The 230,686-nt window shown below is 45.2% G+C and carries 138 protein-coding genes, 1 tRNA gene and 1 pseudogene (2 of these 140 only partly in view); 69 read left to right on the top strand and 71 right to left on the bottom strand.

All coding sequences use genetic code 11. From position 1 onward, the window contains the following. Positions 1 to 1,501, bottom strand: partial view of a hypothetical protein gene (locus H6571_12720; protein MCB9324594.1) — the 5' portion only. It extends 1,985 nt beyond the left edge of the window; the window shows 1,501 of its 3,486 coding nt (coding positions 1–1,501); the start codon lies at positions 1,499 to 1,501; its stop codon lies beyond the left edge, outside the window. Between the two features lie 97 nt (positions 1,502 to 1,598). Here H6571_12720 and H6571_12725 point away from each other — a divergent pair, with 97 nt between their 5' ends. Continuing rightward, positions 1,599 to 2,240 (top strand): MBL fold metallo-hydrolase, encoded by a 642-nt coding sequence (locus H6571_12725; GenBank protein ID MCB9324595.1) that lies wholly within the window; start codon positions 1,599 to 1,601, stop codon positions 2,238 to 2,240. Here the strand turns inward: H6571_12725 and H6571_12730 are convergent, their stop codons facing one another. The 6 genes from H6571_12730 to H6571_12755 all read right to left on the bottom strand — a co-directional run bounded on the left by H6571_12730 (position 2,241) and on the right by H6571_12755 (position 15,853). Next, the gene (locus H6571_12730) at positions 2,241 to 3,005 is read right to left on the bottom strand and encodes an alpha/beta fold hydrolase (GenBank protein ID MCB9324596.1); all 765 of its coding nucleotides are present in this window, start codon (positions 3,003 to 3,005) and stop codon (positions 2,241 to 2,243) included. 12 nt (positions 3,006 to 3,017) lie between these two features. Next, positions 3,018 to 4,040, bottom strand: a complete 1,023-nt coding sequence (locus H6571_12735) for a tetratricopeptide repeat protein (GenBank protein MCB9324597.1) — start codon at positions 4,038 to 4,040, stop codon at positions 3,018 to 3,020. 321 nt (positions 4,041 to 4,361) lie between these two features. Next, positions 4,362 to 5,378 carry an SPASM domain-containing protein gene (locus H6571_12740; GenBank protein MCB9324598.1) on the bottom strand — a complete coding sequence of 339 codons (1,017 nt, stop codon included), beginning with the start codon at positions 5,376 to 5,378 and terminating at the stop codon, positions 4,362 to 4,364. A 76-nt stretch (positions 5,379 to 5,454) separates the two neighbouring features. Beyond that, positions 5,455 to 7,512: an OmpA family protein gene (locus H6571_12745; GenBank protein ID MCB9324599.1), complete on the bottom strand. Its 2,058-nt coding sequence runs from the start codon at positions 7,510 to 7,512 to the stop codon at positions 5,455 to 5,457. Between the two features lie 136 nt (positions 7,513 to 7,648). Beyond that, positions 7,649 to 8,599, bottom strand: coding sequence for a type IX secretion system membrane protein PorP/SprF (locus H6571_12750; protein ID MCB9324600.1), 951 nt, complete (start codon positions 8,597 to 8,599; stop codon positions 7,649 to 7,651). A gap of 87 nt (positions 8,600 to 8,686) precedes the next feature. Continuing rightward, positions 8,687 to 15,853: a gliding motility-associated C-terminal domain-containing protein gene (locus H6571_12755; protein MCB9324601.1), complete on the bottom strand. Its 7,167-nt coding sequence runs from the start codon at positions 15,851 to 15,853 to the stop codon at positions 8,687 to 8,689. Between the two features lie 590 nt (positions 15,854 to 16,443). On the opposite strand from H6571_12755, the gene H6571_12760 reads away from it, so the two are divergent. The 4 genes from H6571_12760 to H6571_12775 all read left to right on the top strand — a co-directional run bounded on the left by H6571_12760 (position 16,444) and on the right by H6571_12775 (position 22,888). Then, complete coding sequence (locus H6571_12760) at positions 16,444 to 16,908, top strand: VOC family protein (protein MCB9324602.1); 465 nt, start codon at positions 16,444 to 16,446, stop codon at positions 16,906 to 16,908. 7 nt (positions 16,909 to 16,915) lie between these two features. Beyond that, a complete protein-coding gene (locus H6571_12765; GenBank protein ID MCB9324603.1) occupies positions 16,916 to 20,314 on the top strand; it encodes a gliding motility-associated C-terminal domain-containing protein in 3,399 nt (1,132 codons plus the stop codon). Between the two features lie 56 nt (positions 20,315 to 20,370). Continuing rightward, positions 20,371 to 21,204 (top strand): class D beta-lactamase, encoded by an 834-nt coding sequence (blaOXA, locus tag H6571_12770; GenBank protein MCB9324604.1) that lies wholly within the window; start codon positions 20,371 to 20,373, stop codon positions 21,202 to 21,204. Between the two features lie 121 nt (positions 21,205 to 21,325). Next, entirely contained in the window at positions 21,326 to 22,888 is a 1,563-nt protein-coding gene (locus H6571_12775; GenBank protein MCB9324605.1) for a T9SS type A sorting domain-containing protein, read from the top strand. 27 nt (positions 22,889 to 22,915) lie between these two features. Here the strand turns inward: H6571_12775 and H6571_12780 are convergent, their stop codons facing one another. After that, positions 22,916 to 24,061, bottom strand: coding sequence for a lycopene cyclase (locus H6571_12780; protein ID MCB9324606.1), 1,146 nt, complete (start codon positions 24,059 to 24,061; stop codon positions 22,916 to 22,918). 236 nt (positions 24,062 to 24,297) lie between these two features. On the opposite strand from H6571_12780, the gene H6571_12785 reads away from it, so the two are divergent. Further along, the gene (locus H6571_12785) at positions 24,298 to 25,083 is read left to right on the top strand and encodes a tryptophan-rich sensory protein (protein ID MCB9324607.1); all 786 of its coding nucleotides are present in this window, start codon (positions 24,298 to 24,300) and stop codon (positions 25,081 to 25,083) included. Positions 25,084 to 25,449: 366 nt separating this feature from the next. Here H6571_12785 and H6571_12790 read toward each other — a convergent pair whose 3' ends face one another. The 7 genes from H6571_12790 to H6571_12820 all read right to left on the bottom strand — a co-directional run bounded on the left by H6571_12790 (position 25,450) and on the right by H6571_12820 (position 34,881). Beyond that, positions 25,450 to 27,558: a carboxy terminal-processing peptidase gene (locus H6571_12790; protein ID MCB9324608.1), complete on the bottom strand. Its 2,109-nt coding sequence runs from the start codon at positions 27,556 to 27,558 to the stop codon at positions 25,450 to 25,452. Between the two features lie 195 nt (positions 27,559 to 27,753). Further along, positions 27,754 to 28,845: a MoxR family ATPase gene (locus H6571_12795; GenBank protein ID MCB9324609.1), complete on the bottom strand. Its 1,092-nt coding sequence runs from the start codon at positions 28,843 to 28,845 to the stop codon at positions 27,754 to 27,756. A gap of 213 nt (positions 28,846 to 29,058) precedes the next feature. After that, positions 29,059 to 30,342 (bottom strand): DUF4350 domain-containing protein, encoded by a 1,284-nt coding sequence (locus tag H6571_12800; GenBank protein MCB9324610.1) that lies wholly within the window; start codon positions 30,340 to 30,342, stop codon positions 29,059 to 29,061. Beyond that, complete coding sequence (locus H6571_12805) at positions 30,339 to 31,061, bottom strand: hypothetical protein (protein MCB9324611.1); 723 nt, start codon at positions 31,059 to 31,061, stop codon at positions 30,339 to 30,341. Before H6571_12805 ends, H6571_12800 begins: the two co-directional genes overlap by 4 nt. Positions 31,062 to 31,145: 84 nt before the next feature. Next, complete coding sequence (locus H6571_12810; GenBank protein ID MCB9324612.1) at positions 31,146 to 32,777, bottom strand: S41 family peptidase; 1,632 nt, start codon at positions 32,775 to 32,777, stop codon at positions 31,146 to 31,148. Positions 32,778 to 33,033: 256 nt separating this feature from the next. Beyond that, positions 33,034 to 34,218: an NADP-dependent malic enzyme gene (locus H6571_12815; protein ID MCB9324613.1), complete on the bottom strand. Its 1,185-nt coding sequence runs from the start codon at positions 34,216 to 34,218 to the stop codon at positions 33,034 to 33,036. A gap of 141 nt (positions 34,219 to 34,359) precedes the next feature. Next, positions 34,360 to 34,881, bottom strand: a complete 522-nt coding sequence (locus H6571_12820) for a hypothetical protein (protein MCB9324614.1) — start codon at positions 34,879 to 34,881, stop codon at positions 34,360 to 34,362. Positions 34,882 to 35,189: 308 nt separating this feature from the next. Here H6571_12820 and H6571_12825 point away from each other — a divergent pair, with 308 nt between their 5' ends. Then, on the top strand, positions 35,190 to 36,668 hold the full coding sequence (locus tag H6571_12825; GenBank protein ID MCB9324615.1) for a T9SS type A sorting domain-containing protein: 1,479 nt from the start codon (positions 35,190 to 35,192) through the stop codon (positions 36,666 to 36,668). Positions 36,669 to 36,685: 17 nt separating this feature from the next. Here H6571_12825 and H6571_12830 read toward each other — a convergent pair whose 3' ends face one another. Together H6571_12830 and H6571_12835 are read right to left on the bottom strand one after the other, a co-directional pair. After that, positions 36,686 to 37,378 (bottom strand): leucyl/phenylalanyl-tRNA--protein transferase, encoded by a 693-nt coding sequence (locus tag H6571_12830; protein MCB9324616.1) that lies wholly within the window; start codon positions 37,376 to 37,378, stop codon positions 36,686 to 36,688. A 65-nt stretch (positions 37,379 to 37,443) separates the two neighbouring features. Beyond that, on the bottom strand, positions 37,444 to 37,758 hold the full coding sequence (locus tag H6571_12835; protein ID MCB9324617.1) for an ATP-dependent Clp protease adaptor ClpS: 315 nt from the start codon (positions 37,756 to 37,758) through the stop codon (positions 37,444 to 37,446). Positions 37,759 to 37,997: 239 nt separating this feature from the next. On the opposite strand from H6571_12835, the gene H6571_12840 reads away from it, so the two are divergent. The 6 genes from H6571_12840 to H6571_12865 all read left to right on the top strand — a co-directional run bounded on the left by H6571_12840 (position 37,998) and on the right by H6571_12865 (position 44,920). After that, positions 37,998 to 39,347, top strand: a complete 1,350-nt coding sequence (locus tag H6571_12840) for a tetratricopeptide repeat protein (protein ID MCB9324618.1) — start codon at positions 37,998 to 38,000, stop codon at positions 39,345 to 39,347. Continuing rightward, positions 39,334 to 40,098, top strand: a complete 765-nt coding sequence (locus H6571_12845) for a DUF4292 domain-containing protein (protein MCB9324619.1) — start codon at positions 39,334 to 39,336, stop codon at positions 40,096 to 40,098. The genes H6571_12840 and H6571_12845 overlap by 14 nt, the downstream gene beginning before the upstream one ends. After that, on the top strand, positions 40,046 to 41,377 hold the full coding sequence (locus H6571_12850; protein MCB9324620.1) for a peptidoglycan DD-metalloendopeptidase family protein: 1,332 nt from the start codon (positions 40,046 to 40,048) through the stop codon (positions 41,375 to 41,377). Before H6571_12845 ends, H6571_12850 begins: the two co-directional genes overlap by 53 nt. 33 nt (positions 41,378 to 41,410) lie before the next feature. Further along, positions 41,411 to 42,625, top strand: a complete 1,215-nt coding sequence (hflX, locus tag H6571_12855; GenBank protein MCB9324621.1) for a GTPase HflX — start codon at positions 41,411 to 41,413, stop codon at positions 42,623 to 42,625. A 259-nt stretch (positions 42,626 to 42,884) separates the two neighbouring features. Next, the gene (locus tag H6571_12860; protein ID MCB9324622.1) at positions 42,885 to 43,988 is read left to right on the top strand and encodes an aminopeptidase; all 1,104 of its coding nucleotides are present in this window, start codon (positions 42,885 to 42,887) and stop codon (positions 43,986 to 43,988) included. 209 nt (positions 43,989 to 44,197) lie between these two features. After that, positions 44,198 to 44,920 carry a hypothetical protein gene (locus tag H6571_12865; protein ID MCB9324623.1) on the top strand — a complete coding sequence of 241 codons (723 nt, stop codon included), beginning with the start codon at positions 44,198 to 44,200 and terminating at the stop codon, positions 44,918 to 44,920. Between the two features lie 76 nt (positions 44,921 to 44,996). Here the strand turns inward: H6571_12865 and H6571_12870 are convergent, their stop codons facing one another. The 5 genes from H6571_12870 to guaB all read right to left on the bottom strand — a co-directional run bounded on the left by H6571_12870 (position 44,997) and on the right by guaB (position 49,627). Further along, the gene (locus H6571_12870) at positions 44,997 to 45,476 is read right to left on the bottom strand and encodes a hypothetical protein (GenBank protein MCB9324624.1); all 480 of its coding nucleotides are present in this window, start codon (positions 45,474 to 45,476) and stop codon (positions 44,997 to 44,999) included. Between the two features lie 132 nt (positions 45,477 to 45,608). Continuing rightward, positions 45,609 to 46,052, bottom strand: a complete 444-nt coding sequence (locus H6571_12875; protein ID MCB9324625.1) for a hypothetical protein — start codon at positions 46,050 to 46,052, stop codon at positions 45,609 to 45,611. A gap of 92 nt (positions 46,053 to 46,144) precedes the next feature. Continuing rightward, positions 46,145 to 47,467, bottom strand: coding sequence for a DUF5103 domain-containing protein (locus H6571_12880; protein ID MCB9324626.1), 1,323 nt, complete (start codon positions 47,465 to 47,467; stop codon positions 46,145 to 46,147). A 3-nt stretch (positions 47,468 to 47,470) separates the two neighbouring features. Then, positions 47,471 to 48,073: a DNA-3-methyladenine glycosylase gene (locus H6571_12885; GenBank protein MCB9324627.1), complete on the bottom strand. Its 603-nt coding sequence runs from the start codon at positions 48,071 to 48,073 to the stop codon at positions 47,471 to 47,473. A gap of 69 nt (positions 48,074 to 48,142) precedes the next feature. Further along, positions 48,143 to 49,627 carry an IMP dehydrogenase gene (guaB, locus tag H6571_12890; GenBank protein MCB9324628.1) on the bottom strand — a complete coding sequence of 495 codons (1,485 nt, stop codon included), beginning with the start codon at positions 49,625 to 49,627 and terminating at the stop codon, positions 48,143 to 48,145. Positions 49,628 to 49,676: 49 nt separating this feature from the next. Here guaB and H6571_12895 point away from each other — a divergent pair, with 49 nt between their 5' ends. After that, positions 49,677 to 50,120: a nucleoside deaminase gene (locus H6571_12895; protein ID MCB9324629.1), complete on the top strand. Its 444-nt coding sequence runs from the start codon at positions 49,677 to 49,679 to the stop codon at positions 50,118 to 50,120. Positions 50,121 to 50,297: 177 nt separating this feature from the next. On the opposite strand, the gene secA2 is transcribed toward H6571_12895, so the two are convergent. The 5 genes from secA2 to H6571_12920 form a co-directional block, all read right to left on the bottom strand. Beyond that, a complete protein-coding gene (gene secA2 / locus H6571_12900; protein ID MCB9324630.1) occupies positions 50,298 to 52,676 on the bottom strand; it encodes an accessory Sec system translocase SecA2 in 2,379 nt (792 codons plus the stop codon). Positions 52,677 to 52,754: 78 nt separating this feature from the next. Beyond that, complete coding sequence (locus H6571_12905) at positions 52,755 to 53,144, bottom strand: hypothetical protein (protein MCB9324631.1); 390 nt, start codon at positions 53,142 to 53,144, stop codon at positions 52,755 to 52,757. A 24-nt stretch (positions 53,145 to 53,168) separates the two neighbouring features. Continuing rightward, positions 53,169 to 53,660, bottom strand: coding sequence for a hypothetical protein (locus tag H6571_12910; protein ID MCB9324632.1), 492 nt, complete (start codon positions 53,658 to 53,660; stop codon positions 53,169 to 53,171). Positions 53,661 to 54,187: 527 nt separating this feature from the next. Next, positions 54,188 to 54,613: a DUF559 domain-containing protein gene (locus H6571_12915; GenBank protein ID MCB9324633.1), complete on the bottom strand. Its 426-nt coding sequence runs from the start codon at positions 54,611 to 54,613 to the stop codon at positions 54,188 to 54,190. A gap of 449 nt (positions 54,614 to 55,062) precedes the next feature. Then, positions 55,063 to 56,340 (bottom strand): DUF2851 family protein, encoded by a 1,278-nt coding sequence (locus H6571_12920; protein MCB9324634.1) that lies wholly within the window; start codon positions 56,338 to 56,340, stop codon positions 55,063 to 55,065. Positions 56,341 to 56,637: 297 nt separating this feature from the next. Between H6571_12920 and H6571_12925 the strand changes: the two genes are divergently transcribed. The 3 genes from H6571_12925 (at position 56,638) to H6571_12935 (ending at position 58,872) form a co-directional block, all read left to right on the top strand. Continuing rightward, complete coding sequence (locus H6571_12925) at positions 56,638 to 57,009, top strand: VOC family protein (protein MCB9324635.1); 372 nt, start codon at positions 56,638 to 56,640, stop codon at positions 57,007 to 57,009. Positions 57,010 to 57,020: 11 nt separating this feature from the next. Beyond that, positions 57,021 to 57,905 carry a dihydrodipicolinate synthase family protein gene (locus H6571_12930; protein MCB9324636.1) on the top strand — a complete coding sequence of 295 codons (885 nt, stop codon included), beginning with the start codon at positions 57,021 to 57,023 and terminating at the stop codon, positions 57,903 to 57,905. A 103-nt stretch (positions 57,906 to 58,008) separates the two neighbouring features. Continuing rightward, a complete protein-coding gene (locus H6571_12935) occupies positions 58,009 to 58,872 on the top strand; it encodes a GNAT family N-acetyltransferase (GenBank protein ID MCB9324637.1) in 864 nt (287 codons plus the stop codon). Positions 58,873 to 59,026: 154 nt separating this feature from the next. Here H6571_12935 and H6571_12940 read toward each other — a convergent pair whose 3' ends face one another. Further along, positions 59,027 to 59,494: a cytochrome C gene (locus H6571_12940; GenBank protein ID MCB9324638.1), complete on the bottom strand. Its 468-nt coding sequence runs from the start codon at positions 59,492 to 59,494 to the stop codon at positions 59,027 to 59,029. Between the two features lie 198 nt (positions 59,495 to 59,692). Here H6571_12940 and H6571_12945 point away from each other — a divergent pair, with 198 nt between their 5' ends. Next, a complete protein-coding gene (locus H6571_12945) occupies positions 59,693 to 60,142 on the top strand; it encodes a GNAT family N-acetyltransferase (protein MCB9324639.1) in 450 nt (149 codons plus the stop codon). Positions 60,143 to 60,446: 304 nt separating this feature from the next. On the opposite strand, the gene H6571_12950 is transcribed toward H6571_12945, so the two are convergent. Then, complete coding sequence (locus H6571_12950) at positions 60,447 to 62,405, bottom strand: hypothetical protein (protein MCB9324640.1); 1,959 nt, start codon at positions 62,403 to 62,405, stop codon at positions 60,447 to 60,449. 473 nt (positions 62,406 to 62,878) lie between these two features. On the opposite strand from H6571_12950, the gene H6571_12955 reads away from it, so the two are divergent. The 9 genes from H6571_12955 (at position 62,879) to H6571_12995 (ending at position 72,419) form a co-directional block, all read left to right on the top strand. After that, entirely contained in the window at positions 62,879 to 63,940 is a 1,062-nt protein-coding gene (locus tag H6571_12955; GenBank protein ID MCB9324641.1) for a succinylglutamate desuccinylase/aspartoacylase family protein, read from the top strand. Between the two features lie 102 nt (positions 63,941 to 64,042). Continuing rightward, positions 64,043 to 65,029, top strand: a complete 987-nt coding sequence (locus tag H6571_12960) for an aldo/keto reductase (protein ID MCB9324642.1) — start codon at positions 64,043 to 64,045, stop codon at positions 65,027 to 65,029. 164 nt (positions 65,030 to 65,193) lie between these two features. After that, complete coding sequence (locus H6571_12965) at positions 65,194 to 66,105, top strand: NAD(P)H-binding protein (protein MCB9324643.1); 912 nt, start codon at positions 65,194 to 65,196, stop codon at positions 66,103 to 66,105. A 306-nt stretch (positions 66,106 to 66,411) separates the two neighbouring features. Beyond that, positions 66,412 to 67,272, top strand: coding sequence for a mechanosensitive ion channel family protein (locus tag H6571_12970; GenBank protein MCB9324644.1), 861 nt, complete (start codon positions 66,412 to 66,414; stop codon positions 67,270 to 67,272). A 6-nt stretch (positions 67,273 to 67,278) separates the two neighbouring features. After that, positions 67,279 to 68,343, top strand: coding sequence for a magnesium/cobalt transporter CorA (gene corA / locus H6571_12975; protein MCB9324645.1), 1,065 nt, complete (start codon positions 67,279 to 67,281; stop codon positions 68,341 to 68,343). A gap of 115 nt (positions 68,344 to 68,458) precedes the next feature. Further along, positions 68,459 to 68,932 (top strand): SRPBCC family protein, encoded by a 474-nt coding sequence (locus tag H6571_12980; GenBank protein MCB9324646.1) that lies wholly within the window; start codon positions 68,459 to 68,461, stop codon positions 68,930 to 68,932. A 46-nt stretch (positions 68,933 to 68,978) separates the two neighbouring features. After that, complete coding sequence (locus tag H6571_12985) at positions 68,979 to 70,259, top strand: deoxyribodipyrimidine photo-lyase (GenBank protein MCB9324647.1); 1,281 nt, start codon at positions 68,979 to 68,981, stop codon at positions 70,257 to 70,259. 241 nt (positions 70,260 to 70,500) lie between these two features. Next, on the top strand, positions 70,501 to 71,586 hold the full coding sequence (locus H6571_12990) for a histidine kinase (protein MCB9324648.1): 1,086 nt from the start codon (positions 70,501 to 70,503) through the stop codon (positions 71,584 to 71,586). Between the two features lie 119 nt (positions 71,587 to 71,705). Then, the gene (locus tag H6571_12995) at positions 71,706 to 72,419 is read left to right on the top strand and encodes a response regulator transcription factor (GenBank protein ID MCB9324649.1); all 714 of its coding nucleotides are present in this window, start codon (positions 71,706 to 71,708) and stop codon (positions 72,417 to 72,419) included. A gap of 446 nt (positions 72,420 to 72,865) precedes the next feature. On the opposite strand, the gene H6571_13000 is transcribed toward H6571_12995, so the two are convergent. Further along, positions 72,866 to 81,550, bottom strand: a complete 8,685-nt coding sequence (locus H6571_13000) for a gliding motility-associated C-terminal domain-containing protein (protein MCB9324650.1) — start codon at positions 81,548 to 81,550, stop codon at positions 72,866 to 72,868. A gap of 273 nt (positions 81,551 to 81,823) precedes the next feature. Further along, on the bottom strand, positions 81,824 to 89,065 hold the full coding sequence (locus H6571_13005; protein ID MCB9324651.1) for a gliding motility-associated C-terminal domain-containing protein: 7,242 nt from the start codon (positions 89,063 to 89,065) through the stop codon (positions 81,824 to 81,826). A gap of 314 nt (positions 89,066 to 89,379) precedes the next feature. Between H6571_13005 and H6571_13010 the strand changes: the two genes are divergently transcribed. From H6571_13010 to H6571_13040, 7 genes are all read left to right on the top strand, one after another. After that, on the top strand, positions 89,380 to 90,513 hold the full coding sequence (locus H6571_13010; protein ID MCB9324652.1) for a CapA family protein: 1,134 nt from the start codon (positions 89,380 to 89,382) through the stop codon (positions 90,511 to 90,513). 400 nt (positions 90,514 to 90,913) lie between these two features. Next, positions 90,914 to 91,432 (top strand): dihydrofolate reductase, encoded by a 519-nt coding sequence (locus H6571_13015; protein MCB9324653.1) that lies wholly within the window; start codon positions 90,914 to 90,916, stop codon positions 91,430 to 91,432. A gap of 216 nt (positions 91,433 to 91,648) precedes the next feature. Further along, positions 91,649 to 92,464, top strand: coding sequence for a hypothetical protein (locus tag H6571_13020; protein ID MCB9324654.1), 816 nt, complete (start codon positions 91,649 to 91,651; stop codon positions 92,462 to 92,464). A gap of 218 nt (positions 92,465 to 92,682) precedes the next feature. Continuing rightward, positions 92,683 to 93,552 (top strand): lipoyl synthase, encoded by an 870-nt coding sequence (gene lipA, locus H6571_13025; GenBank protein MCB9324655.1) that lies wholly within the window; start codon positions 92,683 to 92,685, stop codon positions 93,550 to 93,552. 78 nt (positions 93,553 to 93,630) lie between these two features. Further along, the gene (gene ruvA / locus H6571_13030) at positions 93,631 to 94,221 is read left to right on the top strand and encodes a Holliday junction branch migration protein RuvA (protein MCB9324656.1); all 591 of its coding nucleotides are present in this window, start codon (positions 93,631 to 93,633) and stop codon (positions 94,219 to 94,221) included. A 317-nt stretch (positions 94,222 to 94,538) separates the two neighbouring features. After that, positions 94,539 to 101,918 carry a cell surface protein SprA gene (gene sprA, locus H6571_13035; GenBank protein MCB9324657.1) on the top strand — a complete coding sequence of 2,460 codons (7,380 nt, stop codon included), beginning with the start codon at positions 94,539 to 94,541 and terminating at the stop codon, positions 101,916 to 101,918. A 232-nt stretch (positions 101,919 to 102,150) separates the two neighbouring features. Continuing rightward, positions 102,151 to 102,822, top strand: coding sequence for a hypothetical protein (locus H6571_13040; GenBank protein ID MCB9324658.1), 672 nt, complete (start codon positions 102,151 to 102,153; stop codon positions 102,820 to 102,822). An 89-nt stretch (positions 102,823 to 102,911) separates the two neighbouring features. Here the strand turns inward: H6571_13040 and H6571_13045 are convergent, their stop codons facing one another. Together H6571_13045 and secA are read right to left on the bottom strand one after the other, a co-directional pair. Continuing rightward, positions 102,912 to 108,332 carry a T9SS type A sorting domain-containing protein gene (locus H6571_13045; GenBank protein MCB9324659.1) on the bottom strand — a complete coding sequence of 1,807 codons (5,421 nt, stop codon included), beginning with the start codon at positions 108,330 to 108,332 and terminating at the stop codon, positions 102,912 to 102,914. 419 nt (positions 108,333 to 108,751) lie between these two features. Next, a complete protein-coding gene (gene secA / locus H6571_13050; protein MCB9324660.1) occupies positions 108,752 to 112,081 on the bottom strand; it encodes a preprotein translocase subunit SecA in 3,330 nt (1,109 codons plus the stop codon). A gap of 278 nt (positions 112,082 to 112,359) precedes the next feature. Here secA and H6571_13055 point away from each other — a divergent pair, with 278 nt between their 5' ends. Then, complete coding sequence (locus H6571_13055) at positions 112,360 to 113,106, top strand: hypothetical protein (GenBank protein ID MCB9324661.1); 747 nt, start codon at positions 112,360 to 112,362, stop codon at positions 113,104 to 113,106. 201 nt (positions 113,107 to 113,307) lie between these two features. On the opposite strand, the gene H6571_13060 is transcribed toward H6571_13055, so the two are convergent. The 6 genes from H6571_13060 to H6571_13085 form a co-directional block, all read right to left on the bottom strand. After that, a complete protein-coding gene (locus H6571_13060) occupies positions 113,308 to 114,081 on the bottom strand; it encodes a carbonic anhydrase family protein (GenBank protein ID MCB9324662.1) in 774 nt (257 codons plus the stop codon). A 229-nt stretch (positions 114,082 to 114,310) separates the two neighbouring features. After that, a complete protein-coding gene (locus H6571_13065) occupies positions 114,311 to 118,429 on the bottom strand; it encodes a response regulator (protein ID MCB9324663.1) in 4,119 nt (1,372 codons plus the stop codon). A 233-nt stretch (positions 118,430 to 118,662) separates the two neighbouring features. Further along, positions 118,663 to 120,564, bottom strand: a complete 1,902-nt coding sequence (locus H6571_13070; GenBank protein MCB9324664.1) for a sulfatase — start codon at positions 120,562 to 120,564, stop codon at positions 118,663 to 118,665. Positions 120,565 to 120,623: 59 nt separating this feature from the next. Beyond that, positions 120,624 to 122,714, bottom strand: a complete 2,091-nt coding sequence (locus H6571_13075; protein MCB9324665.1) for a sulfatase — start codon at positions 122,712 to 122,714, stop codon at positions 120,624 to 120,626. Positions 122,715 to 122,743: 29 nt separating this feature from the next. Then, complete coding sequence (locus tag H6571_13080; GenBank protein ID MCB9324666.1) at positions 122,744 to 123,397, bottom strand: hemolysin III family protein; 654 nt, start codon at positions 123,395 to 123,397, stop codon at positions 122,744 to 122,746. A gap of 92 nt (positions 123,398 to 123,489) precedes the next feature. Next, complete coding sequence (locus tag H6571_13085; protein MCB9324667.1) at positions 123,490 to 124,638, bottom strand: hypothetical protein; 1,149 nt, start codon at positions 124,636 to 124,638, stop codon at positions 123,490 to 123,492. Between the two features lie 406 nt (positions 124,639 to 125,044). On the opposite strand from H6571_13085, the gene H6571_13090 reads away from it, so the two are divergent. Then, positions 125,045 to 125,115, top strand: a tRNA-Cys gene (locus H6571_13090). Positions 125,116 to 125,246: 131 nt separating this feature from the next. On the opposite strand, the gene H6571_13095 is transcribed toward H6571_13090, so the two are convergent. The 8 genes from H6571_13095 to H6571_13130 all read right to left on the bottom strand — a co-directional run bounded on the left by H6571_13095 (position 125,247) and on the right by H6571_13130 (position 132,632). Continuing rightward, positions 125,247 to 126,038, bottom strand: coding sequence for a hypothetical protein (locus H6571_13095; GenBank protein MCB9324668.1), 792 nt, complete (start codon positions 126,036 to 126,038; stop codon positions 125,247 to 125,249). Between the two features lie 96 nt (positions 126,039 to 126,134). Next, the gene (locus H6571_13100) at positions 126,135 to 127,286 is read right to left on the bottom strand and encodes an alpha-hydroxy-acid oxidizing protein (GenBank protein ID MCB9324669.1); all 1,152 of its coding nucleotides are present in this window, start codon (positions 127,284 to 127,286) and stop codon (positions 126,135 to 126,137) included. 13 nt (positions 127,287 to 127,299) lie between these two features. Beyond that, positions 127,300 to 127,629: an L-rhamnose mutarotase gene (locus H6571_13105; protein ID MCB9324670.1), complete on the bottom strand. Its 330-nt coding sequence runs from the start codon at positions 127,627 to 127,629 to the stop codon at positions 127,300 to 127,302. Positions 127,630 to 127,641: 12 nt separating this feature from the next. After that, complete coding sequence (gene fucP / locus H6571_13110; protein ID MCB9324671.1) at positions 127,642 to 128,940, bottom strand: L-fucose:H+ symporter permease; 1,299 nt, start codon at positions 128,938 to 128,940, stop codon at positions 127,642 to 127,644. Between the two features lie 217 nt (positions 128,941 to 129,157). Further along, the gene (locus H6571_13115) at positions 129,158 to 129,949 is read right to left on the bottom strand and encodes an SDR family oxidoreductase (protein MCB9324672.1); all 792 of its coding nucleotides are present in this window, start codon (positions 129,947 to 129,949) and stop codon (positions 129,158 to 129,160) included. A gap of 3 nt (positions 129,950 to 129,952) precedes the next feature. Then, the gene (locus H6571_13120) at positions 129,953 to 130,777 is read right to left on the bottom strand and encodes an amidohydrolase family protein (protein MCB9324673.1); all 825 of its coding nucleotides are present in this window, start codon (positions 130,775 to 130,777) and stop codon (positions 129,953 to 129,955) included. Positions 130,778 to 130,871: 94 nt separating this feature from the next. Then, the gene (locus H6571_13125; protein ID MCB9324674.1) at positions 130,872 to 131,735 is read right to left on the bottom strand and encodes a fumarylacetoacetate hydrolase family protein; all 864 of its coding nucleotides are present in this window, start codon (positions 131,733 to 131,735) and stop codon (positions 130,872 to 130,874) included. A 132-nt stretch (positions 131,736 to 131,867) separates the two neighbouring features. Further along, entirely contained in the window at positions 131,868 to 132,632 is a 765-nt protein-coding gene (locus H6571_13130; GenBank protein ID MCB9324675.1) for an SDR family oxidoreductase, read from the bottom strand. Between the two features lie 335 nt (positions 132,633 to 132,967). Here H6571_13130 and H6571_13135 point away from each other — a divergent pair, with 335 nt between their 5' ends. The 9 genes and pseudogenes from H6571_13135 to H6571_13175 all read left to right on the top strand — a co-directional run bounded on the left by H6571_13135 (position 132,968) and on the right by H6571_13175 (position 143,217). Further along, positions 132,968 to 133,135, top strand: coding sequence for a hypothetical protein (locus H6571_13135; protein MCB9324676.1), 168 nt, complete (start codon positions 132,968 to 132,970; stop codon positions 133,133 to 133,135). Positions 133,136 to 133,405: 270 nt separating this feature from the next. After that, positions 133,406 to 135,073 carry a metallophosphoesterase family protein gene (locus tag H6571_13140; GenBank protein ID MCB9324677.1) on the top strand — a complete coding sequence of 556 codons (1,668 nt, stop codon included), beginning with the start codon at positions 133,406 to 133,408 and terminating at the stop codon, positions 135,071 to 135,073. A gap of 5 nt (positions 135,074 to 135,078) precedes the next feature. Further along, complete coding sequence (locus H6571_13145; GenBank protein ID MCB9324678.1) at positions 135,079 to 135,813, top strand: methyltransferase domain-containing protein; 735 nt, start codon at positions 135,079 to 135,081, stop codon at positions 135,811 to 135,813. Between the two features lie 89 nt (positions 135,814 to 135,902). Next, entirely contained in the window at positions 135,903 to 136,331 is a 429-nt protein-coding gene (locus H6571_13150) for a helix-turn-helix domain-containing protein (protein MCB9324679.1), read from the top strand. Positions 136,332 to 136,465: 134 nt separating this feature from the next. Further along, a pseudogene (locus H6571_13155) lies at positions 136,466 to 136,924 on the top strand (transposase). Between the two features lie 50 nt (positions 136,925 to 136,974). Continuing rightward, a complete protein-coding gene (locus tag H6571_13160; protein ID MCB9324680.1) occupies positions 136,975 to 137,781 on the top strand; it encodes an alpha/beta hydrolase in 807 nt (268 codons plus the stop codon). A gap of 47 nt (positions 137,782 to 137,828) precedes the next feature. Further along, positions 137,829 to 139,319: a leucyl aminopeptidase family protein gene (locus H6571_13165; GenBank protein MCB9324681.1), complete on the top strand. Its 1,491-nt coding sequence runs from the start codon at positions 137,829 to 137,831 to the stop codon at positions 139,317 to 139,319. Positions 139,320 to 139,351: 32 nt separating this feature from the next. Beyond that, positions 139,352 to 140,563: an ATPase gene (locus H6571_13170; protein ID MCB9324682.1), complete on the top strand. Its 1,212-nt coding sequence runs from the start codon at positions 139,352 to 139,354 to the stop codon at positions 140,561 to 140,563. 218 nt (positions 140,564 to 140,781) lie between these two features. Further along, entirely contained in the window at positions 140,782 to 143,217 is a 2,436-nt protein-coding gene (locus H6571_13175; GenBank protein ID MCB9324683.1) for a PKD domain-containing protein, read from the top strand. Positions 143,218 to 143,258: 41 nt separating this feature from the next. Here H6571_13175 and H6571_13180 read toward each other — a convergent pair whose 3' ends face one another. After that, on the bottom strand, positions 143,259 to 147,275 hold the full coding sequence (locus tag H6571_13180; protein ID MCB9324684.1) for a tetratricopeptide repeat protein: 4,017 nt from the start codon (positions 147,273 to 147,275) through the stop codon (positions 143,259 to 143,261). A 447-nt stretch (positions 147,276 to 147,722) separates the two neighbouring features. Here H6571_13180 and H6571_13185 point away from each other — a divergent pair, with 447 nt between their 5' ends. The 4 genes from H6571_13185 (at position 147,723) to H6571_13200 (ending at position 153,627) form a co-directional block, all read left to right on the top strand. Further along, positions 147,723 to 149,078, top strand: coding sequence for an FAD-dependent oxidoreductase (locus H6571_13185; protein ID MCB9324685.1), 1,356 nt, complete (start codon positions 147,723 to 147,725; stop codon positions 149,076 to 149,078). Between the two features lie 125 nt (positions 149,079 to 149,203). Beyond that, positions 149,204 to 149,728 carry a hypothetical protein gene (locus tag H6571_13190; GenBank protein ID MCB9324686.1) on the top strand — a complete coding sequence of 175 codons (525 nt, stop codon included), beginning with the start codon at positions 149,204 to 149,206 and terminating at the stop codon, positions 149,726 to 149,728. A 953-nt stretch (positions 149,729 to 150,681) separates the two neighbouring features. Further along, on the top strand, positions 150,682 to 152,127 hold the full coding sequence (locus H6571_13195; protein ID MCB9324687.1) for a TolC family protein: 1,446 nt from the start codon (positions 150,682 to 150,684) through the stop codon (positions 152,125 to 152,127). A 114-nt stretch (positions 152,128 to 152,241) separates the two neighbouring features. Next, positions 152,242 to 153,627: an efflux RND transporter periplasmic adaptor subunit gene (locus tag H6571_13200; GenBank protein ID MCB9324688.1), complete on the top strand. Its 1,386-nt coding sequence runs from the start codon at positions 152,242 to 152,244 to the stop codon at positions 153,625 to 153,627. Positions 153,628 to 153,737: 110 nt separating this feature from the next. On the opposite strand, the gene manA is transcribed toward H6571_13200, so the two are convergent. After that, complete coding sequence (gene manA / locus H6571_13205; protein MCB9324689.1) at positions 153,738 to 154,949, bottom strand: mannose-6-phosphate isomerase, class I; 1,212 nt, start codon at positions 154,947 to 154,949, stop codon at positions 153,738 to 153,740. A 153-nt stretch (positions 154,950 to 155,102) separates the two neighbouring features. On the opposite strand from manA, the gene H6571_13210 reads away from it, so the two are divergent. The 5 genes from H6571_13210 (at position 155,103) to H6571_13230 (ending at position 164,469) form a co-directional block, all read left to right on the top strand. Beyond that, entirely contained in the window at positions 155,103 to 156,071 is a 969-nt protein-coding gene (locus tag H6571_13210; GenBank protein MCB9324690.1) for a CHAT domain-containing protein, read from the top strand. 12 nt (positions 156,072 to 156,083) lie between these two features. Beyond that, positions 156,084 to 156,278: a hypothetical protein gene (locus H6571_13215; GenBank protein MCB9324691.1), complete on the top strand. Its 195-nt coding sequence runs from the start codon at positions 156,084 to 156,086 to the stop codon at positions 156,276 to 156,278. A gap of 34 nt (positions 156,279 to 156,312) precedes the next feature. After that, positions 156,313 to 159,267, top strand: coding sequence for a leucine-rich repeat domain-containing protein (locus H6571_13220; GenBank protein MCB9324692.1), 2,955 nt, complete (start codon positions 156,313 to 156,315; stop codon positions 159,265 to 159,267). 133 nt (positions 159,268 to 159,400) lie between these two features. Next, the gene (locus H6571_13225) at positions 159,401 to 162,097 is read left to right on the top strand and encodes a caspase family protein (GenBank protein ID MCB9324693.1); all 2,697 of its coding nucleotides are present in this window, start codon (positions 159,401 to 159,403) and stop codon (positions 162,095 to 162,097) included. A 14-nt stretch (positions 162,098 to 162,111) separates the two neighbouring features. After that, entirely contained in the window at positions 162,112 to 164,469 is a 2,358-nt protein-coding gene (locus tag H6571_13230; protein MCB9324694.1) for a CotH kinase family protein, read from the top strand. A 128-nt stretch (positions 164,470 to 164,597) separates the two neighbouring features. Here the strand turns inward: H6571_13230 and lon are convergent, their stop codons facing one another. The 4 genes from lon to hutH all read right to left on the bottom strand — a co-directional run bounded on the left by lon (position 164,598) and on the right by hutH (position 172,329). Further along, positions 164,598 to 167,000: an endopeptidase La gene (gene lon, locus H6571_13235; GenBank protein MCB9324695.1), complete on the bottom strand. Its 2,403-nt coding sequence runs from the start codon at positions 166,998 to 167,000 to the stop codon at positions 164,598 to 164,600. A gap of 495 nt (positions 167,001 to 167,495) precedes the next feature. Continuing rightward, positions 167,496 to 169,418, bottom strand: coding sequence for a type IIA DNA topoisomerase subunit B (locus H6571_13240; GenBank protein ID MCB9324696.1), 1,923 nt, complete (start codon positions 169,416 to 169,418; stop codon positions 167,496 to 167,498). A 553-nt stretch (positions 169,419 to 169,971) separates the two neighbouring features. After that, positions 169,972 to 170,775, bottom strand: a complete 804-nt coding sequence (locus H6571_13245) for a M48 family metalloprotease (protein MCB9324697.1) — start codon at positions 170,773 to 170,775, stop codon at positions 169,972 to 169,974. Positions 170,776 to 170,838: 63 nt separating this feature from the next. Beyond that, positions 170,839 to 172,329, bottom strand: a complete 1,491-nt coding sequence (hutH, locus tag H6571_13250; protein ID MCB9324698.1) for a histidine ammonia-lyase — start codon at positions 172,327 to 172,329, stop codon at positions 170,839 to 170,841. 404 nt (positions 172,330 to 172,733) lie between these two features. On the opposite strand from hutH, the gene H6571_13255 reads away from it, so the two are divergent. The 3 genes from H6571_13255 (at position 172,734) to murI (ending at position 174,764) form a co-directional block, all read left to right on the top strand. Next, entirely contained in the window at positions 172,734 to 173,267 is a 534-nt protein-coding gene (locus H6571_13255) for an OmpH family outer membrane protein (protein ID MCB9324699.1), read from the top strand. Positions 173,268 to 173,412: 145 nt separating this feature from the next. Further along, complete coding sequence (locus H6571_13260; protein MCB9324700.1) at positions 173,413 to 173,913, top strand: OmpH family outer membrane protein; 501 nt, start codon at positions 173,413 to 173,415, stop codon at positions 173,911 to 173,913. A gap of 35 nt (positions 173,914 to 173,948) precedes the next feature. Beyond that, a complete protein-coding gene (murI, locus tag H6571_13265) occupies positions 173,949 to 174,764 on the top strand; it encodes a glutamate racemase (GenBank protein MCB9324701.1) in 816 nt (271 codons plus the stop codon). A gap of 996 nt (positions 174,765 to 175,760) precedes the next feature. Here the strand turns inward: murI and H6571_13270 are convergent. Then, positions 175,761 to 181,709, bottom strand: coding sequence for a PKD domain-containing protein (locus H6571_13270; protein ID MCB9324702.1), 5,949 nt, complete (start codon positions 181,707 to 181,709; stop codon positions 175,761 to 175,763). A gap of 348 nt (positions 181,710 to 182,057) precedes the next feature. Between H6571_13270 and clpB the strand changes: the two genes are divergently transcribed. After that, positions 182,058 to 184,796: an ATP-dependent chaperone ClpB gene (gene clpB, locus H6571_13275; GenBank protein MCB9324703.1), complete on the top strand. Its 2,739-nt coding sequence runs from the start codon at positions 182,058 to 182,060 to the stop codon at positions 184,794 to 184,796. A gap of 152 nt (positions 184,797 to 184,948) precedes the next feature. On the opposite strand, the gene H6571_13280 is transcribed toward clpB, so the two are convergent. From H6571_13280 to H6571_13295, 4 genes are all read right to left on the bottom strand, one after another. Further along, a complete protein-coding gene (locus H6571_13280; protein ID MCB9324704.1) occupies positions 184,949 to 185,146 on the bottom strand; it encodes a hypothetical protein in 198 nt (65 codons plus the stop codon). A gap of 117 nt (positions 185,147 to 185,263) precedes the next feature. Next, complete coding sequence (locus H6571_13285; GenBank protein ID MCB9324705.1) at positions 185,264 to 186,067, bottom strand: DUF364 domain-containing protein; 804 nt, start codon at positions 186,065 to 186,067, stop codon at positions 185,264 to 185,266. A gap of 69 nt (positions 186,068 to 186,136) precedes the next feature. Next, entirely contained in the window at positions 186,137 to 186,886 is a 750-nt protein-coding gene (locus H6571_13290; protein MCB9324706.1) for an ion transporter, read from the bottom strand. A gap of 82 nt (positions 186,887 to 186,968) precedes the next feature. Next, on the bottom strand, positions 186,969 to 187,667 hold the full coding sequence (locus H6571_13295) for a TetR/AcrR family transcriptional regulator (GenBank protein ID MCB9324707.1): 699 nt from the start codon (positions 187,665 to 187,667) through the stop codon (positions 186,969 to 186,971). Between the two features lie 255 nt (positions 187,668 to 187,922). Here H6571_13295 and H6571_13300 point away from each other — a divergent pair, with 255 nt between their 5' ends. Both H6571_13300 and H6571_13305 read left to right on the top strand, forming a co-directional pair. Then, positions 187,923 to 189,551, top strand: coding sequence for a SulP family inorganic anion transporter (locus H6571_13300; protein MCB9324708.1), 1,629 nt, complete (start codon positions 187,923 to 187,925; stop codon positions 189,549 to 189,551). 36 nt (positions 189,552 to 189,587) lie between these two features. Continuing rightward, entirely contained in the window at positions 189,588 to 190,241 is a 654-nt protein-coding gene (locus H6571_13305) for a carbonic anhydrase (GenBank protein MCB9324709.1), read from the top strand. Positions 190,242 to 190,324: 83 nt separating this feature from the next. Here the strand turns inward: H6571_13305 and H6571_13310 are convergent, their stop codons facing one another. Together H6571_13310 and H6571_13315 are read right to left on the bottom strand one after the other, a co-directional pair. Next, on the bottom strand, positions 190,325 to 191,074 hold the full coding sequence (locus tag H6571_13310; GenBank protein ID MCB9324710.1) for a response regulator transcription factor: 750 nt from the start codon (positions 191,072 to 191,074) through the stop codon (positions 190,325 to 190,327). 17 nt (positions 191,075 to 191,091) lie between these two features. After that, positions 191,092 to 194,139 (bottom strand): histidine kinase, encoded by a 3,048-nt coding sequence (locus H6571_13315; protein ID MCB9324711.1) that lies wholly within the window; start codon positions 194,137 to 194,139, stop codon positions 191,092 to 191,094. Between the two features lie 177 nt (positions 194,140 to 194,316). Between H6571_13315 and H6571_13320 the strand changes: the two genes are divergently transcribed. Together H6571_13320 and H6571_13325 are read left to right on the top strand one after the other, a co-directional pair. After that, the gene (locus H6571_13320; protein ID MCB9324712.1) at positions 194,317 to 200,187 is read left to right on the top strand and encodes a T9SS type A sorting domain-containing protein; all 5,871 of its coding nucleotides are present in this window, start codon (positions 194,317 to 194,319) and stop codon (positions 200,185 to 200,187) included. A 125-nt stretch (positions 200,188 to 200,312) separates the two neighbouring features. Then, on the top strand, positions 200,313 to 200,621 hold the full coding sequence (locus H6571_13325; protein ID MCB9324713.1) for a hypothetical protein: 309 nt from the start codon (positions 200,313 to 200,315) through the stop codon (positions 200,619 to 200,621). On the opposite strand, the gene H6571_13330 is transcribed toward H6571_13325, so the two are convergent. From H6571_13330 to H6571_13350, 5 genes are all read right to left on the bottom strand, one after another. After that, complete coding sequence (locus H6571_13330; protein ID MCB9324714.1) at positions 200,618 to 201,244, bottom strand: hypothetical protein; 627 nt, start codon at positions 201,242 to 201,244, stop codon at positions 200,618 to 200,620. The genes H6571_13325 and H6571_13330 overlap by 4 nt on opposite strands. Before the next feature lie 127 nt (positions 201,245 to 201,371). Then, positions 201,372 to 201,773, bottom strand: coding sequence for a DoxX family protein (locus tag H6571_13335; protein MCB9324715.1), 402 nt, complete (start codon positions 201,771 to 201,773; stop codon positions 201,372 to 201,374). A 155-nt stretch (positions 201,774 to 201,928) separates the two neighbouring features. Continuing rightward, complete coding sequence (locus H6571_13340) at positions 201,929 to 202,975, bottom strand: hypothetical protein (protein MCB9324716.1); 1,047 nt, start codon at positions 202,973 to 202,975, stop codon at positions 201,929 to 201,931. Positions 202,976 to 203,190: 215 nt separating this feature from the next. Next, positions 203,191 to 204,873: a T9SS type A sorting domain-containing protein gene (locus tag H6571_13345; GenBank protein ID MCB9324717.1), complete on the bottom strand. Its 1,683-nt coding sequence runs from the start codon at positions 204,871 to 204,873 to the stop codon at positions 203,191 to 203,193. A gap of 155 nt (positions 204,874 to 205,028) precedes the next feature. Beyond that, positions 205,029 to 206,573, bottom strand: a complete 1,545-nt coding sequence (locus tag H6571_13350) for a T9SS type A sorting domain-containing protein (GenBank protein MCB9324718.1) — start codon at positions 206,571 to 206,573, stop codon at positions 205,029 to 205,031. A gap of 652 nt (positions 206,574 to 207,225) precedes the next feature. On the opposite strand from H6571_13350, the gene H6571_13355 reads away from it, so the two are divergent. Next, entirely contained in the window at positions 207,226 to 213,273 is a 6,048-nt protein-coding gene (locus H6571_13355) for a gliding motility-associated C-terminal domain-containing protein (protein MCB9324719.1), read from the top strand. On the opposite strand, the gene H6571_13360 is transcribed toward H6571_13355, so the two are convergent. Beyond that, positions 213,270 to 214,307 carry an aminotransferase class I/II-fold pyridoxal phosphate-dependent enzyme gene (locus H6571_13360; GenBank protein MCB9324720.1) on the bottom strand — a complete coding sequence of 346 codons (1,038 nt, stop codon included), beginning with the start codon at positions 214,305 to 214,307 and terminating at the stop codon, positions 213,270 to 213,272. The two genes, H6571_13355 and H6571_13360, sit on opposite strands and share 4 nt — an antisense overlap. 175 nt (positions 214,308 to 214,482) lie before the next feature. On the opposite strand from H6571_13360, the gene H6571_13365 reads away from it, so the two are divergent. Beyond that, a complete protein-coding gene (locus H6571_13365; protein MCB9324721.1) occupies positions 214,483 to 215,721 on the top strand; it encodes an ABC transporter permease in 1,239 nt (412 codons plus the stop codon). A 359-nt stretch (positions 215,722 to 216,080) separates the two neighbouring features. Here the strand turns inward: H6571_13365 and H6571_13370 are convergent, their stop codons facing one another. The 3 genes from H6571_13370 to H6571_13380 all read right to left on the bottom strand — a co-directional run bounded on the left by H6571_13370 (position 216,081) and on the right by H6571_13380 (position 218,816). Next, on the bottom strand, positions 216,081 to 217,637 hold the full coding sequence (locus H6571_13370) for a sodium:solute symporter (GenBank protein MCB9324722.1): 1,557 nt from the start codon (positions 217,635 to 217,637) through the stop codon (positions 216,081 to 216,083). Between the two features lie 144 nt (positions 217,638 to 217,781). Beyond that, positions 217,782 to 218,321: a signal peptidase II gene (gene lspA, locus H6571_13375; GenBank protein ID MCB9324723.1), complete on the bottom strand. Its 540-nt coding sequence runs from the start codon at positions 218,319 to 218,321 to the stop codon at positions 217,782 to 217,784. Between the two features lie 9 nt (positions 218,322 to 218,330). Beyond that, the gene (locus tag H6571_13380; protein MCB9324724.1) at positions 218,331 to 218,816 is read right to left on the bottom strand and encodes a nucleoside deaminase; all 486 of its coding nucleotides are present in this window, start codon (positions 218,814 to 218,816) and stop codon (positions 218,331 to 218,333) included. Between the two features lie 565 nt (positions 218,817 to 219,381). On the opposite strand from H6571_13380, the gene H6571_13385 reads away from it, so the two are divergent. Further along, positions 219,382 to 220,632, top strand: coding sequence for a DUF819 family protein (locus tag H6571_13385; GenBank protein ID MCB9324725.1), 1,251 nt, complete (start codon positions 219,382 to 219,384; stop codon positions 220,630 to 220,632). A 1,224-nt stretch (positions 220,633 to 221,856) separates the two neighbouring features. On the opposite strand, the gene H6571_13390 is transcribed toward H6571_13385, so the two are convergent. Further along, positions 221,857 to 223,377 (bottom strand): hypothetical protein, encoded by a 1,521-nt coding sequence (locus H6571_13390; GenBank protein ID MCB9324726.1) that lies wholly within the window; start codon positions 223,375 to 223,377, stop codon positions 221,857 to 221,859. Between the two features lie 1,365 nt (positions 223,378 to 224,742). On the opposite strand from H6571_13390, the gene recJ reads away from it, so the two are divergent. The 3 genes from recJ to H6571_13405 all read left to right on the top strand — a co-directional run bounded on the left by recJ (position 224,743) and on the right by H6571_13405 (position 228,506). Further along, the gene (gene recJ, locus H6571_13395) at positions 224,743 to 226,440 is read left to right on the top strand and encodes a single-stranded-DNA-specific exonuclease RecJ (protein ID MCB9324727.1); all 1,698 of its coding nucleotides are present in this window, start codon (positions 224,743 to 224,745) and stop codon (positions 226,438 to 226,440) included. Between the two features lie 103 nt (positions 226,441 to 226,543). Further along, positions 226,544 to 227,182: a chloramphenicol acetyltransferase gene (locus H6571_13400; GenBank protein MCB9324728.1), complete on the top strand. Its 639-nt coding sequence runs from the start codon at positions 226,544 to 226,546 to the stop codon at positions 227,180 to 227,182. A 298-nt stretch (positions 227,183 to 227,480) separates the two neighbouring features. Further along, the gene (locus H6571_13405; protein ID MCB9324729.1) at positions 227,481 to 228,506 is read left to right on the top strand and encodes a hypothetical protein; all 1,026 of its coding nucleotides are present in this window, start codon (positions 227,481 to 227,483) and stop codon (positions 228,504 to 228,506) included. Between the two features lie 13 nt (positions 228,507 to 228,519). On the opposite strand, the gene H6571_13410 is transcribed toward H6571_13405, so the two are convergent. After that, positions 228,520 to 230,037, bottom strand: a complete 1,518-nt coding sequence (locus H6571_13410; GenBank protein MCB9324730.1) for a glycosyltransferase family 39 protein — start codon at positions 230,035 to 230,037, stop codon at positions 228,520 to 228,522. A 277-nt stretch (positions 230,038 to 230,314) separates the two neighbouring features. Between H6571_13410 and H6571_13415 the strand changes: the two genes are divergently transcribed. Next, positions 230,315 to 230,686, top strand: partial view of a phosphotransferase gene (locus H6571_13415; GenBank protein ID MCB9324731.1) — the 5' portion only. Its footprint extends 1,083 nt past the window's final position; only the first 372 of its 1,455 coding nucleotides appear in the window; the start codon lies at positions 230,315 to 230,317; its stop codon lies off the right edge, out of view.

The raw sequence follows: 230,686 nt of genomic DNA on the forward strand, positions 1-230,686 counted from the left end.
TGACTTTTGGGGTATGGGTTACCCGAACCAGTTCCTGGGATCTTTTGTCCAGGTCGTAATAAAAAACGTCAAAGTTGTCGATGGGTAAAATAGTATCCTGTTGGAGATACTGCATGGTCGAATCCGGACGATTGGATACAAAAAGAATTCCTCTTCGGTTATCGGTTTTCGTAAAAACCGCATCCAGGTCATCGTAAAAATCACGGGTAATCCGGTCGGACTGACGGGATTTGATGTTGTACAGGAAAATATCAGAATTTCCATCCACAGAACCGGATAAAACCAGCACCCCGGGATTGACGAAATCCATGCTGTAAATACGCTGGTAACCCGGTGCCACAGGTTCTTCGGTTTTTTTGCCGGTCAAGGTATTGTAGGAAATATAATAGGCGATGTCCCTTTTTTCATAAATGATGCCCAGTTCCTGGTTGTTTGGATTCCATTGCAGCAGCGGGTAGTTGTAATCCGTTGCCTGAAACGAATTGCGGAACCCTTCTTTCAAAATAACTTTCCGCTCCCCGGAAGTAACGTCCTGGATATAAACCTTGTATTTCCCGATTTCATTTTGAACGTAGGCGATATTTTTTCCGTCAGGACTCATCTTTACATGGTAAAGTGGCAGGTCCCGTTTGTTTTTTACCGTTATTTCTCTTCCCGAAAAAACCTGCCTGGATTTTTGGTCTTCTGTATATCTTGCTTTGAAATAATCTTCCCATTTTTTCAAAACAAAAGCATAAGGAGTGCCCAGAACGGCTCTGAATCCTTCTTCTTCACTGCGGTTGATGCGTGTGAGGTACAGGAGGTTGGAGAGCGTGGAAGGACCGTAATTGGCATTGATATAATACCACAAAGCATGCCCTGCCAGGCGAGGGTTTTCTTCAGCGAATTTTTCAAATCCGTCAAAATCTTCATCCAGGATAATATCGTGAAGCTGGTTGTCAAGTTGGGCATCCCAGGGGTTGGCCGCAAAAGCCACGAGTCCCTGTTTAAACCATTCGGAGAGGTTAAGGGCGATGGCGTTTTGCACCACTTCCTGTATAGTGGATCCAAACAACATGGCTTCCAGGTAAACGGAAGCTATGCCTTCCCGGACCTGCTCTCTCAAATCATTGTGGTCGCCGTTGAAATAGACGAATATTTTATTGCCGAGGATTTTGGTCTGCCCGGTACGGTTGGAAAAAACTTTTTCGCTGCCAATATTACTTTGCTTGAGATCGGTGAGGTCGGTATAAACGATGATCTCTACCTTATTGTTGATATGATGTTCGAGCACATTCTGGATCTCTGCAAAGTCGTATTCCGCCATTTGGGCTACCATACGGCCAATAATCCTTGATTTTCCATACCAGAAGGTGATGAAATTCTCGCTTTCATATTGCGACCATTGTTCAAAGTCATCGTGAAACTGCACGCGATTTTTCCCAAAAGCAGTTTCTGCATTTTGTGCCGCTAAAAAACTGGTCGTCAATAATAAGCCCAGGAAGGCAAGGATATTTTTCATAAACTTTATATTTGTGCTCTGGTGTCAGGGATGGCAGATATGCACAGTCCTGAGTCCAATTTATCAAATTTTTATGAGAATTACTAATTAATAACGTATGGCAGATGTATTGAGTTTAACATTTAATGCTTTTCAGGAAAATACTTACGTGGTTTATGATGAAACCGGGGAGTGCATCATCTTCGATCCGGGTAATTCCAATCCGGCAGAAGACCGCCAGCTCGCCGCGGCTATTGCCGATGCGGGGCTCAAGCCGGTAAAACTCATCAATACCCACTGCCACCTGGATCATGTGTTTGGCAATAAATTTGTTGCTGAAAAATACGACCTGCCCTTAGGCATCCACAAAGGAGAATTGCCCTTACTGGAAGCTTTGCCCCAGATTTGTGAAGCCTACGGACTACCCAAACCCGAGCATTCACCGGAGCCAGGATATTTTATTGAGGAAGGAGAAGCTATTGCTTTTGGGAATACAACATTACAGGTATTGCTTACGCCCGGTCATTCGCCTGCCAGCCTTTGTTTTTATTGTAAAAAAGACGCCTTTGTCATCGCCGGAGATGTATTGTTTTACGGCAGTATCGGGCGGACAGATTTACCTGGAGGCGATTATGATACCTTGATCAATAGTGTCAAAACACAATTGTTTACCCTGGATGATGAGGTGCAGGTATTGCCGGGGCATGGCCCGGGTACGACGGTTGGTTTTGAGAAACGGACTAATCCGTTTTTTCAGTAATTACCCTAAAAACTCCATCACCATAGTAAAAAATGCCTCGGGCTGATCCGCATGCAACCAGTGGCCGGCGTTTTTAATGCTTTTAAGTTCAGCCTTTGGGAAATAATTCCGGATATCCACCATGTCTTCCTCCTGGATGTATCCCGATTGCCCGCCTTTGATGAATAAGGTATCTCCTTCAAATATTTCATGTCCGAGATCGAATTTCAGGATATTCGTATAGTATTTATACAACACGGGCAGGTTCATCTTCCATTCGTAGCGATGGTTTATTTTGTTGCGGGTGATGTCCTTTAGCAGGAATTGCCGGATGGCCAGGGAGTCTATATTTTGGCTCAGCAGGTCATCGATCTCCTTTCTGGCGGAGATGGTGGTCAGGTCAATGGACAGCAGTGCATTAAAAATCTGGCTGTGCGTATCCGGGTAAGCTTTGGGGGCAATATCGGCCACGATGAGTTTATCCACCATATCCGGAAATTCGGTGGCGAAGCGCATCGCGGTTTTTCCACCCATGGAATGCCCCAGGATGTGGGCTTTGTAAATCCATTTGGAGGTCATGAAATCGTGAAGGTCTTCGGCCATACAGGTATAACCGTGTTGTTCGGTATGGGGTGATTTGCCGTGATTGCGTTGATCGACGATAAAAACCATAAAATGGTCGCTCAGCCTTTTGGCGATGGACTGCCAGTTGTCGAGCGTGCCAAAAAGTCCGTGGAGGATGATGAGTGGGTCACCCTGCCCGAAGGATTTGTAGTTGAGTTGGATCACAATATTGCTTTACTTGGAGGAGAGTAAATCCGCAGCGGCTTCAGACCCCTGGTCGGCAGCTTCCTTCCAATCTGTTCTAAAGCCTTTCATGCCTCCTTTTTTTCTCGAAATCCCCCTGTTGACGAGCAATTCGAGGTCGGACACATGCCCGTTGCCATTTTCAATGGCCATCGCTTCGGTAAACGCCTCAACCGCTTCCTTGAAACGGCCCAGTTCCATAAGTGATTTTCCCAGGTTGAAAAAAACCTTTTTCCGCCATGGATAATTTTTGTTATCCGGCAAAAAACGTCTTTTTGAAAAAAGGGTCAGTTCCTTTACGGCGGCTTCGAAATCTTTCAGTTGCATGAAGCAGTCTGCTTTTACACGGCGAGCGTGCCAGTATATTTGTTGCAGTGGCATCGAAAATTTGATAGCGATATCAAAATCCTCTATGGCTTCTGCATAATTTTTGGTGGCCATTTTCACCAGGCCCCTTCCAAGGTATGGTTTGGGAACGGCGTCGTTGTATTTGATGCTTTTGTTGTAGTCATACAAGGCATCTTCGTAATTTTTAAGACTGAAATTGACAAATCCCCTCCTTTCGTAAGCGACCGCGTGTTGTTCGAATTTAGCAATGGCACGGGTCAGAGCTTCCATGGCTTCTTTCATGGTATCCTCATTCTCGGCGAGTTTCCTTCCCCTCAAATACTCCTTGACGGCGGTTTTATCACTATGTGGTTCAATGTGGTGGCGATCAACCAGTTGACCTTCCTGCATCATCCAGGCTTTGATATCTCCTGAAATAGCATATTCGGCCACGGAATTCAGCAAGTTGATGGTGTTTTGCCATTTTTTCTTGGGCGCGAGGGTTATGAACCGGGGAATATCGAGGCATAATTTTTCCTCGTTGAATACCTCTTCAGACAGCAACAGAATTTCTGTTTTATAATAATTCTCCATTCGGTGCTCAAATAGTTTTACCACCTTGTCATAACTTCTGGCATTACCAAAATCGAGCCGACCCGTAAAAATAGTTTTAAAATTGTCTTGCATGTCCTGCTGTTTTTGTCCTTTAATAATCAGGAACAAAATTTATATAAAATAAATAATTGTTGTCAACGTAGTATTGAAGAGGTCGCTTTTGGGTGGAGATTATTACTTGTATTACCTGATTTTACAACCAAAATTGTTTGATTAAATTCCCGGCAGGGAAAGAATCTTGGTTTTTCTTGATGAAAATCGCTGTTCGAGCGAAGATTTCACCTTTAAAAAGGCCCAATTTTTTTTTAAAGTACCGTAAAATTTGGGACGGGTAAAATCAATAGGGTGATCTAACTAACAAATTTAGACTAATTATTTCAAACCAGCAAGCAATTACAACCAAACCTTGCTGCCTTCCGTACAATTTGTACAAATATTAATTTTATTTCGGCCTGTGAGGATTTTTTTTCGAAAAGTTCGGTAAGGGCCGTCTTGCCAGATTTGTTTAAAATTTTGTTCTGCGAGCGTTCCGAGTTGATGTTGGGCATCTTTATCGAAACAACAAGGGACAACTTTGCCGTCCCAGGTGATCACACAGGAGTGCCAAAGCTTCCAGCAATGGTTGAGTAGTTTACTTTTAATGCGGTAGGTTCCGTCTTTTTGACGTTTGTAACGGGAATAGCGCTCGGTTTCGGGAATGAGAGGGTTTCCGTTTTTGTAATCGTAGACCTGGGCGGTCTTTAATTTCACCTCATCCACCCCCAGTGATTTGGCCAGTTCGTAAATCCCGGGCACCTGATGTTCATTGGGTTTGACCACCAGGAACTGGAAGATGATATGCGGGGTGGCGGATCCCAGTTCCTTTTTCCACTTTATTATGTTTTTCGTGCCTTCCAGAACCTTATCCAGGGTACCTTCCTTGCGGTAACTTTCGTAAACTTCCTGGGTGATTCCATCGATGGAAATGATGAGCCTGTCCAGTCCGGATTCAATGGTTTTTTTAGCATTCTCATCATTCAGAAAATGAGCGTTGGTACTGGTGATGGTGTAAATTCCCTTATCCGATGCGTATTTGACCATTTCCAGGAAATCCGGATTGATGTAAGGCTCGCCCTGGAAGTAAAAAATCAGAAAGAGTAATTCTTTTTCCAATTGAGTAATGATCCGTTTAAAAAGAGGTTCCTTCAGGTTTCCGGTGGGCCGCATAAAGGAGCGAAGTCCACTGGGGCATTCCGGGCATTTCAGGTTGCAGGCCGTTGTCGGTTCGATGGATACCGTGATAGGGAGCCCCCATTGTATGGGCTTTTTGATCCACCTGGAAAGGTAATAGGAGGACAAGACCTTGAAGGAGTTTGCCAGCCGGCGAAGGCTTAGTTTGGAAAGGAAATTTAAGGAATCGGAAATGTTCATAGTGTTAAAATAGTCATAATTTGAATTTTGATTGGTTTGAAATATCTCTATCGGTAATAAGCACCCTTTTTATCTCCTAATTGTTTTTTGAAGGAGCAGGGTTTTCCGAAGCATTCAATTCCGGCTGTTCGTCAATTTTGAGGACTTTAACTTCCGTTCTTCTGTTGTATTGATGTTCTTCTTCAGAACAAGGCACCCCGTCTTTGCATTTGTTGCGAATATAAGCTTCACCATAACCAATAGCTTTGATTCTTTCCGCTTCAATGCCTCTATTGGTCAGAAATTGCATTGCTGATTCTGCTCGTTTCAGGGACAACTCCAGGTTATATCCTTCCTCTCCCCGGCTGTCGGTATGGGCCCCGAGTTCAATTTCCAGGCTGGGGTATCTGACCATCAGGCGGGCCAGTGCTTCGAGGTCGGGTGCGGCGCCTTTACGGATGGCCGATTTATTGAAGTCGTAATAAATATTTTCCAGGATGATGACGGAACCGGTCCGGATAGGTTCTTTAAGCACGAGTTCGGATTGGGGCTTGAGTTCCATAGCTATATCGATGGACCGGGTACCGCGCAGGCTTTGGGTAGAAACTTTGGTCGCGGTATCCTCAAAACCTTTACGTTGGGCTTTGATGGTAAATTCACAACCAAAAGGCAGGCAACTGGAAAATTCTCCATTCATATTCGTACGAAGGACCTGTTCAGTCGTGTCACAACTATTGATGATCCTTACCAAGGTGCCCGGAATGGGAATTTTATCTTCGATGGTGGTAATCACCCCGTTTAAGGCCAGGCAATTGCTTCTTTCCAAAAGGATATCAATGGGAGTATTTTGTGAGCTGTTTTTCGGGCTGTATTGAATTTCTTTCGATCCATACCCGGCTTTCGAAGCCAGTATGAGGTAATGTTTGGTGGCTTCCAGTTGTAAAATACTCTCCCCATTTTTATCAGTAATGCTTTGGGGCTGGCCTAAATCCTTTTCCGGCTTACGGACAAGTTTTAGAATCACTTCATTGGACTCAATGCTATCCAGACTTTTTTCATTGGGCATCATCTCAAGGTCATAGAGGTCCTTGTTTTCGACCAGGCCTTCTGAAGAAATTTCAAAAACGTAAAGGGAGGTTCCCGGCAATCGTTTGCTCATCTGGCCGTCGAAGGTGGCAATGATGGTAGCGTTCATTTTAGGACCTTCAACGCCTTGTAGTCCGTAAGGAATCTCGAAATAATAAATGTCATCACTGCCTTTGCCACCTTCCCGGTTGGAGGCGAGATACCCCCGGGTTCCTCTCACATCTAAAATGAGGCCAAGGTCATCTTGATCGGAATTAAAAGGAGCTCCGAGGTTGATCAACTTGCCCCAACGTCTGCCCTGAACATTGATCATGTAAATGTCGAGTCCTCCGAGTCCTTCGTGGCCATCGGAAGCGAAGAAAAGGGTTCCATTGTCGTGGATAAAGGGAAAAACTTCATTTTTGCTGGTATTGATGTCGGGCCCCAGGTTGATGGGAGCGCTCCATCCGCCATCGCGTTTTTCTACAAAATAAAGATCCATCCCTCCATATCCACCGGGCATATTGGAAGAAAAAAACAACTTATTCTCATCAGCAGAAAGGGCAGGGTGCATACAGGAATATTCGTTGTTGTTGAAAGGCAACTCAACGATATTTTCCCAATCAAAATACCCCCTGTGTGCTTCGTAAATTTTCAACCCCACCCGACCTTTTTTGTCGGCCCGGCTTAACCCTTTTTCGAGGTTGCTACGGGTGAAATATATTTTATCGCCTTTACGGTTAAAAGTAACAGGCCCTTCATGAAGCTGTGAATTGAGCTCATTCGAAAAATTCTGAGCCTTCACCGGAATGCCGTTGGGATCTAACTCAGCATAAAAAAGTTCGAAAAAGGTTTTTCCTGTATTTTCATCAATGATTCCGTTTTTATTTCTGGAAACGAATACCAGTCCGTTTTCATATAAGACAGGGGAAAATTCGAGGCCTTCGGTGTTGATATTACTCGCATTTCGAATGATTACGTCTCTGTTGATCGCAGTTTCACTACGATCCTGCCCAAACGGATTGACCTTCTGCCCAAAAGAAAAGAAAGGCAAGCCAAAAGCAAAAACAAAAAAGGCTTTACGTAACATAATTAAAAAGTATTTGAGATAGTGGCCGTGTAACGCATCGGCAGTCTGCAAAAATCCGTTGCTTTTTCTTATTCCGGGGACAACTCCAACAGGTTACACTTATTTCCATATCTCATGGGGGAAAATTCAATGCTTATCAAAAAAATCTGGGGCTCACATATTCGTTGCCCTGGGAACGGCCTCCTATACAATACCGGAAAACGCCTTCCACCGTACCACTATTGTAATTTTTGAGCTCCGATAAAGTCAGGTCGTAAGATAATCCGAACAAAATACTCTCAGAAAGCTGCATGCCCAAAACGACGGAAACGGATTCTCCGATACCAGTACGCTTCGAGCCGCCAAGTCTATAGGAAATTCCGGTGGTAAATTTTTCGGCAAAAATGAAGTTCAGGTTGGCATCGCCGTCAAAAGGAGCGCCCATCACATATTTCAACAATACCTGTGGTTGCATTTGCACATGATCGCCCAAATCGATAAGTATGCCTCCCATTGCGTAAATATGGCGCACTTCCTTTGAAATGGTGGCATCTGAGTCAGCCAGGTCTATATTATTCTCGAGTAATCTCGGAGCCGATATTCCGACATAGTATCGTTGATTGCTGTAGTAAAGTCCCGCCCCAAAATTGGGTACGTACTTGCTCTGTATATCACCAGGAATGGCATCGTCCTGGGCACTGGGCTGAATGGATTCCGCCTGGCTGAAATTCATACGAATAAACCGGACCGATGCCTGGAGGCCTATGCCAAGAATACCCCGTCCAAGGGGAATGCGGTAAGCATACAGGGTCTCCGCCGAATATTTTTCAGTGATCCCGATGGTCTGCCGAATAACGTTGGCGCCAATACCCACCCGTTTGTTGAAAACCGGCATATTGAAAGAGATCAACTGTGCCTGGGGGGCTCCTTCAAAACCTATCCATTGATTCCTTGCGATCAGGGAGAAACAGGGAGCGTCATTGCTGCCTACGGAAGCAGGATTGTATCCCGACTTGTAATACATGAATTGGGTAAACTGCTCTTCCTGCTGCCCAAACGCAGCAAGTAAAAGACTTAAAAAAAACAGGGTTAAAATAAATTTGTGCATCGGTTTATGGTTTAATACAATTGTGTTATGACTTTTGAATTTAATTCGATCATCTTTGTCTATTGTCACATTTCTTTAATCAAATCACTATCGTTGAATGACTACAAACCCTTTAAGGGGGTCATCGCCATTCCCGAAATCCACTATAAAAAAGTAGGTTCCTACGGGCAGGTCTTCTCCGTTGTATTTTCCGTCCCAGTTATTTTGATACGGACTTTGTGAACGGAACACCTCGTCTCCCCATCGGTTAAAAATGATCACCTTATTGTTAGGATAGTCTTTTTCGTCGAGTAGGCAAGGGACCACAAAGTTGTCGTTGACCCCGTCGTTATTCGGCGTAATAATGGACGGCGCGATACATTTTGCTCCATCTCCAATCACTAGATTCACCTGGGCAGAAGCAGCGGGGCATCCTTCACTCAGGACTTCATACAAAAAATGGTCATTCCCCACAAAATTGGCAGGAGGCGTATAAGTAAAAAGATTATTCGCCTCCGTCACACTACCGAGTAATGGGTCAACCAGGACCGCCGGGAATGAATTCAGGGGTACAATATCATTGATCAGCGGATCAAAAGTGGTCGTCCCCCCAAAAGGTACATTTATGAAGTCATCTTCCGCGGTGGGGGGTTCTTTGTAAAAAATAATGATCGTGTCCCGTGACTGATCTGCGCAGATGGCATCATCAATGGTCCAGACAAAAATATTTTCTCCGGGGATTAGGTTGCTGACCGTCGTAGTGTCGGAATAGGAGTCCGTTATGCTGACTCCCTGTGTCAGTGTTGACCACTCCCCGCTGCTCCCTCTCGTCGGCTCATCGGCCGTCAACAATGCAGTTCTTGTTTCATTACAGGCGATGATATCAAAGCCGGCATTAGGAGAAGGATCTGAAATATAGACAATCACTTCATCGGAAACCACCCCGCAATTGCTGACGATGGTCCAGGTGAAATTGTATAAATTGTCCGGATCCAGCCCTTCGATAACGGTACTCGGGTTGGTGGGCTCTTCAATGGTGACCCCAAATTGTTCCTGGGCCGCAGGTTGTGTCCACATACCGGTACTGCCCACTCCTGACGGAGGGGTGGCACTGAGGTTGATAATTTCTCCCTGGCAGGCGACCACAATATCGCCGGCAAAAGCACTCTCTCCCTGGCTAATGGTCAGCACCACTTCATCGGAATCGTAATTCAGACAGGCTCCATTGGACAGTGTCCAAGCAAAAGTAAAGGGAGAACCTGCCACGCTCAGTCCATTTACGGCAGTAACCGCCTGATTCGGATTGGTGATGACGATACCTGTCGTTGGTCCTCCGGCCTGTGACCATGTTCCCGAACCAACCGTTGGCGCTTCAGCACTAAGGGTCGCGGTCTCGTCATCACAGACGGTTTTGTCTGTACCGGCAAAGGCAGAAATTGCAGGAATATAGCTGATCAGGACAGGTGCAGCCTGGGAAATTTCAGACAGGCATCCGTTCAAATTGGCCCGAACATAAAAGTTGTAGGTTCCGCTGGTGGCGTAATTGGAAAAATCAGTCAGTACGAACTGAGGTTGTGAAGATGCCGTATTCAGCGGATTTTGTCCGTTGGCATTATTGTACCAGGTATAAAGTGCATTTTCAGTAGCGGAAGCTCCGGTAATGGATAAGGTCAATGTTTCATCGGCCAGGCTGGCACAAATGGAGTCAGAAACAGTCGCCAAAGGCATCGGGATTTGAGGAACAGGCTTCACGGCCACCGTCACAAAGGCCGTGTCCGAAGCGCAGCCGTTTAAAGTGGTGATCACCCAATAGGTACCCAGACTATCCATTTGATGGATAGAGTTATTTACAGGGTTCTGAATCCCCGAATTAAATCCGTTAGGGCCTTGCCACTGATAGGTCGCTCCGGGAAAAAACTGCGTTTGTAAATTGATGTTTGCCCCATAACAAACCGGGGTATTGGCGGTAGCCATCACCTGGGGTACAGGATGAACCGTTATCGCCGTAGGGTTTGAATTACCGGAAATACAACCGTCCACCATCACATAAACGGAATAATTGCCCGTATAGGAAAGTCCTGCATTGGGAATATTCAGCATCGGGCCGCTGGAGGTCAGGGTACTGCCTCCCGGGATTTTCCAGAAATAGGTGATCGAATTCCCCATATAGGCATTGGTGGTCAGGGTGATGGTTTCCCCCACACAATAGGCATTCAACGGATGGGATGCCGTTGGTGCAGCCGGATTGGCGGGGATGTCCCGGATATCCAAAAAGTAGGCATCGTTCAAAACCACCTCGCAACCGTCGCCGGAGGTTACCGTGAGATGGTATTCTCCCCGGTTCAAAACTCCAGTCGCATTGGGAATAGTGGCGGTGGAGGAACTCGTCGTTTGGTTGAAATTCGGCCCCTGCCAGGAATAAGTATAGGTACCGTCATCAAAAGGCAGCACCGTAACATCCAACTGAATGTCGGTGGGGCCGTTAAGACAAGACGGGGCATCTGAACTCACGCCCAGGATATTTATTTTTTCAGGAATATCCACGAAAACAGTTGCCGTATTGCTACACCCCGCCTGGCTGGTGGCGGTCAGGGTAAAGAACCCCTGGTTGGCTTCGGAAGCATTGCTGATCACAGGGCTTTGAACCATTTGAGGGGAAATGCCCGGACCTGTCCACAGGTAACTGCCTCCTGTGAGATTAGGGCCTCCTATCAGTTGGAATGAATCGCCGTCACACGGAGATTGTGGTTGTACTATTGCTGTGGCAACAGGAACAGGGTTAACCACTACATTCACAGGATTGGAATTGTTTGAGGTACAGCCATTTTTAATGATATATAAATACCAGTTTCCGGCATTCCCCAGATTGGATGAAGGAATCACATAAGTTGGAACAGAGGTGATGAATTCTTCTCCGTTGAAATTAATCCAGTGGTAAGAACTGGCCCCCGTGGCAGTTGTTGTTAAGGTAAGCGATCCTCCTGCACAGACCGGGCCGCTGTAACTAATTACAGGCGTAGCCGGTTTGGCTTTTACGGTGATCCTGACGGAATCGGGGGCTGAAAAACAACCATTATTTTTGTTTAACACAAGGTAATAATACCCTGCATTGACCGTGGAAAGAGGACCGACAGACGGAAATTGGGCCCCGGAGCTAAATGTATTGGGTCCTGTCCATTGATACGTAATCCCGGAGCCGCTGACCAGGGTTCCGAGGTTAATCGTTTCCCCGGCACATACTGTTGTATCGGCAAAGGTGACCTGGGCCACGGGCTGTTGCACGGCAAGCACCTGCACCGGCGTCGAAGGCGTTGAAACACAGCCGGTAGCTTCAACGGTCATGTAATAATTTTTCGTCCCGGCAGGATGTGGGCCGGGAATGATCAGCTCAGGGGTTGTGGTGGTACCGATAAGGGTGCCGTTCGGTGGCATACCCTGGTACCAGTAAAAAGTGACGTTATTGCCTGCCGGATAATCAGGCGTACTCAGCACCAGGTCCTCGTGCAGACAAATGGTGCTGGCCGTTTCAATATGTGGCGTTATGGGGAGCGCTTCGACCGAAACATTAACGATTCCTTCAGCCTCACAACCGGTCAATCCGCGAATGACTACTCTGTAGGCTCCTTCATTATTAAGGCCAATATTGGGGATGACAGGATTTTTCGCCACCGAGATCAACACATCGTTGAAGTACCACTTAAAGGTATAAAGCACCCCGCCGTTATCTACCGGAGGGTTGGCAAAAAGGAAAAGCGTATCCCCGCCACACAAACCGGAATTGGCGGTAGGTACAGGCCCCTGAGGGGCAATGGAAACGATGGTCTGGCAAGTAGCCGAATTGCCAGAAGAATCCACCACGGTCAACGTGGCCGGCAATAAATTTCCGACATCGGCACAAGTGAAGGTGTTTGGACTTAGTAAGCGTTGCTCAATGCCACAATTATCGGTGCTGCCAAGATCCAGGTCAATGGCATCCAGGATTTCTACCTGTAATCCTGATGGTTCAATAAACAAGGTGGTTGCAGAAACACAAACGGCTACAGGATCGATGTTATCTTCCACCGTTACCGTAAAGGAACAACTATCGACATTTCCGGCAGGATCAGCCATGATGTATGTGACCTCCGTAGTGCCTATCCCGAATTCAATGACCGGCCGTACCATGGGTTCACTCATGGGAGTCAATGGAATGGACGTCTGCCCTGTTGCAAAATAAGAGAGCGAAAGTCTGTCGTAACTCAGGGTGGCAAAAATATAACTGCTGCCGTCATTATCTCCAGTGGTGGTGACAACTCCCGGAGTACAAGGGTTGATGCCGTCGCCGGTAACCCCTGGAGGAACGTTTATTTCATTTGGCAGGGCAATGATCTCAACCACTCCATCGCTGGCCCAGCTATTAAACGTTGCTGCCGGAATGGAAATCACTACCTGGCCGGGGGTAGAACAATCTGAAGCTCCCACAGTAGTGGTGGCAAGGATACTTCCGTCGTCACCCAATATCGTCATGAAGGCCCCGTTGGTATTGAAATCACCCTGGAAATCTATCGTTAAATTAACAGGATTAAAGGCATTGGCCGCCACATTGTTAAAGACAAAATTTCTTTCCTGCGCGACAAAATCATTCAGGTTAGGATCGTAACTGAAAGTGATGAGCCCAGCAGCCGGATTAGCGGGCAGTCTCTGCTCATAACTTCCGTAGGCTTCGCAATTGTCTGTCGCATTCATTGGCAACGGCAGTGTTACCGTTGCCGAACAGGAGTCTTCGGCTACTTCTACTACCATGTCTGCCGGGCAATTTAAAGTAGGTATTTCCTGGTCCACCACAGTGACGGAATAAGCACAACTGTCAATATTCCCGGCACAATCTGCTGCATAATAAGTAATCAGGTGATCACCCTGGGCCAATGAGGTGGTAAAAGGGCCGGGGAGATTACCGGTTATGGCCGGTCCGTCATCAATTCGGTATTGAAACAAAATATCGCCAAGATTTTTCACCTGGAATGACAGGTTTATGGCAGCTGATCCTGCCGGGTTGCAAATGGCATTAATGGCAAATTTTCCGTCCAGCCCGATAGGAATATTCGGTTCCAGCCTGATGGTAATTACCCCATCGGAAGCCCATTCGTTAATCAGCGTTCCGGGAATGCTGAAACTGGTTAAAGAGTTGCCACACTGAACGTCGGTGTGGTTAGTGGTACCCAATATACTTCCGTCCTCTCCGACGATGTTAAAAAATTCTGTGGCTTCTTCCCCGTCTACGGAGATCAGGGTAATGCTGGCGCTGGCGAATCCAAGGACATTGATCGGGGAAGGTTGGGTCACACTGAGGTTGAATTCAATCGGATTGACCGGAGTGATGCCTTCCTGTCCGGGCAAGGCAGTAGACGTGACCGGCAATGTGCTGTTCAGATTTTCAGATAACGTTCCAAAGAAACAGCTTTCTTCAATTACCGGAGGAGCCAGCTCAAAAAGAGCATTACAATCTCCCGGGTCGGTAGGGATCGTCATACCGGCAGGGCATCCACTGATCTCAGGAGCGATATTGTCGATCAGCGAAAAGGTCACCGTTTTAATGGTTTGGTTACCACATTCATCCTTAATGATGACATCTATGGCTTGCCTGCGAATGGTATCGCTTGCTGCCGGGCATGAAATTACAGGAAGAGAGGGGGGATTGAGGGTGCCGGCATTAAAAATCGACCAGGTAATATTTTGTGCTTCTGTGCAATTGTCCGTGGCCTGGGCACCTGCCCTTGAAGTGATCCAGTCGTTAAAGAGGATATCCACCTCCTGGTTTGGAGCACAAAACAGCGTCATGTTTTGAGGCATGCTGGTGAAGGAGGGCGGCTGGTTGTCTGTAACGGTGATGATCTGATCCAATTCGGTAAAATTACCGCACTCATCCTGTACTTTCCAGGTCCGCTTAATGGTATAACTGTTTAAACAAGTGCCGGCAATAACCACATCCGAATGCGTCGCCACCAGGGAAGACGTGCAATTGTCCATAAGATTGGTAGGCATACCGGTCAGGTTCATGTTGCCTGCATTCGAACAATCCACGGTAATATCGGCCGGCACAGTAAAAGTCGGGGCCTGATTATCCGCTACGGTAATGGTTTGGATTTTTCCGGTAACATTGCCACAGATATCTCTGGCTCTCCAGACCCGGGTGATGACGTAATTATATTGGCAATTCCCCGGGATTATGTCATCGGTATGGGTTATTTGAATTAACTCGTTTGGTGTACAGTTGTCCATTACATTGGTGACATCCCCCGTGACATTAAGATCAAGGGGATCGTCAGCGCAGGTCAGGGTGATATTTGCCGGCACGTTAAAAGTCGGGGCCATATTATCGGTGATGGAAATGAGTTGCTGGGATTCTGTCACATTGCCACAGGAATCTGTTGCCGACCAGGTGCGGATCAGGTAATATTCATATTGGTTACAAAGGCCGTTCATCAATTGGGTGCTGCTTTCTTCATATTCCACATCAAGTACCCCCGCGCAATTGTCCAAAGCGGTGACTACGGCTGCTTCCGGGATAACGGCATTGCAGGAGATCATGGTATCGTTTGGTACGCCAATGAGTACCGGTGGAATGGTGTCGATTGTAGTGAAGGTCGAGACCCAATTAGTAGTTGCCCCGCAATTGTCAATAATGGTAAAGGTAACCGTAACGCTTCCGCAATGATTTTCAAAAGAGGAAGGAGCGTCATCAACAATGTTGTCAATGCCACTGCAATTATCCGTTGCCATGGTAGCGAGCGCCACCCGGGCAGAGTTTACCCAAATATCAAAACGCAAAGGGTTGACATCGGCCATCAGGCTACTGAATTCACAGGAAACGGTATCCGCCAGTTCGGGAATATTCGCCAGCGGGGCCTCTGTATCGGGAAGTATAGTAATTAGTTGTGATACCGTAGTAGTATCCGTATTGGCGATAGCCTTCCAGGTGCGGGTGAACGAGCCCCCGGTGCAGGAATTGATAGCGGCCGGATTGGGGTTGTCCACGGGCATAACGCTAAAAGTATTGCCCATATCATCCATGGCCATAAGGGCCATAGGAGCAGGTACCTCCGTTTTGCAATTTACCGTGGTATCATTGGGGACCGGGTCGATAAAAACCGGTGCTGTTTCTTCATATAAGAAAGAATAATTTTCAAAAGGCCTGTTTGCTGAAGGGTTGCCCGCTTTCAGGAAATTGAGTGAGACAATAAATACGGTTCCTGTCAGAAAGGCAAGCTTTAAAGGGCAGAGTAGCTTTATTTTCATATACTGTTCTATTAGATTAATCAAAGGGCGAATTGTCGTTTTATGTATGGGTCTCAAATTCCTTGAAAAAGTACACTTTTGTTAAGGGTGAAAATATCATTTTTTCCCTGATTCAGGGGAAAAATGTATTGCAAAAAGTTAACGAATGTCAATTGCCTGAACAGGGGAGAGTGCAACTGATCATACAACCGGAATAAGGAAAAGACTAGAAGTTTGCCGAAACCAGTCAAGGTCGGTAAGTTCATGGGATATCGGTTTTTGAAGATGTAATACAATGGGGCTTCTTCCGGTTGCGCCGGAGTTGAAGAACCTTGCCATCAAATAAAGATGCAAATTAATTAATAATTGCCAATACTGCCACCAAAATGGTGGTTATTGCATTAAATTTGCCGCTTTTTGTGGAATTTTGTCGTCGTTGGGGTGGCGTTTTTAAGGGTTTTGGTTTGTCGGGAAAATTTACATTCCTTTCTTCATCGTCCATAATTATTTTGGCGGTTGAAGACAAAAGGGTTATCTTGAAGTATAAATTGGTAAATTATTTTATTTGGGGCTGCTTTTCAACCTGTTACCCGTTTTAAAATAACCTAATCATGACAACAGTAAACGTATATCTCTCCTTTAACGGCCATTGCGAGGAAGCCTTCCTTTTTTACAGGTCGGTATTCGGAGGAGAATTCCCTTATGTTGGAAAATATAAAGATATGCCTCCTCGTGAAGGAATGCCTCCTATGCCCGAGGCGCTCAAAGAAAAGATCATGCATATTTCCTTACCCGTCAGCAAGGAAACCATTTTAATGGGGAGTGATTCAGGAGGTGAATGGTCTGTTCCCGTACAATTTGGCAATAATTTTTCCATTTCCGTCAATACGGATGATCCGGTTGAAGCCGAACGAATTTTCAACGCCCTGGCAGCAGGCGGAACCATTAACATGCCACTGGAAAAAACTTTCTGGCAGTCTTATTTCGGACTGCTTACCGATAAATTTGGAATCAATTGGATGATCAATTGTGAACTGAAGGAACACTTACAATTCGAAAAAACAAACAAACCATAATCAACTTATGAAAAAAAAACATTACCTACTCCTTGCCGTAAGCTTCTTATGCGCTACTGTTGTATTTGGACAAGTTGACTTCGATGACTGCGCGGACGCGATTGTCCTGGGCGAAGGCCCTTCCTGCCCCGAAACAATATTTAGCAATATTGGGGCAACCCCCAGCACCATCTATTCTGCCCCGGATTTTGAAATACCTTCCTGTTGGTCAGACGTCGGTAATGACGTTTGGGCAGTTTTCACCGTTCCGGCTGACGGATCTTACACCGATTTTCAAATTACCCTCAATGGGGTGCCGGGTGGGCCCAATGGGAGCCCAATGTTTCAGCCTCGGCTGGCCATCTACCGGGGAGAATGTCTTACCGACGGATTGGTGGAGTTAGCCTGTGAGCAAGCCAATGTGGGAAGTGGGACGGTACAATTCGACATCGAAGGACTTACCCCGGGCAGCGAATATTTCCTTAGAATGAGTACTTATTCGGCTTCAGCCACCCCCAACGACGGGGATTTTATGGTTTGTGTAGATACCATTCCGATCAGTACCATTGAAGCATTCGCTGAACCGGCAACCCTCTGCAGCGCCCAGGGATTCACCCAGTTGAGTGCCGTCTCTACCGGAAGCGATCTCAGTTTTTACTCCTGGGAACCCACTGGCCTTTTATCATCTCCTAACTCGGCCACTACTTTTGCTTTTCCGTTTCAAACGACCACTTTTACGGTCACCGCTTTCGGCCTTGGGGCGAATCTGGTACAAAACGGAGACTTTGAATCCGGCAACCTCGGGTTTACTTCTGAATACAATAATGTGGACGGCAACCTGAGTGGCTTATGCCAAGGGTGTTATAATATCAATAATTCCACTCCTACCCTCTGGACTCAATGTCCGCCCATCGACGGCAATATGATGGTGGTCAACGGTTCTCCGGAGGCTAATGTCAACCTTTGGTGTCAGCAGATCAGCGTGATCCCGCAAACGGATTACTTTTTTTCTTTTGACGTGCAAACGATTAATACCCCGGTCCCCCAATTGCAATTGAGTGTTGACGGTAATTTGATCGGGGGCAGCCTCTTTGGAGGCGGTGCATGCAATGTTCTTCAATTTTACGAAACGGTTACTGTTGGGGGGAATTCAACGATAGAAATATGTATCGTCAACCAAAGCACTTCTGCTAACGGCAATGATTTTGCACTTGATAATATCAATTTCAGCACTTACGTCGAAAGTACCGATTCAGTCACGGTGGAAGTGTCGAACCTTTTTACCCAGGTTTTGAATGTCATGCCCGATGGGTGTCAGGCGGGTTGCACGGGAAGTGCCGAGGTCAGTGCCAGCGGAGGAATTGGCAGTTACACTTACGAATGGTCAGGAGGACAAAATACTGCTGTGGCCAATGACCTGTGCGCCGGTTCCCAAATGGTAACGGTGACGGATGAAGCAGGATGTAGTGTCGTGCAGCAGGTGAATATCGGCCAGACTCAATTTGAGATCTCCGTGGTTTCACTCGTTTCACCTTGCGAGGCGAGTACTATCGGCAGTGCGCAAGTGAGCATTTTTGGCGGTACAGAGCCTTATGTTATTTCATGGGATAACGGAGCAACCACTGCGGTTGCTGAGGATCTTACGGCAGGCGTTCACCAGGTGACGGTGACTGACGCAGGAGGTTGCGAAGCCGTTGGCGAGGTAGAGATCATCATTTCCCCGGAAGGGTTCATGGTGGAAATTGTCGCCTCCAAGGATACCATTTGTCCGGGGGAAACAGCACAGCTCACCGCAGTGAGTGGGGGCACGGATGAATATGAATGGAATACAGGAGCCGTGGGTGGAGTGATTAATGTAACCCCGGGAGGAACCTCCTATTACCAGGTATCGGCCAAACGACTGGGCAACAATATCCTGGAAAACGGAGATTTCACGATTGGGAATACCGGGTTCATCAGTGATTATAATGATGCCATCGGACTGGGACTCGGGGGAGCCTGGGGGCCCTTATCGCTTGAAGGAACCTATGCCATCACCAATAATCCTGCCCTGGTGCATACTAATTTTATTGCCTGCGGGGATCATACCACCGGCACGGGAAACATGATGGTGGTCAATGGATCGGGTGTCTCGAATCTGCCCGTCTGGTGTCAGACGGTAGCGGTAGATCCCAACCTCACCTACCAGTTTTCTGCCTGGCTTACCTCGGTGGTCGCCGATAACCCGGCTGTTTTGCAGTTTTCGATCAATGGCAATTTATTGGGCAGTCCATTTAACGCCCAATCCACCCCCTGCCAGTGGACCAATTTTTTTGAAATTTGGGAATCAGCCGGCGCTACGACGGCAGAGATCTGCATTGTCAATCAAAATATCGGAGTGGCAGGCAATGACTTTGCCCTGGATGATATTGCCCTGGTTCCTGTTTGCCTCGCTACTGCCGGAATCACCATCCAGGTAGATGACCTGGGAGCGACGATCGCAGAGGTTCAGGATGTCTCCTGCCTGACCAACTTCGGCTCCGCCAGCGCCATTGCGGTGAATGGGCAGGCACCGTTTACTTATAATTGGTCAAACGGTGAATCCATGGCAACGGTCAGCGATTTTGAGGCCGGAACTTATACGGTAACGATTACGGATAACTGGGGCTGTTCAGATGAAGCCTCTGTCACCATAAACCCTGCCGGGGAAGTAAGTGTTGACGAAATATTGCTGACCGATGTATCCTGCGGACCCCTGGTGGATGATGTGGTGACCATTTTGCCGGGAAGTGCGGAAGTGACAGTGGGGGCAGGAGATCCTCCATTTAGTTACAGCATTGATGGCGGGACTACCTTTCAGGAGAATCCTTTATTTGAAAACCTGGACGCCGGGACCTATAACCTGGTGATCATGGATGCAAACCAATGTCCCTATGATACCTCTTTCGCAATTCAGAATGTGGAATTGCCCACGGTGACCATCACGACAGCAGGGGATTTCAACCTGTGCGAAGGTGGCAGTATTGACCTGGCCCTGGAAACGACGGGTACGGTGGAGAACATTCTATGGTCGACCAATGCAACGGATGATCAAATTACCATAACAGAAACCGGAATGATTAGCGTGATCGTTTCCGATGATCAGGGATGTTCCGCCTTTGCAGTAGTAGACATTGATGATTGCACGGATTACCGCATCCCAAATGTATTTACCCCGAATAATGACGGGTATAACGACGAATTCAAAGTTTATACCTCCGGTGGCGTTCAGGTCAAACAAATGAAGATCTTCAATCGATGGGGAACCCTGGTGCACGATAGCACCGAACCCTGGGATGGATATTACAAAGGAGAACCGCACCAGGCGGATGTATTGATTTATATCATCCTCATAGAAACTTCGAAAGGAGAGATTACGGAAGAGGGAGAGGTTACTTTGTTGAGGTAAACCTGGCCTTCTTTTCCCGGAAACCTTTAACCGTAACGCATAATTTTACTAATAGAATGAAAATTACGTACCTGGCATTATTATTGGGAATATTTTCTTCCTGTTCCCCTATAGTGGAAAAAACAGAGGAAACACCTCCCCAAAGAAAGGAGATCCTATCCTCCAAATTGCAAACCATTCTGGATTTTTCAGGGGTAAAGGGCGTCATTTTGGTCTATGATCTTCAGGAGAATGCCTATTATGCCAATGATTTTGAATGGGCTGAAAAGGGACGGCTACCCGCCTCTACTTTCAAAATCCCCAATTCCATCATTGCGTTGGAAACCGGCGTTGTGGAAAATGACAGCACCCTTTTTAAATGGGACGGGCAAAAAAGGTACTTAAAAATTTGGGAGCAGGACCTGCTATTCAGGGAGGCTTTCCAGCTTTCCTGTGTACCGTGTTACCAGGATGTTGCCCGGCGCATCGGCCCCGAACGTATGAAGGAATACCTTCAAAAGTTTCAGTACGGAAATATGGTGGTCGATACTGCAACCATTGATCTTTTTTGGCTGGAAGGGGACTCAAAAATCAGTCCTTTCGAGGAAATTGACTTCCTGAAACGCTTTTACCGGTCGGAATTGCCCATTTCAAAAAGAACGGAAACCATGGTCAAAAGCATGATGGTGATGGAAACAACCGATCAGTACAAACTAAGTGGAAAAACGGGATGGGCCATTCGCAATGGCCACAACAACGGCTGGTTTGTCGGTTTCGTCGAAACATTCGAAAAGGTTTATTTCTTTGCGACCAACATAGAACCTTCCGAAACGTTTAATATGGATATGTTTCCCATGATCAGGAGAGAGATCACTGAAAAAGGGTTGAAAGACCTGGGATTCATTCAATAAAAAGATGTTAAAATTCGACGTCCCGCAATGGAATTATTAACTGAGATCAAAGACAATAATTTTCCTTTTCTCCTTGAATTGCTTTCATTTAGGAATGTCACTCACTAATACGATTTAACTAATGATCAAAAATTGTTTGCTGTTTTTTTTAATTTTTATTGTCGGTTTAACGCCCCGTGCAAAGGCTCAAAACGTCCTGATCAGCACTTCTTCCAACCCGAATGAACCGTCGATCAAAATAGATCCTGTCCATCCGGAAAGGTTGGTGGCGGCCACCAATCTCGACAACTATTACGTCAGTGCGGATACCGGGCATACCTGGACTCACGAACATCTTTCTTCCTCTTATGGAGTTTGGGGAGATCCTGTAATTGATGTGGATACTTCCGGGCATTTTTATTTTTTTCACCTGTCCAACCCTTCCGATGGCAACTGGATCGACAGGATCGTGTGCCAAAAATCAACCGATAACGGAGAGGTATGGTCAGATGGTACCTTTACCGGCCTGAACGGCAATAAGGCCCAGGACAAACACTGGAGTATAGTCGACCGAACCAATAATCATATTTACCTCACCTGGACCCAGTTTGATGTTTACGGCAGTACAAACCCTGCTGACAGCAGCATTATCCTGTTCTCGAAATCTTTGGACGGAGGGGACTCCTGGTCTGCTCCCTTGCGGATCAACAAGGTGGCCGGGGATTGTATTGACAGTGATGATACCGTGGAAGGAGCTGTGCCCGCAGTAGGGCCAAATGGTGAAATTTACGTCACATGGGCCGGACCGACCGGCCTTGTTTTCAACCGTTCAACAGACCAGGGAGAAACCTGGCTGGAAACGGAAATTTTGATCAGTACCCTGCCGGGAGGATGGGATTTTGGTGTGCCGGGGATTTACCGCAGCAACGGACTGCCCATTACCAAATGTGATCTGAGTGGCGGACCCAATCACGGAACGATATACGTGAACTGGTCCGACCAGCGCAATGGTGGTAATGACACGGATATCTGGTTGTCCAAATCAACGGATGGAGGCGACACATGGAGCGCGCCCATACGTGTCAATGACGATGAACCGGGGCATCAGCAGTTCTTTACCTGGATGGATATAGACCAGACCAACGGCAACCTGTTTTTTGTATTTTATGACCGAAGAAATTACATGGATACGCAAACAGATGTATCCCTGGCCTGGTCCACTGATGGAGGCAACAGCTTTACAAACAAGATCATCAGTGAAAGCCCGTTTATCCCTAACGAAGGGGTTTTCTTTGGAGATTACACCAACCTTACCGTTCATGATAATATCGTGCGTCCCATCTGGACGCGCCTGCATGAGGGGCAACTGAGTGTATGGACAGACGTAACGCCTTTTCAGCACGTTGTCAATGCCGTCAGGGAACCTTCAAGCGGGAACCTGAATGAGTTCAGCCAATTTCCTAATCCGACTTCGGATATGGCCTATATTTCCTTTAAACTTCATGATGCCCGGGTGGTCAACCTGAAATTGTTTGATGGTAATGGCCGTCAGGTAGCTGTCCTGCTTCAGAATGAATCACTGGGTTACGGGAAACATATCATTCCGGTGGATTTAAAGACCCTGAAACTTCAAAGTGGTTTGTATTATCCGCAGCTAACCATAGACGGGAAGGTAAAAACACTAAAAATGCTGATGGTGGAATAATTCCCTGCCGAAGTGTATGGAAAAAGGTTAAAAACGCAACAATCGGTTCAGGAGTGCCCGGGAGAATTTCAGCGTAGGCATACTCGAAATGATTTTAAGATCTTCGGCCAGGGAGGTTTCCTCATCCAGAAATTTTAGGATATACTGAATTTTTGTTTTTCTGAACAATCCTGAAAAAAGCCGGGCCCCCAAATGGTTTTCCCCGGCCAATACATCCAGCATGATCATGTCATAAAACCAGAATTTTGTCCTTTTTGAAAATTTGGACAAGTCATGGTTATTTTTCAAAAAATCCACAAACTCAGCGGTTTTTTTGGTCGTATTCATGAAAGTATATCCGGTACTGGCTTTGGTCCAGCCGCCGGCTGTTCCCATATTCAGGATATTGGGAGTATTGTATTTTTCGAAATCAAAAGAGGTCATGGGAATGGATCCTTTTTCCGTTTCCACGATGCTGTAACCGATGATTTGGTGTGTGGATAAATATGCCCGGATTTCGTTTTCATAGGCGGATTGTTCCAGTAAATTCTCGGAAAAAAGAGTATATTCCACCAGGGCCAGGTTCTTTTGCAAAGGCAACACATACATAAACCGGGTATTGCCCTTTTGCGGCACCCGGAAATCCATGAAGGTGGCCATTTGATCATCGAACTGGTCCGTTTCCGTTTTGATAAACCATCCGACAAAATGCTGTTGTAAAACAGGATATTTTTGTTGACGGAGGAACTCCTTTGATAAAATGACGCTGTTAAAAACTTTTTCCGCCAGGTAACTTTCTGTGGCCGTTTCAACCCTTACGCCGTCAGCGGTATCTACAATGGATCGAACGGAATCCTGAATAAACGTAAAATTGGCTGTTTTGTCAAGGGTTTCCCAAATGGCCTTGTAAAAAGCTTCACTACGGATCATTTTGTAAGTATAAGGGGCGATGGAAAACCTTTTTTCAAAGTCGGTGCCCCCAAAAAAAATATCGCTCCAGGATTTGGCGAGGAATTCATCCCATTGCCCTTTTTCTTTTTCCCAAAAACACCAGGTCCGGTCATTGCTCATCTTTTTTGTGACATCGATCAGGGCGATCGATTTCTGGTCAAAAAAGGGATCCTTCGCCATCCTGTAGGCCAGCATCAATCCGGAGGCTCCTGCGCCTGTTATGATATAGTCGTATTGGTTCATTCAGCAATTAATCAACTGGAAAATGGTGTTGTCCTTCGTTAAAACAACACTTCCAATGCCTGGTATGGTTTTAGTGATATTTTTTTTCGTGCCCAAAGTTAATTTACTTTGCCGGATCAATAACAAGATTGCAGTTTTTTATCCTTTGAAAAATACGGGAATGAAATGATAGTATTCTTCCCCTAAAATAATATATTGTAGTTGTTAATTTTGAGCATCATTAAAAAAATACCGCAATGGAAAAAAGAAAAAATATAATCCTTGCCGCGATTAACGTGGTATGGTTTGCCGTCATGGTAACGGTAAATGCCCTGGCCAACATCCTGCCCATCAACGGAAAAAATACCGGAGAAATTTCAGATCAATACCCTAATTTGTTCGTGCCGGCCGGCATTACTTTTTCCATTTGGGGATTGATTTATTTACTGCTGCTGATTTTTGTGATTAATCAGTTATATCTCGCCGTAAAAGAAAAAACCATGGGACTATTATCTATAAAAAGCAGCCTGGTTTTTGGCCTTACCTGTATCCTTAATGCCCTTTGGATTCTGGCCTGGCATTATGAAATCGTGGCTTTATCGCTATTGATCATGGTGGGACTCCTTTTGTCATTGATCTATCTGTTCAGGCAAATCGAAGCTTCTCTGCCGCTAAACAAACAGGGAATCATCGCTGTATCGGTTCCGATCAGCGTTTACCTGGGCTGGATTTCCGTTGCCACAATAGCCAATGTAACGTCTTTGCTGGTATCCGTCAACTGGAACAGTTTTGGTATTGCACCCATTATCTGGACCATACTGATGATTCTTGTCGGCGGGGCATTGGGAGTGATCATGTTGCTAAAAAAGCAAAACATAGCCTACGCAGCGGTGATTCTTTGGGCCTATGCCGGCATAATCATAAAAAGAATGGCGGAAGATCCTGTCCGAAATGAAATCCTTTATGTGGTTTATGGAGTGATGGCCGTGATCATTGTATTAATGATCAATACTATTGTGAGAATGGCCCGGAAAAGACAATAAGGGTTAGCCGTTTAATCTCCTTAGGGATGGTTCAAAAATAATCGCTTTAAATAAAATTTCGATTGCCCAGTGCTTTAGCGCTGGGTAAAATATCATCAAGAACCCAGGCCTTTAGGCCTTACAACCATAAGAGAGGCTGAAAGCCCTGTAGCTTTGTTTTTTTGTATTTCCTGCACCAAAGCACAGGGCGATGGATGGCTTTTTAATAATTAAATTTCCTTATTCAAAATATATAATTAAACTTTTGGTACACGGTAACTACGTAAATAGCTGCCAATTATTGCACTGCAAAAAAAAATCCCGAATTTTGACTTAAGCCAAAATTCGGGATATCTTATTTTTTTAAAAGCAGAAAAACCAACCCTGTTAATTTTTCCGGTTGAGCATATCGTGCATGATCTTTAATGTTTCATCGATATAAACATCCTTGCTAACGGACTTGATCCAGTCTGTGTTCCTCGCTTCTTTGGACTCATCAGCATGGATGGAAGGCAGGTCTGTTTCCAGGTTTCGGATGCCACCCACGACTTCTGTTTTGAACATATCTTTGTATAAGGCAGATTCTTTATCCTGTTTTTCTTTTTCTTCCAGGAAAGTGTTCAGTTTAAGGCTGTAAGCTGTTTCTTCCCGCTGTTTCTGGAACCGGCGGGCATTTTCAAGTATTTTATTAAAAGCCTCGCTGCTGCCGATTCTTTCTTCACTCTTTTTACGCAATTTATCCTTATTCTGGACCTGGAATACATTCTGGCTGTAGGCCACAGGATCAATTTCGTCCCATCCCAGGCAATGGGCTTCTTCTCTTTCACCGGATTCAATGAATTGATAACTGTCGGGAAGAATGATATCGGGAATAACCCCTTTTTTCTGGGTTGAGGTTCCATTGATGCGATAAAACTTTTGGATGGTCAGTTTTATATCACCCAGTGGCTTATATTCTTCATAACCGTTGACTGTTTTATCCAGGTTCACAAATGTCTGAACGGTGCCTTTGCCAAAGGTGGATTTGCTGCCCACAATGAGGGCACGGTTGTAATCCTGCAGCGCGGCGGCGAGGATTTCCGAAGCCGAAGCACTTCCCGAATTGACCATGAGGATAAGGGGCCCGTCATAACTGACACTTGGGTTAAAATCTTGTTTTACCAACGGGTTTTTCCCTTTGGACTTCACCTGCACGATCGGTCCTCTTTCAATGAATAATCCGGACATTTTCACCACTTCTTCCAGTGAGCCTCCTCCATTATTCCTGATATCCATAATAATGCCATCCACTTTGGCGGCTTTAAGTTTTTCGATTTCCTTAGCCACATCAGCCGCACAAAAACGGCCGTCTTCATGCTCAAAATCAGCATAAAAACTGGGCAGGTACAAATAACCTATTTTCTCCCCTTCCTTTTCTCCGTCCAGGATCAAAGACCTGGCATAACTTTCATCAATGATCACAATATCCCTTACAATATGGATCTCCTTGATGGTGCCATCGCCTTTTTTGACGGTAAGGGTAACCTTGGTATCCTTATCCCCGCGGATCAGCTGCACTACATCATCGATCTCCATGCCTTTAATGTCCACAGGCTCCTCATTTTCCTGGGCCACTTTAAGGATAATATCATTCTCTTCGAGTTCTTTACCTTTCCAGGCGGGGCCACCCACTACGATACTGGCAACCTTTGTGTAATCCTTATCTGTCAGTAACCGGGCTCCGATCCCTTCGAGCCTTCCACTGAAACTGATGTTGAAATTTTCTTTGTCTATCGGTTTAAAGTAATTGGTATGCGGATCAAAGACAGAGGTTACGGCATTGAGAAAATATCCCAGGCGATCATTGCGTTTGAGCTTATGCAACCTTCCATACCAGCTGTCGAACATTTCCAATACTTCTCCACGCGCTTCTGCTTCGAGGGCTTCTTCCGATTTCTTTTCCCCTTCTTCTCCTACCTCCTTCTGCTCTTCGATTTTATCCACATAACGGGAGAGGGTTTCGTATTTCAGGTATTTTCGCCAAAATTCTTTTAATTCAAGGTCATTTTTGGGAATTTTCCGTTTTTCACCATCCATTTCAACCTTTTCATCAAGGGTGAAGTCAAAAGGTTTGGACAAAATATCCCTGTAAAACGACTGGGTCTTATCCAGATTCGCGTCGAAAATTTCAAGCGAGAGGTTGAAAAATTCATAGGTTCCCTTTTTCGCTTCATCATCGAGATCCTTTTCATACACCTTCAGTCTTTCGATATCTTCCTGGGTCACAAAACGACCATATCCAAAAAGCTGGTCTACATACTCGTCATATACCATTTCAGAAAAATCATCGTCAATTTCAAGGGGTTGATAATGCATATAATCAAGTCCACGCAATATCGTCTGCATCAAAACAGCCTCTTTCTCTTCATTCGTGCCCTGGGGGAACATGGCTCCCGCTAAGAGAAAGATGGCGATAATAGAAACAGACAGATAAATGATTCCTTTTTTGATCTTCATAATTTTTTGTTTTCTTTCAGAAACAAAGATGGATAATTGTATAAAATGTTGCACCCAAAAATGGGATAACCATACCATTAACGGAAAAAAGTATGGTTTAGTTAAGTATCAGGATCAAAATAATGGATTTTTCCATTAAAAAGCCACCGAATAAAGCCGTCTGCCTCTTTTTTAACAAAAAGATAACAATAAATACTACCTCGGCACCTCCACGCTTTTCATAATATCCCGGATCAGGCTTCTGGTGTCAATACCTTCCATTTCACGTTCGGGGGTCAGGATGACCCTGTGATTGAGCACGGGATAAGCGACATACTGGATATCATCAGGAGTCACAAAATCACGTCCGTTCATAGCGGCCACCGCCTTGGATGTTTTCATGATCGCGAGGGATGCACGGGGGGAAGCTCCCAGGAACAAGTCCGGATTATTACGCGTTTCATGCACGATCCCTGCGATATAATCCAGCAACTGATCCTTAATATGCACCTGCTCTATCAACTCCCGGCATTCCCGTACGTCCTTGGTGGTGAAAACAGCTGAGACATCAGCCACACTCTTCATGTCAAAATCCCGGGAAAAGCGTTTCAGAATAGCTTTTTCATCCGCCAGGTCAGGGTAATCTACGTGTATCTTAAAAATGAAGCGATCCAATTGCGCCTCGGGCAGTTTATAGGTTCCTTCCTGTTCAATGGGATTTTGTGTGGCGACGACAAAAAAGGGAAATTCAAAAGCATAGGTAACCCCATCCGCCGTAACCTGGTGTTCTTCCATCACCTCAAACATGGCTGCCTGTGTTTTGGCAGGGGCTCGGTTGATTTCATCGACGAGTATGACATTGGCAAAAATGGGCCCTTGTTTGAAGGTGAATTCCGATGTTTTCATATTAAACACTGTAGTCCCGATGACATCACTCGGCATGAGATCCGGAGTAAACTGGATTCGGGAGAATTGAGTATCCAGGGTTTTAGCCATGAGTTTGGCCATGAGTGTTTTGGCGATGCCCGGCACCCCTTCGACCAGCACATGTCCCCCTGTAAAGAGGGCGGTAAGCAGCAATTCAATATATTCGTCCTGCCCGACGATGACTTTGCCCACCTCATTTTTCACCTTGTTCACAACATTAGCCACTTTGGACAGATCGAGACGGCTCTGTTGCCATCGTTCATGACCTGGTTCCAAAACGGGAGGTTCAGCCGGTGTGGCTTCCTCTATAGGATTGACTTGCGGTACCTGTGGGTCGTTGTTTTCCAATTCCAGGTTTTCATTCAATTCGTCAACACTCATCATTTATCTTTTAGTTTTTTTTAATCAAGAAGGACCGGGGGGCTTTGGCTTTTCCCGGCCGGCATAGCTCTCAAATATAACACTTTCTTTTTCAGGAGGATTTATTTGAGATTTTTTTTGCACGGAGCCTTTACAACAGGCCTTTAAATATTTCTCGTTTTCCTTTCCTTTTTGTTCCTCCAAATTTTGAAAAAAGGGAGCCTTCCCCAACACTTACCTCCTCATTTCTCCGGCCTTGTAAAACTTGGCCATAACCTTGTAAAATTCAATGAGGGCCTCGGCTGACAGGTACCGGGTATTTTCGATATTGCGGTACATGTAGTAAATTTTTTGGATAATGTCCAGGGGAACCCCCGATTTATGGGCCAGTTTTTCTTCAAAAAGAGCATCCCCCTCCTGGAAGTGCAGGTTGTAGGATTCCTTGATGTCCACATGGAAGAATTTCATCTTTTGCAGCGCCAGTTGTCGGTGGTTGTTCTGAAGGAAATACAATCGTCCGATGGTACGTACGAACTCAAGTGAACTGTTGGTATTCGGTTCCAGAACAGGAATGATACGTTCTCTTCTTTTTACCCTGAAAATCAGGTACAGCAATCCCATCGACAGCAGCAGGTACCACGACCACTTTAGGGCCGGTTGGGAAAGGATGTATTGGAGCGGACTCCGGGACGACAAATTCCGATTCATGCCTTCGCCGCCACGATTGTTCATCGTTCGGGCCACACTCTCGGGGATGCGGCTGTATTCGTCCCAGTAAACGGGACCTTCGAGCATATGAGAAAATACCTTTCGCGCATATTCATACGCCGGCTCATTCAATAGATTGACATTGGTGAAGGCTATGGGGGTGGTATGAAGATAAAAATAGCCCTCGCCGTATTTCACGCGGGCAAAATTGATATAGTTATCGTCTATACGGCCTAGTTCGGCAAAAGCGCCTTCGGCATCGCAAAAATAATCGTCGTAAAAATAGCGCCAGTTGTAAGGCCCTGAACCGTAACGGGACAGGTAAACATATTTGCTTTGCTGATCGGCAAATAAATTGGGATGGGTAAGATTAAGCGCTACCGCGGTATCCGTCATGCTCGAAAAATCATCCCAAAGACTGGGTTCGCACTCCCCATCGTACAGGTAAAACATGAGGTTGTGAGGAATGTAATTGCAAAACAAGAAAACATCGTTTCCATTTACGGTAAAATCGATCAACCGACTGACATCGCTATCCGACATATACATGCTCTGGCCAATAAAAACGTAATTGGATAATTCTTCGGGAGCTTCCGGCAATGCTACAGAAAGGCTGTCCTGGATGACGATAAATTCCCTGTCCGTAGCCTTAAGCAATTCGGTAATGATCCTCGTTCCGTAAGGATCGTTGCCTTTCTGCTGATAATGCTCCTGCCAGTTATAGCGCTTTTTTGATCCAAAAAAATAAAATAAAAGCAGCACCAGAATCACCGTTCCAATAATGTAAAACAGGAGGTTGTTTTTTTTCATGAGGCACCGTTTTTGATCTTATCCGAAAATATTTCAAAAACGGGAGCCACCGACTCAAATTCCCACTGTTCCAAAATGACATTCCCATACCACACGCGCTCGAAAATATTGGTCAGTTCCCGGAAATCACTCTTCATCTCTTTTTCCTTCATCTCGTAGAGATAGGTACGGTTGGTCTTGTCTTTTTTCCATTTGATGATCCCGGACAGGGAGAGCGCCTTCAGGATATTGAGGTAATGCAATCGAATGGCCAGGGAATAGTTCCCTTCGGCGATGGCTCGTTCAAGGTAGGAATCTATATCAGAACGCTGGATATCCTCCTCGATTTTTTCGATGATTTCCTCATCAGACGGCACCGGTATTTTGCCAACTTTTTTGTCCTGGTTTTTGACCACCTGGTAAATGATCAGGGCGATGAGCCCCCCAAAAAACAAGATAAGAATCACCTTGGCCGGTGCAGACCATGCTCCAAAGTCCCATGACGCCGGGGGGGCAACCTTAGCATCTCGATCAAAGTCAGGTTCTTTGGCTTCTTTCTTCTTTTGCTTCAACTCATCTACGTCGTAATGAACATCCTTGGTCAGCTGCTTCCACCGTTCATAGCCCAGATCCTTTTCCGAAACCTCGGAATGGTTGTACTCCTCCGTAGGCCCCTGGGCGCACAATGCCCCCGGGATAATGAGGATCAGAAAAAGAAAATAGTTGAAGAACCTGTTCATCCGGTAAATATAGAGAATTTTATAAAACGGGGCACCCGGAATCAACCCGAATGCCCCGTCTTTTCGAAAAACCTTCCTTGAAAATTATTTTCCCAATAACTTATTGTATCGGTCGAGGTCTTTCAGCAGGGCGACGGCCTCTTTAACCTCCTTATCATTGCGGAGTCCCATTTTGATCTCCCCTTCCTGATAGTAAAAACGGGTAGCGATTTCTTTTTCGATCATGGCGATGATATCCTCTTTGTATTTCATCACCTCTTCTTTTTTAGAAGTACGCATCTTATTTTCAAGCGCTGTCAATTCTCCGTTGAGAGAAAATCCGTCCTCTTTCGCCTTTTCGCCGAGTTTTTTAAGAAGCTTCTCACTGTCCAGGTCAAATTTATAATCTTTGGCCTCAAGGAAGCTTACAAATTGATCAAAGCCGGTAAAATGGTAATCTTCTATGGTTTCGATGCTATCGATCTTCAGAACATACTCCGTCACAAAATCGAAGATCAGCTTTTCATCCACCAGTCCTTTTAGGACGCCTTTTGTTGGTCCTTCGATAAATACGTCCGGTTTCACCCCACCTCCATCGAGGACTACACGCCCGTTTTTTGTAGCGAATTTAGCTCTGAGCTCGTCGGCTATTTGTACGGGTTCTCCGTCTTTGTATTCCACGCTCTGTATGCAGCGCTGGCTTGGGATGTAGTATTTTGCTGTGGTAATTTTCACTTTGGAATTATACCCTACATCCATTGTATTCTGAACCAGTCCCTTTCCATAAGAACGTTGTCCGAGCAATACTCCGCGGTCATAATCCTGCATGACCCCACTGACGATCTCCGAAGCGGAAGCGGAATTTTTATTGATCAGGATCGTTAGGGGAATTTTGAGATCGACCGGATCGCCTGTGGTTTTAAAACTGCGATCCCAGTCTTTGACTTTTCCCCGGGTGGACACGACGAGCTCGTCTTTAGGGATAAAAATGTTACAGATGTTTACGGCTTCACGCAACAACCCCCCTCCATTGCCTCTAAGGTCCAGGATAAGTCCCTGCATTTCCGGATTTTTTTCTTTAAGTTCTTTATACGCATTGGCAATGTTGCGCCCTGCATCCTGGGTAAATACCGTCAGGGCAATATAACCTATGTCCTTGGTGACCATGCCATAATAAGGTACATTTTCCACGTTAACCTCACCCCTGACCAGGTTGATATCAAAATTTTTAGGCGTACCAGGGCGTTTTATGGTCAATTTTACCGAAGTCCCCGGAAACCCTTTTATAATGAGGTTAAAATCATCCATCGATTTTCCTTTGGCACTTTCCCCATCCACAGCCACTATCTGGTCGCCGACTTTCAGGCCTGCCTTATCCGCGGGCTGGTCTTTGTAGAGCGATGTAATGGTAACGTAATCTCCATGCACCTCACTCACCGCCCCGATGCCATGATATTTGCCTTCCGTCATAAAACGGTAGCCTTCGATATCCGATTCGGAAATGTAATTGGTGAAAGGATCAAGCGAGCCGACCATGGCATCAATTCCCGTTCGCATAAATTGCCCGGGGTCTATCTCATCGACATAGTTCGTATTCACCTCGCGATAAACGTTGGCAAATATTTCGATGTTTTTCAGTATTTCAAAGTGCCGGTTTTTTTCAGTGAGCACAGTAGTGGCCATACCGGACACAAAAATCAACAGCACGGCTGCTATTTTTAGCATTTTATTCCTCATCATAACTGATTTGTTCATAAGTAGGTGAATAGCCGGAAAGGGTCCGATAGCCCATACAAGGTGCCCGAAACAGTTCCGGATAAATGACTCAAATTTTTATCCTTAAAAAATAATATTCCTCACTGAGTGTATTCAATTATTGTGCCGAAAATAAAAACAAAGGTGGAAATCATTTACAAAACGAAACAACCTACCCTAATAATTGTTCTGAAACGTTGTTTAAGTAGTAAGAATACTATTTTTTATTTTCCACTAATTAAGCCCCGCTCTTGATGGCCGCTTCTTTCACCGCTTTGGCCACTTTCCAGGCTACATGTTCATCCAGGGTAGCTGCAATGACCTGTTCGCGTGTCGGGTTTTTAAGGTAATCGGCAATAGCGAAGGCTGCGGCCAGTTTCATGGAAGAGTTGATCGTTTTGGCCCGTGCATCGAGCGCCCCCCGGAAAATGCCTGGAAAACCGAGTACATTATTGACCTGGTTGGGCAGATCGCTTCTTCCTGTGCCCACAATGGCGGCCCCACCGGCATAGGCTTCTTCCGGCATAATTTCAGGGATCGGATTGGCAAGCGCAAAAATGATGGAGTCGCTGGCCATCGTACTGATATCATCACGATTCAGCAGGTCTCCCTGGCTTACCCCGATAAATACATCAGCCCCTTTGATTGCCTCACGAACATCCCCTTTTACATCCATTGGGTTGGAATACCTGAGCGCCTCTTTTTTCGATCCGTTCAAGTCGGTACGCTCGCTGTGGATAATCCCCTTGGAATCACACAGGATGACCTGTTTCACGGAGATACAGGCATCGCTTTCCGTGTAAGTGTCTTCGCACAAGAGCAGTTTGGCAATCGCAATACCGGCAGCACCGGCACCATTGATCACTACCTTGAGATCGAAGATATTCTTGCCTACTACCTTAACTGCATTGAGCAGAGCCGCCAAAACGACCACAGCCGTACCATGCTGATCATCGTGAAAAACAGGAATACCTATGTCCTGCAACCTGCGTTCCACCTCAAAACTTCGGGGTGCGGCAATATCTTCCAGGTTAATGCCTCCAAAAACGGGCGCAATCAGTTTTACCGTCTCCACGATCTTATCCGCATCCTGCGAATCGATACAAATGGGGAAGGCATTGATCCCTGCAAATCGTCTGAAGAGCATGGCTTTTCCTTCCATCACGGGAATGGAAGCATGGGCTCCAATATTGCCCAGGCCCAGAACTGCAGAACCATCGGTAACGATAGCTACCATATTGCCCTTAATGGTGTAATCCCAAACGGATTCGGGGTTCCTGAAGATTTCACGACAAGGTTCAGCCACTCCCGGGGAATAGACCAAAGACAAATCTTCTTTGGTCCGTACATCCATTTTGAGGCCGATTCTGATTTTTCCTCTCAGCCTTTTGTGCAGGTTGAGGGATTCTTGAAAATAATCCATAAAAGGTGGTTTTATTTTGGTTAGGTATGCGAGCTACGGTTTCTTATGGAAAGTTTTTCCATTATCCCCAAAATTCCGCCTCTCCACATGATTCATATAAAAAGTAAAAGCCTAGTGATTAAGCATTGCTCAAAAAAATGTTCATGTCTTGCTTTTGCCAGCGCTGAAAATTCTGTACCACCCAAAACGGATGAGGATCAACAAAATGGCAAAAATGAGCAATACCATTTCAAACCTCAGGTAGGAGAATACAATGATATGCGTTCGATCGATAAACCACATGAGTCCCAGGGTGGCTGAAATGATCATCACCAGGGCCGATAGTTTCCCAAATCCGGGCACATCATCCAGATCTACGTTATTCCTGATGATTAACAATGTAAAAATCATGGAGAAAACAGGCAGTATCTGGGTATAAATATCCGTATCCATGATGCTGCGTTTTTCAAACAAAAACATGTATATGCTTAGGCTAACAGAAAAAATGCCCGGCACACAAATGAGGTAGATCAGCGTGGAATACAGATATTTCCAAGGGCTGAGATGCCCTTCGTTTTTGCCAAAAAAACCTGAAAGCAAGGCCGTCATTGGAATGACGATGAAAAAAAACAGCAGGTAAACAGGGTTTTGAGCCATCAGGTCAAAGAGTTCTTTTAAGGTCATGATTTCTGGTTGTTTTTTTAAAATAACAGCAAAATGTTCTTGATTGGTCAAAATTTGAGGCTGCAAGATAAAAATAATCCGTTGTTCAAGCTTCAAAATTTTGTCTTTGAATAGGATGCCATGAAGAATAACTTTCCTGAAATTTTGATGAATTCATGACAATTCTTTCATGTATTTCGAGTAAATTTACCTTTATCAGCACATAAAGACCTACGACAAAAAAGAGCATATTATTATTCAAATCAAGACCCAAAAAAGAGGCTGTTTTTACTGAACACCCGGCATTTTTTCATTCAAAAATAAAAAACATGAAAATTTCCGGAATTTCATTGATGACGATTTTGAGTATCGCCTTTTTCCTATCCTCTACGGTATTTACTCATGGACAGGCTCCAAAACTTTGCCCGGAAGATGGCGTCGCCGGGGATGAGTTTGGCGTTTTTGTTTCCCTTTCGGGAGATTTTGCCCTTATCGGGGCAAGTGCCGCCCGGGTAGAAGAAAAAACCTGTGGGGCCGCTTACATTTTCAAACATGAACCCGACGGGTGGGTTCAGCGGGCCAAATTCTTTCCCGATACGCCCGATGAGGATGATTTGTTTGGAAAGATCCTAAAGCTTGACGGGGACCATGCGCTGGTGACTTCTTATAACGATGACGATATGGGAGAAAATGCCGGCGCTGCATTTATTTACCAAAGAACGGGAGACGATTGGACCTTACAATCGAAGCTGTTCGCCCTGGACGCTGAAGCTTTTGACAACTTCGGCGTGGCGGCAGATATCTACGGCGACCGTGCGATCATTGGAGCTTTCGGTGATGATGATAACGGTTTTTTCAGCGGATCGGCATACATTTTTGTCCGGCAGAATGAGCAGTGGATCCAGGAAGTCAAACTATTACCTTCTGACGGGGCTGCTTTTGATAAATTCGGAAGAAGCGTAGCCATCTCAGAAGATTACGCGGTTATTTGTGGAGTGCTTGATGACGATAACGGAGAGGAGAGCGGTTCGGTGTACGTTTTCAGAAGAAACGGCAACACCTGGACCGAAGAGGCCAAACTCACCCCTGACGATGGTGCCACGGGGGATCGTTTCGGCCGAAGTATAAGCATTGCCGGGGATTATGTGGCCATAAGCGCAGCCCTCAAAGACGAACACGGACTGGACAGTGGTTCGGCCTATGTTTTCAAAAGAGTGGACGGTCAATGGATTCAGCAAAGTAAGTTGGTACCGGATGATCTTGGTGTCGGGGATCTGATGGGATATTGCATTACCAGCAATGAAGATTTCGTAGCCATCAGTGCCCACCTGAATGACGAACAAGGGGCAGATGCCGGAGCTTTTTACCTGTTCCACCGGAACGGAGAGCAGTGGAGCGAGGCAGCAAAAATTACCGCTGATCACCCCGAGGCACTCGATTACTTTGGAATTTGCGTAGATATTTCTGCTGGTCAGCTCATTTGCGGCGCTCCCCTTGACCAGAGTGATGAAGGCATTGAATGTGGGGTAGCCTATATTTACGATTTACAGCAATACCTTTCCACAGAAGACATCGGAGCGAATTCTTTTTCCATTTTCCCCAACCCAGTTCACGACATTTTGTTTTTTAAAGAAAATAAAATACCTGACGGAACAGTGGTTGCTGTTTATAATGTAGCCGGGGAGTTGGTATTCAAAAAAATTCTAACCGGCCAAAGTGTACCTGTTTCAGGTCTTTCGCCAGGCACTTATTTCCTTGAGTTGACAACAAAGGAAGGAAGGAGTAGAGGAAAATTTATCGTAGATTGAGAAAGTAATACCGGGGGTTAGTCAAGTAGCTGGCCCCAATTGCCTAAAAAATCTTGCTCTCTGGCATTGGCACGCAGCTTTTTTAAAAAATCTTCCCGTGGGATAGCCCGTGCGCCCAGGCTGCCCAGGTGAGCGGTTTCCTGCTGGCAATCGATTAGGGTAAAACCCCGTGCTTCCAGCTTTTTCACGAGGATGGTGAAACCGAATTTTGAAGCGTTGGATTCAAAGCTGAACATGGATTCTCCGAAGAAAATTTTGCCCATCGAAAGACCGTAGAGGCCGCCTACCAGTTTTTCTTCATTCCAGACTTCAACGGAATGAGCATACCCCATTTCATGCAGCCTGGTATAAGCCTCTACCATCTCATCATTGATCCAGCTTCCGTACTGTCGTTTGCGATAATGATCCCGGCAATTCACCATAACCTGCCTAAATTGAGTATCAAAAGTGACGTTGAATTTTCCCTGGTTTAAATAAGGGCGCATGCTTTTTGACACTTTCAATTCATTGGGAAACAGCACGAACCTTGGATCCAGCGACCACCACAAAATTTCTTCCCCCGGGTTATACCACGGGAATATGCCCGAACGATAAGCCTGCAAAAGGCGATTCACCGAAAGATCGCCGCCGACAGCCAATAGCCCTGATTCTTCGGCAAAGGAAGGATCCGGAAAAGCTACATTGTGTTCATTAAGTAAAAAAACAGGCATGAAAAAAATTCAATTTCGGCGGCAAGACAACAAAAGATAAATGAAAAAATTCACCTTAAAAATTATCAGTCATCATCTCCCCCTTCGATAACAGCGGATAATCCTCTGTCGATGAGGGCATCTTTTTTGGGTTTTAATATCTTTTTGGGGGCAGTTTTTACCGTCGCTTTACCTTTGAAATGGATGAGAAGTGAAAGTTGTTCGGACTGTGTCTGGTCATGCCCCAAAACTTCCATAAAACACTCTACCACCCAGTCAAAAGTATTGTGGTCATCATTATAGACGACCAATTGCGCATCGTGGCCACGATCCGAATCAGCAACTTCGTCTTCGATAGCGACTTCTTCTTCAAATTCTTCAAATGGTGAGTTATAAAGCATGCTATTTTTTTATTGGCTTTAACTTATTTTTTTCAAAATAAGTTGCAGGATAAGCCACAAAATTACACAAAAATTTACCTTTTTTCCAATACTTTCGCACCGTGATGACAGAATCGACGAATTTAGCACCCTTGTAATCCAACCTGTTTTATAACTTCGTCACAACTGTTTACTATTTTGTTCGTTAATTAGATTGAACTATAACTGAGATTATGCGAGTTTTAAACCTGATAGTGATTATGCTCTTTTCGATTGGCCAGGGGATCATGGCACAACAATATACCCAGGAAGAAGTGAACCTGGAAAAAATGTTGATCGAAGCAAGCCGTGAGAAATTTTTAAAAAATTACGACAAAGCCATCGCCATTTTGGAGCAGGCTCATGAATTACAAAGTCAGGATCCTGCCATTGCCTACGAACTGGGAAAACTCTATGTCATTAGGGGCGACAATAGTAATGCAGAAAAGATGCTGAAAATTGCCGTTGCTTCAGGCGAGAATAATGAATGGTATTTCCAGGAGCTTTTAGACCTGTATCGCCATACAGGACAATACGAAAGCGCTCTTGCGCTTTGTGAAGAGCTCGTAGACAAGAACCCTTATACCAAGGACTATTATTATGATCTCGCCTGGTACAATACTGTTTTGAACCGATACCAGAAAGCCATTAAGGTGTATGACAAAATGGAGTCAAAATTTGGCTACGATGAACAAATCGCGACCCGCAGGCACCGGTTGTTTTTAATTTCCGGGGATAAGAAAAAAGCCGAAAAAGAATACGTCCGCCTCATCGAATCTTTTCCCAATAATCCTGATTACTATTTTTTCCTGGCTCAGTTTTATGAAAACCAGGGACAAACCGGCCAGGCAGATGAGGTGTACAGGAATATTTTAAAAATAGACCCCGGCAATGCGGAAGCCACCATGGCCCTGGCCGGAAGCCAGTCAAAAAACAAAGGAGATCTCACTTATATTCAGGCGCTGAAACCTGTTTTCGAAAAAGATGATCTCAGTATAGATCTCAAGGTAGAAAAACTAATTCCCATCATAACGAAGGTAGCCAACACTGCGGATGTGGAACTTGCCGACGCAGGGTTGCAATTGACGGCCATCCTTGAAAACGTTCATTCACAGGATGCCAAAGGGTTTGCTGCTTCCGGAGATTTACTGTACCATTCTAACAGGCTTGAACCTGCCCTTGAAAAATACAAAACCTCCCTTTCCCTTTCTGAAAACAATTTTATGGTATGGGAAAATGTAATGTACATAAACCTCGAACTGGGGCAATACAAAAAACTGCTGAGTACGACCAACCAGGTCATCGATTTATTCCCCAACAAAGCAGTGACCTATTACCTCAGCGGGGTTGCCAACCATGAACTCGGCAATAAAATCAATGCCCTGAATTCACTTAACCAGGCCTTGTTGATGAGCGCTAAGGATCTTGTTTTAAAATATAAAATTTATAAACTCCAGGGAATTATTTATTGTGAATCGGGACAAACCGAAAAAGCCGAAAAAGCCTTTAACAAGGCAATAGAGATCAATCCCGATGAAAAAGATAAATTGAATTGCAATGACCAAAAATAGTTTTAAATTTTACCTGGGTTTATTCCTGGCGCTTGGTTTTTTACAAAGTTGCAACACTTCACGTAACCTGAGCAAAACTCCTGAGAAAATGAGTTCCTCGGAACTCATCACCTATCTCAATACCCATCCGGTGATCCCGGAATGGTTCAACGGGAAAGCCAAGGTATCCTTCGACCATCCCGACCTGTCCATGACGTTTTCTTCCACCATAAAAATGAAAAAAGACAGCATCTTTTGGGCTAACGGCAAAAAACTCGGACTCGAAGCCGGACGCATACTCGTCAACAGGGACTCGGCTTTCGTGCTCGACCGGATCAACAATGATTACATTGCCGAAGGACTTGACTATATGGAGCGTCACAACCTTCCCGGAGATTTTAATGCCTTGCAGCAATTTATCCTCGGTAATCCCCTCATGCCAATGAATGGCGATTTTAAAGTAGAAAAAATCCCCGGCGGGTATCATATTTCCGGGAAACATCAGGATATTGATATCGATTATTTTTTTGCCAAAAAGAGCCTGCTCCTTGAAAAAGTCATCCTTTCACAAAAAGTTAAGGAAAAAATGCTTGAAATGTCGCTGGAAGAATACGCCATGCTGGACGACAAGACTAATTTTCCCTACCTTCGCAACATAAAAATGAAGGATGGTAAAGAAAATACCACCGTGCAGATAAAATTCACAAAGGTAGAAATTGATGTTCCACAAGAATTCCAATTTGTTGTCCCCGGGAAATACCTCGGTAAATAAGATGCGTTCTATTTCCCGGCGATTCCGTTCAAAACGGACCGGTTATTGTCTGAAAATAAAATCGGGTCAAACAAAAAACGGACATGCCACAGTAATACTGATCCTCCTTTTTTTTGGGTTTTCTCTGCTGCCTGCCGTGCTCATAGGACAGAACAGACAAACCCTGGAAGAAAAACGAAAAAAATTGCTGTCCGAAATCCAGGAAACCAACGGTAAGCTGGAAGAGACCAAAAAAAATAAGGCGGCTACATTCGATCAGTATATCACGCTGCGCTCCCAGGTAAAAAACAGGCAGTCGCTCATTGAAAATTTTACCCTGGAAATCGCCAAAACAGATTCTTCCATCATCGATGTTAGCGCTGTAATAGAATCGTTGAAAGAAGATCAGATTCGCCTGAAAGAGGATTATGCAGCCATGTTAAGAGCAGCCTATCGCATGAAACTAAACAATAACGGGCTCCAGTTTATTTTCTCCTCTGAGAGTTTCAACCAGGCCTATAAACGCTGGCAGTATATGCGCCAATATGAAAGGTTCCGCAAAAACCAGGCGTACCTGATAGAACAGACACAACTTACCCTTGAAAACAAGATACAGCTGCTGGAGCAGGAAAGAAAGGAAAAAACAGCCCTACTGGAACTGGCACGAGAACAAAAGGAAGCGGTAGGCAAAGAAATGAACCAGATGAACAGTATGCTGTCCAAGCTGAAAGGAGATGAGAAGAACCTGCTTACCGCCCTCAAAAAACAACAAGAGTCACACGAACAGTTGAACAATGCCATTGAAAGAGTTATCCTGGAAGAAATGGAGCGAAAGCGCAGGGACGCCAGGACCTCTACCGGAATAAATGCCCCCAAATCTTCCGCCGCAGATAACCTCTCCGGGCCGTTTGCCCAAAACAAAGGAAATCTGCCCTGGCCGGTAAAAACAGGTAGCATCACCGGTTATTTCGGTCGGCAGGATCACCCAACCATCAAAGGCATTAAAATAACCAACAACGGCATCGACATCAGAACGAGCAAAGGAGCGGAAGTATATGCTATTTTTGAAGGCAAAGTGGCAGGAACACAATTTATTCCCGGCTACAAACACACGGTCATCATCCAACACGGAAATTATTACTCAGTATATTCAAACCTCGAACAAATATTCGTCAAAAGAAATGATTTGATAAAAAATGGCCAAAGTGTGGGTAAAGTGGGAACTAAATCGCCCGATCTTCACTTTGAGATATGGCAGGAAAAAACCCGCCAGAATCCGGTAAACTGGATAAGAAAATAAAATTTAAAGACACAAGGTTAAAGGTTAAAATAAATGGAACATAACTGGAACATAGGAGAAAAAGAAAGTAAAGGGCTCAAAAAAGAAACGGAATACGCCGTTTTGGTTGGATTGATCCAGCGGAACCAAACGGAAGAACAGGTGACGGACTACCTTGACGAATTGGAATTCCTGGCGCTGACGGCAGGGGCAGTCTCGGTAAAAAGATTCGTTCAAAAAGTGGACAGTCCCAACCCGCGCACCTTCGTTGGAAAAGGAAAGCTTGAAGAAATTTTTAATTATATCGAGCGCCATGAAGAAATCAACATGGTCATTTTTGATGATGACCTGACGGGAAAACAAACGTCCATCCTCGAAGAATTTCTAAAAGTCAAAATCATCGACCGCAGTAGCCTTATCCTGGACATCTTCGCCAGCAGAGCACAAACAGCACAGGCTAAAACCCAGGTGGAACTGGCGCAAATGCAATACATGCTGCCGCGCCTCCGGGGTTTATGGACCCACCTTGAACGCCAGCGAGGAGGGATCGGGATGAGAGGCCCCGGGGAGCAGGAGATCGAAACCGACCGCCGTATCGTCCGGGACAAGATCAGCTTGCTGAAGAAAAAACTGGAAAAAATAGATCAGCAAAACGTCACCCGCCGTAAAAATCGTGGTGAACTGATCCGTGTGGCCCTGGTCGGGTATACCAATGTCGGAAAATCAACCCTGATGAATCTGCTAACCAAATCAGATGTTTTTGCCGAAAATAAACTCTTCGCTACCCTGGATACTACTGTAAGAAAGGCCGTATGGGAAGCCATGCCTTTCCTGGTGTCTGACACGGTAGGATTTATCCGAAAGCTGCCTCACCACCTCGTGGAGAGCTTTAAATCTACCCTCGATGAAGTCCGGGAAAGTGATATCCTCATCCATGTAGTCGATATCGCCCATCCCAATCATGAGGACCATATCCGTACGGTAAACGAAACACTTAAAGACCTGGAGTCGCAGGACAAACCGACTTTGATGGTTTTTAACAAGATAGACCTGTACCGCGAAAAAAATTACGACACTTATCTTGAAGGGGAGGTAAAAGAGGAGATTGAAAAGAACCTGCAGAAAAACCTGGAGCATGAATTTGACTGCCAGAATATTCTGATATCGGCCGTTACGCGTGAGAACCTTGAAGGCCTACGTCAGAAAATGACAGAAATGATCAAAACTCAATACCATGTAAGATATCCTTACCAGGCACAGAAATGGTAGGTTTTGGGTAGGTGAATGGTCGTGAATTACTAAAGGCAATACCAGGGCCTGCTGATGAAAAATAATTTTATATAAAAAGAAATAAATACTCAGGAACAGTTCAAAAATAAATTGACAATTTTAATCATGTAAATCACTAAAAATCAACACTTTTACATTTTTAATTTATCATTCTAAATTTCACATTTCCCTTAGATCCCGGGGGACTTCCAATACGGAAAATAACATTTAAACAATCGTTATTCAAAATATAAATACCATGGAAAATATCCTAAAAAAATACGCACAACTACTGGTCAATTATTGTCTTGAGATCAAGGAAGGTGAACGGCTTTTTATCCAATCCACTACACTTGCGGTTCCATTGGTCCGCGAAGTTTACCGGGAAGCCCTCAGGCAGGGAGCCCATGTGGAAACAGCGTTGGATTTCAGGGAACAAAACCGTATTTTTCTTGAAGAAGCCGGAGAAATGCAGCTCAATTACCAGCCGCTTTTATACACAAAAGCCATGGATGAATTTGACGGGTACCTTTTTATCCGGGCTCCCTTCAACCTTCGGGAAAATCAGGGTGCCGATGTAGGTAAATCAAAGATCAGGCAGGAAGCTCTGAAAGCCTCTCAACATAAATATTTTGAAAGAACGGCAACCCGTGATCTGAAACGGAACCTCTGCCAATACCCAACCCAGGCCAACGCCCAGGAAGCAGGCATGTCGCTTGAAGAATACGAAAATTTTATTTTTGGCGCCTGTAAATTATTCGATGAAGACCCGGTACAAAGCTGGCTCAATGTCCGGAAAAATCAGCAGGGTTATACGGACCTGCTCAACAGCCGGGAGCAGATTCGATACAAAGGCGACGGCATCGATATAAGTTTTTCCACCAAAGGAAGGACGTGGATCAATTCAGACGGGCAAACCAATATGCCTTCCGGTGAAATTTACACCTCTCCATTAGAGGATTCCATGAACGGGGTGATCCATTTTTCTTACCCTGCCATTTACATGGGCCACGAAGTGGAAGGCGTCACCCTTTGGGTCAAAGACGGTTATATTGAAAAATGGGAAGCCAAAAGAGGCCAGGAATTTTTGACCAGTATTTTCTCTATTGAAGGCACCCGTCGTTTTGGCGAAGTGGCCGTAGGGACCAATTACGACATCAACCGGTTTACCAAAAATATCCTTTTTGACGAAAAGATTGGAGGTACCGTTCACATGGCCGTTGGACAGTCCTATCTGCAAACAGGAGGCAAAAATAAATCCACCGTACATTGGGATATGATCGCCGGCATGCAGGATGGAGGTGAAATTTGGGCCGACGGGGAAAAGATATACGAGAATGGGAATTTTCTGCCAATTGGATAGTCTCTATCACAATATTCTCGAATTTCTTAGGTTAAATTATATGTCCTGTAAATTATTATCCCTAACTTGCGCTGTATTAATTATAGCTATGTTAGCAGTAGTACTAATTAAATAATAGAATAAAGTAACAACAGGGTTTGAGAAGTAATTACTATGAAACCATTAATCTTCCAAACACTAATTCATTAACCCAACAACGTCCTTGAACCGTGAACAAAAACATTGCATTTTTAGAACTAAAGTATGGCAACATTTACGGAGGGTACCCCAACTTTTACGCAATAAGTGAAATTGCACTTTTGGTCTTTGAGCAGGGCTCCAACAAAATTTTTCTGGAAACGTGGAACAACAATATGAATATTGAAGTGGTCAATGTGTTTCCCAAAGTAAATGAGTTAGGACATACCATTGGCAGAGGTAAAGAAGTGGTCAACCTTAGAACCCGCCGCAAAAGAAATTATGAAGAAGAATTCAGATTGGATGAAAGACAGTTAACTATGGCTTTCAAAAATCTTCACCCGACCAAAATGGCCATCAAGGCTTTCCTTCAAAAAAATATGCGGAAATACCGTTTCAATGACATCATCACTTTTGATGGTCGTCGCGATATTTTCCTTTGTGAAAGATCAGGGGTGTTATTTGACCGATACAACATCATTGATATTCAAAAGATATTGAATAAAGAAACAGAATACCTGTTTTCTTTGAATAAACTCAGCGTAGTCATAGGCTTTGATTACGATCAATCCTATTTGCGTTCCAACAACCTGGAATACTGGTTGCACCCGATTGCAGCAAGGCAGATTATGCCCAAAACAGCTGCTTTTGATGCCGCCAGGCTGCTGATGGTTTACAATGAGTATACCGTTTATAACGATGACTTTATGAGAAAAGCAGCTTTATTGCTCAATAAAATTCAGAATACAAAATAGTCGTTCCTCAACCGCATAATAAAAAAGGGATAGTCATGCTGATGATTATCCCTTTTTTATTATGCCTTTCCTGTTTCTATTTTCCGACTGCCTCCAGGCAGTCGATGACTGATTTCAGAAATACAAAAACGACTTCCCTTCCTTCTTTGGTCGTCAACCCATCTTCACTGTCAGAGAGGGCATCTTCAACAAAAGCGAGCAGGTCTTCCTGGGAAGTCTTTTCAAAAAACACGTCCAGCCGTTCTCTGAAAGACTGAGCACTGGTGCCTGCTTCAAGTAACTCCCAATTCTTTTCTTCGGCATCTTCAAAAATTTCTACCTCCACCGTTTCAAAAATTCCGTTCACTTTCTCTGAAGCGAGAAAAATGGTGAGCAATAAAAACAACACCAGCTCCCGTTCTTCCTGGTGGAGAATTTCCAGGTTTTCAGAAAAAATATAGCCAAACAATACGGGCTGGCGTTCCTGAAGGCTCGTTACAAAAGCTTCCAGGCTATCCTCTTCATCGTTGATCGATTCAACGACTTCGTCAATAATATCTTCACTTACAAATTTCATATCCGTTATTTGAGGCAAAAATACAATCTAAATGATTTATTTATCGAAAAGCATGCAAATATTAATGCAAAAAGCGCAAAGGACACTTTCTCCCTATGCGCTTTTGTAATACCCTAATTCCTGTTGAATTATTTAGTTTTTTATTAATTTTCGCTCCCAGTTATCGCCAGATTTGTCGGCAGGGCTTTTGGAAAGAATAAGGCTTGTTTGAATGGTCTTTCCTAATTCGTCCTTATCTAATTTACCTTCTTCAATATCCGAAGCATAACCAGCGGGCTTATTAACCGAATAGGCATTGATCATCTTGGGGCCTTTAAAATCATCCGGACCTTTGGCTGCTTCCCAAAGCAATTCATCCTGGGGCATTTCCGCTACTTTCTTTTCTTCTTTTTGCAGCTGAATGTAAGCCTTGAAACGGGATTTCATATCTTCAAGGTCTTCATAAACTCCATAATACGGCGTAGGTTGTTGAACAGTTTCCTGCTTAATAACTACAGTCGAATCAACAGTTTGTGTCTGGGCAAATGTAGTCAAACCCATGAAAGCAAAAACGAGGATAAATATGTTCTTTTGCATAATATTAAAGGATGTTTGTACTTTTTAGACGTCCTTTTCTCAAAAAGACACATTTTCCCGGCGAGAAGACCATAAGTTTCAGAAGTTCCCGGCTAATGACTTACATAAACCAGGCTGGCAACGAGTTGATCGTAATTGGAGCCGATGGGATGGTAATAAATGAGAAAGGTATATTCATTCTCCGTTTCATACCAGTCGCCTTCGAGTTCTGATAAATTCAGTCCCGCTCTATCTGTTTCCCTGCTACCTTTGGGTTGAAAAGCATAAGCGTAGTTATGAAATCCCTGCTTAAAGGGAATTTTTGCCACGTAACTATTGATGGCATCATTGTAAACCATTTTGTCCTTGAGGCGCCAGTCGTTGAAGGCCCCGACGATGAAAATATCAGCATCATCGTATTCGGTAGGGCTTGAGAGGGCAAAAAACACATCGGCATAATCCGCCGAAACTTCCGGAATATAACCATCAAAATTGTCTATGACGAACCCGCCGTTGAGGTCTTCCCTGAAAAGATAGGCCAGGGCTCCTCGTTTGGCATCCTTATCCAGAACCACCTCATAGTGGTCTCCAAAACGCAGGATTTCATGGATGCCCAGTGAGCGTGTACGCAACGTTCTCAGATCAAAAAACCTGAATTCCTTTCCTGCCGGGAAGGCGATCCTCCCCTGGTAATCAAAGACAATGGAATTACCACGGGTATAGGTCGGGGGAATATCCATAATGGCATTGTCCCACCGCTGATTTTGTAATACGACCGCTGAAATTTCTCTTTCCGGATTGCGTATGGGGGTTTTCTCATGATTGACTACAAAGTCGAATTCATGATAAGTTTTCAGCCTCCCCGCCATGGCCGGTGACACCGGCTTGAGCTCAATATCCACAAGGGAATTATAATCCACCACCATAAACCTGCGGGTAATTGCCAGCCTTTTGCCGTCCACATCATCTTCGTGGATGATCAGCAGGTAATTGCCTGAAATGGTCCAGGTCACATCATCGTTCGGAAAAACCAAAGAATAGTGTGTGTATTCCGTCAGCGTTTTATTGGAAAACTCGTAATCATCCAGCAATTCATTTAAAAAACCGTCCACGTATTCCATGGTAGTCAGTGGAGAAGGTTGCCAGTTTTTGTCGCAATGAACAAAAGTATAGGTATAGGTTTTTACATCCGGCCCCAGGTCATCAAAGGACAATTCAAATCTTGCCCCGCCATTCAGTGGAAGCATAGGCAAGCTTATGGGATCCCCGTCCACATGTAATTTTACTGACCGTATGTTATCGAGATAAACATAATTCTCATACCGGATATTTTCTTCCTCCTGTGCAGAAAGGTCTAAGGGCACTAGATTAATAATTAAAAAAAGTGCAAGGCATTTCAAAAGGGTCGTTTGGTAAGTTTCAACTAATCTTCTCATGTATTATTTTTTACTGACCCAAATGGAGTCTTTGATGTAAAATCGCCAGGGCCATCCGGCACATTCTCCGGCATAATCGACCCCAATCCTTGGACCACTTTGAATTTGATCTTCGGTAAAACGGATCCCCCTGTCTTCGATCCATATCGCCCCTTTTTCATCCAACAAGGTTGTTCCATCCAGATGGGTTTTTATCCCCAGGGCCCTACTCATAACGCCCGGACCTGCGGTTAATTGTGGTTTCATTTTAGGAATTTTCCGTCTTTGCTGGATTAACGGCACATTATCGACAGGCTCAACAGCCCTGATCAGGACAGCATTGGCCAGGCCTTCCTCTCCCACCACCACATTAAATAAATGATGAATACCGTAACAAAGGTACACATAAGCGCAACCTCCTTGCCGGAACATGGTTTCCGTTCTTTTGGTTCGGCGGTTGTTGAATGCATGACTTGCTTTATCGTCCAGCCCTCTGTAGGCTTCGGTCTCTGTGATCATGCCTGAAGTCAGTTCCCCGTCAATCCGTGTCACGAGGAATTTTCCGAGTAAATCCCTGCTCACCCTGACGACATCATCTCGAAGGTAGAATGAATGTGAAAGCGGCATGTTGAAACTGGTTGCTCGTTGCTGGTAGCTGGGTATCTGATTTAATCCCCCCGGCCACCAGCAGCAAATTTATCTTCTCTGACTGTAATTAGGCGCTTCTTTGGTAATCGTTATATTGTGAGGGTGGCTTTCCGTCACGGCAGCGCTGGTGATCTTCACAAATTTAGAGGATCTCAATGTTTCAAGATCCGGTGCACCGCAATAGCCCATTCCTGCACGTAATCCACCAAGGTATTGAATCACCACCTCTGCCAGGGAGCCTTTATAAGGAACCCTGCCTTCTATCCCTTCGGGCACCAGCTTTTTGATATCATCCTCTACGTCCTGAAAGTAGCGATCCTTTGAGCCGAGTTCCATGGCGCCAATAGATCCCATTCCGCGATAGACTTTGAACTTACGGCCTTCGTAAATGATGGTTTCTCCGGGAGCCTCTTCCACTCCAGCAAATAAACTCCCCGCCATAATAGAACTTGCTCCTGCGGCCAGTGCCTTCACAATATCTCCTGAATAACGGATCCCTCCGTCACCGATGATCGGAATGCCCAGATGTTTGACAGCTTCGTAAGCCTGGTAAATGGCGGAAAGCTGAGGTACGCCCACCCCGGCAACTATCCGGGTGGTACATATACTTCCCGGGCCTACCCCTACTTTAACGCCATCTGCTCCGGCCTGGGCAAGCGCAAGCGCTCCTTCCCCGGTAGCCACATTTCCACCGACAATCTGCAAGTCAGGGTACTCTGCTTTCACCGCACGGATGGCATCCAGCACCCCTTTGGAGTGACCGTGAGCCGTATCAAGGCAAATGACATCCACATTAACCCTTACTAGCGCATCCACCCTTTGCATCATATCCGCAGTAACCCCGACAGCGGCACCGACCACCAGCCTTCCCAAAGAATCTTTACAGGAATTCGGAAAATCCTGCACTTTCATGATATCTTTGTAGGTGATGAGTCCGCACAGGATACCGGTGTCATCCACGACAGGGAGTTTTTCGATCTTATGTCGCTGCAGAATGAGCCGCGCCTGTTGGAGGTCAGTACCCACCGGAGCCGTCACCAGGTTTTTCGAGGTCATCAAATCACTTACCGGACGTTTTACTTCGTTTTCGAAGCGCAGATCACGGTTGGTGAGAATGCCGGCGAGTTTATTTTGATGATCGACGATAGGAATGCCCCCGATCTTGAAACGGCGCATGAGCGCTATGGCATCGGCAATGGAAGCATCTTTGGTTAAAGTCACCGGATCGACAATCATCCCGCTCTCCGAACGTTTCACACTACGAACCTGTTCGGCTTGCTCGGCGATGGTCATATTTTTGTGGATAATGCCCATACCGCCCATCCTGGCAATAGCGATCGCCAGCTTGTTTTCAGTAACCGTATCCATGGCAGCGGAAACAATAGGAGCGTTGAGTTTTATGTCACGGGTGATTTTAGTTGAGAAGTCAACTTCCCGTGGCAGTACTTCTGAATAGGCCGGGATGAGCAGAACGTCATCGAAGGTCAGGCCATCTTCAAAAAACTTATTTTTTATTGCTTTTTGATTTTCCATCCGCAAAAGTATTGAAAATAAATTTTAAAAGACAATTAAATATTTAAAAATGTTGACGATAAATAGTGATGAACATTATATGGAGCAAGCTATCAAGCAGGCGAAAATAGCTGCCCTCAAAGGCGAGATCCCTGTGGGCGCCATCGTCGTTTGCCAAAATAAGATAATTGCCCGCGCCCATAACCAAACGGAATTATTAAAAGATGTGACGGCCCATGCGGAAATCATCGCCATCACTGCCGCGGCCAATTTCCTGGGCAGCAAATACCTGAATGAGTGTACCCTTTATGTCACGTTGGAACCTTGTGTCATGTGTGCAGGTGCAGCACAATGGGCCCAGCTGGAAAGAATAGTGTATGGAGCCGCTGATGATAAAAGAGGATTCATGCGGTTCGGGAAAAAAGTGCTGCATCCCAAAACCAAAATCGAATACGGCGTGATGGAAGAAGAGTGCAGCCAGCTGTTGAGAACTTTTTTTCAGGAAAAACGATAGGTTTGGTCTTTATAGTTCAATTTTTTAAAAACAGCATCCATGGTACTTTTTTACAGCATAAACGAAATCGATCCTTCAGCCCGCAAAATATTTAAAACCTCCGAATAATATCCTCAATAGAAGGTAAAATAAATTTTGACTCTCCTTTGCAGGTTAAGTTTACTTTGACCATTGAGTTTAAGATCGCTTCCTTCTCCATTTTTTCACAAGACTAAAAATAGCTAAAAAAAATGCGGAAATAAAATCTACCTGAAAACCAATATTGGAATTGTCCAGCAGCATGATAGACAACTGGTCACCGAAAGTATTATCGCTGATGATGTAGGTCCAGGTGGCTGAGGGGCGTTTCATCCCCATAGCCTCCAGGCTCAACTCAGGGTTTTTCAGGAGTCGGGCCAGATTTTCCTTTATTTCATTTTCCAGAAGAAGTTGCATGTTTTGAAAATGTTCGTCTGCATTTTGCCTGAATACCCGCAACGGGTTAAAGCCTCCAAAACGCTGCAGATGTATGCCATCCCTGACCTGCATCATGTAATCGAGGTGGTCGGCCCAGTTTTTATCGTATGCAAACAAAATGAATGCTTTAGCTTTTTGCAGCAGTGCCGTATTTTTAGGATACCGCTCTAAAAATGGTCGGTATTTTTCGATCATAAAATCTTCCTCCAGCAGCAGCATTTGTCGTTCTTCCTGGAAAATGATACGTTGTTTTTCCAGGAAGGAAGCATATTCAAAAAGCATCTTTCTCATATCAAAAAAACGCCCTTCGATCACCTTTTGGGTATCGTTGAGAAAGATGCCGATCCCGGGATCAGAAATGGCTTTTTCGATTTGCAGCTTTTGGTATTTTTTGGGGAGCATTTCCTGAAGGTTAAACCTTACCATCAACTCATCTTCAAAGCTGACAAAAAAACGAGAAACTCCGGGATCACCCTGCCTGCCTGCACGACCTCTCAATTGGAGGTCGATCCTGGCACTTTCATGTTTGTTGGTACCGATCACGTAGAGCCCGCCCAATTGCTCGACTTCCTTTTTTTGAATACCGTCACAGCCACCGAGTTTGATGTCTGTACCTCTGCCAGCCATATTGGTGGAAATTGTGATGGCTCCCCTGCGTCCGGCTTCTGCAATGATCGCTGCTTCTTTTTCATCGTTTTTGGCGTTTAGTACTTTCCCCTCCATACCACTTTCCTGCAGGGCTTTCTCCAGTTCTTCCGATTCTTTGACACTCAACGTTCCGATCAAAACAGGTTGTCCTTTTTGATGAATGTTTATTATTTCTGTAATCAAAGCACGTCTTTTTGCCAAACGGGAAGTGAATACCCGATCGGGAAAATCAACCCGAAGGCATTTTTTATTGGGCGGAATGATCACGGTGGTCAATCCATAAAATTCAGCGAACTCCGCGGCAGATTGACGGGCAGTAGCTGTCATGCCAGCCGGACGGTCGTATTTACGCAACAGGTGTTGCAGGCTAATGGAATTGAGAATGCTTCCCTCCGAACGGATCTCGACTCCCTCTTTTGCCTCCACTGCGGTCTGCAATCCATTGCGCCATTTCCTGTCTTTAACGATCCTTCCCGTAAACTCGTCGACCAGATGAATCTCTTCATTTTTGACAATATAATCGACATCCTTTCGGAGTAATATTCTGGCATGTAACGCCAGGTTTACCGCCGATTGCCATTCAAAATTTACGGCGGCATGAAGATCCGGAAGGCCAAGTCCGGTTTCTACTTTTTTTATTCCGGCATCCGTGAGGAATACATTTTGGGCATTATCATCCAGTTCAAAATCTATCTCCGGATTCAACTGGCTCACCAACCCGGCGATCGCATAATGGTCCAGTCCGGATTCCACCAGGCTGCCTGCCAGCACCAGCGGTGTCCGGGCTTCATCAATCAAAATGGCATCCGCCTCATCGACGATGCAGTAATGAAGTGAACGCAATACGATTGCTTGCTTTTCATAAGCGATGAAGTCACGCAGGTAGTCAAACCCGACTTCTTTAGCCGTTGCGTAGGTGACATCACAGGCATAAGCCTTTTTTCTGTCTTGCGGCGACATTTGTTCGCTGATATAGCCTACCGATAGCCCCAGGAAACTATAAACGGCGCCCATTTCCGTAGCATCTCTTCTGGCCAGGTAATCGTTAAAGGTGAGTACGTGTACGCCTCTGCCTGTCAGTGCATGGAGCAAAGCCGGAAAGACCGCGGCAAGCGTTTTGCCTTCCCCGGTTTGCATTTCCACCAACTTTCCTTCATGGAGCGCAATGGCTGCCATCAGTTGTACCTCAAAAGGAACCAAGCCCAATTGCCGGATGCAGGTTTCTTTTACCAGGGCGAAAACCTCTGGTAAAAGAAAATCTAAATGCTCCCCTCCTCGCGCGCGCGTCATCAGATCTTTCCCTGATTGCTGTAATTCCCGATCGCTTAATGGTTCAATTTTTTGATAAATATCGTTGATTTGAGCTGCCAATTTCTGGTAGTTTGACAAATCATTTTGGAAAAAACCCAGTGAAGGATCTACCGCTTCCTTTATCTTTTGAAAAAATTTCATTTTATATTGTTTAGCTGAATTCCAAAAGGCATTCCGATCAAAAAGCATCGGATACCTATCATTTCTTGTTGGCAAAAGCTAAGCAATAAATTCTTCCCCTCCTGTTGGCAAACCGTGGCGTTTAGGCATTATCCTGTCAAAGGAAATCGGCAATCTGTTTAAAATAGTACAGTGCTGGAGTTGAACTTTTACCAATCGGTCATAATGGATGAGCCTGAAAAAATAAGGGAAAAAAAATTTCCTTTCATCAAAATATTGTGATGCGGGAACCTGGGAAAAAAATTGATGCCGGCAAGTCTTAGTATCTTGAAAAGTAAGTTCTTTGGTCACCCATTCATTATATACCACCACCGGGAGGGAAATCACTACGGGCTCAATATAACCATCTACAGGGTTGAAGGACAAAGCGAGGGTGATCACAAAGCCGATCTTTAAAAATAAATTCCGTAATGATTTTTCTGGCCGCATATTTATTTCAATAAAAATATTTTTCTAATGCACCTCATGATCCAGGGAATTCGCCAGGAACTCTCTCAGTTGTACCATTTGATCCTGGCTCAGGCGCTGGCCAGCCCGCGCCGTAAGGTAGATAGCGATCACCATTCCAATCAGTATGGGAATCAGCCATAAAATATCTGCCGACAATCCCAGGTTTTTCTGGCTGTAGCCGATGATGAAAATGATGACGATCGCCGCTCCCAGTAAAAAATAAAAGAAGATGAACATCAACCAAACCGATGGTTTCGGACCACACAATCCTCGCAGGTAGGTTCCTTCGCCGTCCTCCTCGAAATCGAGACTCAGCTCAGGGGTCCAAAAGTGTTGTTCCTCTTCCGGTAACCTTAAGGTAACATGTTGACCGGTGATGGTTCCTGTTATGGCCTGTCCTTCGGCGTTTAGGCTTTTGCGAAGGCGATTCAGTGTTTCTTCCACGGAATACGGCAGTTGCTCCGCGTGATGTGGTCTGATTTCGATCTGGGACATTTGTAATTTAGCAGTTTTTGTAATTTCTGCTAAATATACGGTATTCGGCATTTTGGGGCAAGGGTTTGTTTGAATTAATACAACACTCTCCCCGCGAAACTGGTACTCTTTCATTTGACGTTCCCGTGGTCAGGCAACTTTGTTGATCCGGCGTGGACCACCCCCAAATTTGACGTTCCCGTGATCAGGCAACTTTGTTGAGGACGGGAGGGCCACACCCAAATTTGACGTTCCCGTGATCAGGCAACTTTGTCGAGGACGGGAGGGCCACACCCAAATTTGGGCCTTTCCGTGATCAGGCAATATTGTTGATCCGGCGTGGACCACCCCCAAATTTGACGTTCCCGTGATCAGGCAACTTTGTCGAAGACGAGAGGGCCACACCCAAATTTGGGCCTTTCCGTGATCAGGCAATATTATTGATCCGGCGTGGACCACCCCCAAATTTGACGGGGTGATTTGTCTGAATTGTTTGGGTTTTTTGTCAAATTTGACCCCGCAAGCGGGGTGGTTTTTGCTTCGTGGGGTTATTTTTTGTAGCGCATTCGGGGGCCGGGGGGTGGTATTGTGGCATTTTTGTCGATCCAGTTTTCGATTTTTATTTTTACCTCACTGATGTGGTTAAGTACATCCAGGCTATCGAACCTCAATACGGTGAATCCGGCCGCTTCCAGGTTTTTATCTCTTATCGCATCTCTTTGCTGGGCAGCTTCACCATGGTGGGTTATTCCATCCACTTCAATGATTAAGGATAAATCGAAACACATGAAGTCGGCAATGTAGTTTAATACAGGTCGCTCACGGCGGAATTGGTATCCTTTCATTTGTCTTTTACTCAACAGGTATTTCCACATCCAAGCGGCTGATTTGGTCATGGTTTTTCTGTTTTTATTGGCATACCCTTGCAGTCTTTTATTGTAATGATGAAAATTGTTTTTATTCGTTTCTTTCATAATATTTTGACATTTTTTGATCTCTTTCAATACTGAGCCAGCAAGCGAAAGGGAGGCTGACTTGTAATGAGTTTCTGCTTTTCGTACTTAGTTAACTTTGCTGATGCGAGAAGGCCACCCCCAAATTTGACGTTCCCGTGATCAGGTAACTTTGTCGAGGACGGGAGGGCCACACCCAAATTTGGGCCTTTCCGTGGTCAGGTAATATTGTTGATCCGGCGTGGACCACCCCCAAATTTGACGTTCCCGTGATCAGGTAACTTTGTCGAGGACGGGAGGGCCACACCCAAATTTGGGCCTTCCCGTGGTCAGGCAACTTTGTTGATCCGGCGTGGGCCACCCCCAAATTTGACGGGGTGATTTGTCTGAATTGTTTGTTTTTTTGTCAAATTTGACCCCGCAAGCGGGGTGGTTTTTGCTTCGTGGGGTGTTTTTTTTTGGGGGGCGGCTTAAAGGTTTCCGAAAATGGCATTGCCTATGGCGCAGTCGGCGCAGCGTTTTGCGTCGCAATACTTATTTTTTAATTGGAGGAGGGCCTGGGTTTGGTAAGCTGATTCGGGTTTCATGCCAAGTTCCTGCCATTGACGGATGATTTTGTTTTGCTCTGGCTTGATCTGCTCGAGCAGTTTGAAAGCTTTTTCTTTGTATTTTTCATCGGCCTTTTGCTTTCCGTAAAGGAAAAGGAGGGGCGCAATTATGTTGATGATAATGAGTTGGATCGCTGGCTTTCCTAGCCCTTTTCGGCGTTTCATTTCGGTGGGTTTGTCGAAAACATAATGGGATTCCCAGTAGGATGAGGTGTACACCGTGAGGGCATTTTCTATTTCTTCCACTTTGGATGCGGCCATTATTTTGCTGAATAAATGCGTCGTCTGGAAGATGAGCATGGCCAACTGGGCAATGCGGATAGAAGGAAAATTGGCCGGTCGCATGCGAAGAAACTTCCAGGAAGCCGAAGACATGGGAGTGAGATCGTATTTCTCTTTTAAAAAGGAATATTCCTTTTTAAGTTTGTTGGGATAATCTTCCGCAAAGTCAAATCCGAGGAAGCCTGCCTGTCCGAATAAAAGGGCCTCGATCTGGAAGAGCTGGCTTCGGTGTTTAGATAAGGTCAGTAACGGCAGATTGCGGGCCAGTTGCTCAAAAGGCTCGGTATTCACTTTTAGTCCGAACCCATGGGCAAGGCATTGGTAAAAGGTTTCTTCCCAATTGTTTTTATTGGATTCAAGTATGGCCGCAATGGTTTCGTACCTGTTTTCCAGGCGTTCTACCATCAGCCTATCCAGCCATAACTTGCGGGTGATTTCTGGTGCCTCATGGAAATGAAACTGACAGGGAATCCACTTTTCACTGCTCATGAGTTTTTCGTACATTTTAAACACACGCGGTTTTATGCGTCGTCGGAGTTCCAGGCAGGGAATGCGCTCCCCTGTCGGATGGAACACGGGACGGTCTTCTTCGTACACCACATGGAGAATCACATTGTCGTAAGCCCTGTTTTTCTGGTGAGAATGCAAGGACCAGTCCGAAGCGTTGATGTGAATTTCGACATTACCGGCCCACAGGGTATCGCCTATCCTGATGCGTGCGTCCATAAAATCGGGCCCGCCGTCATGATTCAGGATACCTGTCGATATAATACTTATGGACTCTCCTTCTGTAGTTTTCATTTCTTTCAGGTCAAAGCGACGCAAGCGCCAGAGGTAATGGAGGAATTCTTCTTTCATTTGCAAGGAATTTTTCAGGTAAAAGTTTTTCGCCCGGGACATAAAATCACTATAAATTTCAGGCTTTTTGTTTCCTGCAAATATGCATTACTCCTGTCCGTTTATCCGGAGAATAACCGTTTAATGCCGTTTGTAGCCGTTTGTAAACGGTTATTTTGATTATCATACGTTGATATTCAGTGATTTAAACTGGATTTTCATTAATTGTAACAACCAGGGCTTAGGTAATTGGGTAGGTTTGTTTTATATTGGGAAAGTTTTGTCAGATAACCAGATTAATCAAAAAAACAAGCAAATATGAAATTAGGAGCCTTTTCCATTAGCCTCAGTGTCAAGGACATCAAAGTCTCAAAGCAATTTTATGAAAACCTCGGCTTTTCCGTCTTTGCCGGGGATATAGAGAAGAATTACCTCATCATGAAAAACAATAATGCCATAATAGGCCTTTTCCAGGGAATGTTTGAACAAAACATATTAACCTTTAATCCGGGATGGGATGAAAGTGCCAATACATTGGAATCATTTGATGATATCAGGGATATTCAGCGACAGCTTAAAAGCAATGACGTCCCATTAATGACCGAAGCGGATGAGCATAATTCCGGGCCCGCAAGCTTTATGGTAATGGATCCGGATGGCAACACGATCCTTTTTGATCAGCACGTTTAACGATTCCCGTTATGCTAAAATTAAACGGCATTTTTCCGCCCCTGCCTACTCCGTTTGAGAAAAATGAAAATTTCGCGCCGTGCAAATTAAGTGATAACATTGCTCAATTAAGTCGATATGACTTGTCAGGCTTCCTGGTTCTTGGGTCCAATGGTGAATTGGTCAATCTTTCAGAAAAGGAAATACACGAAGTTTACGCTACAGCGAGGGAAGCCATCCCTTCGGATAAAATCATGCTGGCCGGAACCGGGGGACAATCCACCCGGGAGACCATAAACAATACCAAAGCAGCTGCAGCTGCCGGCGCCGATGCGGCATTGGTGCTGAATCCATTCTATTATAAAGGCCAAATGACGCGGGAAGCTTTAATTGCTCACTATTGGACAGTGGCCGAGGCTTCAACCCTCCCTGTGATCATTTATAACATGCCGGCGAACTCTGGATTGGATATGGATGCAGAAACCATAGTGAGGATTGCCGGTCACGAAAACATTATTGGGCTGAAAGATTCCGGGGGCAATATGGTAAAAATGGGGGATATCAAAAGAATGGCCAAACCCAGCTTTCAGCTCCTGGCTGGTTCTGCCGGCTTTTTGCTGCCGGCTTTAACGATGGGAGCCATTGGCGGCATCCTGGCCCTGGCGAATATAGCCCCCGAAAAGTGCCTCGGAGTTTACCATGATTTCCTTTCAGGCGATATGGAAAGCGCACAAAAAAAACAATTGGAATTGATCCCGGTGAATGCCGCGGTGACCAGTAAATGGGGCGTGCCGGCATTAAAGGCGGCCATGGATTATGTGGGTTTGTATGGCGGACCAGCCAGGAAACCGTTGCTCCCGGTGGAGGAAGCGATCAGGTTGCAGGTGATTGATTTAATGGATAAACACATAAAATGAATTCAAATTCTGTGAAGGCATAACTACCGCAATATCGACGATCCTGATTGAGATGGAACGCGATACATGCAAAAGCACTACGAATAATTGACAACTCATATTGATGATCGAGATAAATAAATTACAATTTCATCCCATGGGCCTTGAAGGGCTGAATACGCTTATGCAATGGGCCAGGGAAGAAGGCTGGAATCCTGGGCTGCATGATGCGGAAGTTTTTTGGGCTACTGATCCTGAGGGTTTTTACGGCTGTTACTTAGAAGGGGAACTGATTGGTGGCGGTTCCATCGTTTCTTACGGAGGAGCTTTCGGCTTCATGGGATTTTTTATTGTCAAACCCCAATACAGATCATGCGGGGTCGGCAGGAAGTTATGGTACCAACGACGGGACACATTGTTGTCGAGACTGGAGGAAGGCGCAGCAATCGGCATGGACGGTGTTGTCACGATGCAACCGTTTTATGAAAAAGGAGGCTTTGAAATTGCCTTCAGGGATGAGCGTCATGAAAAGACCGGCGAACCTTTTGAGGTCGACGAAAAAATATCTTCCATCGTGGAAGACGACATGGAATCTGTCCTGGCTTATGATCAAAAATGTTTTGGATTTGCGCGCCCGCAATTTCTTAAACCCTGGCTCAAAATGCCCGGGGTAAAAACCTTTAAATACCTCGACAATGGTAAAATAAAGGGATTTGCGGTGGTCAGAAAAGTGAATACCGGATTTAAAATTTGTCCCTTATTTGCAGATGACGGCCTGGTCGCAGAAGAATTGTACAAGGCTTGCCTGAATGCTGTCATCGGGGAACCCTTATACATGGATATTCCGGTTGTGAATTCAGCGGCAATGGCTCTTACACAGAAGTATCAGACCAGGTATGTTTTTGAATGCGCGCGCATGTACTACGGCAAGGCACCTGAGATGAAAATAGAGAACGTGTTTGGGGTGACTACTTTTGAGTTGGGGTAAAAATCATTCAAATTCATTCAAATTGCGATGAATTAGAATAAAATAAATAATCCCTCCTTTATAATTGGATGATTCAGGTGATTTTAAGATACTTATGGCATAAAATTCCAACGAATCATTGCATGGTTTTGGCAATACTTAAAATCTACCCCCTTTAAAAATTCGGATATTGCTGCGTATGCTCAGGCACGATAACATCATATTCCGCTTGAAGGAAGGTAACGATATCCACCAGCTCCTGAACCGTCATGACTTCGTTGTAGATCTTCATTTTTGAGTGCCCGAGGGAGTCCACCAGGGCGCCCGGCAATGATTTGCTGATCTTGTGAGAAGGATTGATGACGGCGGTAAGCAGTTCACCATAGGTTTTGATCGTTGGGACCTTGCCTCCCAGGGGCAGTTTTAAATTTTCCTCATTGCCCAGCCATTCAATATCTGCAATGCTGTGGCAGGCGTTGCAATTCAACTGGACAAAATCGATCTTTCCGGCGGCGGCATCGCCATCGGGCAATGCAAATCCACTGCCTTCACTCACACATCCGGTAAAAACGAAAAAGAAAATTAAGGCAATAAAGATCCCCATCAGGGAGGGCAGGTTAAAAATTTTATTTTCAGTAATCATAATAATTGGTTTTGGAATGGTTAACAATACATTTGGAACACGCATTATAAATTTAGTCCCTTTTCCGGGAGCATGAAATGACATTTGTCAATATTCCATTGAAAAGCAAATCACTCCACCCGGTGAAACAGCACGAATTCCTTTTTTCATCAGTATCTTGCTCTTCTTTTAAAAAAACCATACTAAAAAAAACTTCTCATGCCTGATTTATACCTTCCTTACCACGATCAATACAAAGCCGAATTAATGGAAATGATCCATGCCTTGTACAGGGATGACCCTGAAGGAGAAAAAATGTCGGAAGATAAAATCGAAAGGACGATCGATTTTCTGGCTTCACATCCTGAAAACGGGCAAATCATGCTCCTGTCCAGGTCAGAAAACATCATCGGTTACGCAATTCTGATCCGCTACTGGAGTAATGAGTATGGCGGACTGCTGCTTTTCCTGGATGAGCTGTTTGTCAAGGAAGAATTTCGCGAAAAAGGGATCGGAACGCATTTTATCCAACACCTGCTGGGCAGCGTTGGCGAAGATTTTAAGGCCGTGTTTTTGGAAGTGATTCCTTCCAATGACCGGGCATTACAATTATACCAGCGACTGGGGTTTCAGCCTGCGAAAAACAGGTATCTTCGGTATGTACTTTAAAAAAGTTGTTTCAGGTTGAGCGAAGCGAAATCCAATACCGCAAGTGGGAAGGGTTTTTAAGCCAGTGAAACCATTTTGAACTTTTTTTAGCCTATTTTTCCGGACATTAAAACAGTTGGAGATCTTTGTCGGGAGAAAGAGGGGTATTCACGACAGGGGAAATGTCCCGGCCTAGCGATGTGGAGTGGTGAGGCGCAGCCGAAGACCGACCAACGGGAGGGCCGAGCGAACAGCGAGCCACGCAACGTAGCGCCCCGACCGTTGCCGGCCTGGGACGGCAGAGGTCGGGGAGGCCCCTAAATGATCATTCACTCATCAGGCTGACGAAACAGGCGGGTCCTATCCTGAAGCCGACCTTTCCTTCTTTTACATCATATTGTTCCCCTTTTTCCATATTGCTGGTCTTGTCGGTCATGTAAAGTTGCAGTCGTTTGAGTTTTGGGGGTAACCCGGTGAGGATGACCTCGCGGGCGGGGCCGTCGTTGACGATATGGAAAACGAAGTGTTTTTGTTTTGGGTCGCCGAGGGCCGTTACGTACATTTCATCGGCATCGGAAGTGAGGGGCAGCACCTGGAGGCCGGCAGGGGTGTGAGCCAGTTGTTTGAGATTCCAAAAGCGCTGGGTGGGCTGCAATGGTTTTTTATCGTTACCGAAAATACCGCCTCCGGAGAGGGGAGAATAGTCGGCGGTCAACTGCCATTGCAGGATGGCCTGTGGCTGGCAAATGGCCAAAATACGAATGTACAGTTTGATCTCTTCCATGGCATAATGCGACTCCTCGAAGATGCCCGGGTAGCGCCATGCGGCGGCATCAATGCTGCCTTCGCCAACGATTAGGGGCACATTGAGGCGGTCGGCGGCTTCGTACCATTCGAGCAAGGTCTCCTTTTTCCAGCCGCGCCAGGAGTGAAAAGAAACGGCCCCGATGTAATCCCAGGTTTCGGGATCATCGAGTGCTACGTTGACGAACTCGAAACCGTTGGCATCGGCGGTATCCCCCAACAGCAATTTTGTCTTGAGGCCTTTTGAGCGCATGTAGGCACCGAGTCCTTTGATCAGAGCGGCGTGTTCTTCAGGGGTCTGGCGAACGTTGATGCCCAGGTCGGATTCATTGAAGGAAAACATGGAGATTTCCACCCCGTAGTTTTCTTTGAGATAAAGGATATAACTGGTAATGGAGGCGTAAATTTCTTCCATCTTGTCCTGGCGTAGCGGGTTGCCATAGGTACCGTCGGGGTGGTGGGGATCCCTTTCCACTTTGCCTTCAGCTGCCCAATGGGGTGGATACCAGGCCGCCAGCAAAACGGGCATGCCTGTTTTGTAGAGCCGCTGTGCCATTTCCATGGCGGCTTTCACCTGCGGGTGAATCTCGCCACGGCGAGCCACGCTCATAGGATTGATGCTGTCGATAGGATGCCACAACTGCCAGGGCAATTCCACTCGTCCCATCCTGACGTCCATGTTGTTGAGGCAATAGTCGATGACCTGCGGGTCGGTATCGGCATTTTGAAGCCGGAAATTTCCTCCGAAGCCCAGGAAGGTGTTACCCGGATAATCGGGGAATAATTTCAGCGTAACGGGAGGTGTATCGGCCATTCCCTGCACGGCAATGTCAAAAAGGCGGGTTGTTTGCTGTCCCATTTTGGCTGCGCCGGTCTGCAGCGTGAAGTAAAGCCCTAAATCGCCTGTCACGGGGTGTAATTTTACGATAATGATCACGGGCTCGTCGGCCAGAACGGTCATGGTCCTTCGTGAAGATTCGAGGGTAAGACCTTTGGCCCTGACGCGCATGATTTCATTTTCGCCCACGGGGAGGGCAGCATAGGTTTTCATATCCAATGCGGCGGGATCTAACATTTGGATATTGGCATCGGAAAAATCGGCTGCCGGCAGATTCAGATGAAAAAAGGTTCCAAAAATTTCTTTATCCTTACGGGGATCGAATACTACCTGGACACTGGCTTTGCCGGGGCCGTTGTCGCGAACCGTCTGGGTAAAAAACAAGCTATCTATATGGCAAAGCACTATTTGTGCGTCGCCTTTCCTTTGGTAAGTGGACCAGTTGCGCTCCTGGGCTGTCGCCCGCTCCTGCCGCCAGTCGTTTTCGACGAGCCTTAAGCTGCTTTCAAAGCGATACATTTGTCCCGACACACGGATGCCGGTGATATTGCTCCAGGCCTGCACTTCTGTTTGGGCGGCTAATTTGTCTGAGAGGAAAAAAAGGCATAATATGACGATGGATGTGAAAAGGAACCGGGACATAAACAAATAATTTTATAGTTGATTATATCCCTACAAGATACGGAATAAGTGTAATAGTGGTTTAATTTTTCAGGGAATATGGCGTTGGGGAGTTTTTTGGGCTTGTGGCATGGGTCTTTGGGCATGTGTCCTGTGTCCGGACTCTGAGTCAGGCCGTCACTCCGCGAAACATGAGTTCATCCCGAATTTTCAAAAACTGTCTGAAATAGAAATTTTTTGATTATTTGAAGTATTTTTTAAATGTAAAACCTGCCTGCAGACGCAGGAAGGCAGGTGTAAAACAAGGAATTTAAAACCTGCCTGCAGACGCAGGAAGGCAGGTGTAAAAGTGAGTGGGCAAAAGGTTTGGGTTTTGGAAAAAAGTCATTTTTTGTCGCAAAACACCTAACCCACGACCCAAACACTTCCAAATTTTGCGGTTTATTTATTTTTTAACATTTTTGGAAGCAATTTGCAGGTCTAAAAACAATGAAATGAAATCACACCATTTTAAGATTTTCCTTTTTTGCCTACTGGTTCCAATGAGTTCCTTTGGCCAGGTAAATTCCGATATTCCTGTTATCGACACCATTGATCTGGAGGCGGTGGGCCCCGGCCAGATCAAACATTTCTGGCTAAAAATCATGGACAATGGCATGGGGCAACCTATTTTGGTTCCGCTGATCATTGCCAGGGGAAAAACAAAAGGTCCTGTTCTCGGGCTTACGGCGGCCCTGCACGGCAATGAGCTGAATGGCATCAAAATTATCCAGGGAGCCTTTGAGCAACTGGATATGAAAACTTTTTCCGGCACGCTCGTCGGTATTCCCGGGCTCAATGCGATCAGTATTCCCATGCATACGAGGAGGTTCTTTGATGAAGAGGATCTTAACCGGAATTTCCCCGGCAAGGTCAACGGCAATCGCAGTCAGCAATACGTCTGGCAGATCAACCAAAAGATTCTGCCGAAACTGGACTATATGATCGATATGCATACCGCCAGTTTCGGAAGGGTGAATTCACTGTATGTCCGGGCGGATATGGAGGATGAAAAAATGGCCAAAATGGCGCTGATCCAGAATTGCGATATCGTGCTCAACAACAAGGGTATTCCCAGCGCCGATGAACGAATAGCCGCCACCCGTACCATGCGGGCAGAAGCCGTTTTGAAAGGTATTCCGACCATTACCATCGAATATGGCAATCCCCAGGTGTACCAGGAAGATATGATCAAAAGAGGGGAAACCGGGGTTAAAAATGTGATGAGCTGGCTGAGGATGATCCCTGACCGCATTATCGCAACGCCAAAACCCGTGGTATGCAAAAAATCCTATTGGGTTTTTATCGACCAGGGCGGATTCCTGGAGGTGCCCGTGGAACTCGGCCAAAAAGTGACAAAAGGCGAATTGATCGGAGTATTGAGGAACCCTTTTGGGGAGGTTCTTAAAAATTATTATTGTCCCGAGGATGGTGTGGTTATCGGCAAGAGTTCCAACCCGGTGAATATGTCGGGAGGGCGGATCATCCATTTGGGAATTGTGGACGAAAATTGGTAAATTTGGGGTTGGAGTTTTGTGGAGTGGGATTGGGTGTGTTTAAAGGCAAGGAACGCAAAGTATGCGATGAGGGCGCAAAGAGCTTTTAAAAAAAATAAACAAATGAACTACCGAAAATTAGGCAAGACACAATTCAACATTTCCGAAATATCCCTGGGCACCTGGCAGGTGGGGGGCAAATGGGGATCTCCTTTCGATGACAAAAGTGCCGATGAGATCATCCATGGTGCTATTGACCGGGGCATCAATTTTATCGATACAGCGGATGTTTATGAAAACGGCCTGAGCGAGAAAGCCGTGGGCCGGGTGGTCCGCTCGCGGTCAGAACGGGTGTTTGTGGCTACCAAATGCGGCAGGCAGATCAATCCACATGTCAATGAAGGGTACACCCCAAAAGCTTTGCAGCAATTTGTAGAAGACAGTCTGCGCAGGACCGGCCTGGAGACGCTGGATCTCATTCAGCTACACTGTCCGCCGACCGAAGTTTATTATCGTCCGGAAATTTTCGAATTGTTCGACCGGCTGAAAGAACAGGGCAAAATATTGAACCTGGGCGTCAGCGTTGAAAAGGTGGAAGAAGCCCTGAAAGCCATCGAATATCCCAACGTCACTACGATTCAGATCATATTCAATATTTTTCGTCAGCGCCCCGCAGAACTCTTGTTCCGTGAAGCTGCCCGGCGCGATATCGGCCTCATTGTCAGGGTGCCGCTGGCCAGCGGATTGCTGACGGGGCTTTACCACAAAAACACCACTTTCGAATCGGGTGATCACCGGAACTTCAACCGCAATGGGGAAGCTTTTGACAAGGGCGAAACTTTCTCCGGCATCAATTTCGATTTGGGGCTGAAAGCCGTCGAAGAACTGAAAGCACTGTTCCCGGGCATGACCAACCTGGCACCTATCGCCCTGAAGTGGATCTTACAATTTAAGGAGGTAAGTTGCATCATTCCGGGTGCCTCCAAAAAGGAACACCTGCTGTCCAACCTGTCGGTTTATGACCTGCCTGAACTGACGCAGGAACAGGTGGAGAAAATGAATGCCATTTACGAGCAGTACATCAAAAAAGAGGTGCATCAATTGTGGTAAAAATTCGAAACATCATTAACCTAAATCATTTTTCGACAATGGAAAAATCAATTGTAGTGTATTTCTCAAAAACAGGAAGCAATAAATACCTGGCCGAAAAGATCGCCCGGAACCCATTCGAGCATTTCATGGAAGAAGTTGCCGTTTAATAGCAATCAAGGGCAATGAACAACAGAAAGATCATCGTATTCGGCGGTACCGGTTACTACGGCCGAAGGATCGTCGCGCATTTGGTCACCATGCGACAACCCGTAAGGGTGCTGAGCCGCAATGCCGCAAAGGCCAGGGACATCCTGGATCCTGAGGTAGAAATAATGGAAGGAGATGTCACGAACCACCGCCTCGTCGTCGAATCCCTAAAGGAGGTGGGAGCCATTGTAATCTGTCTTTCTGCCGCCACCTTCAAGCTCATCCGCAAACGCCAACAGATCGAAAGGGACGCCGTCCTGGACATCCTGTCGGAAGGCAGAAAAGCCGGGATAAAACGACTGGTTTATGTATCAGGTTATGAAATGAGACCTTCCGTCCTCAAGGCCCTGAAAATACCCGATTTCGGTGCGATCATGCTTGAAATAGAATCAAAAATCAGACAATCGGATTACGACTGGACGATTCTGGGCGCTGCTCCTTCTTTCGAGTTGTTCTTTGCTTTTTTCAGGAAAGGTAAAATGGCCGTCCCCGGAGGAGGGAAAAACGCGATCCCTTCCATTGCTCCCGAAGATGTCGGGGCCATTGTTGCACAAACAGTCGCCAGGGAAGACCTGAATGGTCAAAGAATCAGGATGACCGGGCCGGAGGCCTATACTTTTCCTGAGGTCGCTAAAAAAATCGGGGCTGTTACCGTGCGTGAAGTAAAACATGTTACCCTGCCCCTTGGCATCATCAACCTGGTTTCCCTGATCGCTTATCCAATCAGCACTTTTCCCCGTTTTTTATTCAAAAGCCTTAAATTACTCAATAATTTCCCCCCGGATCTGGCTCAACAGGTACCTGCAGATCATCAGTTATTAAAAACATGGTTTGATTATGAACCTGTGACGCTGGAGGCTGAAATACGAAAAAGGCTGATGCCCTGATAACCCGGGCAAACCTTCCCTATATTAAAGAATAATACAACTTCTTCATCGTTAATCGGTTAATAAAGAGAAGGTTCCAGAGCCAACTGGCCTCAAAAGGATACCAGGGGGCATATGCTCGGTATTATTTACCTCGACTGCATGGTTCAAATGACCAAAAGAAGGAGAGAAGATATTGAGTATCTATTGCGAAATGAGTAAAAGCCCCCCAACAGGGAACAGGGGAAGTACCCGGCCACCAAAAAAATCGTATATTTATTCTATGAAAACAGTCGTCGAAAACGATTCGGTTTTAAATCATAAAAAATGAAACAACAGATATTAGACAACCTTCAATATATTGGTCTTTTTGTCGGCATTATGCTGGCAACAGTGGTCATTGCTTACCTGGTTAACCGCTTTTTCAAAAGGCTCATCCGCCGGTCAACGGAGGTCATGAAAAATGATCCGACCAATTATCTTTTTTTACGACATGTGGCTACGGGGACTATTTATACGGTCGGTTTTAGTATTGCCATTTTCATGATGCCCGACCTGAGAGCCCTGGCTAGTTCATTGCTTGCCGGTGCCGGGATATTGGCAGTAGCCGTCGGTTTTGCCTCCCAACACGCCCTGGGTAATGTAATCAGCGGATTTTTTATTGTCGTTTTCAAACCTTTCCGCGTCAATGACCGGTTGTTGGTCAAAGATATGTTCGGCATCGTGGAAGACATCACTTTAAGACATACTGTAATCCGCAATTTTGAGAATAAACGGATCATCATTCCCAATACGATCATCAGCAATGAAATCATCGTAAATTCGGATTTTGGGGACGACAAGATATGCAAGTGGATCGATATTAGCATCAGTTATGATTCTGACCTTGCAAAGGCCAAGAGGGTTATGAGGGAGGAAATCCTCAATCATCCGCTTCTTCTTGACACCCGTACGGCTGAACAAATTGAAAATGGCGAGATCCTCGCTCCGGTCAGAGTTTTGGGCCTGGGAGACTCTTCCGTAAACCTGAGGGGATGGGCCTGGGCCAAAGATACCGGCGACGCTTTCCAATTGAGTTGTGACCTTTATGAAAGCATAAAATTACGATTTGATGCAGAAGGCATAGAGATTCCATTCCCACACCGTACCATAGTACATAAAAACCTTCTTCCTAAAACAGAAAAATAACACCGGATGGCTAAAAGAATTAAAAGAAATAAAAAACCCGGCCTTCCTCCTGGTTCCGTCGTTTTCACCGGCAACAGGAAAGTGGAAAAAATTCTCCTCCACTTTCTCCAGTACGATGCCACATTTATCGAGGAAAAAGAACTGGACAACCATTCCAACATTCCTTTCCAGGTGTCTACCGATGAGAAAGTGAATTGGTATGATATTCGTGGTATTCATGACACGCAACTGATTGAGCTCATCGGTCAAAGTTTTGACATACACCCCCTTATCCTTGAAGATATTGCCGATACGCATCAAAGACCCAAGTTCGATGAATACGAGTCCGGGGTATTTATCGTCATCCAGGCCCTGGCTTTTGACCAGGAAACCCGCCAGGTAGCCAGAGAACAGGTCGCCATTTTTTTCAGGAAAGGGTTAATCGTTACTTTCCAGGAAAGAGCCGAAGACTTATTGGAACCTGTTCGCCACCGGCTGAAAGGAGGAAAAGGAAAGATGCGGCAAAAAGGTACCGATTACCTGGCCTACGCGATCCTCGATACGATCGTGGATAATTATTATATCGTTCTGGACAACATCGAGGACACTATTGAAACCCTTGAAGAAAAAATCGTGGAAGGACAGGAAACTGACAGTAAAGGAGAGATTCACGCCTTGAAAAAAGAATTGTTGACCGTCAGAAAATCCGTGGCTCCTTTGCGGGAAGCCATCAGCCGTTTTTCAAAAACAGAGAGTCCATTTGTCGATGAATCCAGTGTAATCTTCATTCGCGACCTTTATGATCACACTATACAAGTATTGGAAATTATAGAAACCTATAGGGATATGCTTACCGGCCTGCAGGATCTCTTCATATCCGCCGTGAGCTTCAAAATGAACCAGGTCATGCAATTGCTGACCCTAATCGCTACCATCTTTATTCCGCTGACTTTTCTCGCCGGTATTTACGGTATGAATTTTAAATACATGCCTGAACTGCACTGGAAATACGGTTATTATGGCCTGCTTGTCGTGATGGCCATTATTTTTTTTGGATCGATGTATTATTTCAAACGGAAAAAGTGGATTTAGGCCGTCCTAAACTAAACAATGCCCGAACATCCTGTGTTTTTATGCTTTCCCATTTACATTGGGTTTTAAACCCTTTGGACAAAACAAAACAACGTTAAACAAAAGCACAAAACACATGGCCATTTTCCAGCTCTTTACCGAACAAAAGATACCGGCAAGCATTGACGAGGTCTGGGATTTTATTTCTGCTCCCAAAAACCTGCAACGCATCACTCCGGAATATATGGGTTTTGAAGTCACCTCTAAACATTTACCCGAAAAAATGTACCCGGGCATGATCATCAGTTATTTCGTGCGCCCGCTACTCGGCATTAAAATGGCCTGGGTCACCGAAATTACCCATGTCAAGGATAAGGAATTTTTCGTCGATGAACAGCGGGTAGGCCCCTATAGTATCTGGCATCACGAACATAATATCCAACCTATTGAAGGAGGTGTGCTCATGAAAGATATTGTGACATATAAACCTCCCATGGGATGGCTCGGGAGAATCGCCAACCAATGGATCATCGGCAAAAAAGTTCGGAGTATTTTCGATTACAGAGAAAAGGCGCTGATCGAAATTTTCGGCCCTTTTGAACAAAAATAATTTTCCATCTTTCTCTATTAATTTTCAAAAACGGCACACCGATCCTATGAAGCTTTCCCTATTTTGGTTTAGAAGAGACCTCAGGCTGGATGACAATACGGCGCTGAATTATGCGCTGGCTTCAGGGCATCCTGTATTGCCCGTTTTCATTTTTGATAAAAATATTCTACAAGACCTGCCGGAAGACGATCCGCGACTGTTTTTTATTTACAATACTCTCCAATCCATTCACGGTCAACTAAAAAAGCATGGGAGCAGCCTGCTTTGCCTTTATGGCGAACCGGAGGAAGTTTGGGAAAATTTATGTGATACATACGATATCGATGGGGTTTATACCAATAAAGATTACGAGCCTTACGCCCGGGAAAGAGATGAGAAGGTGAAAACGCTATTGGAAAACAAAGGCATAAACTTTCACGCTTTTAAGGACCAGGTCATTTTTGAAGAAGATGAGATCGTCAAGGATGACGGAAAACCTTATACCGTTTTTACTCCCTTCAAAAATAAGTGGCTGCACGTTTTCCAAAGCTCTCTGACGGATGGGGACATTCCGTCCGAATTTGAGCATCTGGTTTCTGCTGATCATACTTTTCCAACGCTTGCCTCTTTAGGCTTCACTGCTGCTTCCATTAAGGTAAAAGACTTTGACCTCTCGCATCTGGATCAATATGAAAAGAGCAGGAATTTCCCGGCGATGGAAACCAGCCACCTCAGTCCGCACCTCCGCTTCGGAACAGTGAGTATCCGCCGGATCATTGCCGAACCGAAACCCGGCCAGGAGGTTTTTTTGAGCGAATTGATCTGGAGGGAATTTTTTATGCAGATCCTTTACCATTTCCCGAGGGTGGTCCATGAAAATTTCAAGACCAAATACAATGGCATCCAGTGGATCAATGATGAATCAGATTTCAAAAAGTGGTGCGAAGGCAAAACAGGTTTCCCCATGGTGGATGCAGGGATGCGCGAGCTCAACGCCACCGGTTACATGCACAACCGGGTGAGAATGGTAACGGCCGGTTTTTTATGCAAACATCTGTTGATCGACTGGCGTTGGGGAGAAGGCTATTTTGCTCAAAAACTCCTCGACTACGAATTGTCTTCCAATAATGGCAACTGGCAATGGGCCGCGGGTACAGGCTGCGATGCTGCCCCTTACTTCCGCATTTTCAACCCGGAGGAGCAACTCAAAAAATTTGACAAGAATCTTCAGTATGTCAAAAAATGGGTACCTGAATTCGGAACCCCCGAATATCCGGAACCTATGGTGGATCACAAAATAGCCAGGGAAAGAGCCCTGGAAACGTATAAGGCCGGGATTGAAATGTAAAACCTGCCTGCGGACGTGAGGAAAGCAGGTGTAAAAGGGTTTGGGTTTTGAGTTTGGAGCCGGGAAAGGGAATCTAAAAAAAGAACGCCGCCCTCTGGCCAAAGGTACTGGGCACCTCAACCTAAATTTGACTGGGAGAGGAAGATTTCGGACGACATCCTGAATTCTTAACCCGTTATTCATTGAAGGGTTTTGCCCGTTGGTTGAAAATATTAGCCAAAAACACCTAAAATAGTTAGTTTTGAAGGCGAAAGAAAAAAAACGCTCATTACACTTACTATCGGGTGCCATGAATGTCAGGACCACAAAATTCAGCCAGCGGCTCGTGCCATACATACACATTATCCTTTGGGTAGTTGTGCTCACAGCCCATATGGCATTTTTTGGGCAATTTTTTAGCTTTTGGACGAACCTGCTGAGGGGACTGAGCAATACCCTGCCGATGGCAGCCATTTTTTATGCCAACCTGTGGCTCGTGAACCGTTATTTTGAAGAAGGGAAGTATTTGCTCTATTTTTCCAGCATTCTCGTTGTGCTGCTGGGATTTACCGGAGTCAGGGTTCAGCTCAATATTCTTTTTCCACAAGTAGATTTCGATTTCAACGCCATAAAGGATAACTACCAGCGTACCTGGCAGATTTCCTCTTTCGTGACCAATACCGGGATCGTTTTCATCAGTATGCTTTTCCAGATCCAGCAGAACAGGCTGCGTGAGGAAAAAAAGGTCCAGGAATTTCTCAACCGACAGAACGAGGCCCAATTGCAATTCCTGCGCGCCCAGATCAATCCTCATTTTCTTTTCAACACCCTGAATAACATCTATTCCCTGGCCGTGGTAAAATCCGAAAAAACGTCGGAAATGGTGCTGAAATTATCCAATTTACTGCGATATGTCATCTATGAAGGCAAAAGCAAAAAAGTGCCGCTGAAAAGTGAGGTGGAGCACATCCGGGAATACATGGGATTATTTGAAATGCGCAGCGAAACACCGCTGAGAATCACTTTTAAAACCCAGGGGCAGATGGAAGGTGTATTGATCGAACCCATGATCCTGATCCCCATTGTTGAAAATTGCTTCAAACACTGTGATTTTGATACCAATGAAAATGCGTTTATTGAAATCCGGCTGGCTAATGAAGGGAAACGACTCACTTTCGCTACCGTCAATACCAAAAATGACCGAAACACCCAAAAAGATAAGGTAGGCGGCGTGGGCACAGAAAACATCCGCAAGCGACTGGAACTCAAATACCCCGGCCAACACTCCCTGGAAATCCTGGACGAAAAAACAGTTTTCAAAGTGAAACTTGATATTGATATTTCCTAAGAGAACCCTCCCGACCTGGCGGTACGATTTCGCTTTGAACACTTTGAACAACTTGAACACTTTGAACAACCCCGACCTGACGGTACGGGTTTTCGCTTCGCTTAACTTGAACAAAAAAAATGGCTGAAATAAAAACATTACTGGTCGATGATGAATTCCTGGCTTTGAACCTGCTCGAAACCTTCGTTCAGAAAATTCCGGAAATGGTCATTGTCGATAAAGTGAAAAACCCGCTCAAAGCGATAGAGATCCTCAACCGGGAGCCCGTTGATCTCCTTTTCCTGGATATCCAGATGCCAACCCTCAGCGGAACGGAGATGCTCAAAACCATACAAAATCCGCCCGTCACTATTTTCACTACCGCTTATGCCGACTATGCAGTCGAGGCATTCAGCCTGAATGCCATTGACTATCTGCTGAAACCGTTTTCCTTTGAACGATTTCTTCAGGCGGTAAACAAAGCCAAAGAGCGTATTCATTTTCAGCGGTCGGCTTCAGGCATTTTAATGCCCTCCCAAAGTCGCGATTTTTTTACAGCGAAGGTCGATGGCAAACTGGTCAAAATCCGCTTTGGGGATATTCTTTTCATTGAAGGACTCAAGGAATATGTGCGCATCGTCTGTACGGATGCCCGCCATGTTACCCTGGAGAGCCTGAAAAACCTGGAACAGCTATTACCCCAGGAAGCCTTCATTCGTGTCCATAAATCCTTCATCGTCGCAAAAGACAAGGTTCAGCAATTAAACGGGAACATGCTGGAAATCGGCAAGCACAAAATCCCTATCAGCCGAACAAAAAAGGAAGAAGTGGTGGAATGGATCTTTTTCACCTAAGCAACGCGGTAAAAATAAATTTACACTTTTGCCAGACCTCCGCCCCGGCCCTGAGGTGGAGTCAGGGCAAAAAACGGCAAATTTATTTTTGAACCATTCCTAAGAAAACAGGAAAGCATTTTGTGAAATTTGTTTCAGCAAAGCAATAGAATTCCTGGAACCCTTCGAACACCTGGAACACTTTGAACAAACATGAGACATCCCGAATTTTGCTTATCGGCAAAGTTCGGAATATCTTTTTAACAAACTGATTGTCAGATATTTATAACTTTTTTTTAAATTCAAAACAGATTACATTCAACTCTTTCAGACCTGTTTACCAGCGATGCCAAGTAGACAGGTCTGAAGAAGTTGAATATATTTTCAGCATCCGTTTGAATTAAAAAATTCGGGATTACTCATGTTGAAGGTTCCTTATTTAAGGCTTCCTTTCCGGGAGAAAACGTTTATCGCATAAGTGTCACATCCCCGGAATAGATTTCCACTTTCCCGTCCTTGAATTCAATTTCTGCCACATAAACAAAAACACCGGCGTTGAGGAATTGGCCTCTGAATTTACCATCCCATCCGGAGGAATCATTATTGGTATTGAAATTATATTGTTCAAAGACCATCTCCCCCCAGCGGTTCAAAATGATAAAACTCTTCACCTTTACCACATCCTTGCCGGAATGAATCACCAACAGATCATTGTTGCCGTCAGCATTTGGGGAGAATACATTGGGAATGAAAACCCTCCTTGTTTTGTCCACAAAAATGGTAACATTATCTGAAGCGGTGCAACCATCCGTATCGGCAATATCCAGCTGGAAGGTGGAGGTATTGACTAAAGGAAGGGTAAGCGGATCGAAACAATCCGGACACCACAACAGGTCACGGTTCGACCAGTTCAGGGTGGAGATGGAGTCTTGCGGGAAATTGATCAGTGGCTGTAGGTGAACGCTGTCACCGAGCTGTATGAACAAATCTTCACCCAGATCCAGCTGTAATTCGATGCCTTCCTGGATGATCACCGTGGTATCCCACTGACAACCATTTGCATCCTCAGCGGTGAGGTCGTAACTTCCTGCGGCAAGACTGGTGTACTGAGCATTGGAAGAGAAAGGCTGGTCATTCAGGGCATAGAGTATCTGAAGCCCCTGGTTCTGCGCAGAGATGGTAATGAAGCCATTGGTCTCACCATAACAACCGGCATCCTCGGATAACACCACGAAATCTGTTGGAATGGTGTTCACCTGAGTTACAAAAGTAGCATCCGAAGCAGAACATCCGTTATCGTTGTTGGTGACCATAAGGTAATAATTCCCCGGGCCACCGATGAGCGGACTAAGGGTATTGGCTCCGGAAAGGATCATACCAGTTCCTGGCACATCCGTTGACCATGTATAGGAATATTGTCCGCCAGACGATGATCCCTGTCCGTTGAGGGAAAGGGTGACTTCATTACAATCAAGTTGCATCTGCTGTCCGGCATTGGCAATCGGCGGTGTTAAATTAGCCGTTACGGTCATCGCATCCGTATTGGCACACCCGTTGATGGTGTCCTGAACCATGAGGGTGTAAGTGCCCGCCGTGAAGACGGTCAGCGTATCCTGGGTTGCCCCTGCAATAGGATTGCCGGCAGCATTGAGCCACTGGTAAACAATTGCCGTTCCTGCCTGTGAATTGGATCCGTCGGCGAGAATGCTATTGACCGTGCAGGTCAATGTGCCATCGCTACCGGCATTGGCTACCGGATAACTTTCATTGTTGAGCAGGATCAAAGTGTCGGCTACGACACACCCTGTATGATCATCGGTGACATTCAGGATGTAAGTCCCTTCCGTCGTGGCTTCGTAAGTATTGCCGGTGGCCCCGTTGATGGTTGTGCCGTTCCAAAACCACTGGTAGGAGATCTCTGCGCCGGCACTGGAAGCTGCCCCGTCAAGAGTAGCACTCGTGATGTTGCAATCCAGTTGATTTTCAGTTTGTAATACAGCCTGAAGGCCGGGAGACAGATTTTGGGCCACCATAATCGTATCGGCACTTGAACACGCATCCTGGAAAGCCTGGAGGATATACATGCCGGGCTCGGAGGCTTGTGCTGTTATTGTTGAAGAGATGACATTTCCGCCAAAAGTCCATTCGTAAGTAACAGGGCCATCCGAAGTAGTCTGGTTACCATCGATGGTAACAGAGGTGGTGGCACAAGTCAGGGTGTCGGTCACATTAGCCACAGCCATAACCCCGACAGGAGCCATAAGACTGGTATCTGCGGTGCCAAGACAACCGTTATCATCCTGTACATCGAAACTGAAAGAGGCCGCAGCAAGGTTGCCAAAAGTGGCATTGGCTACAAAGCCCTGGGCATCGATCTGGTATTGATAAGGCGCCTGCCCTCCTACACCCTGGAGTGTGATAGAACCGTTGTCGAGTCCGCAACCAGGATCTACCGCGTCAGTTACGGCTAGCGTTGGCAATTCGTTTATGGTAAAGGTTACGCCAGTTCGTGTATCACTGAGACATCCGTTGACCAAATCACGGGTTTCTGCAAAATAGGTGCCGGCAGCCGTTGGCGTGAAAGCTGACGAATCAGCCAGAAGAAGTATCCCTCCCGAAGCTGCATCATACCAATCTACAGTCTGTCCGGCGGCAACGGTGACCGTCAGCGTTGGAATAATCCCCCCTTCACAAATAGCAGCATCCCCGTCTGAAATGGGAGCATCCACAGAAGGACATGAACAATCCGGTGCAATAATCGTAAAATCAGCCGTACAGGAAGTGACGGAGTTTCCGGCCGTCAACATAATATCATTCTGGATATTTATACCTGAAATGGTAAAGGATCCTCCCCCGTTGTCCACTACACTCCCTTCACTGGCGGTTATATTATCGGTATCCGATAAGGTAACGGTCACCGTATAAGTCTGAAGATCCAAAGCACAATCTGCCTGGCTGGTGATCAATGCCGGCAGAGAATTAATGGTTAAAGTGACCGCAGTCCTGATGGCACTGATACAACCGTTTACCACAATCCGTGTTTCCGCATAATAGGTTCCTGCAGCACCCGGCGTATAGGTAGGGGAATCAGCAAGGAGCAGCGTGCCTCCGGTTGCGGCATCGTACCAGTCAACGGTTTCTCCGGCCCCAACGGTTACTGTCAACGCAGGAATAACCTCATCGGCACAGATCGTGGCATCGCCATCGCTTACAGGTTCGGCTACCATAGGGCATGAACAGTCCGGCGCAGGAATGGTGAAATCATCATTACAGGTAGTGGCCAGGTTACCGGCAGTGATCACAAGATTATTGGCAGGGGTTATTCCAGAAATCGTGAATGATCCTCCGCCATTATCCGTGACTATTCCCTCGCTCACTATGATATTATCGGCATCCGTGAAAGATACAGTCACCGTATAACTTTGGAGATCCAGGGCACAATCAGCCTGGCTGCTGATCAGCGTGGGTAACGGATTGATGGTTAGTAAAACGGCAGTCCGGACGCTACTGAGGCAACCGGAATTGATCTCCCTGGTTTCGGCAAAATAAGTGCCGGCTCCTGGCGGCGTGTAGGAAGGGGAATCGGCGAGCAGCAGTGTACCTCCGGTTGCAGCATCGTACCAGTCAACGGTTTCACCTGCCCCGACGGTTACGGTTAGCGCTGGAAGGGTTTCTCCGGAACAAATGGCTATATCCCCGTCACTAACCGGGGCATTCACTACAGGGCAGGAACAATCCGGAGCCGTAATAATGAAATCATCACTGCATGAAGTGACAGAGTTGTTCGCTGTGATCATCAGATCATTGGCTGGATCGATCCCTGAAATGGTAAAAGAACCGCCTCCATTATCGGTGACGTTACCTTCACTGGTTACAATGTTGTCAGCATCCGAAAATGTAATGGTAACGGAATAAGTCAACAAATCAGCAGCACAATTAGCCTGGCTGCTCAATATTGCAGGCAAAGGGTTAACCGTAAGGATAACCGGAGTCCGGACAGCACTGAGGCATCCGGATGATGATTCTCTTGCCTGGGCATAATAGGTGCCGTTGGCAGTGGTTGAAATAGAGACAGAATTAGCCAAAAGCAGGATACCTCCTGTAGCGGCATTGTACCAGTCTACTGTAACTCCTGCATCGACAGTGACCATGAGCGGTGCAATCGCTTCCCCGTCACAAATGACCACATCCCCGCCACTCACGGGCGCATTGATGGCTGGACAATTGCAATTGGGGTGAGTAACCGTAAAATCATCACTACAGGTTCCGTTAGCATTGTTTGCCGTGATCATCAGGTCATTGTTGGTGTCAATGCCTGTGATCGTAAAGGATCCACCACCATTATCGGTCACGGTGCCTTCACTTACCGTAATGTTGCCGGTACTGGCCAGGTCAACCGTCACTTCATAAGAAAGCAAATCAGGAGCACAGCTGGTTTGCATGTCGATCAAAGCCGGTACAGGGTTAATTGTTAAGGTAACTGGAGTTCTTGTTGCGCTAAGGCACCCGGTGGCAATTTCTCTTGTTTCAGCGTAGAAGGTTCCTGCTCCGGCAGGCGTGAAAGAAAGCGCGTCAGAAAGCAAAAGCGTTCCATCTGTCGCTGCATCATACCAGTCAACGGTTTCCCCGACACCTACGGTGACGGTTAGCGCAGGAATTGTCTCCCCGGCACAAATGGCCATGTCGCCGTCACTGACTGGTATATTGATGTTGGGACAGTTACAATTCGGTGCCTGAATGGTGAAATCATCGTTACAGGTGGACGTAAGATTACTAGCTGTAATGATCAGATCATTGCCTATATCAATACCTGTGATGGTAAAAGAACCGCCTCCGTTATCGGTCACGGTACCCTCGCTTACCGTTATGTTACCGGTGTTGGTCAGGGTTACAGTCACTTCGTAAGTAAGCAGGTCTACTGCGCAACTCGTTTGAGCATTGACAAATGCCGGTACCGGATTGATGGTCAGGGTTACAGGAGTACGTGTCGAACTGAGGCAACCTGTGCTGGTTTCTCTTGTTTCGGCAAAGAAGGTTCCGGCTCCTGTTGGCGTGAATGAAGTAGCATTGGCCAATAAAAGTGTTCCGCCTGTGGCCGCATCATACCAGTCAACGGTTTCTCCGACACCTACGGTTACCGTAAGGGCGGGAATGACATCCCCGTCACAAATGGCCACATCGCCGCCACTTACCGGGGCGCTGATATTGGCACAACCGCATACGGGAGCGTCGATATCAAAATTTTCAGCACATCCCGTGGTGGAATTGCTCACCTGAAGGGTAATGTTGGTATTGGAAGTAATCCCTGAAATGGTAAAGGAGCCGCCGCCGTTATCGGTGACGATTCCTTCACTCGGGGAAACGATATCGGCATCGGTAACCATAATGTCCACCGAATAGGTTAAAAGGTCAGGAGCACAGGCAGCCTGGACATCCGTCAGGGCTGGAAGCGGGTTAATGACAAGGGTTACGGCTGTTCTGCTGTCACTGGTACAACCTGTATTGCTATCCACGCTTTGTGCAAAATAAGTGCCCGCGGCATTCGGGGTATAAGAGTTGGATCCGGAAAGCAGCAGGGTTCCACCTGAAAAGGCGCTATACCAGTCTACAGAAAGGCCTGCTCCCACATTGACACTCAACGAAGGAATGGGCTCTCCATTACAAATTGAAACGTTTCCATTACTTATCGGGGCAGTGATGTCAGGGCAATTGCAATCCGGAGCATTGAAGTCAAAACTGGTAAAGCAGTTGGTTGCTGAATTGGTTGCCAAAACAGAAATATTTGTATTGATATCTATGCCTGAAATGGTAAAGTTTCCTCCGCCATTATTGGTGATGCTTCCGGAACTAGACTGAAGATCATCCGCATTGTTTACGGTGATCGAAATAGTATAAGTCAATAAATCCGCAGAACAGTCGGTTTGTGAATTCACCAGGTTTGGTAATGGGTTTATTACGAGGCTGACCGCAGTTCTTGTGCTGGTGCAACCATTGACGGTCACCCGGGTCTGGGCGTAATAGGTTCCCGCTCCGGATGGAGTATAGGCAGTAGTGCCCTGGGCCAGCAATGTTCCACCGACAGCCGCACTGTACCAGTCTACTGTTTCCCCGGGTCCAACGTTTACAGTTAACGCTGGGAAAGGATCTCCGACGCATATCGAAAGATTGCCGTTGCTAACTGGAGCATTGATAAACGGACAGGGGCAATTAGGGGTATTAAAGTCAAAACTATTTACGCATCCTGTGATATTATTTACCGCTAAAACAGATATATCCGTATTGATATCGATATTACTTATCGTAAAATTCCCGCCGCCATTATTGGTGACGGTGCCATTACTGGCCAATATATTATCGGCATTGCTCACCTGGAGGGTTATGCTATAGGAAAGTAGGTCCAGGGAGCAATCGGTCTGAGAGTTGATCAGGGCTGGTAAAGGATTGATGGTTAATGTCACGGGGGTTCTGACCGCACTGACACATCCGTTGACGATTACACGTGTTTCGACATAATAAGTACCTGCTCCGGAAGGGGTAAACGAAAGAGTACCCTGTGCCAGTAAAGTTCCTCCCGAGGCTGCACTATACCAATCGACAGTTTCTCCTGCTCCGACCATTACGCTTAGGGCAGGAAAAGGATCACCATTACAAACCTCAAGATCCCCGTTGCTGACGGGAGCATCAACATCCGGGCAGCTACAATCGGGCGCCGGAACGATAAAAGTGTCTGAGCATGTTACGTCAGCATTGGTTGCCGTGATATTGAGGTCCGTATTGACAGCGATGCCGGTGATGGTAAAGGATCCTCCCCCGTTGTTGGTGACGTTACCGCTGTTGACAGAAATATTTGCAGCATTGGTAAGGGAAACGGTGACTACATAACTCAGCAGATCCAATGCACAATCAGCGGTGGAACTGTTTATGGTTGGGAGCGGGTTGATGGTCAGCGACACCGCTGTTCGCGACATGCTGGTACATGCGTTGATCCCCCCGATGGCTTCGGCATAATAGGTGCCGGGTCCGGGCGGAGTAAAAGAAGTCGTTCCCTGTGCGAGCAGTGTGCCTCCCGTGGCGGCACTGTACCAATTAGCAGTTTCTCCGGCTCCAACACTTACACTCAGGGCAGGGATGGGGTCTCCGTCACAAATTTGAACATCCCCGTTACTCATGGGAGCCTGCACATCAGGACAGCTACAATCAGGAGCGGTAAAATTGAGGGTGATATCACAACCATTGGCATTGTTTACCGCCGTAACGGTCAGGTTGTTGGCAGGGTCGATGCCTGAGACGGTAAAACTGCCCCCGCCATTATTTTGAACGGTACCATCGTTTACGGTAATGTTATCTGTATTGGAAAAGTTTAAGTCGGCCGTGTAAGTCAAAAGATCTGCCGAACAATTGAGTTGCGCGTCGATAAATACAGGAGTGGGGTTGACCTCAAGTTCAACCTGTAAAGGGGGACTTTCACAACTGGTTCCCAGCGTTTCAGTGACCCAAAAGACATAACTTCCGGAGGTGGAGTTGTTGATGCCAGGCGTGAAAGGACTACCCGTTCCAATCGAAGCAGGATTTCCTGAAGTCGGGTTGCTATTGTACCAGTTTAGTGTTCCTCCTTGTCCGTTAACGGAAAAAGCGGGCACAGGGTCATTGGCACATATCTCGTAAAAGGTATTGCCCGTTGGCTGTGCAGGAGCGTTCAAAATAGTGATGGTAACCATCGTTGGACTGCTCACACAATTGCTTCCCGCAGATTCTATCACCCAAAAATTGAAGCTTCCCACGTTACTGGTGTTTATGTTTGGGGTAAATGAAGGTCCAATCCCGATGGAAGGGGGATTCCCTATTGTCGGGTCGCTGCTATACCAGAGCAGGGTACCTCCGGAACTTGTGGCGGTCAGGGTTGGTGCCGGGTCTCCCGCGCATATCGGTGCCGGGGAGGAGGCTGCAGGAGGTAAAGGTTCTGAAAGTACATTTACGGTAACATTTGTTACGGGGCTTTCACAGATTCCTAAAAATTCTGTTACGTAAACAAAGGTGGAGGAGTTGCCGGTAAAAGAATAGGAGGATCCACTGAATAAAAGGTTGTTTAGAGCGGCATCTCCATAAAAATTAAACATTGGTGAGGGAGTGCCGTTATTGCTGAAAGGTGATATGGTAACGGTTTCTCCCATACACACATTAATCACACCGGGGATGATCGAAGGCCCGTTGGCCAGCGAGATATTTGTACTAAAATTAAATGAGGTGGCCGCGGCAGGATTGTCACATAGATCAAGCACTTCTGTGGAACCATTGGCGAGCATGTTAAGCGTGTAAGTACCCATTGGATCCAGGAAAGGATTGACTGTAAGCGTGAAAAAGTTATCCTGGTTTCCTCCCAGGTCACATGCGTTGGAGGAAAGCGTGACGGTGTATGGTCCACCGGTTCCGGTAAGCTGAAAATTGAGGTCATCTATCGTACTGCACTGGATATATTCTGAAAATTCAACGATTATGGTATTTTCATCGCACTCATCCGGAAAAGTAACGGAAGCTACGGTTGGAGGGGTAGAGTCAAAAATACCGATCCCGGTAGAAGCACTAAAGTCGAGGGTATAACCATTGTTTGACCCCGTCCAGTTGGCAACCATTAGTACATAAGTGTTTCCTGCAGCCATCGGGACAACGTCATTAAACGCCGAAAAACCTGCATTCTGAGAGGGAATAACACTTCCGCAACCGCCCCCCTGGTCATTATAAGGGGATGCTCCGGTGGCCCCTGTAGGACCATGGCATCCTACACCTCCGGCAGCATTACAACTTACCACCAAAGAAGGATCGTTTAAAATATCACCACAAGTTGCATTGGTAATGTCAAAAAGTATCCAGTCATAATCGTCATTGAGATCATCCGGGGTAATGACAAAGTTCAAATTTCCATTGGTGTTGGCCGTAAAGGTGTACCAAATGGAATTGGATTCTCCGGATACACACGTAGTGGTTGTGTTGATTTCATTGGTGTAATTACCCTCCCCTGAACCGGGAACAGGTTCATAAATAACCGTCTGACAAACAGGGATGGCACCAAGGCAATCCTGGGGGGTGGGGGTTTGACCCCACAGAGCAATAGTCCAAACAAGTAGTGTAGTGGTAATAGTAAGCTTACGCGTCATGGTGTCAAATTTTTTATCGAAGATATTGTTTTTTAAGAAATTGAGCAGTGTTTGTTCTAAAAAGGGCCTGGAAATGAATTTTTCCGCTGGTCTTTTTCGTGGGGCAGGAACTAAATTTCGGTCAAGTGATGCGTGGTAACTTCCGAAATCCAAACAGAGATTTCTCTTATACCTATCTTAAAAAAAACACCATCCAGACGGCATTCTGGTCGTCTGGATGGTGGGAAAGGTTGCTTAATTATGTAAGTTGGTCTGTTAAATTTAATAAGTTGCCTACCTCATCAAAATCACATCTCCGGAGTAGATTTCCGTCTCCCCATCTATGAATTCGATCTCGGCCACATAAACAAAAACACCTGAATTCATTGGGTTGCCACGGAAACTACCGTTCCACCCATAATCCTCGGCATTGGTCGGGAATTGGTACCTTTCAAAAACCAGTTCCCCCCAGCGGTTCATAATGATAAAACTCTTCACCTTGACCACATCATTGCCTGAATATATTACCAATAAATCATTGTTGCCGTCGCCGTTGGGCGAAAAGGCATTGGGAATGAAAACTCTCCTGGTTTTATCCACAAAAACGGTGATATCGTCCGAAGTGGCACAACCTTGTGAATCCACAATATCCAGTTGAAAGGAGGAGGTGTTGATCAAAGCAATGGTCAGCGGATCGAAGCAGTCCGGGCACCACAACAGGTCGCGATTCGACCAGTTCAGATTAGCAATGGAAGCTTCCGGGAAGTTGATCACGGGCTGCAGATGAACGCTATCCCCAAGCTGGATGAAAATATCTTCGCCCAGATCGAGCTGCAATTCAATACCTTGCTGAATGATGACTGTGGTATCCCACTGGCAACCATTGGCATCCTCTGCCGTGATATCATAACTTCCTGCCGGGAGGCTGGTGAACTGGGTATTGGAAGAGAAAGGCTGATCATCGAACGCATAAAGTATCTGAAGCCCCTGGTTTTGGGCGGCAATGCTGATGAAACCATTGGATTCTCCATAACACCCGGCGTCTTCAGAAAAGACATTAAAGTCAGTAGGAATAGTAGTCACCTCTGTGACAAAGGTGGCATCGCTGGCTGTACAGCCGTTATTGTTGTTGGTTACCGTAAGGTAATAATTGCCCGGCCCGCCAATGAGTGGACTGAGAGTGTTGGTTCCGGAAAGGATTATGCCGGTTCCGGGCACCTCCGTGGACCATTCATAGGAGTATTGCCCACCGGTGGATGACCCTTGCCCATTGAGGGGAAGGGTGGTTTCATTACAGTCGAGTTGCATCTGCTCCCCGGCATCAGCCACAGGCGGGGTGAGATCCGTTGAAACGATCATTTCATCCGTATTGAAACAACCATTAGTGGTGTCTTGCACCATCAGGGAATAGGCTCCGGGAGCGTTTATCGACAATGTATTCTGATTAGCTCCGTTCACCGGATTGCCTGTAGGGTCGAACCATTGGTAAACAATGGAGGGGCCGGATTGAGAACCTGACCCGTCAGCCAGAATACTATTGATTACACAGGTGATGGTGCCATCCTCTCCGGCATTGGCCACCGGATAATTTTCGTTATTAAGTAAAACTAAAGTGTCAGAAACAAAACAGCCTGTATGTTCATCCGTTACCACCAAAATATATGATCCTTCTGTATTGGCTTCATAAGTGTTGGCCACAGCTCCGTTGATGACATTGTCATCTAAGTACCATGCATAGGAAATTTCTCCTCCCGAGCTTGAAGCGGTGCCGTCAAGCGTGGCGCTGGTAATGTTGCAGTCCAGCTGGTTTTCACTTTGTAAAACAGCCTCAAGTCCCGGAGAAAGATTTTGAGCCACAAAAATGGTGTCGGCGCTGGAACAGGCATCCTGAATAGCATTGAGAATATACATGCCTGGCTCCGAAGCTTGTGCCGTGACCTGGGTGGAAATCACTGCTCCGTTGAAAATCCACTCATAGGTAACCGTTCCGTCGGAAGTGGTCTGGTTTCCGTCAAGGGTGACGGAGGTAGTGGCACAGGTCAGGGTATCCGTTACATTGGCAAGGGCAGTAACCCCAACAGGCGCTGCCAGGGAAGTGTCGATCGTACCAAGACAACCATTATCATCGCGGACTTCAAAGCTGAATGAAGCGGCAGCCAGGTTGTTGAAAATGGCATTATTGGAAAATCCCTGTCCATCGATCTGGTATTCGTAGGGTGCTTGTCCGCCAATGCCTACCAACGTAATGGAACCATTATCCAGACCGCAAAGCGGATCCATGGCAAGGGCGACTGAAAGCCCCGGTAATTCGTTTATGGTAAAGGTCACCGGAGTTCTCGAATCACTGACGCAACCGTTCACAAGGTTACGGGTTTCTGCATGGTAAGTCCCTGCTACGGAAGGCGTGAATGAAGTAGAACCTGCCAGCAGCAATGTTCCGCCGGCGGCGGCATCGTACCAGTCGACCGTTTCCCCGGCTCCTACGGTAACAGAGAGTGCAGGGATGATCTCTCCCTCACAAATGGATAGATCCCCAACATTTACAGGTTGATTCACCACCGGACAAGGGCAGTCAGGCGCTGTGATCGTAAAATCAGCAGAACAGGTCGTGATTGTATTAATTGCCGTTAACATGAGGTCATTGTTGACCGTGATGCCTGAGACGGTGAATGATCCTCCTCCATTATCGGTTACGGTACCTTCACTCACCGTTAAATTGTCGGCATTGAGAAAGGTAACCGTTGCAGAGTAGGTCAGTAAATCGTCAGCACAATCTGTTTGAGTCCCGTTCAGCAAGACAACAGCAGGGTGGATCGTCAGGGTTACAGGCGTCCGGGTCGCACTGAGACAGCCACTGACAATGACCCGGGTTTGAGCGTAATAAGTTCCGGCGACTGTAGGTTCAAAAGTAGTTGAATTGGACAAAAGAAGGATACCCCCGACAGGAGCGTCATACCAATTCACTGTTTCTCCCGGTCCTACGGTAACACTGAGTATCGGGATAACCTCATCGCCGCAAATGGTAAGATCGCCATCGCTGACAGGTGGATCCACCACCGGACAGGAACAGTCAGGCGCCGTGATGATGAAATCATCTGTACACGAGGTGGCTGCATTCCCGGCTGTGATCATAAGGTTATTGTCTGTATCTATTCCGTTTATGGTGAAAGATCCACCTCCGTTATCAACAATAGTACCCTCACTAACCGAGATATTATCCGCATCCGCAAAAGTAACGGTTACGGAATAAGTTTGTAGGTTCAGGGCGCAATCAGTCTGGCTGGAAGCCAGGGTAGGCAATGAATCCATAGTCAGCGTAACCGCCGTCCGGGTCGCACTGAGACATCCTGTATTGATTTCACGGGTCTCCGCATAATAGGTGCCCACCGTTGCAGGGGTGTACGTTGAGGAACCGGCAAGGAGTAAGGTGCCCATTGTAGTAGCATCGTACCAATCCACCGTTTCTCCGGCTCCCACAGAAACACTCAAAGCGGGAATGGCATCCCCGGTGCAGAACGAAACATCGCCTGCGCTTACCGGTGCGTCAATGACGCCACAGGAACAATCAGGAGCCGTGATGATAAAATCATCCGTACAAGTTGTTACGGCATTACTTGCCGTGATCATCAGATCATTATTAACGGGCACCCCTGTAATCGTAAAGGATCCCCCCCCGTTATCTGTTACGGACCCTTCACTCACAGAAATATTATCCGTATTATTCAAAATAACAGTAACTGAATAAGTGAGCAAATCTGCAGCACAGTTTGTTTGGGTATTCGTCAGCGTTGGCAGAGGATTGATCGTTAGGGTGACCGGAGTTCTCGTCGGACTCAGGCAGCCGGAATTGATCTCCCTGGTTTCTGCGTAATAAGTTCCTGCTGCCGTGGGGGTAAAGGACGGTGAATCCGCCAGCAGTAACAGGCCTCCATTGGCCGAATCGTACCAATCGGCAGTCTCACCTACTCCAACCGTTACACTCAAAGCAGGTAAAGTCTCCCCGGCACAAATGGCTATATTGCCATTGCTGACCGGGGCCAGCGTATTCGGACAATTACAATCCGGGAAGTTGATGGTAAAATCATCATTACAGGAAGTAATTGTATTATTTGCTGTAATGATCAGGTTGTTGTTAATGTTTATGTCAGCAATGGTAAAAGATCCACCTCCGTTGTCCACTAAACTTCCTTCGCTGACCACAATATTGTCTGCGTTAGAAATGGAAACCGTAACAGTATAGGAAAGCAGGTCGGGGGCACAAGAGGTTTGAGCATTATCCAATACCGGCAACGGATTTATGGTAAGCATCACCGGCGTTCTGGTGGCACTGACACATCCGGTGGTAATTTCGCGGGTTTCAGCATAAAATGTTCCGGCATTTGCAGGAGTAAAAGTTTGGGAATCTTCCAATATAAGAATTCCTCCGGTCGCCGAATTGTACCAATCTACCGTCAGGCCCGCGCCAACCGAAACACTCAGCACAGGAAGGGCATCCCCGGCACAAATCGCTTCATCCCCGGCACTTACCGGGGCATCGAGATCCGGGCAATTGCAATCAGGCGCAGCGATGGTAAAGGCGGCCGAACAGGAAGTGCCCGAATTCATGGCAGTAACGACCAGGTCATTATTGATGTCAATACCTGAAATGGTAAAAGATCCGCCTCCGTTATCCGTTACAGTACCTTCACTCACCGTTAAAATGTCGGCATTAGTAACTGTAATGGATACGGAATAGGTGAGCAAATCTGCAGCACAGCTTGTGAGCGTATCAGTCAATACAGGTACAGGAGAAATGGTTAAGGTTAAAGAGGTACGCGTATCGCTCAGGCAGCCCGTAGAGATGTCTCTGGTTTCTGCATAATAGGTTCCGGCGACCGTGGGTGTGAAACTGGTTGATCCGGCCAGCAGCAAGGTACCTCCGGTTGAAGCATTATACCAATCCACCGTTTGGTTCGCACCTACAGTGACCGTCAAAGGAGGAATGACATCTCCCGCACAGATGGACACAGGTCCATTGCTCACGGGGGCATTAATGTTGGGACAATTACATTCCGGTGCGTCAAAGTCGAAACTATTAAAACAGCCGGTGGAACTGTTGGAAGCCAGGACAGAAATGTTGACGTTGATGTCAATATTGGAAATAACGAACAGTCCTCCTCCGTCATTGACCACATCACCATCACTTGCCGTGACGACATTGGCATTGGATACGACAATTTCGATCGTATAGGTCGATAGATCCTGTGAACAATAAACCAGGAAATCAATGAGGGCAGGGAGCGGCGACAGCGTAAGGCTTACAGCCGTTCTGCTTGAACTGGAGCAGCCGCTGACAATTTGGACGGTTTCCGCATAATACGTTCCCGGTCCTGGAGGAGTGAATGTTGTGGTACCTTGTGCAAGTAAGGTTCCTCCAATGGCGTTACTGTACCAATCTGCTGTTTCCCCGGGACCTACCGATACGCTCAATGGCGGGATCGGATCCCCGACACAAATCTGAACATTTCCGTTACTCGAAGGAGGTAGAATGGTTGGGCAAAGACAATTAGGGGCAGGAATGACAATGTCGACCGAACAGCCCGTTGAGGTGTTAATGGCCGTTACGGTCAAATCGTTATTCACATCTACTCCGGTCACGGTAAAACTTCCCACGCCATTATTGACGAAGGAGCCTTCACTGACCATAATATTATTTGCATTGTTGAGGGTTATGTCCACCGAATAGCTCAAAAGATCCGCAGCGCAATTGGTCAGCGCAGCGACCAGTGAAGGCAAGGGATTTACGGTTATGGTGAGCATGGTGGCAGGGCCTTCGCACCCGGCGGCATCAGATTCTGATACCCAGAAGGAATAACTTCCGGTACTTGAGGTGTTAAGGGTTGGAGTAAATGTATTCCCATTCCAAAGAGAAAAAACATTGCCCGCTGATGGATCTGCATTGTACCAGTTGAAAACGCCTCCCGATCCGGAAGCAGAAAGCGTAGGGGCCGGGTCATTTACACATACATTAACCATCTGGTCTGTACCGGGAGCCCCCGGAGGTTGATTTACGGTAACGACCACCGTTGCAGGCTGGCTTTCGCAACCCAGGGCATTACTTTGGGTGACCCAGTAGGTAGTGGTGCCGGGGTTATTGGTGTTCGTAGGGGGCATAAAAGGACTTCCCGTGCCAATGGGGGTGGGCGACCCTGAATTTGGGTTACTGTCGTACCAGTTGATCGTCCCTCCTGATCCCGTGGCGGTAAGAAAAGGAGGGGCTTCATTCATACAGACAGGAGCAGGCGTTGAAACATTAGGCGTTGATGGAGTATTGTTGACGGTAACAGTAACCTGAGAAGAGGGCCCTTCGCATCCATCTCCGGTAGTTTCGGTCACCCAAAAATTATAAACTCCAGGGATAGTTGTATTGATTCCAGGGGTGAAAGGGGAACCTGTTGCTACAGGAGACGGATTCCCTACCCCGGGGTTTGTATTGAACCAGTTTAGGGTACCTCCGTTACTTGCAGTCGCCGTAAAAGTGGCGGTTTCTCCCTGGCAAATATTAATAGAGGAGGGATTTACGTTTGGTGCCGGGGGGGAATCAAATACCGTTACATCTACCGTACTGCTCTGCGGGCAGACTCCTCCGGTGGTATATTGAACCGTATAGGTTGAACCGCTCACTGCATTGGAGATTACCCCTGATGAGGCCCCAATGGTGGCGCCATCCCCGGGATTGGGATTAAAAGTAAAAGTTCCTCCCGTTTGGGCGATCCCTGAAGGCCCGTTGGTTTCTCCGGCACAAAAAGAATTGAAATTAAAAGCCGGGTTACCCTGGTTCAGGGTTATCGGGCCGCCTGCATAGGAAGCACTACAACCGTTACCGTCATCGGTGATCTGGATGCTGTACGAATCTCCGGTATTCAACCCCGAGATGGTTACAATTTCCATGGAGGGCCCTGATTGGGTGAGGGTTCCAGCTCCGGTATTGATCACGGTATAAACGCCGGGGAAATCCTGTGGGTATCCACCGGAAATGGTGATGGTTACTTCGCCGGTACAAGTGTTCACACTTTTTGTGAAATCAATTTCAAACAGATAGGTGATCTGGTACAATTCGTTCAGATTCATATCGTAACAATCATCTCCATTAGAATCGACGTTAAATCCGCCGGAAAAATTATTGTCAACCGTCAACGGAGCGATCCAAAAGGTGTTGATACCGTTCAAAAAAGGCACAACGCCACCCTCATCGTTTTCCAGCTGGAAATTTTGACCCGTCCAGGCGCCTCGCCAGCAGGGATCAGTAGTGTCGAAGGGGTCTATGGTAGGGGCGCAATCAAAAATAGCCCACATCAGGGCCGGATTCGGTCCAGGAGGCAAAACAAAATCGCCGTTATTGATGATGCCGACCGAATCTCCGTAACAAATGACAAAGGGATTGGTGCCTCCACCTTGATAAGTAACAGTGGAAGTTCCGGCATAAGCATCACATTGTGCCATTGAGGGTACATACAACAATGGCAATAGCAGGAGGGTTAAAATGAATGATCTCATTAAAGTGCTCTTTTTTTAGTGCTGATTTTTGGATGTCAAGTTGCTGATTTTGCTAATTTCGTTGACCAAAAGGCAAAAAACGAAGCAAATTGTTGTTTTCAGATGGCATATGAAGCGCATTATGCTTTGGGACATAAGGTATGAGATGCTCATCCCTGTGTCCGAAAATGGTGTTTCTGGTTACCTGAACGATAAGGAAAATCCTGTGACTTATGAGACGAAAATAACAGTAAAAACGGCTATTTTATGATTTCCCTACCGATAAAGATACGTAGAATATGATTAATGCTGCTTAAGAACTTTAATGCAAAATAATGATGTGTAAACTTAAATACGTTTTTTCGGCTGTATTATTTTGCATTACAGCAGCTTCTGCTTTTGGGCAGTCAGACAAAAAAATAAAAATAATTTTCGCCGGAGATATTATGATGCACCAGGGACAGCTGGAGTCCGCTGAGGTGAAGGGGAAGGAAATGTACGATTTTTCGGAATGTTTTAAGTATATACGCCCGGTGTTGCAGCAGGCTGACCTGGCTATCGGAAACCTTGAACTCACCCTTCCCGGAAATCCTCCGTATTTGGGCTATCCCATATTTCGAAGCCCGGATATGCTGGCCGGAGCATTGAGATCTGCCGGGTTCGATATGATGCTGACTGCCAATAATCATTCAAACGATGCATTGCTGGAAGGCCTCCTGCATACCATAGAAGCTTTGGATAGCGCCGGGTTTTACCAGACAGGTACTTTCGAGAGCGAAGAAGACCGCGCTGCTTTTTACCCGCTTGTGGTGTATAAAAAAGGCTTTAAACTCGTTTTTTTGAATTATACTTACGGAACCAATAACCCTCGTGACTTTCCGCCGGCGATTGTCAATAAAACGGATGAAACCCAAATTGAAAAGGATATGAAAGAAGCCAGGGCATTGTCGCCTGATGGTATCATCGTTTGTATGCATTGGGGCAAAGAGTATACGGAAGAACCTCTGGAAACGGAAGAAAATTTAGCGGCTAAACTCTTGGAATGGGGAGCCACAATGGTCATTGGATCACATCCTCATGTGGTGCAACCGGTGAAACAGTTTAAAACAGGGGAAAGACAATCAGATACCAGGCTGGTGGCTTATTCCCTGGGGAATTTTATTTCAGGCCAGGTAAAACTTCATACTGATGGCGGAATTTTACTGGAAGTGGAGCTGACCAAAAATGAAAACCAGCGTAAAGCTTACATTTCAGGGTATAATTTTATCCCCATTTGGCGCTATGTTCACAAAGGGGACAAAAAAGTATTCCAGACCCTTCCCATCTCCATGTTTGAAAACGAAAATAATCTATTGGATATGTCGAAAACCGACAGGGCCCGGATGATGTCTTATGCAAAATACATCCGTGATAAGATGAATGCTTTTAATTGCCGGGAAAGAAAAATATCTTTGCAGGATATAGAGTAGGAACATTTAAAATTACTGTTTTCCATTGATTTACAAGATTAAGAAAGTCAATTTGTTTTTCCATCGTTCCAAAGAAAGGGGAATTTTTAAAAAAAATATTCAACCCGCTATGGGGTTGCCGGAAGATTTTTACTTTATCCCTTCAGGATTATTTTTATTGGAAGCTATATCCCGAAGGGATTATATGACAATAACATTGGATGAAGTCCAGTGAAAAAATAAACCGACTACAACCCCGAAGTGGGTTGAATGATTTACTTGAATTTACCCCTGTGTTTTAAGGAAATATTAATATTTATTTCATATTATTGATAATCAGTCGGTTAATTTTTTTGTAAAAACAGGGAGTACTCATGGTTGCTCCCAGACTTATTTATCAATTTTAATTTTTTTATTTATCATGATGGTATCCGCAATTGTAGCCGTGGCTGAAAACGGGGTGATCGGCAGAGACAATGACATTCCCTGGCGACTTTCCAACGATCTGAAGTATTTCAAGAGAACAACGCTTGATCATCATATTATCATGGGGCGCAACAATTTTCTTTCCATAGGAAGGCCCCTTCCCCAACGAACCAATATCATTATCACAAGAAATCTTTTTTATGCTGTCGATGGCTGCTTGATCGCCCATTCTGTGGAAGAGGCGCTGGGAATAGCTTTTGAGAATGGGGAAGAAGATGCTTTTATTATTGGCGGAGCAATGATCTATGAACTCAGCATGCCTTATTGGGACCGGCTTTATCTTACGAGGGTTCATGCGGAGGTGGAAGGTGATGTTTTTTTTCCAAAGCTCGATATGGACGAATGGGAACTTGTTTCTTCTGAGAATCACCATGCAGACGAAAAAAACGAATACGATTATACGTTCCTGGTTTATGAGCGGAAGGGAAATGAGGATGCAGAAGAGGAGGAATAGTCTTCTTTTTGACCATAGGCCCCATTTCTTTAAGCATTTTTCCTTTAATTTCCATAAATTTATCCTTGGGACTGCCTAATGCACCTGGTAAACAAACCGCGTTTTGAGACTGTTTATCCTAGTAATGAGATGAACTTTTTACAAATTTCGATGGCTCATCAGGCTCAGGGGCTGTCTAATTATAGGGTGTTGTCAATCATTTTTAAAAATCGACGCATGAAAAAAAAATTCTTTTTCCTTGTTCTGACGGCCATTTTTATAGTTCCTGCTTTTGGACAGACCCAGATTCCCGTAGGAGAAAACTTTTATGAGGATGGAACCGGGATCATTTATTCCAGGGAAATCAGTGTCGATTTAAAGATACTCCAGACCAATGGATGGGCACTGGGAATGAATTTCGGCACGCTGAGGACGTTTTATAAGACCAGGTTTTATAATGTCGAGTTCGGAGAAATTAAAAACCCCCGTGAATACCGTCAAAGTTTCGATTATTTCCAGGGAAACACTTTTAGTGATGTATCCCGGCCTTTTATTTTCGGAAAACAGAATAAATTTTTCGTTTTGCGTGCAGGCATTGGAGAGAAGCTTCTTTTGTCTGAAAAAGCACGCAGAAAAGGACTTGCCGTGGGGGTCAGTTACGAAGCGGGGCCGTCTTTGGGTATTTTAAAACCTTATTACCTGGAATTTTTGGTGCGGGTACCCGATAGCGGAAGGATCATAAAATTGAGCGAAAAATATGCTGTTGAGAATGAAAGTCGTTTTCTGGACATTGCCAGTATTTACGGCGGAGCCGGTTTTGCCAAAGGCTTGTCTGAGATTTCCGTGGTACCTGGCGGGCATCTCAAAGGGGCATTACATTTCGACTGGGGTGCTTTTGATGCTGTCGTAAAAGCCCTTGAAGTAGGTTTTGTGGTCGATTTTTATTTTAAAACAGTTCCCATTATGGTTGACTCTCCGAATTTGGAGAATGTTAAAAATTCGCCTGTCTTTGCAAATGTTTATATAAATTTGCAGCTTGGGAAAAGGAAATAAGGACGAAACAGGAACAAAGATGTTACTAACCTTTTGGCCCTTGATTCATTTCATTCTGGCTACCATCTAAGGAACGATGAAAAAACAAATTGACATTCTTAATCTTGTAAATCACTGAAAATCAATACTTTTAAATTTATCATTTTAAATTTCACATTTCCCAAAGGATGGCTCTTGCCAGGATTTTGCAAGGCTTCCGGATATAGATAAAAAATTACATGCAAGAATTACCAATTGTACAGAAAGAACCCAGGCCTAAAAAGCCGGACTGGTTGAGGGTTAAACTGCCCATGGGGGAAGATTACAGGAATGTCAGGAGTATCGTAGATCAATACAAACTGCATACTATATGCCAGAGCGGTAATTGCCCCAATATGGGCGAGTGCTGGGGCGCCGGAACGGCAACCTTTATGATTTTGGGAAATGTATGTACCCGCTCGTGTTCTTTTTGCGCCGTAAAAACCGGGCGCCCGACAGAATACGATGAAGAGGAACCTTTACGGGTGGCGGAAGCCATAAAACTGATGCGCGTCAAACACGCTGTTTTGACTTCTGTCAATCGGGACGAGCTCAAGGATAAAGGAGCGGAGATCTGGTACCAGACAGTTAAACTCACCAAAGAATTTTCACCTGAAATTACTATAGAAACATTGATTCCGGATGTTCGGGCCGACTGGGAGGCATTGGAGCGTATGATCAGTGCCGGACAGGAGGTCGTTTCTCATAATATGGAAACAGTGGAATCCCTCTACCGTAAGGTGAGGCCTCAGGCTAGATACGCCCGCAGCCTGGAGCAGATCAAACGTACAAAAGCATACGGCAAGCGCACCAAATCGGGCATTATGGCAGGGCTGGGCGAAACAGATGAAGACGTATGGCGCCTGATGGATGATCTCCTGGAGCACGGTTGTGATGTCCTTACCATTGGCCAATACCTTCAACCTACAAAGATGCACCTCGATGTGGTAACATTTGTGCATCCCGACAAATTTGCCGAATACAAGGAAGTAGGTCTGGCTAAAGGATTCGACGTGGTGGAAAGTTCCCCTCTCGTACGCTCATCCTACCACGCAGAAAAACATTTATAAACGGTTATTCATTGCTCGTTTCTGGATACTTTTTTCTGCCAGCAACCAGCAACCAGCAACCAGTAACGAGCAACCAGCATGATCACCTACATAAAAGGAGCCATTACATTCAAGAATCCTGCTTTTATCGTCGTCGAGGCGGGAGGTATAGGTTACCATATCAATATTAGTTTGCATACCTATTCCCAAATTGAAAAACTGGAGCAGGTCAAAATCCTTACTTACCTGAATATTAAGGAAGATTCCCATACCCTGTATGGGTTTGCCGAACACAATGAGCGCAGCCTTTTTACTTTGTTATTGTCTGTAACAGGCATTGGGCCGAGTACCGCAAGGCTTGCACTTTCTTCCATGACCCCTGAGGATCTTAGAAACGCCATATTATCTGAAAATGTGGCGGCCTTCAAGCAGGTCAAAGGAGTCGGTCCCAAAACAGCAAAACGGATCATCCTGGACCTGAAAGACAAACTGCTCAAGGAAAGCGGTGATGAGCTAATTACTTTTTCCCCACAAGACAATACAATCAGGGATGAAGCGTTATCTGCAATGTTGGCTTTGGGATTCAACAGGATCCATGTTCAAAAAGCGCTCAATAAAATATTGAAGGAACAATCAGATGTTGATTCAGTAGAATCATTGATTAAAATTGCGCTAAAGAGACTATCATAATACCTTCTTAAGCATTTCTTGCAGGGACAGCCGGACGGTAAGTGCTCCGTGGTTTTCAAAACTCCGTAGCGCTTACCGTCCGGCTGGCTTTTGTCAGAAAGTGCCCCTATTCCCTATGTGGCGGCCCCGGCAAAAGAATTTCTGGTTGTTAAAATCTGAAATTCAACTTGTTAAGGGTATATTTGCCCCCCGGAAGAAAATCCATGTGTTAAAGTTTTTTGGTGCGATAAAACAAAGATGATGTCTTCGTTTGTATTTTGAAAAAATATACTATCTAATTATAAAGTTTTGAAAACGAAACCCCTACACGCAAGATTATGAGAAGAGTTTTTTTACCGTTCAGTCTGTTTTGTGTTATTATCGCCGGGGCTATTTCAGCTATCGGGAACAAACCAGATATGGAAGATCCTTATGAAGTTGATTATGTGAAGGCTTCCCCACAGGATACTATCCCGCCTCCGGCGCCTCGTTATGAAGATTTTATTAATGGAGCAGGTAATAATCCATTTGATCTCCAGGACCCTGCAGCCGTTGAGCAACAAATTGAGTATGATCCGGCAACGGGCAACTACATTATTACCGAAACCATCGGCAATGATTATTTTCGCCCGCCTACTTACATGACTTTTGACGAGTATATGGAGTATCGCCGAAAAAAGGAAGAAGACAATTATTTCAAACAACTCATGGGGGTGAGTGTTGATGGTGATGATAGTGTTCGGGATCCTATTGAAAAACTGGATATCGAATACAATCCACTGGATAAACTTTTTGGCGGAACTACCGTTGATATCCGCCCGCAGGGAAGTATTGACCTCAAATTTGGCGTCGACTACCAGTTTACCGACAACCCCATTCTCACCAACCGCCAGGCGAAAAATGCCAATTTTGATTTCGATATGGATATCAAAATGAACGTGACTGGAAAGATCGGGGAAAAATTGAGCCTTACGACCAATTATAATTCCGCCGCCACCTTCAATTTTGACAACCAGATCAAACTCGACTACAACTCCGACCTTTTCGGGGAAGATGATATTATCAAAAGAATTGAGGCCGGTAACGTGGGCTTGCCATTGAGAGGAACGTTGATCCAGGGGGCACAAAGCCTTTTCGGGATCAAAACGGAATTGCAGTTTGGCCACCTCCGGCTTACGGCAATTGCCTCCCAGCAACAATCAAAAAATGAGACCATCCGCCTCGAAGGTGGAAGCCAGCTGCAGGAATTTGAAGCTCCCGTGGATCAGTACGATGAAAACCGCCACTTCTTTCTCTCTCACTACAGCAGGGATCATTACGAAGAAGCCCTGGCCCGGATGCCTTACATCAATTCATTAATGCAGATAAAAAATCTTGAGGTATGGATCACTAATGATCGGCGAGAAGTGGAAAATGTCCGGGATATCGTTGCCTTGGCAGATTTGGGAGAATCAGAAGCCGCCAACCTGGTGAATCCTGGTGCTGTGAACATACTTCCGGGATTCCCGGATATCGAAGGCAAACCCCTTCCGGAAAATGAGGCCAACGACCTGTATAGCAAGTTGAGGCAAACGCCCAATATCAAGCAGATCGATAAGACCGTAACTGTCCTGACTACCCAGTTCAACCTCGAGCAGGGTCGTGATTTTGAAAAGGTGAGCGCCCGTAAGCTGAGCCCTACGGAATATACTTTTAACCCGCTGCTCGGGTTTATTTCCCTGAACATCAACGTACAGCCTGACCAGGTACTGGGTGTGCACTATACCTACGATTACAACGGTAAGGTTTATGCGGTGGGGGAACAGTCGACTTCCAATTCCGACGTAAGCTCCGATACCACCGACCTGACCCCGGAAGTACTTTTTGTGAAAATGCTGAAGAGCACCACCCAGCAGACAGACATTCCCACCTGGGATCTGATGATGAAAAACGTTTATTCCATCGGGGCCTACCAGGTAGAGAACGAAGATTTTAAACTCGATATTTATTACGATGACCCGGGAAAAGGATTGAAGCGATTTTTACCAACGAGTGCTTTGGCCGGAAAGCCGCTTTTGGAAGTCTTCAACATGGACCGTTTGAATTCCCAAAATGACCCTCAGCCCGATGGCCGTTTTGACTTTGTGCCGGGAACCACGATCAACCCTTCCAACGGTAGAATTTACTTTCCTGTTCTTGAGCCTTTCGGCGATGCGCTGGAAGCACAGTTCGGGACCGACCAGGAAGCCATAGACAAATACGTTTACCAGGATCTTTATACCCAAACCTCTTTTCAGGCCATTGAAAATGCCGAAAAAAACAGGTTTGTCATCAAAGGTTCCTATAAATCCAGCGTCTCTTCTGAAATTTCCCTCGGGGCCTTCAATATTCCGGAAGGATCTGTCCGGGTGAGTGCCGGAGGTACCCAGCTGATCGAATACAAAGATTACGAAGTAGATTACAGCACCGGTCGTTTGAAGATACTCAACGATGCCATCCTGGCTTCCGGAGCCCCAATCAATATCTCCTTCGAAGATAATACCCTTTTCGGTTTCCAGCAAAAGACGATGCTTGGATTGAGAGCCGACTACGAGGTAAGTAAAAACCTGAATATCGGGGCAACAGCCCTTAAACTTTTTGAAAGACCGTTTACGCCTAAAGTGAATATAGGAGAAGATCCGGTCAACAACAGTATTTTTGGGCTGGATGTGAATTTTAGCAAGGAGGTTCCCTGGATCACCAAGATGGTCAACGGTATTCCACTGATTTCCACTAAAGCGCCTTCAAGTATCAATGTTTCAGCAGAGGCAGCCTATTTAAAACCCGGCCACGCCCGTGCCATCAACCAATCCAAGGAAGATAAGAGCGGTGTCGTTTATCTCGATGATTTCGAGGGCAGTGCCAGCAGCCTGGACATGCGTACCCCGGCCAATAAGTGGTTCTTGTCGAGTGTGCCGCACAATGATAACGCAAATAACAACCCACTGTTCCCTGAATCTCAGGCGGACAGTATTTTCTCCGGCGTCAACCGTGCGCGGCTGAACTGGTACCGTCTGTTTACCGATTCAGGAGGTGGACAACAGGGAGAAACGGCTCCTTATACGAGCATCGTTCCACAGGATGAGGTGTTCCCCAATAAACAGATTACCCCTAACCAGCTTAATACGGTAAGAACATTAAACCTGGCTTTCAACCCTCGTGCCCGCGGACCTTATAATTTCGATCCTCCGTCAGGAACCCCCTGGTCAGCAGGAATGGTGCCCGAAGGAGATACCATCCGCCTGCTTGACCCCGAAACAAGATGGGGGGGGATGATGCGCGAATTGCAGACCAGTGATTTTCAGACGGCCAATATCGAATTCCTGGAATTCTGGATGCTAAGCCCGTTTTTGGACGACAACGATGCCCGGGAACCCGCATCCAATGCCAACAATCGTCAGGGTACCCTGTACATCAACCTCGGAAATATTTCCGAGGACGTTTTACAGGATTCCCGTAAGTTCTTTGAAAACGGGTTGCCGCGTGATGCCAATGATTTGAACCGCAGGATCGATGATACTCCATGGGGCGTGGTGCCGGTGAACAACCCGGTAGCCCCGGCTTTTGACAATACTTCAGAGGAGGCGCGCACCAACCAGGATGTGGGGCTGGACGGACTTGATCGTGCCGGGGAGGTGGCAAAATTCAGTGGCTACCTGGATGGTATTAGGGCGGTTAATTCCAATGTGGCAGATGCCATTGAAATGGATCCATCCAACGATGACTTTAAATACTATACGGACCCTTCGTTTGGGGACAATGTATCAGTGACTGATCGGTATAAATTTTTCAATAACCCTGAGGGCAACTCAAAAGCCAACAGGGATAATGCGACGCGCCAGTCTTCCACCAACAGCCCGGATGCAGAAGATATTAACGGCGACAACTCGCTGAACGAATCGGAAAGTTACTACCAGTACGAAATTCCTATTCGTTTTGATGCCACCAACCCTCGTGAAATAGAAATTTCCGATACGTCTTTTGTCACGGATCGTCTGGAAGCTCCGAACGGTAGGATTTGGTACCGCTTCCGTATTCCGTTGCGTACCGAACAAAAGAAAGCTATCGGAGGGATTACCGGTTTCCGGAGCATTCGCTTCATGCGTATGTACATGCACGGTTTCAACGATCCTGTAGTACTCCGTTTTGCCTCACTCGACCTGGTGCGTAACCAGTGGAGGAGATATACTAAAACCGACAGCCTCAGTCACATCGGAACCCCTGACTGTGGGCCGATAGTATTGGATGTCGATGCGGTAAACATCGAAGAAAACAGCAGCCGGACCCCCTTTGCCTATACCCTGCCTTTGGGGATTCAGCGGGAACAGTCGGTTGGTGTTTTTAGCACCCTCCAAAATGAGCAATCGCTCGTATTACATGTGGAAAACCTTTGTGATGGCGCCGCCCAGGGTGTATTTAAGGTGATAGAACAGGATTTGCGGGTATATGAAAAATTAAAAATGTTCGTCCACGCGGAGGAACTTGAGGAAATGCCAGAGGTTCCGAATGAAGCCCTTTCTATTTTCATTCGAATGGGAAGTGACATTCAGAATAACTACTACGAGTATGAAATTCCGTTAGTCATGTCAGATCCCACTGCCGGCGCTATAACGGGAGGAATTCCGACTTCGAGCCCCTACAAAGCGGAAGTCTGGAGGAGTGAGAACGAGTTCGATTTTGCACTAAAATTACTCAAGGATCTTAAAAAGGATCGTAATGCCAACCAGATCAGCCTGACGAATGAATACCGGCTCAAGGTACCCGGTACCAATAATCATTATTATGCAGTAAAGGGAAATCCCAATCTGGGCCGCGTTAAAATGGCGATGATCGGTATTCGTAATACTTATGATGATGGCATGGGAGATCCTTATTCGGCAGAGGTTTGGGTCAACGAGCTTCGCCTGACCGGTTTGGATGAGCGGGGTGGTTTTGCCGGATTGGCACGTATGGACGTACAGCTGGCGGATCTGGGAAATCTAAGTGTGGCAGGTAATTTCAATTCCGTTGGTTTTGGTGCCCTGGACGACCAGGTGGCCGAACGTAGCCGCGAACGTATTACCGGTTATGATATGTCGGTAAACCTTAACGTGGATAAATTCCTGCCTCAGGATTGGGGTATCAGGTTGCCTTTCTACGGGCAAATTTCCAATGTGACCTCAACGCCGGAATACGATCCTTATGATTTGGATATTCCGCTGAAGGAAAACCTGGATCTGACTTCGAATCAGGATTCCATCAAGGCTTTGGCCCAGGATGTGACGAGCATCAAGGCCTTTAACTTTACCAATGTCCGCAAGGAACGAACCGGCGGGGGAGATAGCAAACCCAAACCCTGGGATGTGGAAAATTTCAGCGCCAGTTATGCCTATACGGATACCAAAAAGCGGGATCCGCTGGTAGAATTCGAACATGAAAAACTCTACAAGGCTTCGTTGGATTATGGCTATAGCCACAGTCCGAAATACATCGAACCTTTCAAAGGCATAAAGAATAAAAATCTAAAGCTGATCTCGGAGATCAACCTCAACCCTATTCCCAACAGTTTTACGTTCAGTAATTATTTCGATCGGAAATTTAATACGATACGTTATCGTTTTACAGGGCTGGATGATGTTTACAATACCTATTACGCCAAATATTTTAAGTGGGAGAGGGATTACGCCCTAAACTGGAACTTTACCAAAGCACTAAAATTCAATTTTGATGCACTGGCTTCGGCCACCATTGACGAACCGGATGAACGGCAGATGTTGCTCAATCCCGGGATCGAAAATGTGAACCGCTATCGCCGGGACAGTATCGTTACCAATATTAAGGATTTGGGACGCCCCAAGAATTACACCCATAATATCAGCCTGAATTATACGCTGCCTATTCGTTATCTTCCCTTTATGGACTGGACGACGGTCAGGGCGCAGTATAAATCCAGTTATACCTGGACGGCAGGTTCTGTCGTGGAGAATTACCTCGGATTGGGAAATATCATTCAGAACAGCCAGGATAGACAGATCAATGCAGATCTTAATTTTGTCAAGCTCTACGATAGTTTTGATTATCTCAAGGGCATCAATCGACCGGCAAGAAGTACTTCCAAAACATCAAAGTCGAGGGATGACGATAAAAAAGATAAAGAAACGCCCTCCAAAGATGAAAAGAATAAGAAGAAAAAGAGTGCAGGACCTTCCCAGATCGAGAGGGTGTTGATCAGGCCATTGCTGTTGGTTCGTAGAGCAAAATTTGATTATTCCGAACGCTTCCAGACGGTTATTCCAGGGTTTATCCCTATTTCAGGTATCCTCGGAATGTCTTCCGGGTTTGGCGATCCGGGTCTTGCTTTTGTTGCCGGGGCGCAACCGAAGATCAGGACGCTGAATGAAGCAGACCGCTATGGCAGTCAGGACTGGTTGTTCAACAATCGTGGATTTGTCACAGACAGCGTTCGCCTGAATCAAAAAGTTATTCAGCGATACACTCAGGGTTACGACGGGCGTTTGAGCCTTGAACCGCTCCCGGATTTTAAAATAGACATTGATATCAGCCGTTCCTATACACAGGATTTTGAAGAGCGTTTTAAAAGAGTAGATTATGCTTCTGCCGATAAAAGCCACACCGGGGTTAGCCTGGGAGGTTCGATGACGGTTTCTTATTCAGCACTTCAGACGTTGTTTACGGATAGTACGGGAACGGAGAACTTGTTCCGGACTTTTAAAAGGAACCAGGTCGCGTTATCGCAACGATTGGGCACAGGAGTCCATGAGGATCCGAGTCTTGCAGAAAGCGGTTATGCAGACGGGTACGGGCAGAACCAGCAGGACATCCTCATTCCGGCATTCATTGCGGCTTATACACAACAGGATCCGCTGACTATGGATCTCAATATTTTCAATATTCTTCCGAAGGTTAACTGGAAGATCGACTACAACGGGTTGTCCAAAATTCCGGCACTCAAAGATATTTTCAGCAAATTCAGCTTCTCTCACGGATATAAGTCCACCCTGACCATTAACAGGTATGTGACCAACGACCTTTATGATCGTTATTATGATGCAGGAACGGGACAGTCGAGAGATGCTTTCTCTGAAGGCGGAACAGGAAACTTCTATTCCCGCCTGGAGATTCCTCAGATAGAAATCCAGGAAGCTTTCTCTCCGTTGATCGGAATTGATATGACGTTGCAAAACGGATTGACGTTTAAACTGGATTATAATAAGATGAGGTCATTATCGCTGAGTGCAGTAAACAACCTGCTCAGTGAGCGCCAGTCCAAGGAAATTTCCATCGCTTCAGGTTACCGGATAAGGGATGTGGATATTCCGTTCCTGACGGGAAGCAACAAAAAGAAAAAAGGGAAGTCTTCAAAGGATGATCCAAAAGAAGAAGATGCAAAAGGAGCCGCTGGCGGACGTGGCGGAAAACGCGGTGGCGGAAGCAGCTCCCTTGATGTGAGAGATCTCGATTTTCAGTTCGACTTCTCCCTTCGCGATGACGTAACCTATGCCCGTAAGCTGGACCTGAGTACGTCAGACCCGACGAGAGGTAGTTATGCTTTGTCTTTCTCCCCATCAGTTGAATACAAGCTGAACAAGCGTTTGTCGTTACGCTTATTCTTCGATTACCGTAAGAATATACCCAAGACATCGGCAGGTTATAAGCGGATCGATTCCTCGGGAGGTGTCGTGGTCAGATTTGAATTGTAATATTTAGTTTAATAAATTGGAAAACATGAGTCATCCCGAATTTTGCCTATTGGCAAGGTTCGGGATTTTTATTAATAAACTGATTGTCAAATAATTACATCTTTTTAATTTTTTTTAATTCAAAGTTTCATTAAATTGTTACCCTATTAAATAAATCCGTCTAAATAAAGAGTATTGCCTGGAAACAGGATATTACTTTCTTAGCACTTTCTAATCATTAAAAATAAAGAAGATGAAAAAGTTATTATTTACTGCTGTGGTATTTTTGTTGATGGGTTCCTTTTCCAACACAAGTGCCCAGGTAAGAGAAGAGTCCAAAACCATGAGCATGGGAACACGCAATGCGCTGGTCTTGGAAATCCCTAGCGTTGACGAAAAGCTGGCCGAAACCGTTTGGAAGGATTACACCAAAAATTTTTACAACTCCAAAACAAAGTGGGACCGAAAAAATAACGAATGGGTGACTGCCGATGCAGATATCGTAGCTATTGGAATGGGCAACAAGGTAACCTTATTCGCCACCATTGACAGTAAAAAAGATGATGTTATTTTTTCTTTATGGATCGATTTGGGGAATAGTTTTGTGACCAAAGAAGAAATGCCCGAAAGGTACAGGGAAGCAGAGAAACTCGTTATGCGTTACGGACTTGAACTGGCACAGGAAAAAGTAAAAATAGAGATCAGAGAGGAAGAAAAAAATCTTGAAAAGATGGAAAGCGACCTCAAAAAGCTGGTAAGTGATCAGGAACGGTATGAACGTGATATCGAAAAAGCACAGGAAGCCATTAAAAAGGCTCAAGAGAATATTGTAGCCAACAAAAAAGATCAGGAAGATGCCGCAGATAAAATCAAGGATCAGCAAAAACTTATTGAAGACATCAGGAAAAAGCTGAATGATCTTTAGTTGGCAGACCGTAGTACTATGTAAAAAGAATATAAAAAAAGGGGCCGTACCTCAGGTACGACCCCGCAAATGAAACACTATATATAACACTAATCGATTAAAATCATTTTACGTGTCGCAGTAAATTGCGACGTTTCGAGTTTGTAGTACAATACACCTTTTATCGGCAGACCACTGAGGTCGATGTGGATTTGGTTGTATCCTTCTTCATAATAACCGTCAATGCGTTTCCACACTCTTCCACTCACATCGTAGATCGTCAGAACAGCCATGGAAGGTTCCGGCAGATTGAATGGAATAGTGGTTCTGTTACGGAACGGGTTCGGGATATTCTGATATAATTCGAAACCTGAACCTTCGGCGTCCCTGTCCTTGAAGAGCAGATTTACATCATAAACTTCATAGTCCACCCCATAAGCTTCTGCCTGTGTCACTTCCGAGTTGATGCTCAGGAGGTCACTTATCCTGGCCGAAGTGCCTGCGAAAAATACCAGGCTGAACAGTTTTGTTCCCGGTTCTATCATATCTCCGGCCGGATGTTCCCAGCTAAAGGTGATGACTCCTCTTTCTGCCAGCTGAAACCCGAAGTTATTGTCATCGGCCACACCGTTTTCTACATAGAGTAACTCCAGGGCTTCGCGATCAAAATTCAGCGTAAACTGCATGCCCTGCACCTCTTCATCGGCTCCGACGTTGAAATCAATGCGATATTCCTGTCCGGGTCTCAATTCGTCATTGGCGACTTCCACATTGAAAATTCCCGCCACACTTCTTTCCTCAACGCCGCCCTGGAAGTTGGTCGTTGCACTGTTATTTACATCCCCTATTTTTACCGCGATAAAGTCCATATCGGTGGCATTGCCATTCAACTGGCTTATGCTCACGGCTTCAGGGAACAATGTCTGCCACGGATCAGCCGGATTTGGAAATACATGGGCAGCTTTGATAAACCTCCAACTGGTATTATCCGGGAATTCATCAATCACGCCCAGGATGAGTTTTCTCAACTGGATCATATCAATGGTAGAAACAGTCCCTGACTTATTGATATCCGCAGCAATGATCTTATAAGGCGAATTCAAAAAAGACGTTCCGAGAATATGCTTGGCAATCAGGATCACATCCAGGGTGGAAACACCGTTTGAATAATCCTGATCCATTTCCGGTACCACTGTGTACTGCTGCCCCAACTCAAGGTTGTCGATCATATAACTTCCTGACTGGTCGGTCATCATTTCGCCGGGCATTGAGATATTGAATCCCAGGTGGACTCCTTCCACCGGTTCGTTATCTTCGGTAATAATCTGTCCGGAAATAGCTCCCATTTCTATGGTAATCAAGGTACAGTGATTTTGATTATCCTGCACATCTATAAAAGTTTCACAATAATCATAGTTGGGGCCCCCAACGGTACCATCAGGTTGTAAGGCGTAAGGGTTGAACGCCTGATCCCATGAGTAAATCCTGACAAGCTGTAACCCTATTTCGTCACAGGTCACTACAAGGCTTTGATGCCCCGGATCTGGGATATCGGTCCCATTCAGAATATTTTCTACAAGATGTATGGAGAAAGTCGTTGTTCCTGAACAATCCACCAAACCGGCACCGACCACATAATCCTCTGCAAAAATCACCTTGGCTGCCGCATCCACATCACCGTCACCGTCTGCATCAATCCCTCCTGGAAGTGCTTCGAGGCTTGTGGACAACCCATTAATACAAATGGGGGTCGGGGCAAAGCAATCCACCACACTGAAAGGAATGCTCACGATATTCAGGTTTCCGCATCCATCCTCAACATGCACATCAAAGGAGTGATTACCGATTGGAAAAACTCCGTTGATCATATAATTTGGGTAGCTTCCAGAAAGCGCTGTGTCAGTAATATCAACATCATCCAGCGGGCCGTCATCATTAAGATCGAAGTAAACCTCCACCGACATATCAACGGAAGAACAAATTTCACTCACCACGAAATTTTGCGAAACACTGCCCGTACAATCATTTGAATTACTGCAATAAGCCTGAGGGGAAGCGAAAGTTACCTGTGGTGCGGTTATATCATTTACCATGATCACCTGCGTATATTGCCAGCGACCGTTTGAAGGGGTCGTTCTCCAGTAACCACTAGGATTTGTGGAGCCGTCGCAGGCTACCCCTTTAGTGCCCGCAACCGGGAGTCCGTCATTTTCATTATTCGTTCTGTCCAGGTAGATCTGTCCGTTTTTCCTTATCAACCAGAGGTTCTCATCTCCAAGCACCCCATCACAATCCTCATCACGGCGAAGGATAACCGGATCGGAAGACCCGTCGTATTCGCACCAGTCGATAATATCGTAAGTTCTCAGTATTTTATAACATGCACCGCTAGGCACACTGTATTTTACATCGTTAACTTGTGCCGTCAATGCTTCACATCCATAGGAAAAAAGCTGCATGGTATCAGGAATAGGAGTCGAGCAAGTGGTAAGATAATCTTTGGGAAACTTAACACGGTAGTCTCTTGTAATCGTTACAGTAATCTCCTGTTCGCATATATTCGGGGACACATTCCCAAACTGATCGATTACCTGGAAACGACGGGTAATGGTACCATAACCACAATCATCAAGGTCAACAATAGGAGCCAGTTCCAGTATTTGAGCGATACTACAGTTATCAATTCCTATTGGCATACCAAAATGCTGTTGCAGAATGGTCACATCGCTGCCGTCATAGGTAGAAGGAATCACCGCGCAAGTTGTCGTTACCGGGTCCGGAGCCACGCAGTATGGGTGGGATTCGTCTTTGACCAATACTCCGGTGGAACATACGTTCACATTTCCTGAAAGGTCAGTAACTCTGAGTTCCACCTGAACCGTGGACCCCACATCACAGCATGAGAATTCTACGAAGGGACCCCATGAGGTGTAGTAAGGTTCAGCAATCAATTCGCAATCATCTTCCATCACCATGAGCCGGCGAACCTCAAGGGAAAGCACGCCGCAATTATCATTGCTTCCTTCATCCACATCGGCTGAATACAATCGTCCGTAACCGTCTCCACCAATGGACAGGTTCAGATCGTCGTCACATACGGCTACCGGCTGAATTTCATCCGTTACACAGAAAGGACATTCCACCACGCTTTGATTCCCGCAATTATCTGTCGCGGTATACCTGAAGCGGTGGCATCCCTGAGGGATACCTGAAACAATGCGGTTTGGGGCATTATCTGCGATGGTTGCCAATACCACAGTAACCGTATCAAATCCGATTATAAACCCGACATTGTTGTAAATGGGCACTTTCTGCTCTACAAGCACTTCGGTAAACACGGTCCATGTATCCGAGCAATTATCGGACACTTGTGGGTAAGGCACATTGATAAAAGCCGTGCAGTCCAGTGGGCTTGAGGAATAGTGCAGGGTATCGGGCAATCCATTCTGATCATTATCCGGAGCAGTACAGTTCACCACAGGAGCAGTGAAATCACCAACTCTGATCACCTGGTTAAAGGTATACACCTGGCTGACACAATTATCGATGATCAGCCACTTTCTCACAAACTGGTAATTATCTCCACACAGATAGATGCGCTGCTGATCGCTGTAGCTTGCCGCAAAATTACAGTAAACAGGATTCAGTATCTTAGCCCCAAAGGCAGTCATAACAAATGGGTACCCTGTAACGGAAGGATGGGGATTTTGATTATTATTCACCGCAAAAGTCTCGTCACATCCCAAAGTAAAAGTCATTGGAGGCATGGTGAGGTCATCAAATTCTATGAAATCAAATTCGATCTCCTGCACACACTCTAACTGGTTGCCAAAAATGTTTGAACCGCTGAAAGTTCTAATGATGGTGGCCGCCTGGCAATCGCCCTGCATTTGCAATACGTCATTAAAACCGATCTGTAGAGGTTGACAATTTTCCGCGGCATCGGGATAACCGAAATACTCAAGACTGGAGGGGTCATTCAAAACTTCCTGGTAATTTTGGCAAAACAAAGGCAATTGCAGCACCTCTTCTTCAGGAGTGAGGCCAACGACAGAACCGTTACCGCCCAGGTTCCATACCGCCCATTCATAAGCTCCGGTCTGTCCCGGCACATGCGGCAGGGTAAATAAAATATACTGCGTACCGGCGTGCAACTGCACGTTTATGCGTACCGCATTGGGTTCGTTGGTATAATAGCCTTCTCCGGTCGGAATATCCTGAGAAGAAGCCATGATATTATTACAAGGTCCATTGGCCGGGTTAAATTCCATTTCATAAATGGTTCCCGCCAGTTTTCCGAAAGCACCGATTCCTTCAAATACATAAATTCCGTCCTGGCTTACCGTAAAAGTATCGAGATGAAATTTGTGGATTCCCGGAGGCGAAGCTACCAGTGGCGCATAACATGCGTAATTGACCGCAACAATGGTTGGATCCGAGGGTTTGATCACATCTTCAATGAGATAAACCTCTTCTGACACCGCAGCAGTATGAACATCATCGGGACATACCAGATCTGGTTCGAATCCCAGGATAAGGTGGATCTGCCCGTTACCGGTATAATGGTTGGAATAAGTGAATACCTCTACCGGCAACAATTGCCCCAGATATTCTCCTGTCAATACATTGCCAATGGGCTGCCCCTGAAGATTATAAATAACAATATAATAATCATCGATACAAGGGTAAGGCCCTGCCAAAACCATTTCAGGAGTAACCGTTACTTCACAATCGTGCCCCAACGAAACATTGACCTGGCCGATAACCGCCGTATTAGGCACATCCAGTACATTCACGGTTCTTGTTACCCTGGAAGTACAACCGGGATCTGAAGGATCGTTAGGACTTGCTGCGCCGGCATCAAAAATATATTCTATCACATGAGGGCCTACGCCTAAAAGGAATGGATCAAATTGGGTTGCGACCACATTGTCGACTTTAAAAAATCCCGTTCCTGCTACTCCTTCTACACTTGCCAGCAGGGATACCGCAACACTGCTAAGGCATATTTCATCAGGGAAATTGATGATCGTCGGATTGGGGTAATAACAGGTATTGCCAATGGTTAGAGGATTCGCTCCATTGGATACCGTCAGAGAAAATCCAAGGGCATCAATATGCCTGGCCGATAACTGGTAAATACCCGATCCGGGGGATGTTTCAGGAATGACAAGACCCACTGAAAGGGGAACAGGAGCTACCGGAGGAGCAGGACTGTTATTATTGTAAAGCCCTGTAACAGCCGTAACGGTCCAGGTTTCCCCCGTGCCACTGGCAATAGTGATCAATTCGCTGAACTGACCGTTCGTGAGGGAAGTGGCATTGTCCATACAAGAGCAACTAACCTGATTGAGCGGATCATTTCCGAAATAAATGCTTTGCGCATTTACTTCATTTAAAAATACAGCGGTGAGCCCGAACACCATAATGGCGAAAAGCCCCCGCATGTAGAGGATAACTTTTTTCGTGTTGGAGTAAAGTTCAGCGTTTACTACACTTTTTTGATTGAGTCTGCTTCTTAAAGATCTCATAGTGCGATAATTTTTGGGCAGCAAAAAATGCTGGCGGTAAAATATTTAGTGTTTCTAATTTGGGGTCAACTTCAAGATTACGGCTTTCCTCCTCTCTAAACTGACCTTCCAATCCTGTTTGCATGGGACAAAAATCTACCAGGGTATTCCCGTGCAGGTTTACCGGCAGTTTATCCCGATTTAAAAATTATTATGAAAAAACAAGTAACAGATCATTCGTTGCTAAGAAACCAAAAATCATCTGTCATGGGTATAAAGACAAAATTGATGCCAAACTTGGTAAATGGTTTTTTTTCATAAAAAAAAAGTCGAACCCGCTACGCGAATTCGACTTTAATTTATTGAATGTCAATAATTTAAGAAATATAAATTATTGACATAAATTTTTCATAAAAAAGATTACCTCCCCGATATGGCTACTAGCCTCGGCCGTGGCACTGTTTAAATTTCTTACCGCTTCCACAAGGACAAGGGTCATTTCTGCCTACTTTCGGATCATGTCTGCGGATGGTTTCTGGCTTGGAACTTGGCCGGCTCACCGCCTCTGCAGCTTTTCTGGCCATTTCTTCGTCGCTGGAACGGCTCGTTTTTGTATTGCTCATATCGGTCCGTTGACGACGGGCCTCCCGGAGGTGCTGATCTCCCTGGGGAAGATCCAGCCTTCCTTTAGCCAGGAAGCCGGTAACCTCTTCATTGATCTCATGAATGAGTTGTTCAAAAAGATTAAAAGCTTCCATTTTATAGATCACCAACGGATCCTTTTGCTCAAAAGAAGCCGCCTGTGAAGACTCCTTCAATTCGTCCATGGAGCGGAGGTGGCCCTTCCATTTTTCATCGATTACCGCCAGGGTGACCACCTTTTCAATATCCGTAGGAATAGATTTACCATTGGATTTTACCGCTTCTTCAATTTCAGCGGCAATAGGCATCTGCCCGGGTCTCCCGTCGCTGAAAGGAATTAAAATACGCTTATAACGGTCTCCTTCATTTTCGTACACTCTCCTGATTTCCGGCAAGAGCATTTCCGACATGTTCTTAAATTTACTTTCGTAAAATTCCAAAAACTGGCTAAAGAACAATTCACTGACTTCTTCCGGGCTTGCCTCGTTAAAAAATGCGGCTTCAATCTGGGGATCGAGTCCCAGTTTACCCAAAACATCCTGGCGGAACGTATTAAAATCGCCTATTTGTTTATGTTCCAATACCATATTTTTGGCCATGCCCTCGAACATATGATGCAATTCCACGGAAAGTCGCTCTCCCGAAAGCGCCATCCTCCTTTTTTTGTAAATGGCCTCACGCTGAATGTTCATCACATCATCGTACTCCAGCAATCTTTTACGGATTCCGAAGTTATTTTCTTCGACTTTTTTCTGCGCCCGTTCGATGGAACGTGAGACCATCTTGTGTTGAATCACATCTCCTTCTGAGTGCCCCATACGGTCCATCAAACCGGCAATACGATCTGACTGGAACAAACGCATCAGGTTGTCTTCGAGGGAAACAAAGAACTGGGAACTACCGGCATCTCCCTGACGACCGGCACGACCGCGAAGCTGCCTGTCTACCCGGCGTGAATCGTGGCGTTCTGTACCAATGATGGCCAAACCACCGGCGTCTATTACTTCCCTGGAAAGTTTGATATCCGTACCACGCCCGGCCATATTGGTGGCGATGGTCACTTTTCCCGGGCGTCCGGCTTCCGCAACGACTTCTGCCTCCCGCTGGTGTTGTTTCGCATTTAAAACATTGTGACTGATGCCTTTCATATTGAGCATTCGGCTCAATTTTTCGGAAATATCTACCGAAGTGGTACCCACCAGTGACGGGCGGCCGGCCTCAGTCATCTTGACGATCTCGTCAATTACGGCATTAAATTTTTCTTTTTCGGTTTTGAAAACCAAATCTTCCCGGTCATCACGAACGACAGGTCTGTTGGTAGGAATAACCACTACATCAAGTTTGTAGATTTCCCAAAATTCCCCGGCTTCCGTTTCCGCCGTACCGGTCATACCTGCCAGCTTATGGAACATTCTGAAGTAGTTCTGAAGGGTCACCGTAGCATAGGTTTGGGTAATGTCCCCTACCTTGACGTTTTCCTTGGCTTCCAGTGCCTGGTGCAAACCGTCAGAATAACGACGGCCCTCCATCATACGACCGGTAGATTCATCTACAATCTTCACCTCTCCATTGATCACGATGTATTCCTGGTCGCGCTCGAACATGGAGTAGGCTTTCAGCAGCTGGCTTATGGAGTGGAGACGACGCGATTTGATCGCAAAATCCTGGGCAACTTCATTTTTGGCATCTGCCTTTTCTTTTTCTGTCAAATCCTTCCTGTTATCGATCTGCATCATTTCGGTCGCGATATCCGGCATAACGAAGAACCCGGGATCTGAATTTCCTTTAGACAGATACTCCACACCGAGTTCGGCCAATTCTACGCTCCTGTTCTTTTCATCGATCACAAAATAGAGGGGTTCATCGACCAGGTGCATATTTTTGGAATTCTCCTGCATGTAATGATTCTCTGCTTTCTGGAGCATGACCTTAACCCCCTCTTCGCTCAAAAATTTGATGAGCGGTCTGTATTTAGGAAGAGCACGGTAGGCGCGTAAGAGAGCCATCCCTGCTTCTCCCTCCTGGTTGCCCGTGGCGCCTTCTCTAAATAATCTTTTTGCTTCGGCCAGAGATTCTGTTGCCAATTTTCTTTGTGCGGCCAGTAGTTTCTCGACATGAATTTTGAGCTCGAGGTATTCCTGTTCCTCACTACCCTTGGGAACGGGACCTGAAATGATCAGCGGTGTTCTCGCATCATCGATCAACACGGAGTCAACCTCATCCACCATCGCGTAGTGGTGTTTGCGCTGCACTTTTTCTTCCTGCGAGCGCACCATATTATCCCTGAGGTAATCAAAACCAAATTCGTTATTGGTTCCGTAGGTGATATCACAGTTATAGGCTGCTTTTCGCTCTTCTGAGTGAGGGGTATATTTATCGATACAATCAACGGTCAGGAACAAAAATTCCATGATTGGTCCGACCCATTCGCTATCCCTTCGTGCCAGGTAATCATTGACGGTGATGAGGTGAACGCCTTGTCCTGATAGTCCGTTGAGGTAAGAAGGCAGCGTGGCCACCAGGGTTTTACCTTCACCGGTCTGCATCTCTGCAATTTTACCTTCGTGCAAAACAATACCCCCTATGAGCTGCACATCGTAGTGTATCATATTCCAGGTCACTTCTCCTCCTGCAGCCATCCAGGTATTCTTCCAGGTGGCTTTATCGCCGTTGATCGAAATATACGTTTTTGCGGATTTCGCGGCCAGCTCACGGTCAAAATCGGTAGTGGTGACCACCAATGTTTCATTTTCCGTAAAACGACGCGCCGTTTCTTTCACCACTGCAAAGGCTTCAGGCAGGATTTGCATCAAAACCTCTTCGAGCATTTTGTCACGCTCTTCCACAAGCTTATCCACCTCATCAAACAATTCCTCTTTTACTGCAAAATCCTCTTCGTCGGCGGCTCGTTGCTTGATTTCAACGATCTCCGCGTCGATATCTATAAGGTAATCAGTAATTCGTTTTCTAAATTCATGCGTCTTTTGCCGCAATTCATCATTGCTCAACGCTTTATATGATTCAAAAAATTCATTGGTTTGCTCAACAATAGGAGTCATTTTTTTAATGTCCCGATCGTATTTCGTACCAAATACTTTTTTCAGTGAATCTCCAAATCCTTTTAACATAATTGACATTTCAGTTATTACAATACCCTGATGAGGGCATCAGATGGAACAGGCGCAAAGATAAGATTATAAGATCGGTTATCGTGCAATTCAATGGTTTGTTTATTTCTTTATCAACCAACAAAATCTTAAATAACGAACCTATATGGTATATTTGCGCTTGCTAAAATTACCTTTTAAGGTACAACAAATACACACTCCGCACAATCTGTTCCAAAACAGATTTCGTGACAAAATGACATAACAGAACGTTTTTTATCTAATTAATGGCATATAAAATGGCTTTTTTAAGAAAATTATTCCTTTTTGGCGCATTGTTCACTGTCCTTTCATCCTGTGAGGAGCGCATCAATATCAAAGACTATTACTTTCCCCTGACGAAACTGGAGGAGGGTATGGTTTACGAATACCATTCCATAGGAGATATTCCCATGCCTACGATTTACTGGTATTATTACTCCACGAGAGAAGGAAGACAGAAATTCCTGAACGGCGTTTATGCGGAGGCTGATTTCATTCCGCGGCAAATCGTCAAAGAGGAATTCATCAAAACGGGCGTTTTGCTGAGTGAAGTTTCCATCAGCATGCCCGATTCAACCGGAAAAATGGCACAGATACCAGGGGAAGTGATCGCTGGCAACGTATTCCCTTACAATGTGGTGGAAGACGGCGGCATTTTTTTGTATAAAGTAAAATTCGACATTCCTGATGGAACGGGCAGTTCTGCCACCCTCATCAAAAACCGGCATTATGAGACCGATTCTACCATCGTATTCAATAATGTCATGTACGATTGTGTGAAATTTGACGTAAAGGAGCTGGTTGAATATGGCAGCGAGGCAGACGGGTTTACGGAACCTCCCTTCTCAGGAGTAGAATATTATGCCAAATCCATTGGCCTGGTTTATTATAAAAAACAAACCGAAGACAATACTTTTCTGGAATACACCTTATTTGAGCGCTATCCCCTCGAAAAGGCAGATCCCTTTTTGCGGGAAGAACTGTTGAAACTGGGGATTAAGTGATCCTATGTCAAGCCGCCCCTACTTATTCGGACCATTGGAATAAACAAAATATCAGAGTGACCCGATTCAGTATTTCTCTAACGTCAGAAGACAATGGGATGCAGATTTTAAGTCAGCAATTCAGAACCCGAATGCCCATCGTCTTCGGACGGCAGAAGAAAAAGTTGGATACAGACATTTGAAATTTCCGGGAGAAGGAATTTATTCGTTATGAACCAGGATTGATCTTCCCTCCAGGTTTCTAACCGGCCTGTAATTATTATGCAAAATGCCCTGAAACTCGGCAATTTGAGCCGCAGAAGCCGTGATCTTATTTTTCAATACATACCAATTTACCACTTCGGAGCAGGGGGGCGTGGTCAAAGAACCATTGTAATTATAATAACTGAGATTATCCGGTAACAATCCGGCAAGGTCTATTTCCGTTGCATGATCTGCATAAGATCCTTCCTCGTGTGGGAAATGTTCGAGAAACTGGGTAAATAATTCGTTTTCAGCTCCTTCCTCAATAAAAATGCCGATAACCGCGTAATTATCATCAGAAGCTTTATTTACAAAATGGACTTCCAGCGGATAATGCTGACCAGCCACCTCGTGTTCACTCAACCCGTGGTAATGGAACTGCAATAATTCATATTCCGTCCCGTTCAAGGTAACCTTGCTTCCAGCCTCACAAACAAATTCAATAGTGTGCCCGTTATTTTCAATTTCAACAGGAGTCGTACCATAATTCAAGGAAACTCCAGTAAGAGAATTGTCCTCAACAGCTCCTGTCAAATCAACGGGAGACTGGCTGATTCCATCACAAGCCGAATACCCGGTACACAAATCTACCCAATGATCAGGGCCTTCTTCCCCTGTATATGCCCAATGCACATCCGTACAGTCCGTTGGGATGGGTTTTTCATCCTTACAGTTTGAAAAGGTAAATAATAACATTAAACAGAAAAAAGTTGATTGTTTCAGTTCTTTCATTTTAAAAAGATTTTTGATAGATAATAAAATTTATGACATCAAGTCGATTACTTTAAAACCGGAAATCATTTGTCTTAAAGGCAAATCTACCCTCAATCTAGTACATGAGGGTACCCAAATGGGTACATGAACGTACCAAAGAGGCTATACAGCCGAATGAATTCAGAAAGACTTGTAAAGGATAACATTTAACCGAATGAATTCGGTTATTACGGATATTGGATGAGTACTACTTCAAATAGTCTGAAGGGGACTTACCGAAACGTTTTTTGAATTGTTGGGAGAAGTGTTTCACTTGTTTGTATCCGACCTCGTAGGCGACTGATTTCACCGTGGAATAGGTTCGATTTTCAAGTAGGGTACGCGCCTGGCTGAAACGGACTTCCTGTACGTATTGGGTGGGCGTCAACCCGGTGAGTTGTTTTATTTTACGGAATAACTGCGTACGGCTAAGTGCCATTTCATCGGCCATCATCTCTGCGGTGAGGTTGAAATGACCGGCATTTTTTTGAGTGTACGCTTCGAGGCCTTCCAGCCAGGAACGATCTTCACCGGAAATGCCTGTGTACTTTTCTTGCTCGGGGGCCTCAAGTTGTGTTTTTTCGCGTTCGCGGTAATTTTTGATCAGATTACCCACCCTGGCCAGCAATTCTTCTTCCTCGAAGGGTTTTAACATGTAGTCATCCACACCTATGCGGAGAGCCTTTAATTTATCATGAAGCGCCGCACGGGCCGTCAGCATCACCACCGGAATGCCGCTCAGCAGGTCATTGGATTTGAGTTTTTCGAGTAATTCAAAACCATCCATCACCGGCATCATAACATCTGAAATGATCAGGTCTGTTTTTCCGGCGACTCCTTCCCGGTTGAGCTTTTCAAGTGCTTCGGATCCGTTCGAAGCCGTTTCAATGGCATAATTCAGGCTGAGTACCTGTTTGATATAATCCCTTAGTTCTACATTATCCTCCACGATCAGTAAGGTAGGCTTCTTGCCTTCCCCGGGCAAAGACATGATCTCATCAGGCCACGGCTCTGCGAAAATGAATTCCACAAGATCTGGTTCAGGTGCCCAAAGAGTATTGGTTTCCACCTGTTTCCTGGGCAATTCAAGCGTAAACATCGTTCCGACCTTGAACTCACTCTCCACCTTAAGGTCACCACCCTGAATGTGTGCCAGTTCGAGGCATAATGCAAGGCCTATGCCCGTTCCGCCCTGGACAGGAGCATCGGGCTGCCTAGATTGGTAAAAACGGTTGAACACATGGGGCAGGTCATCCGGATGGATACCCGATCCCGTATCAAAAACACTGAGTTCAATGGTCTCGAATTTGTCTTCAAAAACGACTTCAATGCGCCCCCCTTCCCCGGTAAATTTCAACGCATTGGACAACAGGTTGTTGAATATTTTTTCGAATTTATTGGCGTCGATCAATAATTCAAGTTGTTCATCTGCGTGATATTTCAGGGTGACCTTAATACCTCTCTGCTCTGCATAGGATTCATATTGGGCATTCAGCCTTTTTATCAAGGGTGACATTTTCACTGGTTCTTCATTAACGGTAAGGTCACCCGATTCCAGCTTGGAAAGATCGAGGATTTCACTCACCAGGTTGAGGAGGTTTTTTCCGTTCCGTTGAGCGGTTTTTAGGAACCGGCGGTTCCTTTCATCCATTTGCCCGCTCTTGAGTACAGACCCTATCGGGCCTAGCATCAGGGTAAGGGGTGTTCTCAACTCATGGGAAACATTGGCAAAAAAGCGTGATTTGAACTGATCCAGTTGCCGGAGTTCCTCTGCCTGCTGTTCGATGGTCTGTTTGTCTTTCCTGATCTGGATCGTTCGTTCTCTTACGGTCGCTTCGAGCTTTAGCTGCCGCTCCTTGAGCTGGCGCGTCTGCCAAAAATAGACCAGGGATCCGAGCACCACTAAAATAGCTGCCATCAAGGTCAAAAACCATCCCCTGAGGTAGAAAGGTTTGGGCACCACAACGAGTATTTTAAGTTCATTCCTGGACCATTGCCCATTTGGCATCTGCCCTTTGATATGGAGGACATGGCGTCCATAGGGAAGCCCCGAAAACCGGATATAATTTTCTTTCTGATAAACCCAGTCTTTATCTATCCCTTCAAGTTTGTAGGCATAATTGACCCTTTCCATGTTCATGAAATTCAGCAGCGCAAAATCGATCCTGAAAAACCGGTCGCTGGGCCTTAGAACGATCTGGTTGGTTTCCAGCAAATCATGCATTCTGTTCTGTAGCCGGTCCGTTTTACCTTCAAAACGCTGAAAATCCGTGACAATCAGCGGGAGTTCCACATTGAACTGGCCCGACATGAAATTGGCAGGATCCACCTCTGTGATACCCGTCAGGCTTCCAAAGAAAATTTCACCCTTTTTATCCTGAAAGTGAGATATGCGGTTGAATTCATGGTGAGAGGTGCCGTCGGCGGAAACAAAAGCTACAGAGCTGAAATTTTCTTTATTGAAACGGATGATACCGTAATCGGAAGACAGCCAAAGATTGCCGTATTGGTCAGGGTAAGCCGCATAAATGACTTCATTGGACAGTCCGGCGGACTTGTCAAAAACCCGGGTAAAGCCCTTCCTTTTGTCCCATCGGATCAGTCCCGATCCTCCAGTCGACAGCCAGTAAATGCCTTGCTCGTCCTGGTAAAAATGCTGGATATTGTCGTGGGGCAAATGGTGTTGGGTGTCCCCTTCCGTCCAATAACGGTCAATGACCCCCTTGTCGGGATCTATTTCAAAAATACCTTTATTGCTGCATGCCAGTAAATTTCCCTTGTCATTGGGATGGATAAAAAGGATATGGCTATCATCGAGTTCGGTGAATTGATTCAATTGGTCAAACCTGCGGAAATTTTTTTGTCCTTTTTCCAGTATCCAAAAACCTTTTTCGGTGCCCACCCACAGGCGCTGGTTTTGATCAAAATAAAGTTCCCATGCCACAGTGGAGGGTTTTCCTTTGTTGAAATCAAGTGTTTCCGTTGCGCCCGATACCGGATCGAAGGTATATATAGTGTTCAGACTTCCTATCCATAATTTGCCTTCCGGTCCTTTAACCAGGTCAAAATACCAACCATTATTCGTGAGAGATTTTTTTTGCAATAACAACTTGGGCTTTCCTGTTTCCAGATCCACCTGATAAAATCCCATGGACTCCAGGGTGACGTACAGGTAGTTATCTTCTTTGAGGAGTCCTCTGCAACTCAGGTTCGCACTGGCATCGAACTCTTTTCTGGAAGTCAGGTATGTCCTGAAATTATTGGGATGCACATCAAGCACGGACACGCCAAAATTGCCCCCTATCCAGGTCCGCTTTCCGCTATCGACATACATACACCGGACCCCTAACTGTTCCAGTTCAGGGAAGCTTTCCAAAAGGCTGAACAGTATCTCATTATCATGGTTGAGCAACACAACGCCATCGGAGGAGGCATTATCTGCCAGATCCTGGGAAAATATCCAGTTGGTGTTTTTATCAAAATCAAAGGGAACGATGCCGCTGATCTGGCGTTCCCAAGTGCTTCTGACAGGAAACATACCAGCCACCAACCGTTGAAGTTGCCCCTGTTTATCCAGTCCGAAATAATAATTCCCCCCACCTCTGAAATAGGGCATGGAAGCCGCATCCAGGAATAAGTATTTGGTGTCTATAGTTCCCCTGTCATAAGTTACTTGTGACAATATCTTGCCTTCCAGGTCCAGTTTGACCAGTTTGTTTTTATCCGCTACGGCCCAAATTTCATTTTCTTTTGTTACCCCTCCCGGCTCCAATGATTTAAAAGGTAATTCATAATGGTGCATGAGCCCATTGGTATCGACCCTCACCAGGAATCCATCTTTCTGGCTTCCAAAGATCACCTCTCCGGACCTGGTTGTCAGTATCCTGAAACTGACATTTTCGACAGGAAAGGGCAAAACCTCTCCATATTTCTTTTCCAGGGTGGTGATCGCCCCGGTATGGTGATTCAATAAGGAAAAATCGCCCCCCTCTTTGTATTCGAAAGGGATCAGCCAAAGGTAACCCTGAGCATCTTCGATCAGCTGGCCGATGTGATTGGTGAGCAAACCATTCGCTTCCTGTGTCCATTTTTTGAACTGATGGCCATCGAACCTGTTCAAACCCTGGTTGGTGGCCAGCCAGATAAACCCGTCACAGTCTTCGGTAATGGCATTCACTTCCCGGTGCAGCAAGCCATCCTCTACATTGTAGCGGGTAAGGTTGGCCAGATATTCCGAAGCTTGTCCGTGTAAGGGGAATACGGGGGACAAACCAAGGAACAAAAAACCGAACCAAAAAACCTCATAAAGAAAGACCCTGAGTCTCAATATTCAGATTTTTTATAGGGGTTGATGCAAAATCAATTAAACCGGTTTGGGAGCAATGATGGAGTGCCTAACTCTTGTCCATAAAAGTCAATGGATTTGAAAGGTTATGCAAGAATAGGGAATTTTTTAATATTTTAAAAACGGTGCACCGGCAAAGCACAAGGAAACTCCCAATTTCAACGCTGGAAAGGTATCCATATATGCTTTATTTAACTTGATTCCGTCAGCACCCTTCATTCCACCATAATTTCATCGATAAACAGCCACGCATCGCCTCCGGCTCCATCGTGCCATTCCGGACATTTTCCGACGTTTTGGGCCTGTACTTTTATGAATCTTGTTATTTGACCTACCCTCAAATTTATATTTCTGGACAGGGTTTCATAACGCTCTGCAACAGGGTATTCAAAGGTCTCCACGGCCTTAAATTTTTTACCGTCACCGGAAATAAGAACGGTTACCTGTGTCGGTGCGAATATCCATGACCCCTGTTCCTCCAGGAAATTAGCGCTGACCATTTTTACCATTTCCTCCTTCCCCAGGTCGATCACGGCCTCAAAATCATTGCCCCAATATCCCAGCCACCGGCCGTCTTTAAAATCGTAGCTGCCCAAAACGCCGTCCGTCAGGGAACGACTTCCGTTTCCGGGATAGTTTTCATTGGGCGGATCTTTCAATTGCACCGTTTTGTTCAGGGCCTTGTGTCTGATAAAGATTTCGGATTTGGCACCCAGTCTTCCGGGTTCACGCACCTCACTTCCTTTCCTTTTGGTGAAAGCATCGCCCAGGGTCACCCGCGCCTGTTCGCCTAAAACCTGCAACCGTTCCACGATGTCGGGATGCTGATCGGCTACATTATCCTTTTCGCTGATATCCGTTTTCAGGTTATACAATTCGAGGCCGCATTCTCCGCGTGAATAGGGTCCCGGAAAACCATCCCTGCCGGGTTCCACGCCCTCGTAAGACCTGTACACATGCGGGAAAACAAGTTTCCAGTCGCCTTCCCGGACCCCACACAATCCTTTATCGTAGTAATAAAAAAAAGTGTTGCGGGGATTGGCCTCTGCCTGCCCTTCCATCAGCGGTAAAATATTCACCCCGTCGATCTTGTTGCCAGACAAGGGGGTTTCTGTAATAGCCGAAAGGGTGGGCAGAATGTCAATGGCAGAAGCCATTTTTTCACAAACGGTCCCTTCTGTTATATGCCCCGGCCACTTCATGATGCAAGGCACGCGGGGGCCGCCTTCCCACATAGTGCCTTTGCCTTCGCGGAGGGGCAGTGCGCTGCCGGCGTGGTTGCCAAAATTGAGCCAGGGACCATTGTCGCTGGTAAAAATGACGAGGGTATTGTCCTCGACCCCGGAATCCTTCAGGGCTTGCAAAACCTGGCCCACCGACCAGTCGACCTCCATCACCACATCGCCAAAAAGCCCTTGTTTGCTCTTTCCCTTAAATTTTTCGGAAACCGCAATGGGAACATGTACCATGGAATGCGGCAGGTACAAAAAGAAAGGATTCTTTTTGTTCTTTTTAATAAAATCAACCGCTCTTTCCGTATAGCGGGTGGTCAGGGTGGCCTGGTCCTCCAGGGTGCCGATCTCTGCTATTTTTTTAAAGCCGTCAATCAACGGAAGCGGCGGATATCTTTTTTTGCCGTTGGGCACCCCGTCAAAGCCTACCGGCCACATGTCATTGGAATAAGGCAGACCGAGGTATTCGTCAAAGCCCTGGGTCAGCGGCAGGAAAATGGAATCATGCCCCAGGTGCCATTTGCCGAAAATGGCCGTGGCATAATCTTTCTTTTTGAGCAATTCTGCAATGGTCTCTTCATTGGGGTTCAAGCCTATTTTGGCATTGGGATTCAGGGCGCCTGCAATGCCGACCCGTTCCGCATAACAGCCCGTCAGGAGTGAACTTCGGGAAGCACTGCACACCGCTGTGGAGGCGTAAAAATCCGTAAACCGCATGCCTTCGGAAGCCAACTGATCCAGATTGGGCGTTTCATATCCTTGGGCTCCATAAACGCCTACATCGGCATATCCCATGTCGTCGATAAAAATGAGGACAATGTTGGGCAGTTTTGGCTCTTTTTCCGCGCATTGGGAAAAGGCAGCCATAATGATGGCCATAACCATTAACACCTTACTCACACGAGCAAACCCGCTGATTCTATTTTTCTTCATGTCCTTGAATTTTATTTCACAACAATTTCATCCGCAAAAATCCAGGCCTTGCCTCCGGCGCCGGGATGCCATTCCGGGCATTGTCCAATGTTTTCGGCAACGACCTTGACGAACCTGGCATCCTGGGCCTTGACTGACACGCTGAATTCCTCTCTTTTATTCATCGCTGCCTTTTCCAGTTTCGGACTTTTTATTTCTTTAAGTTTGGTAAAATGCTTCCCGTCTGCAGAGGTATAAAAAGTAACCGTCTTGGGCAGAAAAATCCAGTCGCCGTTTTTTTGAAGGAACCCACAGGAAATTTCACTGACTCTTTTGGACATGCCCAAATCCACAACGGCCTCCATATTTACCCCTTCAAATCCCTGCCAGGCATCATAGGCACTGTACAGAAACCCTTTGTCGTTGGCGCGAATGCCATTGGTGAGCCCGTTGGGGCCTCCTCCGGAATATTTTTGGTTAAAGGGAAAGGTAAGTATAACCGGAGCGCCTTTGGCCAGGTGATCTATTTCGATATCGGGCTGTGGCAAAAACAGGTCGCCTTCGGTATCCTTGTATTGCTTTTGCAATTCGTCGAGTTTCATTTTCAATTCCTTAATCAGTCCCGCATAGGCTGCATCGTTATAGAGGTTGTTGATTTCATGCGGATCCTTTTCCAGGTCATACAATTCCCATTCATCCACATCGTAATAAAAATGAATAAGTTTGTATCGGTTGGTCCGGATACCGTAATGTCTTTTCACCGCATGGATAGCCGGGTATTCATAATACCTGTAATAAATGGCCTCCCGCCAGTCAGATGGAGTTTGGGATGCCAGCACTTTTCGCAAGGATTCGCCCTGCATATCCCCGGGAATATCCACGCCGGCGTAATCGAGAAAGGTAGGTGCAAAATCGAGGTTCATCACCATATCCTTATCATTCACTGTGGGTTTTATTTCTTTGGGATATCTAACGATGAGCGGCATCCTTAAGGATTCTTCATACATAAATCGTTTATCAAACCAACCGTGTTCCCCCAGGTAAAACCCCTGGTCTGAAGTATATACTATGATGGTGTTTTCTGAAAGCCCCTGGTCTTCAAGATAATCCATTAATCGCCCAATATTATCATCCAGGGAGGCAATACAAGCCAAATAATCCTGAAGGTAACGCTGGTATTTCCACCGGGCCATATCTTCTCCTTCGAGTTCCGCAGTGATGATCGCATCGTTTTTTTGCCGGTAAGCTTTATCCCAGGCGGCCTGTTGTTCACTGTTCATTCTGTTGTAAATCAATTGCCAGGCAAGACTATCGGCTTTCTGACTTCCTTCGGCTTTTGATTGGTAAGAAAGCTGAGGCACTTTCAGATCATACCCCATCATGAAATTTGCGTCAATGCCCATTTCCTGCTCCCTGGCTGCGGCGCCCCGCGTTTCATAATCATCGAAAAAAGTTTCAGGCAATGGGAATTGCACATCGTCATATTTATTCAAATATTCAGGCGGCGGCATCCAGTTGCGGTGCGGTGCTTTGTGGTGCAACAACATGCAAAAAGGTTTCTTTTTGTCGCGACTCCCGAGCCATTCCACGGCAATATCCGTGGTAATATCCGTCACGTATCCTGTAATGCGTTTTCGGGTTCCGTTTTCAATAAAATCGGGATTGTAATAATCGCCTTGTCCCGGCAAAATATTCCAGTAATCGAAACCCGTCGGATCGCTTTTTAAATGCCATTTGCCGATCATGGCGGTCTGGTAGCCTGCTTTTTGCAACAATTTAGGAAAAGTTTGCTGACTGCCGTCAAAAGCCACCTGGTTGTCGATGTGTCCATTGATGTGGCTGTACTTCCCCGTAAGCATCACTGCCCGGCTCGGGCCACAGATGGCATTGGTGCAAAAGCTATTGTTAAAACGCATGCCTTCGGCGGCAAGCCGGTCTATGTTTGGCGTTTGATTGAGGGAGCCGTCGTAGCAGCTAATGGCCTTGTTGGCATGATCATCGGCCATGATGAAGATGATGTTGGGCCTTGATTCATTTTCGGTTTCATTTCGGCCCGAATCATTGCAACCCAATGAACCAAAAATCAAAACGGACCAGACTATTGCAGTAAAATATTTTCCCATTTTTTGATGACTTTCTTTAGTTTTTCATTTCAAACCGGCACCACATAAAAATACACCGCCATAAAATGGCAAAAACTTCCGATCAGCACGAATATATGAAAAATGGCGTGATTGAATGGTATCTTTTTGATACTGTAGAGAATAGCCCCTAATGTATAAGCCGCGCCTCCTTCCATGAGCCAAGTCAGCCCTTCTGAAGGCAAATTATTGATCAAGGGTTTTATGGCAAATACGATGATCCAGCCCATAAATACGTACATGATCGTCGAAAGTACACTGAATCGGCCGGTAAAGAATAGTTTTAGAATGATGCCAGCCAGGGCAATTCCCCAGGCGGTATAAAAAATGGCCCACCCTGTGGGCCCTTCTAGGGTAACCAATGTAAAAGGAGTATAAGTTCCGGCAATGAGTACATAAATGGCCGCGTGGTCAAACACCCTCAGGCGGCTTCTCAAAATCGGAGCTTGGGCGCTATGATAAATGGTGGAGGCGGCATACAAAATGACCAGGCTGAGGCCAAAAATACAAAAACTGAACATCGGCCAAAACCCTCCCAATTCGTTGGCGCGCATGACTAATAAGATCAGGGCTACCACGCCCAATATGCCGCCTAACCCATGTGAAAGGATGTTTATTTTTTCCTCTAATGGTGAATAGTATTTTACTGCTTCAGTTTTGTTCATCAGTCCTTTTGATTATCCCTTAATTTTAGGTTACTAAAAATATCTAAAGGGAAATTTATTCATTTTTTTCAAGCAATTTACTTAGTAACCAATCAACCGTATAAATACCACATATATCCACTGATGCCCAGAAAGAACATATTCGAGATGGCAACTTTCATGAGGAATTCAGCTTTTGGCCTGGGGGTGAAATCCAGGAGTACCCGACTGCCGAGGATGACAAAAAAGGTGATAAAATGAAAAAAGCCCGACAGTCCGTTGAGATCAGACAACAATCTGTCCTTATAACTTTTCCCTTCGGCCGACACATCCTTTACAGACCGGAAAATCAGGCTGTAAGTCAATTTTATATCGACATTTTGTTTTCGGTGAAAAGCAAAATCGGAGGTGCCAAAACGGAATCCCTTTTTGGTCAGGTAACCGGCCCCATCCTCACTTACCCGGGATTTATACCAATGCCCGTGGGTACTCCAGTCCACCACCTGGTCAACAGTCGACCGTTCGGGTAAAAAATAAAAATCCAGTATGTACAGAGAAAAAATTATGGCCACCAGGGTTTGCATGTAAATTAATACCTGCCTGCCGGAAAAGGAAAATTGCCTTTCGTTCTGCTCAATTGGAGAGATACTATTGTTACTATTCTCCGGGGCTTTATAACTGGCTTTGGCCTTGTTGGCCAAATGGTACACCGAGATAACATCGGCAATAGATTCAAAGGTAGGGTGATAGCGTGATCTGCCTGAAACAAATTCTTCGGTTTTGAAATTCACTTTTTCTTTTACAAAAAAATGAAGGACACCGCTTTCATCATCGTATTGCTCGTAGGAAATTTTTGCAATATTATCAAAAGGTATGCGGTACACACGGGCTTTGCTCCAACGGTTTTTTACCAGTCGGAACAAAATGCTATCCCTGGTAATCATATATTTTGTCTGCTGGCGCGAAAGATCGTTGAGGTAATTTGGAATGAACATCAAAGCGACCCCTAAAATTAATACGCCCGATTTTATACCCCAATATTCATTCAACGGGTATAAATACAGCAAAAAAGCCAGGATCCCCAATACGAGTAAATAGGAGAAAACCTCGAGAGGAAAATGCACAAAATAATGCAGGAACCCTCTGTCCAGAGCCGACTTGTCTGTTCGTTTCTGTGGGCCGCCCACCCAAATAATTTTATCCGGCTCATTGATGTAGTGCTGCCAGAGGTGGGAAAAATTGTCTTTACCGAGGTTTTTCATTTTAGCAATTATTCAAAAAGGCATTTGCCAGATTCAGCCATCAGGATGATTTTCTTCCCTGCAGGCCCCTCATTTCGATCCCTGAATATTCAAGGTAGTCCATTTTTTGAATAAAGACAAGCTTGTTTGCCAATGGAATGGATTCCATCTTACATTATCAGGATCAGGATGCTCAGGATTTGAAGATTTTCAGGATTGGGGTGTTTGCTCCCATTTGTTAAATGAATCTCAGCATCGTAGGATCTTAGTATCGTACCATCAAAACATCGTAGTATCAAGCCCTGCCAAATTTTTTTCTGTTTTACCTTCAAAATCCTTCACAGAATTAAAAAAACATGTATATTTGCGTTCGCTTTTGGATTCCGGGTCGATTTTTTATTGAAAATAAACCTTGAATTCAACTCAGGGTCGGGTGGCCGAGTGGCTAGGCAGAGCTCTGCAAAAGCTCGTACGGCGGTTCGAATCCGTTCCCGACCTCAAGACAATAAAAAGCCTTCTCACTTCAGTGAGGGGGCTTTTTGCGTTAAAGTAGTGTCAGCAATTTACACTTAAAAAAATGGGCCACCCCGAATGACCAGGGCAGCCCAAACGATTACTTTTCGAACACTTTATTTTTTAATTAACCAGGGGAATTGGGTATTAGCCCGACGTTCGGTTAATGTTTCCATGTTTTGTGCTGTGTTACTTGCGTCACTCCTGAAATCAAATCCCGGACAAACCACATCATTGTCTGTTCCGAAGTCCCAGACATCAGATTCATAACGGCCACAGACGACCTTATTGTTCATTGTGGAACCTGTCAAAATGATATCTGCATAAGCGGGAACGAACCCTTCATAATTGTTATTGACTATATTACATCCGGCAGCGTTTTCCAGGGAGGTTCCAAACAAGGCGGAACCGTATACTTTATTTGAGTTGAAAAAAGCATCTTTTATTCCAAGGCAGTAAATCCCCTCAGCGTCTCCACTAACTTGAATTTCATTCAACATAAAATTGAGATTCATCAATTTAGCCCCACCATCATTAGAGCTATAATCGATTAGGTCTACCCCATGTGCATGCTCCCGGCTTTGAATGATGTTGTGTCGGATCATTAATTGTGAAACCTCTGAAGGATATTCATTAATGAAGCCATAAAGATACCCTTGTGTAACTGCCATGCCTGAAACTCTTACATCGGAAATCTGGTTGTGAGAAATTTCAAGTGTGCAATTCGAAAGGTCATCAATCTCGCAGCCATAGTATACATTTTCAAAAACATTTCCCTTGGAAGCAGCTCCCCCAATGGTAACATGAGCCCCATCTAAAGGTCCAAAGACCGTCGCTGCGCCTAAATTTTTGAAAGAACAAGATTGAACTTTATGTGTCCCCCCCGACCTCATAAGCGAGGTGCTCAACAGCATTGCTGTTCAAGGCATGAAAGTGACCAGCAGAAAAGGATTGAATTCAACAAAACCGATACTTAGACTCGTCAATAAAGGATTTCCATGATATCAAGGCCGAATCAAATGGGCCGGAAAATCCTGCACTTTATGGCAGCAGATCTGTTCCATCACCTGTTGCAGCTGGATTTTCAGGATGGAAATGGTATGGTCGCCGCCCTCATTCCCCAGAGCACAAACGCCGTACATGGGCGTCCTGCCCATAAAGGTAAAAGCCGCGCCGCTGGCCATGGCCCTGGCGATATCCGGACCGGAACGCAGGCCGCTGTCCATCATCACCTTGATTTTATCCCCGTATTTTGAGGCCAGGTGGGCCAGAGGTTTGATGGTGGATTCTCCCGCATCGAGCTGACGCCCTCCGTGGTTGGAAACAATGATGCCGTCAAGGCCCAGCCGGATGCATTTTTCGGTATCTTCTTCGCTCACCACTCCTTTGAGCACCAGTTTGCCTTTCCACCTATCGCGAATGGCGCCGAGTTTGTCTTCATCCATCCTGCCTGAAAAAGTTTGGTCCATGTATTTGCCCAGTTGTTTGAGGTCCAGTCCCTTGGGCATGTATTTTTTCATGGTCTGAAAACCGGGCTGCCCGTGGATCAGGGTCTGAATTGCCCATTGGGGGTGCCCCATGATTTGCATGATGTTTCGCAAAGTCATTTTAGGAGGCATAGCCAGCCCATTGCGGATATCTTTGGGCCGATACCCAAAGGTGGGTACATCCGACAAGGCCACCAATACCGGACAACCGGCAGCTTCGGCCCGATTAATGATATCATCGCGCAATTCATTTTTTGCCGGGTGATACAACTGAAACCAGGCCCTGCCTTCGGTTATTTCAGCAATTTCTTCAATGCTGGAAGTGGATACCGTACTCAAAATAAAGGGAATATTGTGGTCAAAGGCGGCTTTCGCCAAAATGGCCGCGGCATTGGGCCACATCAACCCCTGAAGCCCTACCGGTGCGATGCCGAACGGAGCGCTGTAGGTATGTCCAAACAGCTCGGTCTGCATATCAGAACCATGATGTTTGGTAAGGTATTGCGGCTTCAGCTGGACTTCCTGGACCTCGGAGCGATTGCGGCGCAGGTTTACCTCTTCGTTACAACCGCCAATAAGGTATTCAAAGGCAAAGCCGGGAATCCTTTTTTGGGCCTTCTTTTTTAGATCTTCTATTGCCGGGTATTGAGGGTTGTATTGTAAATTCATTGTCCTGTTTATTTTATAGTTCGAAAATTTTTTCCATCAACCGCCATTTTTCACCGGGTTGACTTCCCGGAATGGCCTGCTGGTATTGCCACATCAGTGATTCCCATTCCTGAACCTTTGGATTTTCCTGATCGGACCGGGCCTTTTTTTCAAAAGAGAACCGATCGTTCACTTCCATGACCATAAACAGGCGGTTGGCCACCCTGTAAATGTTAAGTGTTTCGATCCCCGCTGAGCGTATGCTGTCGATTATTTCCGGCCATACGTTTTGGTGATGCTTTTCGTAAGCCCGAATCAGGGTTTCATCGTCAATGAGGTCAAGGGCTAAACAATATCTGTTCATAATTGATTCATTTTAATCGTGATGGTAATTCCTCGACCGATAACCGAAAATGGCTACGACCAAAAAACAAATCGCCGGTAAAATGAAGGAAAAATTCACTTCGGGAACGCCGAGGATGCTGATATCTGCATATCCCGTTCCGCCAAGATCCAGGATCATTCCCTGTAAAATAGGCATGAAGGCTCCGCCCACAATGGCCATGACCAAAAACGCGGAGGCGAATTTAGCATCTTCACCCAACCCTTTGAGCGTAATCCCGTAAATGGTGGGGAACATCAAAGACATAAAAAAAGAGATGCCAACCAGGCTATACAGACCGCCCATTCCCCGGATAAAAATGGCGCCCAGGGTGAAAACAATGGCCAGGATGGCAAAGAGGGTCAATAACTTACCCGGCGACACGTATTTCAACAGGAAGGTGCATAACCATCGGCCCACTAAAAAAACACCCAGGGCTGTCATCGCATATTTCACCGCCGACTGGTTATCGATGCCCAGCGTTTCGGCGTATTGGTAAATGTAAGTCCAACACATGATCTGGGCCCCAACATAAAACATCTGTGCCACAATACCTTCCACCACTGTGGAATTGCTGAACAAGCGTTTCAGGGAGGCTCCAAGCTTTACATTATGAGCAGCAGGATCTTTGTTTTCCGGCATTTTAGACAACATTATGAGCACCAGCATCAGGATGACTACTCCTCCCAAAGCAACATAAGGATTTCTAATAACCATCAGGTCAGCAGTTTTTACACTGGCTTTGGCCGCAGTCGAAAGCGTCTCATAAACGGAGAGACCATTAACATCCAGATCATCTGACTGGAGGGCTCCCAGGATAAATGTCTGAGCAACAAACAACCCCGACAGTGCCCCGATGGGATTAAACGCCTGCGCCAGGTTCAGTCGTTGGGTGGCCGTTTTTTCTTCTCCCATCGCCAGAATATAAGGATTTGCAGTCGTTTCGAGGAAAGCGAGCCCAAAAGTCAGGATATAAAGTGCAGCCAGAAAAAAGCCGAATTGTTCATAGGCTGCCGCCGGCCAAAAAAGCAATGCTCCCGTAGCATAAAGCGCGAGACCTAACAGAATGCCCTTTTTATAGGAAAATCTTTTGATGAAAATCGCGGCAGGAAGGGCCATGGTAAAATAGCCCCCGTAAAAGGCTGCCTGCACCCAGGAAGCCTGCGTATTGTTCAACTCCAGGATCTTCTTAAAAGCCGAAACCATGGGGTTGGTAATATCGTTGGCAAAGCCCCATAAAAAGAATAGGGAGGTCACCAGGATAAAAGGGACAAGGTATCTTCTTTCCACCATAAGATTGTCATTTTTCGTTTTGATGCAATGAATTTAGGAAAAAAATTGGAAATGTTTTGATCCTGCAATAGTTTGATGCGGAGATTCTATGATTGATCTACAGCTGGCATTGGATTTCAACCTTCATTAATAACGGTCAACTTTTATCGAGGAACATCAATATTATGCGGTTCGTAGGCGTTGTGCCTCTTTGAAATTTTTATCCCTTTCCTATGTGCTATTCCAAACCCAAAAGTGCCCGATCCAGGTGCACATAACCTCCATCCACAAAAAGATGCTGGCCGGTGATATGTCCTGCTTTGTCAGATAATAAATAAACCGCCATGGAAGCAATTTCGTCCGCTGTTGTCATCCTGTTTCCCAAAGGAATATTCCTGGTGATGTCAGCAAGTTTCTCTTCTGAATTTTGAAAAGTTTTCAACCATTTTTCGTAAAGAGGCGTCATCACTTCGGCAGGAAGAATGGCATTCACCCGGATGCCGTAGGGCAATAATTCAACTGCCCATTCCCTGGTCAGTGCCAACTGGGCGCCTTTGGCCGCAGCATAAGCAGAAGTCCCGCCCTGGCCGGTAACCGCTGTTTTGGAACTGATATTGACGATCGTTCCCCTGTTCTTTTTCAACTCCGGCAAAGCATAATGGGCCAGGTAATAATAATGGTGCAAATTCCTGGCCAGGGAATCCATCCATGCCTCAGGCGTTCCGTATTCCAGGCCAACCCCGTCATTGGCGCCGGCGTTATTGATCAGCCCGTCAATGCGGCCGGTCAGTTCCAGGGTTTCCGATATGGAATCGCGGCAACTTTCAGGTGTGCCCAATTCTTTGGTTACAACAAAAGCCTTGTGACCTTTTGCTTTCAACTCTTCTGCCAGGGCTGCTCCAACATCTGGTGTTCTGCCTATGATCACAGGAATGCCGCCTTCCTCCGCAATGGCGCGCACGATGCCCGCTCCAATACCTTTAGCACCTCCGGTAACGATATAAACTTTATCTGTTAAACCTAACTCCATCTGTTAAAGGTTATAAAATGTGATGGCATTTTCGCCAAAAAATTGGTTTATTTCTGATTCAGAAAAATATCTGAAATGATCTTCAACAATCCTTAACACCCTGCTATATTCAGCTGCCAGCAAACAAACAGGCCAGTCGGAACCGAACATCAATCTTTCCGTGCCAAAGGCTTCCGTTACTCCCTCAAGATAGGGGCTAAAATCTGCGGCTTCCCACTGTTCCCAATCTGCCTCAGTGACCAGTCCTGATATTTTACACATTACATTTTCATGAGCCGCCAGCTCACGAATGCCTTTTTTCCACCCGTCTATTGCTCGTTTTTTTATCAAGGGTTTCGCGATATGGTCGAGCACAAAAGGCTGGTTGGGAAACATCCCCGCCAATTCCACCGCTGCCGGAAGTTGGTTCGGATAAACCAACAGATCGAAGGTGAAATCGGTAGCGGCCAGGGCTGCCATCCCACGCACAAATTTTCCAGACACTAAAAAATCATCCTTTTCAGCCTGGGCAATATGGCGGAACCCTTTGAGCAAGGGAAATTTTTCATACTGCTCTAATTGCTGCTCAATATCCTCAGCCTGCAGGTCTACCCATCCGACCACGCCTTTGATGAAATCGTTTTTTTCGGCGAGATCCAACAAAAACAGGGTTTCCTGCCTGGACTGGTCGGCCTGCACGGCTACGGTTCCATCCAATCCGTTACGTTCCAAAACCTCCTTAAATTCCAATGGAAGAAAATCCCTCCGAATCCCCTTCATGGAGGCGTCGATCCACGCATCGCGAACCGGATCGAATTCCCAAAAATGATTGTGTGCGTCGATTTTCATGTTGCTGATTGCTCGTTGCCAGGTGCTGGTTACTTTTTAAGGGTTGTTCATTGCGGGCCTCATTGACGCATTCACGCATTCACGCATTGTCGCATTACCTAATTGACTCATAACTCCTCACCATTTGCCTTGAAGTTCCAAGCCCTGCAATACCCAGTTCAACGACATCCCCCGGTTTTAGATATTTGGGAGGCTTCAGCCCTAAACCTACCCCAAAGGGCGTGCCGGTGGAAATGATGTCGCCGGGCAGCAGGGTCATAAACTGACTGATATAACTCACGACTTCCTGGACATTAAAAACAAAATCGGAAGTAGAGCTGTTTTGCATCATTTCTCCGTTCAGTTTCAACCATAAATTCAGGTTATTCGGGTCTTCAATTTCATCAGGAGTAGCAATAAATGGCCCAACCGGTGCGAAAGTATCGCAGCTTTTTCCTTTCACCCATTGTCCTGATCTTTCAATCTGGAAGGAACGTTCGCTGTAATCATTATGCAACACATAACCGGCTATGTGACCAATAGCATCCTCCTCGGAAACATAACTCGCCTTCTTCCCGATCACGATAGCCAGTTCGACTTCCCAATCCGTTTTTTTACTTCCTTTAGGGATGATCAGGTCATCATTTGGACCTACCATAGCAGAGGTGGCTTTGAAGAACAATACCGGTTCTTTTGGAATATCCATACCACTCTCCGCAGCATGTTTGGCGTAATTCAACCCTACGCAAACGATCTTCGAGGGTCTGACCAAAGGTGCGCCCAGCCGGATGTCTTCCCCTACGACAGGGCATTGCTTTTCATTTTTTCCCAACCATGTCCTCAATCTCCCCGGTCCGTCCGTTCCGAAAAAATTTTCATCATAATCTTCCCCAAAACCGGAGACATCAATCCTGTTTCCATTAGCCAGTTGCACCCCGGGTTTTTCGGCTCCCGGTGCGCCGAATCTTATTAATTTCATCTGTTTGTTTTTATTTTCAAATTCATTGCAAATTCATTTGGCACACAATAAAGGGGGAAGGGAGTGGGTGTAGGATGGGTTTAAACGCAAAGATTCCGCAGAGACCGCAAAGTTAACGACCGTCAACAGTAACTACTGCCCGTTCAATTTTATAAACCCTCCATCAATAGGGTAATCCGTTCCCGTCAGGAAAGAGGCTTCGTCAGAGCAGAGGAAAAAGGCCAGAGCAGCGACTTCCTCTGGTTTGCCCATTCGGCCTATGGGTTGGGTTTTGGACAGTTTGTCAAACATTTCCTCCTGCCGGTCGGGATAATTGGCTTTGAGGAAGCCGTCCACAAAAGGCGTGTGTATCCTCGCGGGGGAAATACAATTACAGCGGATGTTGTCCTTCAGGTAATCTTTGGCCACAGATAAGGTCATCGACAAAACAGCCCCTTTGGTCATTGAATACGCAAAGCGATCCAAAATGCCCACTGAAGCGGCGATGGAGGCCATGTTCAGAATCACTCCTCCTCCATTCTTTTTCATATGAGGTACGACACAATGCATACAGTTGTAGATACCTTTGATGTTTACGGAATACAGGCGATCCAGGTCCTCGGGCTGGGTATTTTCCACATTGCCAACATGGGCTATTCCTGCATTGTTGACCAAAATATCAATCGGTGCTTCTGCTGCAATTTCATCGACCACCTGCCTGACCTGATCCGTGTTTGAAACATCGCATTGATGGAAATTGATCCCGTCTTTAAACCCAGAGAGATTTTTCCTGGCATTTTCGGCATTGACCTCCAATACATGAACAGTGTCCCCGGATTCTACAAATCGGCTGACGATGGCAAAACCGATCCCGCTGGCGCCGCCCGTAACGATGACCGTTTTCTTATCTTTTTTCATCCTGGTTAACTTTAATATCCCGGCAATAATACAAAAAATCAGGTTCCGGGCCATTTAACTAAAAATCAAATGTTCTATTATTTTTTAATGTGGAATGTGCAAGATTGCATTGCCTCATTGTCTCATTCCTGCATTCTTGCATTCACTCATTGCCGCATTGTCTTCAGCCGGAAGGTACTAAATAAAGCGTAGAAAATTTGTGGCAATTCAAAGAAAAAAGACCAAATTTGCACTGTTTTTTAATTTTCCACCATTTCATTTTTTAAAGATCATTGAATCTCAAGCGGTTAAGAAGAGTTTCAAACAAGTATCTTTGTGTCATAACTTTCGTTACCATGGCTTATCAAAGCAGAAAGCGCAACTATAAAAGCAAGCGCGAAAAGTATCAAAAAAGCACACGAAATATTCGTACCACCTTTGTTTTTATCCTCATCGCCATAGCCGTGTGGGTCTATAAAAACAGGTATGATTACTGGCCTGAACTGAACACCTGGTTTCAATAATTTTTTTTCTAAAGATCATTAAATGATCAAGATGATTTTATAGCAATTTAAATTTCAATATGCACCCTTCACGATGGCTGGCAGGTCAATTAAACAGACGATACGTACCTGTCGGAAAAATAATCCCCCCGTTAATATAATATCCTGGCAGCCGGAAAACGTTATTACTGGGTTGTAAAGGAAATTAATTGAGGCAGCTCCTTTCAAAATTCCTCTTTTTTACCTTTATTGTGCAAAATCGCACCTAACTGAATCAATTAGAGCCATTGAATGCAACTTAGAGCAATAAAACATATCGCCTCCGTTATTTTATTCTTTCTGATCAGCATTGTTCCGATAAAAGCAAAATCTGCTCGCTTCCGCGCCATGTGGATATCAGACCCTGCCACTTCAATGGTAATTGGCTGGGATCAGGTTTCCGGAATTCAGCCTGTGGTTTATTATGGAGCCACGGATCATGGAAAAAATTTCGAAGCTTATAAATTTCGGCAAAACCCGGACAAAGTCGTTAAGGCCAAAGGGATGAACAACCATTTTGTGCGTCTGGGGAACCTGCAACCCAATACGGTTTATTACTTTGTGGTCGTGGACAATGAAGGGGTCAGCAGGAGAATGTCCTTTAAAACTACTCCGAATAATATAAACCAAAGGCTCTCTATCATCGCCGGGGGAGATTCCCGAAACAACCGCGATGCAAGGATTGACGCCAACAAACTGGTGAGCAAACTGCGCCCTGACTTTATCCTTTTTTCGGGCGACATGACGGCTGACGATACCCATACACAATGGAAAACCTGGTTTGACGACTGGCAACTGACCATTGGAAGCGATGGGCGCCTGTTTCCCATTATTGTCGCAAGAGGCAACCATGAAGGGACCAACATACAAATGCTGGAACTCTTTGACGTCAAATCGGAAGGTGTTTTTTACGGACTCTCCTTTGGAGGAAACCTGCTCAGGGTTTATACCCTCAACACACTGGTTCCTTCAGGCGGCAATCAAAAAATCTGGCTGGAAACCGACCTCCAGGACAACAAAAATAAAATCTGGAAGATCGCCCAGTACCACCAGGCGATCAGGCCTCATACCGACAGCAAACCGGAGCTCAATGAACTGCTGATCAACTGGGCCACACTTTTCAATAAATACCATGTAGACATCGCCCTGGAATCCGATGCCCACGTCGTTAAATGGACCTGGCCCATCCGTCCTTCACGCGAAGAAGGAAGCGAAGAAGGGTTTATCAGGGATGATGCAAGAGGGACCGTTTACCTGGGCGAAGGGGGATGGGGTGCTCCGCTAAGGGTCAACAACGACGACAAATCATGGACCCGCAACAGCGGAAGTTTCAACCAGTTCAAATGGGTTTTCGTGGATCAATACCATATTGAAGTGAGAACCATTCCTACCAAAGACTCAGAGAAAGTGGCGGAAGTCAGGGATGACAACCGTTTTGCGCTCCCCAGGGGGCTCAATGTATGGTCTCCTTCCAATGGAGATGTACTGACCCTCGTAAACAGGAATGCACCGCCACCTCCGGAGCCGGAAGTTTTGGCCGATTACCCTGCGACACCTCCGGGAGGTAAATCCCCTCTTGAGGAAGAACCATTCGATGGCCGACAGGGTGAAGAAAAAAAAATGGAAAACACCCCTGCCGGCGAAGAGCCGAAAGGCCCGGAAGGCCCCGTCAAATGGCTCAACCTCGATCCAAAAAACAAGTCGGTAAAAATCCGGTATAACCTCACCGAAATTGCCGAAGTGGATATCATCATCATCGACAACAAACTGCAGGAAGTTACCAGGGCCTCCCTTAAGAATCAGGATCCGGGACCGTACATCAAAAATCTCGATTTCTCGAAAATTCCCAATGGAGGTTACCTCATCGTCATCAAAGGCAACGGCAAAGTCGTCGTCCGGTACCGGGTGAAAAAAGGGTAAAATTTATGTATGAACTACTTAAAAAAGGAGCCCGGGGATTCATTCCGAACCAATGGCTCCTCAAATACGAACCCTTCATTCGCCGGATCATTACCTTATTCTATTGGGGTCGGAAATTTCAATGTAATATCTGTGAGCAAAAATTATCAAAATTTCAACTCAAGAACAATAAGGATAAAATGTGCCCGGCTTGTGGGAGCCTGCCAAGAAACAGGAGGCTTTGGTCACTGGTCGCTCCGCTTTTAAACCCGAACTCAAACATTTTACATTTTTCCCCTTCCCGAAGCTTGTCCAGGAAATTCAATACCCTGGAAAATATTCATTATATCTCTACGGACTTTGAGGAGGAGTTTCCTGCCCTGAAACATCATGACATCACGGCCATTGACGAACCTGATGCTTCTTTTGATCTCATCTTGTGTTACCATGTTCTTGAGCACATTGACAAGGATAAAAAAGCCATGGAGGAACTCTTCCGGGTTTTAAAAAAAGGAGGCCATTGTTTTATCCAAACGCCCTTTAAAACCGGTGAAATTTATGAAAATCCGGAGATCAAAAGCCCTGAAGACAAGAAGCTCCACTTTGGACAGGAAGACCATGTGAGGATATATTCTGTGGAAGGATTGGAAAAAAGGTTGCAGCAGGCAGGATTTAAAACAACCATAAAATCTTTTACTCCTGATCCTGATGATTTTAACGGATTTAAACAGGAAGAATTGATTATTGCCAGAAAAGTTTGATCAACTAAAAAATTATAGGTTATGAAGGCTTTATTTTTTTGTAAGTAATTGTTCAAATTTATTTATAAGTTATATTTGTACCCAAAAAGATGGGTCGAAAATCAAAGAAGCTAGACTTAACGGCGGCAGAGAAAGCTGAATTGGAAAAAGGATTCAAATATTCTGGATCAAAAGTGTTTTCCCAGCGATGTCACATGATTTTATTGAAGAATCAAGGGTTGACCTCACAACAGATTGCTGATATTTTTGGCGTTACTTTTCAACCGGTAAATAGTTGGATCAAAAGGTATCTTTCCGATGGGATCGAAGGTTTGAAAACAAAATCTGGTCAGGGAAGAAAGCCCATTTTAAACAAAGAACAGGATGAAGCCAAAGTAAAAGCAGCTATCAAAAATGAACGGCAACGAATTAAGTTAGCGAAAGAAGACTTAGAAAAAGATTTAGGAAAAAGCTTCAGTGTTTTAACCCTAAAACGATTTTTAAAAAACTTGGGTGCCGATGGAAACGAATCCGTTTAAGACCCAAAGGAAAACCTAATAAAGAACTATATGAAGTTCGAAAAGAATCTTTGAGTTTGATAGAACAGCAAGCTGAACTTGGAAACATTGACCTGTATTATGCTGATGAAACGCAATTTTCTCAACAAGGCTATGTTCCTTACGGCTGGCAATTTAATGATGAAGATGTAGCTATTGAAGCATGCAAAGGCAAATCACTGAACTGCTTCGGATTGCTTTCAAGAACCAATCAATTCATCTACAAAATGACAACGCAAAATATCAACTCAGATCTTGTAATTGAAATCCTGGATAACTTATCCTTGCGTATAACCAAGTTTACTTTTGTGGTCCTGGATAATGCAAGAATACATACTGCCCGTAAAGTCAAACAACTTTTCGAGGTATGGCAGCAAAGAGGTTTGTTTATTTTTTACTTACCTCCATACTCGCCACATCTCAATATTATTGAAAGGCTTTGGAAAGAAATGAAACAAGGATGGCTGAAACCTTCCGATTACCATTCTGCTGATGATTTATTCTATGCTGTAAATAGAGTTTGTTCAGCAATCGGTAGTTCCTTGTTCATAAACTTTTCAAAATACTCCTTTTAGTTATATTTTATTTTGAACAATTACTTAATTTTGCGAGATTATAACAAAAAATGGAAGAACCTACTACACAGCATACGGACTACCGTGAAGAAATCAATGCCGACTTTCTGCCGAAGATCATTGTTATTTCAGAAGAATTTGAAATTCCTCAATTGATCAAAACCAGGCGCATTGCAGCATTGCTTCCTCATGATTACGATCAAACGGATAAAAGATATCCTGTTTTGTATTTACAGGACGGGCAAAATCTCTTTGACGAATACGCTCCCTTTGGCAACTGGGGGGTCGACAAGCAACTGGCCAGGATGACGGCCCGTGGGCTGGGCGACTTTATCGTCATTGCCATCGACCATGGGGGCGACAAACGTATCAAAGAGTACACCCCCTCTTATGACACCAAGCTGGGCACCGGCGATGGCAAAAAATACGTCCGGTTTTTATCAGACACCCTGAAACCATATGTGGACAAACATTTCCGAACCCTTCCTGAGAGGGAATTTACGGGTATCGGTGGAAGCTCTATGGGAGGATTGGTGAGTATTTACGCCGGGTGGATGTATCCTGAAGTTTACAGCAAACTCATGATTTTCTCCCCGGCACTTTGGGTGGCTCCGAATATTCACTTTCATTTTATGAATTTCGGACATTCCCAGGATGTCAAAGTTTACCTTTACGCCGGAGGTAGCGAGAGTGATATGATGATCCCCAACGTAACAAGGTTTCAGCAGGCATTCAAAGATAGTTCAGCAACCGCCAACTTTGAAATTAAATTATCCATTGACCCGCAAGGAAAACACAATGAAGCCTATTGGGGGAGAGAATTCCCTTATGCCGTCAAATGGCTTTTTTTTGAATAACTCAATAATTAATTCTCAAAAGTCTTATCACAAGGCAACCGATCAACATGACTATTACCATCAAAATCGAACCAACCGTACCCAATCATACCTTGGTCATCCCCATTTCCGGCAATGGAGCCAGTGAGAACAGTCTGCAGAAGGTTGCGGATCAATTCGGCATTCCATCCAAAAAATTACACCAGGATTTCAAAGGAGAATCCGGGGAAGTTTTCCCGTTTTATTATAAAAATCAAAAGATCTACCTCCTCGGATTAGGACCAAATCCCGATTTCGCCAAAACCTTACAGGCCTTCCGCTCGTTTGCTCACGGATGCAAAGAAAAACTTGACCCTAAAATTGGGGTGAGTTTTTTTTATGATAATCTCGCAAAAAATCAACTGAACCTGCTGGAAGCTGCCATCAACGGCATCATTTTAGGCACTTACCATATCGGGCTTTACAAAACCGAAAAGGAAGAAAAACACCCGCTTAGCTTGTCTAATGAGGAGGCTGAAATAACTATTTACCTGGACCCTTCATATAAATCCGAGGCCGAAATACTTGTACACAAAGGGCTTCTGGTAGCACAGACCCAATTGCAGATTTTCGACCTCGTGAATGCCCCGGGCAATAAAAAAATCCCCACCCAACTCGCCGAATGGGCCGAAAAATCGGGCGCCACTTATGGCTTTGATGTCCTCAATCATACCAAAGCAGAAATTGAAGCTAAAAACCTCCATGCGCTGCTCGCCGTGAACCGCGGGAGTGAAAACCCTCCTGCATTCATCGTGATGGAATACAAACCCCGGTCTGGAGCCGTAAAAAAGAAGATCGGCCTGGTGGGCAAAGGCATCACCTTTGATACCGGTGGGTTATCCATAAAACCTTCCACCAATATGCACTATATGAAAAGTGATATGGGAGGTGCTGCCGCAGTTTTTGGTATGATGGAGGTAGCCGCAAAATTACAATTGCCCGTTCACCTGGTAGGGATTGTCCCTTCTTCGGAAAATAGTGTGGATGCCCTTTCCGTGAAACCGGGCGATGTGATCCAGTCCTATAGCGGAAAAACCATCGAAGTGATCGACACCGATGCCGAAGGCCGGCTGGTATTGGCTGACGGGCTTTCCTATATGGTAAAAAATTACGATCCAGAGGTAATGATCGACCTGGCCACTCTTACCGGCAGCGCCGTCAGAACTTTTGGATACCATGCCGCGGCCCTGTTTACCAATGATGATCAACTCGCGGCAAAACTAAGCGAAGCAGGCAAACAAACCGGGGAGCAGGTCTGGCAACTTCCCATGTGGGATGTTTACAAAGACGATATCAAATCCGATGTGGCTGATGTGAAAAATTTTAGCGGCAGTCCACTGGCCGGCGCTATTGGTGCCGCCAAATTCCTCGAGGCCTTTATCGGTGAGCATGCCCACTGGGCACACCTGGATATAGCCGGGGTCGCTTTTGGAGGGTCGGAATTTTCTGCTCAAAAAAGTGCCACGGCTTTCGGCATTAGATTACTTTTACAATATATTGAGGGGCTGATTGAAGCATAAAGAATGATTATTGATCATTGAAAACGAAAAACATGCCAAATAACAAGACTTTTCTTTGTATCTCCTTTTACTTCAAAGGAGTGGAATTCCTCAAGGGTTGTAAAGATGCAGGCAACAATGTTTACCTGCTCACCAAAAAAAGCCTGGAGCCTTTGTGGCCCCGCGAATTCCTCGATGATATTTTTTTCATGGATACGGAATTCAATACGCCCGAAAACTTTACCAATATGGCCAAAGGGCTGGCGTGGCTGATGCGTAACAAAAAAATTGACAGGATCGTCGCCCTCGATGATTTTGATGTGGAAAAGGCTGCTTACCTGAGGGAAGAATTTCGTATCCCGGGCATGGGACAAACGACGGCCAGGCATTTTCGTGATAAACTGGCCATGCGGATAAAAGCCAAAGACGCCGGGATCCCGGTGCCTCCTTTCACCGCTCTTTTTCACGATGAAGAGATCAATGCGTTTGCCGAAACCATTCCGGCTCCGTGGATCATCAAACCCCGGGCAGAAGCTTCCGCAACGGGCATGAAAAAAGTGCATAATGCTCCCGAACTGTGGGAAACCATACATGGCCTGGGCGACAAACGTCATCACTACCTTGTCGAACAATTTAAACCAGGAGCCGTTTACCACAGCGACGCTATTAGCGCGGAAGGGAAAGTGGTCTTTTGCCGGATTTCCCAATATCTCGACACGCCTTTTGAGGTAGCCCACGGAGGAGGAATTTTCAGATCAGTCACCGTAGAGTTTGGCAGCAAAGACGACAAGGCGCTCCAGAAGCTTACCGCAGACGTGATGAAGGCATTCGGTATGCAATACAGTGCCTCTCATACCGAATTTATCAGATCGGTCGATGATGGGAAATTCTACTTCCTCGAAACAGCCTCCCGCGTCGGGGGAGCCAACCTCGCAGAAATGGTAGAAGCTTCTTCGGGCCTGAATCTTTGGTACGAATGGGCCAAACTCGAAACATCCATGGCCAACGGTACTTCTTACCATTTGCCGAAGGTGCGCAAAGATTATTCGGGCATTTTGATTTCTTTGACCAAAGACCAACATCCGGACCAAACCCCTTTTGATGCTCCGGAAATCACGTGGCGGTTGCAAAAAGATCACCATGTCGGCATGATTCTTCAATCCGGTGACAGAAACCGCATCATCCAGCTGTTGGATAACTATGCGAAAACGGTTTTCAGAGATTATCACGCCAGCGCACCCGTTCCGGACAGACCCATGGATTAATGCCCAAAGGCATCCTATTTTTTTATGCCATTTCAATTTTCTGAAAGATTTGGTGTAGGAGAACAACAATTTTCTCCCACACGCTTGTCTTTTTTAGCCATTCCTTCCTCTCTTTAAAAAGGTATTTTGTGTTTTAAAACACTCTCAATTTCTGGCAAAATTCGCTTAAATTTATTATATTAAACAGTTTCAATATTCCTCATCAAAAACCTTTAATCATGCAAAAATATACCCTCTCATTCACATCCCTTTTGGTGTTCATTTGTGCTATTAACATCAAAGCACAAATCACCTTCAATCAATCCAATGTTCCGACAGCAGGAGATGTCCTGATTATTGCCGGAGCTGACACAATCGGAGTTACCCCCGGAGCTTCAGGAGCTAACCAGGTTTGGGACTTTTCCTTTTTTGACACCCTTTCCATGGACACAACCACCTACATCACGCCTGCCGAAGCGCCAAATAACCAGGATTTCCCTATTGCAAACCTGGCTTCCTACAATACCGGCACTTATTTTTTTTACCAGAAAGCAGCCTCGGCTTTATGGGGGCTTGGCGGCGCTATTGATTTCCAGGAAACGGGTACCTATATGAACATATTTTTTGACCCGAAATCCAAACAGATGGCCTTTCCGGCTACTTATGGTACGACTTTTTCAGACAGTACCAATCTTGAATTCATCGTTGAGGATCCTGAAGGGAGTTTCAGAAGCAAGACTCTCCTTAAAACAGAGAATATTATTGACGGTTATGGAACCGTAATCACCCCTGTAGGCAGTTTTGATGCCTTGCGTATGGTGAATACCACTGAAACCATTGATTCCTCCTGGATCGACATCGGAGGAGGCAATTGGTTCTTATTTTCATCAGGAAACTCGACGGATGTGGCCTACAGTTATCTTGCTGCAGAAAGCCAGGGCCCCATGGTATCCATTGACTACTTTGAAGACGGTACCATTGCCAGTGTGTCCTACTGGCTTGGAAGTACCACTGAACCTCAGGCTCCTATTGCAAATTATTCCTATATTGACCAGGGAGGGGGCACCATCCAGTTTACGGATCTTTCGCTTAATAACCCAACAAGCTGGGTCTGGGATTTCGGCGATGGCAATACCAGTACACAACAAAACCCTGCTCATACCTTTGCCGCAGAAGGAAATTATGAAGTTTGCCTAACGGCAACCAATGCCATTGGCGCTCATACCGGTTGCGAAACCGTTACCCCTCTTTTTCAGCCAACGGCAGCCTTTACGTTTTTTGCCACGGGAGGGGGCAGTGTTGAATTTGAAGATCAATCCACCAATAATCCAACCTCCTGGCTTTGGGATTTCGGCGATGGCAATACCAGCACACAACCGAATCCTGAACATACTTATGCTGCATCGGGAACTTATACCGTTTGTCTGACTGCAACCAATAACGAAGGTTCCGATACAGTATGTGAGGATGTTTCGATCAGTTTTGCTCCTATAGCAGGATTTTCCTTTGAAAATCTTGGAAACGGAATAGTCGCCTTTACAGATCAAACCGCGAATAATCCAATCAGTTGGTTTTGGGATTTTGGCGATGGTAATACCAGTACACAGCAAAACCCTTCCCATACCTTTGAACCTGATGCTAATTATTACGTTTGTCTGACCGTAACCAATGCAGCAGGGCTTGATTTCACCTGCCAGACCGTGGCGTTTACGGCTCAGCCTGTGGCAGCTTTCAGCTTTGCCAATAACGGTAATGGCAGTATAACTTTCCAGGACGAATCCACCAATAATCCAACCTCCTGGCTTTGGGATTTCGGCGATGGCAATACCAGTACACAACAAAACCCTGCTCATACTTATGCTGTAGCAGAAGCTTATACCGTTTGTCTGTTTGTCACCAATGAATTTGGTACGGATTTTACTTGCCAGGAGGTTGAAATTTCATTTGCCCCTATAGCTTCATTTGCTTACTCCTACAGCGGCGGCGCCAGCATCGATTTTGAAGACCAGTCCACCAACAATCCTACGGAATGGTTTTGGGAATTTGGCGACGGCAATACCAGTACCGCCCAGTATCCTCAGTACAACTATGCTGCTCCGGGGACTTATACCATTTGCCTGACCGTAACGAATGATTCCGGTTCCGATGTTACCTGCCAGGAAATTACCATTGTTTTTGCACCTCTGGCAGCCTTCACCTATGACGACCAGGGGAGTGGCACAGTAATTTTTGAGGATCAGTCTAGTTACGATCCTGTCGAATGGCTTTGGGATTTTGGAGACGGCAATACCAGTACGGAACAAAACCCTACCCATAATTTCACTGCCAACAATACCTATGAAGTATGCCTGTCGGCAACCAATGACGGAGGCACAAATACTGCCTGTCAGATGATTCCTATTGTTGTCAACAGCGTGGACGACCAGAAGGGCGGATTTAATATTACGGTGTTTCCAAACCCGGGAAAAGACCAGGTCAATTTAAGCATAGAAAATGCCACCGGAAGAATACAATTCAAAATAGTGGATGCCCAGGGAAAATTGATCTTTGTGGATGAAATTATCAGCGATTATGTCCTAAATGTTCAGGACTGGCCAGCAGGAATCTATTGTTACATGCTGATTGAAATGGACAGCGGGGCGTTTGTGAGCGGAAAATTGAGGGTCGTGAAATAAATTGTCTGAAGATATCCTGTTTCTCTAAGGAACAGGATATCTCACTCTTTTTCCAGCAAATCAATCCGATTGCCAAAGATAAACTTAGGGGTGGAAGCGAAAAGCTTACGGTATATCGCCAGGGCCTGGTTCCTGTAATCCTTATTGGATTTATCCTGCTGATACAATTCAAAATAAGCGGCGGCTTTTTGTTGCTTGCCGGGTTGTTTTTCCAAAAGCGTTAAAATTACCTTACGCGCCTGCTCCGGTTTTGACTTGAGGAAAAGAACTTTTGAATGTAATATCTGTGCCTCAAAAAAAAGATCGGGATTCGCCAGTGTGCCGGCCAGGGAAAGCGCTTCTTCGGTAAGGCTGTCAAGTTCTTCGGATTTATTAAGCGCCAGGAGCACTGCACCTTTTTCCACCAGGCTATAACCCAGTACGAGGCGGTTATTGATCTTCCTGGTCACTTCGATGGCGCGGTCATAAAAATGCAACGACCGGTCGTATTGTCCCTGGAAATAAAAAATATCCCCAAGGGTATTGACGGCTTTGGCGATGCCTTTTTGGTAACCAAGTTGTTCGCAAAGCATAAGGTTTTTCTGAAGGTATTCGATGGCTTTGTGGAACTGCCCTTCGATGCTGAGTTGTTCCCCTATCAATCCCAGGGCAATGGCCGTTCCTTGCTTATCGCCCATTTCTTCACACAATTGAAGATCCTTATGGAAAAGATCCATTGCTTTTTCATAATCCCCTTTACCCTGGTAAACCGAACCGATGCAACCAATGGCAATGGAAGTGAGCAGCTTGTTGCCCAGTTCTTCACTAAGGGCCAGCCCTTTTTCAAAAGTTTCCAGAGCGGCATTGTAGTCTCCTTTTTCGAGAAAAACGATCCCCGTGTTGGTGTACAACACGGCCATCCCCGGTTTGTCTCCCTTTTTCCTAGCAATCTCGAGCTGTTTAAGCTGTACATTTATCCCATCATCGTAATTCCCCCTGTTCATATGAGTCAGTCCCAGGTTGGAAACGATGGGAGCCATCCCGCTCGTCGAATCCAGCTGATGATTAATATTTATACTCTGTTCAAAATAAGCCTTGGCTTCTTCATAATTACCTTGCCGGAAATGAAGGTCGCCAATATTGCCATAAACTTTTGCAATACCAATCTGATCCTTTGCTGTTTCAAACAGCCCGGCAGCCACCTGGAGTTTATTCATAGCTTCGGCGTATTCCCCTTTGAGCGTCATTACCCGCCCGATATTGTTGAGTACTCTGCCGGAAAGTATTTTATCTGCGGATTTATTGGCCAGTTTAAAAGCTTTGTTGAAAGACTGCTCACTTTCCGGCCATTGTCCGATGATTTGCTGAATCTTTCCCATCTTAATATAGATCAGGCAAACCAGTTCGCGATCTTTTTTCTTATCCAGTTGTTGGATCAACTTGGAATAATATTCAATAGCCTGTGCGTTTTGGTAATTGGCCCGGGCACGATCTCCGGCTTTCTGCAGGTATTCGGAGGTCTTCTCGGGCACTTCCGCCTGCTCATAATGAAAAGCCAGGTCAGCGTACCGTTCCTCAATTTCTTCTGAGAACAAATTCTCAATGGCCTCGGCGATCAGCCGGTGCAATTGCTTGAGCCGGGTATTCACCTGCATTCCGTAAACAGCCTCCCGCAATAATGAATGCCGGAATATGTACCTCAACTCATTCATCGCCCTCCATATCTGGACCCTTTCGGCAGATTTTATTTGCTGGTTGAGCAAAATGCCGGTGTCTCCGTTTTGCCGGATGAATTCATCCTGAACTTTCATGACCTCAGAAAGGATGGGCACTTCAAATTCCCTGCCGATCACTGCGGCGGCTTTGACGGTCTCCTTGACGAGATCGGAAAGGCGGTCAATACGGGCGGTGAGGATGGCATTGATGGAGTTTGACAATTTTATATTTTCATCTTTTATGGTCCATTCCTTGCCTTTGAGTTCGAGTAATTTACTTTCCGAAAAGTATTCTATAATCTGTTCCAGGTAGAATGGATTATTGTTGGATGTACGCATGAGCAGGTCGAGGAACTCCTGTTTTATTTTCCCTCCAAGTATCGATTCGGCAAAAGAACGTACGGCATCCAGACTCAATGCCTTAAGAGATATTTCCAGCGTGGTCAGTTCATGTACTTCGACCAATTCCTTGTTGACTACATGTGAAGTAGAACCATCGTCATTAAACCGGGAAGTAACGATTAAAAAGATCGGGTATTTTCTCATTTGCCGGAGCAATTCCCGGAGTAGTTCATTAGAGTTTTCATCCGTCCAATGCCCATCTTCCAACTCAACAATAAGCGGGCTGCAAATGCTTTCGGCAATCAGGAGGTTGAGGGTGGCGGCAATGGTATTCTGGTAGCGTCCGGGGGCATCGAGCTGCTCCCACAGGGAATCCTCGTAATAAATGCCGAGCTGGGCCGCCAGGATGGAGGACGTTCTTTTTAATTCCTTGAGAATTTTTCCGTCATCGGCGGGGTTTTTCAACAGCTTTTCCTCCAGTTGCTCCAGCCGCGACTCAAAACTGCCCCGCTTATCGACAATCGTTGCATCGGGAGACTGATCGAAATAATTTTTCAGAAAATAGACAAAAGGGTTGAAAGGTTTACGAAGAATCTGGTCCGACTGGCAGGAATACCATTGGGTCCGCCCTTTTGCGGTGAGCCTGTTTTTCAGCTCATACATCAGGCGGCTTTTGCCCATCCCCGCTTCTCCAAACACATAAGCTACCCCCGGGCTTTTGCCCTTGAACAAAGGCTGAACAAACTCATGCAATTGCCGGAATTCATCTTCACGGCCGACAAACTTACTGTCGTAGGCCGGCCAGTCGTCAACACTGTGGCCGAGCAATTTGAAGGTTGGCACATCCCCCTGGATGCCCTTGTACTTTACATCCCCTTTATGGGAAAAAATAAACAGGCGGTTATGCTGAATCTCTTTATCCACTAAAACTTCTCCCCATTGAGCACTGGACATCAGCCTCGCGGCAAGGTTGACCCGGTTGCCCACACAGGCATACTGACAACGTTCCAAACCACCAACGATACCGGTGAAGGCCGTACCGATGGTAATGCCTGCTTTGAATTTTAAGGTAGATTGATTTTGCAACGGCTGGAGATCCTCCCTCAGCGCCAGGATGAATTCCAGGGCGCGTTCCACACTGTTTTCAAAAGTTATGGGCGCCCCAAAGAAAATGGCCATCACACCGCCTTTATCCCCGAAATCTATTTCCTTGAAATATCCTGAGAAATTCTTGACCTGGTCCAAAACGATGGTGGAAAACTCATCCAGCAAATCATGGGTACCTACTCCGGAAAATGAAATAAAAACCGAAATGATCGTCCGGAATTCACCGTCCCCTCTTGAGTCGAGTACTATTTTAGGATAAAATTTGAGCGCAGATTTCCTGTCTAAATCAGGCAGGTCAATCAGCCCGTCAATTTTGGGAAGGGTTATTTTCCCTCGTTCAAGTTTATAATAGGGTTGTTTAATCTTACGAAAGGAAAAACCTTTCTGCTCCAGCCGCCCTTTGAGTTGTTCATCTAAAATGACCTCCTGGTTGTCGGCCTCATTCTGACCGTAGGCACAATGATCAATGGGGGCTCCCCTGAAGTAAAAAGCTTTTCGTTTTTTTCCGGTAATGCCCCATTCAACTTCCCCCACGGAAAGGCCCACTTTGATGCCAATGGTAAATTCTTCGAACTCAAATTTCCGGTGACTGAAAAGTTCGCAGGCCAGCAGGGCCGTTTCGATGAGTTCCTCCGGGCCATGGAGGTCTTCTTCCCGAAAGATAGCCGTAAAGGAATCGCCTGCAAAATAAGGGATGAAACCTTTCCGGGCATAAACCAGGTTAACAAGCGGGGTAAATATCTCGTTCAGGATATTGGACAAACGTTCCGAGCCGTTGCTGCCCTCGCGCATCAGGGCCTCAGTAATAGCCGTAAAGCCCGAGAGGTCGACAAACATCGTATAGGCTGACAGGTAGCCGTGTTGTTCGCCACTCAGGTGTTTTTGTTCAATAAAATATGGAATGAGATTTTTCATAAAAAAATTGAGTGGAAAATTACAAAGAATCCCTTGAAGAAAAAGGTAAAATTTAAAATAATAAATTAAAAAGGAGAAAGAATTGGTGGTCAGATCATACAAAACCATGAAAGGAAATTGGGAAATGGTGATGGTATTTGATGTCCAAAGCTTGTCGACAATAAAATAAAAAAAGGTCGATCGGTTAAGCGTTTTCGCTTAAGCGGGTTATGCTTGCAGGACTTGCAGCCTGTCCAAAGCCAGGTGAATCTGGGCGTTAGAAAAAACCCCGGATAACCAGAGCGGAGCGGGCCGTAGGCCCCTCGCTCGACCAAATCCTCTGCAACACAATAATTACGTCCAAAAAAAGACTTGCGCCCTCAGGAAATATTATTTAACTTGTTGATAAATAGTGGTCAGCATCTAAAGTGGACACTTAAATTCTTAACCAACACCTAATTAAAATCCATGACTACAAGAAGAGATTTCATTCGAAAAACCGCCATAGTATCCACAGGAATGTTAATGGCAAATTCATCATTTGGGGCGATCCACATCGGCAGGAAGCCCAAAGTGATCATTATTGGAGCAGGGTTCGCGGGATTGTCTGCAGCCTATTATCTTCATAAAAAAAATATTGAATTTATAGTACTGGAATCAAGAGACAGGATTGGAGGTCGTGTTTTTTCGCATACGATGGATAAAAATGAGCACCTTGTGGTTGAATTGGGAGCCGAATGGGTTGGGGCATCACATGAGCGGTTAATTGACTTAACTCAAGAGATGGGGCTTACCCTTGAAAACAACCAGTTTGATACCCATCTGATTTACAAAGGGGGCTATTTTAAGCAAAATGAGTGGGATTATTCAGCCGCCTGGAAAACCAAGTTCGAAAGTTTGCTAAAAGACTACCAGCATATGACAGAACGGGACAAAAAGAAACTGGACAAAATAGATTGGTGGCGTTATCTTGTAAATAATGGCTGTGACGGACGAGATCTTGACATAAGAGAATTATTGGACAGTACAGATTTTGGAGAGACCATCAGGTCTGTGTCCGCCTTTTCAGCCTTGGCAGAGTATGCTGAAAGCAGTCCCAAAAATGAGATGGACTATAAAATAAAGGGAGGCAATGCCCTTTTGGCAGAAAAACTGGCCGATAAGATAGGAAGGGATAAAATTAAAACCAGCTGTAAAGTTGGACGAATCGTTCAGGGAAAGAAAGTAAACGTTTATTGCTTAACCGGAGAAACCTTTGAGGCCGATAAAATTATATGTACCGTGCCTACATTTGCCGCTAAGAAGATAAAATGGGAGCCTTCTTTACCCCCGGAAATGAGCATGGCCATGGATCAGTTACAATATGCGAGAATCAATAAGAACCCTGTGTTATTCAACAATAGATTCTGGAAGGACGAGCGTTTTGATATGGTGACAGATACTCCCGCACACTATTTGTACCACGCCACAAAAAACCAATTGTCACAAAAAGGGGTATTGATCTCCTATACCATTGGAGATAAGGCCGCTGTCATTGCAAACCAATCCGATGACTGGAAAGCCAATATGTTACAACAATCCTTATCCCCCTATTTTGGCGACATAAAGAGCATGATCGAAAAACAGGTTAATTATTATTGGGGGGTGGATGAGTATTCAAAAGGCGCTTATGCCATTTATGGAAAAGGGCAATGGTACGGCATTCAGCCGATTTTAAATAAACCCTTTTTAAACACCCATTTCGCAGGGGAACATTTAGCGGACTGGCAAGGCTTTATGGAAGGAGCCATCAATACAGGGGAGGATGCTGCAGCTGCGATTTAAGTAGTTTTCGGCTTACCCCCTGATGGCCGAAGCATATCGACAAAAAAATAAAAAAAGGCCGATCGGTTTAGCGTTTTCGCTTAATCGGGGCAATTATTATTGTTACAACGCTATCAAGCTGTCAAATGAATAAAAAAGAAATCTTGAAGACGGTATATAACTACTACCCTAAGAATATTCCTTCTCATGATATTTTGTACAAAAAATCTATAGAATATCAAAGATTAAAAGTTATTCTTGAAGCCCCCCCTCATAAGGAGGCTGCTACAAATTTATTTGATGAGTTGGTTGTTAAGTATGGTGATAAATGCGTTAAGGATATGACTCTTTTTGGATGGGGAAACCCTTGTTATCATTTTCGGGTAAGCATTTTAGATAAAGAAAAAAAATGGAATACATATGTTATTTTCATTAGTGTAATAAGCGATTATTATTACATTTATCTAAATGATGATCTATGGAGGATAAAAAATCTAAAAAATAACGAGGATTTCAGAGAAATAAATAAAATTGTAGGGAAAAACTTCTCAAACCATAAGGAGCTTAAGCCTTTAGTTGCAAAGAGTATCATTCCAGATATTGATTATGGACATAAATACTTTGGAGAAGTAACGATACTCCATTGTTTATTTACTGATCATATATACTGATCCCCCCCCCTGATGGCCGAAGCATGTCACACTAGTCGATGGTCAAGGCTTAAAGCTTTGACCGGAATATGCCCCTGATGTCCGAAGCATATCGACCAAAAAAAAAAAAGGTCGATCGGTTTAGCGTTTTCGCTTAATCGGGTTATGCTTGTAGAACTTGTAGCCTGTCTAAAGCCAGGTAAACCTGTGCCTTAGAAAATACACAGACAAAGAAACGAAAACAAAAAGCCTGGCCGCGCGCCGGGCTTTTTGCCTTCAGGTAGAACGACAATCGGTGGACTGTGGATTTTCGTAATACTATTGATATATTGATTTGTGATGCAGAAAGAGTTATTTTTGGCCAGATGGCATGACGAGCGTATGGGGTCGAAGTTTAAAGCCTGTCTTCAGCGTCATCAGGCAGGCTGCGACCATCGGCTTTTTGTTTTTTTTTTGAATATGCTTCGGAGATCGGGGTAAGTACTTGGACAAATTAAATGAACAATGAATTATCTTTAGCTACCCCGACCTTATTGGTTTTTAAAAATTAACCTACGAATTAAAATTAGGTGCAGAGCACCTTAATCTGTGTTGGCAAAGAAAGGAAAAGGAGATTCAAGGTGCAGCGCACCGCAACCTAAATCTTCGAACATCGAAAAAATGTGGCGGTGCGCTGCACCTTAGATAGATTTTAAAATTTTTTTACAACAAATTTATCGGTGCTCTGCACCTATTACAAAATTCGGCGGTTATTAAATCAAATTCAATAAGGTCGGCGTAGCTGAGTCTTTTGGTTTTATTCGTTAAAATTGTTCTGTTACTTAAGCCTCCTGCCATTTCCTCCTCATCCACTTATCGTCGAATAATATTTCCGCCAATCGAATAATCCTACCCTTTGATATAATTAATTCGCTGTTTGATAGACAGTGTTTTAGTATTGTGCATTCTAATAAGGACAAACGGAAAAATTTAACATGATGCGAAAAATACTTTTGATCACCGCAGTGATCTTCTTTGTTGTTGCCCAATCTTCTGCACAACAAAGCTGGTCTCTCGAGAAATGTATCAACCACGCCCTTGAAAATAACTTAATGCTCAAAATGGCCGAGACGAATATTGCCGGGGCCGAATTGAATTTAAAACAGGATAAAGCTGCCCGAATGCCGCGTCTGAGTGCTTCCACGAATGCGGGGTTGCAGTTGGGACGTACCATTGACCCGACCACCAACGCTTTTGACAACCAGACCATCGGTTTTAACACCTTTGGCCTGAATGCCAGCGCTACCCTTTATAACGGTAATGCCATCAATAATTCTATTAAAAAAAGTAACCTGGACCTGGAAGCCGCCAGACTGGATGGTCAAAAATCCTCCAATGACCTGGCTTTGAGTGTTGCCAATGCCTATCTTTCGATTTTGCTGGCCGACGAACAATTGAGGAATACCGAAAAGAGACTGGAATTGTCGAGAGAGCAGTTGGCACAAACCGACAAACTCATCCAGGCTGGTTCCCTTCCGGAAAACAACCGCCTCGACTTTTTGTCCAGAATCGCCCAGGATGAACAATTGCTCATCGAAGCCCAAAACCTGTTGGCCACTTCGTACCTCAACATAAAACAACTGCTGGAACTGGAACCCGGCACGCCGTTCGACATCGCGAAACCTTCAGTCTCGGTGCCTGTCGATGATCCCGACCAATACAAATTGGAAGAAGTTTATGCCACCGCTCTCGGATTGCAGCCGGGTGTTCGTGCCGCTGAATTACGCATCGAAAGCGCTCACCTGAACGAATCCATCGCCAAAGCCGGCTTATTGCCTTCTGTGTCTGTTTTCGGCGGCCTGAGTGCTAATTATTCAAGCATTTCAAAGGATTATGCCAATCCTGATTTGAGCAATGCGACCCTGGTTCAGGGGCCCTCAGTTCCTGTTATTATTAACGGAGAGGATGCTACTGTATCTCAATATCAATACGAGGGAATCATTTACCCTGAAAAGCCTTATTTCAACCAGCTTTCAGAAAACTTTGGCCAGAATATCGGCATCAACATCAGCATCCCGATCTACAGCAACGGCCTCAATCGTATCAACCTGCAAAGAGCCCGACTCAACTCCATCAACCAGGAAATAGGCAGCCTTCAAACCAAAAACAACCTGAAAGCCGATATTCAGTTGTCGATATCCAATGCACGCTCAGGAAAAAGGTCTTACCAGGCGGCACTCAGATCCCTCGAAGCGGCACAAGCGGCTTATGAAAATGCCAAAAAAAGATTCGACCTCGGGTCCATTAGCACCTTTGAATTCTCCACAGCACGAAATACTTTTGACCAGGCGGAAGTCAGCCTGATCAGAGCAAAATACCAGTATATTTTCTTCCTCAAAGTAGTCGATTTTTACCTGGGCAAAGAAATTGTACTGGATTAATTTATCACCCAAAAAAATTAAAAAAATGCTTCATTCTGTGTTCGGATAATTACATCGGTTAACGAATGAGGAAAGCAAATTTTAAAATAGCATAAACAAAAATAAAGTATTACAATGGCAAAACGGAAAAATACCCTGATTTACGGCCTGGTTGGAGTCATCGTCCTTCTAGCAGCCCTGGCTGCCTGGAAAAACAATTCCAAACCAAAAGGCGAAAAAGTAATCGTTGAAAAAGTAGAAAAAAGAACCATCCAGGAAATTGTCGCAGCAAGTGGAAAGGTATTCCCGCAGACGGAAGTAAAGATCAGTTCCGACGTATCGGGAGAGGTGGTTGAACTTTACATTGCCGAAGGAGACTCGGTGGTATTTGGTCAGTTGCTTGCAAAGATTGACCCGGATGCTTACCAATCACAGGTAGAACGCGGTACGGCTAACGTCAACAGCGCCAAAGCCCAATTGAGTAATGCCATAGCCGGGATCGAAACCTTTAAGGCCCAGAAAGAACAGATTACAGCTCAGCTCAATAATGCACGTACCATCCACAAACGCAACGAGGATCTGAAAAAAGAGGGCGTCATTTCCCAGGCAGACTACGATGCCTCACTCGCTACTTTGCGCGGCCTCGAAGCCAATCTTCGGGCAGCAGAATCCAACATAAATTCCGGGGAAGAATCTGCCAATGCGGCCAGGTATTCTGTTGAAAGTTCTCAAGCCATGCTCCGAGAATTACAGACCAGCCTTAAAAGGACGACGATCTTTGCTCCGGTAAGTGGTATTGTCTCTAGCCTGAACGTCGAACAAGGCGAAAGGGTGGTGGGAACCATACAAATGCAGGGAACGGAAATGATGCGTATTGCCAATTTGAATGCCATGGAAGTCAGGGTGGATGTAAGTGAAAATGATATCCCCAGTGTAGTCCTGGGCAATGAGGCCGAAATCGAAGTGGATGCTTACCTGGGCCGTACCTTTAAAGGCCATGTGACACAGATCGCTCACTCTGCCGCCAACAGCGCGACAGCTTCGCTTACCTCTGACCAGGTGACCAATTTTGAAGTCCGCATCAGTATTGACCCCGAATCCTATAAAGATATCGTCACCAAGGACAAACCGTATCCTTTCAGACCAGGAATGTCCGCTACCGTGGAGATTAAAACCAAGTCAGTGGAAGACGTCTTAAGCATCCCCATCCAGGCCGTGACAACCCGTGAAAAAGATGCCCAAAAAAGTAAGGCTCCTAAAAAAGAAGGAGAAGAGGAAACTAAGGACGAAAAAGACCTTCTTGAAGTGGTCTTCATCGTAACAGAAGCCGATACGGTTAAAATGATGGAAGTCACCACAGGCATCCAGGATGATGATTATATCCAGATCCTCACCGGGTTAAAAGATGAAGAGGAAGTCGTCACCGGACCCTACACCGCCATTTCCAGGAAACTAAAACAAGGCGACAAAATCATCAAAACTTCTGAAGCCGATTTTTATAAAAGCACTAAAAAGGAATAACGTAAATTTTCCTTAAAACAAAAATCCCGAATTTTATCTGATCAGATGAAATTCGGGATTTTTGTTTTATGAAAAGAGATAAACCGCCCTGACGATTGAACCTTGAACCTTCAACAGACCATCATAAAAGGCACTCCTGCACAAAATAATTCCCCTTCACCTTCCATGTTCACCAAGGAGGTGTCAGGCACAAAAAAAGCTTCTCCTTTTGAAAAGGGAGATCCTTCACCTGTGCTAACATTTCCTTCCAGCACAAAATAAATTTCAGGGCCGGTATTGGGCATGCGCTGATATTGCTGCCCTTTTTTCAACACCAGGTGAGACAATTGAAAATCAGGCGCAGGAGTTTCCACTTTCGACCTGATTGCGTTTATCGAAACGGGGGTCAATATCTTCGGAATCACCGATTCAAAACGGACGTGTTTCATCAACTCAGCCACATCTACGTATTTGGGGGTCAGCCCTCCGCGAAGCACATTGTCCGAATTGGCCATCAATTCCACATTCACCCCTTCGAGGTAGGCGTGTAATATTCCGCTATCCTGGAAGACCACTTCTCCCGGTTTGACATTCACCAGGTTCAAAAAATAAACAGAAAAAATGCCCCGGTCGTAATTGCCGCCCTGGGTAAAATCGCAAAAAGCCCTATGAGCCCAAAAGTCCGGATGGTCTTTTTTTAGCAAGCCTTTTTCATAGGAAATTTTGAGCCTTTTTTCCAGGGGTTCCAGTATTTCATTCACCCTTTCCTGGGACAACTCCATAACATGCCGATACAGGCGTGCGATATCATGATCCGTACCAAAAACAGGTCTCAGTCCGGCAAATTCAGGCACACTTTCCAGCAATTCGTTGATAGATTTTATGTTACGAAACCCGTGCAGTAACCAAAAATCGGTCAGCGCCCACATCAGCTCAGGTTTGTGATTGTCATCCTTGAAATTTCGATCAGGAGCCTCTATTGGAACACCTTCTTTTTCTTCTGCATAAAACCCCTGTACCGCCGCGCTTTTATTAGGATGCACCTGTATAGAAAGCATCTTTTTTACGTCAAGGACCTTAAATAGAAAGGGTAACTTACCCCCAAACCGTTTGGCTACTGCATCCCCAAGAGCAGCGATTGGATTTGAAGTCACCCATTCATCCAGGCGTTGCCAGCCCTGCGCTGTCAATACCCGGGAAGGGCCTTTGGGATGTGTTCCCATCCACCATTCTGCGACAGGCTTTTTGTCTTCATTGTTTATGTCCAACAGGTCAGGGATGAATTGGGTTCCCCCCCAGGCATAATGCTGGAGGACTCCTTTAAGTGGGAAAACGGTTTGCATATCTTTTTCTTTGATCCGATGTAAAACTCCTTCTTTTGATACAAATTCAAAAATATCAGCCGCTTTATTTCATAAACAAATGGCTTTTTGGTTTATCTTTATTGCTCGCAGCCACTTTTTTCAGGCAGCAATCATCACAACGGAACCTAAAACATGACCACAAAAGAAGTACGGAACCTTATAGGGCAAGGCAAACTGGACAAAGCCATCAAAGCCATGGAACTCATGGCAGAAAATCAGGATAACAATGATGCGGCGAATGCCGTCATATTACAATCTGCCCAGTACTACCAGAACGAAAGAAACAACCTCCAGGGGACCATCACCGGAGCCAATTACAATATGACGAGGGCGAAGATTGCCAATGCACTCCTGTATTCACTTGACGACCTGCAGGATGACGATACCAGAGAGGAGGCCGCAGGCGTTCAGACCCATACCATAGTCGATAACCTCGTCGATGCAACGAAACCTTCCGGGTCAAAAACTGTGTTGTTCCTGGCATCCAATCCTTCCCAAACCGGTAAACTGCAACTGACACATGAGTTCGCAAGACTCTCCCAACAACTGCAGGACAGTGATTTCAAACCTAAAATGGAGGATGCCATCACCTTTACCAATCTTCAGAAATTCATCCTCCAGGAAAAACCCGGAATTGTTCATTTTTCAGGGCACGGAGAAAAATTAGGCGCAGAAGTAAAGGATGCCCTGAGCCGGGGTGGACTGAATATTGACGATGAAAATCAAACCGTTGATACAGGAATCATCCTGTTCAGCGAAGACCTGCGCGAACCTTTTTTGGTGAGCACGGATGTCATCGGTCATTTGTTCAAAAGCATGGTCAAAATACAGAATGTGCCTATTGAAACGGTCATCTTCAACTCCTGTCATTCGGAGGCCCAGGCCCAGGCTGTCTCCCAATACGTTCCCAATGTAATTGGCACCAGTTATGCCGTCAAGGACAATGCCGCCATTGCTTTTTCCACCAGTTTTTATCTCGGCCTGGCCCAGGGACAGAATGTGCTGCAGGCGGTCAACCTCGGCGTAGGAAACGCCATGGCGTACAATGAACCGATCGACCGGTTTGTGCTTTATCAAAATGGAGAGAAGGTGGATTTATAAATATTACAACTTATGGGACTTAATTTTACTCCTGAGAAAAACAACACCTTAAAAGAACAGATCGGGAAGGTAATAACCGGTGAATCGACTTCACTCGTGGTCGCCGGTTATGTAACGGAAGAAGAATTTGCTGAAATATTTGAGCTCGAAACATTGACCAGCCTTGACGTTTCTTTCGCCCTGATTTCAAAAAATGAGCTGAGGTAAAACCTGTATTGTTTACCTGTCATTCATACAAAAAATGGCCATAGACATAGACCTTTCATACGATTACTTCAAAACCCTGGAAGCGGGGTTGCCGAAGTTAAAAAACCTCAGGCACCTGTTTCTGTTTGGATGTAATCTGGCTGAACTGCCCGAAAGCATTAAGGAATTGAAAGGACTGGAACTGCTGAATCTTAGCGGTAACCGGTTACAAACTTTTCCGCATATCATTACAACACTTAAATCCCTCCAAGCGCTTTGTATCGATCATTACACCCTTAAAGAGGTACCGGAAGCCATCGGGCAACTTGAAAACCTGAAATTCCTGGCCATCAACCCCATCGACAAAATTATCGTAAAAGATGGAGAAATTTTTTTCCCCGAACGCATCGGCATTGATTTTGAGATCGATTATGAAGAACTCTACAAATTCACCCATTTGGAAAAGCTGGATCTCGCAGGTGTAAAAAAAGAGATCATTGAAAAAATTGATTTCACCCGTTTTCCAAAACTCACCCACCTCGGGCTTTTCCATTGCAACCTGACGAATATTCCGGCCTCCGTTTTCCAATTGAAGGATCTTGAATACCTGGATCTTGGTGACAACCAACTTGAGACCTTTCCGGAAGAAATGTTCCAACTCAAAAAACTCAAACACCTCCAGCTAAGAAACAATGAAATCAAGGAGGTGCCAAAATCTATACACCGATTTTCTTTTCACGAAAAGGAAATCATACTACCTTATACCAGTTCGGTCTTCCTGGGGCTCGATCTAAGAAAAAACCCCGTTGAGAATGTCCCGCGGGAAATCATCGACCAGGGATTTGCCGCCATAAAAAATTACTTCGCTTCCATAAAAGCCGGAAAGACGACTTCTTTTAACTCTGCCAAACTCATGATTGTCGGGCGGGGCCGTGTGGGAAAAACTTCCCTGCTCAAAAAACTCATCGACCCCTCATTTGATATTTCCAAAAAAGAAGAAGACAGCACCCGAGGCATCGACATCCGTAAATGGGTTTTTGAAAATGAGGCCGGCAAAGTTTTTGATGCCCGTTTCTGGGATTTTGGCGGACAGCAAAATTACTACACCCCCCACCAGTTTTTCCTCACCAAACGGTCGCTTTACATTCTCGTTTGGGATGCCATGCACGAAGAGGATCAGCTCACTTTCGGGTACTGGCTCAACCTGATCAAAGTTTTAAGTGACGACTCGCCGGTCATCCTGGTGATGAACAAATCCGATGAACGCACCAAATCGATTGATGAAGCAGGCCTGAAAAAAATGTTCCCCAATATTGTCAATTTCCATAAAGTGAGCTGTAGTAACAACACGGGCATTGACACGCTTCGGCAAGAGATCAAAAAGGTCTTTTGCAACCTGCCACACGTCAATGACCAGCTTTCTTTCACCTGGAAATATGTGCGGGAAAGTCTTGAAGAAAAAAGCTTGTCCACCCCTTTTATATCCAACGACGCATATTATTCCATTTGTTCTAAACGGGAACTCGACACTGAAAAAGCGAATTTCCTCAGCCAATACCTTCATGACCTCGGCACCATCATTCATTTCAACAACAACCTAAACCTCCGAAATACGGTCATCCTTAACCCGGAATGGCTCACCAAAGCCGTTTACGCCGTGATTGATGATAAAACGATCATTGAAAACAAGGGGCATTTCACCAATTCGGATCTTGATCGCGTCTGGAAAGACAATTACCCGTCGGAAAAATATGGATTGTTGCTCAATATGATGGAAATGTTCGAGTTGTGCTTTTCCTTTGATCAGGGCAGTAAACACATTCTGCCGCTGCTGTTATCCCCGGAAACCCCGGAAATAAACTGGACTACTGAAGACAGCCTTAATTTCGAATACGAATATGCCTTCATGCCAACAGGGATCATGACAAAATTTATCGTGCGCAACAATAAAAGCATCCTGAACAACAGTACCTTCTGGAAATTCGGTGTATTTTTTGCCTCCAAGGAAATTGAGGCCCTGATCAAAGAGGATAGAAACAAAAAAAGAATATCTATTCAGATTCGGGGTAAAGGCGACAAAAAAGCTTACCTCTCCTGGCTGAGACAGGAAATCGAAACCATCAATGAAGGGTTCTCCAACCTTGAAGTGGAGCAAAAGATCCCATGCAATTGTTCGGAGTGTCGCAATAGCAATGATCCCCATTTGTATAACCACAGCTCGCTTTTGAAACGCAAAGAAAAAGATAAACAAACGGTGGAATGCGACCTGAGTTTTGAAAACGTCAGCATCAGCAGTTTGCTCGATGGGGTCGGAATCGAACCCGTCGAAGCCAGTCGTGCCGGCAAAATACCAAAATCCCCAAAGGAAAAAGAGACCGCATCAAAGAAGGTGCTTTTCCTGGCTTCCAACCCTTCCCAAACGGCAAAGATCCAACTGGATACCGAACACAGCCGGATCACCCAACAGCTTCAAAACAGCTCGTTCAAAACCATCATGGAGCAAGCTGTTACGTTCAACAATCTCCAGAAATTCATCCTGAAAGAAAAACCGGAGATCATCCACTTTTCAGGACATGGGGCGGAGTTGGAAACGGATATTATCAAAGCCCTGGGGGCAACAGGAACGTCCGGAGATAATTTGGATACAGGCATTTTTTTGTTGAGCGAAGACCTGCGCGAACCTTTTTTGGTACAAACCGATGTCATTCGCCAGCTTTTTAAAAGCATGGTCTCCATACAGAATATCCCCATTGAAACGGTTATTTTTAACAGTTGCCATTCCGAAGCACAGGCCAGGGCAGTAGCAGAATTTGTGCCCAATGTAGTGGGAACGAGTTATTCCGTTAGGGATGAGGCTTCCATTGCTTTTTCCACAGGCTTTTACCTCGGCCTTGCAGAATCCCGGACTATCCTGCAATCTGTCAATCTCGGAATGACCAACGCCATGAGCAAAGGAGTACCCCCGGATCGTTTTGTACTATATCAAAATGGAAAACGTGTTGATTTGTAAGGTGAAGGAGATTGAGGAAGATTGAAATCGTCCGAAGAGAGATCCTCGTGCACGTAGTACCGGAACAACCTGAAACCATTTGAACCATATAACACCGTATCACAACATCAAATAATCAATCCATCAAAATATCATGGCCGACACCAAAAAGAAACTTTACGCCCTCCTCGTAGGCATTGACCAATACCAACCCAATGTACCCATAATGCCGGGTTGCAAATTCGGCCCCTTAGCCGGCTGTGTCAATGATGCGAATACTATGCTCAATTACCTGAAAGCTGAAGATGGTTTTGACCTTCATTTCCTTTTTTTGAAAAATGAAGAAGCGACCAAAGAGGCAGTGTGCGGAGCCATGAGGTCGCACCTCGGCCAGGCCGGTGAAAATGATGTAGCACTTTTTTATTATTCCGGTCACGGCATCCAGGAATATGCAGACCCTGAAGTGTGGCGGGAGGAAACTGACGGGCGACTGGAATGCCTGGTTTGTTATAACGAAACAGCAGACAAACCCTGCCTGCTCGCCGATAAAGAATTGCGTTACCTCATCCATGAAATAGCCCAGGGCACCCAGGCGGCTCCCAAAGAAAAACCACCCCATATCCTTACCATGTTCGACTGCTGCCATTCCGGCGACAATACCCGAAACGGGTTTATGAGCAATAACGATACCCGCGAACGCCGCATCAAGTGTGTCGCGCCCCAACGCAACTGGTCGGATTATGTTTTTAAGGACGATCTGAATATTTCCGAACTCAAAACAAAACCGCTTTCCCAAATCCTTCCAGAAGGGATACACCTGCATCTTTCAGCCTGCGAATCCGATGAATCGGCCCTGGAAGTCAACGGTAAAGGAGTGTTCACCTCCTATCTGATCAATATTCTCAAGCGGGCCCGCGGCAACATCACCTATTACGACCTGATGAGCCAGGTGAGGCATTATTTGAAAAATACTTTTGTGCAAAAACCACAACTGAGGCTTCCCGGTGAAGATTCCAGCGGCAATTTCGCCATATTTCTCAATAAATCAGTCGCGGAACAACCCCTTTACGGGAACGTCATTTACAACTTTAAAAACGGATGGGTACTCGACATGGGCAGCCTTATGGGTATTTCCCAACAAACGAGAAGTGTGGAGGTAACCGGCTCCAATGGGGAATCTTTTACCGCAAAGATCCAACGCATCCTACCCGACGAAACCTGGCTCAAATTCCGTCCTGCGGATACGCCCGACCCGAAACAGGTGTACCAGGCCACCGTAGAAGGCATCATGGCGCATCCGGTAAAATTATTTGTCAACAATTACGATGGGAAAGCCGAAGCCATTAGGGAAATACTGGAAAAATTCCAGGAAAACACCCAAAACATCGTGCTGGAGGAAGCGGAAGAAAAAGCCGATTACAGCCTGCAAATCCGTGGTTTTAGTTATTACATTACCAAACCTTTAGATTCCTTCAGGCCTTTGATAAAACCCGTCGCCTTTGATGCTCCGGATGCCATCGGCACGCTCGTCAATTATTTACGCCACATTTCACAGTGGGAATATGTACGTAGACTGAAAAATGCGCATACCTACCTTTTTCGGGGAAATCCGATTGCTGTGGAAGCCTTTCTCGGTGGGCAAAACGGCTCCCCAATAGAGATAGAATCCGGCACCATCAACCTTCACCCACTGCAGCAGACCGGCGGAAATTGGGGGGGGAAAGTAGCCCTGAAACTGACCAATACTTTTACCAAAAAATTATACGTCAGTGCACTTTATCTGCCCATCGAATTCAGGGTTTACCTCAAAGGCATCGAGCCACAGGTTTATGGCCTGGAAGCCGGGGAATCGATTTGGTTGTTCAATTACCGGCAAGGGGAGATAACATTTTCCATTGATGAAATCGCCAGGAATTACAACTGGGCATCGACCGTGGACTTTTTTAAAATCATTGTGAGCACCGCTCCCTTTGATGTTGCCCGACTGGAGAAAAAAGCATTGCCTAAACCTGCTTTACTGAGTGACGATCACCGTGGGACAACCAAAGGACTGGATATTGATGAACCACAGCCAGCATTGGAAGGCGATGACTGGACCACCCAGGACATTACGTTAAAATTCCACAATCCTTTGTTTAATAAAGCGGAAAAAGATACCCTTCTCGAAATGCTAACAGTGGGCTCCATGAGTGGTTTTGCCACCCAACTCTTTTTTGAAGAAAATGAAGGATTTGAATTAAAACTCAGGAAGGAGATTCAAATAGACGAAGGCGCCGCAGCTATCGGATCTATTGAAAAATTCGCTGCTGAAAAATCCTCAGAATTTCAGGCACAGATGTTCAAAAAGCAAAAAGGCCTTTATAAAAATGTCAAAACGATGGTCACCCTGGGCGACAGCTGGCTTCACGATGATTCGGTCAGGAACTTATCGGCCAGGTTTAGCGGATATTACAATGTTTTGCCAATTAAAGGTACCTTTGAGAGGGCCGATGAACTCGAAAAACAACTGGTCAACAACAAGGGGCAAACAGTCGTCATTAGCATAGGACTGAAAAATATCCTTGCCGGAAAAACGGAGCCCGTTTTGGAACGAATAGAAAAGTGGGTAAAACTGTTGGAGGACAGTCCGGTTATGGTTCACGGGTATGATTATTTCAATGAACAGCAAGCTACCCGTTCCGCCATTGACCAGTTTAATGAGTCCTTGAAGGCCTTGTCCGGGAATTATCCGAACTTTAAATATATTGACCTTCGCGGCAGCCTCAAACCAGAACAATGGGCATCCGAAACTCTACCCAATGAAGATGGTTTTGAAAAACTGGCAGGTCAATTTTTGGCGCTCTTAAAATAAATAATTCAAACACTATGATGGCCTCTATAAATAAATTGAACAACCTCCGTCCAACAAAAAAACTACTTTATATTATTCCTCTTTTGGGACTATTGTTCATGCTTTTTCCCAAACCGATTTCAGGGCAGGACCTCTTTCCCGATTCCGGGGAAGTTTTCCGCGATGATGTGGTGCCCAGGATTGACATTATCATCCCCCAAACTTCACTGAATACGATGTTGGCGGCCGGCAATGAACAAAGCGATTATCTTTGGCAGGCTACTTTTATCTTCGATAATGGAACCATCCGGGACACCCTGGAAAATGTGGGTTTCAGATTGCGGGGAAATACCTCAAGATATGCCGCCAAAAAGTCTTATAAAGTTTCTTTCAATACTTATGAACCCGGAAGAAAATTTTACGGACTGGAGAAGATGAATCTCAATGGGGAACACAACGACCCCACCATCATGAGGTCAAAAGTCTGCTGGGACCTGGTCAGGGCAATGGAAGTACCGGGATCCCGTTCCAATCATGTCAATCTTTACGTCAATGGTAATTATTTTGGCGTTTACATCAATGTAGAACACATCGATGAAGAATTTGTCGATCTGAGATACGGCACCCAAAGCGGCAACCTGTACAAATGTCTCTGGCCTGCCGATATGAATTACCTGGGCAATGACCCCAATGCTTACAAACTGGAATCGGGAGGAAGAAGAACCTATGATCTCATAACGAATACGGAACAGGATGACTATTCAGATCTTGCCAACCTCATTGATGTCCTCAATAATACCCCGGCACAAGACCTGCGCTGTGCCCTGGATCCTATTTTTAATGTGCCTTCCTTCCTGCGGGCGATGGCTTTTGATATCCTGAGTGGCAATTGGGACGGTCCCCTTTTTAACAAAAATAATTTCTACCTGTATCACGACCCGGTTTCCGGAAAATTTCAATACATTCCTTATGACCTCGACAATACACTGGGCATCGACTGGTTCAATATCGACTGGGGCACCCGGAATATTTACACATGGGCGAATGAAGGAGAACCGCGCCCTTTGTATTGGAAGATCCTGGCCGTTGAATCCTACAGGGAGTTATTTTCCTTTTACATGAAAGGTTTCCTGGAAAATCAGTTCAGTTCGGCCGTTTTATTCCCGCGCATTGATGCCCTCAAATCCCAGATCACCCCCTTTGTTCCTTCCGACCCCTATTACCCGCTTGATTATGGTTTTTCTTTCGATGATTTTAATGATGGCTTCACCAGTGAACTCCCCTGGTATCATACCAGTTACGGATTAAAACCGTTTCTGACCAATCGCAATTATTGGGCAGACCTTCAGTTGGACGAAGATATACATCCCATCATTTTCAATGCTACAAACAACTATCCCGGTTTTGGGGAAAACATTTTGGTTACCGCCAGGGTCACGGATACCAATCCGGTGGCCAGTGTTGAAGTTTGTTATTCCGTCAATGGGGCGGGATTCAGTTGCCTTGCATTATTGGATGACGGACAAAACAATGACGGTCCTGCCGGTGACGGCATTTATGGTGGGAACTTATCTCCCGTAAACGAAATGTCCTTGATTGAATATTACATCAAGGCCACCGACGTTGCCGGCTGGCAAAGTCAGTATCCCCTTTGTGAAAATAAAAAGATATACATGGGTTACCCGTCGGCCCCGATTTACATCAATGAAGTGATGGCTGCCAATGAAACCACCCATACCGATGAAGCCGGCGAATTCGAAGATTGGGTTGAATTGTATTACACGGGAAGTGAGCCGTTGTACCTTGGAGACAAATATTTGTCTGACAATGAAGATAATCCCACGAAATGGAAATTCAACAACACCTGGATCTATCCCGGTCAATTCAAGATCGTCTGGCTGGATGATGATGTGGACCAGGGGCTGTTTCATGCCAATTTCAAACTTTCCGCCTCCGGGGAGTTTATCGGTATTTTCAATAATGAAAATTACGGCTACAGCCTGATCGACGGGTTCTCCTTTGACCAGCAGACACCCGACATCTCCTATGGCCGGATTCCCAATGGAACCGGGCCGCTCGTTTTTATGGAGCCCACGCCCGGGGCTTCAAATGCTCCTGATGCGACGGAGAACCCCGGGTTTCCTGACCCAATGGTGATTTATCCCAATCCTTTCAACAAAGATTTTTATTTTTTAATAAATGAATCGGAAGGAAAGCCCCTCCGATGGCAATTAACGGATACTTCGGGAAAGGTTCTTTTTGAGCAAAATCAATGGATAACATCAGAAAAGGTAACCGTTGAAACAGGCCATTTAAGTAATGGCGTTTACCTTTTAATGGTGGAAACTGCCGATGGAAGGCGCCAAACCGCTAAAGTGGTGAAGGTGAAGTAGAACTTGATGTACAAAAATTAAGCACTATAGGACACGGATTGAGGCGGATTAAACGGGTAGGAACGGATTTTTAGCCGTCATTATTCGTTCAATCCGTCTCAATCTGTGCTCCAGCGCCGGCGCGGCTTCTATTGCTCCAGCGCCAGATCCAGCACTTCCGTCATTTTGGTGACGTAGTGGAAAGTCATCCCCTTGATGTAATCCGGATTGATCTCCTGCACATGTTTTTCATTTTCTTTACAGAGGATAATCTCCTTCATGCCGGCTCTTTTGGCCGCCAGCATTTTCTCTTTTATCCCTCCAACCGGTAAAACCTTACCGCGAAGGGTGATCTCACCCGTCATCGCAATAAACGGCCTTACGCGTTTGCCGGTAAAAACGGAGGTCAGGGCTGTCAGCATAGTGATACCTGCTGACGGGCCATCCTTTGGAATGGCTCCTTCCGGTACGTGTAAGTGAATATCGTTGGCCTCAAAAAGATCAGAATTTATGCCTAACTGGTCACTATGGGCCCTGATAAAACTCAAAGCGGTCGTGACGGATTCTTTCATGACATCTCCGAGGTTTCCAGTAAGGGTCAGTTTACCTTTTCCTTTATTGCGGCTTGCCTCGATAAAGAGAATGTCTCCCCCAACGCTTGTCCAGGCCAGGCCTACTGCTACACCCGGCACGTAAACTTCCTGGTACATGTCTTTTGAAAAGCGGGTAGGTCCGAGCATTTCGGGCAGATCCGCAACGGTTATATTCACATTATAAGGTTCATCCATGGCCACTTTCTTGGCCACATGACGCATTACTCCTGCCAGCTGCCTGTCCAGGGCCCTCACGCCTGATTCACGGGTGTACAACTGGATGATCTTGGCGATCACATTGTCTTTAATTTTTACATGTTTGCCATCGAGTCCATGTTCGGCCCGTTGTTTCGGGATGAGGTGCCTTTTCGCGATCTGGACTTTTTCCTCCTGTGAATACCCGCTAATCTCGATGATCTCCATTCGGTCGAGCAGCGCCGGCTGGATGGTATTCAGCGTATTGGCCGTAGCTACAAAAAGAACCTTAGAGAGGTCGTATTCCAATTCCAGGTAGTTGTCGTGGAAGGTGGTATTTTGCTCCGGGTCGAGTACTTCCAGCAGGGCAGAAGAAGGGTCGCCCCGAAAATCTTTTCCCACCTTATCTATCTCATCCAATATAAACACCGGGTTGGCGGATTCCGCCTTTTTCATAGACTGGATGATCCTGCCCGGCATGGCCCCGATATAAGTTTTTCTGTGTCCCCTGATCTCTGACTCATCGTGCAGTCCTCCCAAAGACATCCTGATAAATTTGCGGTTGAGCGCCCTGGCAATGGATCGGCCTAAGGATGTTTTTCCAACTCCCGGAGGGCCTACCAGGCAAAGGATTGGAGCCTTCATATCCCCTTTGAGTTTGAGTACCGCCAAATGCTCAATAATACGATCCTTGACCTTTTCCAGGCCGAAGTGATCCTTATCCAATACCTCCCGGACTTTATTGAGATTGAAATTATCCTTGGTATACTTTTCCCACGGAAGGTCGAGCATCAGTTCGAGGTAACTCAGCTGGATAGAGTATTCGGCTACCTGTGGATTCATGCGCCTCAGCCTGCCTATTTCTTTTTCAAAGGTTTTGGCTACATAAGCGGGCCACTTGGTCTTTTCAGCACGTGCTTCCAGTTTTTGAATATCTTCTTCGTGTGGATTTTGTCCTAACTCATCCTGGATGGTCTTCAACTGCTGATTGAGGAAATAATCCCGCTGTTGCTTTTCGATATCCCCACGAACCTTTGACTCGATCTTATCCTTCAATTCCAGTAGCTGAAGTTCCGTTTTGAGCTGCAGCAATACGGTGTTGGCTTTTTGATGCAGACTGTCCGTTTCGAGTATCTGCTGTTTGATGGCAGGTTTTGCAGTAGAATTGGAAGCGATGAAGTTGAGTAAAAAGCTGGGGTTGTTGATGTTTTTCAACATTACTACCGCTTCCGAAGGAATATTGGGCGACAACTCGATAATTTGTTTTGCCTGATCCATGATAGTAGAAATCAGTGCTTCAAATTCAAGTTTATTGGAAGGCTGGATGTAATCCAACATCGTGATCTTGCCTTTCATGTAAGGCGTTTCGCTCACCAATTCATCTAATGCAAATCGTTTGCGCCCCTGGAGAATGGCGGTAATGGTACCGTCGGGCATGCGCAGCAGTTTTACAATCCGGGCAATGGTCCCCACATTATAAAGGTCCTCAATATCTGGTTCCTCTATGTGGGTATCCCTTTGGGAAAGTACTGCAATGACCCTTCCTTCCTCATAAGCTTTATTGATGGCCTGGATGGACCGGTCCCTGCCTACGGTAATGGGAATGACAATCCCCGGAAAAAGTACCGTATTCTTCAGCGCGAGAATAGGTAATACAGGAGGAATATCTTCATCCTTATCAACATCATCTTCTTCCAGCGTGATCAATGGCAAAAAATCTACTTCCTCATCGAATCCTTGCATATCTAATATATCTTCAAACATATTTTTTTCTTTAGGCTTCTTATGCCGGAACTATAGTTTACTGTCCGGCTGTTGTATTGTCATATTGACAGTTTTCATTAAATAGGTTTTGAACAGAAAGAGGGCAACTTCCATGCCATCGACAAATAACCCCAAAATTTAAATTAAATTGGGTTTTATTGACACAAAGTTTTTGACAACATCAGACAAAAAGGCAGAAAAAAACATAAGTCATCCCAAATTTGGGTTAACACCAAAATTTGGGATTTTTGTGTGACTTGAGTTTATCAAACGAAGTAAAATTCTAGATGGAGCCTTAGTCAAAAAGCCGGAAGTGTGCTTTTTTGGGGGTCGAATTTCTCACAAATGCTGATCAACGAATGAAAACATTGGAAAATCAATTGTTCCGCTATTGCGCCAGAAGGATTGACCCTGCCAGGCCTCAAAAAATATCCCTAATTTTGTCAAAAGACAAAATTAGGGATAACTCATGTTTGTCTGTTTGTTTTCAGAAAACTACGCTTCCGTTATTTCCGATACCTCAGGCTCCTTTATGTCCGCTTCATTTTCTATCAGGGCATTATCTACTATCTCGTCCAGCTCAAACCTCAGGTTTTCAATAATAAATTCTTGTCGTGCAGGCGTATTTTTGCCCATATAATAACTCAGAATGGCATCAATATCCGTTTCTTCATTCATCACCACCGGTTCCAGCCGAATGTTTTCTCCAATAAAATCTCCAAATTCATTTGGCGATATTTCCCCCAACCCCTTAAATCGGGTAATCTCCGCCTTGCCCCGAAGTTTTTCAACGGCATCCAGCCTTTCCTGTTCAGAATAACAATAAAAGGTTTCCTTTTTGTCGCGCACCCGGAACAAAGGAGTTTCCAGGATATACAAATGACCGTTCCTGACGAGTTCCGGGAAAAACTGCAGGAAAAAGGTAAGTAACAACAATCGAATATGCATACCATCCACATCGGCATCCGTGGCGATAACCACCCGGTTGTAGCGAAGGTCATCGATACTGTCTTCAATATCCAGGGCGTGCTGCAACAAATTGAACTCCTCATTTTCGTAAACGACCTTTTTGGTCAGGCTGTAACAATTCAAAGGCTTTCCCCGAAGGCTGAATACTGCCTGGGTCTGCACATCGCGGGCCTTGGTAATCGAACCGCTGGCAGAATCCCCTTCTGTTATAAAAATGGTGGACCCCAATCTTTTTTCTTCATCGGTTTTTTTCGTTCCATCATTAAAATGGATGCGACAATCACGCAATTTTTTGTTGTGAAGATTGGCTTTTTTGGCCCTTGTATTCGCCAGTTTTTTAATGCCGGCAATTTCCTGGCGCTCGCGTTGTGATTGCACGATACGTTTTTCAACGGCGGCCCTCACTTCCGCATTGCGGTGGAGAAAATTATCGAGCTTTTCTTTGATGAAATGCCCGATGAAAGTCCTGATCGTAGGCCCGTCGGGTCCTACATCTGCTGATCCCAATTTTGTTTTGGTCTGGGATTCAAAAACCGGTTCCTCCACCCGGATACTGATGGCCGCCATGATGGAAGAAAGAATATCTTTTCGGTGATAATTTTTATTGTAATGTTTTTGGATGGTTTCCACCACCGCTTCCCTGAAGGCATTGAGGTGGGTGCCGCCCTGTGTGGTATTCTGACCATTCACAAAAGAATAATATTGCTCCCCGTAATGATTGCCATGGGTCATCGCCACTTCGATATCCTCTCCTATCAGGTGGATAATGGGGTAGCGCAGGTGTTCACTGGTCGTTTTGCGGTCGAGCAAATCCAGGAGCCCATTCTTGGAAACCAAAATTTTGCCGTTCAGGTTGATCTTCAGCCCGGCATTGAGGTAGGCATAGTTCCACAACTGATTTTCTACATAGTCGAGGCGGAATTTGTATTTTTTAAAAATACCCAGGTCGGGTCTGAAAGAAATCAGGGTTCCGTTGCCTTCCTCCATCTTGACCACCTTGTGATCCTTTTTCAGTTCGCCCTGTTCAAACTCAGCGACTTTCCCTTTCCCCTCGCGCACTGCCTGCACCCTAAAGTAATCCGACAATGCATTCACCGCCTTGGTGCCCACGCCGTTCAACCCCACAGATTTTTTGAACGCCTTACTGTCGTATTTCCCCCCGGTATTGATCTTGGACACACAATCGATCACCTTGCCCAGCGGGATACCCCGACCGTAATCGCGAATCTCCACTGAGCCGTCCTGGATGGTCACATCAATGGTTTTCCCGTATCCCATGACGTATTCGTCAATGGAGTTGTCGATCACCTCTTTCAGCAATACGTAAATCCCGTCATCGGGCGCTGATCCGTCACCGAGTTTCCCGATGTACATGCCCGGACGCATCCGGATGTGTTCCTTCCAGTCCAGTGAGCGGATATTATCCTCGTTATAAGTTACATTAGACATATTTTGATGCTGTGATTTTTTGATGCTACAATGCTGCGAGGTTAAAATGCTTTGAGGTGCCTTCTCTCATTATTTCATTCAAACCCACCATAAAGCATACGCAATCTGCAATTAAACATTTCTTACCGACAAAGCTACAAAAAAAGTGAAAAATTTATTAAACATTTTGTGTTTTTTATTGCTTTGATAAATTTTTTGTGTTCGATCTTTATTTTTGATAATTAACAGGCATATCAAATTTTTATTCATCTCCGTTTTCTAAAACCATTCAACCACTTAACCCTGAATAGTGCACACTGCGTAAAACCCTGTGGATTTTGGTTTTTAAGGTGGTTATATTTGAAACTTAAGTTTTCTCATAGTATGTTTAATTTCCTCCTACATCTCTATCCCTTCTTGAGGTGTAGGATTTTTTTTTCCTTTCTAATACTTTTTTCCCCTTGGGGGAACACCTAAATCCATATTAAAAAACAGCAGCCTGAATTTCAATTGAAGTTCAGGCTGCTGTTTTTTTAGCCTAACGGTTAAGCAATGTTTAAAAAAGTAATAACCTTTACAGTTTTTGTTTAATCCGGGTGTACTCCGTTTGGTAGGTATTGGTTCCTTTACAACCCATTTCCTTAGCTTTGGCTTCAATGTTTTCTACCCGGTTGGCCGGATTAGGGTGGGTACTCAAAAATTCCGGAGGGGTTTTCTCTCCTTCTATTTTTTTAAAAAATCCTGCCGCTCCGTCAGCCCGGTATCCGGTTCCACATAAGTATTTTACGGAATTAAGGTCTGCTTCCGTTTCATGGGCACGGCTGAATTTCAGGGAAACCAGTCCCAGGGCAATTTGCTCGATCAGGCCGGGGTCTGATTGTCCGGTAACAATAGAGACGAGAGCGGTAATGCCGTAAGTCTGCGTCATTTGTCTTGTGGAATGGCGCAAGTCTGCGTGGGCGATCTCATGAGCCAACACCCCTGCCAACTGGTCCTCGGAATCCAGGTATTTGATCAGTCCGGTGTAAACGTAAATGTATCCACCGGGGGTACAAAATGCATTGAGCGTGGCGTCATCCTTGATGATCTTTACCTCCCATACGAATTTATCCTTGTATTGCACCTGCCCTGAATTGAGGATGTTACTGGTTATTTTGCGAACGTAACGATACACCTCTTCATTCCCCTGCTCCGCCAGGATGGGAAATTGTTTCGGATCACTCGCGATCTGCTTGGACACTTCGCTGCCTAACTCCATATCCTGGTCCGGGGTAAACAAATTGAGGCCGCCACCACCGCCTTTTTGCAGGGTGCTACAACCTGAAAGGGATAAGCCAACAGCCAAAAGGCTCCACATAAATGATTTTCTGATTTTCATAGTTCTTGTTTTTTTTGTTTATTTTATCAGGTGTCCTGAATCATCCGGTCAACCATTATTCATTTAAAGTAGAGATAACGTACGAAGATACTCAATTGTTATTTGGATATCCTTGCTAAGTATCCGGTCTTTTTCCAACTTAGGCACCACCTGTCTGAATTCTGAAGCAATTTTCTCGATCAACTCCGATGAACTCAATGGCCTGTACTCCAGTGCCTGCATGGCCACCAAAAATTCTATGGACAGCAACCGTTCCAGGTTTTCTATCACCCGGTACAGTTTTGTACCGGCATTGGCAGCCATGCTCACGTGATCTTCCTGACCATTACAGGAAACGATGGAATCAACCGAAGCAGGGGTACACAATTGTTTATTTTGGCTGACAATAGAAGCTGCCGTGTACTGAAGGATCATCATGCCTGAATTCAGGCCGGGTTTTTGGGTCAAAAAAGGAGGGAGCCCGCGTTGCCCGGAAATCAGTTGATACACCCGCCGCTCGGAAATACTGCCCAGTTCAGCCATGGCTATGGCGAGGTAATCCAACACCAGCGCAATAGGCTGTGCATGAAAATTACCGCCTGACAGGATCACATCATCATCCGGAAAAATATTCGGATTATCCGTCACAGAATTAATTTCCGTTTCCACCACAGAAAGGGTATGGAGGATGGCGTCCCAGCTTGCCCCGTGTACCTGGGGCACACAGCGGAAAGCATAAGGATCCTGGACATTTGTTTTTTCATTTTGTGCGATTTCGCTTCCTTCCAGTAATTCAAGGATTCTTTGGGCAACATTGACCTGGCCTTTGTGGGGTCTGATTTTATGGAGCCGCTCGTCAAACGGACTGAGCCCACAATCAAAACCATCAATGGAGACAGCAGCGGTCAAATTGGCCAGTCGCAGCAAGTCTTCTGCCTGCATCAGGCACCAGCAGGCGTAACTCGTGGAAAACTGGGTGCCGTTGAGCAGCGCCAATCCTTCTTTGGCCTCCAGGACCAGCGGTTCAATGCCCAGTTCCGCAAGCACTTCGCCGGCGGGGCGCCGCTGTCCTTTGTAGCGAACCTCTCCCTCGCCGATCAATGGCAAACTCAAATGCGCCAATGGAGCCAGGTCTCCCGAAGCACCAAGGGATCCCAACTGGTAAACCACCGGAAGAATACCCTCATTAAAAAAGGTGACCAGCCTTTCCACCAGTTCGAGCCTGACGCCCGAATACCCGAGGGAAAGATTTTTAATTTTTAACAATAACATGATCCGAACCACTTCTTCCGGTACTTCGTCCCCCGTACCACAGGCATGGGAACGAACGAGATTTTCCTGAAGGTGCAACCGCTCATCATTGGAAATGCGAATGTTACACAAAGAACCAAAACCGGTATTGATCCCGTAAAAAAGTTCTGCTGAGGTAGCTAGTTTCTGTTCGAGATAAGTACGACAATGGTGGATTTGCTTTTTAATATCGTCCGAAATGCCTAATTGAAGGTCTTTTTTCAGGATTTCGCGAATGTTATCAAGTTCCAGATAATCTGAATGGATAATATGCGTTTTTTTCATACGTGATTTAATTTAGCAAGAGCATGGGCGAAATTAAAAATTAATGCCATGAATTAGTCTTGTTTGGGTCGCAAATAGAAAAGATGCCCTAACGAAAAAATAATAAAAAACAGGATACCGCCACGCTGACACCCCAAACTCGGGGTTAAAAGCTTTAAGAAAGCCGTTAAACATTAGTTAAAAAACAACCCCGATTGCCGCACACAAATATATGTATAAAACTCATTTTCAACATTTTACATCCTAAAGGCTTTTCCTTACACCAAAAACGAACCGTAACTTTGCCCATATTAGGCAAGTCTAAAAAATGAAAGCAACGAAAAAGTTGTAATTTTGGAACCAAAAGATGCCGAACCTTAAGACCGGAACCGGCCATCTGATCTTTAATAAAAACAAATAAAGTTATGAATTTACCAGCCATCAAAAATTTTGGGATAAAAAGCATCTTCTCCATGGCCCTTGTTGCCTTTTTTTCTTTTACCGCATCGGCCCAAAGAATCTGTTACGTCGATGTTAATAAAGTCCTGGAAAGCATCCAGGAATATCAGGATGCCCAGACGGAGCTCGATCGGCAGGCCAAACAATGGCGCCAGGAAATCGCCCAGGAATACGATGTGATCAAAGGGATGTACAACCGTTACCAGGCTGAGCAGGTGCTCATGAGCGATGAAGCCCGTAAGGTGAAGGAAGACGAGATCATGAACAAGGAAAAAGAGGTTCGCGACATGCAAAAGGAAAAATTCGGTCCGGAAGGGGAATTGTTCAAAAGAAGACAAAGCCTCGTTCGTCCTATCCAGGATAAAGTTTATGCCGCCATTGAAGCTTATGCCCAGGAACGCGGGTATGATTTCATTTTTGACCGTTCCGGGTCTTCAGGAATGATTTTTACCAATCCGGAATTTGACAAAACAGAAGATATTTTAAAAAGACTTAAATAATTATTTCCCCGGTGCGAGTTGAATAATAAACAAAAATGTATTTTTGCGCACTGTTTTTAAGGCATTAGCAGAAAATAACGACCGGAAGTGGTTTTTTGAAACAGCTAAAGCTAACCAGATTTTAACGAATAAATTAAATATTACAATGAAGAGAATTTTGAAAGCAACTTTGATCGTTGCCCTTTTATTTACCGTTTCTTTTAGTGCTCAGGCACAAAAATTCGGTTTTGTTAACTCAGCAGAAATTCTTGCTGAAATGCCGGAAGTAAAACAGGCTGATGCCAACCTGGAAGCCCTGCAAAAGCAGCTCCAGAAAAAAGGCCAGGGAATGGTGGAAAAACTGCAGCAGGACTACCTTGCCATTCAACAAAAAGTAGAGCAGGGATTACTCTCTCCTCAACAACAGCAGGAGGAAGGCAAAAAACTGGAAGCAAGACAGCAGGATATCGCCAAGTTCGAGCAGGATATGGTGTCCCAGCTTGAAACCAAACGTAATGATTTATTGAAACCGATTTACGATAAAGTAAACGATGCCATTTCTGCTGTAGCTAAGGAAAACGGTTACCAGATGATCTTTGAACAAGGCGTATTGCTTTATTCTGAGCCTGCTCAGGATATCACTGCAAAGGTGAAAGCCAAGCTGTAAATCGATTAGGATTACCACATTCAAAGATTACCACTATGCAAAGTGACCATTCTCTTCCCATTGAAAGAAGAGCCATTGGTGTCTTTGATTCCGGCATTGGGGGCCTTACGGTCGCCAATGCCGTTTTTAATTTACTGCCTTTCGAAAAAGTGATCTATTACGGGGATTCCGCCAATATTCCCTATGGCAGCAAAACCCAGGCGGAAGTACAGGAGCTGAGTTTCAAGATCACAGCCTTCCTCCTGGCAAAAGGCTGCAAGATCATTGTCGTCGCTTGTAATACTGCTTCGGCTGCCGCATTGGATGCTTTACGCCAGCAATGGCCGGACATCTCCTTCATTGGTATGGAACCGGCCGTTAAACCCGCTGCCCAGCTCACCAAAACCGGAAAAGTGGGGGTGCTCGCCACCGCCGGAACCTTTAAAAGTCAGCGTTATGCCAAACTGATGCAGGCTTATGCCCAGGAGGTCCAAATGATCGAAAATCCCTGCATCGGGCTGGTCAAACTCATTGAACAACGCAAGGTAGCCGCCCCTGAAACCAGGGCTTTATTGGAATCCATTCTCAAACCCATGGAAGCAGAAGGCGCCGACACCTTCGTCCTGGGCTGCACTCATTATCCTTTCGTGGAGCCTCTGATACGCGAGATCATCAATGAGGCAGAACACATTATCAACCCGGCTCCTGCCGTGGCCCGTCAGCTAAAACGCATGCTCGAAAAAATAAATTTGCTCAACCCGGGAAGGGACAAACCCGTTCATGAATTTTATGCCTCGGGCGACCAGGCAACCATGGCCTGGGCCGTGGAATACCTGACAGGATGGGAAGGGGTGAAGGTTTTGACGCCTTAGCTGCTTTGTTTTGCTTTTGAGTTTATTTGACCGCTTATTTCGTGACTTTTAGCAAAGTAACAGGACAATTTTAAAAGAATAAAAACAAAAGATTCAGCTACGCCGACCTTTAGGTCGGTGTAATTTCAAACCAAATAAATCCAGGCCTTTAGGCCTTTGTTGGTTGTAAATTCAGTAATAAAAGGCCTGAAGGCCTGGGTTTTACTGGTTACTTCTTATGCACCGACCTGAAAGCCCGTCCCGCACCATCGGTCGGGGGTCGGGGTAGCTGAACATAATTCAATATTCGTTTAATTTTGTCCAAGCACTAATATGCAGGAAGGTGGTTTTTTCTGCCGGGAAATTTAGTTTCTTTTCAGAAAAGCACCTTCAGCCAAAAATAAAATCTCCTAAATTTCAATCTCGAATTTCGGTCATACCCTATAAAAAATGCCCTCCAACCGGAAGGCATTCCTCTTTTTTAGTTAAGTAATGGAAAAACAATAACTTCCTCGTTTTATGCTGCTTCTTTTTCGCCTGTACTTCCTCAAAAATGCTCGCCGCCCGGTGATACAAGGGCGTCTGCGCTTTTTTCATCGTCCAGACAAAAAATAAGCTACCCTAAAATCGGGAACTTATCATTTCACCATTACTAAGGCTAAAAAAGTTTTTTCATAATAGTCCAATTTTGTTGCCGTGCTTTAAAAAGCTTATTCGACTCACAAATGTTAATCAAATGTAAACAATAAGTCCGAAAAAATCAAAAAAATCCCGCTTTAGGAAAAGCGGGATCCGTCCGGACTAAACACTGCATCCTCGAAAGAGCACGCGTTTTCGGGTTTCTTTAACTTTAGGATGCTCCGGCCAAAAGCCGGAACATCCTGTATCTAAATACTTTCGTGAATTACATTGATTGAAAAAATCTGAGCCACAGAGCAGATAAACCTTTAAAATCGCTCAGAAATATGCTTAAAATATGGCTACGGGAACAAAATTCCGTCCACCGTAAACCGTCTTCTACCTCAAAAGCACTACTTCTCCCGACTGCCTGATTTTTTCCATTTTACCACAAATATTTACCGTAGCCTTCAATTGCCAGATATAAACTCCGGGTTTCATGGCAGCATTCTGGGTCTTACCGTTCCAACCGTCATTTTGGTTTTCCGATTGGAAGATATTGTTGCCCCAGCGATCGAAAACGGCGAAATTATAATCCTGGAATTGAATCTCCGGCCCTGGATAAACCATAAACAAATCATTCGGTCCGTCATTATTCGGAGAGAAGGCGTTGGGCACGTAAATACCCGTTGCGGAGGGCTCAACTTCCCTTTGTACCGCCGCGTTGGCGGAAACCACTTCGCAACTGTTGGCGACCTGTACAGAATAGGTTCCGGTTTCATGAACCAAAAGATTCGGGTCAGTAGCGCCATTGTTCCAAAGGAAGGTCAGATTCCCGTCATCGCCTGAAAGAATATTCAATTTCAATTCCGTTTCCAGCGTTTCACAGGGCAATAATTCATCGTCCACCTGGACAACCAGGTAATCCATGGCATCCACCGAGAAATCGAGGGTGGCCACACAACCGTTATTGTCCCGAACATAGGCGGTGTAATCATCGGCCTGCAATCCCGCAAAAGCCGGGCTGGCCTGGAAGGTCGCGCCGTCCAAAGAATATTCAAAAGGTCCAACCCCGTTATCGACCGCCACATTCACCACTCCGGTCGAAATATTCGGACAACTTTCATCCACCTGGGCATCGACTTCTGTTTCCGGCAAAGAAACCACCGCCACGGTTACCGTAGAATCACATCCTGCTGCATTGGTATAAACAAAGTCCATTTGTTCCCCTATTTGCAGTTCCATTCCAGCGAAGGTCCTGCTCTCGCCGGGACAAGCCTCAAGCATCATATTGGTGGTGGTCGGGAAAATTTCCGACACCGTCAGGTTGATCGTAGAGTCGCACCCTGTTACACTCATCAACTGAACCACATCCTGATCCCCGGGATCGTAGGTTTGTCCTTCATAACTCACCGTCGTTCCACTACAGGCATATAATTCCACATTTTCTACAATTTCATCCATAAACTGTATGGATACCGCTTCGGTTGAATCACAAGTAGCGGAAATGGCATATACTACCGTAAAAGTCGTATCGTTTGTAAAAATGGTTCCGTTGTAATCCACCAATCCGCCGGCACATTCTGTAAATTGTACCTCAACAAAAGGACTCTCCTCACAGTATTCCTCCAACAACCAGTTGATCTCCAGGATCACATCACAACCTACCATCATCGTATCCACGCTCAAAACAGTGGCCTGCAAGCCGGCAGGAATGCTTTGTGTATCGATCTCCAGGGTATAAGCTGTTGATAAAATATTCTCAAAAGCATAAAACCCGTTGGCATCACTCCCGTCGCTGCCGATCTGAGTTCCGGCAAGGATCAGGTTGATGTTGACCCCGCTGACCAGGGTATCCCCGGCATCGATAATGCCATTGAGATTCACATCAGAATAGATCTCCCCCTGGAGGGTTCCAAAACCATCATAAAGATCTACCGTCAGCGGATCAGAAGCCAACACGCAACCGAGGGTGCTCACCATTTCCACATAATATTCCCCGCTTTCATCGATGATGAGATCAGAAATATTTCCGTCCGGAGCAGGGATGGCACTTCCGTTAAAATACCATTGGTAACTGGTAATACCAGCGATAGGCGGAATGCATATAGTATCCGGGCTACAACGGGTATGACAACCTGAAGGTATTTTACTCACGTCCGGCCCTTCCACAATGGTCAGGGTATTGCTTTCACTTTCACAACCGAATTCGGTAATGGCCCGGACAGAATAATCTCCCGCCTCACCGGTGGTGATACTCGTTCCCACCTCCCCGGTATTCCATACATAAGTCAGGCTTAAATCCGGATTGACAACGCTAAAGGTGGTTTCCGTGTCCTCGCAGATTAAACCAGCCACAGATGCCGTAATGGTTACATTTTGAGGTACGGGATGGATGACGACCTCAAAAGGTCCCATAATATTGGTGCATGAGGTGGTATTGTCGGTTACCGTTACAAAAATATCGTAATTGCCTGCAGGCAATAAATTACCCCGGTCTTCAGAGTATTCCGTTTCTGATCCAAAATCCCCGGTAGACCATTGGTAAGAATAATTGGCTCCTTCGATGACCTCGAGGAAGACATCTTCTCCTTCACAAGTGGAATAACCGTCATTGAAGAAGGCTGTTGGCTGGCCGTAATCATTGTATTCTACCGCTCTTATCGGAGCATCCGGAGCCGGCACGACCTCAACGACTACAACGGCAGGGGTATAACTACAACCATTTACATCTGTCAGGGTTACTTCGTACACCCCTTCTTCTCCGACCGTAATGGATTCCGTAATTTCATCCGTTGACCACACCCAGCTTACTCCTCCTGCAGGTGCCGTAAGGGTAATAGAATCCCCTTCACACAATGGCAAAGAACCTGACAGCGCAATTTCCCCAATAAGGGTATTCGGCTCTATCGTAATATCACGGCTGAATGTATTAGAACAGCCATAAATACTTTGCACAAACAAGGTTACTGTATAAACGCCCGGATTGTCATACAAATGATAAGCATCAAAAATCTCCGAGGTATTTTTATTGCCGCTGGCCGGATCGCCAAAATCCCATTGCACGTAAGTTACTGTATTAGAGACTTCTGCAATAAATCCTGAAGCCGTAGCCGCACAACCTATTGCCGGTTCTTCAAAGTTAACGGGTGGGGCGGGGTAAACATTGAGTACTCGGGTGATGGTGGACAAACATCCGTTGTCAGCCATTGCCGTAAGGGTCACGTTATAGGAACCTTCCGATGCGAAAATATGAGTCGGATTCTGGTCCGTTGAAGTATTGTTGGCTCCACTGGCCGGATCGCCGAAATCCCATTGCCAGGAGACGATATTCACAAAAGGCAGGAATGTCGATAAGTCGAAAAATTCAATCACCTCTCCCGGACAAGCGTTGTCCACTTCAAAATCAGCCGCCATCAGCGAGGTGTCGACTCGTAATGCCGGGCAGGAGATCAGATCTCCCGTTGCATTGATATAGTCGGCCCACATAATCACTTTAAAAAAGCCGGCCTGTGAAAAGGCGTGGGTCGGATTCGGTCCGGTAGCGTAATTGGAAGCGCCGCTTTCAGGATCACTAAAATTCCATGTTTCGGATCCTGCCACCGGTGTCACGCCCGATGCTTGCTGATAAGCTCTTTCATTGCAGGTAATGCCTCCCAGCAGGTCAAAATTGCCGCCGGAAAAAACGCAATCCGGGCCACCACCGATACCGCCGCCACTGCCGCAATCGCCAATCTCAATGACATTGGAACCGGCCGTACAACCGTATGAATCAGTAATCTCCACGGAGTAATTCCCGTATGCTATTGCCTGGTAAACCGGATCATCTGTTCCTACCGGGGAACCGTTTAGATACCATTGGTAGGAATACCCGGCGCTTGAATTGATAGCATACAAGGTAGCATCTGGCGGTACGCCGCAGAATACCGTAGGGTCGGGCGTGGAAATATTGATCACTGACGCCGGCTTGGCATCGATATAAAAAGTGGTGTCGCCCACGCAGCCGTACTGATTGGTCACACTTACCCGGTAATAACCAGGGCCGATATCCGGCGTGGCCAAAGTGGAAACGAGGGTTCCAAATTCATCTTTCCATTCGTAACTGTCGAAAGCCTGTGTGGTCTGCACCATTGCCAGGCCTGCCGGGCAAAGTTCTGCGGGATGGGTCACCACCGGTTGAGGTAATGGATATACATTTACGTTCATAGAGGTCGATTCACTACAAGCTGACAACTCTACCACTGCAGCACCGTCTTCAAACCAGATGATCTCAATAGTACTCAAAGACGGATCGCCAATAATGGTTCCGGCAGAAGCCGGATTGATCGACCAGCCGTAATCGATCCCTGCATAATATTCAGTGGTAAATACGCTGATCTGGTCACGACATACATCACTCGTACCGGTTATGGTGAATCCTGCTATGGCTTGTACGGAAAGATCTAAAGCCTCAGATTCACAGGGGATTCCTGTTGAATTGATCTGTACCACGCTCAACTCATAAGGTCCGGCATTACCCCAGGTAACGGTGATCGGGTTACCGTATCTTTCTGTAATGGTTCCACCATTGTTGACCTGCCACCTGAAATTATTTTCAGGAGTGCCGGAATCCGCTTCATAACTATAGGGAGTGCCGGGACAAATATTCGTTTCTCCGTTAATGGCATTTACCTGTGGCGGGGTGGGCACGACGTTTACATTCATTTCAAAAACATCGGTACAATAATCATCCGGCACCACAGGAACAGCAGTCAGCTTAAAATAACCGGTTCCAAAATTCCAGTCGATCACCGGATCAGTGGCGGCATTGATGGTTTGTACTACCGTTCCGTTTTGGGAAATAGTCCAATTACAGCCGAAACTCATATTATTCTGAGTATTGATCGCCGCATAGGTTTCGCTGTCGTTTTCACAAACTTCAATAGTTCCTGTGAGATAATATTCAGGTTCAACTTCTACGGTTAATGTTGCTTCCCCTCCACATTCGAGGTAACAATTTTCATAGCTTACACTTATGGTCTGAGCGGCGGAGGGATAAAACTGGTTGTTCCATTCCACGGTGATTTCATGGGTACCCTGTCCGGCGATAATGGTTCCGAAATTGGTAACGGCCCAAATGTATTCAGTAGCTTCATAAGCCGGGAGGCTGTAAACTTCCACGGCTCCTTTACAAACATTAACTTTTCCCTGTATCGGTGCATTATCCGTGATGATGGGCACTTCGACAAATGTGGGCGCCAGGCAGAAATTCGCTCCGCCACAATCATCGACCTGCAATTCAATCGTCCCAATCGGGCCGCTGACCCAATCGATGGTAATAAAGTTATCTCCGGGGCCACCGCCATTGATCACATTACCGTTGCTGCTGACATTCCAAAAATAGGTGCCGCAGGAAGCATCGGAAGTGTAGGTGATCGTTTCTCCTTCACAGACAGTCGCCACACAATCCACATTGGGGTTTTCGGCGTTGATGACCTGGACCAGAACACTGGTGGTGTCGGAACAAAGGCATTCGTTGTAGGCAATGAGTTGAACCGTATAGGAACCCGGTGATTGATAAGTAAATTCGGGGTTGGTTTCTTCCGAACTGCCGATTCCGAAATTCCATTCATAGGTGGAAGCGCCGGTACTCAGGTTCTCAAAATAAATGGTTTGTCCTTCGCAAACCGTAATCACTCCGCTTTCAGCGGCAGGATTGCTGCCTATAGCTGCAGTGGGATCATCGAGAATATCCACGCAGGAAGTGGCCTGTCCTCCACAATACTGATCCCAAAAGAAAGCGGAAACTGACCCCGTCCCGGGAGTCCCCCAGTTAACAGTAACTGTTCCCGCACTATCGTTGACGATATAACTGTCAGCACCGAGTACCGTCCAGGTGGCTAATCCCGTAGTGCCTCCCCAAGTGTTTTCCGCCCAGTAGGTGACGGTGGAATTAGCACATACTTTTTGACATATATTGGTATTGGGGCCGCCGGCAATGCTATCATTGGCAGGACATACATCCTGGGCATTGGAGTATAGAAAATATTGCTGGTAAGGCTGCCAAAAAATATCGATACAACCCGTAGCAGAGATTCCGGTAGCATCGGTCACCACGACACAATAGGTGAAGGTACCCGGAATTTCATCACAAATGAGGAAATACTCGTCGGTGGAGGTCATCCCATTATTCCAGTTATAAACATAGGGTGCCTGACCACCTGTCACCGTGACGTAAACTTCTACACATTCTCCGGTACAAGGCGGCTGCAGATATTCAATAAATACCTGCATTTGAGCAAAGAGGCCCGAAAAAGAAATAGAAAGTAAAAAGGTAAAAAGAGCGCGTTTTAGTTTTAGGAATTTCATACTTTAGAAAAATTAAAGGGTTTCCGTAATTGAGAGAAGTTGTCGAAGTAGACACTTGAATAAAATAATTCGCTGCCTAAGTGGGAACAACAATTTATGGATAGTTAAAAGAAAGGCCAAATAGGCAGCATCCTTCAACTTTTTGTGTCAAATTGTCCTAAACCAGTAAATGGCAGGTAATTTGATGGTTATTTCCTGAAATAAGTAGCTGTTCCTCGAAAAAATGAAAGGGTTAAGCGAAAGGAAAATAAAAATTAAACAGCTTTCCTTTTTTTAGCTCTCTATATATACTATTTTTCCAAAAAAATAGAGTTTCGAGCCACAGGAAACCAAAAACAAGCAACAATTATGACATACGATAATTTCACGACAAAATCACAAGAAGCCATCATGAAGGCCCAGCAGATCGCCGGAGGGCTTGATCAGCAACAAGTGGATACGCCCCATTTGCTTTCAGGAATTTTGCAAACCGATGAAGATGTTTCAAAATTCCTCCTGCAAAAAATGGATGTAAATATTCTTGTCCTCAAGAAACAGCTTGATGAGGAAGTCAGAAAATATCCCAAAGTAGAGGGCTCAGATAAACAATTTTTGAGCAATGATGCCAATAAAGCATTGGCTGCCGCTAAAAAATTTCTCACAGAGTTTGAAGATGAATTCATTTCTCTTGAACTTATTATGTTGGGAATCCTCAGTGGAAAAGACAAGGGCGCAAGTATCCTGAAAGATTTAGGAGCCACCATTGACGGTCTGAAAGCGGCCATCAAGGAATTGCGGAAAGGCAGAAAGGTGACCGATCAAAGTGCGGACAATACCTACAATTCATTAAAGAAATTTGCCATCAACCTCAATGAAAGAGCTGAAAACGGCAAACTGGATCCTATCATAGGCCGCGACGAGGAGATCCGGCGCGTGCTACACATTCTTTCTCGCAGAAAGAAAAATAACCCTTTGCTCATCGGTGAGGCCGGGGTGGGTAAAACAGCTATCGTTGAAGGCATTGCCTGGCGTATCGTCAAACAGGATGTTCCGGAAAATCTAAAGTCTAAAAAAATATTTGCCCTGGATGTTGCTTCGCTGATCGCAGGAGCAAAATACAAAGGAGAATTTGAAGAACGCCTGAAAAGCGTCATCAAAGAAGTCACGGAATCGGATGGAGAATACATCTTGTTTATCGATGAGATCCATACCCTCATTGGTGCCGGTGGCGGACAAGGAGCCATGGATGCAGCCAATATACTGAAACCCGCCCTCGCACGTGGAGAACTGCGTACCATCGGGGCAACCACCCTGGATGAATACCAAAAATACTTTGAAAAAGACAAGGCTTTGGTAAGGCGTTTTCAGACCATTCTCATCGAGGAACCGAGTATTGAAGATACCATTTCCATCCTCCGTGGATTACAGGAACGTTACGAGGTGTATCATAAAATTGAGATCCTGGACGAGGCCCTCATTGCGGCCGCTGAATTGTCAGCAAGGTATATTTCTGACCGTGCATTGCCCGACAAGGCCATTGACCTGATTGATGAGGCTGCTGCCAAATTGAGGCTGGAGCTGGATTCTCTGCCGGAGGAAGTGGACGAATGGGACAGGAAAGTGCGTCAGCTTGAGATCGAGCGGGAAGCGATAAAGAGAGAGAAGAAAAACGAAGCGAAACTTCAGAGCATCAATGAGCAAATCGCCAATTCAAAGGAAAAACGCGATTCCATACGCGCTTCCTGGAAAAACGAAAAGGAAATCGTCGATACCATCCAGGAGATCAAAAAGCATATCGAACAGCTCGAAATGGAAGCTGACCGGGCAGAACGCAACAGCGACTTTGAAACGGTAGCCAAGATTCGTTACGGCGAACTGCAAAAGCAGCAGGCTATGCTGATGGCCGGGGAAGAAAAACTCGATAAACTTCCCGAGGGAAGCCGCTTTACGAATGATGAAGTGAATGCCAATGATATCGCAGATATTATTGCCAAGTGGACCGGCATCCCGGTTACAAAAATGCTGCAAAGCGAGAAAGATAAATTGTTGCACCTCGAAGATGAGATTGGCAAACGACTGATCGGTCAACAGGAAGCCGTACGGGCCGTTTCCGATGCCGTAAGACGGAGCCGGGCTGGATTGCAGGACCCAAACAGGCCTATTGGCTCTTTTATTTTCCTCGGCCCTACCGGAGTCGGAAAAACCGAGTTGGCAAAGACCCTTGCAGAAGTCCTCTTCGATGACGAAAGAGCTATCACAAGGATCGATATGAGTGAATTCCAGGAACGCCACGCCGTATCGCGGCTCGTAGGGGCGCCTCCGGGATATGTAGGCTATGATGAAGGCGGACAATTGACGGAGGCGGTTCGCAGAAGACCTTACTCCATCATCTTGCTGGACGAGATCGAAAAGGCTCACCCGGACACCTTTAACATCCTGCTACAGGTGCTTGATGACGGACGTTTGACCGACAACAAAGGTCGTGTAGCCGATTTCAAAAACACCATCATCATCATGACTTCCAATATGGGTGCCGAGATCATCCTGGAGAATTTCGAGGACCTGGATGCCCTGGGAGAGGATCATCGGAGGGATATCATGGAAACGACAAAAGAAGAAGTTTTTGAAAAACTGAAGGAAGAGTTGCGCCCTGAATTTCTGAACCGGATCGACGAGCAGATCATGTTTACGCCGCTTTCCCTCGCAGAGATCAAGCAAATTTTACTGCTTTTGCTCAAGAAAGTGGACAAAATGCTCGCCCGCCAGGGCATCGTCAGTAAGATCAGTGATAATGCATTGAACTGGCTCGCAAAGAGAGGATACAATCCTCAGTTTGGTGCCCGCCCAATGAAACGTGTCCTGCAAAAAGACGTCATCAATGAACTTTCAAAAGTGGTGCTCAGCGGAGAATACGTTACCGGAGATACTATTTATATTGATACAGATAAAAATGGGCTCGTTTTCGGTAAAACACCTTTTAAAGAAGCGGAAAAACCCGCGGAAGTAAAGGCTGCTCCAAAAAAGGATAAAGGCAAAGAAAATGAGCTGGATGCTTTGAAAAAGGCAACCAAAGATGTGGAAGATGCCGTGAAGGATATTGAGGAATAGAATATTCCTAAAAGTGCCTAAAAGTGTGGCCGGATCCTGTAGAGGGTCCGGCCATTTTTTTCATAACTAAAAATTTGCCCCCTTAACCTGGCCAGAGCAGGAACTCACATTTCAAATCATTAATTTTGATGCTATCAGTCATAGAAATTCTACTATTTTTCTTTCCTTTTCCCAATAGGGGCAATGATAAAATACCAGATCCCTCCGGTTAACAAGCTTAAAGCTGCCGAATAGATAATAATTCTTTTAACAGAATAATCCGTAGTAAGAAATTCCAGCGCAATCGTGGATAGGAACATGCCTGTTATAAACACTAATGTCTGTTTTTGAGCAGTGTTTTTCAATTTCATAAGCAATAATATTATCAAGAAAGTAAGAGGACCCAAAAGGCAAAATAGGTTATTATAATTCTTGAAAAACCAATTTTATATTTCATGTTATTTAATTTAATTCTCAAACATTTATGCCTATCCAGGCAGAATACTGATCTTTTCTGCACAATACCTAAACAAGTGATACCCCTTTCCCCCGCTGCCGACAACATCGAACAACAATTCCGGATGGGTAATCCGCGTGGCACCGATGGCCGTGACTTTATGGTCAAATAAAACATCGGGGATGAGACTGCTGGAAGGTCCGGTGATGACCACCTGGGTACCTGGTGAAATGGCCGCCAGCAAATCGTCGATGGTATTATTGACCAGGGTGAGTCCCGTAATGATAACCACATCAGAAACCGGTACAACGATTTCGTATTGACTGGCCGGCACGAAAAATTTTTTCTGGTGATCCAGCAGGGCGGATTCATTCAATTCCAGTACATGCAGCGTATTTTCGGTGGCCGACAGTTTTTCAATGTATGACTGGAATGCCCCCACTATGGTAATAACCTTTGGGGGTTGTAAATCGATCAGGTCAACCGGGTCTGCATTTTGGATGATCCTGTAATGGCCTTCTTCAAGTATTTTGGCAGAAATGGCATTGAGCACCGCCGTTTTCAGGGTGTCTATCAAGCCTGATTTTTTTTCGGTCTCAAACAAATCCGTCACTTTTTGCCCTTTGATGTTTCCCGGTGTAAAAGCCGAAAAATCACGGTTCTTTTTTCCGCAATAAGTATCCTCATCGAAAAGGGTACTGGCCAGCCCGTAGCTTTGGTCACTCAATTTTACCGCAGACATGAATGTCCCAATCCGAATATCTTCAATCAACAAATCTTTTATACGGGATCCGTATTTTAAATGAAGCAGTTCGTAGGTTTTTGCGATAATCATTTTTATTTTTTTATTCAATATTTTTCATAAAAATCGAATCTTTTGCCAGAAAGCCCGTAAGCAAGATATTTACTCTTTTGATAAATCTACCCCTTCCTGTGCCTCCAGAAGTTCTTCCTGCTCAATTTCCCGCGCCTGGGACAGGGCCGTGGCCACAAGACCCGCCGGTACAGTCACGATCCCCACACCGATGATCAGTACGAAAAAAGTGAACATCTTACCGCCCAGGGTAATGGGATACACATCTCCATATCCTACTGTAGTCAGGGTAACAATAGCCCACCACAGGCTGTGGAAAATGGAGGCGAAATGATCCGGCTGAGCTTCGTGCTCGAAAAAATAAATGCCCGAAGCGGTGAGAAAAATAAGAATTCCCGTCACGATAAAAAAAAGAACAATTTCTTCCTTTACAATGCCGGCGGCAATATGAAACCTGTTTAGGGCTTTATTGTATCGGATCAGTTTCAGCGCCCTGAATATCCTGAAAACACGAAAGGCACGAAGATATCTCAGGTCAATGCTTCCCGGCAGGTAAAAGGGAAGAATGGCCAAAAGATCAATGATACCGTAGAAACTGAAAATATACTTAAAAGGCTTTTTTGCTATGAAAATCCGCGTCAGGTATTCCAAAGAAAAAAAGGCCACACAGATTAACTCGATCAGATTGAGCAAGGCAATCAGCTGTTCTGAATTATCGGGCAGGGTTTCTATCGAAAAAGAGATTAAGGAAATGAGTATAAGGAACTGAATGCCGTAATCAAACCATTTACCGGCTCTGGTCGTGTTATCTTCAACAATAGTTCTTAGATAGCTTCTCATATTATCCTTAATTTATTAGAAGAACAATAGGCTTTTTGATGTATTTACACCCTTGATTCAACAATGATAAAGTACCCGATTCCTATGCATTTGAACCTTTGCCGGGGCATTTCAACATGGAAAAGGCAAAATACTCCAGCATATTCCTCACTTCATCATAATTGTCGTTCTTGACTGAAACGTCCGTAAGCGCCGTAAGGTGCAAGGCAAAGTATATGTGATTGTTAGCCATTTCAAAAAGAGTGGAGGCCAGGGCATGGGGGTATGAAAAATTCGGATCTATCTCTAAAATCACATTCGCCACTTTCTGAGATAATTTTTTATAATTGGCAAAAAAACCGTCCCTGTTTTCTTTGTCAATCTGTTTGGTATGATATGCCTTGGTTCCTTCTGAAATGATGAGTCGGTGCAAAATACTTTCATTGACATAATCGATGGAAGGATTGTCTTTTGAAGCAAAAACAAAGGTTTCGATGATTTTTTCAAGCTTTCGCTCCGGATCATCAATATTCATGGTATTGATGTCGATCAGGTAACTCACCCATTCCCAGTACCAGGAAACCAAATAGATCAACAACAGATGCTTATTTTCAAAATACCGATAAACAGAGGCTTCCGTTGAACTCATCTGTTGTGAAAGCTTTTTGAAATTAAAATCTTCAAATCCAATCTCATCAATCAAAATGATACTGTGCCTGATGATTTTTTGTCCTAGGGAAGTCTCCTGCGGATCCCTAAGATAAAGCTTACTATTCAGGCTTATTTTTATTCCAACCGACATTTTTACTGATCTTTTTTACAAAAGTAAATATTTATTTAAACAATGGCGACCTTATGTTGTTATAGCGTTGTAATTATTTTTAATAGTATAGCTATCATTATTCAAAGTTTTTATATACATTTGTACTGCGCAATTCCTGAATGATCTTCAGGATGGTTTACAGCAAATATTAATTCACTAAAAATTACTACAAAATTTGTCATGCCACCCGGAATGACCCGGGATTGTCATGCCTGAATTCAAAATCAAAATGTCATGAGTCCAACTAAGAACGATGGAATTTTAAAGAACCTTAAACACGACATGCCGGCTTCTTTGGTCGTATTTTTGGTTGCGGTACCTTTATGCTTAGGAATTGCCCTGGCATCGGGAGCCCCCCTGTTTTCAGGAATTATTGCAGGAATTATCGGGGGAATTGTTGTAGGTGCCCTGAGTGGCTCGCAGCTGGGGGTTAGCGGACCGGCTGCAGGATTGGCCGTAATCGTTTTAACGGCTATCCAGGAATTGGGAGCTTTTGAAATTTTCCTCATGGCCGTGGTTATAGGGGGTATATTCCAATTGATACTGGGGTATGCCAAAGCGGGAATCATCGGATACTATTTCCCTTCCTCGGTGATCAAAGGGATGCTCTCGGGCATCGGTATCATCATTATCCTCAAACAAATTCCCCATGCCTTTGGCTACGATAAGGATTATGAAGGGAGTGTAGCCTTTGCCCAACCTGATGGGCACAATACCTTTTCCGAATTGTTTTTCATGTTTGAAGCCATCAGTCCGGGCGCGGTAATCATCACGGTGCTTTCCATGGCCATCCTGCTCCTTTGGGAACGCCCTTTTATGAAAAAAATCAAATTGTTCCAGATCGTACAAGGGCCCTTAATTGTCGTCGCGCTGGGCATATTCTTAAACCTGATCTTTCAGCAGATTCCTTCTTTTGCTCTAAGGGCGGAGCAGGTAGTAACCCTTCCGGTTGCTGAAAGTCTATCCGGATTTTTCAGCCAGTTTACCTTTCCGGATTTCAGCCAGATCACCAATCCGGCCGTATGGATCACAGGGGTCACCCTGGCCATTGTGGCCAGCCTGGAAACCCTGCTAAGCCTGGAAGCGACAGATAAACTTGATCCTTACAAAAGGGTTTCACCGGCCAACCGTGAATTAAAGGCCCAGGGAATAGGAAACATCCTTTCCGGGCTGGTGGGCGGATTGCCCATCACCCAGGTGATCGTCAGAAGCTCTACAAATATCCAGTCAGGCGGCCGGACCAAAATGTCGGCCATCCTTCACGGATTCATCTTGTTTCTTTCTGCTATTGCCATCCCTGCTGTATTGAATTTAATCCCGCTGGCAAGTCTGGCTGCCATTTTGTTTATGGTGGGATACAAACTGGCTAAACCTGCTTTATTCAAAGAAATGTACGGGCTAGGTAAAAAGCACTTCATCCCTTTTATGGTAACCATTTTAGGTATTGTATTCACTGACTTACTTACAGGGATCGGAATCGGCCTTGTAGTAGCGATCATGAACATATTGTACAACAACTACAAAAAACCATTTCTTTTTGAGTCAGAAAAACATTTGAAAGACGGTATCATCAGGCTGGAACTGGCGGAAGATGTAACCTTCATCAACAAAGCGAGCATCCAGCGCACCCTCTCCCAAATACAGGACGGATCAAAAGTGATCATCGATGCCACAAAATCCGTGTATATCGATCAGGATGTCATCGAGATCATCCGGGAATTTGAAACAAATGCCGAATACCGGGATATTCAACTGAAAATCATCAATTTAGAATCTAATGGAGTGAGCAACCAGGCCCGAAAAATGAAACGTGCCCTGGAGGATAATATTCTTGAAAAGAAAAGTGAACCAATACTCAATTAAACCATAATTTTTTAATAATTTTAAAAATTAATTGTCATGAAAAATACCATATTTCCAGAAGTCCCTGTAGTCACTCAAACACCTGATACACAAGCTAAAATTACTCCTGCCGAGGCCATAAAAATGCTCAAACAAGGGAATGCCCGATTCAAAGAAGGCAATCCAATCCCGCGTGATTTACACGCTCAGATCGAACAAACGGCCACAGGCCAGTTTCCCTTTGCCGCTATCGTAAGTTGCATTGATTCACGTATTCCTACCGAAATGATCTTCGACCAGGGGATCGGTGATATCTTCAACGCCCGGATAGCGGGTAATTTCGTCAACCCTGACATTTTGGGAAGTCTTGAATTTGCCTGCAAACTGGCCGGCTCTAAAGTCGTGGTAGTTATGGGACATACTTCCTGCGGAGCCGTAAAAGGGGCTTGCGATGAAGCTAAATTAGGCAATCTGACTCAAATGTTAGATAAAATAATGCCGGCAGTAAACGCCATAAAAACGCCCGAAGGAGTAGACAGAAGTTCCGCAAATACCCCATTCGTTGATAAGGTGGCTGCCAAAAACGTGGAGTTAGCCATTAAAAATATAAAAGTTCAAAGCCCGGTTTTAAATAAAATGTACCAAAACGGGGAAATAGACATCATCGGCGCCATGTATGACGTCAACACAGGAAGGGTAAAATTTCTCTAACATACTTGCAGTTCAATGGTTTATCCGTTATTCCCTCTCTCCTGAGAGGGAATACGGATAACTATAAGTTTCCTGGAATAAATTCATATAGGAAAATGCTTTTTTAACCTCTCCAGGAATTCATCCTTTCTCCGTCGGGCAATAGGCACCTTCGAGCCGTCCGTCATCAGTACATACCCCCCATCCTCCCGGAGAATCTTCCTGACCTGAGCAAGATTTACAATATGCGACTGGTGGAGCTTGAAGAAGCTTTCTTCCGGCATCAGGTCTTCAAAATCCTTCATCGGCCGGGCGATGAGGTGGCGTTCATGATTCACCAGGAAAAAGGTGGTATAACCGGCGTCTGATTCCAATCGAATGATCTGGTCAAGGGCCAGGAACACCATGCCCTCGTTGCTGGTAAGGGTGATTTTGTCGATCTGCCCGGTGCGGGCGCTTTCCAGCAAATGGTCGATTTTAGTGGAAACAAATTCCGGCATGTCTGTTTTGATCCGGTCAACAGCCTGTGCAAGTTCGACCGGATTGATGGGTTTTAACAAATAATCCATAGCATGATACCGAAAAGCTTTTAAGGCAAATTCATCATGAGCTGTGGTGAAAATAACGTGAAAAGTAGCTTTGGGGAATTTATTCAGCAGATCAAACCCGGTTCCGTCTTCCATGGAAATATCGAGTAAAATACCGTGAGGTTTGGTTTGCCGGATGAGCACAAATGCACTCTCCACCCCATCTGCCTCTCCACAAATTTCCACATCCGGGCACAGTGTATCCAACAATATTCTGAGGGATTGCCTGGCGTCCGGTTCGTCGTCTATGATGGCTATACGCTTCATTTTATAAATTATTTGATCTAAATGTCTTCGGATATTCCTATGCGAATAATGACTTCTGTACCGCTTATTTTCCCATTTTCGTCAACCCTGTTTTTGGTACTTACAGCATCATTTTTTTCTCCGCTAAAGAGCAGATCCAACCGGCGGCTGGTGATGGACATCCCAAAAGATTTGTGTCCTTTGGACGATTCCATGTTGCCAGCTTCAGGCTTGATTCCTGCCCCGTTATCTGAAATGACTACCTCAATATAACCTTGGTTTTTTTGAAAATGCACCTTAACCAAACCGCCTCCTTTTTTTCCTGCAATACCGTGTTTAACGGCATTCTCCACATAAGGCTGAACGAGTAAGGGAGGCAATTCTATTTCATAAATATCTATCCCATTTTCCGTTTTTACCTCATAATCAAACCGATTCTTGAACCGAAGTTTTTCAAGTTCGAGGTAATTGTTCAACAATTTAATTTCTTCCACCAGCAAAATTTTTCCCGCCACCGAGGCATTCAGCATGCTGCGGACCAGACCGGCGAAGTTACCAAGATACATCATGGCCGCCTCTTTTTCATTTTGGAGAATATAATTTTGAATGGAATTGAGACAATTGAAAATAAAATGAGGGTTCATCTGGGCCTGTAATGCTGAGCGTTCGAGTTCCGTTATTTGCATCTGTATCCGGTGGGTTTCTTTCAATTGGCGGGTACGGATAAAATAAATGACAGGGCCGATGGTCAAAAACAAGACCAGAAAAATTGTTTTTGCCCACCATGTTTTCCACCACGGGGGATGGATGACAAAGGGAAACAGGGTGGATTCACTCCACACGCCATCCTCATTTTGTGCCTGAACTTCAAACAGACGTTTACCAGGAGGCAGCTCCGGAAAATTCAACGATCGGCTCATGGTTTCTACCCAATCTCCTTCATCCAGCCTGTAGCGATAGGGGATTTTTCCGTTCATCCGGAAATTCACCGCGAAATAGCTTATCGTCAGGTTATTTTGCCGGGCCGTCAGGTCAACCGGACCCTCCGGATCAATGACCTGATTATTCGCCAACACGCCGCTTATTCGGGGTTTCGAAGAGAAGGGGCTTTTGTCTCTGTTATAGAAATGAACCAGCCCCCGGTTGGTGGCCACCCAAACTTCCTTCCCGTATGCCCTGACCCGGCTGATTTCATTGGAAGGCAGGCCGTGCTTCATGGTGATCTGCTCTACCTTCCGGTGGCCGGGAGGCCCTGAAATTCGGTTCAGCCCGTTGAGCGTTCCGGCCCAGACCACACCATTTTCATCGGCATAAAGACATTCCAGCATATCGGCAGTAAGACCGTTTTCCATGGTGATCTGTTCAAATTGATCTCCTTTCCAAAAAACTACTCCGCCCCCTTTGGTGGCGACCACCAGGGTGGAATCGGGCATTACGGCGATATCCTCCACGCGCAGGAAAAAAGCGGGGTGTAAGTGCCGGCGGTCCTGCAACTGATTACCTTTCCATTCAAAAAGCCCTGCAGATTGCCCCACCCAAACGTTACCGGAAAAATCTTCCCTTGTGACATAGGTGCGGAGCCCCCTGTAACCCTTTGGATTGGCTGCTTTTAAAGGGGTACCCATGGCCGCAAAACCTATATGGTTACTGACCCACAAGCGATCTCCGTCAGGACTTGTCGTAATCCTGTTTCCATAATAAAACACATCCAATCCATTGCCCAAAATATCTGCTGCCGCTATCCATTGCCCTTTTTTATAAAAACATAATGATTCCTTACCTGCCCAGAGTATTTCATGAACGGGATCATAATAAAGGTCTTTGATATTCCCATTACCGGGCAAACCGGGTAGTTTCGACCAGGTTTCGGTAGATTGATCGTGGTGCCACACTTCCCCGTTGCCGAGTCCTGCAAAAAGTTCATGGTCATTTTTGATGGCAAGTGCAGTAATCTTTTTATCGGACAGACCCGTTTCCATGTCGTGAACCCTAATTGTTTCCGCCGGGGTGTAATAAACGCCATTTTCATTGGTGGCAATCCATTTGCCCCCTTCCGCGTCTTCCATAAAAAAATTCACACTCTCCCCTGGCAGCAAGGTATATCCTTTATCAACGCCAAGATCATTTGTAGATTGATAAACGCGTAAACCGGCATTCCAGGGTAAACCGCCAAAAATCTGACCGTTTTTCATCCGGGCAACATAAGCAAAACAATTAGAAAAATAATGCTGCCATTGAACCAATCCATTCTCAATGTAAACGCCATTATTAGCATATTGGAAAAAAAAATTTCCGGGTTTTCCCAGACCAAAAACTCCAGATAAATTTTTCCCTATTTGTTGATAACGCAAGTCAGGAAATGACCAGGATTTATGTTCCGTTTCAATATAAAAGGGAGCAATCCGGTGTTGTTTCAACAAACTTTCGCCGTATGCCTTGGCTTTTTCAAGATCCGGATCTCCATAAAGGCCGCTGATCACTTGGCCATGCTTTTCAAGGATTTGGCGATATACAGGTTCAGAGTAAGGGTAAGTTCGTGCTTTACCGTTTTCATCAATCGATATTATTCCATAATTGGAAGTTGACAGATGAACTTTTTTCCCGGCACCTTCAATAATAAATCCTTTACTGACACCATACCTATCCTGATAATTTAGCAAAACGCCATTATACCAATAGGGTTTGATAGAATCCCCTTCACAATAATAGAGGTTGCCGCCCATTGCCTGCATCCATACCCTTTCCAGGGAATCGAGTTTCATTTCAAAAATGACGTTTTCCAGCAATCCGTCTTTCACCCCATAGTTGCGAAAGTCGTACCCGTCAAAACGACTGACGCCATTGTCCGTGGAGATCCAGATATAACCATCCCTGTCCTGTAAAATGTAATATACCTCCGAACTGGGCAGACCGTCATCCGTAGTATAATGCCTGAAAGAGGGGTGGGGCACATTTTGAGCCGAAAGAGAGCCACACCAAGGGGAAAAGCACGACAGTACAACCAGGATGTATACTGCCCTTTTGAGCCTTACCGAAAAAGTTTGGCCGGATAAATTATCCCCTTTATAGCTGGTATTTTTTCTCAAAGTGTCCGATTTCATATAGTAAGATACGAAATGTTCTCAAATGTTACCCTCTTCCTTTTACCGAATAAAGGAAAATCCTGACCGAATCACGGGGGAATCCTGACCGAATAAACAAATGATAAGCAGAGAAATTCATAATAACTGAGTTTTGTACCATTCTTAAACCAAAACTCGACTATGATGAAAGTATCCCATATTTCCACCATGCTGCATTCCACAACTACCTTTTTCTTCTTTATACTGATTCTTGCCATACTTTCCCCCCTCACTGGTATGGGTCAGCCTTTCCAGAGAAATTTTGGCAACACCCTGGACAATGGTTTTACCAAAGTGATCCAGGATGGTTCAAATTATTATATACTGGGATCCAACGAACCTTCGAGTGGTGCCACTCGCCAGGCAACCGTCACCCGACTGGATGCCAGCGGAATACACCAATGGACATTGAGTCTGACCATTCCTTCCGTGTGGAATGATGCCGTTATTACCCCCGATGGCAAATTGATTATGGTCGGTTCTACCCTTCCTTTTGACCCTACAGCGCAGGGAATTATGGGAAAAGTAAACTCATCAGGGGCTTTTGAGTGGCTTAAGCAACAAAACATTACTGGCAGGGATGCTCTTAATCGTATCGTATATAACCCCGTTCCCGAAAACCCGATGTTCCCCTATTATGTATTGGGAACACAGTTTGAACCCGGCGGAACGCCCACCACTGAGGATGTAATATTGCATACCATGAACGATAACGGAACCTGGGGTTGGAAAAAAATATTTCCCGGCGCAGGAGACAATGAATTTTCCCGAGATCTGGAAGTCCTGCCCGGCAGCGGCGACCTGATCCTTGCCGGCAATAATGCAGCCGGATTGATCTATAGAGCCGATAATTCCGGAAATGTTTTCACCGGGGTTCAGATCGGTGGAATATATTTCAATGATGTCGCTCAAAGAAGTGCCGGAGGATTTTATGCTACGGCCAATTCGCTTTCAGGTTCAGATGCTTATGTTTTGAAACTTGACCAGGATCTATTGATCCAGTGGGATATCCAAATCCCCCAGCTCACCTTTGTCAGGCAGGTTTGGGAAGGTCCGGCCGGAAGCCTGTATGTTACCGGCGATGGCATCTTTGGTGGAAATTTCAGGACGGTCATCATAAAATTATCAGACAACGGTCCTACCGTCAGTTGGGTGAAATACCTCAACTCCGGGAGTAATTTCGCCAATGGATCCCTATGGTATTTGCCTTCAGGAACCATGGCATACACCGACGAAAGGATACTTCCGGTTACTTTTGGAGGCACTTGTGCCTATGTCTCGGTCAGCGACCTTGACCTTAATACCTGCAAGGTATCCAGTGATATGATCAGCCTGATTTTTTTCGATCCCTTTCCTGACGGACCGCCTTTGCCCTCCATTGAATTCCAGGACGTTCCTATGGAGATAAATTTAATAGATACCGCATCCTTAAACTGGCTGGAAGCTGAAGTGTGCAGTAATGCGCCCTGTGAAGCTTCTTTTGACATTACCTTACTTGATGAATGCGGCCTGGCCCAGATCACCGGTACGAGCACCGGCCCGGGAAATTTGGATTATTTGTGGTGCGACGCCAGCACTTCCGCTTCTTTCACCACCCAACTGGAATGTGGAGAAAACACCTTCTGCGTATCCGTTACCTGTGAAGATGGTACGGTTTCCACGGCCACCCAGACCATTAATTTTTCTGAAAATATTCCCCCGGTCGCCCTTTGCGTACCAGGCTTTGGGGTAGAACTCGATCCCGACTGTACCTATACCCTTACGCCGCAACAAATTGATGCCGGATCCACCGATAATTGCTTCATCAAAAAACTTGAAATAAGCCCTTCCGTACTGACCGGTTGCGGGGACCATGTGATCACCCTTACGGTCACCGACTGGTGTGACAATACGAGCACCTGTACGACCGGCGTACAGACCATAGAAGCAGTACCTCCAACCATTATGTGTCCGCCTAACCTCACCATAAATTGCAACGAAAGTACTGATCCCGCACAGACTGGTTTTGCGACTGCCACGGACAACTGTACGGCATCCCCAACCATTACTTATACCGATATTACTTTTGGTTCATTCCCATGTGACGGAGTCATCCAGCGCACCTGGACCGCCACCGATGAATGCGGCAATGAATCCAGCTGCATCCAGAATATCATGGTGATGGACAATGTGCCGCCCACTGCGAATTGTAACAGCGGCGTAACCGTGGCCCTCGATGCCAATTGTATGGCCAGTATCAGCGCCGCAGATATAGACGAAAATTCATTTGACAATTGCCAGATCGCCTCCATGAGCGTCAGTCCGAACACTTTTACCCATTGTGGTGAATTCCAGGTGACGCTGACGGTAACGGATATCTGTGGCCTGCAGGGTACGTGTACCAGTGTGGTGACGGTGATCGACGGTATTGCTCCAATGGTAACCTGTCCACAGGACGTAACGGTTACGGCTTTTCTTCCTGATTGTGAAGCGGTGGTAAATAATATCTATATCCTTAGCGCTTCAGATAATTGTAGTATAGCTTCGATTATGTATGTCATTTCCGGTGCAACAACTCTTTCGGGAACCGGAGACGCCAGCGGACAAACCTTCCAGCAAGGAACGTCAACGGTGACTTATACGGTTACTGACGATTGTGGGAATACGGCTTCCTGCTCCTTTGATGTCATCGTGGAATGTGTTCAATGCACCTGCAACGGTTTTGCCAACCTCTCATTTTATAACCTTGGAGTGCCTGACGTTGCCGTGAGCTGTAACCAGCCAACAGTAGAATTGCCTTGTATTCCCAATGATGGATTATATTGGTTCAAGGGTGATTTACTCTGTTCTGCTGACTGCCCATCAAGCATTGACTACCAAATTTCTGCCAATGGAGGGCCAGCCATCTTGAGCGGTTCGGTCTTTGGAGGTATTCAGATCCCCATCCTCTCCTTTGGAGCTGCCCAAATCGGAGGTCCCGGAAATTATCAGTTAATTTTGACAGGTAATTGTGGAGGAGACATTTGCACTTGTGTCATTAATTTCACCGTGCCCGAATGTTGTGACTGCGGCGAATTTTCAGAAATGACCTTCCGGCCGGCTCAGGGAGCCATGAACCTCCCGATCTCCTGTGGAGATACTATGGGTATTCTCTGCAACCAGGCCTTTAGTCCCCAGGTCAGTGGATTGTTCCAGTGTCAGGGGCCGCAATGTCCCGCAGTTAATAATATTAACTGGACGCTCAGCGAACCGGGCGGTCCGATCACCCAAAGTGGTCTCATTAACGGTCCTAATTTTAATTTTAGCTTAACCCCGGCATGGTTTAATACCCCGGGCATTTATACGCTGACCTTCACAGGAAGCTGTGGGGGCCAGTATTGCCCTCCCTGTGTGCTGTATTTTGAATCAGAGGGATGTAACTGCTGCACCGACCAGGAGGCTTTTCTCCAGGCCGTGGCAAATTTCCAGGCCAATGCCCAATTTGGCAATTGTTCCATAAATGTAAATGGCACAGGACTGAACGATTGCCTACAGGTCACCTGGGATTGGGGAGATGGCTCTCCTCTTGAAGGACCTTATTCCAATAATACACCAGTATCCCATTCATACACCGGCACTCCTGCACCTCCCTACACCGTCTGTTACACCATTCAGGAGTTTAACGCCGGTGAAGTTTGCTGGGAGATTACAGTGTGCCTCGACGAACAGGTTTTTTGCGACACCTGCTCCTGCGGTGAGCTCAGCGACCTGACCTGGCGCCCGTCACAGGGAGCGCCAAACATTCCGATTGAATGTGGTGACTCACTGGTCCTTGGCTGCCTAAATCCCGGTGCCAATGTGATGTTTGAAGGTCACTTTGACTGCATAGGGGAGGACTGCCCGCCGCCTTTGGTGAATTGGGTTTTGCGGGAAAAAGGAACCCAGCTATTTGTCGGCGCCGGCACCGTCAGCGGTTCGAACTTCCAGATTCCGTTACCGGCATCCTATTTTACTTTCCCAAAAGTTTACGAGTTATTCATCATTGGGGAGTGTAACGGGGTCCTTTGCCAGGAATGTATGTTCATGATCATGACGACGGAATGTCCGTGTGAATGTGGCGAATTTACTGAAATGTCCTTCCGCCCAACACAGGGATCCATGAATATTCCTATAAACTGCGGGGATACCATGGGCATCCTTTGCAACCAGGCCTTCCCCCCGGAGATCAGTGGATTTTTCCAATGCCAGGGCACCGATTGCCCTCCGGATAACACCCTGACCTGGACGCTTAATGAACCAACAGGTCCAATAACCCAAAGCGGAACGACAAACGGAGGAAATTTTACCATTAGCCTAACCCCGGCCTGGTTTAACCACCCCGGCATTTATTCGCTGACGATCACAGGAAACTGCGGTGGTCAGGCATGCCCGCCATGCATACTGTATTTTGAATCTGCGGGATGTGACTGCTGCGCCGACTACGAAGCCTTCATCGCAAACGTACAAAATGCCGTCGCCGTTAGTGTGGACAATGCAATGTGCAAAGCCACCGTAAACATCGGGGACCTCGGCGATTGCAACGATTATCTTGATTTTATCGACTGGGGCGACAACCAGGTATATCTCGGGCCATTTACCTCCGGAGACATGCCGATGCATGTCTATTCCGGCAGCGGCGTGTACCAGGTTTGCTATAAGGCGATAGAAAAGGATGCAAACGGGGTCATCTGCTTTGACTCCACCTTCTGTAAAGCCATTGATATTGCCTGTTCCATTCAGCAGGATACCTGCGTCATGGCACCGGACGGATTGGTAGGATGGTGGCCTATGGATGACCAATGGGGTGACCCGGATGTGATAGATATTTCCGGAGGCCTTCACCATGGCATACCAGAACCCAATGGTTTTGTAGGACTTCCTAATGGTCCTGAACCGGTAGCCGGAAAAGTAGACGGTGCGTTGGATTTTGTCAGTGTGCCGGGCACCAGTTGGGTGACCGTCAATAATCATAATGATTTCCAATTCGGCGGCGGCAGCTTCTCCATTGATGCCTGGATCAACACCGATATGGGCACACAAACAGAGCCCATCGTCAGTAAAATAAATTACCTGACGAATACCGGTTATGCGCTCTCCATCCAGGGTACATCGCCTTATTACCTGACCCTGGAACTCGGCACAGGTACCATGGTGGAATATTTACAGGGACCTGCCATAACTCCAGGTGTATGGAACTTCGTTGCCGTGTCTGTCCTTCCGCAAAACTGGGTTACTTTCTACGTGGGCAATGCCAGCAGTAGTGGAGTCCTTAGCCAAATCAGCCTTCCGATTGGAGTAACCGACGCAGCCAATACGCTTCCATTGCTCATTGGTAAAAATCCGTCCAACCCCCACTGGGATATCACCATTGATGAGTTGGAAATTTTCAGCCTTGCACTATATCCATGGGAGTTCAATACCATCTGGCAAGCAGGCGCCCTGGGCAAATGCAAGCCCGCCTGCCTTTGCGGTAATCTTGGTGCAGATGTCGATGCCGGATACACTGTATTTAGGCTTAATGATACTAGCACTATTTACCAGTTTCACCCCATAGGATTGCTGGATGATTGCGACCTGGTTGTCTGGGATTGGGGGCATGATGGTGCTGTTAGTGAATCTACAGGCAGGGCAGTTGTATCACATACCTTCCCTAATAGTGCTGATTATACTGTTACAATGACAGTCAACCGGTTGGAAGATAATGGGAACACCTGTAGTGCCTCAACAAATTCTATTGTAAACTCATTGAGGGATTTTGCGGATGATGCCAACCTTTTCCACCTCTTCCCCAACCCGACCAACGGCCACCTGACACTCCGCTTTGACGGTCCTGCGCCGAGGAAAGGCCAATGGCAGGTCATCGACTTGTGGGGCCGGGTAGTTCGGACGGAAACCCTCGAACCCAATAAGCCACAACATCAGTTAAATATTGAATCATTGCCGGCCGGCCTCTATTTCGTAAAAGTACTGGACGACGGGATCCCCGTCTGGATAGAGAAAGTTATTAAGCAATAACCCCATGTCCCCCTGGTCAATTTATTTTGGCCGGGGGGCAACCCCAAAAAACCATTTTTAAACCATACCTCCCTTTAAATTAAAGGGAAAATAACAAACGTCAATCATGTACCCATCATTATCCAATGCAAAAACAAGTGACCGATCCGGTTTTTTCAACTCCTGCCTATCTTTGGGATGGCACCAACCGGCTTCCCGGAATACTCGAATTATGGAATACAGAGGTTGTTTTCAGATTTTCAGGTTTTAAATCAAGCCACCTCAACCTGGTCATTCCTGTCTCGTCTATTGAAAAGGTAGAAGAATACCTGATTTTTGATTTGGCCAAAAACGGTCTTAAAATACAGAGCCGGGAAGATAAATTTGATCTTTTTGTAATGGAGGAGGTCTGGAAATTCAAAAATTCCCTGACCAAAGCACTGGATAGACTTTAGAAAAGAAGGTCATCTGCCACCAGTTTATCGATCGTGGCAATCAAAGCCATCAACACTTTATTGTGATTCATATTGTAATCAGCTTCCGTGGTGGATCCCAGTTTGTGTTCTGCTTCATTTTTGCTGTATCGCGCAAAGTTCAGGATGAACTCTTCGTATATCCCTGCACTGTTATCCACACGGGCATTTACACTATTCTGAAGTTCGACTATATGATTATTCCCTATAAGTTTTTTCCAGGTATGCTTTAGTTCAGCCGTTGCATCTGCTGCAAAGACTATCCCCGGTTTATTCAGAAAAGACTGGTTGTCTATTTTATTGATGATATTCAGCAGCATCCCTTTTTCCTTTTCCAGGTTTGAGATCCGAACCTTCATGAATTCAAATTCGGCAGCTTCCAAGGGCGTTAGGTTGACCGGGTTATGGAATTCCTCCTCAAAAAGTTTAATGGCAGGATCAATGTATTTTATCCGGTCGGAAAAAGATTGTTTCAGGAAGTCCTTGTTGATCAAATCCCCGCTATTTACATTGAGCATTTCCCCGCTGGAGAATTGAATGGATACGAAATCATCCTGGTCGTTGTAATCCAATTGGTCAAAATTGATGTTTTGCTTTAATTCCATTTCCCATTTTTAAGTTAAATTAATGGAAATTGATATCAAAGTCAAGATAGCTGTGGCTATCTACGGACATTTTTATGTTTTAAAAATTATCCTCAGCTGATTAACCGAAAGCCAATAAAACCAGGACTTAATCCCACTTATGCCCGAAAGACAAAGCATATTTTCCCGATCCGGTGAAGAAAAGTGTCAGCGCACCAAAGAGGTATAAGCCTAAAAGTTCAACGCCCCATCCTCCGCTTTTTCCGAGTGCAAAAATCGAGGAAGCATGAACCAACAGCATAGCTGTAAGGCAATTGGCTACATAAATCAGGGCAGCCACCCGGGTTCTGTAACCGATAATAAGCATTAAGGGCGCAAGCAATTCCCCGATATAAACGCCGTTGGCGAAAAAGGCCGGCAACCCGATATCGGTCAGATCCGCCTGTATGCCACTGATTCCTTTGCGGATTTTCTGTATCCCATGTAAGAACATCAAAATTCCAAGGGCCAGCCTGAGAATCAGTAACCCTGTATCTGCATTTTTAGCCATTTGTGGAAATGTTTTATTTAAAGATGTGAAATTATTCGTTTTTGGGTAAAAACACAAAAGGTGATGCATTGTTTACATCACCTTTTGTCGAAAAAATGAAATCCTGGATAACCAGGATATAAAATCAGCACCTGGTTGAAAGCATCAGCCTGCTCCTAATTCTTTTTTCGTTTGGTCGTGGTGGTGGTTTTCGTCTTTTTCACCCCCGCAGTATTTCCTTTTTTTCCGGCTTTTGTTGTAGTGGTTGTTTTTCGGGTTCCCTGTTTATTTTGACCCTGAACCTTTGTTTCTGTGGTCGTGCGCTTTCCGGCTTTTACCGTACCATCGCCTTTTTTGACGGCAGTTTTGGTGGTCGTGGTTTTTTTGCCGGCTTTAACGTTGCCATCGGGATTTTTTACTGCACCCCGGGTAGTGGTTTTTTTGGTGACCACCGCGCCGTTTTTGGTCTTTTTCACCCCAACGGTAGTGGTCCGTTGTTTTACGGTAACAGAAGTTCTACGGTGAGGGGCGTAAACACGGTGCGCATTAACGACACGATGCGTATGGACCACCCGGTAGTGTGCATGGTAACGGGTGCATCTGTTATAATGCCACCTCCATGGATGAGGTCTCCAAGGACGCCACCATGTTGGGTAAACCCTCCACCCGTATGGAGATACCCAAACGACATAATTGGGGGCATAAATGTATCTTACTGATGGCCACACCCAGACATTTACCACGATCCTGTAAACAGCAATATCTGCAGACGGGCCTCCTTTGCCATCCATTTCAGCTTCCGCTTCGAAAGGTTCGGCATAAACTTCGGGCCCGTAAAGGTCTTCGTCTCCCTCGATCTGTAAAATAGCGGTTTCTTCTCCTGTTTTTTCGATTTCTATGACGGCGATGTCCTGTACTTCATTCTCATTGACGGGCACCTGAAGGATCAGTACGTGTACGTTTCCTTCCATTTTGTCTTCAACGCGGATGTAATCGATCTCTCCGTCTTCATTGAGGTCGAGATTGTTTACATCATTGTCTTCTTCGTTTAACCGTTTTTCAAAGTCTTCCGGGGAAGAAGAGATCTTAAACATTTCCAATGCTCCCTCAAGGCTGAAATTATCCCCGGGGAGCCCTGTGCTGTCGACAGGTTCGGATTGGGCAAAAACTGATGTTTGCAACAAAATCAGTGCAAAAATCAGCATAAAATTGATGTTTTTCATGGTGTAAATTTTTAGAAATGAATTCAATGGTCAATTTACTATTGACTGTTGAAAAAAGCAATGGTTTAATATTGCTTTATCATTTTTTTAACCATGAAAGAGGGGGCGCAGTTCCAAAATGTGCCTTTATAGAAAAAAGAGGAAAAATTGAATAGATTTCAACTTCATTCTTGCATGTAATCCGGATTGGAATTTTCTCCAATAAGACCTTGGATTCAATCCCATTTTTGAATCACCAACTTCTCCGAATACCGCCCATTAACCAAAACCACATAAATTCCTTCGGGTAAATTTTTAGTATCGATTTTATGCAGTAAAGATTCGGGTTCATTTTGATAAACAAGCCTGCCCATTCCATCAAAAATGCGGACATCATTGATGGGTAACTGACTTTCCTGCCCCAGAGTGATCTCAAAAAATGACTCCGCCGGATTAGGGGATACCTTGAGCAAAGGTGAATCAAAGACTACTTCGTCAACCCCGATGATCCCGCATGCTGCCTCTACTTCTACCCTTGAATTGCAGCCGGGAGCATTGTTCACTATTTCCACCTCATTTTCTTCTTCTGAAAAATTTAGTAGAAAATTACAGATACTCACCGCCTCACAGACTGGGAGGTTTAGGTTGTCTTTGATGAAAACGGAAGTAAAATGGGCGGTATCAACGGCAAAACCAAGCAATGAAACAAGTGATGGATTGCCTTGTATTAGCAGACTTCCTACTGTATCTAATTGAGAGAGGGAAGTAATATCATTCAAATTCTGATTTTCCTTTAAAACAAGCCACGATTCAACCTGTTTCAGATGGTGAAGTCCAGACAAATTCTCCAAAGAAGGGCTGCTGAATATCCCCAGGGAATGAAGGTTTTCAATGTCTTGCAAGGGGGTTAATGTTGATAAAATTTCGTTGCCATAAAAGGAAATAGAACGGACATCTTCACCCGTAATCTCGTCAAAAGCACTTAACCCGGTTAGGTCATCATTTTCATAAATACTGATTCCTTCTGAAAAACCAGGTAAGCTCGTTATATCAGTCAGGTTTTCATTGGAGATAATAGCTAACCTCTCTACAGAGGCAAGGCTGTCCAGCCCGTTTAAGGTGACAAGACCATTATTATTCTCAATATAAACCTGCGTTATTATGCCCCCCGGTTTCAAACCGTCCACACTTTCCAGCGCATCATTCTCCACCACATGAAGTTCATCGATGTATGCCTGATTTTGCAATCCATCCAGATCAGGCAAAGCATTATTGTTTTCTATCCTAAGATCGTACAGGTTTGTGATAGCTCCCAGCCCTTCCAGACTTTGCAAGGCATCATTACCTTCAATAACTACATCCCATAGATCATCATACATTTGACCAGGGTCTTCAGGAATGGCTTCTGCATAGGTAATTCCTTCCAGGCCATGCAAGTCCAGCAGGTTATCATTATCTACAATAATCAAGGGGCTTGCCCATAAAGAAAATACACCCTCGATATTTTGGAGACCTGTTAAATGAAGCAGGGCATCGTTATTTTCGATAATGAAATAATCCAGCATGCCTGAAATTCCGGACAATTGGCTTATATCTGTCAGGGAAGGATTGTCCAGAATCCAAAGCTCACTAACCGTTGTATTAATATTTTCCAACCCGGACAGGCTGGTAAGCGAATTAAGGCTCGATAAATGCAACATGGTAATACTTGTCAGAAAGTGGAGACTTTCCAGAGAAGAAACAGAAGCCCCGGTTATCGTCAACCTGTGAATTTCCGAACAATTCGGATACATCGTTGCAAAAGCTTCTACCTCTATCTGACCGGATAAATAAATATTCAGGTTATCCGGGCATTGCGCCTTTCCGGCTAAAATGGCCAGGAATAATATCCATACTGAAAGTAAGATTTTTCTTTTCATGATTTTTGGATTTTGTAATGAAGTCCTTTGTACAGGATAAAAATCGGTAATAATTTCCCGAGAAAAAGCCTCCGAGGTTTCCCTCCCCGGAAAAGGCTAAATTACCGGAAGTTATTCTCAAAACCGTAATAGAAACCTCGAAGGTTTAACCGCACTTATTGCCTGACAACTTTCCCAACCCACCGATCATTCACCACCACCACATAAATTCCTGGTTGCCAGTTGTCCGCTGTCAGGGAAACGGATGACTGTGGAGGAAATTCCTTTTCAAAAACAACCCGACCGGCAAGGTCATAAACTTGTACATGTTTAATACCCGACGAGGCGCCATTTTCGAAAGCTGTTTTATACAACCTGACTGTAAAGAAACTGCTTACAGGGTTCGGGCTAATGGAAAGTCCAATATTTTCCTCTGGCGGGATCAAAATCGTCGTTGTGCTATCACAAAAAGCAGGATCAAGGCAGCCCCATTCATCTAATTTCAGGAGCCAGCCCCGCTGAGGGTAGTCTTCGTATGAAGAGAATGACTGTGAAAGGCCACAGGCCACAATACCATGATCTTCTGTTTCCGCGGCATCCGATAACTCGCTATACCGATTAGAGGTGGAAATGATCTTTCGTTCCCAGTCAATGACACCATTTTGATCAAATTTCACCAACCAGCCTTTTTGTCGCCAGACGTCATCTGTCTGGAAGGTGTCCCACACAGCTCCTAATGCAATAAATTTACCATCATAAGTTTGGATAAGACTGTTGAACCGTGTTAAAGAAGACTGCTGGCCTAAAATCATATCCCATTCCTTGTTTAAAGTACTATCCAATTTACATATATAGCCTTGATAACGTGCATAACCGGCTTCGCTGGTTTCTTTGAAATATTTGGATACAAACACAAATCCTCCATCTGGAGTTTTTAGTATTTTTTGAGGTTCAAGTGTCTTTGGGGTATCATTATTCCATTCGAAAAGAATATCTCCGTCCTGGTTTGTTTTTAATATGGTAGAGTGACTCCCGTCCTGATTTGTAATGCGTAGCCCTATTAAATATGTACTATCTGTCTCAATCGTGAAACAACCGGGAATATAATAGGCTAATGAACTTTCGTACTCCCTTTCCCAAAGCACATTTCCCTCATTATCTGAATAAATAAGCACTGAAGATATAGGATATCCTGCCGGGTACCCGGATTCTTGTCTGTTTGCCAAAAATAATAAATCATTATTAGCGAGAATTATTCCACTAATAAAACGGTAGGCATAGCTGTTTTCTGAAGGAGGGTATATCTTTATCCAATCAACAGAGGAATGTTGATCTATCATTGCTGCAAAGCCGAAATCATCAGCAAAATAATCTCCTGCGCCACCAACTACAAGTGTTTTATTTTCTTTTTGATAAATTGATCTACCTGCATAAGGAATAAATTCCATAGGGGTATCTGGCCCATATTCATTAAACCAGGAGAAGACCTCCCCGGATAAATCAAACTTTGAAATCATCAATTTACCGGGATAATACGGAGGAATCAAAACCGCCCCTCGGCCAATAGTAATGATCGTATCGCCCTTCACCAAAATATTTGAAAAATCCATGGCCGGAATTTCTTCCTGGAAAATAATCCTTTCATTGAAAGTCTGACACTGCACTTCCTGAAGAATAGACAAAAGTAAAAAACAGACAATGAGCATTCGCAATAAGTTCATTGGCATAATTTTTTTTATTCGTGCAAACCCGGAACAATATCAAGAAGATGGAAAGCAAAAAAGACGAGATGTGTTTCCATTTGTTTCCGGGTTGATTCCTCCAAATATAGTTCTTTTTTTTGACGAATCCCAAACTTTAGCGCTTAATGGGGCTTATGGTCAAATATCTTAGGGAAATGTAAAACCTGAAATGGCAATTTTAAATTTAAAGTACTGACTTTAAGTGATTTACAAGATCAGGCATGTCAATTTGTTTTTTATCGTTCTTTAGTGAGGCGAAGTTAGCGTTTTGCAAAATATGAAATCTTTATTCTAGAAGAAGGTTGAGACAGGTTTCCTATCAACACGCATTATCCCGACGGCAGCACCTTCATTCGATCATTTAAACGCTGGACAGGCATAACGCCACGGGTTTACCGTGAAAATTTGCTTTCCCTGTCCTAAACCTGACAAACAATATTTTCAATAGGAATAAAAATTATTGCCAGACATAAATTGTCCTCCCAAAAAATTATCTTTGGGCAAGCCCCCAAAGGAAAAACTTATCCCCCATTTTCAATATAAAAAAATTGTGTCCGGGTTGAAAGCTGTTTTGAGCTATTGAGTGAATAGCCCATAAAATTTTCGATTAACATCAAAACATACAAAGAGAATGCGGTTTCCTTTACTTGCCACTTTAGCCTTTATTGTTTTCCCTTTTTTCCTTTATGCACAAAATGAAGACTGCATCACCGCAGAAGTCATTTGCTCTGACGGCCCCGTTGTTTTCAACCCTAGCGGATCCGGAATAGATGATTTTGCAGATCCGGATAATGACAATGACTGCCTGCTTTCCTTTGAAAACCAAAGCGGATGGTATTATTTTGAATTCCGCGCGGATATGCCTCCAAACAGCCAGATCGAGTTCACCGTTAATCCGGATGGAGGTTTTGGGGAAGATTATGATTTCGCCATTTTCGGGCCGGACGTCAATTGTGGAAATCTGGGCTCTCCTATCAGATGTTCTTATGCTGCTTCAAATTGTGCTTTTTGTCCGCAAACTGGATTGGGAAACGGCGCTACAGACCTTTCAGAAAGTGCATTTGGCGACGGTTTCGTAGCGCCTCTGATTGTACAACCCGGCCAGGGATTTTACCTGCTGCTCGACAACTGGCTGGGAAGCTCCACCGGGTTTAGCATGACCTGGGGCGGCTCAGCAGCGCCTTTTTTGAATTGTAATGTCGATCCTACCTGTGACCTCGAACTTACCCCCGGTGCACCCGTTGCACTTTGTGGAGGCGACCCTGCTTTTTCCATGCCGGTTTCCGTATCAGACAATATGGGTGGCGAGGTTTATAGCTGGACGGCTACCGGTGCGGGGCTGAGCTACTTATCCGCCACCAATGTCCTCAACCCCACCGTAACCATTCCTCAAAATTTTTCAGGAACCCTCACCTATACCCTCACTGCAACAGAAGGAAATTGTGAAGCCATGGCCGATGTAGTCATCAACGTTTCACCCCTGCCGACCGTGTCTGTAACCGGGCCGGCAAGCGCTTGCGGAGATGCAACGGTGACATTGAGCGCTACGCCCGGTTTGACCAGTTACGTATGGTCAAACGGAGGCAACACCCCTGATATTTCGGTCACTCAATCCGGAACTTATTCCGTCACGGCGACCGACAGCAACGGGTGTCAGAATGAAGATTCGTTTACGGTGGAAATACTGCCTGGCCCGGAACTGACCAGTGATGGTCCGGTGGCGCTATGCGGCGGTGACCCTCCTTTTTCCATGCCCGTTTCTGTCACGGGTGTTATGGGGGCAGAAACTTACAGCTGGACCGGGACGGCCCTGGCGCTTTCCTACTTATCCGCCACCAATATATTAAATCCAACGGTAACCATTCCTCAAAATTTCTCCGGTAGCCTCACTTATTCTCTGACCGTCACGGAAGGAGATTGTGATGACATGATCGATATTACGATAATGATTTCCCCTTTACCAGATGTTTTCATCAGCGGACCGGAGGGCGTTTGTGAAGGCAGTTCGGCCAACCTGAGTGCCACCCCGGGGTATCCTGGTTATCAATGGTCTAATGGCGGCAATTCCGCAAACATCAACGTAACTGAAGCAGGAACCTACACCGTCACGGTCACCGACAGCAATGGCTGTCAGAATGAAACCTCTTTTGACCTGGCCGTTTATCCCTTGCCCGCTCCTCAAATTAGCGGAAATGCTTTCGTCTGCCTGGGACACCCTACGGTCTTAACGGTTACTCCCGGGTTCGAAACCTATTTATGGTCCAATGGAGCCACCAGTCAAACGGCCACGTATTCCGAACCCGGCATAGCTATGCTACTGGTGACCGATGCGAACGGGTGTGAAGGTTATGCAGAATTTGATATAACCGATGTTAATATCCCGCCCCCTGTAATCATCGGGGATCCAGTGTTCTGCCCCGGTGAAACCTCGACATTGTACACCGAGGATTTATACGCGGGATATTTCTGGAGTAACGGTTCTACCGATGCACAGATAGTGGTGTCCGAGGGCGACAACTATTTTGTAACCGTAACAGATGCAAACGGATGCGAGGCCGTATCGGCTTTTGTAGTCCTGGAAGCACCCGAATTATTCCCCCAGATCCTAGGCGTGCCAGGTGTTTGCGAAGGCGAAGTGGCCACCCTGGTTGTCCAGGGGAATTACCCGGTATATGATTGGAGTACCGGTGCCACCAACCAGTCGGTGATCGTAAATCCGGGCACCTACTCCGTAACCATAACAGATAATTACAATTGCTCCTTTTCCACTGATTTTACGCTGACCGAAAATCCACTCCCTGATCCGGAGATCACAGGATTACCCAGTTTTTGTCTGGACGCTTCCACCACACTTTCGGTGTCGCAGAATTTCGACCAGTATTATTGGTCCAATGGAGCCACCACCCAAAGTGTGGAAATCAACGAAGAAGGCAACCACTCCGTTACCGTTGTCGACATTAATGGCTGCATAGGTGAAACTTCCATAATGGTATCGGAACTTGAAATGCTCGAACCAGGCATCTCAGGCACCCCGGAATTTTGCACCGGAAGTTCCACCATTCTGACCGGAGAAAGTGGGTATGTTTCCTATTTGTGGTCGAATGGGGAAGAGACTCAGTCTGTCACGATAGATTCCGCCGGAGTTATAAGTCTTTATGTAACGGATAACAACGGTTGTTCCGGTTCCACAACCATAACAACACTTGAAAATCCACTTCCCGAACCTCAAATCAATACAGCGGGTTATTTTTGTGAAGGAGATTCTGTATTGCTTGAAGTCAATACTATTTACCCCCAATATTCCTGGTCCAATGCAGCAACAACCTCACAGATTTTCGCCTCCCAGGCAGGCAATTATTTTGTGAACGTAACCGATGCCAATGGCTGTGAAGCGACTGCCATGACAACCATTGAATCTATAACGCTACCGGTTCCCGGAATTGAAGGTTCCCTGCAATTTTGTCCGGGCACCACTACCAGCCTATTGGGAGAGGAAGGTTTTGTCACCTACCAATGGAGCGGAGGGCAAAACAGCCAGGATATTTCCATTACCCTTCCCGGCGATTACTCCCTGACCGTCACCGACAGCCTGGGTTGCCCGGGAACGAATACGGTGTCTGTTTCAGAGTTTATCATTTCAGCCCCGCTTATCACAGGGCCTTTACAGTTTTGTCCGGGTACTGAGACAACCTTGGCCGGCGAAGACGGATTTATCAGTTATACATGGTCCAACGGAATTTCAGGGCAGACCGCCCTTTTTGACGAGACGGGTGGGGCATCACTGACCGTGACTGATCCCAATGGATGCATTACTTCATCCACCGTAAACCTAAGTGAATTCGAAGTTGTGCCTCCTCAAATTTTGGGAGAAATCACCTTTTGCTCTGGACAAACGACGTTACTGACCGGTGAAGATGGATACGTTTCCTACGAATGGTCTGATGGTTCCATTGAACAATCTCTTAGCCTTTCAACAGGAGGCTCTTACCAGCTGACTGCCTTGGATACGAATTCCTGTTATTCCAATACGACCGTCGAAGTCATTGAAAATGCGCTGCCTGAACCCCAGATAGTAGGCCCTCTCACTTTTTGTATCGGCAACTATACGGTCATTTCAGCGGATCAGGATTACCAGACTTACAGCTGGTCCACCGGCAGCGGTCTTTCATCCATTCAAGTCAATGCCGAAGGAATTTACAGCCTGGCCGTTTCGAATGAATTTGGCTGCATGGACAGTACCAGTGTTTTTATTAACCAGGAAACTGAGTTGGAGCCTGTAATCAACGGCCCTTTACAATATTGCGAAAACGAAAATACCCTTTTGGATGCCGGTCCGGGGTATGCCGCGTACCTTTGGTCCAACGGCCAAAATGCTCAGACGATAACGGTCACCGAACCCGGAACTTACAGCCTTACCGTGACCGATGCAGGGGGCTGCTCCGGTGATGGCGAGGTAGTTGTGCAGGAAAATCCACTGCCGGCTCCACAAATTCAAGGGGTTTTACAATTTTGTCAAAATGAATCTACCGAGTTGGATGCCGGAACGGGATATGATATTTACGCCTGGACGGGGGGAGGAGCTTCTCAAACCCTATCGGTCATCAATCCTGGTGATTATGCCGTCACCGTCACCGATTCAAACGGATGTTCCAATACAGATATGGTTAGTGTCATAGAATTGCCGCTTCCGGATATCGAGATCAGCGGGCAATTTTATTTTTGCGAAGATGGCTCAACTTCAATCGATGTTTCGCCGGGTTATGCCCTTTACTCATGGTCAAATGGAAGCAATGGTACCATGCTTAATGTCAATGTGGAAGGAACTTATACCGTGACCGTGACTGATCAAAACGGCTGCCAGTCTGAAACCGGGGAATTCGTAGCAGAAATTCCTACCCCTGTTGCCAATGCAGGTGGGGAGCAGTTTCTTGATTGCGACACTCCTTCTGCTGTATTACAAGCCGGGGCTTCTTCCCAGGGGCCAGGCATGGTCTATAGCTGGACTGGCCCAGGGATCAACGTTTCCAATGAAATGCTTCTGATGCCGGAAGTATCTTTACCGGGAGCCTACCAGTTGATGGTAACCGACGAAACTTATGGATGTTTTTCGGCTCCGTCTTCCGTTTTGGTGACCGATTTAAGTTATGAACCGATGGTTCAGTTAGAAGAGCCTGACGTGTTGGATTGCATCACCGAGACCGTAATGATCGACGGAAGTAATTCCCAAAGCGGATCTCATATTACTTATCAATGGTTTGATGGGCAAAACAACCCGATTCCCGGTGCATCGGGCAATTCCCTGCTGGTTAATAGTGCCCAGACCTACACCCTTTTGGTCATGGATACCCTTACGGCATGCAGTGCCACGGCTGCTGTTCCGGTGGATGAAAATTATGATTATCCTGTGGCAGAAGCCGGCCCGAATCAGCATCTGGACTGTATTGTCCAGGCTGTTGTTCTGGATGGCGGAAATTCACAACAAGGGGCTACAATAACCTACCAGTGGGAAAGTATTCAGGGCCATATTCTTTCCGGGGAAAACGGGCTTCTGGCTAACGTTGATGAACCGGGTTATTATTTCCTGACCGTACTCAACACCGAAAATGGCTGTTCTATTGCTGACAGTGTTCTGGTTACCCAGGATATTACCCCTCCAATCGCCAATGCAGGCATGGATATGCAAATAGATTGTCACACTGCTTCCGTGCAGTTAAATGGAAGTGCTTCGTCAAATGGCGGTCAGTACGCATTAACCTGGACACAGGGAAATAATCCGATGGTCATTGGAACTACGCCCTTGATTACGGTGGAAAATCCCGGGATTTTTCATTTGCAGGTCACCAACCTGACCAATGGCTGTACCAGTGAGGACCAGACTACCGTGCTGCAAGGACCCATTGCCCCCACCGGACTAACTTATGAAGGAGATCCGCCAACCTGCTCCGGAGATTCGGACGGAGCCCTGATCATCCAGGAAGTACTGGGAGGAACAGGCCCCTATTCGTACAGTCTTAACGGAGGAGATTTTCAGCAAAATTCAATATTCAATAATTTGACCGCAGGCCTTTACGAAGTGTTGGTTCAGGATGTAAATGATTGTGAATTTTACATAGAATTGGAGCTCGAAGACGGGAATGACCTCGTACTCGACCTGGGAGATGACCAGATCATTGAACTGGGTGAAGAGGCTGATCTGTATGCTCTTTTCAATATTCCTGAAGATGAAATCATGCAATTTGCCTGGAATCCGGATCAGCATATTATTTGCAACGACTGTTTTGAGCAACATTTATCCCCTTTGGCCACCACCACCTATAGGGCTACGCTAACCGATATAAATGGTTGCTCGACTTCGGATCTGGTCACGGTTTATGTCCAAAAAAACAGGAATATTTTCATCCCCAATGTATTTTCCCCCAACCATGATGGCAACAATGATGTATTTATGATCTTTTCCGGTAAGGATGTTGTTGGGATAAGATCATTCCAGATTTACAATCGCTGGGGGGAAAATGTATTTGAAGTATACGATTTTCTACCCAACAACCCTGCGTATGGCTGGGACGGCAGATTCCGGGGTATCCCGTGCAACTCTGCTGTTTTTGTTTGGTATGCTGAAGTAGAATTTGTGGATGGCGAAATCATTCTTTTCAAGGGAGATGTTACATTGGTGCCTTAATTAATATTAAGATGCTCCAACAATTTATCGAGGTCTCCTGTACGATGCAGGCTGTTGATCACAATTCTCGTGACCAAAGGTGAAGTGGGCGTAGGATAATTAAAGGCGGACAGAAGTATTCCTTTTTCAAACAAGTCATCTGCGAGGTTTTCATCGGCCACGCTAAAAACAGGAAAACCATCAAAGGTCTTAAATCGTTCTTTACTGACTAACCGCGAGGAAAACCAGGCTATATTTTTTTCCAACTGAGCCCGGTTTTTCTCATAGACAGGTTGTCCTTCCACAAAAGCATACAGATAGGCCAAAACCGTTGGGGAAGCTCCGCCAAACAAGGGCGTTTCCCACAGTGATTCAATCAGTGAAACGGAGCCCAGGATCACTCCTGTAGGCAGCCCAAATGCCTTACCCAAAGAACTTAACACAATTAATTCGACATGATCAGGCTTTTCCAAAATAGAATAAGTGCCGCCTCCTGCTTTTCCTCCAATCCCAAGGAAATGAGAATCATCCACAACAAGTGTAAAAGGCTTATCCTCCGGGACTTCTTTTACCCACGAAAAATCGGTTTTTTCAACATTGAGAACATTTACTGCGTTGGAAAAAAGCACCAGTGGGGCTTTTGAGGATGAAATGATTTCGAGGATATTTTCCTTCCAATTGGTTTCCAGTCTTTGAGCCGTATTTCCGGGGGGGAGCATGGCCGGATGCGCATCCGGCGTAGCCAGCATATCTGCCTTTCCGAAAAAATAATGCGCTAATAACTGCCCCGCCATAGTTCCTGAAGAGGCAGAGATCGCAGCTGGTGCTCCCGTCAGGGACAAAAGCGTGGCTTCTGTTTTATCAAAAATATCAAACCGTACATTCGCTAACCGTGACCCTCCGAAATTGGTGCCATAACGTCGAAATCCCTCGATCACCAAGGCCAAAAAATCAGGATCCTTGGGAATGCCCAAATAAGCCGTTCCACTGAAATAGAGATAGTCTTTTTCGTCAATGGTTACTGTTCTTCCCGGACTTGCTTTAATTTTGTACATAAATATGCGCTATTAATCGAACAAAGAAAGCAAGAAAAATAATTATAGCTACTTTGCATGGTGAAAAAGTATTTTCTTTTGACCTGTCCTGATTTTCATTAAAACAAAAAATCGGGGCGGTTTCAGCACTATTAGTCACTGGTAATACCCAGCAAACGATTTTAAAAACCGGCTCATGGATTTACAGGAAAACATTAAACTGGCCTATCGGTCTGTTCGCTCGAACTTGTTACGAGCCATTTTGACCTTACTGATCATCGCCTTTGGCATCATGGCGCTCGTGGGCATCCTCACGGCTATTGACAGTGCTATTTACTCCCTGAGCAGCAATCTTTCTTCTTTAGGAGCAAACACTTTCACCATTGAGCCTACCACCCGCGGATCCCAGGGGCATGGAGGGCAAAGAAGGACGATGAAGGGGGCGCCTATTTCTTACCAGGAAGGTAGGGATTTTGAAGAAAAATTCCAGTTTCCTGCCAATACTTCCCTCTCTATGTGGTGCAGTTCCCAGGCGGCCATTAAATACAAAGATGAAAAGACCAATCCCAATTTTATGATTTTTGGCGTAGGCCAAAACTATCTCGAGGCCAAAGGTTTTGAGCTCGCCGCTGGAAGAAACTTTTCCGTTACCGAAGCCCAAAACGGAGGATATAAAACCATCATTGGAAACGATGTTGTAAAACAACTTTTTGACGGAAAACCGGAAAAAGCACTCAACCAAATCATCGGGGCAGGCAACATTAAACTTAAAGTCATTGGCGTTTTAAAATCAAGGGGCTCGAGTATGAACGAAAGCCAGGATCGCCGGATCATGATTCCATTACAAACGGGAAAAAGATACTACGGGACAGCCAATACGAATTACGACTTGCTTGTTGCGGTCAATGACCCTTTACTGATAGATCAGGCCATTGGCAATGCCACAATGATATTCCGAAAGGTGCGTGGATTAAGAGCCTCTCAAGAGAATGATTTTGAAGTTGAAAAAAGCGATGAACTCATCAATATAATCAAGGAAAACACTACCTATTTTCGTTGGGCTGCCATAGGTATAGGAATGATCACCTTACTCGGGGCCGCCATCGGCCTTATGAATATTATGCTGGTAACGGTTACCGAACGTACCCGTGAAATTGGGGTGAGCAAAGCCCTGGGCGCTACCCGGCGCACCATAGTGGTTCAATTTTTATCCGAAGCTATTATTATTTCTCAAATGGGTGGAGCCGTCGGCATTATTTTTGGCACCGCAATAGGTTTCCTGGTCGCTTATAAAATGGGAGGCCCATTCATCATCCCCTGGTTATGGATTTTTATCGCTATTGTCACCTGTACTATCGTCGGATTGTTATCAGGTTTGTACCCGGCCCTAAAGGCGGCAAGGCTGGATCCGATTGAGTCTTTGAGATACGAGTAGAATTAATTGGGAATCTGTAAATCATAAACATGAGTCATCCCGGATTTTCAAAAACTGTCTGAACTGGAAATTATATGATTATTTGAAGTATTTTTTAAATGTAAAATGTAAAACAAGGAATTTAAAATGTAAAAGTGAGTGGGCAAAACGTGTGGGTTTTGGAGAAAAAGTCAAAATTTGTCTTAAAACACCTAACCCAAGGCCCAAGCACTTCCAAATTCCCGACACTCCGTGGTCGAGGATGTCACTTTGTTCCATTTGCGGTTACTTGTTTTACATTTTGCGGTTTATTTCTTTTTGTGAAATAAAAAATCCCGAATTTCAGCTAATCAGATAAAATTCGGGATTATTCATGTTTATTACTCTGAAGGGTAAGCTTCCGTCTCCGTTTCATACACCTTGTACGAAATGGCCCACAACCCCAGGAAAGTCAGCAAACCATTAAGGGCTATGATCAAAAATCCGAGTTGGAAACCATAAAAAAATGTTTCCGAATTTTTATTGAGCCAAAAAGAAATGGCAGGAGCCAGCAAACAAATAATAATCACCAGGTTGATGCGTTGAAGCCATTTCGGCAGTTTCTTGCCCACCTTTGTATTGGAAATATCCAGGACTTCCCTAACATGTAGTTTGGTAAATAAGCTAAATACAAACAACCCTAAGATGGGGCCATAGGTAAAGCCTGCGGCCTTGAAGAGTTCATTGATGACCGCATCGTTACTTACTGCGTTGAATACAATTATTACCAGGAAGAGCAAAAATGAAAACCCTATATGCACCCTGATCCTCGTTTGTTTTTTTTCTTCTTCCGTTTTAGTAGAAGTTTTAAAATTGAGAAAGTCTATACAAAAAGACGTCGTCAAAGCTGTAAGTGCCGAATCCGCACTGGAATAAGCCGCAGCAATTAATCCCAGTACAAAAAATATACCGACTACCGGTGACAGATTGCTTTGCAAGGCAATGATTGGGTACAGTTGATCCGATTTTTCCGCTACAATGCCAACGCTTGTCGCATAGATATATAGCAGGGCTCCAAGGAAGAGGAACAACAAATTGGCGATGACGAGCACAACGATAAAAAGGCCCATATTTTTTTGAGCATCGTGGATGTTAGGACAACTCAGGTTTTTTTGCATCATATCCTGATCCATCCCCGTCATGACGATAGCAATCAAAGCTCCCCCCAAAAATTGCTTAAAGAAGTTATTGGGATCGCTCCATCCTCCTTCAAAAAAGAACATTTTAGAATAATCACTTTGGTCAACGATGGCCATCAACCCGGAAAAATCGGTTTCAAAAAACCGTGCTATGGTAAAAATGGTAATCACCACCGCAAGCAGCATACATACCGTCTGCACCGTATCAGTCCAGATAATGGTTTTGATCCCTCCTTTGAAAGTGTAGACCCAAATGAGTCCGATGGTAATGGCTACAGTGAGGGAAAAAGGAACCCCAAATGCATTCATTACGAATGCCTGTAAAACCATAGCGACAAGGTACAACCTGAATGATGCCCCGATGATTCTGGATAATAAAAAGAAAGCAGCGCCCACCTTATAGGAATAAAAACCCAGTCGTTCTTTTAAATATTCATAAATGGAGGTCAGCCCTAGACGATAGTACAATGGCAATAGAACAAACATTATAAAAATGTATCCAACGACATATCCCATCACCATTTGCATATAGGAAAAGGACTGGTTTAAGCCTCCGGCACCGACGGCTCCGGGAATGGAAATAAAAGTAACCCCTGAAAGCGAAGCTCCTACCATACCAATCGCCACAAAAACCCAATTTGAATTTCGGTCTGCCAGGAAAAAGCTCTCATTTCCCGCCTTTCTTGAGGTGTACCAGGAAATTAAGATGAGTAATAAAAAATAGGCTGCGATGATTCCTAATATGGTAAATGGTGTCAGTTGCTGCATAATTAAATCGGAATTTTATAGTGTTTCTTACCTGTGTTATAATTAAGCGGGGGATGTAAATATATGATAAATATAAGTTTTTCCTTCGGCACTAAGTTTTTACCTTTTTTGTCTCCTAAGAAACTTCTATCATTTTTATTGAGCAGCCTCAGTGGCTTCACTGTTTTCTTCTGTTGTATTTTCAGTAGGGGTTGTTTTTTTCTTTGTGCTGAAAATAAGCAAAAACAGCCCCGTCATAATAGAAACATCCGCAATGTTGAAAACACCCGTTTTTAATTGCTGAAAACCCATGATCATAAAATCAACCACCTTGCCAAAGAGCAACCGATCATAAATATTACTAATGCCACCGGCCAACACCAGGCTAAGAGCAATAATCTGGGTTTTAGTCAGCGATTTAGCATTGAGCAGGTACCATAACAACCCGATGAGTAATATAACGGGAAAAGCATACAAACCAATATATTTTAACCAACCGGTGGTTTCGGAGCCCAGGCTGAGAAAGGCTCCTTCATTCTCGGCGTAGATCAGCCTGAAAAAACCGTTAAAAAAGGAGTAACCTCCGAGTCTTGCCTCCAGGTGTTGAGTTGCCAGATACTTTGAATACTGATCCAGCCCTACGCTAATAATAGCTGTTGAGCAAATCATTATCAGTTTCGATTTTATCGTCATCATTTTTTATGGTTAGTAAACAATTTTATCTTCTTTGAGCTGCCATTCGTGAAAAACCTGTTGACCTTCTTCTCTAAGTGCCTGAATGGCAGGAATTTTTCGCTCTTCCGGAGCTATTTTTATTTCATCGTAAATGAAACTATCATCAAATCCGGCGATGGTATCCGCATCAATATGATTGGCTGCATAAACAATACGCTCGGGCCGTGACCAATAAATGGCCCCCAGGCACATAGGGCAAGGCTCACAAGAGGTATAAAGGGTACACCCGTCCAGTTGAAAAGAAGACAAATTTTGGCAGGCATCCCTGATTGCCGTTATTTCGGCATGAGCAGTCGGATCATTTGAGGAAGCTACATTATTGCTGCCCTTTCCAATAATTTTTCCATCCTTAACGACAACCGCTCCAAAAGGCCCTCCAAGATTGGTATTCATGCCCTTGCGGGCCAGTTTTATTGCCTCACGCAGAAAGGCTTTATCTTCATCACTAATATGCATTCGTATTTTTTTGTCAAAAATAGGGAAAAAGTTAGAACCAAAGGAAGGAGGTTTTAAAAACATCTCAACGGATTGAATTCGGGTCTCCATTTGAAAAATTATCGAAATGCTGTTCAAATTTTTATCTTTAAGCCAAAAGAACACAACCATGAGTATTAAAACCCTTAGATTTTTCCTTCTATTGACGGCTTTTTTGGCCTTTTCCAACTGGTCTTTTGCCAGGAAAAATGTACAACCGGTTTCGGTAGAGGTCGCAACTGCCGGTATTATAGAGCAAACTGCAGACCGGGTCCAACGGCTTTCCCTGCTGACCAAACCCGGCAAATATTTTTTGGATGAAACCCCTGATTTTATCATTGAACTTCCTTTGAGTCTTGTGCCTGCAGGCGCTCGAACTATGAAGGTAACCGTAGGAGGCGAAATGTTCACCCTCGATGCGGTAGCCCCAATTTATATCAAAGGGCTTTCCGCCGGGGAACCCGAAATAAAGATCGAACTATTGGACGAAGCGGGTCAGTCCCTTAAATTCAAAAAAGGAGCCCGAAGCAATCTTACTTTAAAAACGATGGCCCGCGCTCCTTTATTCAAAAACGATGCCATCGTACTGGGCATTTTGCTCGCCCTGCTCGCATTGGTTTTCTGGACCGAAAAACTTCCTCAATTCAAAAAATTTTACAAGTTCGTTCCCGCCCTGCTTTTGTGCTACTTCCTCCCTTCTTTTTTAAATTCCGGAGGGTTGATCTCGGGAGATTATTCGAACCTTTATTTTGTCGCCTCAAGATATCTTCTGCCCGCAAGTTTGATCCTGCTCTGTATCAGTATTGACTTCAAAGGTATCCTCAACCTGGGACCTAAAGCGCTGATCATGTTTTTAACGGCTACCCTGGGTATCGTTTTAGGCGGGCCGCTGGCTTTACTGGTTATCCTCAAGTTAGCCCCGGGGCTCATCGTGGGAGAACCCGTGGATCTGGCCAACGGACTTTCGACCATTGCCGGAAGCTGGATCGGAGGAGGTGCCAATCAAACGGCCATGAAAGAAATTTTCGAAGTAAAAGACAAAATTTTTTCTTCCATGATCGTCGTGGATGTGGTAGTGGCCAATATCTGGATGGGATTCCTGCTTTATGGTGCCAATATATCCGACAGACTGGACGTGTGGCTTAAGGCCGATAATTCCGCTATTAAAGAATTGAGGGACAAGGTCGAAAATTACCGTTCCTCCATTGAACAAATTCCCACGACCACTAGTATATTCATTATGATGGCTTTTGCCTTTGGAGGTGTTGCTTTTTCCCATTGGGCGGCGGATGCGATCGTTCCTTTAATGGAAAACCATGAAGAAGCATTAACAAACATGGGACTACAATCGTTGCTTTCTTCATTTTTTTGGCTCATCGTAATTTCCACTACCGTCGGGTTGTTGTTATCTTTTACCCGTGCCCGAAAACTCGAAGGCGTGGGAGCCTCCCGATGGGGCAGTATTTTTATTTACATACTGGTGGCCACCATCGGGATGAAAATGAATATTCTGGAAATTTTTAACAACCTGGGATTGTTTGCCATCGGCTTAATCTGGATGCTGGTGCACGTCACCATTTTAATCATAGTGGCTAAAATAATCAAAGCCCCCTTCTTTTTCGTCGCGGTAGGCAGTCAGGCCAATGTGGGCGGTGCAGCCTCCGCTCCTGTTGTCGCAGCAGCTTTTAGCCCGGCACTGGCTCCTGTAGGGGTATTGATGGCCGTTTTGGGTTATGCCCTTGGAACTTACGGTGCGCTGCTCTGCCAATACCTGATGGCCTGGGTAGCCGGAGGGTGATACATCGTGACACACCAATTGGGCCCACCAATCCTATTTTTCCGGAAGAATAGGATTGGTGGGCAACCCACGGTTTTTTCAATTTCGAAATTTCAAACCAAGCCGTATATTTAAAAGAATACATTATTAATTTTTCAACGTTTTAATACATTCGTTAAACGAATGATAAAAATTTATTTTTTTATTTATAAAATTTGCATCAAAGAGGCTAAAGTGTTTAAATTTGCATCATCACTTGAAAGAAAGTGATTTTTTATTTTAAACTGTGGGGTGATAAAACAGGTAGCATACTCCTGCCTCCACAGCTACTCAATTTGAAAGCAAATTGAGCAATTTTCAACTTACAAGATTCAATCTTCAATTTTGAAAAACTGCAGCGAAATATCTTTTGTCAGTTGTTTTTTGAAAATTGATTCTTGTGTACCACACTGTGGGGTGATGAAACAGGCAGCCATACCCTCTTGTCTCGGGGGTGAGGATTACGGGATAAACGAAGCATAAGGTGTTGATTGCAACATTGGGATTGACCACCAGACATTGTGCTTTGGCTAACCGCCTCGTGCAGGTTCGACTCCTGCCTCCACAGCTACTCAATTTGAAAGCAAATTGAGCAATTTTCAAATCGCAAGATTCAATCTTCAATTTTGAAAAACTGTAGCAAAATATCTTTTGTCAGTTGTTTTTTGAAAATTGATTCTTGTGTACCACACTGTGGGGTGATGAAACAGGCAGCCATACCCTCTTGTCTCGGGGGTGAGGATTACGGGATAAACGAAGCATAAGGTGTTGATTGCAACATTGGGATTGACCACCAGACATTGTGCTTTGGCTAACCGCCTCGTGCAGGTTCGACTCCTGCCTCCACAGCTACTCAATTTGAAAGCAAATTGAGCAATTTTCAAATCGCAAGATTCAATCTTCAATTTTGAAAAACTGTAGCAAAATATCTTTTGTCAGTTGTTTTTTGAAAATTGATTCTTGTGTACCACACTGTGGGGTGATGAAACAGGCAGCCATACCCTCTTGTCTCGGGGGTGAGGATTACGGGATAAACGAAGCATAAGGTGTTGATTGCAACATTGGGATTGACCACCAGACATTGTGCTTTGGCTAACCGCCTCGTGCAGGTTCGACTCCTGCCTCCACAGCTACTCAATTTGAAAGCAAATTGAGCAATTTTCAACTTACAAGATTCAATCTTCAACAGCCAAAAGTTCGTTAAGCCTATCTCACTTTATTACCCAGCGACTCCATCACATACTCCCACAATTCTTCGTAGGGGATGATCTCCAGCTCTGCCGTTTGTTTGGCCACATCCAGAGGGATCGATTCCAGTTTCTTAAGGTAGGGTGCCGCCTTGCGCTTAACCGCTTCTTTGTGAAAACGGCCGGCGGGCAATTGCATGAGCATTTTGATAAAACAGTTTCCTCTGAAAGTATCATCTTTCCTAAGGTAGCGACTGGTGTACATCCTGAGCGGCTCTATGCGCTCAAAAATGTCTTCGTAGCGCTCCTGCTCCAAAAGAAATAAGATTTGCAGGACCAGGATGGTAATATTGGTGCCTCGTTTATCTTTTGAATGCCGCGGCACTTCATTCAGAAATTTATTGATCCTGAATTTATGTTTATCATCTTCCTGCGTTGGTTCAATTTTTCCTTTAAGGATCAAGAAATGGACAAAGGCTTCGTTTATTTTCCAGCGTTCAGTTATTTGCTGATATTGAGCACTAAAATTAGGCTGATTGGTGACTTTTAAATAAACATCATAAGCTTTTTTATAATCATGAATCTTCAAAGACACTAAAAAATACTGCTCTAAGGCCACATACCAATTAAAATCCCCTTCAGAAACCAATCCCAAACAGTTCAAAATACTTTCCTGTGCTTTGTCATATTGATGTAATTGGGAGTGACAAAAAATCATCTTGGAGTAGAAGCTGAACAATACACTTTTAACCCCAAAATATTTTTTGCTTAAAAAATATTCCAGGGCGCTTTCACAGAATTTAAGCGTACTTCCATAATCATTTTCAATCTCACATCTCAGAATATTCACGAGGTAGTACATAAACCTGAATCTATAGGAATCCACTATTACTGATAAGGCATCAAGGTCTTTACAAAAAGCCCTTGCTTTATCAATCAACTCCGGTTTATTTGCTTTTGAAAAAACATAGTTTACCATAAGTTCGGAATAATACTCATCGGCCTTAAGCTCCGCAGTATATATCTCCAAATATTTTTTTGCGTACCCACTAAACAATTCCGCCTTCTCTTTTTCTCCCGTAATAGTGCTGTAATAAAGCCTAAGTTCTTTCGACAAAAGCAAAACAACTTCCGTAAAATCAAAATATATAGCTTTTTTAAACGTTTTTTTTGCAATCATCACCCCCAAATGACGCTGACCATAGGAGTATAATAATTTAACAATTAACAAATTTCTATAACAAACCTGGTTAGCCTTTTGATATTCCGTAAATTGAGGTTTATCTACATCAATAAAAAATAAGGTATTTAATAATCTTTCCTGTAACTTACGTTTTAATTTACTGAAATATTTTTCGCTATAAGCCCCGTCAGGAAAAAACAATTGAGCGCCCTCTTCATCGCTTTCGACTTTTCCTGCAAGAATCTCATCGTATAATTGCTGAACCCTCGTTGCTGACTCACCCTCTGAGCCAATGATATTTATGTTACTGACCTTAACCCCGGACAGTAATTGCACCAGTAATTTTAAATCCCTCATACACCAAGATTCAATTATTTACGAATTTAAAATTGCAACTTATTGAAAAACAACATAAAACAAAAATTTTTCGATGGGAAAATTAAAAACTAAGCTGCTCTTTCAAAACGTAATTGTTCACTTTGGGCCCGAACTTCTGCCATAACTTTGATTATCAATTAAAATTTAATAATTAAATTAATATCAAAGTTATGGCAGCATTTATCGAATTATTAATTACACTAGGAATCATCGCCTCTGCAAAAGAGGCTACTAAGGAGGTTGTTGATCAACAAAAAGACATCATGGGAATCGACATTATTTTTTAATTCGCTTTTGAATTTAATCTTTTTGTATTTTTCAGAACATAAAACTCTAGGCCTAAAGAATAAAGTGAATCCCCAATAAAACAAAAAACAAACACCCTATATGACAAAACATATAGAGGGGGTATTATGTACACATTCAATATACGTGTATCAAAACACTCGAAAACAGACAGCCTAAACTGTCTTAATACATAATGGTATTAAGTATAATGCTGGGATTTAGATTTGTTCACCAGTGAACAATCTAGATTTGAGTGTATGTTTAAATTCCGTCACAAAAATAAGGTTTATTCTTGTGACAATCAATCTGTTGACCCAATTTATACAAATTTACACCAATCAAATAGCTGATTATCAATTATTTGAAACTTAATATTATTATATAAACCCAAAAACACCCCTGATTCAAAAACATTAAACTGTTACAACTTCCCATATAAAACGGCAATATATTTGTATCGTAGTTTTAAACATACTAAAAGATTTATTGAAATCTCGATAGTCATCAGGCTTTTGGACCCCCTTTCAGTCTGATGCATTCTTTTTTAAGCCAATAGTATTTTATATACGGAAAGGGTTTAAAAGAATTCGGATTCAATTTAAGTTTTTAGTTTCTCAAATTGAGTAAACAACAAGGGAACTACTGCCCGCACTACATTTTTTTGGGTGGGCAGGTAAGATTTAAAAGTCTTATGCACGATCCCCCCTTTTTTTTCGTCCCCTTTCGAATTGTGTAGGTTCCCTTGTTTTGTTTTAAAATGTTTGCCATAGTACAAAGAATAAAAAAAGTTAAACACCTTAAACCCATTCCCTAATAATTTCAAAAAATCCTCCCAGAAACGACACGCTTTGCGTGTTTTGACCGTAAAATGGCGGCCTTTTAAAGGTTCGCCATTTTTATTTTAAATCCCCTTCCTCTCTTTTTTTCTGCTATGGTGAACTTATTTTCAAATTTTGGGGTTAAAAAACCAATACTCAATCGAATTGAGGATTGTAAAGTAACCGTTGAAAATCCCTGATTCCCGTTGCTTAATTATAACCAAAAAACTTAATTAAAATGATCCCCAAACAATGGAAGCTCATCGAAACAGACGAACAATTAGTGCACAAGCTGCAAAAAGAACTGCCCATTCATCCCGCTTTTTGCCGTTTATTAGTGCAGCAGGGCATAAATTCTGTCGCGGAAGCCCGGCAATTTTTCTATCCCACTCTCGACAATCTCCACGATCCTTTCCTCATGAAAGATATGGACAAAGCCGTACAAAGATTGCACAAAGCGATCGGGGAGAATCAAAACATCTTATTATACGGTGATTACGATGTTGACGGCACCACTTCCGTGGCCTTAATGCACCGTTTTCTCGAAAAACTGGGTGCCCATCCGGATTACTATATTCCTGACCGATATAAAGAAGGGTACGGCATTTCCTTCGAAAGCCTCGATTATGCAAAAGCCAACCGCATCGACCTCTTCATTGCCATGGACTGTGGTATTCGGGCCGAAAAACAAGCAATCGCTGCCCAACACTTCGGCATTGACCTGATCATCTGTGATCATCACCAGCCAGGCGAACAGCTCCCAAGCGCTCATGCAGTCCTCGACCCCAAACGAACAGATTGCAATTACCCGTTCAAAGAACTCAGTGGCTGCGGGGTCGCTTTCAAACTTACCCAGGCTTATTCCATAAGATATGAACTGCCGTCCCATTATTGGGAATCTCAACTGGATCTCCTGGCTATCAGTATCGCAGCTGACATTGTCCCCATGACGGGGGAAAACCGCATACTCGCCTGCCACGGCCTTGAAAAATTGAATCACACCCAAAGACCAGGCCTGAAGGCCCTTATTGATCACTCCAAAAGAGAACGCCCCCTGAACATCAGCGATGTGGTCTTCGGGCTGGCTCCGGTCATCAATGCAGCAGGCCGTATGGCAGATGCCGCTACGGCCGTCAAACTCATGCTCACTCAATCGCCAGACATCGCGGCGGAACACATCAAAGCCCTGGATTACCGCAATGAACTGCGCCGAAGTTTTGAACAGAGGATTGCAGAAGAAGCCATCGAAGCATTTACCGCATCTGACGGCTGGGAATCGAGAAAAAGCATTGTTCTTTACCAGGAGCACTGGCACAAAGGCGTGATCGGAATAGTCGCTTCGCGAATGGTGGAAAAATTTTACCGCCCCGCCATCATCCTGACCAAATCCGATCACAAAGTCGTCGGCTCTGCCCGTTCCGTCCGGGGCTTTGACATACTGGAAGCCATTTCCCAATGCAGCGATCTGCTGCTCAATTTTGGCGGACACCAATACGCCGCAGGGCTCACCCTGCTCCCTGAAAACGTAAATGCCTTTTGCGATCGCTTTGAAGGGGTCGTACAGGTTTCCTTACCTGAAGCCTTGCAAATTCCTGTGGTGGATATCAATGCCGAATTAAACTTTGAAGAGATTACCCCAAAATTCAGACGCATCCTGGCCCGCTTTGCCCCCTTCGGCCCCGGCAACAGGAACCCTGTTTTCCACACCCAAAACGTTTATGACACCGGTTTTTCAGAAGTGCTGAAAGACGAACACCTCAGCCTGACGGTTCGACAGGAGCATTCCGAACCATTTAAGGGCATCGCTTTCGGATTTGCTCATTTAGCGGAGGGAATTTATTCGAGAAAACCTTTTGAACTTTGTTACAACCTGAGAGAAAGTCAATGGCAGGGGCAACCCCGGCTTCAACTGATGGTGAAGGACATTAAGTTCTGAGAGGCGGATTGGCGGATTAGCGGATTAGCGAATTTTGGAAAAAATACTCTATTTTTGGAAGCCGAAGGAATTGATTTTTTAACAACCCATCACGTTGCTGCACATGAAGGAAATAAATTTTACGGATTCACATCGTAAAAAGCATTTTGAATTTTTTAAAAAATTCAGCCAGCCCCATTTTAATGTTTGCGGCAATGTGGAGATCACTAGCCTGGTGGATTATATCAGGGCCAAGGAACTTTCTTTCACCCCGGTAATGGTTTACCTCATCAGCAAAACAGCTAATGACATCAGGGAATTTCGCTGGCGCCTGAGAGGCGAAAAAATCGTGGAGCATGAATTGGTTCACCCGTCTTTTGCCGTCACCCCGAAAGGGTCGGATGTCTTTAGTTTTTGTCCGGTAGATTTTGAGTATGATTTTGCAGCCTTCTACCAGGCGGCAACGGCTGCCATGGACCATTTTCAAAATAACCCGACCGTTGAGGATGTAGAAGGGCGTGATGATTATCTTTTTCTATCCATTATTCCCTGGATATCATTCACCGGTTTCACACATGCAATGCATTACGCCAATCCTGACAGCGTGCCCCGAATAGTTTGGGGTAAATATTTTAAAGCCGGTGAAAAGGTAATGATGCCACTTTCTGTTCAGGCTCACCATGCGCTGGTGGATGGAAGGCACGTGGGGCTGTATTTTAAAAAATTTGAAGAAGAGGTGGTTCGGTTTATGCTCAAAACCTAAAAAAAACAACACCGGATGCGATCCATTAAAACAATCACGCACCCGGTGCTAAAACATCTACTGTAAATCGTCTTTTCGACCTAATTCCCATTTGATTAAAAAGTGTCACACAAAAAGCTTACTACAAAAGTGCGGGGCAATCGTTTCCATAGGGCTACATTTCTAAAAAAAAATTATACATATCGGGTAAAATCTATCGTGTTATTAGCGAAGTTTCCTGATTTAGAGACAAATAAGCGTGTCCTGCCTTCATGGACATGCGCATGAAGGAAACCTGCTTCCAATAAAACGATCAACCATGGAAAAAGAAAGTCAAAAAATACAGCAGCAACTCTTCTCTTTTTTGGAAAACCTCTCTCCCCAAAAAAAACCGATAGTCAATGAACTGATGACTATTCTGAACCTCAGTAAAAGCGGCGCTTATAAAAAACTGAATGGGGAAAGCAATCTTTCGCTGGATGATACCATCAAACTTTCACGCCATTACGGCTTCTCCATCGACCAGTTTATTGCCGAAAGACACAATGCCATTCCCTTTTATGTGGATGCCATTAGGAGACAACCTTCCAGTTATGATGAATACCTGAGAAATATCAATACCCATTTTGAATTTATCCGGGGGTGTAAAAAGGTTCAGGTTTCCTATATTACCAACGAGGTTCCCGTTTTTCATTACCTCCAGTTTCCTTTACTTTTTTATTTTAAGCTCTTCGTCTGGAACCATACCAGTTGGCAGATGCCACAGCGTCCTCACCGGTTCTCCCTGTCAGAATTCACCAATGACAGCCTTTTGAATTCATTGATGAAGAGCATGTTGAAAGAGTATTTTGGCTATGATGGGATGGAGATGTGGAACATCCGTTTTTTGGACATCACCCTCGACCAGATCAAGTATTACGCCCATTCCGGCATATTTGAACACAAGGAAGATATTTTACGTATTTTTAAAGAAGTGGAAAAAATGAGCCGCCACTTAAAGAAAATGGCAGAGGTTGGGTATAAATTTAATCTGGAAAAACCGGAGGAAAAATTGGGTCACCTGACCGTACACATGAACGAGCTCGTCGCTTCCACCAATATTATTTATGTCAATGCCGACAACTTTAATTACGTCTTCACCACTTTTGATCCGCCCAATTTCATCCGAAGTGCGGATGATCGTTTCTGTAACTATACCGAAAACTGGATTAATATGACCAAAAAACATTCCCTCCTGATCAGCGGCGCCGGAGAACGGGAACGGGAACGCACTTTCCGCCTCATCACCAAAAAGATCGAGCGGGCTAAACAGGAACTGGAAGGGATTTTGAGTTATATTTACTAGGAACTAAAAATATTCATTGCTTACTTTCCAAAAGTTGTTCGTCAATTTTGACCACCTTTGCGTTGTGTCTTAAATACTCGGGCAAATGGTTGTCGTCGATCACAAACACCTTCTCTCCACTGAAAAGCAGCCTGTTGACTTCTTCTTTTGAAGGTATTTTTTCATAAGCCAGATGACGGGTAAAAAACATGCATTCGATGTATCGGGGTGTATTGAAAATAATGCTGCTTTCCTTGTCAACCTGATCTTCCAGTTTCATCAGTGCTGATTGGAGTTTATACCCTTCCTCCTGCTCCTGAAAGGGTTTCACCCGCTCCAGTCCGAACCTGAAAGCCAATAACAAAATGACAGCCATCCCTCCATGGTAAAACCATTTAACCCAAAAATTCCTGTCCTGTTTCGCCAAATACTGCAATTCAAAAATAAACCAGGCCAGTATCAGGAAAAAGGCTGGTCCGGTAAACAAAACATACCCCTGCATTTTAGTGGCAGCTAATGAAAAGACAAGGTAAGGAATGACGATCCAGGCCAGCAAAGTGTAATTTGCAGCATTCCATCCTTTTTTTAATGTCTTCCAAAGAAACCATGGCAAGGCAACATAGATCATCTCATTCCAGATACGCCCCATATTCGCCAGATGATACCACCAGGGTTTTCCGTGGGTTTCAACAGAATGGGTGAGATGTTTAAGATTATAACCGTTTTCCCACCAATATTCCAAAGGAAAATTCCGAGCGGCATAAACCTGCCAGGGAAGAGCTACGACCACCATGGCAACTGTAATGATCAGGACTGCTTTCATTAAAGGTAAAATGCCATTCTCCCTATTAAAATTCAGGATAATAAAAACAGGTATCACAATTAGCCCCGGCAACCATTTACACAAAAGCGCCATCCCGGTAAACACCCCCACCAAAAGAAGATACCTGATCAATGGCTTTTCCCTATATAACACCGCCAGCAGTATGGCCAATTCGATAAAGAAGAAAAAGAAAATATCAACATGGTCCGTAGCCACTCTTCCAGAACCTATTTCAATGACCATCCCGTTTATCGCATGAAAAAATGCCGCCAGCAACCCGATTCTTTGATCGAATAACTTGCTCCCGATTAAAAAGGTAAACCAGATCAACAAAGTTGACATCACCAAAGCAGGCAACCTCAGGGCCAACGGACTTAAGCCAAATATCTTCATGGAACCGCCCATTACCCAAAAAGGCAGAGGTTGCTTGTGGAGCCAGATATGATTGTTGCCCCAATGTTGGTAATCATAATCAAGAGGAACCCGTGAATATAATTTCGGAGCAAATGGATCTTCCATTACATTTTTGGCGACCAGGGCATGAAATCTTTCATCCCATTGATGCAATTGTGGATCCAATGCACAATCAAGTCGCCATAAAAAACCAGCCGCTATAATCCATACCAGTGCAAATCGAAAATTATCTTTTTTATAGCAATAATACGCCGCCCCAAATGCTACAATGCCCGCAATAAATATCAAGGCTGTCATAAAAATGTGTTGTTCCATTTCATTTTCTGTTGAAGAATCGGCTAATTTAGCGCAATAATTGTATTGCCGGAAAAAGACCTGCATCAAAATTCTCTACTGTACACTGTTTGTGTCACGCTGATTTTCGCTGATTTTCGCTGATCATTTTCGGTTATTTTACCTTATTTCCAGCGTTTATTCCGACCAGTGTTACGGAATGTCATTGTATTCCATCGGCGTTTTCTGTGAGAACCAACCATGTATTTTCAGAGCTTTACCCAAAAGTGTACGGAAGTGAACATAAAAATAAAAATTCATGGCATCCCTTAAAATTGAAAGACATCTTAGTGATTTATTTGAAACATGGGCTGGAGAGGCTCCTGACCTGGTGCTTCCATTGGCGCCCTCAGCCTCAGCACGGATTTATTATCGTCTGCAAAGCAAAAATCATACAGCGGTAGGAGCTCATAATGCAGACAAAAAAGAAAACGAAGCCTTTCTTGGTTTTTCGAAACATTTTAAATCGAAGGATCTGCCCGTTCCCAAAATTTATGCCGAAGACCTTGAAAACAATGTTTACCTCCAGGAAGATCTGGGATTTACCACCTTATACAGCTACCTCCTGCAAAAAGGCGATTATTTCCCCGATTACCTGATTAATATCTATAAAAAGGTGGTCAGACAGCTG

It is taken from the genome of Lewinellaceae bacterium (genome assembly GCA_020636105.1).
Classification (GTDB): domain Bacteria; phylum Bacteroidota; class Bacteroidia; order Chitinophagales; family Saprospiraceae; genus BCD1.

Bases quoted from the DNA above. Each gene is read 5' to 3' on its own strand.
- H6571_13320 (MCB9324712.1), top strand. From the start codon at position 194,317: ATGATGAAAGTATCCCATATTTCCACCATGCTGCATTCCACAACTACC.
- H6571_13150 (MCB9324679.1), top strand. From the start codon at position 135,903: ATGGGTCGAAAATCAAAGAAGCTAGACTTAACGGCGGCAGAGAAAGCT.
- H6571_13190 (MCB9324686.1), top strand. From the start codon at position 149,204: ATGAATAAAAAAGAAATCTTGAAGACGGTATATAACTACTACCCTAAG.
- H6571_12915 (MCB9324633.1), bottom strand. From the start codon at position 54,613: ATGAAAGAAACGAATAAAAACAATTTTCATCATTACAATAAAAGACTG.
- secA (MCB9324660.1), bottom strand. From the start codon at position 112,081: ATGTTAAAAGGATTTGGAGATTCACTGAAAAAAGTATTTGGTACGAAA.
- H6571_12760 (MCB9324602.1), top strand. From the start codon at position 16,444: ATGACAACAGTAAACGTATATCTCTCCTTTAACGGCCATTGCGAGGAA.
- H6571_13335 (MCB9324715.1), bottom strand. From the start codon at position 201,773: ATGGCTAAAAATGCAGATACAGGGTTACTGATTCTCAGGCTGGCCCTT.
- hutH (MCB9324698.1), bottom strand. From the start codon at position 172,329: ATGAAAAAAACGCATATTATCCATTCAGATTATCTGGAACTTGATAAC.
- H6571_13340 (MCB9324716.1), bottom strand. From the start codon at position 202,975: ATGAAAAACATCAATTTTATGCTGATTTTTGCACTGATTTTGTTGCAA.
- H6571_13210 (MCB9324690.1), top strand. From the start codon at position 155,103: ATGACCACAAAAGAAGTACGGAACCTTATAGGGCAAGGCAAACTGGAC.
- H6571_12860 (MCB9324622.1), top strand. From the start codon at position 42,885: ATGGAAAATATCCTAAAAAAATACGCACAACTACTGGTCAATTATTGT.
- H6571_12985 (MCB9324647.1), top strand. From the start codon at position 68,979: ATGAAGCTTTCCCTATTTTGGTTTAGAAGAGACCTCAGGCTGGATGAC.
- H6571_13365 (MCB9324721.1), top strand. From the start codon at position 214,483: ATGGATTTACAGGAAAACATTAAACTGGCCTATCGGTCTGTTCGCTCG.
- H6571_13330 (MCB9324714.1), bottom strand. From the start codon at position 201,244: ATGGAATTAAAGCAAAACATCAATTTTGACCAATTGGATTACAACGAC.
- H6571_12950 (MCB9324640.1), bottom strand. From the start codon at position 62,405: ATGTCCCGGTTCCTTTTCACATCCATCGTCATATTATGCCTTTTTTTC.
- H6571_13045 (MCB9324659.1), bottom strand. From the start codon at position 108,332: ATGAGATCTTTAAGAAGCAGACTCAATCAAAAAAGTGTAGTAAACGCT.
- H6571_13385 (MCB9324725.1), top strand. From the start codon at position 219,382: ATGGCCCGCGCTCCTTTATTCAAAAACGATGCCATCGTACTGGGCATT.
- H6571_12955 (MCB9324641.1), top strand. From the start codon at position 62,879: ATGAAATCACACCATTTTAAGATTTTCCTTTTTTGCCTACTGGTTCCA.
- guaB (MCB9324628.1), bottom strand. From the start codon at position 49,627: ATGGAAAATCAAAAAGCAATAAAAAATAAGTTTTTTGAAGATGGCCTG.
- H6571_12810 (MCB9324612.1), bottom strand. From the start codon at position 32,777: ATGAGGAATAAAATGCTAAAAATAGCAGCCGTGCTGTTGATTTTTGTG.
- H6571_13295 (MCB9324707.1), bottom strand. From the start codon at position 187,667: ATGTCGGTTGGAATAAAAATAAGCCTGAATAGTAAGCTTTATCTTAGG.
- H6571_13185 (MCB9324685.1), top strand. From the start codon at position 147,723: ATGACTACAAGAAGAGATTTCATTCGAAAAACCGCCATAGTATCCACA.
- H6571_13405 (MCB9324729.1), top strand. From the start codon at position 227,481: ATGGAAAAAGAAAGTCAAAAAATACAGCAGCAACTCTTCTCTTTTTTG.
- H6571_12735 (MCB9324597.1), bottom strand. From the start codon at position 4,040: ATGCAAGACAATTTTAAAACTATTTTTACGGGTCGGCTCGATTTTGGT.
- H6571_13285 (MCB9324705.1), bottom strand. From the start codon at position 186,067: ATGATTATCGCAAAAACCTACGAACTGCTTCATTTAAAATACGGATCC.
- H6571_13175 (MCB9324683.1), top strand. From the start codon at position 140,782: ATGCAAAAATATACCCTCTCATTCACATCCCTTTTGGTGTTCATTTGT.
- H6571_12925 (MCB9324635.1), top strand. From the start codon at position 56,638: ATGAAATTAGGAGCCTTTTCCATTAGCCTCAGTGTCAAGGACATCAAA.
- H6571_12840 (MCB9324618.1), top strand. From the start codon at position 37,998: ATGCTCTTTTCGATTGGCCAGGGGATCATGGCACAACAATATACCCAG.
- H6571_12745 (MCB9324599.1), bottom strand. From the start codon at position 7,512: ATGTTACGTAAAGCCTTTTTTGTTTTTGCTTTTGGCTTGCCTTTCTTT.
- H6571_12880 (MCB9324626.1), bottom strand. From the start codon at position 47,467: ATGAGAAGATTAGTTGAAACTTACCAAACGACCCTTTTGAAATGCCTT.
- H6571_13170 (MCB9324682.1), top strand. From the start codon at position 139,352: ATGCCAAATAACAAGACTTTTCTTTGTATCTCCTTTTACTTCAAAGGA.
- H6571_13100 (MCB9324669.1), bottom strand. From the start codon at position 127,286: ATGAATTTACAATACAACCCTCAATACCCGGCAATAGAAGATCTAAAA.
- H6571_12750 (MCB9324600.1), bottom strand. From the start codon at position 8,599: ATGCACAAATTTATTTTAACCCTGTTTTTTTTAAGTCTTTTACTTGCT.
- H6571_13240 (MCB9324696.1), bottom strand. From the start codon at position 169,418: ATGTCTAATGTAACTTATAACGAGGATAATATCCGCTCACTGGACTGG.
- H6571_13020 (MCB9324654.1), top strand. From the start codon at position 91,649: ATGAAAAAAAAATTCTTTTTCCTTGTTCTGACGGCCATTTTTATAGTT.
- H6571_12825 (MCB9324615.1), top strand. From the start codon at position 35,190: ATGAAAATTTCCGGAATTTCATTGATGACGATTTTGAGTATCGCCTTT.
- H6571_13055 (MCB9324661.1), top strand. From the start codon at position 112,360: ATGGCTTTTTTAAGAAAATTATTCCTTTTTGGCGCATTGTTCACTGTC.
- H6571_13140 (MCB9324677.1), top strand. From the start codon at position 133,406: ATGCAACTTAGAGCAATAAAACATATCGCCTCCGTTATTTTATTCTTT.
- H6571_12930 (MCB9324636.1), top strand. From the start codon at position 57,021: ATGCTAAAATTAAACGGCATTTTTCCGCCCCTGCCTACTCCGTTTGAG.
- H6571_13165 (MCB9324681.1), top strand. From the start codon at position 137,829: ATGACTATTACCATCAAAATCGAACCAACCGTACCCAATCATACCTTG.
- H6571_13305 (MCB9324709.1), top strand. From the start codon at position 189,588: ATGAAAAATACCATATTTCCAGAAGTCCCTGTAGTCACTCAAACACCT.
- H6571_13005 (MCB9324651.1), bottom strand. From the start codon at position 89,065: ATGAGATCATTCATTTTAACCCTCCTGCTATTGCCATTGTTGTATGTA.
- H6571_12800 (MCB9324610.1), bottom strand. From the start codon at position 30,342: ATGAAAAAAAACAACCTCCTGTTTTACATTATTGGAACGGTGATTCTG.
- H6571_13270 (MCB9324702.1), bottom strand. From the start codon at position 181,709: ATGAAATTCCTAAAACTAAAACGCGCTCTTTTTACCTTTTTACTTTCT.
- H6571_13390 (MCB9324726.1), bottom strand. From the start codon at position 223,377: ATGAGGGATTTAAAATTACTGGTGCAATTACTGTCCGGGGTTAAGGTC.
- H6571_13280 (MCB9324704.1), bottom strand. From the start codon at position 185,146: ATGAAATTGAAAAACACTGCTCAAAAACAGACATTAGTGTTTATAACA.
- H6571_12870 (MCB9324624.1), bottom strand. From the start codon at position 45,476: ATGAAATTTGTAAGTGAAGATATTATTGACGAAGTCGTTGAATCGATC.
- H6571_13015 (MCB9324653.1), top strand. From the start codon at position 90,914: ATGATGGTATCCGCAATTGTAGCCGTGGCTGAAAACGGGGTGATCGGC.
- H6571_12790 (MCB9324608.1), bottom strand. From the start codon at position 27,558: ATGAAGATCAAAAAAGGAATCATTTATCTGTCTGTTTCTATTATCGCC.
- H6571_13085 (MCB9324667.1), bottom strand. From the start codon at position 124,638: ATGAAAAACCTCGGTAAAGACAATTTTTCCCACCTCTGGCAGCACTAC.
- H6571_12935 (MCB9324637.1), top strand. From the start codon at position 58,009: ATGATCGAGATAAATAAATTACAATTTCATCCCATGGGCCTTGAAGGG.
- H6571_13105 (MCB9324670.1), bottom strand. From the start codon at position 127,629: ATGAACAGATATTGTTTAGCCCTTGACCTCATTGACGATGAAACCCTG.
- H6571_13245 (MCB9324697.1), bottom strand. From the start codon at position 170,775: ATGAAAATCAGAAAATCATTTATGTGGAGCCTTTTGGCTGTTGGCTTA.
- murI (MCB9324701.1), top strand. From the start codon at position 173,949: ATGCAAAGTGACCATTCTCTTCCCATTGAAAGAAGAGCCATTGGTGTC.
- secA2 (MCB9324630.1), bottom strand. From the start codon at position 52,676: ATGAAATTTTTTCAAAAGATAAAGGAAGCGGTAGATCCTTCACTGGGT.
- ruvA (MCB9324656.1), top strand. From the start codon at position 93,631: ATGATCACCTACATAAAAGGAGCCATTACATTCAAGAATCCTGCTTTT.
- H6571_12740 (MCB9324598.1), bottom strand. From the start codon at position 5,378: ATGAACATTTCCGATTCCTTAAATTTCCTTTCCAAACTAAGCCTTCGC.
- H6571_12755 (MCB9324601.1), bottom strand. From the start codon at position 15,853: ATGAAAATAAAGCTACTCTGCCCTTTAAAGCTTGCCTTTCTGACAGGA.
- lipA (MCB9324655.1), top strand. From the start codon at position 92,683: ATGCAAGAATTACCAATTGTACAGAAAGAACCCAGGCCTAAAAAGCCG.
- H6571_12835 (MCB9324617.1), bottom strand. From the start codon at position 37,758: ATGCTTTATAACTCACCATTTGAAGAATTTGAAGAAGAAGTCGCTATC.
- H6571_12895 (MCB9324629.1), top strand. From the start codon at position 49,677: ATGTTGACGATAAATAGTGATGAACATTATATGGAGCAAGCTATCAAG.
- H6571_13080 (MCB9324666.1), bottom strand. From the start codon at position 123,397: ATGAACAAAACTGAAGCAGTAAAATACTATTCACCATTAGAGGAAAAA.
- H6571_13220 (MCB9324692.1), top strand. From the start codon at position 156,313: ATGGCCATAGACATAGACCTTTCATACGATTACTTCAAAACCCTGGAA.
- H6571_13355 (MCB9324719.1), top strand. From the start codon at position 207,226: ATGCGGTTTCCTTTACTTGCCACTTTAGCCTTTATTGTTTTCCCTTTT.
- H6571_13195 (MCB9324687.1), top strand. From the start codon at position 150,682: ATGATGCGAAAAATACTTTTGATCACCGCAGTGATCTTCTTTGTTGTT.
- H6571_13300 (MCB9324708.1), top strand. From the start codon at position 187,923: ATGAGTCCAACTAAGAACGATGGAATTTTAAAGAACCTTAAACACGAC.
- blaOXA (MCB9324604.1), top strand. From the start codon at position 20,371: ATGAAAATTACGTACCTGGCATTATTATTGGGAATATTTTCTTCCTGT.
- H6571_13200 (MCB9324688.1), top strand. From the start codon at position 152,242: ATGGCAAAACGGAAAAATACCCTGATTTACGGCCTGGTTGGAGTCATC.
- H6571_12805 (MCB9324611.1), bottom strand. From the start codon at position 31,061: ATGAACAGGTTCTTCAACTATTTTCTTTTTCTGATCCTCATTATCCCG.
- H6571_12995 (MCB9324649.1), top strand. From the start codon at position 71,706: ATGGCTGAAATAAAAACATTACTGGTCGATGATGAATTCCTGGCTTTG.
- H6571_12785 (MCB9324607.1), top strand. From the start codon at position 24,298: ATGGAAAAAAGAAAAAATATAATCCTTGCCGCGATTAACGTGGTATGG.
- H6571_13125 (MCB9324674.1), bottom strand. From the start codon at position 131,735: ATGAAATTAATAAGATTCGGCGCACCGGGAGCCGAAAAACCCGGGGTG.
- H6571_12905 (MCB9324631.1), bottom strand. From the start codon at position 53,144: ATGCGGCCAGAAAAATCATTACGGAATTTATTTTTAAAGATCGGCTTT.
- H6571_12965 (MCB9324643.1), top strand. From the start codon at position 65,194: ATGAACAACAGAAAGATCATCGTATTCGGCGGTACCGGTTACTACGGC.
- H6571_13070 (MCB9324664.1), bottom strand. From the start codon at position 120,564: ATGGTTATGGCCATCATTATGGCTGCCTTTTCCCAATGCGCGGAAAAA.
- H6571_13360 (MCB9324720.1), bottom strand. From the start codon at position 214,307: ATGTACAAAATTAAAGCAAGTCCGGGAAGAACAGTAACCATTGACGAA.
- corA (MCB9324645.1), top strand. From the start codon at position 67,279: ATGGCTAAAAGAATTAAAAGAAATAAAAAACCCGGCCTTCCTCCTGGT.
- H6571_13380 (MCB9324724.1), bottom strand. From the start codon at position 218,816: ATGCATATTAGTGATGAAGATAAAGCCTTTCTGCGTGAGGCAATAAAA.
- H6571_12775 (MCB9324605.1), top strand. From the start codon at position 21,326: ATGATCAAAAATTGTTTGCTGTTTTTTTTAATTTTTATTGTCGGTTTA.
- H6571_12780 (MCB9324606.1), bottom strand. From the start codon at position 24,061: ATGAACCAATACGACTATATCATAACAGGCGCAGGAGCCTCCGGATTG.
- H6571_13115 (MCB9324672.1), bottom strand. From the start codon at position 129,949: ATGGAGTTAGGTTTAACAGATAAAGTTTATATCGTTACCGGAGGTGCT.
- H6571_13135 (MCB9324676.1), top strand. From the start codon at position 132,968: ATGGCTTATCAAAGCAGAAAGCGCAACTATAAAAGCAAGCGCGAAAAG.
- H6571_12830 (MCB9324616.1), bottom strand. From the start codon at position 37,378: ATGCCTGTTTTTTTACTTAATGAACACAATGTAGCTTTTCCGGATCCT.
- H6571_12875 (MCB9324625.1), bottom strand. From the start codon at position 46,052: ATGCAAAAGAACATATTTATCCTCGTTTTTGCTTTCATGGGTTTGACT.
- H6571_12945 (MCB9324639.1), top strand. From the start codon at position 59,693: ATGCCTGATTTATACCTTCCTTACCACGATCAATACAAAGCCGAATTA.
- fucP (MCB9324671.1), bottom strand. From the start codon at position 128,940: ATGGTGGAAAGAAGATACCTTGTCCCTTTTATCCTGGTGACCTCCCTA.
- H6571_13350 (MCB9324718.1), bottom strand. From the start codon at position 206,573: ATGAACTTATTGCGAATGCTCATTGTCTGTTTTTTACTTTTGTCTATT.
- H6571_13345 (MCB9324717.1), bottom strand. From the start codon at position 204,873: ATGAAAAGAAAAATCTTACTTTCAGTATGGATATTATTCCTGGCCATT.
- H6571_12940 (MCB9324638.1), bottom strand. From the start codon at position 59,494: ATGATTACTGAAAATAAAATTTTTAACCTGCCCTCCCTGATGGGGATC.
- H6571_13010 (MCB9324652.1), top strand. From the start codon at position 89,380: ATGATGTGTAAACTTAAATACGTTTTTTCGGCTGTATTATTTTGCATT.
- H6571_13145 (MCB9324678.1), top strand. From the start codon at position 135,079: ATGTATGAACTACTTAAAAAAGGAGCCCGGGGATTCATTCCGAACCAA.
- H6571_12960 (MCB9324642.1), top strand. From the start codon at position 64,043: ATGAACTACCGAAAATTAGGCAAGACACAATTCAACATTTCCGAAATA.
- H6571_12820 (MCB9324614.1), bottom strand. From the start codon at position 34,881: ATGACCTTAAAAGAACTCTTTGACCTGATGGCTCAAAACCCTGTTTAC.
- H6571_13255 (MCB9324699.1), top strand. From the start codon at position 172,734: ATGAATTTACCAGCCATCAAAAATTTTGGGATAAAAAGCATCTTCTCC.
- manA (MCB9324689.1), bottom strand. From the start codon at position 154,949: ATGCAAACCGTTTTCCCACTTAAAGGAGTCCTCCAGCATTATGCCTGG.
- H6571_13230 (MCB9324694.1), top strand. From the start codon at position 162,112: ATGATGGCCTCTATAAATAAATTGAACAACCTCCGTCCAACAAAAAAA.
- H6571_13160 (MCB9324680.1), top strand. From the start codon at position 136,975: ATGGAAGAACCTACTACACAGCATACGGACTACCGTGAAGAAATCAAT.
- H6571_12980 (MCB9324646.1), top strand. From the start codon at position 68,459: ATGGCCATTTTCCAGCTCTTTACCGAACAAAAGATACCGGCAAGCATT.
- H6571_13400 (MCB9324728.1), top strand. From the start codon at position 226,544: ATGAAGGAAATAAATTTTACGGATTCACATCGTAAAAAGCATTTTGAA.
- H6571_12910 (MCB9324632.1), bottom strand. From the start codon at position 53,660: ATGTCCCAGATCGAAATCAGACCACATCACGCGGAGCAACTGCCGTAT.
- H6571_12795 (MCB9324609.1), bottom strand. From the start codon at position 28,845: ATGAGTGTTGACGAATTGAATGAAAACCTGGAATTGGAAAACAACGAC.
- H6571_13225 (MCB9324693.1), top strand. From the start codon at position 159,401: ATGGCCGACACCAAAAAGAAACTTTACGCCCTCCTCGTAGGCATTGAC.
- H6571_13310 (MCB9324710.1), bottom strand. From the start codon at position 191,074: ATGAAGCGTATAGCCATCATAGACGACGAACCGGACGCCAGGCAATCC.
- H6571_12970 (MCB9324644.1), top strand. From the start codon at position 66,412: ATGAAACAACAGATATTAGACAACCTTCAATATATTGGTCTTTTTGTC.
- H6571_12815 (MCB9324613.1), bottom strand. From the start codon at position 34,218: ATGGATTATTTTCAAGAATCCCTCAACCTGCACAAAAGGCTGAGAGGA.
- H6571_12885 (MCB9324627.1), bottom strand. From the start codon at position 48,073: ATGCCGCTTTCACATTCATTCTACCTTCGAGATGATGTCGTCAGGGTG.
- clpB (MCB9324703.1), top strand. From the start codon at position 182,058: ATGACATACGATAATTTCACGACAAAATCACAAGAAGCCATCATGAAG.
- H6571_12845 (MCB9324619.1), top strand. From the start codon at position 39,334: ATGACCAAAAATAGTTTTAAATTTTACCTGGGTTTATTCCTGGCGCTT.
- H6571_13215 (MCB9324691.1), top strand. From the start codon at position 156,084: ATGGGACTTAATTTTACTCCTGAGAAAAACAACACCTTAAAAGAACAG.
- H6571_12765 (MCB9324603.1), top strand. From the start codon at position 16,916: ATGAAAAAAAAACATTACCTACTCCTTGCCGTAAGCTTCTTATGCGCT.
- hflX (MCB9324621.1), top strand. From the start codon at position 41,411: ATGGAACATAACTGGAACATAGGAGAAAAAGAAAGTAAAGGGCTCAAA.
- H6571_12725 (MCB9324595.1), top strand. From the start codon at position 1,599: ATGGCAGATGTATTGAGTTTAACATTTAATGCTTTTCAGGAAAATACT.
- lspA (MCB9324723.1), bottom strand. From the start codon at position 218,321: ATGATGACGATAAAATCGAAACTGATAATGATTTGCTCAACAGCTATT.
- lon (MCB9324695.1), bottom strand. From the start codon at position 167,000: ATGTTTGAAGATATATTAGATATGCAAGGATTCGATGAGGAAGTAGAT.
- H6571_12850 (MCB9324620.1), top strand. From the start codon at position 40,046: ATGTTCCACAAGAATTCCAATTTGTTGTCCCCGGGAAATACCTCGGTA.
- H6571_13075 (MCB9324665.1), bottom strand. From the start codon at position 122,714: ATGGGAAAATATTTTACTGCAATAGTCTGGTCCGTTTTGATTTTTGGT.
- H6571_13120 (MCB9324673.1), bottom strand. From the start codon at position 130,777: ATGAAAATCGACGCACACAATCATTTTTGGGAATTCGATCCGGTTCGC.
- H6571_13060 (MCB9324662.1), bottom strand. From the start codon at position 114,081: ATGAAAGAACTGAAACAATCAACTTTTTTCTGTTTAATGTTATTATTT.
- sprA (MCB9324657.1), top strand. From the start codon at position 94,539: ATGAGAAGAGTTTTTTTACCGTTCAGTCTGTTTTGTGTTATTATCGCC.
- H6571_13000 (MCB9324650.1), bottom strand. From the start codon at position 81,550: ATGACGCGTAAGCTTACTATTACCACTACACTACTTGTTTGGACTATT.
- H6571_13180 (MCB9324684.1), bottom strand. From the start codon at position 147,275: ATGAAAAATCTCATTCCATATTTTATTGAACAAAAACACCTGAGTGGC.
- H6571_13325 (MCB9324713.1), top strand. From the start codon at position 200,313: ATGCAAAAACAAGTGACCGATCCGGTTTTTTCAACTCCTGCCTATCTT.
- H6571_13410 (MCB9324730.1), bottom strand. From the start codon at position 230,037: ATGGAACAACACATTTTTATGACAGCCTTGATATTTATTGCGGGCATT.
- H6571_13040 (MCB9324658.1), top strand. From the start codon at position 102,151: ATGAAAAAGTTATTATTTACTGCTGTGGTATTTTTGTTGATGGGTTCC.
- recJ (MCB9324727.1), top strand. From the start codon at position 224,743: ATGATCCCCAAACAATGGAAGCTCATCGAAACAGACGAACAATTAGTG.
- H6571_13260 (MCB9324700.1), top strand. From the start codon at position 173,413: ATGAAGAGAATTTTGAAAGCAACTTTGATCGTTGCCCTTTTATTTACC.
- H6571_12920 (MCB9324634.1), bottom strand. From the start codon at position 56,340: ATGAAAGAAGAATTCCTCCATTACCTCTGGCGCTTGCGTCGCTTTGAC.
- H6571_13290 (MCB9324706.1), bottom strand. From the start codon at position 186,886: ATGAGAAGCTATCTAAGAACTATTGTTGAAGATAACACGACCAGAGCC.
- H6571_13130 (MCB9324675.1), bottom strand. From the start codon at position 132,632: ATGAAAAAAGATAAGAAAACGGTCATCGTTACGGGCGGCGCCAGCGGG.